The sequence below is a fragment of the Flavobacterium yafengii genome, assembly GCF_030010375.1.
GTDB lineage: Bacteria > Bacteroidota > Bacteroidia > Flavobacteriales > Flavobacteriaceae > Flavobacterium > Flavobacterium yafengii.
In genome coordinates this window covers 115,343-346,028 of sequence record NZ_JASCRY010000002.1, presented here as the reverse complement: position 1 = coordinate 346,028, position 230,686 = coordinate 115,343, and the positions used below count along the sequence as shown (strand labels likewise).

Below are 230,686 nucleotides of genomic sequence, written 5' to 3'. Positions count from 1 at the left end.
CAGCACGCATCATGTAAATATCAGCCAAACGCATGATAACGATATCAGCATCTCCTTTGTTTCTTCCGGTATCCGATTTTTTACTGAACTCATATTTCAAAACTCTATACCCGGTACTGTATCCACTACCTGCAGCGGTAAAATCGATAAACTGCGTATGGTTTACTAACTTGGTTTTATCCGATCTTGTAATATTTCGAAGCTTACTTATTTTATAACCAACACCATCCGCACAACGCGCAAATGGCTGTCCGTTTGCAGTGGTAATCAATCCGTATTGTTGTCCTCTCAATATTCCTCGATTCACTTCAAAGTCTTTTGCAGCGATACAGGAATCAGCGGGTATTCTAAGGTTCTCTTTAAAAAATCGAGGATCGGCAGTTGCAGGATCTTTAGCTCCATACGCCGAAACCCATGTCTGATAAAAATCAGGAGTAATGGCTGGTCCGTCAGTTCCGTTTGCTCGGGGAAATGCAGGACTAGGGAACATATCACCAGACAAGGAGAAATAAGCCAAACGATTGTGTCCGTTCAATTCAGCACGTTGATCAACAGCAAAAATTAATTCTTTATTGGTATGATTTTCATCATCAAAAATTTCAAAATATTCCGAAGAAAGATTGTACTGACCAGATGTAATAATTTTATCGGTATACGAAATAACTTTATCCATATCCTCTGATTTAAAATCAAAATTAGTCGCATAAGGCTGGCGGTAAACTGCAGCATTCAAATGCAAACGAGCCAAAAGTCCCCATACGGCACCTTTAGTAATTCGACCTGGTCCAGCCGTAGTGGTCACTTCATTTTCAATAGAGACTAATTCTTTTGCAATGTATTCTACCGCATCATTACCGCGGACAATAGTGGAAACTTCTGTCGGATTTTCTTTCACAAAAATCAACCCGAATAAGTCCAAACTCAACATCGAATAATAGGCTCTCAATCCTCGGGCTTCCGCTAAATAAATTTTAGCTGTTGGATTTGTTTCTGCCAAGGGAGCCAGCGCATTTATTGCAGTTACTGATCGTGAAATCCCTTGAGTAATGGAACCCCAAGTATCTTTTATACGAATATGGGAGCTAGAATAAGTATGGCGGTGCATATCAATAAAGATTCCGTTGTCTCCCCAATCTGTTCCGCCTCTATACGGCAAAATAGCTTCATCTGTTGATATTTCCTGAAGAGTAAAATAACTGGTGTGCAAAAACAAATTGGGTAAAACTGCGTAAGCTGGAGAAATACTTCCATCAGCAACTGCATCCATTGTAGCTCCTCCTGTCAAGGATTCATCCAGTACCTCTTCCTCAAGATCAGAACACCCAAATTGCATTAAAGTGGTTAGTAACGTAAATACTAGTATAAATTTATTTTTCATGTGATTTGCTTTTTATTAAAATGAAACATTAAATCCAAATAGAAATGTTCTTGCTTTTGGATAACTTAAATAATCGATTCCATAAGAAGTAACACCATCTACAGATCGATCTGTATTAACCTCTGGATCGTAACCGTCATAATCGGTAATGACAAATAAATTTTGTCCTGTTAAAGAAAACCTCATCGAACTAACCCAGTCTTGGATACCAATCGTTTTAGGATTTAAATTGTACCCTAATGAAAGATTATTCAAACGAATAAAAGCACCATTTTTCAAATATCGTGTTGAAATCGAAGCAGGATTTGTTATCGATTCTGATGGATATTGAGCAGCTGCAGCAGTTGTATTTAACGATTTTGCTAAACGGGCTTTGTAAAAACTAGAATTGGCAGTATTATCATAGATTTTATTTCCAGATACACCATTGAAATTAAAATTCAAATCAAATCCTTTGTATGCGATGTTACCATAAAAACTGTATAATTTGTCTGGTAATGCGCTACCAGCAACTACTCTGTCAGCATCGGTATCTAAACCATCACCGTTTACATCCCTAAACATGCTCATTCCTTGATCATTAATACCAATAAATTCTTTCATGTAGAAGGTACCAATAGGCTGTCCGTTCACATATCCATTAATAGTAGCTGACGAAAGACCGGATCCTGATGCACTTCCTGTTGTTAAAACAGTAAAAGGAGAATTTTCAATTTTGTTATCTATGAAAGAGACATTTCCACCTAAACTAAATGAAACTCCATTTTCGTTTTTGTATTCATAAGCAAGCGCTAATTCTAGACCTTTATTTGTGATGGTCATATCTTTCACATTTGTCCAATACGTTGAAGCGGCTTGAATTGGATCTGACGGAACCACTTCAAGTAAAATATTATCCGAAACCTTGTTAAAATAATCTACCGTTCCCGATAAAGCGCCATTAAACAATCCAAAATCTAAACCAACATTGGTTTGTGAAGATACTTCCCACTGAATATCTGGATTAGCAAAACGAGCATAAGTGGTGCCCCCAGGGAAAGTTCCTGCTGGATTAAGAGGATAACTTGTACTTCCTGTCACTGATGTTGTAGAGGATGCCTGTGTTATTTTAGATGGAATTTCCTGATTACCTGTTCGTCCCCATCCTGCCCTAAGTTTTAGGTTGCTAAACGGTGATGATTTCATAAATTCTTCTTCTGAAATTCTCCAACCAGCAGCAAATGAAGGAAAATTTCCGTACTTATTGTTACTACCAAATTTTGACGAACCATCCCTACGGAAAGTAGCAGTCAACAAGTAGCGATCTTTAAGACTGTATCCTACTCTTCCAAAAAAGGATTGTAATTCATTTTTTATAGCAGATCCTGATGGTAAATTATCTATTAAATCCAATTCTTGTCCCAAACCGGGATTGTATTTTGGGTCGATACCATTATCTTTAAATTTATCAATACTCCAATGTCTGTATTGCACAAATGTCTTTTGATACGAATGGCCTGCCAAAAGAGAAAAATTATTCTCTCCTAAATCAAAGTTGTACGTGATATAGTTTTCAATCAAATTATTTTTATTACTGATATAATACGAATCCAGCCTTCCGTCCTGTTGCGGTAAAGTACTTGGTCGATTTTGTATGTCTCGGTCAGAATTGGAGTTGTCAACACCTAAATTTAACTTATAGTCCAATCCTTTGATAATTTCAAACGAAGGAGAAATGTTCGCTATAATTCGGTTTGTATTCGTCAAATCTTCATACAGATTAAGACGGATCAACGGATTAAAAACATCTGCAAATATGGAAGGAGCTCTATTTTCATCATACGCAGGATATGTTGGATTCAAGCTTAATGCAGTACCTATAAGGCTTTCTATCGCAGGCCTCTCACTTTTTGTATTGGTAGCATTCAAGTTTAAATCAATCTTAAGCCTGTTGTTAAACATTTTTTGGGTTAGATTAATTCTCCCTGAAAGTTTTTTCAGTTCACTATTTTTTAGAATACCTTGTTGATCTTGATGACCAATAGAAGCAAAATAGGTTAGATTGTCAGCACCACCGCTTAAATTTAAGTTATGGTTTTGAGAGAATGCTGTTCGAGTTATTTCTTTTTGCCAATTGGTAGATCCACCCAAATCAATTAGTTGTCCGCCTATTTCAACCACTTTTGCTCTAAAAGCATCTGCACTGTAAACAGGGATTTCTTTAGCCATACTTGATGTACCAAGACTAGTGGAATACGTTACTTTAGATTGTCCTTTTTTACCTCTTTTTGTAGTAATCAAGATAACTCCATTAGCTCCCCTTGAACCATAAATAGCCGTAGCAGAAGCATCTTTCAACACGTCGATAGATTCTATATCGTCAGCATTTATAAAACTAAGCGGATTTGTTGCTCCGCCTGTACTTGAATTGTCAAGAGCAAATCCATCAATGACAAATAAAGGTGTACTTCCAGTACGAACACCACCTTGACCACGTATGCTTATGGCTTGATTGCTTCCAGGTTCCCCACTTGCAGAAGTAATATTAACCCCAGAAACCTTACCTTGTATCAATTGTTCTGGTGAGGTAACTATACCTCGATTAAACGCGTCATTTTTAACTGAAGTGACTGCACCGGTAACATCCCTTTTTCGTTTTGAACCATATCCCACTACTACCAAATCTTCAAGTTGCATGGCGCTTGATTGCAACTTTATATCTAATTTGTTGTAGTTTTTAATGGTTACTTCTTGTGTTTCTAATCCTATATAAGAAAACTCAATAACATCTCCAACTGATGCTTTAATCGTAAAACGACCGTCAATGTCGGTTACTATTCCTTTTTTAATTCCCTTCACTAATACATTAACTCCCGGTAACGGAAAATTGGCATCATCTAATACTACTCCTGTTACTTCTGTTTGAGCCCAACCAGCAACAGAGAAAACAGTTAAAAAGAATAGCATCAAAAATCTAATTTTTTTCATCTTTTATCAATTTGTTTATAATGGACAAATAGAATCGATATTTGCTAAACTTATGTTAATTACGAAATAACAAAAAGTAAATTTTTCAAGAACAAAAAAGTCTCTATTAGTAAAAAAAGAAAAAAGAAAAGACATTAAATCACTGATAAACCCGATAGAAATTAAGTATTTAAAAAAAAGTATTCTAACCGCTATTTTTTATTTCGATTTGATTAAAATAGAATTCTTGAACACTAATTCAACGCTACTAAAAATTGAATTAAACTAAAAAAAAATCAGCAAATAACTGATTGAAAGAACTTTTTCATGTATTGGAAGTATATATTTGGCTAATAAATAAGTCTTCCCCTAGAAACTAACTCAATATGATTCTGATTTAAAAAAAATATTTAAATAAATCATAATGATATTAAATCCTTGATGAAAAACAGCTAAAATAAAAGACAAGGAGCTACATAAATAAATATTTTTCAGATAACAAATAGTTAACATTTGTATAATATAAACACTCGTTTTATAAAAGAATAGCTTCTTTATTTACTGTCAAACTTTAGTAATAACCAAAAGGCTTACGTTTTACAACTAAAAAAATAATCAAATTGACCAACACTTTTCAATTGAAATTGAGCATCTAATTTGAGAGCAAACTGATACTATGAACTATTGACTTTTTATGTAAGTATAACTATGTATTTATAAAAAAAGGAATTATGTCAAACAAAATAAAAATCAGGAGTAAAATTAAAAGGGCATTTAAATTCTATTGTAACATAAACAATAAATCATTCATAAGTAAAAACTTAGTCCTTTATATAAATACTAAAAAAGAAGAATTAATACATAAACAACTACTATCATTAATAATGCTGTTTAGTATTAATATATAACTTCTTTCAAATTTTAACAAGCAGTTTTCTTAACGTGGTGCTTCGTTAGGAGTAAGTGTTTTGGTAAATGACAAGGAGCCTAATGTCCACTTACCGTTTTCTTTAATATACACTTCTGTTACAATAAATGGATTAATTACTTCATTCCCTCCTACTACTGCTAATAGTGTAATTATATTTAAAAGTATGGCAGTATTGCCAATGATATTTACCGACACTTCATGGATATCCGCTTTCTTATAATGAATTCCACCACTTTTAATTACATTGATTTCTTGGGTTTTCCCCCAACTTCCACCCATGTGAACAAAGACCGATTTTTCATCAAACAAAGGAGTTAGACTATCAACATTTTTATCGGCCATCCACTGCCATTTTTGTTTAGAGAGTTGAATAACTTCCTGCTCAACAGTACTATTTTGTGCAAAGGAATTGTTTGCAAATAGAATAAGTATAAGAACTCCTAGAATTGATTTTTTCATAATATCATTAATTTTAAATTAGTGTAGTCTTTCTTTACTTTTTACTATTTCTCTATCTTGTGGGTATCTCGCACACTGCTGAATGTTAAGGCTAAAAGCTTCCAATTTTTACCTTGTTTTTGATACGTTTCTGTTACTGTAAATTCAGTCACAGCTTCATTTCCTCTCACAATAGCCTCAAGTGTAATTCGGTTCCAGACGATTGCCGTTTTTCCAAAAATTTCTACTGCTACATCATGAACTTTAGTATTCTTGTACCAAATTCTACCCGTTTTAATAATATCCAGTTCCTCTTCCTTTTTCCAAGTGCCACTCATATGGACAAATTTTGATTTGTTGTCAAAGAGTGGTTCCAGTTTGTCTACATCTTTATCGGCGATCCATTGCCATTTTTGTTTCGAAAGTTGAATGATTTCCTGTTCTAGCTTTTCGTTAGTAATTTTAGAATTGCTTGCTTTGTTTTGCTGTGGGAAGGACGATTGTACGCTCATTATCAATAAAAAAAGTCCTAGAATTTTTGCTTTCATAATAATTTCTGTTTTGTGGTTTAGTTTAAATACCATTTTAATTTAATAATAATTTATCGAAATGCCAATTATTCTATTTTACCCAGATGCAGAAGTACTCATATTCTACAAAACAAAATTAGGTGTATTTATTTGTCTGTTTGTATACAGATTACGGATTTGTCTACCAATTTTACTCACATTACTGTGGTTTTCACTAATCTTCTAATTTAATACTTAAATTTGTGAAACAAACATATAATTAGCAATGGACCAGGTATACATGTTTAATTCAGTTGCTGAATACAACGCCTTAAATAATCACGAAACGCTACATCCTTTAGTAAGTATAATCAATTTTTCAAAAGCCAATCCCAGATCATGGGGCGATAGCAAAACCGTTAAAATTAATTATGGATTGTATTGCATTTTCCTTAAACAAGTAAAATGTGGAGACTTAATATATGGTCGAAATTACTATGACTATCAGGAAGGCACATTAGTTTTGATTTCACCCGGACAACTAATCGAAATAGAAAATATGAAAAAAATATATCAACCAATGGGACATGCGCTGGTTTTTCATCCAGACCTGATACGTGGCACTTCGCTTGCTAAAAGCATAAACGATTATGATTTTTTCAGTTATAAATCTAATGAAGCATTGCATTTATCAGAACGTGAAAGGCAGCTAGTGATGGATTGTTTTTCTAAAATTCAAGTCGAGTTGCAGCAATCTATTGATAAACACAGCAAAAAACTGATTGCTTCTAACATCGAACTGTTTCTAAATTACTGTGAGCGGTTTTATGACCGCCAGTTCATCACCAGAGAAAATGTCAACAAAGGAATTATAGAAAAGTTTGAAGAATTACTAAATAGTTATTTCACATCCAAAAAACCCTATACTGTTGGTTTACCTTCTGTCGCCTATTTTGCAGACGAGCTTCATTTATCTCCTAATTATTTTGGAACCTTGATTAAGAAAGAAACCGGAAAATCTGCACAAGAATACATTCAAGACAAAATCATCGATGTAGCCAAGAACAAGATATTTGATTCTAATAAAAATATCAGCGAAATTGCTTATGAATTAGGGTTTAAATATCCGCAGCATTTCACTCGTTTTTTCAAACAGCATGTTGGTAATACGCCCAATGAATATAGGGTTTTGAATTAAAAATTAATTACACAAAACATAATTATTAACTGTTTTTTAATCGATATAAAAATAAATTTATGCTTCAAGTGTTGGATTATAATTCATAAACAACACCATACAAAAAATCCATTTTACAAACTGTAAAATGGATTTTTTAGAACTATCTATGATAATCAAACCATCATTTTCCAAACAAAATAAAGGCAATAATAAGTGTAATAATGATGTTGAATAACTGTGCAATTAAAAAAGCATAAAGCGGTTTTTTACTATTTTTACTAAACAAATCTTTAAAATTAGTTTCTAAACCAATACTTGTAAATGCTAAAGCAAACCAAATTCCTTGTAAATTCTTTAATCCGTCTTTGACTTCATCCCGAGCGTCAGATGTAAGTAAAAACGAAAAAAGTAATGAAGCGGCAATAAAGCCTATAACAAATTTTGGAAAACGTTCCCAAATCACTTTTAAAGTAGGTTTAGACACAGTAGTTCCATCTGATGTATTTTGCCTGTACGTCCAATAAACCGAAATCGCAAAAGCGGCTAAACCCAATAATACATTCTGAGAAAATTTAACGATAGTACTAATTTTCAAAGCCGTTTCTCCCACCAATGAACCCGAAGCTACAACAGCTCCAGAAGTATCAATACTCCCGCCTAACCATGCCCCGGTAACTTCTTCCGGGAAATTAAAGTATTTGGCTATTATCGGCATAAAAATCATCATTGGAATGGCAGTAACCAAAACCATCGAAATAACATACGAAAGCTTCTTTGAGTCTCCTTTAATCGCTCCCGATGTAGCAATAGCTGCTGAAACTCCACAAATGGAAACCGCGCTGGATATCATCATGGTCAACTCGTCATCTACTTTTAGTTTTTTACACAACCAAAAAGCAAAGTACCAAACCGATAATACGACTATCAAAGCTTGTATCAGTCCCAAAGAACCTGCTTTAAGAATATCTGAAAATATAACGCTGGTCCCTAATAATACCAATCCAATTTTTACAAAAATTTCTGTCGAAAGCGCTGTACGAAACCATTCTGGGAGCGTAAAAAAATTACCTATTGATAAACCAATAATCAAACTAAAAATTACAGCTTCTAAATTAAGACCTTTTATCTCTTTATTTCCTGCAATAATCAATGCAATAACGGTTAATAAATAAACCACGGGAAAACCCAACAAGAAGTTTTTTACTGACTTTCCAGTCAAAAAAGCACCGATACTCCCAATGGAAATAAGGTAGATAAATTGCAATACAATGATTTGTAAATTTCCGTAATCGAATACATCAGTCACTAAATCTGCTCCATTTGACCACTTGAATACTGGAACCGAAGGAAGAAAAACAAAAAGGGATACTGCGATAATCAGGAAACCTAAGAGTACTACTGTCCAATCTTCATGAATTGTAAATTGTTTTGTTTTTTGTGACATGCTAATAAATAGTTATTGTTTTGGTGTCAAAATACAATTTTTTTATATGTGGATACTTAAACCACGTTAATTTTTGTTAACCGCTCCAGGAATTACCACATTTCCAGATCTAATTTTGTTAAACTCAGCAACTCCTGTTTTATATGCCCAAACATAAATAGTATAATTCCAATTGATAGAAAGGAATTTGTATACTTATAGTTATAACTATTAAAGCTCTTAAATAACACTCTCAACATCTAATCATTAAAAAAATCAGGAGTAATTATTTGAAAAAAAATGCATTAAGTACATTGAAACAATTTTAAATTCTACTATTTCTATAGAATTTATAAAATAAATAGATTTTTCCTTGGTGGAATAAAAAATAGTTTGCACATTTGCCTCAACAAAAGATAAAAACAAATGAAATTAATCAATTGCAATATGTGTAAAATGATGCCGGAATTTTCCGCAGCGTTTCTATTATAATTAATTTTAAAAAGATAAATAGAACCTCTGCAAACCGCAGAGGTTTTTTTATATCCAAAAAAAAATATAAGATAACCCTAAAAAATAACGATTATGAGCACACAAAAATTTGAAACAAATGCATTACATGCAGGTCACGACGTAACAAAAAACGCAGGAACCAGAGCTGTTCCTATCTATCAAACCAGTTCATATGTTTTCAACAATTCAGAACATGCCGCCAATTTATTTGGCTTAGCCGAAGCCGGATTTATCTACACCCGATTAAACAATCCTACCAATGATATTTTAGAGCAGCGATTAGCCGCTTTAGAAGGAGGAATCGGAGCTGTGGTTACTGCCTCAGGAACAGCAGCAATTGCAACGACTTTTTTGGTTTTATTGAAAGCCGGAGATCACATTGTTGCGTCAAATAGTCTTTATGGCGGAACCTACAATTTATTAAAAGTGACCTTACCAAGATTAGGTATTACCACCACATTTGTAGATCCTACTGAGCCGTCAAATTTTACAAATGCTGCCCAAGAAAATACCAAAGCCTTTTTTGTAGAATCATTAGGAAATCCAAAATTAGATGTGTTGGATTTAAAAGCAATTTCAACAGAGGCTAAGGCGTTTAAAGTCCCGTTTATTGTTGATAATACCGTTGCGTCTCCTTACCTACTCAATCCTATTGAATATGGAGCCGATATTGTAATTCATTCCCTGACAAAATACATTTCAGGAAACGGAACCTCACTTGGAGGTGTTATTATTGATGCAGGAAATTTTAATTGGTCAAATGGAAAATTTTCTGAATTTACAGAACCTTCAGCAGGGTATCACGGGTTAATTTATCATGAAGCATTAGGCAATGCGGCTTTTATTGCAAAAGTGAGAATAGAAGGCTTGCGTGATTTTGGTGCCGCTTTGAGTCCTTTCAACGCCTTTCAGATTATTCAGGGATTAGAAACCTTACCGCTTCGAATACACAGACACAGCCAAAATGCATTGGCATTAGCTGAATGGTTAGCGCTTCAAGAAGAAGTCGCTTGGGTTAATTATCCAGGTTTAAAAACAAGTAAATATTATGATTTAGTTCAAAAATATTTACCAAAAGGACAAAGCGGTGTCGTTACTTTTGGATTAAAAGGGGGCTTTGAAGCCGCTAAAAAAGTAGCCGATGAGACTCAATTATTTTCACTTTTAGCCAATATTGGAGATACTAAATCACTCATTATTCATCCGGCAAGCACAACTCACCAGCAATTAACAGATGAGGAACAAGTTGCAACAGGAGTTTCTAAAGATTTGATTCGACTTTCAGTTGGTTTAGAAGATATTGAAGACTTAAAAACAGATTTGAAAGTTGCTTTTGCAAGTATCAAAGAACTTCAAGAAATACAACAATACTAATTTTTGTTTTTTGGTTGAAAAGCGTGCCTTTGGTTTGTTTTTGGTTCCAAAGGCGGCTTTTCTAAAAACAAAAAACTACTTGAATCTTAAAACCGTAAAAAATGGAAAATATAGAAAAAATAGATCTTTTTAATTTTGATTTAGAAATAGGGAAACAGAAAACATATATTTCTTTATCCTATCAAGTTTTTGGTCCGCCCATTAGTCATGCGCCAATCGTCGTGGTGAATCATTCTTTGACAGGAAACTCAACCGTTTCCGGAAAAAACGGCTGGTGGAATGGTGTTGTCGGAGAAAACAAATCCATTGATACAAATTATTTTACCGTAATTGTTTTTAACATTCCAGGAAACGGATACGATGACCAAGTTGGGAATTTAATAGACAACTACCGTGATTTCACCGTTCGTGATATTGCCAGAATTTTTTGGGAAGGCTTATTTTATTTAAAAATAGAAACTGTTTTTACAATCATTGGTGGAAGTTTAGGTGGTGCAATTGCATGGGAAATGGCAGCTTTACAACCCGAAAGAATTGAAAATTTAATTCCAATTGCCACTGATTGGAAAGCTACTGATTGGGTAATTGCGAATGTTTTAATACAAGATCAAATTCTCAATAACTCGGACGACCCAATTGTTGATGCACGATTGCATGCTACTTTATTGTATAGAACGCCCGAATATGTAAATCAACGATTTCAAAGAAACAAATTAGACAGTTCCTCCATTCTTCAAATCGAAAATTGGTTGCTCGGTCATGGAATTCAGTTGAAAAACAGGTATCGATTGGCTGCTTATAAGTTGATGAATCATTTGCTAAAGACGAATGATATTACCCGCAGTAGACAAGATTTTTTGGCTGTAGCCAATACCATTCAATCTAATATTCACCTCATTACGATTGATACTGACTGTTTGTTCATCGCTGACGAAAGCCGAAAAACCTACCGTGGACTAAAAAATATAAAGCAAAATGTTTTTTACCATCAAATTCAATCTATTCATGGACATGATGCATTCTTGATAGAATTCAACCAATTATCAGATATATTGAACCCTATTTTTTTAAATCATAAAACACAAAATTATGTCAGCGCTTAGAATTAACATAGTTCTTTTTGGAATTGGAAACGTAGGAGGCAGTTTAATCCAACAGGTTCTGGAAAGCCAGCATTTTTTTCAGGAAAAGTATAATATCGAATTGCGTTTCCCAATCATAACCAATTCCAGTTTAGCTTTTTTTGAAAAAGAGGGTTTGGCGAATACTTGGGAAGCAAATTTTGCACAATCTGCCATTCCTTTCAGAGTCGAAGATATTATAGAATATACCACAAATCAGGGATTAGAAAATCTGATTGCCGTTGATGCAACCAATAGTCCCGACATTGTAAAATCGTACATTTCATTGATACAAAATGGTTTTAATATTGTAGCTGCTAATAAAACGGCCAATATATTACATCATGATTTTTATACTGAAATTCGTAGAAATCTAAAAAAATTCGATAAAGACTATTTATATGAAGCAAATATCAGTGCGGGATTGCCAATTCTAAACACGATTAAAGAGTTGCATTTTTCAGGGGAAAAAATCACAAAAATCAGAGGGGTATTCTCCAGTTCATTGAGTTATATCTTTAATAGATTTGGAAATGAAGACATTCCGTTTTCAAAAATAATAGAAGATGCTGAAAAATTAGGCTATACCAAAATTGATTCCCGCGAAGATCTTTCCGGAAATGCTGTAGCCGAAAAATTAGTAATTCTAGCCCGAGAAATAGAGCATAAAGCAGAATTGAAAGAGGTACAAATTATGCCTTTATTAATACCTACTCTCAATGAAACCCACACTAAGTCAGCATACAAAAACAATAAAAATTTATTAGATAAACCGTATAGAATCGCTAAACTGACTCAGAATGAGAATCATGTTTTACGATACGTTGGAGAATTTGATATTGAAAGCGAAAAAATAGAGGTCAAATTGATTTCTGTACCTGTTAATTCAGCCCTTGGTCAGTTACAAGACACCGAAAATTTAATAGAAATATACACTAAAACAAATAGTAAAAATCCAATCATAATTCAAGGAACCGGCTCAGGAAAAGAGATCGCTGCCAGAGCTATACTAAAAGATATTTTGAAAATTTCAAATAATATCAAACAAAAAGAAACCATCTGGTTGTAGTTTGATTATTGTTTATCGACCAAAGACGCTATAGTGATTTGTTGCATTGATTTTAATATTTCCTCTCTTACTGATATCAATCTGTTATCGTAATTTAAATTCTAGTTCAGTATCTACTTATGATAGCTGAAAATAAAAAACAGTAAAGAAATAATAAATTATTATTTCGGTTTCCAAAAAATCAATACATTTGCACCTTATCAAGAAAAAATGAAACACTTAGTTAACATCATCATTGTCATTATTATAATTATCATTCGATAATTATGGCGAGGTGTTATATAAATAAGTAATCAATATACAATTTATGAAACCTCCCAAATCGGGAGGTTTTTTATTTTAAATATATATGAAAAATTTAGCAACAATTATTAGTATCGTAATTATCATTATTCGTTTCACATGACGAGTCAGGATTCTATTCTCTAATAAAGCCTTTCTCAGTTCAAATTGAGAGAGGCTTTTTTTTTAAACTAAAAACAAAATATTCAGCAATGAAACAAGAATTTACAATAACACTTTTCAGTGAAAAACAGGAAGGATTAATCAATAAAGTGGTCCTTATTTTGACTCGAAGAAAAATAAACATAAACAGCTTCTCCGTATTTTTTTGCAAAACAGTAAATTTATATCGGTTTACGATTACGCTTATTGAAACAGAATTAGCAGTCCAAAACATAGTGTATCAAATAGAAAAAATCATTGAAGTTTTTAAATGTTATTTACAGACTGAAGCTGAGCTTTCTACTCACCAAATTCTACTATTTAAGTTTCCGAATTCCGATGAAAAAGAAAAACAAGTCACATCAATTATCAATGCCTTTCCAATTATTCAAGAAACTGATTATTGCGTTTACACCAGTAAAACACACAAAGAAACAATCCAACAATTAAGCACAATAATAGCCGAATTAGAACCAATGAATTCCTTTTAATTCAAAATTTTAAATTCCAAATACTAAAAAAATGACTTTATTTACAGCAATACAACAAGCACAAAAACAACTTCAAAACGTTGTCTCTCCTACTCCACTGATCGAAAATTTAAATTTATCAGAGGAATTTGGTGCAACTGTTCTACTAAAACGCGAAGACCTACAAGTTGTTCGATCCTATAAAATAAGAGGCGCTTATAATAAAATGTGCACACTTACCACTCCCGAAAAAGAGCACGGAATCATTTGCGCAAGCGCTGGAAATCATGCACAAGGAGTTGCCTTTTCTTGCCATCTTTTGAAAATAATGGGAAAAATTTACATGCCAAAAACCACGCCCAAACAAAAAGTCAAACAGGTTCAATTATTTGGTAAAAACTACGTCGAAATTGTTTTGACAGGAGATACATTTGATGACGCTTACGCAAAAGCGATAGCCGACGCCACTCTAAACAATAAAGCGTTCATCCATCCTTTTGATGATGTAGAAGTCATTGCCGGTCAAGGAACCGTTGGGTTAGAAATTCTGGACACGTACAAAGAACCTATCGATTATGTTTTTGTACCCATCGGTGGTGGCGGACTGGCTTCTGGACTTTCAACCGTATTCAAACAATTGAGTCTTAGTACTAAAATTATTGGTGTAGAGCCTCAAGGGGCACCTTCGATGAAAACTTCAATTGCCAATGACAAAAACACGGCATTGGACACTATCGATAAATTTGTTGATGGAGCTGCCGTAAAACAAGTGGGCGACCTGACTTTTGATATTTGCAAAAAAAATCTGGACCATATCATATTGGTTCCCGAAGGAAAAGTATGTACCACCATATTACGACTTTACAATGAAGAAGCCATGGTGGTTGAACCTGCCGGAGCATTAACCATCGCTGCATTAGATTTTTACAAGGATGAAATAAAAGGAAAAACAGTAGTTTGCATTGTAAGTGGCAGTAATAATGACATCGAAAGAACTGCCGAAATCAAAGAACGTTCTTTACTCTACGAAGGATTAATGCATTATTTTATGATTCAGTTTCCACAGCGTCCCGGAGCTTTAAAGGAATTTGTAAACGATATTTTAGGTCCGGATGATGACATTACTTATTTTCAGTTTGCCAAAAAAAATAGCCGTGAAGTAGGATCGGTAGTTGTAGGATTAGAATTGAAGAATCCAAATGACATTCAAGCCATCAAAACCAATATGAATAGGAAAGGATTCGAATACCAATACCTCAATGAAAGGCATGATTTATTTACTCAATTAATAGGATAACCTGCAACGCCAGCAATTTTATTCGAGATTCTTAGCACTCTACAAATTAATTTTCAATTGAAATCAAAAGCCTGTAAATACTACTATATACAGGCTTTTTATTTCTCGTGATTATTACAAAGTGAAATCTAAATTTAATACTAAGCTAAGATTTAAATCATTGTCTAAAAAAAATTATAGTAAGTTTGTAAATGAATCCCATTGAATTTTTTTAAAAAGTAACAATAATGAGTTTAAAAGATTTATTAGATAGTAGTAAAGACAAAAGCCTTTCTGGACAAAAGTGGCACATGCTAAGACAAGCAATCGTAAAACGATTATTGTCTGCCGGTAATGCTACGATAGCTGAATTAAGTTCTGAACTACAATCTAGTGTTCCAACGGTAACTAAAGCCGTTAATGAATTATTGTCAGAAGGTTATGTAATAGATCTGGGAAAAGTTACCAATAGCGGCGGAAGACGTCCTTCTTTATACAGCATCAATCCTACTTGTGCTTACTTTCTAGGCGTCGAAGTAAATATAGCCAGTATGTCCATTGGCTTACAAAACATTAAAAATGAATTTGTAAGCATCGAATTAGGTACTTCGTTTGGTTTACAAAATACTCAAGAATCTTTATTGGAATTTTGTACTCTAATTAATTCATTCGTAGAAGACAGTTCTGTAGAAAAAAAGATGATTGTGGGAGCTTGTATTAATTTTTCAGGTCGAATAAATTCAATGGAGGGATTTAGCTATAATTATTTCTTTAGCGAAAACAGACCTTTGACAGAAATCATTTCAGAGCAATTAGATTTACCGGTTCATTTAGAAAATGACACCAGAGCGATGACTTTTGGTGAATATTCTGAAGGAGTAGTTGATGATGAACAGAATATCATATTTCTTAATTATAGTTGGGGTGTTGCTATAGGAATGATAACCGACGGAAAACTTTATTATGGTAAATCCGGTTATTCTGGAGAATTTGGACACAGCACCATCTTTGATAATGGAATTATGTGCCAGTGTGGCAAACTTGGATGTTTAGAGACTGAAATTTCAGGTTGGTCACTCGTAAATCAGTTTAAGGCTGCTTTAAAGGAAGGCAAACAATCAAAAGTAGTTCTTGATGAAAATGCTTTGGCTTTACAGCATCATGCAATTATTGCGGGAGCTTTGACTTTAGAAGATACGCTATGTGTTGATTTGGTGACCAAGCAAAGTGAGAAAATGGGACGTTATTTGTCTATTCTACTCAATATCTTTAATCCTGATTTATTGGTAATTGGTGGGGATTTCGCTCAATTAGGGGATTACACGCTATTACCTATTCAATCTGCATTAAAAAAATATTCATTAGGTTTAGTTAACCGTGATATGAAACTTAAAAAATCGACTTTAGGTCGTCGGGCAGGTGTCATTGGAGCTTGTTGCGTCATAAAAGAAAAGATGTTATCTCCACTAATAAATGATTAAAATTACCTCAAAATTTTAATTATTAAAATAATTTAATAAGTACATTGTATTTATTAAATTTATTTATATATTTACACCGTGATAATAAATAACACGGAAAAATTCTATTTTTAAATTGTTCTTTTATTATATCTTCTAAATCCTACACTACAGAGGGTCAATAAGATAAAATAGTTCAAACGAAAACTCCGTTCAAAATTACTATTACAAAAAAAGAGATTTTATATTTTAAAATTATTAATCTCAACACGTATTTTTGACTGTAATGTTTCTATTTATATGATTTTTTCTATTGGTAATGATTCTTCAAAACTAAGCCATAATTCATATTCTTAAAATACAAAGAACAGTTTTTAGATTGCTAAAATAAAAAACAACCAAAATTGGGGATACCCTTTTTTACAAAATATTCATTTGTTATCCATAAAAAAAGCCAGCATATGCTCTAAACATTGCTGGCTGGTTCTTCACAAAAAGAACAGTGGTTGGAAAACAAATAAATAAACCAAGAAGGAAAATTATTATTAACCTAACCATTACAAAAGTATGTATTTATTACCAAAAAGCAAGCCGAAAAATTATTGGCTTACCCCTAACCTAGGGAAAGCTATGAAATTAACATCCTTATTTCTAGTAGCTTTTACCGTACAAGCATCCGCTACGGCATCCACAAAAACGGTTATTTCTTCAGAGAAAAACGGTATTGTTACAAAAGATGCAAACACATTAGACCTATTTCAAAAGAAAATTACAGGAAGGGTAACTAATGAAAAAGGAGAATCTTTACCTGGAGTAAATATTATTGCTAAAGGCACTACTATTTCAACACAGACAGATTTTGATGGAAATTTTGCATTTGAAGTTCCAGACAATACTACAACAATTGTTGTTTCATACATAGGTCTTCAAGAACAAGAAGTAGCCATTGGAAATGAACTGCTAAACATTGTACTAAAAGAGGTAGGACAACAAATGAATGAAGTTATTGTTGTGGGATATGGGTCACAGAACAGAAAAACGTTAAGTACCTCAGTTTCTAAATTAGACAAAAAAGTTTTAGAGAATGTTCCTTATTCAAACGTAACACAATCATTACAGGGAAATGTAACTGGTTTAGTAGTACGCACAGCGTCAGGACAACCTGGTAAAGCATCTAACATTATAATTCGTGGAGGTACTTCTATTGATAATCCATCAGGAGCAACTCCTTTGTATATTGTTGATGGAGTTATTCGTACCCAAATTGATGATATCAACTCTGCTGATATCGCTTCATTACAGGTTTTAAAAGATGCCGCTGCAACTTCAATCTATGGAGCTCGTGCTTCTAATGGTGTAATTATTATTACAACTTCAACTGGTAAAGCTGGTAAAACCAAAATCACTTATAATGTTTCTACTCAAAATAGTCAAGTAGGCAAAAAATATGATTTTCTAGATGGTGGAGACTACATTAGATTACAACGTTTAGGGTTATATAATGCTGCCGAAATCGCTGGACTTTCAACAACGACAGGTATTGCAAGACTTGGGCAACTAACAGGTGCTACTCCTGCAGGTACTGGAAATAATTTATTGAACAACACACCATTCGCTACATTATTAAAATCAAATTTGGATGCAAACACTATTCAAGGTTTACAAGCCAAAGGTTGGCAGGAAATGACAGACCCGCTTAATGCTAACAATACTATTATGTACAAAAGCACGAATTGGAATGATGTTTTATTTCAAAATGCAATTACACAAAATCACACTTTAGGCTTTAGTGGCGGTGGAGATGCCGGAGTTTTTGATTTGAGTTTAGGCTACTTAAAAGGAGACGGTATCACGATATTTACAGGCTACCAACGTTTTACCAGTAAGTTAAATGCTTCTTTAAAATTAGCGGATAACTTTACAATAAATGGTCGCGTTTTATATTCAAAATCAAGTAATAATCAAGTTGTTGCCAATAGTGTTGTTTTCAACAGATATTTAGGAAATTCCCCAACTACAAAATTATACTTGGAAGATGGGACTTTGGCTCCAGGCCAAAATAATATTAATGGAAATCCATTATATCAGATGAGTAAAGTGAAAGGGATTAATGAAAATAATAAATTGCAAATGAGTGTCGATGGTGATTTAAAAATCACTAGTGATTTAACTTTTACACCTTCATTGTCATTATATAATGAAAATGAAAATAATAATACTTTTCAACAAGCTTTTTTAAGTGGAAGTAATGGTTTAGTAGATAATACTCGAACTGCAACCCGATTAAGCAATCAAATTGCACAAATTCAATACGAAGGGGTATTTAGTTATGCTAAATCTTTAGAAAACACAGGTGATTTTCAGGCAAAATTAGGTGTTTCTAAATTCGACAGAACTATAAAAACATTTAATGCTTCCGGAAAAGGAAGTCCTTCGGATCTTGCGCAAACATTAGATTCATCTCCAATACCAGTTTCTGTATACAGCAATAATACAAGATTAGTATTAAACAGTGTTTTTGGACGTGTAAATTATGATTACAAAAGCAGGTATTTTGCAACAGCCTCTTTTCGTTATGATGGTTCTTCCAGTTTAGGTCCCGATAATAAATATGGCTTTTTTCCTGGATTATCTGCAGGTTGGAATGCACACGAAGAGACGTTTTGGAAAGTAATGCCAGAAGTTGTTTCCTCTTTTAAACTTCGTGGAAGTTATGGGGTAAATGGTAACTTAGGTACTTTAGGTGATTTTCAATCTGGAGGATTATACTCCGGTACAACAAATGGTTTCGCTAATAGTTACAATGGTCAATCTGCAATTGTAAACTCTCAAATTGCAAATCCAGGTTTAAAATGGGAACAATCACAAACTATAAATGGAGGTTTTGATTTAGGCCTTCATAATGATAGGATTAGAGTAATTGGAGATTTTTATAATAAATTGACTTCTGATTTATTGACGAATCTAACGCTTCCTTCTAATAGCGGTTTCTCTACAGTACTAACAAACTTAGGCGGATTAAGAAGCAAAGGTTTTGAATTAGAATTGAATGCAAATGTCTACAATCAAAATGATTTAAAAATTAATGTTGGTGCTAATGTTTCGCACAATACAAATGTGATTGAGAAACTTCCTTTCAATGGAAATTTAAACAATAGAATTGGTGGAACAGAAATCTGGGACGCAGCCAGCGGAACATATAAGTATGTTGGGGGTTTACAAGAAGGTCAAAAAATTGGAGATTTTTATGCTCATAAACAACTATACATTCTTTCTACACAAGCAGAAGCAGATGCTTATAACTTAACGACACATGACAATTATGTAACTAAAACTGCTGTAGCAGGCGGAAACCCAACCGGTAAGAAATTTGCTGGAGATGCTGTATTTGAAGATACAGATAACAATGGTATAATTGACAGTCGTGACAGAACTTACATGGGTAATATGTTCCCTAAATTTGTTGGAGGATTTAATTTTGATGTCAATTACAAAGGACTTTCATTGACCGTAAGAACAGATTACTCTTTAGGAGCTACGATTTACAATGAAGCCAGAGCGCGTTTTGTAGGTCAATTTCAAGGAAATTACGGTTTATTGGCCGAAAGTTTACAATCTTGGCAAAATGAAGGTGATATTACTAATGTACCTCGTTACCGTTGGGCTGATCAAACAAACCAAAACAACTTATTCCGTTCTGAAGCAAGTGGTGCAGGTTATAATACTAATATGTTTCAAGGAAATAGCCGTTACTACGAAAGTGGGGATTATCTATGTATAAGAGAAATTACAGTGAGCTATACAATTCCTAAATCAATAATTGACAAAGTTAAATTAGCATCGGTACGTGTGTATCTGACAGGAAGTAATTTACATTATTTTACTAAATATAGCGGTTTAAGCCCAGAAGTACAAGGAATTGATGGCGGGTCAAGCCTTGGATTAAATGATGCTGGAGCAAAAGGTACTTATCCTGTTCCAAAAAACTTCATCCTTGGTTTAAACATTGGTTTGTAATTTTTAATAATAAATATCATGAAAAAGAAAATTCTTTTATACTCTATACTTTTTACAGGACTTTCACTATTCAGTTCGTGTGAAGACGATTTAAACTTACAATCTGAAAGCGTAATTACTTCTGCCAGTTTTTGGAAAACAGAAGATGATGCGAAAGCAGGTGTAAATGGTATGTACTTCAATTTTAGAACCCAAACCCAACAAAATTATTATTTATTAGGTGGTGCTAGAAGTGCTGAAATAACAAGTGGTGTTCAATCACCTCTTAATTTGGCAAATTATTACAATAACAACTTAACAGCACAGAATATTGATGTGGATTGGGCTGGTTTGTATACCGTAATTCATCAGGCGAATTTGGTTTTGAAATATGTTCCGACTATTCAATTTAGTCCAACAACTGTAAATGAGCAAAAGAGATATATCGCGCAAGCGTATTCGATGCGTGCTTTGGCTTATTTCATCATGGCTCGTTCTTGGGGTGGTGTGCCAATAGTAACTACACCAACAGAAAACACGAATCAATCCGAATATATTGTTCCGCGTAATACGATTGAAGAAACTTTTGCATTCATTAAGTCTGATATTGAATCAGCTATTGCTAATTATCCTGATGCGACAAACAATAAAACGCAATTATCCTTGTCATCAACTTATGCTTTAAAAGCGGATGTGAATTTATGGACAGCAAAACAATTAGGTGGTGGAAGTACTGATTTAAACACGGCTTTGGCTGCAATTAATGCTATTCCTACTGCACCATCTTTATTACCAAATTTCAAAGACGTATTTGGTTACACCAATAAAGGAAATGCCGAAGTGCTTTTTGCAGTTCGCTATTCATTGGCTGATGTACCGTCTGCGCTATCTGACAATTGGAATTCTTTCATGTTTGTTGGACCAAGTGACTTTGCACCGCTAACGGCAGCAACGGCGACGGCAACTTTTGGAACTTTGGGTGTTGGTACTGGTAATGCAGGTATTTCCAGAGTACAACCAGATATTACCCGTTTCAACTTTAGCAGTACTGATACGAGAAAAACAGCTACTTATTTAACTTTATACAATGGAGCCACTCCGGTAGTAACAGGTTTAGTAAAATACAATGGAACAGTTGATGGTGCTACCAGAAGATTTGTAAGCGATATCATTATTTATCGTTGGGCTGACATCTTGTTGATGAAAGCAGAAATTAAAAATGCTTTAGGTCAGGATCCAACTAATGAAATGAATCAAGTGATGCAAAGAGCCGATGCTTCTTCCTCATTTACAAATGGCTCTCAAACTGCTAATGACGATGTTATTTTAAATGAACGTCTAAAAGAATTAGCTTTTGAAGGTAAAGCATGGTGGGATTTAGTTCGTTTCAATAAAACGAATCTTGTGCCTTCTATGGCCGGTAAAAAGATATTGTTTCCAATATCTCAAAATACCATTAACTTTAATCCTAAAATCACTCAGAATCCATAGTAAAAAAACTGGATTTAAGAAGTATAGTTTAAATAATAAGCCGGGAATATTTAAGTTCCCGGTCTATTTAAACAACATAAATAAAAGACAATTTAAAAAAATACCTCATGAAAATTGAACATTTACAAGGGCTTATTTCAGCTCCTTTTACACCCTTTAACAGCAATGGAAAATTAGATGTTAGCCTAATTCCGGCTTACTATACTTTTCTAAAACGAAACGGAATAACTGGTGCTTTTATTAATGGCTCTACTGGAGAAGGTGTTTCTATTACCGTACAAGAGAAAAAAGCGGTTGCTCAAGCTTGGGCAGATTGTTCCAATCAGGATGCCGATTTTAAAGTAATGGTATTCTTAGGCGGAACTTGTCTAACCGATTGCATTGACTTGGCTAAACATGCGTATGAAATAGGTTTGTATGCTGTTTCTCTAACAGCTCCATTTTATTTCAAACCAGCTAATGTAGATATGTTGGCGCAAGCCTGTATCGAAGTGGGTAAAAATGTTCCTAACATGCCTTTTTATTATTACCACATTCCAGTATTGACAGGCGTTAACTTACCTATGTTTGATTTAGTACAAGCCTTAGACGGAAAGCTTCCTAATTTTGCAGGAGTGAAATATACACACGAAGATTTCATGGATTTCCAAAGTTGTATGAGTTACAAAGACGGTAAATACGACATGCTTTGGGGACGCGATGAGAATATGTTATCGGCATTAGTATTAGGTGCCAAAGGTGCTGTAGGAAGTACTTTCAATTATGCGGCTCCATTATACTATGATTTAATTGCGGCTTTTAATGCAAATGATTTAGTTACAGCCCGTGCTTTACAGCAAAAATCAATCAATATGATTCGCTTATTGGGTAAATATGGAGGGATTTCAGTAGGTAAAGCCTATATGAAAGTTGTAGGATTGGATTTAGGTGCATTTAGATTGCCTGTTAAAAACATGAGTGCTGACCAATTTGAATTGTTCAAAAAAGATGTCGAAAGTCTCAATTTTGAAGATTTCAAGTCAAAATAACTTCGTTCGTTTTATTTTAAAACAAATACTATGAATAAATATTTTTCTTCTCTAATCCTTTCCTTACTTATTATGTCGACAACTGATGCCCTTTCTCAAAAAAAAGCTGTAAACCATATTGAATGGAAAAAAGCAGCACAACTACAAAATGCTGATGGAAGTATTTCATTGGGTTTTGCTGGTGCAATTAATGGTATTACTAACGATGTTTTAATTGTTTCGGGAGGCGCAAATTTCCAAGATAAAATGCCTTGGGAAGGTGGAAAAAAACACTATTCAAAAGAAATTCATGTATTACAGAAATGTGATAATACCTATGTTTGGAACAAAAAAGTTTCGAGTACATTGCCCGAACCTATCGCCTATTGTGGTTCCACTTCAACTGACTTAGGCGTGGTATATGTAGGTGGTGAAAATGAAAATGGACTTTCAAATAAAGCGTTTATCTTAAAATGGAACGCATCCAAAAATGAGATTGATACAAAACCGCTACCTAATTTTCCGGTAGCTATTACAAATATTGGCTTAACACATATTGGCAACGTAGTGTACGCCATTGGTGGTGATGAAGCGACTAAATCTTCTGATTTATTTTTAAGTATTGACTTAAACAGTAACAATCCGGAGTGGAAAACTTTACCAAAATTACCTATCGCTTTGGCAAATTCGGTTGCAGTAGTTCAGAAAGACAAGGACGGAACTACTATTTATGTAATTGGCGGAAGAACTAAAACAACTTCGGGAATAAGTGATTTGCACAATACCACTTTTGTTTTTAACATTAAAAAACAAAACTGGGAAAGTCGTGCAAACATATCCGATGGAAAAAACACAACCAACTTTTCCGCAGGTGCAGGTGTTGCTGTAGGCAATCATTCTATCGTAATTGTTGGTGGTGATAATGGTGAAACTTTTCATAAAATCGAAACCTATTTATCACAAATTGCACAAACTGATTCTCCGCAAGAAAAAGCTAAACTAGCTGCAGAGAAGAATCTATTGAACACGAATCATGATGGTTTTTATAAAGGAATTTTGGTATACGACACCCGTAACGATTCATGGTCTACCATTGGTGAACTGCCCTTTCTTGCTCATGTGACTACAACAGCCACACTCTGGAATGACGAAATTGTTTTGTCAAATGGGGAAATAAAACCAGGTATTCGTACTCCTGACGTCATGTTAGGAACAATAAAATAATAGCACAGACAATTGGTTTTAATTACTTTTTAATGTTAAAAAAAAATTAAAACTAAAAAAAAATAAAATATGAAAAACACAAAGCATTATCCTTGGATTGTAGTTGGTTTGCTCTGGCTTGTAGCATTGTTAAACTATATGGACAGACAAATGTTGGCCACTATGCGTCCGTCAATGGAAGCCGACATCCCTGAATTAGTATCCGGTGAAAATTTTGGACGTCTAATGGCTATATTTCTTTGGATTTATGCTTTAATGAGTCCTATTTCCGGAATTATTGCTGACAAATTAAACCGAAAATGGTTGATTGTAGGCAGTTTATTTGTGTGGTCAGCGGTCACTTATGCAATGGGATATGCTACAACTTACAATCAGGTATATTGGTTAAGAGCTCTTATGGGAGTGAGTGAAGCCCTCTATATTCCAGCGGGTTTATCACTAATAGCCGATTATCATCAGCAAAAAACAAGATCGCTTGCTATTGGTATTCACATGACTGGACTTTATGTGGGTTCTGCATTAGGAGGTTTTGGAGCTACCATAGCAGCTACCTATTCTTGGCATACTACTTTTCATTATTTTGGAATCATTGGTGTTATCTATGCTTTCGTTTTGGTATTCTTATTAAAAGAGAAAAAAGCTACTGAAATAAAACCTATTGATTTAGATTTGATAACAACAAATGAAAAAAGTTCACTGTTTAAAGGTTTGGCACTGCTCTTCACGAACATCTCTTTCTGGGTTATCTTATTCTATTTTGCCATAATCAGTTTACCGGGCTGGGCTACAAAAAACTGGCTGCCTACCCTATTTTCAGAAAACTTAGCAATCCCTATGGAACAGGCGGGTCCTTTAGCAACTATCGCCATATCCTTTTCATCATTATTGGGAGTGATTTTCGGAGGTATTCTATCAGACAAATGGGTACAAAAAAATATAAAAGGCAGGGTTTATACCAGTGCGATTGGTTTGAGTTTAACGATTCCTGCATTATTGTTAATTGGTTTTGGAGATTCATTATTCAATGTCGTCGGTGCTGTACTTTGTTTCGGTATCGGTTACGGAATGTTTGATGCCAATAATATGCCCATTATATGTCAATTTGTTTCTTCAAAATACCGGGGAACGGCCTATGGTGTCCTTAATATGACCGGAGTTGGTTGTGGTGCATTAGTAACTTCATTATTAGGCAAATCATCGGATAGCGGGACTTTAGGCTACGGCTTTGCTTTGATGGCAGGAGTTGTTGCAATTGCATTAGTAGTTCAAGTCAGTTTTCTGCGTCCAAAAGTAAATGATTTTGTCGATGCCTAAAATACACTAGTATCGTTTACTAAGTTCAAAAATTTGTTTTAAGTTGGTTTTTGGTTTTTATCTGTTAAGGCGGAGCCTTGTGTTCCGCCTTGTGGATAATTTATGCCCATTTTTAATAATTTCTGAAAAAATAAAAATATGAATACAATGAAAAGGAATCTATTTTTAGTAGTCTTTTTGATTTCAACAATCATTCATTTTGAGTCAGTTGCACAAAAAGCAATACTCAAGGTAGCGTGCATTGGAGATTCCGTTACAGCAGGTTATCTCCTATCTGATGCTGCAAAAGAATCCTATCCTTCGCAACTTCAAATCTTAATGGGCGGACAATATGAGGTGAAAAATTTCGGGCATAGCGGAGCAACACTTTTGAAAAAAGGAAGCACACCTTACTTTAAAACTAAACAATTTGTCGATGCCATTGCATACAGACCAGATATAGCCATTATTCATTTGGGTTTAAATGATACCGATCCTAGAAATTGGCCGAATTACAATGCTGAATTTGATGCCGATTACACTTGGTTAATAGACACCTTAAAAAAACAAAATCCGGCAGTCAAAATTTACATCTGTCGATTAACTCCCATATTTAATGAGCATCCTCGGTTTAAATCGGGAACCAGAGATTGGTTTTGGCAAATTCAATCTCATATACCCAACATTGCAAAAGCAAATCAAGTGGGTTTAATTGATTTGCATGAAAAGTTATACCATCGTCCCGATCTTTTTCCTGATGCTTTACATCCAACGAAAGAAGGAGCAACTATTCTGGCCAAAACCGTTTATGAAAACATCACTCAAGATTTTGGTGGATTAAAATTAGCTGCTGTTTTCACGGACAATATGGTTTTGCAACGTAATCAACCCATTCCAGTTTATGGAACGGCTAATGGAGCTGATACAATTGAAGTGACTTTTAAACAACAAAAAAAGAACGTCATTGCCGACAAATATGGAAAATGGAAAATTACTTTTCCCGCTATAAAACAAGGCGGACCATATGAAATGACTATTCAATCTAAAGGAACGAAAATTGTTTTAAAAAATATTCTAATTGGAGATGTTTGGTTTTGTTCCGGACAGTCGAATATGGCATTTCAACTTCAAAATTCAGAAAATGGTGCAGCAGAAATAAAAAAGGCAATCGCAAATTCTACTATTCGATTATTCAATGCTAAAGCGATACGGGAGACTGATGAAACAGCTTGGGATTCAATCACTTTGGTTAAAACCAATCAGCTGCAATTCTTTTCCGGAAGTTGGTCAGTATGCGATTCGATAAGTGCCAAAGATTTCTCTGCCATTGCCTATTACTTTGGTAAAAATATCGCCCACGAAGAAAATGTACCCGTGGGTTTAATTCAAGTTGCCGTTGGAGGATCACCAATAGAATCTTGGATAGACAGAAATACCTTGGAACATGACGACAAAGTAGTTGATGTATTAACCAACTGGCGCAAATCGGATTTTATCATGCCTTGGGTTAGAGAACGTGCCAATGTGAACTTGAAAAATGCTACAAATGTAAAACAACGTCATCCATATGATCCTTGTTACAATTTTGAAGCTGGAGTGGAAGCCTTTACAAAATTCCCGATAAAAGGTGTGATTTGGTACCAAGGCGAAAGCAATGCTCACCATGTTGAATTGTATGAACATCTCATGCCTACATTAGTAGAAAGTTGGCGCAAAGCCTGGGGGGCTAACCTACCCTTCTATTATGTTCAATTATCAAGTATTGAGCGACCAACTTGGCCAGCATTCAGAGAAGCCCAAAATAGATTGCAAAATAAGATTCCAAACAGCGGAATGGCAATTAGCATGGATTATGGAGATGCTCTAAATGTCCATCCAATTAAGAAAAAAGAAGTGGCTGATCGTTTGGCACTTTTAGCCTTGCGCTACACCTATGGAAAAGATGTTATTGCAAATGGACCTTCGGCTTTGAAAGCCATACAAAAAGGCAACAACATTCTAGTTTCATTTGCATTTGCAAAACAATTAGCTACTTCGGATAAAAAAGAACTTATTGGTTTTGAATTGGTAACCGACAAGGGAATTCACTTTCAAAGTAAAGCCACAATCGTAAAAAACCAAGTACTTATTACTATTCCAAAAGGAGAAAGAATAAAGACGATTTTATATGCTTGGAAGCCTTTTACTAAAGCTAATTTAGTGAATGAAGCTGATTTACCATGTTCCACTTTTAAACTTGAACTCCATGCAATTACCAAAAATCAAAAGAGATTCCGTAAGGAAGATAAACACATACAGTCAAATGTGGTTGACTAAATGATATCCAAATTACACCTAGTACAAAATAAAATATAGTAGTTACATAACATATAGTAAAGAAAATGAGTTATTCAAAAATAGATCTTCAAAACCTCAGAAACTTTTATCAGAATCAATTATTAAATGATACGGTTCCATTTTGGTTTCCACGCTCCATTGATACCGATTTTGGAGGTTATTTATTAATGCGTGATCAAGACGGAAGTTTAATAGATGATGATAAAGCCGTCTGGATACAAGGGCGTGCCGCTTGGTTATTGGCAACACTTTACAATACAGTTGAGCCAAAACAAGAATGGCTGGAAGGTTCAAAAACAGGAATTGATTTTTTAAACAACCATTGCTTTGATACTGATGGACAGATGTTTTTTCACGTAACACGCGACGGACAACCCATACGCAAACGCCGTTATTTCTTTTCGGAAACCTTTGCGGTTATTGCCATGTCAGCTTACGCCAAAGCAAGCGGAGATGAAACGGCAGCTGAAAAAGCGCGGTTTTTATTCGGAAAATGTATTGAATACTCTACTAATCCCGATTTATTAGAACCTAAATTCACGGCTACCCGACCGTCAAAAGGAATTGGCACACCTATGATTTTGATAAATACGGCGCAACAGTTACGTGAAAATATTGGAGATCCGCGTTGTGATGAATGGATTAGCAAATGGATTGCTGAAATTGAAACCTATTTTGTAAAAGATGATATTAAATGTGTGATGGAACAAGTGGCTCCAGATGGTTCTATTATTGATCACATTGATGGTCGTACCTTGAATCCTGGTCATGCTATTGAAGGAGCTTGGTTTATTTTGCATGAAGCAAAATACCGCAATAATGACCCGCACTTGATTGCTTTAGGTTGCAAGATGCTGGATTATATGTGGGAACGCGGATGGGATAAAGAACATGGCGGTATTTTATATTTCCGAGATGTATATGACAAACCAGTACAGGAATACTGGCAGGATATGAAATTCTGGTGGCCACAAAACGAAGTTATTATTGCAACACTTTTAGCCTACACCATGACTGGTAATGAAAAATATGCCACATGGCACAAAATGGTACATGATTATGGGTACAGTAAATTCCATGATACAGCAAACGGAGAATGGTTTGGTTATTTACATAAAGACGGAACCATTGCCCAAACGGCAAAAGGAAACTTGTTCAAAGGACCGTTTCATTTGCCAAGACAAGAGTGGTATTGTTTGCAATTACTTAATGAGTATTTGAAAAAATAATTTAAAAGAATCGATTAAAAATATAAAGAATGTCACTTCGAAAGTTTTCGGTACACTAATATCGAAAAAAATGGGTCGAGGACTATTTTTAAGACTAATTTTAGTCATTAACCAAGAAATACAAAATAACATTAAATCTGTTTTATCATGAAAAAAATTTTCATGTCGCTATTAGTAATCACTGCAACGGGACTTTTCGCTCAAAATGAAACCTATAAAATTGCAGATGGAGTAATCACTCATCAGGATTTATTTAATAAATCCATGGTTGATAGTGTTTCCTGTTTTCGAATCCCATCTATAGTTACTGCCCCAAATGGTAATCTTATTGCTGCCATAGATGAGCGCGTTCCTTCCTGCGGTGATTTGAAGTGGAGTAAAGATATCAACATTGTGCTGCGCAGAAGTACTGATAATGGTAAGACTTGGTCAGCGATTGAAACCGTGGTTGATTTTCCTTTCGGGCAATCCGCGTCAGATCCTTCGATGATTGTAGATCAACAAACCAATGAAATCTTTCTATTCTATAATTATATGGATTTAGATACAGAAAAAGACGTTTATTATTTACACGTAGTAAAGAGTTCGGATAATGGTAAAACCTGGAGCAAACCAAGAGACATTACCAGTCAAATTGCGAAACCACAATGGCATAAAGACTTTAAATTCATCACATCGGGGCGTGGAATACAAACAAAAAGTGGCAAGCTATTACATACTTTGGTCAATTTAAATAGCGGCTTGTATATTTTTGGCAGTGATGACCATGGAAAAACATGGTATTTTATTGATACTCCAATAAAACCGGCAGATGAATCAAAAATCATCGAATTGGCCGATGGAAGTTGGATGATTAATGCAAGAGTAAATAAGGGCGGAATGCGCTATGTGCATACCTCGAAAGATGAAGGAAAAACATGGAGCTCCAAACCGGAACCACTGTTAATTGACCCTGGTTGCAATGCAGAAATCATTCGATATACAGCAAAAGCAGATGGATACGATAAGAATAGAATCCTTTTTTCGAATGCGAAAATGGAAAAAAACCGAATGAATATGACCATTCGCATTAGTTATGACGAAGGAAAAACATGGTCTATAGGCAAAACAATATATGGCGGTGGCTCAGCATATTCATCCCTTACAATACTGGAAAATAGTGACATCGGTATTTTTTTCGAGAAAGATGACTATACTCAAAATACTTTTGTAAGCTTTTCTTTAAAATGGCTTACTGACGGAAAGGACAATTTTAAAAAGCCTTCTAAAAAAAGAAAATCAACAAAAAAATAAAGAACTTAAAAAATGAAACAAGCCATTGTTAACGGAATTGTACATACTGGCGAAGAAATAATTAATGATGTCATTATTATAGAAAATGGAATAATCATTTCAGTTCAAAAAGAAATTCCTAATGATATTCACTTAATTGATTTACAGGGAAGTCATATTTCAGCAGGTTTTATAGACATACAAATAAACGGTGGAGAGCGACTTTATTTTAGCCAAACTCCAACAGAGGAAACCATTCATGACATCTATGAAACCAGTTTAAAATATGGCACAACACATACACTCCCCTGTCTGATATCGTCATCCAAAGAAACCATTCTTCAAGGAATTGAAGCCATCCGCAATTATAAAACTAAGTACAATAACGGAGTACTTGGAATGCATCTGGAAGGTCCTTTTTTGAATCCTTTGAAGCGTGGTGCGCATAGTATTAATCAGGTTCGTAAACCTACCAATTCAGAGTTGGAAGAAATCATCCGCTATGGTAAAGACGTGATAAAAGTAATTACAATTGCACCGGAATGTTTTACGGCCGAGCAGTTGGATATGCTCTTAGAAAGTGGCATCGTCATTTCGGCTGGACATTCTACGATGACCTACAAAGAAGCCCAACATTATTTTTCTAAAGGGATTAAACTGGTTACCCATTTATTTAATGCGATGACTCAATTTGGGCATCGGGAACCGGGTCTAGTGGGAGCAACATTCGAAAATGAAAGTGTTTATGCTCCTGTTATTTTAGATGGCGCGCATTGTGATTATGCCGCTGCTAGAGTAGCCTATAAACTAAAGCAAGATAAATTCTTTTTAATTAGTGATGCCGCTTTTTTAGGACGCAAAGTTTCCAGTTTTAAATGGGAGAATTTTGATGCTCATCTGGAGAATGGTTTTTACAGAAATGAAGAAGGCAATCTTGCCGGTGCCAGCATTTCGATGGAAGAAGCAGTTCAAAATGCTTTCAATCATTTGAATGTATCGGCTGATGAAGCTATTAAAATGGCAACTTGCCGAGTAGCAGCCGCTATAAATATGGAAAATAAATTAGGCAAAATAAAACCAGGATTCCCGGCAAGTTTTGTCACATTCAATGATAATCTGTCAAGAATAGAAACCCTAAATTATAATTCGATTTAAAGAATTAACATTAAAAAAGTAACTACACAACTAACTCAAATAACAAGTAAAATGAAAAGTGTTTTAGAAATTAAACCTGACATCAGCTATAAAAGTGCAGGTAAATTTGAAGAAACGAGATTTGAAAAAATTCATAACGAAATTTTCAAAAATTCGGTTGAAGCTTCAAAAATTGTTGCACAAGAAATAGCGGCATTAATTAGATCCAAACAAGCCGAAAATAAATTTTGTGTACTTGGTTTGGCTACTGGCTCTTCTCCTATAAAGGTCTATGAAGAATTGGTACGAATGTATAAAGAAGAAGGACTTAGCTTTAGTAATGTAGTGACTTTCAATTTGGATGAATATTACCCAATGACCAAAGAAAACAACCAAAGCTATCATTATTTCATGCATCAGCATCTTTTTAATCATATCGATATTAAACCGGAAAATATAAATATCCCCGACGGAACGGTAGCGATTGATGAACTGAATCAATATTGTGTTGATTACGAAATGAAAATTAAAAATGCCGGAGGACTTGATTTCCAATTATTGGGTATCGGCCGTACGGGACACGTTGGGTTCAATGAACCGGGTTCCCACATCAATTCAGGAACCAGAATTATCACTTTGGATCATATTACCAGAGTAGATGCATCTTCAGATTTTAATGGTATCGACAACGTCCCTAAAAGAGCGATTACAATGGGAGTTTCCACTATTTTGAGATCCAAAAGAATTGTATTAATGGCTTGGGGCCAAAATAAAGCTTCCATCATAAAGAGAACCATTCAAGGAGAAATAAGTTCCGAAGTTCCTGCTACATTTTTGCAAAATCATACCAATACTACTTTCGTTTTAGACCAATCGGCAGCTTCCGAATTAACCAGATTTGAAACACCTTGGTTGGTAGGAGAATGCATTTGGACACCAGAATTAAAAAATAAAGCCATTGTTTGGCTTTGCCAAGAGACAAAACAATCGATATTAAAACTAACCGACAGGGATTACAACAATAACGGAATGTCGGATCTTTTGGCGCAAGAAGGATCTGCTTATGATTTGAATATTAATATGTTCAATGTATTGCAGCATACCATTACCGGATGGCCAGGAGGAAAACCCAATACAGATGATTCCCACAGACCCGAAAGAGCCAATCCTGCCAAAAAAAGAATCATCCTTTTTAGTCCGCATCCGGATGATGACGTAATTTCTATGGGAGGAACTTTTTCTAAATTGATAAAACAAGGTCATGATGTTCATGTCGTGTATCAAACTTCTGGAAATATAGCTGTTACTGATGATGAGGCTTTAAAATTTGCCGAAGTCTGTAATGATTTTATTGGAGAAACAGAATGTGATGTGGATTTTCCTGCAGTAATCAATTTCATTAACAATAAAACAGAAAATCAAATTGATTCTCTTGAAGTTCGAAAATTAAAAGGATTAATTAGACGTCGTGAATCCTATGCCGCAACAAGATACATTGGGTTAAAAGATGAAAACACGCACTTTTTAGACCTTCCTTTTTATGAAACTGGCCGAGTAAAGAAAAACCCATTAGGTGCAGATGATATCGCCATAGTTGCAGCTATTATTGCAAAAATAAAACCGCATCAGGTTTTTGCAGCAGGAGATTTGGCAGATCCTCACGGTACGCATGAAGTTTGCTTGAATGCTATTTTTGCCGCCTTGAAACAACTCAAACCGGAACCTTACATGAGTGATTGTTGGTTATGGTTGTACAGAGGTGCTTGGCACGAATGGGATATCCATGAAATAGACATGGCTGTTCCTCTTAGTCCTGATGAAGTTTTGTTAAAAAGACATGCTATTTTGTACCACCAATCCCAAAAAGACAGAGTAATGTTTCAAGGGAATGACTCCAGAGAATTTTGGGTACGAGCCGAAGATCGCAACAAAAATACCGCAAAGATTTACGACGATTTAGGTCTTGCTGAATACGAAGCTATTGAAGCATTTAAACGTTTTGATTATTAAACGATTCAAAAATGTTACAATAAGATTAAAGTGTTCGATTTTATTCTGCTCTTTACAAATTAATTTTTAATTGAAATCAAAAGCCTGTAAATACTACTATTTACAGGCTTTTTTGTTTGTACTATTCTCTAAAATTTTATAAAATAAGATAAATTTCCCCCAGAAAAACAATAAGAGAACCAAAATATTCAGCCCCCCTTCTCTTAAATATATCCTAAATATTTTATATTAAATTGGTATATCGGGAAAAGTCGATATATTTGTACTATGGATCACATAGAAATATTTAAAGCGTTGTCAAACAAGTCGAGATTACAAATGCTCGAATGGTTAAAAGAACCGGAAATAAACTTTCCGGAACAACTGGCTTCCGGTTTTGAACACGGAGTTTGCGTAGGACAAATTCAGGCCAAAGCAGGACTCACCCAATCGACGGTTTCAGAATATTTATCAATTCTCCAACGTGCTGGTTTTATAGAATCTACACGTGTTGGACAATGGACCTATTACAAACGCAACGAAGCGGCATTTACAGCACTGAGTAAAATAATCGAATCTAATCTATAAAGCAATATGAATACAAATAGTTTGTTTATGCCCTTCCAATTGAAGACGCTAAACCTTAAAAATAGAATTGTAATGGCGCCTATGACCCGCTCATTTTCTCCAAATGGAGTCCCTACTGATGCCGTAGCAGCTTATTATCAAAAAAGAGCTGAAGGCCAAGTAGGTTTACTATTATCTGAAGGAACCGTAATTAATAGACCCTCATCGTCAAATGATGCTAATGTACCTCACTTTTACGGAGAGGAATCTTTGGCGGGATGGAAACAAGTGATTGATGGCGTACATTCTGCAGGCGGACAGATGGGACCACAGATATGGCACATGGGGATTATGGACAATCACCATTCCGGTTGGGTTCCACCAGTACCTTTTGAAGGACCATCAGGATTAAACAGACCGGGTTTTAGCAATGGAACTACCATGACAATAAATGATATAGAAAATACCATTATTGCTTTTGGAAAAGCTGCTGCTGATGCCAAAAGATTAGGTTTTGACTGTATCGAAATTCACGGTGCTCACGATTATCTGATCGATCAATTTTTCTGGGATGCGACAAATTTGCGTACCGATAATTATGGTGGTAAAACCTTAGCAGAACGTACTCGTTTTGCCGTAGAAGTAATTAAAGAAATCAGAAAACAAGTAGGCGAAGATTTTGCCATAATCATGAGACTCTCTCAGTTCAAACCATCGGATTATAATTTTAAACTGGCAAAAACACCTCAAGAAATGGAAGCTTGGCTTAGTCCTTTGATTGATGCTGGTGTCGATATTTTACATTGTTCTCAACGTCGTTTTTGGGAACCGGAATTTGAAGACAATGACCTTAATTTTGCAGGATGGGCAAAAAAATTAACTGGCAAACCCACTATTACTGTAGGTTCTGTTGGACTTTCTGGAGATTTCTTCGGAGCATTTACGGGCGAAAGTTCACAGCCTACCTCTTTGGATGAATTAACCAGACGTTTAGACAGAGGTGATTTTGATCTTGTAGCAGTAGGAAGACCTCTTTTATCAGACCCGAATTGGGTTAGTAAAATAAAAGCGGGGAACAACGATCAACTAAAAGGCTTTAGCAAAGAAGCTTTGAGTGAATTGGTATTAGAATAAATTAATTCAGCGAATTCTAAATGACTATTTTCTATAAACAAGTATACACGATTTTATAAATAGTCTTAATGACCACAACTAAGAGAGAAATTTTAATCATTTCTCTCTTTTTTTATGATTACGAACAGCTTCATAAATATATTAGCTTATAATCTTTTAACATTTGGTTATTTTATAAAATGGATAACATACTAAAATTACCGATTTTATAAACGAAAACATGCTCAAATAAGGCCTGTAAAATTCCGAAATGTTTGATTTTTCGAAAACAATATTTTTTTATTATGCTAGTAATCAAACTATTTACTAAATTTATTTTATTATGAACTAACCAAAAAAACTATAACCTATAAACACTTTTTTTTTAATAAAACACTTTAAAAATGAACGCAACAACAAATGTGAAAGCTTACGGTACAGTAGCTGCCGATGCTCCTTTAAAACAAATGGATATCCCGCGCAGAAATGCTACTGCAAAAGACATTGAAATAGAAATTTTGTTTTGTGGTGTTTGTCACTCTGACTTACACACGGCAAGAAATGATTGGGAGAACACCATTTACCCTGCAATTCCCGGACATGAAATTGTGGGAAAAGTGATCAAAGTAGGAAATGAAGTTACTAAACTAAAAGTAGGCGATTTTGCCGCTGTAGGTTGTTTGGTAGATTCTTGCAAGACCTGCGATAATTGCAAGCAAGATTTAGAACAATACTGCTCTAACGGTTGGGTTGGTACGTATAATGGGGAAGACAAACATTTAGGCGGAATGACTTTTGGTGGCTATTCTGAAAAAATTGTGGTTGATGAAGCCTAAGTTTTGAAAGTACCTGCTAATCTTGACTTGGCTGCTACAGCTCCTTTATTATGTGCTGGAATAACCACTTGGTCACCACTTCGCCATTGGAAAGTTGGAAAAGGCAGTAAAGTTGCCGTTGTAGGTTTAGGCGGACTTGGTCATATGGCTATAAAACTAGCCAAAGGTTTGGGTGCCGAAGTTACCCTTTTCTCCAGAACACCAGATAAAGAAAAAGATGCTTTCGAATTGGGTGCAGATGCTGTTGTCATTTCAACTGACGAGAATCACATGAAGGCTGTAAATGGAAAATTTGATTTAATCATTGACACCGTTCCTTATGTTCATGACGTTAATCCGTATGTAGGAACTTTAAACACTAATGGAACTTTGGTTTTGGTAGGCTATTTGGGTGGGTTGGAGCCCATTTTAAATACTGTTCCGATGATTATGGGAAGAAAATCCGTAGCTGGTTCCCTAATTGGTGGAATTGCAGAAACTCAGGAAATGCTTGATTTCTGTGGGGAACATAATATTGTATCTGAAATTGAAATAATCAAAATGCAGGATATCAACGAAGCCTACGAAAGAATGCTAAAAAGTGATGTTCGTTATCGTTTTGTAATAGATATGGCTTCGCTAAAAAGCTAAATTAAGCTATACTTTTAGCCTTGCGCTATAGTCAGAATTGTAAAGAGAACGATGGTATTCAGTAGTATCATCGTTCTTTTTAATTTTAAAAAACATTATAAAACGTATCTTTTTACTCTGTTTAAAACCAATGTTTTTTTTCAAAATTTGAATTTTTTGATTGTAGTAATATATTATTTGAATTGTATAAATTTTAAATTATTAAATTCATTAACTTGCAGTAACAGATATGTTGATTTTCATTTACTTAAAAAATAATATTATATGGCAATAATTAATCTTAAAATCAATAGTAAGGAGTATTCAATAGATGTAGATCCTCAAATGCCACTTCTTTGGGCAATCAGAGATTTTGTAGGGTTAAAAGGAACTAAATATGGTTGTGGTATCGCGCAATGTGGTGCTTGCACAGTTCATTTAAATGGTCAGCCGGTTCGCTCCTGCTCTTTGCCTGTAGCTGCTGTTGCAAATAAAAACATAACGACCATAGAAGGATTATCAGACGATAACTCGCATCCGGTTCAAAAAGCTTGGATAGAAGAGCAAGTCCCGCAATGTGGCTATTGTCAATCGGGTCAAATCATGGCTGCCGCAGCATTATTATCTAAAAATGCTTCTCCTAATGATGCCGATATTGATGCCGCAATGCAAGGGCATATCTGTAGATGTGGAACCTATCCGCGTATCAAACGAGCCATCAAGAAAGCATCAGAAAACAAGCCTTGAGAAGAGTACTAAAATAACCTATTCTTATATTTTATATGGACATAGATACTATATCAAGAAGAAAATTCTTAAAACTATCTGGTTTAACAGGAGTTGCTCTTACATTAGGATATTATTTACCTGCTGATGCTAAAGAACCTAAATTAATCACTGCTTTTGATGCTGAGAATCGCGGCATTGAGCTTAATTCATGGATATACATTGATGTTTCAGGTAAAGTTACGCTCTATAGTCACAGAGCCGAAATGGGACAAGGAGTCTATCAGTCCATACCTCAAATAATCGCTGAAGAACTTCATGTAGATCTTGATAAAGTAAACATAGTTTTCGCTCCAGGCGATAATGTGAAGTATGGAAATCAAATTACAGGAGGTAGTTCCAGTATTAGAGGGTCGTATAAAAACCTTTTGAATTTGAGTGCCACTGCTCGCGTAATGTTAATAAAAGCAGCTAGTAATAAATGGAATGTTTCTGAATTGGAATGTTATGCTGAAGATGGTCATGTAATTCACAAACCAAGTGGTAAAAAATTACATTACGGTGAATTAGTATTGGAGGCATCAAAACTTGATATTCCGAAAAATGTTGTTTTAAAGAAAACATCCGAATATAAATTAATTAGAAAACCACTTCAAAGACAAGATACGCCTTTGAAAACAAATGGTACTGCCGTTTTTGGTATCGATAAAATGATTCCGGGAATGCTGTATGCCATGGTGGAACGAAACCCCAGACTTCGTGGTAAGGTAAAAAGTTTTGACGCTACTGAAACGCTTAAAATTCCGGGAGTAAAACAGGTTTTTGTGGTTCGAATGGGCGTTTTTAATACATTCAGAGAAGGTGTAGCAGTTGTAGCTGATTCTGTTTGGGCAGCCATGAAAGGAAAAAAAGCCTTAAAAGTGGACTGGGACGATACCGGATTTGAACATTTGGATACCGAGGATATTTATCGTCGGATGGAGGAAGCGCTTCAAAAAGATGAGGGACTTTCTTTTGTTTCAAAAGGAGATTCAAACGCCATTATAAAATCTGCAGAAAAGAAAATTGATGTCGTATATTCTACTCCGTATCAATCGCATAGTTGTATGGAACCATTGAATTGTATTGCCCATTATCAAAAAGATAAAATAGAAATATGGGGCCCAATACAAGCTCCGGATTGGGTTCAAGATTACATCAGTAAAGAATTAGGAATTGCAAGGGAAAAAGTCATTGTAAATATGACTTTCCTTGGAGGCGGATTTGGTAGAAAAGCCTTTATGGATTACCCACACGAAGCCACGATGATTTCTAAAGAAATAAATGCACCGGTTCAGGTTATCTGGTCCAGAGAAGACGATGCCACGCAAGGTCCGTACAGGCCTGGAGTTTCATACCGTTGTCAAGGTGTGGTTGCAAATAGTGAAATAAGTGCTTTTAAAGTATCCATTGCAGGTCAGAACAATAGTCATTGGAGAGGCGGAGCAAAAGATATTCCCAACAGAAGTGCCACAGAAGGATTTTTAAAACCATACGTAGACAACATTCAGAATTTAAGTATTGTTGATATTCCTTTTGAAACACCAATACCTACTATGTGGTGGCGTTCTGTCTATGCTTCTACCAATGGTTTTGCGTATGAAAGTTTTATGGATGAGTTGGCTGCTGAATCAGCGAAAGATCCAATAACTTTTAGAAGAACCTATCTTAAAGATGAGAGAAGTAGTGAGTTACTGAATAAACTGGAAGAGGTTTCCGGATGGAAAAACAGAAGCAAAGGATATGGCGTTGCTATAACGGAATGTTTTGGCAGTACCGTGGGACAAATTGTGAAAGTTTCAAAAAACGCAGAAAATAAAATTCAAATCGATCAGGTTTGGGCAGTAATTGATTGTGGATGGTATGTAAATCCTGATATAATCAAAGCACAAGTAGAAGGAAGCATTGTTATGGCATTAGGTGCTGCTACGATTCATGAAATCACATTCAAAGATGGTAAAACGGTTCAAAATAATTTCAATACGTATAAAATGCCCCGTATAACAGATATTCCTCCTATTGAAGTTTATATCATGGAAAATGATGCCGATGCCGGAGGTGTTGGAGAACCTGGATTACCTCCATTTGCTCCAGCTTTAACAAATGCAATATTTGATTTGACAGGAAAACGTATTAGAAAGCTTCCTTTCGAATTAGCAAAAGTTTAATTTTAAAAATACAAAACAAATGAAAATAGTTTTTTCAATAGTAGTCGTTTTAATATTGGCAGTAACGCTGCAATCATTCAATCAGAATTTTGATTTGAAAGCAAGTATTGTACGCGGTAAATCGGTCTACAATACACAATGTGCATCCTGCCACATGGAAGAAGGTAATGGTATAGAAGGCGTTTTTCCAACATTGATAAAATCAGATTATTTTGCAGATAAAAATCGATTGGTAAAAGTTGTTACAACTGGATTACGCGGACCAATAGTAGTTAATGGTGTAAACTATGATGGAGAAATGCCCGCTACTGATTTAACTGATGAGCAAGTGGCTGATGTTTTAAACTATGTCAGAAATTCATGGGGAAATAAAGCTAAAGCAGTTTTGCCAAGTGAAATACAACAAGCTAAAAAAGCTGTTACTAAAGATTACAAAGCCTATTAATTTGTAACATTTTGAATTCGTTGCATAGAGAGAATTATAAATTCTAAATACTAACTAAATGGTATCAAGACGTCAATTTATTAAAAATACAGGTAAAGCAAGTTTTGCATTATGGTTAGGAGCTACTTCTAATGGTTTTGCAAACGCCGCTTTTATTACATATGCACCCAGTAATTTTACTCCTTTTGTAAAAATCGAGAAAAACGGAAAAATAACAATTTTCAATACTAAGCCCGAAATGGGTCAAGGTACTTTTCAATCTGTTCCGGCTCTTATAGCCGAAGAATTAGAAGTTTCGCTTGATGCAATAACGATTGTTCAAACCAGTGGCGAGAAACAATTTGGCGGCGGTCAGGCAGCTGGAGGAAGTTCTTCCATCAGAGGAAATTATGATGCGTATAGAAAAATTGGCGCTGCCGCAAAAGAGATGCTGATTAAGGCTGCCAGTGTTAAATGGGGAATTGGAATTGAATCTTGTTATGCGGAAAATGGAAGTGTACATTCTAAACTGTCAAAGGAACATCTTTCTTATGGCGATTTAATTGAAGAAGCTTCCAAATTAGAAGTTCCTAAAGAACCGAAACTTAAAAACAAAAGTGATTTTAAGATTATCGGAAAATCTATTCAAAGACCAGATGTACCCTTAAAAGTTTCCGGAAAAGCAGAATATGGAATTGATGTAGAAGTTCCCAATATGGTATATGCAACTGTATTTCGTTCCCCGGTAATTGGTGGTACTTTAAAAAGTTTTGATGCTGATGCAACCTTAAAAATTCCCGGAGTCATTAAAGTTGTGGAAGCCAAAACAACTGTTGGAAAATATCAATATTCCGGAGTGGCAGTTATTGCTAAATCGTACTGGTCTGCCCTTCAAGGCAGGAAAGTATTGAAAGTGGAATGGGAAACAAATGGATATGAAAATTTCAATTTATCCGACTATGAAAATAAGTTGCGAAACCTTTCTAAAGAAACCGGTGTACTGGATAAAAATATAGGAAATGTAGAAAGCGTTAAAACGGAACCTGGAAATTCCGTGGAATCCTTTTATGAAACTCCAATGGTGGCTCACCATACACTTGAGCCGATGAATTGTATCGCACATGTAAATGGTGAAATGCTAACAATATGGACCTCTACTCAGGTTCCTAGCGCTATTACCGGTTCAGGACCAAATGACCTTCATAGCCAAATTGGAATGAAACCAGAGAATATCACTTTACATTCCAAATTTATTGGAGGTGGATTTGGCAGAAGATTGTATACGGATTATGTTATAGAAGCCGTAAATATTGCAAAGCAAATAGAGCAACCCGTAAAAGTAATTTGGTCTAGGGAAGATACTACACAACATAGTGCCGTACGCCCTATGACTTTCTCACAGTTGAAAGGTGGTTTTTCAAAAGAAGGAGAATTAATTAGCTTTCAACATAAAGTGATAAGCCCTTCTTATTTTGATTCGGTAGGTCCAAATTTCGATAAAACAAAAGTCGATGCAATTATGATAGAGGGAATTGGAGAACAGGCTTATCAAATTCCAAATATTAAAACCTCATATGTGTATGCTGATTTTCATGTTCCTGTAGCGGCATGGAGATCGGTAACTAGTTCAACTGTCGCTTTTGCCCATGAATGTTTTATTGATGAATTAGCGCATAAAGTCAAAAAAGACCCTTTAGATTTTAGATTGCAAATGCTAGACAAAGATTCCGATACCAAAAGAGTTTTATTGAAATTAAAAGAAGTTTCCAATTGGGACAAACCACTACCAAAAGGAAAAGGCAGAGGTGTTGCGCAATGGGAATTTTTTGCGGGATTGTGTGCTCATGTAGTCGAAGTATCTGTTACAAAAGACAATACTATAAAAATTGATAAAGTGTATGCAGTAATTGACTTGGGAGAAGTCGTAAACCCGGATAATGTAAAAAATCAAATTGAAGGATCCATCGTGATGGCTTTGACAGCGGCTATAAAAACAGGAATTACCATTGAAAACGGGAAAATAAAGCAAAGTAATTTTCACGATAATCCAATGATACGAATGCATGAAACACCAGAAATTGAAGTCCATATTCTTGCAGATGGCGGAAAAATAAAAGGCGTTGGTGAACCCGGCTTACCTCCTTTTGCACCAGCATTAGCAAATGCCATATTTTCAATTACTGGAAAACGCATTAAAAAGATGCCTTTTGACCTTAAATTATCCTAAATATTTATTTATAATTCCATTAATTTTCAAATGAAAGAACTTCAAGAAATTATTAAAAAATATGACGTTGCCAGTCAGAAAAATATAAAATCAGCGCTGGTAACCGTAGTTCATTTAGATGGTTCCTCTTACAGAAGACCTGGTGCCAGAATGTTAGTGAATGATGACGGAAGAATTACCGGTGCCATAAGCGGCGGTTGTTTAGAAGGTGATGCTTTAAAAAAAGCCTTATTTGCTATTTCTGAGCAAAAAAATACACTTTTTACCTATGACACTTCCAAAGAAGACGGTTCAGAAATGGGAATTCATTTAGGATGTGAAGGTCTAATACAAGTATTATTCGAAAGCATCGATTCTGAAAAAGAAGAAAACCCAATACAATTATTGAGTAAAGCATTAGCAGTTCGTCAAAAAGCAGTTCTGGTTACTTTATTTGATTTGAATAATAATCAAAATGTCCAATATGGAACTTGTTTACTATTAGAAGAAAATGGAACTCTTTCCGGTAAAATACCACTGCAACAATTTGAAGAGGCGGTTTTAAAAGACATAACGGATGTCATGCAAAATGGCGAATCTGTTTTCAAACAATACAAATCAGGTGACGTATCTGTAACTGCTTTTTTTGAATTCTTGCATCCGCCAGTTTCCCTTGTAGTATTAGGAGCAGGAAATGATGCCATTCCGCTTATGAAGTTTGCAGATGTCTTGGGATGGGATTTTAGAATCGTAGACCGAAGAGATACACATGCCAACAAAGAAAGATATCCTACCGCCTCACAAATTTTAGTGGCTAATCCAGATGTTGCCTTAGAACATCTTGCGTATGATAATCGTACTTTTTTTGTTTTAGTAACGCACAGTTACAAGTGTGATTATTATATGTTAAAATCATTATGTGCAGCTGCAGTTCCTTACATAGGTATTTTGGGACCAAAAAAGAAGTTGCATCGCATGCTGGAAGAAATACAACATAATGAAGGCATCCATTTAAATGCCGATAAAGTGGCAACAATTTATGGCCCGACAGGTTTAGATATTGGAGCAGAAACACCAGAAGAAATTGCACTCAGTATTATAGCGGAAATTCAAGCCGTATTGACTGGAAAAATGGGTGGTATGCTAAAAACGAAAAATGAAGTCATTCATTCCAGAGACTCATTAGACATTCAAATAGAAGATATCAAAATTTATAATGCATCATAAAATAAAGCAATGTGGCATAATTATTTTGGCAGCAGGTTCAAGCAGTCGCATGGGGAAACCCAAACAATTACTCGAATTTGATGGTATGACGCTCTTAACACGGGTTTCAAAAATGGCTAGTCAATCAAAATTATATCCTGTAATTGCCGTTTTAGGTGCCAATGCTGATTTGATTCAAGCGCATCTCGATGTTCCAGGACTTGATATTGTACTTAATGAAAACTGGGTAGAAGGAATGGCCAGTTCTTTACGAAAAGGGCTTTTTTCCATGAATGAAATGCATCCTCATGTTGATGGCGTCATAATACTTGTGGGCGATCAACCTTACACAAACAATCAGCATATAGAACAACTGATTGATGCTCAAGACAAATCTGGATTGCCCATTTCTGCCTGTTCCTATGCCGGTATTATGGGAACTCCTGCCCTTTTTCACAAAACGATTTTTCCTGAACTAATGTTGCTTGAAGGAGATATTGGTGCCAAAAAAATTATCGAAAAAAGAAAACAGGATGTAGCTACAGTACATTTCGATAAAGGAGTTATTGATATTGACACAGTAGAAGATTATGAAAATTTACGCAACGAAAAAGAATAAATATGCTTGTTGATACATTCAATAAAATCCATTATTACTTGCGCATTTCGTTGATTTTATTTGCATCTTACGCCTATTAAAATTCAGCATAAATGGAAACAATGATTTCGGTACACAGCGCTTTGGAATTAATAACAAATCATGTCAAATCGCTACCAGTTGAAGTGATGCAATTAGAAAAAGCAAACGGATTTGTTTTGGCAGAAGACATTTATGCGCCTGAAAATGTGCCCGCATTTCCTCAGTCCAGCATGGATGGATATGCTTTTGCTTTTGACAATAATCGTTCAGATTATAAAATAGTGGGAGAAATTGCAGCTGGGAGTAAACAAACTTTTGAATTAAAGCAGGGCGAAGCTGTCCGAATTTTTACGGGAGCAGCCGTTCCGTTAGCGGCTGATACTGTTTTAATGCAAGAAAAAGCATTGGTGGAATCAGATAAACTAACTGTAAATGATGAAAGTTTAAATAAAGGAACTAACCTCAGAAGTATTGGGTCTGAAATAAAAAAAGGAACAAAAGCACTTGAAAAAGGAACCGTTTTAAAACCGGCTACTATAGGTTTTCTGGCGAGTATGGGCATTGCCAAAGTCAAAGTGTATCCTAATCCCAGCGTTGGAATTTTAGTTACTGGTAATGAATTACGATTGCCGGGAGAAGATTTAGAATATGGTCAAGTATTTGAATCCAATTCATTTACCTTGCAATCTGCATTAAATCAATTGAATATTAACAACGTAACTATTTACAGATCTGAGGATAATCTGAATCAATTACAGACTCTTTTATCACAAATATTGGAAGTAAATGATCTCGTTTTAATTTCGGGCGGTGTAAGTGTTGGAGATTATGATTTTACCATGGATGCATTGGAGAAATGTGACGTAAATGCCGTTTTTCATAAGATAAAACAAAAGCCCGGTAAACCATTATTATTTGGAACAAAAGCAGATAAAGTTATTTTTGGACTTCCTGGAAATCCTGCTTCTGTGTTAACCTGTTTTTATGAGTATGTACTTCCCGCAATTGGAATTATGACCGAACGCAACGTAAAATTGCAAGCTAAAAAAATGGTTCTTACGCAGGAATATCAAAAACAGGTAGGAATGACACATTTTTTAAAAGCGTCGCATAATAATGATTTAGTTTATCTTGAAACGGGCCAAGAATCCTATAAACTTTCTTCGTTTGCTAACGCTAATTGTCTGGCAATAATTCCAGAAAACACATCAAAAATTGAATCAGGTCAGGAAATAGAAGTACATTTATTTCCTTTTTAAAATTACAAAATGACATTATCATTATCCTTTTTTTTATTACTGTTTATCATTGCATTTTTATATGCCTCCGTAGGTCATGGTGGAGCAAGTGGTTATTTAGCATTAATGGCTATTTTCAGTTTTGATCCAAATTTTATGAAACCAACAGCATTGATATTAAACTTGTTCGTATCGTTGGTTTCGTTTACGCTGTTTTTTCGCGAAGGACATTTCAAATGGAAACTTTTTCTCCCCTTTGCCCTAGCCTCAATTCCTTTTTCGTTTTTAGGTGGCATGATATCATTAGACGGAGATATTTATAAAAAAGTTTTGGGTTTAACACTCTTAATACCAGTTATAAAATTTTTTGTATATCCAAATACGAATGATTCAGAGTTAAAAAAAAATACGCTTGCATTGACAATTATTATCGGTGCCAGTATCGGATTTCTTTCTGGCCTGATTGGTATTGGAGGAGGTATTCTACTTTCCCCAATACTTTTAATGTTGCATTGGTCAAACCAAAAACAAACTGCAGCTATTAGTGCATTATTTATTTTTGTCAATTCGGTATCCGGTTTAGCGGGACAATTATCAAAGGGTGTCAAATTTGAAAACGACATGCTTGCTTTTGTTGCCGTAGCCTTTATTGGCGGGATATTGGGTGCTTGGTTGGGTGCTAAGAAGTTCAATCAATCGGTCCTTAAATATATTTTAGCAACAGCATTATTAGTGGCTTCCATTAAATTATTATTTACCTGATTAATTTTATTTTATGAAAATAGAAGTGCTTTTTTTTGGACAATTAACGGACATTACCGGTAGCTCAAAATTAGTTATTGATTATGTCGACACTACTGACAACTTAAAAAAAATAATCCTAGAGAAATTCCCTGCTTTATCATCGTTGAAATTTGCAATCGCAGTAAATAAACAAATGGTAACAGACAATATTTCAATAGAAAAAAATAGTAGTATCGCCTTTATGCCTCCGTTTTCTGGTGGTTAAAAAAACAAAACATGAAACATTTACAGGAGCGATATCAACGTCAACTAATGCTAAATGAATTTGGATTAGAAGCACAAGAAAAACTTTCAAACGCTAAAGTATTAGTTATTGGAGCCGGAGGTTTAGGTTGCCCTATTCTACAATATTTAGTTGCTGCTGGTGTTGGACATATTGGAATTGCAGATGATGATGTGGTAAGTTACTCCAATTTAAACCGACAGATTTTATTTGGACAACAAGATGTGGGACGTTTTAAAGTGGCTATTGCCAAAGAAAAACTCCTTTTGATGAATGACACAATTGATATTAAAACTTGGAAACTGCGCTTTTCGCAAAAGGATTGTATCAATCATTTCAAGGATTATGATATTATTGTTGATGCCACAGATAATTTTGCCAGCAGGTATTTGATAAATGACGCCTGTGTATTATTTGGCAAACCATTAGTATTTGGGGCAGTTTCAAAATTTGAAGGGCAAGTGGCCGTATTTAATGTTCCAATAAACGAAAAGGAAAAAACAGTCAATTATAGAGATTTATTTCCTGTACCACCAAATAATAATGAAGTTTTAAACTGTTCCGAAGCAGGAGTTTTAGGAGTATTACCAGGTATGATTGGAGTTTTACAAGCAACAGAAGTAATTAAACTTATAACTGGCATTGGAAAACTATTAACAAACAGAATCCTGACATACAACGCATTAAATCAGGAGTTTTTCACTATATATTTGACTCCAAATCCAGAAGCTTCCAACTATATCCCAGCTTCAGTTGAAGCATTTGAATATACAGATTATGAATGGTTATGCAACTATAGCCCAACTAATGTCATCGAGATTGAAACAGAACAATGGTTGAAAATTAGGGAAAACACTATTTTAGTTGATGTACGGGAACTTATAGAAAAGCCCCGTTTAGATTTCTATTCACATTTATCGATTCCTTTGCCCACATTAAATTCTAATTTAGATGATTTATTAGATAAAGAGATTGTATTTGTTTGTCAGTCTGGAAAGAGAAGTTTAAAAGCCGCATTACTATATTTGTCTGTAATGCCAAATGCAAAGGTATATTCACTAAAAGGCGGAGTTAATGAACTGGTAAAAAAGAAATTAATTTAATTTTATGTAGCATAAAAAGACAAAAATATTTTTGTTGATGGAGCAATACCCACTTCATTTATTAGTGATAGTATTGCAAAACATGCTACCAAAACTGTTATTGGTGGTCATAGCATATTTTTAGGACAAGTAAGAGCTGATGAAATAAACGGTAAAAATGTAGCCGCAATTGATTGGTTTTAGTGTTTTATTGTCCAATGATTATTTACATCAATACCTACTTTAAATTATAAATTTTGTAGTTTTACCCGCCTATATTCAACCCTTCATGAAACTCAAACAGATCAACATACCTCCATTACCCGCCGTACTTTTAGCAATAATAAGCGTTCAATCTGGGGCGGCTATCGCCAAAGGTCTTTTTCCTGCTATTGGCGCTGCCGGAACAGCTTCTTTAAGAATTGGTATTTCTGCATTAATATTATTGGCTGTTTACAGGCCAAACCTAAAAAAAGTAACTGCTGACCAATGGAAATTGGTTATTCCTTATGGTTTATCCTTGGGTGCAATGAATTTGATTTTTTATCTTTCCATTGAGAGAATTCCCATTGGACTTGCTGTCACACTGGAATTCATAGGTCCGTTATTAGTAGCTGTTTTTGGTTCAAAACGCATCATAGATTTTTTCTGGGTACTTCTTGCTGCGGCAGGAATCGTCTTAATTGCTCCATGGTCAAATAATGGATTAGATATTTGGGGGATGCTTTTTGCTCTTTTGGCTGGTGCACTTTGGGCGGCTTATATCGTATTAGGAGGGAAAATTTCAAAAATAATGAAAGGTGGAGACGCAGTTACCATAGGAATGTTATTTGCATCTATACTTATTGTCCCTTTTGGAATTCTAGGAAATGGCTTAAGTAATCTTACGCCTCAACTTTTAGGTTTAGGGGTAGCACTCGCGCTATTATCCAGTGCAATTCCTTTCACATTAGAAATGAAAGCACTCGGACAACTTCCTGCACGTACTTTCAGTATTTTAATGAGTTTAGAACCTGCTGCAGCATCAATTTGTGCTTTTATATTTTTACAAGAATACCTTACTTTTAATGAAATTTTAGCGGTTGTTTTTGTGGTAATAGCTTCTGCCGGATCAACAATTACATCAAAAACACAAGAACATTAAAATTTTTAGTACTGTTTTAAATACTTTAGATGATTTAATTTAAAAACCTGCTGATTAAAAAAAAGGACAACTACAATATAAAAACAGCTGCTTATCACAAGCAGCTGTTTTTTTATAACTGATAAAAAGCATTGCTCCTACTGCAGATTTCCTTCTTATATTTTTTCTTTTCTAATTTATTTTTTGAAAAAACTTTCCTGTGTGATAAATGTTACTGTACGTGGAATTTTAACTGACAATCTTTGCAGTATAAAATTTTACAACTTATGGAATATATCGGTTATTTTACATCAATACTCATTGGCGTTGCATTAGGATTAATCGGCGGTGGTGGCAGTATTCTTACCGTACCCGTTTTAGTCTATTTATTTGCTATCGAACCCGTTATAGCAACTGCTTACTCTTTATTTATAGTAGGGCTAACAAGTGCTGTGGGCACTGTGGGCTATTTCAAAAAAGGGTTAGTAAATATCAAAACGGCTATTGTTTTTGGTATTCCGTCAATTATTGCTGTTTTTACCACAAGAGCATTGATTGTTCCTGCTATTCCAAAAGAAGTGTTTTCCATAGGAGAATTTATAGTTACAAAAAACCTGTTGATGATGTTGCTTTTTGCAGTGATTATGATTGCCGCATCATATAGCATGATCAAAAAAGACAAAAAAATTATAACCGAAAAGTCCGAAGAACAAGAATTCAATTACCCACTCATACTTATCGAAGGTGCAATTGTTGGCGTTATCACAGGATTAGTGGGAGCCGGTGGTGGTTTCTTAATTATACCGGCATTAGTAGTATTAAGTAAGCTTCCTATGAAAGAAGCAGTTGGAACATCATTGGTAATTATAGCTGCCAAATCGTTGATTGGTTTCTTTGGAGAAAGTGGAGAAAATGGAATCAATTGGCAATTTCTGCTTACCATTTCAACATTTGCAATTGTTGGAATTTTCATTGGCACAGCATTATCAAAAAAAATTAATGGAGACAAACTAAAACCCGCATTTGGTTGGTTTGTTTTAGTTATGGGAATCTACATTATAACCAAAGAGCTTTTTCTAAAATAAAACCTTTAGTACTAAAAGTCAAAAATAAGTTGAATTGTAAGAGTCATTTTAGAACCAATATCCATCTCCTTTTAATACTAAAATCGGGATGGATTTTTTAGTTATAATTGTGTTTTACAAAAAATAACATGCTCCATATCTGAAGAAAAACATAGTAATAAACCTATTTCGTAAATAAATAATTAAAAAAATATTTGTTTTAGTTGACTCATTCAAAGGATTATAAGCCGTTTAATAATCGCCAAAGCATTTTTTAACAGAATGCAAAAAGCAACCTTTCATTCTCTTTGACATCCTTAGAGTAACAAATAAATTTAATAATTATGAAAAATTTCAGATTACAAGCAGCAGTCATTGTACTATTAGTTTCAACAGCTTTCACATCATGCAGCGATGATGACAACACACCAAATACAGTTACTAAAACTTCATTGGTAACAAAAGTTGAAGGCGCTGTAACAGGTGACATAAATGTTGAAGTTCCATTAACTGTGACTTTTTCAGTGGACAACAATTGTGGGTCTTATAACAAGTTTATCGAAACTGCAGCTGCAAACACAAAAACGATTGAAGTTGAATCTAAGTATGAAGGAGCAGATTGCGGAACGACGCCAACAAGTAAAACTGTTGTTTACAAGTTCAAATCTACTGCTGTAGGAACCTACAATTTAAAATTCAAAAAAACGGCTACTGAGTTTGTAACGCATACAATAGTTATTGATTAATTTTTTAGTTTGGTTAATTAATGATAGAAACACCAGTTGAATAGCTGGTGTTTTTTTGTTTTTTAAAAGTAGTTATGTGTTGCAATTCCCAGAAAACACAAGAATTATATTTTAAAAATTTACTATTACGGCAACTTTTTTTGTTGTGTAACATTTGTCACTATCTTCCTTAAATTCATGCTATATCTTTGTATTATAATTTAATAAAGAAAAAATTTAAGAATATGAAAATAGAACAAATATATACAGGATGTTTAGCACAAGGTGCTTATTATATTACTTCCAATGGTGAAGCAGCCATTATTGATCCGCTTCGTGAAACAGAACCTTATATGGAAAGACTGGAAAAAGACGGTGTGAAATTGAAATACATTTTCGAAACCCATTTCCATGCTGATTTTGTTTCAGGACATTTAGATTTGAGCAAAAAAACCGGAGCCGCAATTGTTTATGGTCCCAATGCCAATCCTGAGTTTGAATTTATTTCTGCCAAAGACAACCAAGAATTTGCAATTGGTAATATCAAAATAAAAGTATTGCACACGCCGGGACATACTATGGAAAGTACCACGTACTTATTAATAGATGAAAACGGAAAAGACCACGCCGTTTTCTCTGGAGATACTTTATTTATTGGCGACGTTGGCCGTCCAGATTTAGCTCAAAAAGCAGCACACATGACACAAGACGAACTGGCCGCCATATTATTCCATTCGTTAAGAGACAAAGTAATGACTCTGGCTGATGATGTAATTGTATATCCGGCTCACGGCGCGGGTTCTGCTTGTGGAAAAAATATGAGTAAAGAAACTGTTTCAACCATTGGTGAACAAAAAGCAACAAATTATGCTTTGCGCGCCAATATGACCGAAGCCGAATTTGTGCAAGAAGTTACCGAAGGTTTATTGCCTCCTCCAGCCTATTTTGGGATGAACGTTGCCATGAACAAAAAAGGGATTGAAAGCTTTGAAAATGTCTTCAATAACGGAATGAGAGCAATTAATGCAACTGAATTTGAAGCTGTCGCAGAAGAAACCGGTGCTTTAATCTTAGATACCAGAGACAATGGTAATTTTGCAAAAGGATATGTGCCACAGTCCATAAACATTGGTATCAATGGCGATTTTGCTCCTTGGGTTGGTGCTTTAATTGCCGATGTAAAACAACCAATTATTTTAGTGACTGAACCGGGACTTGAAGAAGAAACCGTAACGCGCTTAACACGAGTTGGGTTTGATAATTTAATAGGACATTTAGAAGGCGGCTTTGAAGCTTGGAAAAAAGCCGGTTTTGAAATCGACACTGTAAATCGCATCAGTGCGGAACAATTTGCAGAAGAAGTGAAAATTGGCGAAAGCAAAATAATCGATGTCCGTAAAGAAAGTGAGTATGAGGCAGAACATGTTGATGAAGCCTACAGCCGACCATTAGCCTATGTCAATGATTGGGTAAAAGACATCAATCCTGAAGAACATTTTTACATGCATTGTGCCGGAGGATACCGCAGCATGATGGCCGCATCAATTTTGCAAGCACGAGGATATCGAAACTTTACAGAAATTGAAGGTGGTTTTGGAGCGATAGCTAAAACTACAGTTCCTAAGACTGATTTCGTTTGTCAAAGCAAAGTATTAAAATCATAAAACAAATAATTATGTTCGGAATTTTTAAAAATATGTTTTCAAAAAAAGACACAACACAAATGGAAAAAATACTAAAAGATGGCGCGTTTCTCGTAGATGTTCGCACGCCTGCAGAATTTGCAGAAGGTCACGTAAAAGGATCAACAAATATTCCTTTGGATCAAGTACCGAATCAATTGGCTACATTTAAAGGAAAAGAACATATTATTGTTTTCTGCCGAAGCGGGAATCGTAGCGGTCAAGCCAAAATGATTTTGGAACAAAATGGTTTTAAAAATGTCACTAATGGCGGTACTTGGATGGATGTAAATGAAGCGATAAGCAAATAAATAAAGGTGCTATTAAAGTAGTGTGCAGTTTAAAACAAGAATATATTTGTTTTAAACTGCACACTTATTTAGAAATCGAAATTTGATGTAAATAAAGAAGTAAATTTGATAGACCTTTTAAGAGATACTAATGAATTTATTGCATTAAATGTAACAAAAACTACCGAACTACTTTTTGAAATTAACTCGAAAAAAACTGATATGAAAGATACAAAGGCAATAAACAAAGACTTAATTTTAAGAGAACGATTAGCGCTACAACGAACTGTACTGGCCAATCAATCTACATTTCTTGCATTCCTGAGAACGGCAATGTACTTTTTGATTGCAGGATTGAGTTTACGAAATTTATTAAAAGTAGAAAATAGTTTCCTGATTGAAATGGCGTTGTTTATTATTTCATTCGTGATACTTTTACTTGGAACTCTTAACTATTTCAAGCATAAAAAATCCATTTCCGAAAACAAAAAACACATTGGTGATTACCAATTAGAATATTACGAGTAATTCCAGTACAACTCTTTTTAATGCCTTACTTCCTATTGCTACATCAAAAATAAATGGGAAAATATTGGTCCTTTTGGGAATTAAAAATAAACCATTCAACAATAGAATATGAATACTATGAAACTCGGGCTAAAGGAAAATTGGAAACAATTTACCATTTTGGTAATCGTAAATGCTTTTGTTGGCGGGATGATAGGAATGGAAAGAACGATTATTCCAAAATTTGCCGAAATTGAATTTGGTATAGCTTCAAAAACAGCTATTCTTTCATTTATTACAGCATTTGGTATCACTAAAGCCATTACCAATTATTTTACGGGTAAGTTAGCGAATCGTTTCGGCAGAAAAAATTTACTGCTATTTGGATGGGTTCTCGCAATTCCTATTCCTTTCATTTTGATACATGCAGAATCATGGAATTGGGTTATTTTTGCCAATATTTTATTGGGCATCAGCCAAGGACTTACTTGGAGCAGTACGGTGGTGATGAAAATTGATTTGGTTGGAGAAAAAGATCGCGGACTGGCGATGGGACTCAATGAATTTGCAGGTTATTTTGCCGTTGGATTGGTTGCTTTCCTGTCAGGTTATATCGCTCAAAAATATGGCATTACACCCTACCCTTTTTATCTGGGAATTGGAATTTCGATAATTGGTTTTTTATTGACTTTGTTTTTTGTGAAAGATACCAGAGTATTTGTACACCAAGAAAACACCACCAATCAAACCAAAAAATTAGACAATATTTTTATAGAAACCACTTTCAAAAACAAAACGTTAAGTGCAGTAACCCAAGCTGGATTAGTCAATAATTTAAATGACGGCATGATTTGGGGGCTTTTGCCAATTGTCTTACTTTCATTGCATTATAATTCACAAAATATTGGGGTTATAACTGCAATTTATCCCACCGTTTGGGGTTTTGGACAATTGATAACCGGTAAAATGTCGGATATATATTCGAAGAAAAAGATGCTTTTTTGGGGAATGTTAGTACAAGGAATTGCGATTCTTTTTATTCCTTTTAGTACCGAAATGTATCAATTAGCAACTATTTCAGCCTTATTGGGGTTTGGAACTGCGTTAGTTTATCCTACTTTTTTATCAGCCATCGCTCAAGCCACAAATCCAACTCAAAGAGCTGAAAGTATTGGTACATTTAGACTTTGGAGAGATTTAGGTTATGCGATAGGCGCGATTATTTCAGGAATAACCGCTGATTTATTTGGGGTAAATTATGCTATTATATTGATAGGTGTTATCACAATTCTATCGTCTGTAATAATCAAAGTTCGTATGCCGAAAGACTTTTACAAAAATAATAAATCCTAAAAAGCATATCTTTTAAGATAGCACTGATTCAAAAAAATAAAAAATGAACTGGAAAACACCAAAAAAATCTACTCTACAAAATATTGCTTTTATCCTATTTATAGCACTGCTTCTGTTTAGTCCTTTGGGCACTTTTGTAAAAATACAATTAAACCGCTTAATCGTTTTTTCGCCTAAAACAATTGCAGTAACGGATCAAAAAATGCTGTCCAGTTACCAATGGCAATTAGTCGATGCTAACGGGCAGCGTGTGACATTGGAAGACTATAAAGGGAAAATGATATTTATTAATTTCTGGGCCACTTGGTGTCCGCCTTGCATTGCAGAAATGCCAAGTATGCAAAAATTATATGCTGACTATCAGGATAAAATTGTGTTTCTATTTGTTACAACTGATTCCTTTGAAAAGGCAAATGCGTTTTTAGTCAAAGAAAATTTAACGCTTCCTATCTATCAATCGGTTACAAATTCTCCGTTAGAAATGGAGTCGTCAACAATTCCCGCCACATATCTTGTTGACAAACAAGGAAATGTAATTTTAGCCAAAATAGGTACTGCAAATTGGAATAGTGATTCGTTCCGAGAAAAGTTAGATCATTACATTAGAAAATAAAATCAATGTGATTTTTTAAAATCTTTTTTGTTGTGTGACAAAAGTAACACAACTCCTCATTTATAAGTATAATCTTTGCAGTACTAAATCAACAAATATGGAAATTTTAGAATTCATCAAACAACCTTGGCCTTGGTATATTGCAGGCCCATTAGTTGGACTTACAGTTCCGGCATTATTAATTATTGGAAATAAATCTTTTGGAATTAGTGCTTCATTGAGACACACTTGTGCCATGTGCTTACCGGCAAATATTGCTTTTTTTAAATACGATTGGAAAAAAGAAATCTGGAATATGTTTTTCGTATTTGGGATATTCGTTGGTGGTGTTTTGGCATTTAATTTTTTGTCTAATCCAGATCCAATTATCATAAACGATGCTCTAAGAACAGAATTAGCGTCTTATGGAGTTACTAATATCAACGGAATGTTGCCCGAACAACTCTTCTCTTGGGAAAACTTAATCACACTAAAAGGATTTTTTATGATGGTTATCGGAGGTTTTTTTATTGGTTTCGGTTCTCGTTATTCTGGAGGTTGCACCAGCGGTCACTCAATTTCCGGTTTGTCAAATTTACAATTGCCTTCGTTGATTGCAACCTGTTGTTTCTTCATAGGCGGATTGATTATGGCAAATATCATTTTACCTTTAATACTTTCTATTTAATACTATCAAACATGCAAAATAAAGATCAAAATACAGATTTCGAAACGCGTTCTTTAGACACCGTTTGTGTCAACGAGAGTCAATTAGAACACAAGTGGTATCATAATTTAAAATACTTAATCATCGGGTTATTGTTTGGAATTGTTTTCATCAAAGCCGAAGTAATCAGCTGGTATCGCATTCAGGAAATGTTCCGTTTTCAATCATTTCACATGTATGGGATTATAGGAAGTGCCGTTGTGGTGGGGATGATTTCTGTTTTTCTTATTAAAAAATTTAATATTAAAACCATTTATGGCGAAAAAATTGAATTCCACGACAAAACGTTCAACAAAGGACAAATTTACGGCGGACTTATCTTTGGATTGGGTTGGGCCATAACTGGAGCTTGTCCAGGGCCATTGTTTGCACAAATTGGAACTGGCGCTACCGTCATGATTGTTACCTTATTATCCGCAGTAGTGGGAACTTGGGTATATGGTTATTTTAGAGATAAACTACCTCATTAAAAAAATATGAATTCAGAAAAACAAACTATAGTCCAATTTAAATCGCTGATAAAAAGGCTGATTTATCTGTTTACAACTATTATTTTCTTAGTAATATCATTGTTCGTGGTTTTGTTTTTCAATTCATCAATCACATCTTGGTTTCAAAAAAGTGATACTAATACGGATTCCCTTTATATCGATGCCGAGAAAAAGGTGATTTTGCAAAACGAAATGGCAAAATTCTGGAAACCAGCTGATATTAGTTTGATTACTGATGCAACTTTAAAGCAAGAAGTGGAATATGGCAAAGATTTAATTGCACATACGGCTAAATATTTGGGTCCAAATGGTAATGTGAAACAAATCAGTAATGGTATGAATTGCAACAATTGCCACTTAGATGCCGGTACAAAACCTTGGGGAAATAATTACGGTTCTGTATATTCTATGTATCCAAAAATGAGAGCACGAAGCGGACAAGTAGAAGATCTTTACAAAAGAGTCAACGATTGCATCGAAAGAAGTTTGAATGGCCAGCCTCTAAAAAAAGACGAGAAAGAAATGAAAGCCATGATTGCCTACATAGAATATATTGGCAGTAATGTGCAAAAAGGCAAAGAAGCAAATGCCTCCGGAATTTATGATTTAGAATATTTAGACAGAGCTGCGAATCCTGTAAAAGGAAAAGCATTGTATGATGCAAAGTGTGCCAGTTGTCATCAAGTGAATGGTCAAGGAATTTTGGCAGAAGATAAAAAGGAGTATACGTATCCGCCACTTTGGGGCAAAAATTCGTATAATAATGGTGCGGGATTATTTAGAATCAGTCGTTTTGCCGGATATATAAAATACAATATGCCACTGGGCGCTGCATATGATAATCCTCAATTATCTGATGAAGAGTCTTGGGATATCGCCGCTTATGTGGAAAATCTTGACAGACCGTCAAAAGATTTAAGTCAAGACTGGCCCAATATTTCTAAAAAACCGTTGGATCATCCTTTTGGTCCTTTTTCTGATACCTTTACGGAAGCGCAACATAAATTCGGACCTTTTAAACCCATAAAAGACGAAAAAAAGAAAAACGAAAAAAAACAATCTTAAAACTCAATTATGAAAAACGGGACCCTTTTATTTATTCTTGTATTTAGCATGATTTCAATTGGAGCATTGGCACAAAAAAAGCCGAACAACCATAAAATCGTTTTCCAGTTTACCAATGCTACTGATACTTTGCAACAGAAAGCAATTGTAAACCAACTGAAAAATATGACTACACATTGGCCAAATGCCAAATACGAAGTCGTCATTCACAGTATGGGTTTGCCATTAGTAATGTCTGCAAAATCAAAGCAAATAGACGCCATAAAAGCGCTTCGGGCAAAAGGTGTCCGCTTTTTAGTGTGTGAGAACACCATGAAAAGTCAAAAAGTAAACAAAGACCAATTAATTTCAGAAGTAGAATATGTACCTGTTGGACTTGCTGAAATTGTTGAAAAACAAGAGCAAGGCTGGACGTACGTCAAAGGTGGTTTCTAAATTAAAAATGTAAATTATATTTTACACCATCCTACACCATTAATTTGGCTGTAGTTTTTCTGTAAAAAGCTGTTAAAAACTAAACCAACAAACCTAAAACCATGAGCAATAACCGAAGAGATTTTCTAAAATCAGTGGGGACATTAGGCCTCGGTGCTGCGATTATTTCGCCTATTTCCGCTATTGCAAATGCAAATCAGACTGAAAAAATAAACTTGGATACAACAATAGATGGTTCTAAACCGCAAACAATTTCTATTCTTCAAACCACCGATGTGCATTGTCAGATTCATCCGCATGATGAGTTATTCTGGGAAAATGGCAAAGCAGTTTTTAGAAAAACGGGCGGTTATGCCTATATGGCAACCTTATTGAAACAGTTAAAAAAGAAAAACCCAAATACTTTTACTATTGATACCGGTGATATGTTTCAAGGCAGCGAATTAAGCGTAGAAACCACTGGTGAAGCTTTTGTTCCCATTTTAAATGCATTGAATTACGATTTGTACTTACCTGGAAACTGGGAAGTAATTTATGGAAAAAGAAAAATGCAAACGTTGTTAGGTTCTCTTGATGCACCAAAAATTTGTACTAATATGTACCATGATTTAGGCGAAGGAAAACGAGGTGAACTTATTTTTCAGCCGTATATAATTTGGAATATTGCCGGTGCAAAAATTGGTTTCTTAGGATACACCGATCCTTTGGTACCATTGCGCCAAAGTCCAAATTACAGCAAGGGAATTTTATATACTAATCCCGAAGAAAATCTGGCTCATTATGTGGATGTGCTAAGAAATCAGGAACAATGCAGTTATGTAATTATAATTGCACATCTGGGTTTATCGCAGCAAATAGCATTGGCAAACCGACCAGAATGTGAAGGTGTGAACTATATTTTGGGTGGCGATACGCACGAAAGAGTCCGCAAACCTATTGTTTGTAAGTATTCTAAAGTGGTGGAACCTGGAGCCTTCGGTTCTTTTATTGGGAAATTAGATTTGACTATCCTCAACGGAAAAGTCATTGAAGACAGCTATGAATTAATAGAAGTCGATTCTCCAAAAATAAAACCCGATGCTACAATTGAGAAATTATTAAAAGAGAAAGAAGCTCTTTATCAAGAACAAATCAATCAGGTTATTGGCTATAGTACGATTCCTTTGTACCGTTATTTTGTGGTAGAAAATCCTATTGACACGATGATTTTGAATGCTCTAAACTGGAAATTTCCTGAAATCGATATTAATCTTTCTAATGGATTCCGTTTCTGCCCGCCCAAAACTACTCCGGATGAAACAGGAAATATTCCCATCACAAACGGATTTATCTTTGATATGCTTCCCGTGGACAGCACCGTAAGAACCGCAAAAGTGACTGGAAAGCAATTGAAAAACTGGCTCGAAAAAGAATTAAATAATGTCTTTGCCGAAGATGCTTCAAAACGTTTTGGCGGTTGGGTCGTAAAATTCAAGGGAATGGAGGTACGATTCAATGCTTTTGCAGAAATGGACAAAAGAGTGCAAAGTATTACTGTGAAAAATATTCCGATCGGTTCTGAAAAACTATATACCATCATGGCATGTGAACGTGATGGCGATCCTGTGGATATGCTTTGCAGAATGAAAGGCGTTATAGATGCCAAAAATACAACTTCAACCTTGCATACGGTAATGAGAGAATATTTAAAACAAAATTCTCCCGTTACGCCAACACCCGAAAAAAACGCGATAATTTTGGATGCTCCAGAAACATTGCTATCTCAAGTTACTGGTGTTGATTATACTTTTAGATAGTCTTTCAATCGTAAAGTCAAAAGTTATAAAGCCGAATGTATAGAACATTCGGCTTTGTTTTTTTTTGGTCAATGTGATAAAAGTTACTTCCCAATTATATTGATGGAATTATTTTTATACCAAATCTAAACGTTCAAAAATGAAAAAATTTTTCATAATAATTTATATACTTACCTCTCTCCATTTTTCTATAAATACAATAGCGCAACATCAGGAAATTTTAGATAAACCAACCGTTTGGAAAGAAAAAAGTAACGGAAAAATTGATTCAATCTCGATTTTAAATGCTTTCAAAAATGGACATTTCAGCGGCCATTTTCGCTATTTTTTTATGAATACAAATAATGAAAAGGGTTTATCTGATTATTATGCGAATGCCCTTGGCGGAGGCGTAAAGTTTGAAACCGCTAAATTTCATAATTTTCAATTTGGCGTAAGCGGGTACTATATTTTTAATATTGGTTCCTCTGATTTTACTGAAAAAGATTCCATTACCAATGCACCCAATCGATATGAAGTCGCACTTTTTAATATCCAGAACCCATCAAACAAAGACAATTTAAGCCGATTAGAAGAATTGTACTTGAAATACAACTATAAAAATTCGACTGTAACCCTTGGAAAACAACTCCTTAATACTTCATTTATAAACCTGCAAGATGGCCGAATGCGTCCTACCGAAGTAAACGGAATTTGGGTGGATTTTAATGAAATCAAAAAAACTAAAATCAATTTGGGCTATCTCTACGGAATTTCACCGCGAAGCACGTTAAAATATTTTGAAGTGGGAGAATCCATAGGAATTTATCCAACCGGTGTGAATCCTGATGGAACAAAATCTGATTATACAGGGAATCTGGACAGTAACGGAATTTATGTTTTTGGTGTGCAAAATGAATCGATACAGTATTTAAAAACAGTTTTGTGGAATCAATATGTAGAAAATATATTTAATACGGCATTGTTCCAAATGGACTATAACTATACTTTAAATTCAAAATCAAAACTGCTTTTTGGATTTCAGACGACATACCAAACCGCGCTTAATTTTGGTGGAAATAAAGATCAAAGCAAAACTTATTTTCAAAAAAACAGCAACTCACAAACTTTTGGAGGAAGATTCGGTTGGAAAAATAAAACACTGGAATTAACTTTAAATTACAACCGAATAACTGCTAAAGGAAGGTATTTAATGCCCCGAGAATGGGGACGAGATCCTTTTTATACGTTTATGCCAAGAGAACGCAATGAAGGTTTTGGTGATGTAAATGCGTTGATGACTAAATTACACTATACACATCCCAAAAAAGCATTCAAATCGCAACTGGCAGTGGGTTATTTTGATTTACCGGATGTGAAAAATTTTGCATTGAATAAATACGGATTGCCCTCCTATGTGCAGACTAATGCTGACATTCGATATGAATTTCAAGGATTATTAAAAGGTTTTGATGCACAACTATTGTATGTTCACAAATTCAATTTGGGTGAAACTTACGGCAACAAAAATTATGTTTTCAACAAAACAAATATGAGTACGATTAATTTTATAGTCAATTTTAATTTTTAAAACTCTTTTAATCCAAGTGATAAAATTTCATTATCAAGTAATTCAGCAGTAAATACAACAACGTTCCTACCACAGCAAGTGAAATGACAAAGCTAATCAGGTTGAGCACAATATTAGGAATAAACTTCAATCGCGGATGTGTGATAAAAGGCTCCCGATGCAGTCTTTCGTGAATATTTTCCTTAGCTATTTTGAGTTTCTTTTTGATAATAAATGATTTTTAAAGACAATAGTTATGAATTGTTCCTATAGAATTTTAGTTTCCTATTTTGAATACTCTAAATTACGTAATATTTTTAAGATAAAGAAGTTATAAAATTAAAAAAGAGCATTTCAGATTGAAATACTCTTTTCAGTTTATAGTACTATTGAATAGCTTTGATAAGCTTTAAAAATTGACCGCATTTGAAGCCGGTTTATATCCCTTTGATATTTCCTTTATTTTTCAAGAAAATAACTTCAATTATTTTACTGGTCATTTCTGCATCAATTTTTAACCGATTTGATAAAATTTCAATTACGTTTTTTTCTTCTTTTTCCAATGTTCCATCTGCTAGTAACACTTCTAATGCAAGAGCAAATACAGTTTCTTTATCTTCTTCTTTAATTAGTTCACAACAGGCCGAAATGTATTTTAATTGTCCCAGTTCTGTTCTTAAATTGAGTGATTTTGCATAAAGAGGCGCAATATCGATTCCGATAAATTTTTGTTTCGAAAGCAATACTCTTGATAACGATGCTGTTTCCGAATCCTTAATTTGATTATCGGCAGAAATACAAGAATATAAAATTCCAACCCAAGCTTCAAACTCAGAGGTTACTGGATTTTGTCCATTATTATTTTTATCTTCAAATGAGTTCATTTTTTTTTATTTTTTTCTAAAGTTACTGCTAACAGTTCCAAGGATGACTAGGATTTAGTAATAAATTATGATTTATTTTTTAGGTATCAGTAAACTTCCAAATAGAAGACTATTATTACAGGTAAGCAATTCCCAGATTTTTATAACCTCTAATGCAGCCATATCAAAATAGTAAAAGTTAAGGACAACGATTCTCAATAATTTATGAATTTAGTACTAGCTTAATAATATACAGATGAACTGATAACCATTTAATTAAACATTTTTAGTAAATTTAGGCATCACAAACCTCATCAACAACTATAGTTTTTATCTATTGAAAATAAAATTAGATAAGGATAGTTTTTGGTAAATTCGCTTTAAGTAAATAAAAAATCAATCATATTATGGAAAATAACACAAACCCAACATCCTACAACGTCAACGGAGAAAGTAAATGCCCGTTTTCTGGTGGAGTTGCTCCAAATCAAAGTTCCGGTACGGGAACAAGTAACCGCGACTGGTGGCCAAATCAATTGAAATTAAACATTCTACGCCAAAACTCCTCTCTTTCCAATCCTATGGAAGAAACATTTAATTATGCTGAGGAATTCAAGTCTCTGGATTTAGAAGTCTTGAAAAAAGACATCATGGATGTCATTACTACATCTCAGGATTGGTGGCCGGCTGATTATGGCAGCTATGGTCCGTTCTTCATTCGAATGGCTTGGCATAGTGCTGGTACGTATCGTATTGCTGACGGTCGTGGGGGTGCAGGTTTCGGGACGCAGCGTTTTGCGCCACTAAACAGCTGGCCAGATAACGCAAACCTAGACAAAGCTCGTTTATTATTATGGCCAATAAAACAAAAATACGGCAAGAAAATTTCATGGGCAGATTTAATGATTCTAACGGGTAACTGCGCGCTTGAGTCAGCTGGTTTTGAGACCTTTGGTTTTGCAGGTGGACGTGAAGATGTTTGGGAACCACAAGAAGATATTTACTGGGGTTCTGAAAAAGAATGGTTGGCACTTAGTAACACTCCAAATAGTCGCTACTCAGGTGATCGTTCGTTAGAAAATCCTCTGGCTGCTGTACAAATGGGACTTATTTATGTAAACCCTGAAGGTCCTGACGGTAATCCTGATCCGCTATTAGCAGCTCGTGATATTCGTGAAACCTTTGCCCGTATGGCTATGAATGACGAAGAAACTGTTGCGCTTATTGCTGGTGGACATACATTGGGAAAAACCCATGGTGCTGCTGATCCAAATAAGTACGTGGGTCCAGAACCAGCTGGAGCGTCTATTGAACAGCAAGGTTTAGGTTGGAAAAACACTTACGGTACTGGAAATGCAGGTGATACAATCACAAGTGGTCTTGAAGGTGCTTGGACGACTACGCCAATAAAATGGAGCAATAACTACTTTGAAAACTTGTTCGGGTTCGAATGGGAATTGACTAAAAGCCCGGCCGGAGCACATCAATGGAAACCGAAAGGTGATGCAGGTGCCGGTACTGTGCCAGATGCACACGACCCTTCAAAAAGCCACCAACCTTTTATGCTGACTACTGACTTATCATTAAGAGTTGACCCAATATACGAGAAAATTTCAAGACACTTTTTTGAAAATCCAGCAGAATTCAATGATGCATTTGCAAGAGCATGGTTCAAGCTAACGCACAGAGATATGGGACCAAAAGTACGCTATTTAGGATCAGAAGTTCCTGCTGAAGAACTAATTTGGCAAGACCCGGTTCCTGCTGTTTCGCATCCATTAATTGATGACCAAGATATTGCTACACTTAAGTCGAAGATTCTGGCTTCTGGATTGTCTGTACCAGAATTAGTATCTACCGCTTGGGCTTCAGCATCCACTTTCCGTGGTTCTGACAAACGTGGTGGTGCTAACGGTGGTCGTATTCGTCTTGCTCCACAAAAAGATTGGAAAGTAAACAATCCGTCTCAACTGGAAAAAGTGCTTAACAAACTTGAAAACATCAAAAATGAGTTCAACAGCACGCAATCAGGAGGGAAACAAGTTTCAATTGCTGACTTGATCGTTTTAGGTGGAAGCGCAGGAATTGAAAAAGCAGCTGCAACTGCAGGACATTATGTATCAGTACCTTTCACACCGGGACGTACGGATGCTTCACAAGAGCAAACAGATGTAGAATCATTTGCGGTTCTTGAACCTCAAGCGGATGGATTCCGTAATTATGTTAAGACAAAATTTACGGTTTCAGCAGAGGAAATGTTAGTTGATAAAGCACAATTATTAACTTTGACAACTCCGGAAATGGCAGTTCTTGTTGGGGGTATGCGAGTGCTAAATACTAACTTCGATCAGTCTCAAAACGGTGTTTTCACAAAACGTCCTGAATCACTTACAAATGATTTCTTTGTGAATCTACTTGATTTAGGTACGACTTGGAAAGCAGTTTCAGAATCTGATGATGCCTTTGTAGGAAGTGATCGTATGACAGGCGGATTAAAGTGGATTGGAACTCGTGTCGATCTTATTTTTGGTTCTAACTCAGAACTAAAAGCCCTTGCCGAAGTGTATGGTTATAGTGATGCTCAGGAAAAATTTGTAAAAGACTTTATTGCAGCATGGACTAAAGTGATGAACTTAGACCGTTTCGACTTAGTTTAATTTTAGAATTTAGAATTTGTTTGAAAAAGTGGTCTGGTAACGGATCACCTTTTTTGTTTTATAGTTTAAATAGCAGATTAATCAAACTTTATAAGTTGCGATTAATTCAGATTTATCATTTTTCCTATAATTCAACTGGCAGCCATAAAGTGGCACTAATCCTTCCAAATTGGATGGCTTCGTGCCATTAAATGACTTCTGCTAATGTATAGATAATTAACCATCAATAATCTATATCAACAAATCTAAATGGTTTCATTTTCATTGCTTTACGATTTCCCGTAAAGCAATGAAAATTTTATAATATTTAAAAAAGTAGACGCATTACATAATTTTTGAGAATAAAAATCTCATCACCAAACTAAACCCCATAAAAAAAGCCGTCTCATTTTTCGAGACGGCTTAACTTTTTTAATTAAAAAAAGATTATAAAATATAATCGGTATTAATGAAATTAAAGATCAATAATAATTGGGACAACCAAAACATTTAACTTCCAAATCAAATTGATAAATTACTGACAACTCGAAAATTCCACCTGTTTTTCCTATTTTAGAAGTATTAAAATCATAGGAATAACCAAATTTAAAATGCTCATATTGCAATCCTCCAAAGGCATTTATCGAAGTTAAAAAATGACTTTTATCCGTTTTTTTTCCTGGATTTGTAGCACCGCTAACTCCAAAGAAAAACTTCTCAAAAACAAGACCAGTTCCTAAATCAAATCGGCTGTACTCGCCTTGAGTCATGTAATTGGATGTGAGAAGCAATCGTGTTTCATAAGGTAAAACGGTGATATCAATATAATCCCCCAGTTTAAATTCATACCCTGCATTTGCAGAAAAAAACATTTCTAACGGGACATTTCCAATGGTTGAAAATGAAATATTAGGTTTATTAAGATGTTTTAGAGAAAGCCCAAACCAAGCATTTTCATTATTGAAAAGCATTCCTGCAGAAAAGTCAAAGAAACTTACTTTTTCATTCAAAAGTAATGGATCTACACTGGAAGAATTGATGGTTCCTAAGCCAATATTAATTTGATCTTCTAAAATAATATTCTGAAAACCAAACGATTTATTTCCAAAACCAACTTCAATAGCCGGTCTAAAAAACCATTCATCGTTTAACTGAACCCGATACGCATAATTAAGATTAACTTGAGTAAAATTATAATCGGTAAATTTCTCTCTATGGTTTAGGACACTTATTCCTACTCCGCTGTTTACATTTTCCAACCACGTATTTATAAAGCCATAATCTGTATCGACTCTAAAATTCAAATCCGGCCATTGGGTTCTGTGTAATATTCCAGCTTTGGTAGTTTCTAAAAAACCGGTAAATCCAGGATTTAAAGTTTCGGGAACCATGAAATATTGGGTAAAAATGGGATCTTGCGCTTTAACGGTTAAAGAAAAACCTAACAAAAGTATTAATGCTGCTATTTTTATTTTCATTATGCTATTCTTATTTGATTAGTGTAAAAGGACCATCTTTGCTTACTACTGTCCCGTAAAAAGTGGTTGCTTTTACTTTGTAATAATAATTCCCGTTTTCTGATTCTTTTCCTTTTACTTTTCCATCCCAGCCCTGTAATGTCTCACCAGTTTCAGAATATACTAATTCTCCCCAAGTATCATACACATCCAGTTGAAGTGATTTCAATCCAACAAAAACGGGTTTAAAAGTTTCATTAATTCCATCTCCATTTGGCGTAAATCCATTAGGACTCATCAATTCATATCCTTTGTCTACTGTTAATGTAATTATATGTGTATAAATACATCCAAAAGGATAGGTAATCGTTTGAGTCACTACATAACTTCCTTCTTTGACGAAAGAATGAATTGGATTTACTTCATTAGAAACGCTACCATCACCAAAATCCCAAGCGATATTGATATAATCACCCGTAGCTGTATTTGTGAACTGAATTGGATCAATAATCGAATATATTCCATAGGTAGAGAACCCAATGGAATTTGTAGTAAAATCAGGATTTCCTAAAACTGGATTTTTTACATTAAAACTGTAATTGGCTGTACATCCCAAATTATCGGTAACACCCAAAACAACCGTTCCATTTTGATTGGTGTTCATCATTTCATTATTGGCTCCGCTTACTGTTCCGCTCGACCACGATAATTGATAAGGAGGCATTCCGCCTGAAACTTGAGCTACAAAGGTTTGTTTTACATATTTGGTTTCACAGTTAAAATCGGTTTTTGTATCTACTCCAATTACAATCGGTGGTTGTCTGTTTATAGCATTCTGTATTGATTTTGTACAACCTCTGGCATCAGTAACAGATACCGAATAATTTCCAGCAGAAATAGCTGTTAAATCTTCCGTTGTGGCACCGTTTGACCATGCGTATGTGAATGGCGGCGTTCCACCAGCAACCAGCAGATTAATAGCGCCACTATTGGCATTATCACAATCGAATGCATGGGTAACATTGGCCGAAAGCACTAATTTTTGTGGTTCCAATATTATGAATGTTCTAGAGATAGTACATGGTTTTCCATCAGTAATTGTTACTGTATAAGTTCCTGGCCCTAAATTATTTCTAGTCAAACCGGCCGTACTTCCATCACTCCATACCAGTTTTATTGGAGAAATTCCTCCTACTAAATTTAGATTTATACTACCATCATTCATTCCAAAGCAAGAGATATTTTTAACCACTGGATTAATAGTAAATATAGGGGCTTCGGGTATGTTTACATTCAGTGTTTTTACACAATCATTAGCGTCCGTGACTGTAATTAGATAATCTCCCGCAGAGAGATTGTCTTGAAACAATCCAGTTCCCAAATTACTCCATTGAATCGTATAAGGGGCAATACCGCCAGAAACTGCAATATTAATAGATGCATTATTATCCCCATAACAGATGATTGGAGTTGTAGTTGCCGTGATAATAATTTCTGGAGTTTGTGTTAATAGTACGGCTAAATTTTTACTACATCCAGAATTATCTGTTACGGTTAAGTTATAGGTTCCTGCGAAAATAGCATTTAGATTTTTGTTGGAACTTGTAAATCCGTTTGGTCCTGTCCAAGCATAATTATAATCAAAAACACCAGGAGAAATTTGAACTGGTGTCCCTCCCGCTACATTGATATCAATCGCTCCGGTTGCAGTTCCAAAACACAAAATATTGGTTTGACTCACTAAATTTAGAGCTAAAACAGGCGGTTCTGTAATTGTGAAAGTGGCAGTTTCAGGCCCGCAATTGTTACTATCCGAGACTGAAACTGCATATACGCCCGGACTCAGATTAGATAAGTCTTCGGTATTTGCAAATGATGTCCCATTTTTAGTCCAAGTATAAGTATAATTTAAAGTACCTCCGGCTATTGTAATTGCTATCGCACCATCGGCATTATCAAAACAAGTAATATCCTTTTCTTGATCCGTTTCGATAACAATGGCATCAGGTTCCGTAATTTTATAACTTTTTGAAAATGGACAACCACCATCATCTAAAACAGAAAGCGTATAATCTCCCGCCTGCAGGTTCGAAATACTTGCTGCATTAGATGTAAATCCGTTTGGTCCAATCCATGAAATTAAGTATGGTGTGCCCGTAGCAAAAGGAATTCCTCCAGTAATATTAGTTTGTATCGACCCATTATTAATGCCAAAACAGGTGCCATTTGTGATAATACTATTAGGGTTTATAGATGGATTTACAGTTACAACAATTGTAAAATTTGTCCCAACACAAGATCCTGATATCGGACTAACGGTATAAGTAACCGTTGCTGGACTGGTTGTTTTATTGATTAACGTTTGGCTGATATTATTTTGGGGAATTGTTTCCGCAAGAGCGCCATTAACAGCATTCGAAGGATTAATTACAGGAGTTGTCCAAGTATAAGTAGTTCCAACTGGTACAATATCACCACTTGAATTGTCAGGTGCAACCGTAAAAGCCGTACCGCTGCATATTACTGCGCTTTTGTTTGCAATTACAGGATTTTGATTGATTTTGATTTCTGCAATAGCAGATGTTAAAACAGAACACCCTCCACTAGACAAAGTAATAATACAATAATAGTAGGTTGTCCCAACAGTTATGTCTGGCGGATTGAAATTATCATTTGTTGCTCCTAAAATTGAAGCACTTCCTATTGTAGAGTTAGTTGTATTTGAATACCATTGGTATTGGGGAGTTCCTACTCCATTACTATAAGCTACTTTTAAGAGTGTAGGAGTAGCACCTAAACATAACGTACTTGAGGATGGCTGCAAAGTAATTGCAGGTGCAAGATTTACAATTACGGTGGCTACATTACTTTTGGCATTACACCCCAAACCACTTTGTGAAATTTCACAGTAATAATAACGAGTTCCCACTGATGCAGTTGGCGGCGTAAAAGTAGTATTTGTTGCTCCTGACAATAAAGTTCCGCCACTATTTGAATTTGTCCCGTTTGAATACCATTGATAAGATAGTGCACCAACACTAACATCGCCAGCGGCAGTCACAGATAAATCCGTTGGAGCAACACTTTGACATAAGGTTTGGGTAGCTAATGGTTGTGAAGTAACAGTTGGGTCGGCAACAACTTTAACTTCAGCTGTATTACTTGTTATTGGACCGCAGCCGTTTCCTGATAATGTTATAACGGCATAGAAATAATTTACTCCTGTTACTGGGAAAGTTGGTGGTGTATAACTTGAATTGGTAGCACTAGAAATTAGGATTCCGCCACTATTCGTATTAGTTGTGTTTGAAAACCATTGATAACTCGGAATTCCTGTTCCGCCAGAATAACTTACTGTTAATGATGGTGCTATAGTACCTCCAATACAAAGATTTTGTGATGCAGTTGGCTGTAACGTAACTGTTGCACCGGCAGTGATTGTAATATTTGCAATAGCAGAAGTTATGCTAGAACAGCCTCCAGAGCCACCCAATGCAATAATACAATAATAATAAATTGTTCCAATTGTTGTACTTGGCGGCGCATAAGTAGCATTTGTTTCTCCAGAAAGCGGTGTTCCAGTAGTTGCATTATTACTTGTATTTGAATACCATTGATACGTTGGCGCTCCCACTGAAGTATTTAAAATAACAGATAAAACACTAAGTGTTCCATTTTGACAAATTGTATTTGAAGCTGGTTGGGTTGTAATATTTGGCGCTGGGTTTACCGTAACAACGTAATTCACAACTGTCCCTGAGCATCCGTTTAATGATGGAGTAATGGCATAAGTAACAGTACCTGCAGATGTATTTGTTGTTGCAATAGTTTGAACGGGAATTGTGTTCGTTACACCAGAAGTCATAAAACCGGTGATTCCCGATGTTGCTGTTGCTGTCCAAGAAAAAGTGGTTCCAGCGGTATCAGCAGTTAGGTTTACCAAATCAGTTGATGAACCTGAACAAATAGTTTGGGTTAAGGCTGTATTAGTTAAAACAGGTTTTTTACTTACAGAAAATGTTTTGGTGGCGATTGTAGAGATGACACATTCATTGGTTACTGTTAATGAAACCTCATAATCTCCCGAAGTATTATAAGTAATTGTTCCCGGTATTGCAGTGTTTGCAGTTGCTGGAGTACCGCCAGGAAAACTCCAAGCATACGTTAAGACACTGGAAACTGGTGCACATCCTTGTACTACAGCCGTTGGTGAAATAGTTGCTGTACCACAAGCATTTGGAATAGCATTTATAATGGCTGTTGGGGGCTTTTTTACAGTTATGATTTGAGTAGTACTCGTACTCCCGCAAGAATTTGTTACAGTTAATTTTAAGGTATAAGTCCCTGGGGCAACAAAATTAAAAGAAGGATTGGCAGAATTTAAATTGGTGCCGTTTGTAAATGCTGGATTAGCAGAAACAACATCACAATTTAGATTTGTATAAGTAACATTCCATAAATATGTTGGTGCAGTACAGACATTGGTAATGTTAGTTGTATTGGTTGCGTTTACCGCTAATGGTGCACAGCCAGAATTTGTGTCTACGGTAAATTGGGAGACTAGCGGGGATTCTATACAAATTGGTTGGGTTTTAATAGATTTACCGCAATATCCTTCAGCTGTTAGTGTCACGGTATAATTTCCAGGAGTTGTATACGTATGATTACTATTTTTAACTGATTGCTGTTCAGGAGAACCATCTCCAAAATTCCATGTGTAAATAGAATCTTGATTGCAATTCTGGTTAAAACCGGATATCGTAGTATTTGTAAACAAGATACTTGCATTCGAACAAACGTTTGCCGGTACTGTAAAATTTGCAACTGGTTTTACAAATACACTAATATTAGATACAGTAGCTGTTGTAAAACCACAAGCATTCGTAACCGTTAATTTAACTATAAATTCACTACCTGGACAGCTTGTAGTTGTGTATGAATGTGGAATCAAATAATTAGCTGATGCGGAAGGATTTGTGGCGTTATATTGCAAAGAACTTTCTAATTGACTTTGGGTAAGATGTACAATTGCCGAATTATCTCCATAATCAATGTCATAAACAGTTCCAATAGAATTATTTCCCCAAGCTGAAATTGCAAAATCAATATTTACTGTTGGAGCACATAGATTGGTTGTACTACCCGGACTTACAATTCCACCAGAGGGATTTGTAACATTCTTAACAACATAAGTCTTAGAATTACTGCATCCGTTAGTTCCTAGAGCTGTGATAATCATATTATACGCTCCCAATTGAGAGTAAGCATGTGTTTGTGGAAAAGTAGTAAAATTTGAAGTCGAACTCCCGTCTCCCCAATCTATTGTATAAGAAGTAATGCAGGAAGTTGAAACAGAACTATTTCCAACAGATATAGTGTAAGTAGGATTTAATGCTGAAGCATTTTGACAGTTACTAAATGGAGAAAATGAACTGTTATTATCTTTAAAATTTATATCTGGTTTTTGTTTTACTGTTACATTATGTGAGGTCGAAACTGAACAGCCTCCGCTAGTATCTGTTACAATTAATTTTACAGAAAATGTACCTGTACTACAACCCAACGATGTAAACGAATGACTTGGATTCTGGCTTGTTGATGTAAAACCATCCCCAAAATCCCAAGCATAAGTATAAGTTCCAAATCCTGCTATGGCTGAATTAAACTGAACAGCAGTACCTGAACAAGTATTGTCATTGGTAAATGTAAAATCTACAACTGGCAAAGCGTTAACTTTAACCGTTACTGTTCCAGTTTGGTTTTGGCTTTGTGAAGGACTTGAACTATCCATAACACTTACCAATGTATATATAAAATCTCCGACTGCTGTAGTTGGAACACTCAAAGTAGCAATATCTCCTGTTCCTGCAGATACAATGCTAGCATCAGGTCCACCATTAATTTTATATGTAAATGTATAAGGAGCCGTTCCCCCTATTCCTGTAAAAGTTATTACAGGCTGAGTGCCGTTAATACAAACCGAAGAAGCACTTGCAGTTATTGTCGCAGTTGGCAAAGCCAAATCATTGACATCCTTTCCTAGGATTTTCTTTTCCTTATCTAAATAATGGGTATTGATTCTAGCATTTAAATTATTAACTGAAATTATTAAGAAAAAAAGAAAAATAATCCTGTAAAGTTGTTTCATAGTTGTATTTTAAATAATTGTCCTCATATTTAATGTAATTTCCATGTAGAAAAAAAGACAATTCCCACAAATGTAATGCAATACTTCTTCATTACTTTACGGTTTACCGTAAGGATTTATTATTTATTTATTATTTAAATTTCACTGAGAAGAGAATAATAATTCCATGCCAGAATCCCATAAAAAAAGCCGTATCGAAAAAACGAAACGGCTTAAATTTTTTAATTAAAAAAGATTACAAAATATAATCGGTATTGATGAAATTAGATTCTTTACTACTCAATAATTCCTGTAAAATAGCATTGTTATACTCATTGTCTTTAGACGCTACAAAGGTTCTAATCGAGAATGAACGCAAGGCATCATGAATACTCAATGTTCCTACAGCAGAATCTTTTCGCCCAGTAAATGGGAAAACATCCGGTCCTCTTTGGCAAGAACTGTTCAAGTTTACTCTACACACTAAATTTACCAAAGCATCAATAAGCGGTGCAATTGTTTTAATGTCTTTTCCAAACAAACTCACTTGTTGCCCGTAATTTGATTCGGCCATATCGTTCAAAGGCTCTTGAATGTCTTTGAAAGAAATAATAGGCACAACTGGACCAAATTGCTCTTCGTGATACACTCGCATTTCTTTATTTATAGGAAATAAAACTGCCGGAAAAATATAATTACACGAATGCTTCCCTCCTTTTTCATTGATTATAGCAGCTCCTTTACTAGTCGCATCATCAATCAATTCCTGAATGTAAGCCGGTTTTTCTTTTTCTGGTAAAGGTGTCAGAAACACGGATGCATCCCAAGGATTTCCAAAAACCAACGCATCCACTTTGGCAGCAAAACGTTTGTTAAACTCATCGGCAATAGACTCATGTACATACAACACTTTCAAAGCCGTACAACGCTGTCCATTGAACGATAAAGAGCCAGCGATACATTCTTGGATAGCCAAATCTAAATCAGCATCCGGAAGGATTATCGCAGGATTTTTTGCCTCCAAACCTAATATCAAACGCAATCTGTTTTTATTCGGATGTTGGTCTTGTAATGCAATCGCTGATTTACTGTTTCCTATCAAAGCCAAAATATCTACTTTTCCGGATTTCATTATTGGCGAAGCCACTTCACGTCCGCGACCGTACACAATATTGATGGCTCCTTTTGGAAAACTGCTTCTGAAAGCTTCCAATAAAGGTGAAATCAATAAAACACCGTGTTTGGCAGGTTTAAAAATCACTGGATTCCCCATAATCAAAGCAGGAATCAGTAACGAAAAAGTCTCATTTAACGGATAATTATAAGGTCCAAGACATAGAACAACACCAAGCGGTCCTCTACGAACCATGGCATTTATTCCTTGTACTTTAGAAAAATGAGCGCTGCGACTGTTTAATTCTTTTAAGCTGTCGATTGTATCATAGATATATTCTACGGTTCTGTCAAATTCTTTTTCAGAATCGCCTAATGATTTTCCAATTTCCCACATCAATAATTTAACAACTTCTTTACGGGTTGTTTTCATTTGTGTAACAAAATTTTCCATGCATTTGATGCGATCCGCAACTTTCATGGTAGGCCATAATCCTTGACCGTTATTATAGGCCGCACTAGCCGCATTAACTGCTTCCAGCGCTTCAGCTTCTCCCATAAACGGGATTGAACCTAAAATAGTTGGGCCGTATTCTTCCGTGGATGAAATTGTTGAAAAAACCGGAGTGGTCTGGCCGGTCCATTTTTTTAATTCTCCATCAACTAAATACGTATCTTGATTTAATAAAGTACTGATTTGAAATTCTTCTGGTATTACATTCATACTAAAGTATTTTATGTTTTTAATTTAAATTTTAAATAAACAAAGAGGCACCAGCCTCTTTGTGTTTTATGGAGCAACTACTTCGCCATCCCATTCTATAATGCCTCCAACTAAGTTATATGCATTTTCAAAACCCAGCTCATTCATTATTTCACAGGCTTTTGCACTTCGCATTCCGGAGCGGCAATACACATAATAGTTTTTTGTTTTGTCTAACGCTTCAATTTCAGAGATAAAACCTTGTCCCAAATGAATATCAATATTAATGGCATTGGCTATAATTCCTTCGTTAAATTCGGCTTCGGTTCTCACGTCTAAAATTACTGCGTTTTCGTCAGTTTCAAATTGAGAAACCCAATCTTCTTGTGTTAAATTCATAGTGATGTTTTTTGTAAAAATACAAAGATTTTAGCTAACAATAAACGAACGATTTGTTAATTGGATAATATTCATAAGAAAACGTTTTCGCAAAACATTAACTATCAATAAACTATAAAATTAGCAAGTATTTTTACGAAAAATAGCCTATTAAATCCATAGGAAATGCGTAAACAATATAGCGTCAATAAAGGACTAGCCATTTTCTTTAACGCCAAAAATTACCATCCTTTTTTGAGTTTTTTAGATTACTTTTACAATACAAACGATAGAAAAAAAGACCAAAAATGCTTGATTCCGTAAAAAAAATTTTCCCTTCATTTTCTAATGAATTAGTGAAAGAAATAGAAGCCAATGCTACTATTCATTCCTATCAAACAGGTGATATTATTATACGAACTGGGCAGTATATCAAAAACACTGTTTTAGTAATCAGCGGGAAAATAAAGATTTACCGCGAAGATGAAAATGGTGGTGAATTTTTCATGTATTATTTGCAACCCGGACAAGCTTGTGCCATTTCTATGATTTGTGCCACCAAAAACGAAAAAAGCCAAATAATGGCTAAAGTTGTTGAGGATGTTGAATTAATCATGGTTCCGCTTCCATTAATGGATAAGTGGATGATGCAGCACCGCAGTTGGTATGAATTTGTGATTGGTTCTTATCGCAGTCGTTTTGAAGAAGTCTTAGAAGTGATTGACAGTATTGCATTTAGGGCAATGGACGAGCGCTTGGAATTTTATTTAAAACGCCATGCTGAGGCTTGTGGCTGTAAAGAATTGAAATTGTCCCATCAAGAAATTGCATCTGAGTTGAATACCTCAAGAGAAGTAATTTCCCGTTTATTAAAAAAAATGGAACAACGCGGTATTGTTTCCTTACATCGCAATAACATTGAACTTTTAAAATAAAACTAGCTCAATGAAGTCCATTTCTTGTAAATAAATGGATAGAAATGGTACTTCAAAAAATTTTAAGATGGAATATTTAGGCTATTTTGCTTCAATAATTATTGGACTTTCATTAGGATTAATTGGAGGCGGAGGATCTATACTTACTGTTCCTATTCTGGTTTATCTCTTTAAAATAGATCCAGAAACTGCTACCAGTTATTCTCTATTTATAGTGGGAATTACAGCTTTATTTGGCTGTATCAGTCACTATAAAATGGGAAATCTTAAAATTAAATCGGCATTATACTTTGCCATTCCTTCGGTTTTTTCGATACTGATCATTCGGGAAGTCATTTTCCCAAAAATAGCGGCAACAATTTTCTCCATTGCTTCGTACCAAGTATCTAAAAATTTCCTGATAATGATTGTTTTTTCAGTACTCATGATAGCTGCGGCAATAGCTATGATACGCAAAACAAAAACAGTACCGAATCCTCCAAAAACAAATTATACACAGCTGGGACTAATTGGATTTTTAATTGGAATTGTAACTGGATTTTTAGGAGCCGGAGGTGGATTTTTAATCATTCCTGCATTATTATTTTTTGCTAATTTACCAATGAAACAAGCCGTTGGCACCTCATTATTGATTATCTTTATAAACTCAAGTATCGGTTTTGGAGGTGATTTATATATTGGTACATCTATAGATTATTCGTTTTTACTGATGATTTCAAGTATGGCATTTATAGGAATGATTATTGGCATCAAGCTTTCAAAAAAAATAGATGGAACTAAACTAAAACCAATCTTTGGTTGGTTTGTATTAGTAATGGGAATTTATATTATTATCAAAGAATTTTTCTTCAATTAAAAAATGGAATGTAACAATTGTCACTGTTTATCCTAAAAAACAGAAGTACATTTGTACTGTAAAATTAAAAAACGCAATCATGCAAATAGAACAAATATATACAGGATGTTTAGCCCAAGGTGCTTACTATATAACCTCAAATGGTGAAGCAGTCATTATTGACCCGTTACGTGAAACCCAACCCTATCTGGACCGATTGGAGAGAGATGGCGTAAAATTAAAATACATTTTCGAAACCCATTTCCACGCTGATTTTGTATCCGGACACGTTGATTTGAGTAGAGAAACCGGCGCTCCTATTGTTTATGGTCCAAATGCAACTTGTGAATTTGAATGTATTTCTGCTAAAGACGGACAGGAATTCTCCATTGGAAACATCAAAATAAAAGTATTGCACACGCCTGGACATACGATGGAAAGCTCCACTTTTTTATTGATTGACGAAAAGGGAAAAGACCATGCCATTTTCTCCGGAGACACTTTGTTTATTGGAGATGTGGGAAGACCGGATTTAGCACAAAAAGCGGCACACATGACACAAGAGCAATTAGCGGGGCTTTTATTTCATTCTTTAAGAGATAAAGTGATGACTTTAGCAGATGATGTCATTGTGTATCCGGCTCACGGTGCAGGAAGTGCCTGCGGAAAAAACATGAGTAAGGAAACTGTATCAACCATTGGCGACCAAAAAGCTACGAATTATGCGTTGCGAGCCAATATGACTGAAACCGAATTTATACAAGAAGTAACCGAAGGTTTATTACCTCCTCCTGCCTATTTTGGAATGAATGTGGCGATGAATAAAAAAGGATATGACAGTTTTGAAAACGTATTGCATTTAGGAATGCGAGCGCTGTCTGTAGTGGGATTTGAAGTGGCTGCCGAAGAAACCGGAGCATTAATTCTAGATACCCGAAAGAACGGAGAATTTGCCAAAGGATTTATTCCTCAATCGATAAACATTGGAATTGATGGCGATTTCGCTCCTTGGGTTGGTGCTTTAATTGCCGATGTAAAACAACCTATTTTAATTGTTTGTGAACTGGGTCAAGAGGAAGAAACAGTAACACGTTTAAGCCGTGTGGGTTTTGATAACTTGATTGGTCATCTGGAGGGTGGTTTTGATGCTTGGGCAAAAGCCGGAAAAGAAATTGATACTGTAAATAGAATTACAGCTGAACAATTTGCTGCAACAGTAAAAATTGGCGAAAGTAAAATAATTGATATTCGCAAAGAAAGTGAATATTGCGCGGAACATATTGAAAACGCATACAATAAGCCATTAGCGGCTCTCAACGAATGGATAAAAGATATTAATCCAAAAGAACATTTTTATTTGCATTGCGCCGGCGGATACCGCAGTATGATTGCAGCTTCAATTTTGGAAGCTCGTGGTTTTAGAAATTTTACCGAAATTGAAGGCGGTTTTAGTGCTATTGCAAAAACGGATGTTCCAAAAACAGATTTCGTTTGCCAAAGTAAAGTTTTGAAATAATTGACAACTAAATAAAAGTGTACAATGAAAAAAAACATGGGATTAACAGACAAAATTATTCGTATCGCATTAGCAGCAATTGTGGCGGTACTGTATTTTACTAATACTATCGGTGGAACTCTTGCGCTTGTTTTAGGAGCATTTGCAATTATTTTTATAATCACCAGTTTTGTGAGCTTTTGTCCATTGTATTCCCCGTTTGGAATTTCAACCCGAAAAAAAACATAAAATGTCTGAGTTAAAATGTTGTGTCGTTTCCTGCGATAAACCGCTAGACGCATCCTATTGGGAATCGCAATACGAGGCCAAAACTACTGGGTGGGATTTAGGCAAGGTATCGCCGCCCATACAAACATATGTAGATACGATTGCCAATAAAAATTGCGGTATTTTGATTCCTGGTTGTGGCAACAGTTATGAAGCTGAATATCTTTTGGAACAAGGTTTTACAAACCTAACCGTTATAGATATTGCGCCAACACCTATGGCAGTTTTAAAAGAAAAGTTCAAAAACAATCCTAATATTCAAATTATACTGGGTGATTTCTTTGAACATAAAGGGAACTATGATTTGGTTCTTGAGCAAACTTTTTTCTGTGCTTTGCCTCCAACAATGCGTCAAAAATACGTTTGGAAAATGCATCAACTTTTGGCTGATGAAGGAATTTTGGCGGGATTATTGTTCAATAGAATGTTTGAATCTGGTCCTCCTTTTGGCGGAAGCAAAGAAGAATATGAACTGCTTTTTACAGCCGCTTTTGACTTTTTGAAAATGGATGTTTCTGAAAATTCAATTGCACCAAGAGCGAATTCTGAATTGTTTTTCGAATTAAAAAAGAACAATCAAGTTGTTGTGAATTTATATGAATTTTATGGAATTACGTGCAGCGACTGTATGGAAACCATCACAAAAAAATTGGCAGGAATTGACTGTGTATTAAATGTAAGCATCAGCAGTAACTTTGCTGAAGTATTAATTGTCAGTAAAAATGAAATTGCAATCGAAGTATTGCAAGACGTTATTTCTTATGATGAGAAGTATAAAATCAAAAAAATAAATCCGTAAAACTAAATTCTTTTTTTCGAAAAAAATGAAAGCATTAATATTTACAAATTGGCATCTTATGCGCTGGGTTCGTCTGGTGTTTGCCTTATTTTTATTTGCTCAAGCCTATATTTTAAAAGATTGGATGTTCATTGGTTTTGGACTATTTTTCTTCATTCAAGTCATTTTTAATTTGGGTTGTGGTTCTAATGGTTGTACTATTCCTAACAATAAATACAATAAAGATGAATAATTTCGCTACGATTATCAATTCAGACAAACCAGTCTTAGTAGACTTTTTTGCCACATGGTGCGGACCTTGCAAAATGCTCAGTCCCATTTTGAGAGAAGTAAAAGACAGCTTAGGTGATAACGTTTCCATCATCAAAATTGATGTGGACAAAAACCAGCAAATTTCAAGTCTGTATCAGGTTCGAGGTGTTCCAACGATGATTTTGTTCCAAAACGGAAAGCAGTTATGGAGACAATCCGGTGTGGTATCCAAAGAGGAAATCATTAAAACTATTTTGGAAAAAAAGCAATAAATAGCCCAAAGCATTTGCATCATGGAGGTTGTTTTTAGTTGTAATTATTGAATTTTAGCCAACAGTCTTTTTTCAATAAAGTGGCATTTGAGTTTTGTTTTTGAACTTTCAGAATTTAACTATTATTTTTTCCTAACTTAGTGTCATCATGGAAAAACCGCGCCAATATAGACTTTCAAAATCCGAATCTTTATTTGTAAGAGGGCCTTTGACACGATTAAAAAACCTGTTTTTTACTTTCAAAGTTCAATATAACTTCATTAGAGCTTTTCAAAAAATGCATTTTATTGGTCCTTGTGTTACCGTTTTTGGTTCTGCCAGATTTGGTCCGGAAACGGAACATTACAAAAGTGCTGAAAAAATTGGTGCCGAAATTGCAAAATTAGGGTTTACAGTAATGACTGGTGGCGGTCCCGGAATTATGGAGGCGGCAAATAAAGGTGCGTATGAAGCAGGAGGTTATTCTGTGGGATCCAATATTGTTCTTCCTATTGAACAAAAACCAAATCCTTATTTGCACAAATGGATTTACATTCCGTACTTTTTCGTGAGGAAAGTTATTTTAATAAAATATTCCTATGCTTTCATTGTAATGCCAGGAGGAATAGGCACTCTCGACGAATTATTTGAAGCGCTAACTTTGATTCAAAATAAAATAATCAATAATTTCCCGATAGTAATTTTTGATACAGAATATCATAAAGAATTGTACCATCATATTCAAGTCATGTCACAAAATGAGAGTATCAGTCCCGAGGATATGAGCCTGTTATTTGTAACGGACTCAGTAGAGGAATTGATTGAGCATCTTAATAAACATGCTATCAAAAAATTTGGTTTAAAAAAGTATGAATACAAGCCTAAACGGTGGTTTGTGTAAAAAAAAATTATTTTTTCAACCATTTAAAAAGCACCTTTTCTAAGTTAGATCGTATAATGGGTTTAGAAACATAATCATCCATTCCTGATTCTAAGCATTTTTCCTTTTCGCCTAACATTATTCCAGCAGTTAAGGCAATTATGGGAATATTATTGTATTGCTTTAGTTGTTTAATTTCGGCAGTAGTTTCATATCCATTTTTATGTGGCATTTGAATGTCCATCAAAATTAAATCCAGTTTTTCTTTTTTATACAATTTGATCGCTTTTTTACCATCCGAAGCTTCTAATACCGTACTTCCCGGAAGTATTGATTTAAGTAATGTTTTTACCAAAAGCATATTGATTTTATTGTCCTCAACTACTAATATTTTTTTGTTTAATAAATTTTTGTCAAAAGGAATTCCTTCTACTACCTCAACATTATCATCTAAATCTTTTGAATCGTATTCATGATTTGATTTTTCTAATTCAACCGTAAAGAAAAACTCACTTCCTTCTCCATAATGACTATTTAGTTCTAATTCACTGTTCATTAAAGCTAAAAGCTGGTTTGTAATAGCCAATCCTAAACCTGTTCCGCCAAATTTTCGAGTAATTGAACTATCTTCCTGTATGAATGATTGGAATATTTTTTCTTGATTTTCGTCCTTAATTCCAATACCTGTGTCTTTTACCGAAAAATTTAAATGGCATTGATTTTCATTTTCAGGATTAACAGTATTACTAATGTTTAACTTAACATATCCATCTTTTGTAAATTTCAACGCATTGCCAATTAAATTTACTAAAATTTGTTTCAATCGAATAGAATCTGTTAAAACATAATTGGGGACCTTTTTGTCAATATTTACGATTAAATCTATATTGTTTAAATCTGCGTGGTATTTAAAAATATCGATTACGTGATGAATCAGTTCAAAAATATTAACTTCTTCAATATTCAGTTCTAATTTACCGGATTCAATTTTTGAAAAATCTAAAATATTATTAATAATCTCAATTAATATTGTAGCTGATTCATGAACTGTATTCATATATTCCGTCTGATTTTTATCCAGATTTGTTTTCATCAACAAATCAGTAAAACCAATGATTCCGTTTAAAGGAGTCCTTATTTCATGGCTCATATTAGTCAAAAAACTAGATTTTGCCCTGTTTGCCGCTTCGGCTTGATCCTTAGATTTAATCAATTCAATTTCTAATTTTTTTAATACCGTAATTTCAATAAAACTGATCACTATTTCAGCTATTTCTCCTGAATTATTAAACACAGGAAAACCATTTATCAGAAGCCATTTAATTGAATCATTCTCGCTTTTTTTAATTCCAATTATAAAATTCTTTACAGGCTTTTTAGTGTTTAGAATTTCGTTTACCGGATAATTCTCCTGAGCCAAAGGTTTGTTATCTTCTTTTATAAATTCCCACTCAGGATTAAAAATCTGTTTTTCATTCATCTGATTTTTATCCAAACCTATCAATTGAGAAGCCTTAGAATTAGAAAAAATTATCGAAGTGTCTTTATCATGCAAGATAATCCCAACATCAAGATTGTTTAATAATTCTCTGTACCGCTTTTCACTTTCTCTCAGCGCACATTCTGTCAATTTGAGTTGTGTAATATCTACGGCAGTAATTAAAGCTTCATCTCTATTTTCAGAAAGTACTGCTGTGAGGTAAACATTTATAGTGAAATTGTTTTCTAAAAACAGTTTTACTTCACAACATTCTTTTCTATTGGTATGGAAAACATTACTTAAGAATTCATGGAAGATTGGCTTTGTATCATCCGAAATGAAAAATCCAAATTGACTGTTTATTAATTTTGACCTGTCTTTTTGTAATAATTGAGAACCGGTAAGATTGAGTTGTGTTATTTTTCCTGAATTTGTTAGTGTAAAATAACCCGAAGGAGCAAAATCATACAATTCAGTATATTTTTGCGTAGCCATTTCGGCTTCTTCTTTCGCAAGAATAAGTTCTTCTTTTTGCAGCTCTAATTCTATCTGATGAACTTCTAATTCATGTATCAGTTGCAATGTTTCCACTTCTGATAGTTTAGAATCAGCTATTGAATGCTTTTTTTGTTGGAAACCTTCCACGTCATCTTCAATATTTTCCATACGTACTATCTTTATAAATACTACTTTTTATACTTCTTAACAATTGAAAACTCAATACTTATTCTTTTACTTATGTAATACTATATCATTTATAAAACTAAAATTTCTATGATTAAGACTAAAAGCTAAACTAACAAACTCTATATTCTATTTTTCTATTACAATCAAATCTAAAAGGAAGTACTACGATTTTATTTATGTCTCTTTTACTTTTAGTAAGTATTTCAGAAACTGAATTTAACTCGATGAAATATTCGAATAAAACAATTTGTTTAGTTAGGAGTTCTTTTGAAGGAGAAATAAAATAAGCTAGAACAGCTTTAATTGTATTGTATCGCATAATATTAAACTTTGCCAAGGTAGGTTCTTGGATAAGTACAAAACTATTTTTTCCTTTATCGGATTCCATTCCAGAGAGAATAATTCCAATATTTTTTTTTATTCTATGCAATAGCTTAAGTCTGTCTGCTGGTGTTCCAATACTAATTATTGAAAAACCATTATTACAGGCAATAGACAAGATTGAATTTAGTTTCAAATCAAGAATTTCGCCTTCCCCTTGGCTAATTTGATTGTTTTTTATCATCTCGAAATTAGAATTTCTTAATCTTATTATTAGTTGAGTCAGATTGCGGTTTCAATAATTAAGCTTTTAACTTTGAGTACTATTGACCTATTATTTTAACAATTGTTTATTTTTTTTTTTAAATAAATTGATTTTTTGCATCAACCTCAATTACATATTTTAATATATTTTGAGACTACACTATTATTAATTAAAATAATTAACTAAAATCAACAGTAAACCATGTTAAATATAATAAAAAAATATATTTTTAACAAACAAACACAAAACTAAATCGATAAACGTTCTGTAAAAAGAGAGAAACTGCATTACTGTATCAAGTTATAAAAATTAAATTTCATAAAAAAAGGGGAACATTCGTTGAACACCTTCTTTATACTTTATTAAAAATAAAATTATTTTTTATCCAACCATTTATGCAGTATTTTTTCTAAATCAGCTTGAATAATTGGCTTTGGCAGATAATCATCCATTCCTGCTTGAAAACATTTCTCTTTATCACCTACCATTATTCCGGCAGTTATTGCTATTATAGGGATATTTTCAGAATTTTTTAATTGTCTAATTTCGTCAGTTGCTTCATATCCATTTTTATTTGGCATTTGAATGTCCATTAAAATTACATCCGGCGATTCATTTTTATAAAACTCAACAGCCTCATTACCATCCTTAGCTTCAAAAATAATACAATTAGAGATGATTCTTTTGACTAATGTTTTAGCTAAAAGCATATTAATCTTGTTGTCCTCAACTATTAAAACCTTATTACCACTCAAAGTATTTAAAGGTATAGTGGCATCCACTTGAATCGTTTTAGCAAATAATGCATCTGCATTTTTTTTATGATTTGCTTTTTTAAATTTAACAACAAAGAAGAAATCACTTCCATCGCCATATTTACTGATTAATTGCAATTTACTATCCATTAAAGCCAATAACTGATTTGAAATAGCCAACCCTAATCCGGTACCACCAAATTTTCTATTGGTAGAATTATCTTCCTGAACAAAAGAATTGAATATTTTCTCATTGTTGTTAGTTTTTATTCCTACTCCGGTATCTTTCACAGAAAATTTTATAGTTGACCATTTTTTATCTGATGCATCTATCTCATTAATATCTAATCTTATTTCTCCAAAATTGGTGAATTTTATAGCATTACTTAGCAGATTTACCAGTATTTGTTTCAATCGTATAGAATCAGCAAGAATATATTGAGGAACGTTATTTTCAATATCAAGTCTTAAATCTATCTTTTTTTGATTTGCTTGAAATTTAAATAAATCTATAACCTGATTTGTCAATTTAAAAAGATTCACTTCTTCAATATCCAACTCTAATTTTCCTGATTCTATTTTAGAAAAATCTAAAACATCATTAACTATTTCCATCAATGAAGTAGCAGATTCATTGACGGTGGTCATATATTCTGCTTGGTTTTTCTTCAGATCTGATTTCATTAACAAATGTGTAAAACCGATTATCCCATTTAATGGAGTTCGTATCTCATGACTCATATTGGCAAGGAAATCCGTTTTGGCTTTATTGGCTCCTTCAGCTTGTTCTTTGGCTTTTATCAATTCCATTTCCATCAATTTTTGCTCTGTAATGTCAATGAAACTAATTACAATTTCATTAATCATACCGTTAACATCAATATCAGGAAAGCCATTGATTAAAAGCCATACAATGTCATTATTTGCAGGACGATTGACACCAACTTTAAAATTTTTGATTGCTCGCTTGTTAGCTACAATTTGGTTTACAGGATAATTTTCAAACTGCATTACAGAGTTATCTTCGTTTAAAAAATTCCACGTCGGATCAAATGCCGTAATTCCCTTCATCTGATCATCACTTAGCCCCAATAATTCTGAAGCTTTTTGATTATTCACAATAATTGAAGTATCTAATGCATGAACAACAATACCGGCATCAAGATTATTTAGCAAACCACGGTATCTTTCCTCACTTTTAAAAAGCGCATAATCTGATTCTTTCGCATTGGTAATATCTCTGGAAAGACAAATAAAATGTATATCATGATCTAAACTTTCCTGCATAGGCGCTATAGAAAGCTCAAACCAATGCAAACCCGTTTCTAATTGTAACGAATACTGTCTTCCTGCCGAAAACCCTTTTTCTGAAGTTTCTCGTATTGCCGACAGACACAAATTTGCGGCATCGGGAGGTAATATTTCGGTAAAGTTTTTTCCTAAAAACAGATTGGCTGGCATAGCCAATAAATCATCTCGACGGGAATGGTAGTTATAAATTTTACCTTTCAAATCTACTTCAAACAACAGATCTGGAATGGCACCAAGTATAGCTTCCAGTTTTTTATGCATTTTCTTAAACTCGTCGTCTATTTTTTTACGTTCACTGACATTCCTTACAATAGCAACTATTCGTCCATCACCAATCATTTTAGCAGTAATTTCTACAGAAATCAACGATTGATCCCGGTGCAGCATATTACGCTCCATTAAAGTTTGCTGACCACTAAGCAATTCTTTTATCATAATGGGTTTTGAGACAAGTTCATCAACGCAATATAAATCTGTTAATTTTTTTGTACAAAGTTCCTCTTTAGTATAACCAAGCATCATACAGGCACTTTCGTTTACCTCTATTAAATTTCCTAAAACATCGCTAATAAAAATCGCATCCGAAGCTTGTTCTATAAGGCTGCGATATTTTTCTTCGCTATTAACAAGCTGCTCTTTTATATTTCTCAATTCGGTAATTTCAGTCATGGAACCAATAAAACGTTTTGCATTCCCTGATTCATCTCTTACAATAACAGCACGGTCGTAAAAGTATCCATAACTACCATCCCCTTTTTGAAAACGAAATTCATCTGACCATACATTAGTAGTACCGGCATAGGTTTCTTCAAGCTTATTAATAACTCTTTCCTTATCATCTGGGTGAAGTTTAGATCGCCATAATACTTTATTATCAATAGTGCTTGACTCACCATTATTACCGAAATTAAAAAGTTCAGTAAATGCTTTATTATTCCAACTTTGCCCAGTCAATAAATCCACTTCAGCTATAGCATCATTTGTTGCAACCGAAATCATCTCAAATCTTTCATTGGCACTTTTAATTTGTTCCTCCGCTTTTTTGATTTCAGTTAAATCTAAGCCCATTCCTAATATGCATTTTTTTCCTTCATATTCGATGGCAAGTGAATTAATATAATAAGGAATTTTATTTTTTACTTTTGTATAAAATTCAATTTCAATTCCCGGCAATTTATTTTCAACTCGTTTTAAATTATTTTCTAATACAGTCTTTATTCTTATCCTAACTTTTTCTTTTTCCTCTTTATCAAAGAGATCAAGTGGACTCATTTGGGCTATCTCTCCTTTATCATACCCTGTTACATCTTCAAAATTTTTATTCCATTTCACAAACTTCCCAAATTCGTCATAGAGATAGAAAACACCCGGAAGATTATTAATTACTGTTTCTGAAAGCTGTTTTTCTTTTAAAATTAGATCTTCTGCAATTTTACGTTCTGTAATGTCAGTAGCTGTACCTATATAGCCCACAACCTGATTTTTTGCATTCTTCTCGGGAGTAGCTTGCCCAATTACCCATAAAACTGAACCGTCTGGGCGAACAAAACGATATTCTGACAAGGAGATTTCCTGATTAAAAGTTGCTTTTTCCCAATTATTAAACACTAGTTTTTTATCATCATTATGAACAGCGGTCAGCCAACCTTCTCCTAAAGCCTCCTCAAAAGACAATCCTGAAATTTGACACCAACGGGGATTAACATAGGTGATAAGTCCATTTATATCAGTACGAAAAATTCCTACTGGAGATACTTCAGTAAGTGTATGATAGCGCTCTTGACTTTCAAAAACGGCCTCTTCTGCTCTTTTGCGCAAAGCTTCTTTCTCAAAAATCTCTAACGCAAAAGCTACATCATTTGTTGCTTCATCTAACAATGCAATTTCCTCTGAATCAAAAAAATTCTTCTCACTGGCATAAAAAGAAAAAACACCAATTACCTTTCCGAATTTTTTTATTGGCACCGAAATCGAAGAAAAATAGCCTCGTTCTAAAGCCTCTTCTTTCCAAAGAAGCATCATTGGATCATTCTCAATATCATTACAAACAACATATTGCTCTTCTCTAATTGCAGTTCCGGCCGGACCTCTTCCTTCTGGTACATCTTCTATTGAAATCATTTTTATTTTAGCGAGATACCCCCTATCTTCGCCAACAATCATTCTTGGAATTAATTTTTTAGTATTCTCATCTACTAAACCAATCCAGGCCAACTTAAACTTCCCTAATTCAACAGCTATTGTACAGGCCTCTTTAAAAAGAGTTTGTTCATCTGTTGTACGAACAATCATTTGGTTTATCTGGCTAATAAATAAATACAGTCGATTCGCTTTAATAAGTTTTTGTTCGGCCAAAATTCTTTCAGTAACATCCGTAATAATTCCATGACAAATGACGGTTCCTTCCGGCTCAATCACTGGTAAAGAATTTACTTCATGCCAAACCATTCCTTTTGTAGGATGAAAATAACGGTATTCGCCTTTGAGAGGAACTAACTTAGACTTGGTTTTAATAATGCTTTTTATCACAAAATCTAAATCGTCATGATGAATCAATGAAAAAATGGCATTAGTATTATTTTCAATCTCTTCATAAGTAAATCCATAAATTTCTTCAATCGCATTACTAGCATATGGATAACATAAAGAACCATCTTTATTTTGACGCATCGAATAAATAAGTCCTGGTGAAGTTTCCGCTATTTTAGCAAATTTATTTCTTTCCTCTTTAAGCAATTCTATTGCTTTTTTACTTTCAGTAACATCTCTTAAATTAGTTATAACACCTCTTATTTCAGGATCATGAAACATATTATTGATAACGCCCTCCATCCAGATATAATATCCTTCTTTATGTCTTATCCTTAGCGAAACAGGAAAAGGGAATCCAGGATTAGCCAAAGCTTTTTTCATTATTTGTTGGATAAATTCTACTTCATCTGGATGTATGTATTCTTGGACAGAAATTTTCTCAAATTCTTCATGAGTCCATCCGGTAATTCGTGCTGCCGAAGAACTTCGAAAAATCGTATTTAAATTCTCATCAATTAAAGAGACAATGCCTTCATTATTTTCTAACATAGCACGAAAACGCTTTTCATTTTTGGCAATTTTGTCAATTGACTTTTTACTTTCAGTAATGTCTTTTGCAAAACCTAAAAATCTATTTTCTGAAAGTTTTACAGCTTCCACTGACCACCATCTAATTTCTCCCTTTTTATGAATCGCTTTAATTTCTTTTTTTGCTATTCCATTATTCAAAAGATTTCGGAATTCCTTAAAGTATTCTTCTAGTGATTCTTCAGAAGACAAATCACCAAACTTCATTGTTAATAGTTCCTCTTTAGAATAGCCAGTTAACAGAGTTGCTGCAAGGTTGACATCTAAATAATTTCCTTTTTCATCTAATACAAAAACTCCATCCGGTGCATTATCAATATAATTCTTAAACTTAGCATTGCTTTCTTCTTCAATCACTTTTAGTTTATAATCAACTTCTGCTTTTTCTTTAGCTTTAACTGCAACCTCAATTTGTTTTTTTAAAGTAAAATCTTGAGTATTACCACTGATTCCAAATACATTATCATTATCATCTATTAGCGGAAAAATAGTTTGGTTAAACCACTTTACTTTTTTATTAAAAAAAGTGGCACTTTGTTCGATTTCAAAAGGTTTTTTATCAACCATTAATTGCGTTATTTTTTCTTGAAATAACTTTTTATCTTCTTTAGAGAAATTCTTTAAATATTCTTGGAATAAATCTTGATCTTTCTTTTTTTCAATTTCAAAAATAGTATACAATTCATTAGACCAAATTATTTCTTTAGTTCTAAAATTGAATTCCCAAGTGCCCATTTTTGCATTTTTTTGTGCATGGTTTAATAAGTTTTCACTTTTAATTAATTTTTCTTGGGTATTCCTTATCTCTGAAATATCTTTTCCTATTGCATAAATATTTTCAGAAGACATACTGTTTGCAGTCCATTGAATAGTAATAAATTTACCATTTTTTTTTAGGAATCTATTCTCATAATTTATTGAAGGTATACCCGTAGAAAGTTTTTCAATCTCTTTTAACGATCTTTCAAGATCATCAGGGTGTAAAAGATGGAGTAAAGAATTGTTCAGTAATTCTTCTTTTGAATAACCTAAAATTGCAACAAAAGCGGGATTAATCTCTTTGAAAAAAGCATCGATTCCAACAATACATACTAAATCATTAGACTCTTCAATAAAAAATTTGAATTTAGTTAATGATTCTTCTTTTTTTAGTAATCGATCTATTTCTAACTTCTTTTCTTTTAATTCATTGAGCAGATCGGTATAGGTAGGTTTTGCTTCTTTCATGCTCATAAAATTCAAATATTAATCAATATTATTAGAACTTTTAAATGTAATAAAAATACCCCAACAAATTAACATATCATTCAACAACTATTTTAGATAGGCGTCTTTTTATAAATAATTAAAATCACTCACTTTATACTATTTGGTTGCTGAGATTTATGAACCAAAGTATGCGCTTCGCATATTGTGTAATTCGTTGGCCGAGGACTATCAAACAAAATACTAACTGGAATAGTAAACAATAAATGCAAAACTACTAAACTATAGGTTTCTAAATATTTAAATCACATCAATTTACTATAAAACAATGCTTTACAAAAATTTAAAATAATTTTAACAAAAAAATAACTAACACTTGTATATACAAATATAAAAAGTGTTACATTTGTATCGACAAATGATAAAGACAAAGGCATGAAAATTGAAGATGAAATTAAAAGTACAGTAGCATTGGATATTTCAAAAAAAATTACGCTTAACATTTTATATACTCAAAATGTTATTACAGATAATTTCAATGAGATATTGAAGCCGTATGAAATATCAGGAGAGCAATATAATGTACTACGAATATTAAGAGGTCAAAAAGGGAATCCGGCAAATATGTGTTTAATACAGGAACGTATGTTAGCCAGAACAAGTAACACTACTCGGTTAGTAGATAAATTATTATTAAAAAAATTTGTAACTCGAAATGTTTGCCCTGAAAACAGAAGAAAAATTGAAGTTCAAATTACGCAAAAAGGATTAGACATTTTAACTGAGTTAGACCCTAAAGTAATAGAACACGAGCAGTTATTTTCGAAAAAATTAAATACTGAAGAATTAGAGCAATTGAATCATTTATTAGAAAAATACAGAAATTAAATACATTAAAATTATGAATACTTTTTTAGAAAATCAAAATTGGAGATATGCAACAAAAAAGTTTGATGCAACAAAAAAAATAACTACTGAAGATTTAAATACTTTAAAAGAAGCCATTCGTTTGAGTTCTTCATCTTATGGATTACAACCATACAAGGTTATCATTGTTGAAAATCCAGAATTGAGAGCAAATCTTCAACCAGCAGCGTGGGGACAATCACAAATTGTTGAAGCTTCTCATCTAATTATCTTTGCAAATGAAACTAAACTTGATGATTTGGCTATAGATGATTATATTAAAAACATAAGCCAAACCAGAAATATGCCAATTGAAGCTTTAGCTGGCTATGGTGACTTCATGAAATCTAAAATTACTTCTCTTACTCCCGAAGAAAAAAATATTTGGTCTTCAAAACAAACTTATTTAGCTTTGGGAAATCTATTGAACGTAGCTGCAGAACTTAAGATAGACGCTACTCCAATGGAAGGTTTTGTTCCAGCTCAGGTCAATGAAATATTAGGACTCGACAAATTAGGGTTAAACGCAACTTTAATTGCAACTCTTGGTTACAGACATGATGAGGACGCAACGCAACATTATAAAAAAGTTAGAAAATCAAACGAAGACTTATTCATTACATTATAAATAACTAATTCAAAATCAAATATTAATCTAAATTCAAATTCAAACACATGAAAAATTTCAAAACAATCGCATTGGCATTAGTAGTAGTTTTATCTACTTTATCAGTAACAGCACAAACTAAAAAAGTTGATGCTACAAAAAGTTCTATCAACTGGACAGGAAAAAAAGTAACTGGACAACATGAAGGAACAATCAATCTTAAAGATGGTGCATTAGTTTTCAAAGGAAAAAAATTAGTTGGTGGTACATTTAATGTAGACATGAATTCAATTGTAGTTACTGACTTAAAAGCAGGTCAAGGTAAAGAAAAACTAGAAGGTCACTTGAAAGCTGACGACTTTTTTGGAACTGATAAATTTGCAACAGCAGCTTTGGTTTTCAAAACAATAGTTACTAAAGCTCCTAATGCATACACTGTAACTGGAGATTTAACAATTAAAGGTATTACTAAACCAGTTACTTTTGATTTAACTACAACTGCTAATTCAGCTACAACTAATGTAAAAATTGACAGAACAAAATATGACATTAAATATGGTTCTGGAAGTTTCTTTGACAGCTTAGGAGACAAAGCAATCAATGACGATTTCAATTTAGCAGTAGACTTGAAATTCTAATTTCATCTCAAATACAATATCTTAAAACCCTAACAAGAAATTGTTGGGGTTTTGTCTTTTTATAATAGGGCCTCTTTATTTTATTTAACAAAAAAATCCTAAAATCAGTGATTTTTTTATTTAATTCTATTTGGAAAACCAAATTACCTTTATATATTTGTTCCAAGAAATAAAACATGAAAACAATTTTAAACAATACTTGGTGGTGGAACAATTTACGTCAGTCGTCGTGAACAAAGCTTCCTGTAGTATTACTAAACTATAAATATAAAAGGCTTGTCATCACGACAAGCCTTTTTTTATGCTTCATTTATTCGTTATCCAATAATATTAAAAAATTATATTTTGAAACCGTACTTACTAAATACAAATTACAAGCAAATCCTTGCAGATACTATTACTCCAGTAAGTGTGTATCTCAAAATTCGTGATAAATTCCCCAATAGTTTATTATTGGAAAGTAGTGACTATCATGGAAATGACAACAGTTTTTCTTATATCTGTTGTAATCCGATTGCTTCCATAAAAATAGAAAATGAAATAATTCACAAGACATTTCCTGACGGCAGTTTTGAAAAAATTAATATTGATAAAACTACCAATATTCCACAGGTAATTCAAGAATTTTCGCATCAGTTCAAATCAGAGAAGAATGATTTCAAATTCATCAATAATGGTTTATTTGGTTACATTTCGTACGATGCTGTTCGTTACTTCGAAAAAGTGTCAATTGCCAAAAAAGAAAATAGTAATACCATTCCCGATGTGTATTATGCCGTGTACCAAAATATAATTGCCATCAATCATTTTAAGAATGAAGCGTATATTTTCTGTCATAGTTTAGACGGAAAAAACAACATTTCAGAAATCGAACAATTATTACAATCCCGAAATATTGCTTCGTATAAATTCTTTAAAGAAGGCGAAGGTTTTTCGAATCTAACGGACGAAGAATTCAAGCATAATGTAGCTTTAGCCAAAAAACATTGTTTTAGAGGCGATGTGTTCCAATTAGTTTTATCCAGAAGGTTTACCCAAGGTTTTAAAGGCGATGAGTTTAATGTTTACAGAGCCTTGAGAAGTATCAATCCATCCCCTTATTTATTCTTTTTTGATTATGGGGATTTTAAAATATTTGGTTCTTCACCTGAAGCCCAAATTATTGTCAAAAACCGTAAAGCCGAAATTCATCCTATTGCAGGAACTTTTAAACGTACGGGCGATGATGAAAAAGATGCCATTCTTGCCAAACAATTATCCGAGGACAAGAAAGAAAACAGTGAACACGTGATGCTGGTGGATTTAGCCAGAAATGATTTGAGTAGAAATGGTCATAATGTCAATGTTGAAAAATATAGAGAAGTACAGTTTTTCTCGCACGTAATACACTTGGTTTCAAAAGTTACCGGACATTTACATGAAAAAGCTTCTACAATGCAGGTTGTAGCCGATACTTTTCCAGCAGGAACATTAAGCGGTGCGCCAAAACACAGAGCAATGCAACTCATCGAAGAGTATGAAAAAACGAATAGAAATTTCTATGGTGGTGCCATTGGTTTTATGGATTTCGAAGGTAATTTTAATCACGCCATTATGATTCGGACTTTCCTAAGTAAAAATCACCAATTGCATTGTCAGGCCGGAGCGGGAATCATAGCCAGTTCTGATGAAGAAAGTGAAATGCAAGAGGTATACAATAAATTACTGGCATTGAATAAAGCATTGGATTTAGCCGAGACAATTTAGAAAAAGAAGAAAGAGACAAGACGAAAGATAAAAACATGAAAAAAATACTAGTCATAGACAATTACGATAGTTTCACTTATAATTTAGTGCATTATCTGGAAGATTTAGATTGCGAAGTAACCGTTTACAGAAACGATGAATTTGATATTAATGAAATCGCAGTTTTCGATAAAATTCTTCTTTCTCCGGGACCTGGAATTCCGGATGAAGCAGGATTATTGAAAGAAGTAATTCAAAAATACGGGCCTACCAAAAGTATCTTTGGAGTATGCTTAGGACAGCAAGCGATAGGCGAAGTTTATGGAGGAACGCTTTCTAACTTAGACAAAGTGTATCACGGCGTTGCCACCAATGTAAAAACAGTGGTTGATGATGAACTTTTATTCGAAGGATTAGGAAGTGAGTTTGAAGTGGGACGCTATCACTCTTGGGTGGTTGACACCAATTTGCCAGATGTTCTGGAAGCGACTTCATTCGACGAAAACGGACAGGTAATGTCCTTACGTCATAAAACATTTGATGTTCGTGGTGTACAATTTCATCCAGAAAGTGTGTTGACACCAAATGGAAAAAAAATATTAGAGAATTGGGTGAAATCGTAGATTCAGTTTACAGATTTTAGATAAAATAATTAATGTAATTCGCATAAAAAATCTGCGAAAATCAGTTAAAATCCGCGTCATCCGCGTTCCATAATATGAAAAATATATTAAACAGATTAATCAATCACGAAATGCTTTCGAAAGAAGAAGCAAAAAACGTATTGGTTAATATATCAAACGGAAATTATAATACCAGCCAAATTGCTTCTTTTCTAACCGTTTACATGATGCGAAGCATTAGCATAGATGAGCTTGCGGGCTTCCGTGAAGCGTTGTTAGAATTGTGCATCCGTGTTGATTTATCGGCATACAATACCATCGATTTGTGCGGAACCGGTGGTGATGGTAAAGACACTTTCAACATTTCTACTTTGGCTTCATTTGTGGCTGCCGGAGCGGGAATAAAAGTGGCGAAACACGGAAATTATGGTGTTTCTTCAATTTCTGGTTCTAGTAATGTGATGGAAAAAATGGGAATCAAGTTCAGCAATGACACTGATTTTCTGGAGAAATGCATGGACAAAGCGGGAATTTGTGTTTTACACGCTCCGTTATTTCACCCTGCAATGAAAAATGTAGGCCCTATCCGAAAAGAATTGGCTGTAAAAACATTTTTCAACATGTTAGGCCCAATGGTTAATCCATCGTTTCCAAAAAATCAATTGGTAGGTGTTTTCAATTTAGAAATGGCCAGAATGTATGCGTATTTGTACCAAAACACAAATACTAATTTCACCATCCTACATTCGCTTGACGGTTATGACGAAGTTTCCTTAACAGGACCTACAAAAACGATTACCAGTTCAATGGAAGGAATGCTAAATCCAGAAGATTTTGGTGTTCGCCTTTTATCACAAAGCGAAATCGAAGGTGGAAAAACCATCGAAGAATCCGCTCAAATGTTTACGGATATCGTTTCCGGAAAAGGAAGCGAAGCTCAAAACAATGTGGTTTGTGCCAATGCTGCAATGGCAATTGCTACTGTTACAAAATGTTCTCCTTTAGAAGGATTTCAAATAGCAAAAGAAAGTTTATTATCTGGTAAAGGACTTGTAGCTTTGAAAACATTACAAGAATTAAGCAAATAAAAATAGTTGGAAATTTAAAGTTCTTTGGTTTTTTCAATCTTTAAATTTTTCAATCTTTTAAATTAAAACAAATGAACATACTCGATAAAATTATAGTTGACAAAAAAAGGGAAGTCATTCTCAAGAAATCAATCATTCCTGTTTCGCAATTAGAAGCTTCAGTTTTCTTTGGAAAAAAGACTATTTCTTTGAGCGATAATTTAAGAAACAGCACATCAGGAATTATCGCAGAACACAAACGTCGTTCGCCTTCCAAAGCAGAAATAAATTATAGTTTTACGGTGGAAGAAGTAACAAAAGGCTATGAAAATGCCGGTGCATGCGGGATTTCAGTATTGACGGATGGAAAATATTTTGGTGGCTCGTTAGACGATTTACTTTTGGCAAGAGCCACAGTCAACATTCCATTATTGAGAAAAGAATTCATTGTTGATGAATACCAAATATTAGAAGCCAAAGCCCACGGAGCCGATTTAATTTTGCTAATTGCTGCGGTTTTAACGAGAGAGGAAATCAAAACCTTATCTGAATTTGCTAAAAGTTTAGGATTGGAAGTTTTATTGGAAGTTCACAATCAGGAAGAACTGGAAAAATCGATTATGCCCACATTAGACATGATTGGTGTGAACAATAGAAACCTAAAAACCTTCGAAGTGAGTTTAGATTTCAGCAAGCAATTAGCAGCACAAATTCCAGATGATTTTGTAAAAGTTTCCGAAAGCGGAATTTCATCTATTGAAGCGATTAATGAATTAAAACCTTTTGGTTACAAAGGATTTTTAATTGGAGAAAACTTTATGAAAACGAACAATGCCGGTAAAGCTGCAACCGAATTTATTAAGCAACTATAAATAGATTTAAGAAGACTTTCAGACTTTACGACATTCAAACTTTAGACTAAATAACTATGAAACTCAAAATCTGCGGTATGAAATATCCCGATAATATTCTCGAAGTAGGTTCGCTCCTACCCGATTATATGGGATTTATATTCTGGGAGAAATCAGCCCGTTATTTTGATGGTATGATTCCAGATTTACCCAAATCTATTAAAAAAGTGGGCGTTTTTGTAAATGCGACACAAGATGAAATTCTTGAAAAAATAATAAAATACGATTTGCAAGCCATACAATTGCACGGACAGGAATCGGTTGAGTTTTGTTTGGATTTAAAGGATAAAATAGATAATTCAATTGAAATCATAAAAGTATTCTCTGTTGATGATTCTTTTGATTTTGAGTTGCTAAAGCCATTTGAGGTCGTTTGTGATTATTTTCTTTTTGATACCAAAGGAAAATTACCCGGCGGAAACGGAACCACATTTGATTGGAAAGTATTAGAAAAGTATCCTTCAAGCAAACCATTTTTCTTGAGTGGGGGAATCGGAATTAATGAAATGGACGCCGTGAATGAAATTTTGAAAACCAATTTACCCCTTTATGCCATTGATGTAAACAGTAAATTTGAGATAGAACCTGGATTGAAAAATATAGAATTATGTAGAAATATACGTAGAGACGCACTGCAGTGCGTCTCTATAGATAACAAAATAAAAAAATAAAATTATGTCATACAACGTCAACGAAAAAGGCTATTACGGAGAATTTGGAGGCGCTTTCATTCCTGAAATGTTATATCCAAATGTGGAAGAATTACGTCAAAATTATTTAAAAATTACAGCAGAGCCAGAATTTCAAGCTGAATTTGATGCGCTGCTCAAAGAGTATGTAGGTCGCCCTACGCCGCTCTATTTTGCAAAACGCCTATCAGAACAATACAACACTAAAATCTACTTAAAAAGAGAAGATTTATGCCACACTGGTGCACACAAAGTCAACAACACGATTGGGCAAATTTTATTAGCCAAACGCTTGGGCAAAAAAAGAATCATTGCCGAAACCGGCGCTGGTCAACATGGCGTTGCAACAGCAACCGTTTGTGCGTTAATGGGACTGGAATGCATCGTTTATATGGGTGAAATCGATATCAAACGTCAAGCGCCAAATGTGGCTCGAATGAAAATGTTGGGTGCCGAAGTTCGTCCGGCGCTTTCAGGTTCAAAAACCTTAAAAGATGCCACAAACGAGGCCATTCGCGACTGGATCAACAATCCCGTTGATACCTATTACATCATCGGTTCTGTAGTTGGTCCACATCCTTATCCGGATATGGTAGCGCGTTTTCAAAGCGTTATTTCTAAGGAAATCAAAGAACAATTATTAGAAAAAGAAGGACGCGAAAACCCTGATTATGTGATTGCTTGCGTAGGTGGTGGTAGCAATGCTGCCGGTGCGTATTATCATTTCCTGGATAACGAAGACGTGACTATTATTGCGGTCGAAGCCGCAGGATTAGGAGTCGATTCTGGTGAAAGTGCTGCAACTTCAGCATTAGGAAAAGTAGGTGTCATTCACGGCAGTAAAACCTTGTTGATGCAAACTACTGATGGTCAAATCACCGAGCCGTATTCCATTTCGGCAGGACTGGATTATCCGGGCGTAGGTCCTATGCACGCTAATTTATTCGCCACTGGCAGAGCGCAATTCATCTCCATAACGGATGACCAAGCCATGCAATGGGGATTAAAATTATCTAAAATGGAAGGACTTATTCCTGCTATCGAAAGTGCGCACGCCTTTGCCGTTCTGGACGAAATGAAATTCAAACCAGAGGATATTGTGGTCATCAATCTTTCCGGTCGTGGCGACAAAGATTTGAATACCTATATCGATTATTTTAAATTATAGTTGGTTTTATTCTGATATTTTCAGGGCGTTCCCTCGCTTCCACTAGCGTTACAGCGAGGTCAGGCTTTCCGTTACAATCTTTTTATCTCGTTAAAAAACGAGACTAAAAAAGGATTTTCACTGCCATCCTTAACGCAAAGCCAACAACACAAAATGAAGTTCAATTCACATTTTCAAAATAGAAACTATGGAAAAATTATTCGCTTACGGCAGCTTACAAAATGAGGACATACAAAAAGATCTTTTTGGGCGTATTCTTGACGGAACTCCAGAAACGTTAATTGGTTATGTAGTAAAAGAAATTCAAATCGAAGAAGAATTTGGATTAGTACATTATCCCATCATTGTGGAAACCCATAAACCCGAAGATACCATCAACGGAATTGTATATTCCATTTCGTCACAGGAACTTCGCCAAACGGATTTGTACGAAGGATTGCATTACAGACGCGTTGAAGTGCATTTAGAATCAAACCAAAAAGCTTGGGCTTACAGTGCCGCCATTTAAGCTTTCTAATTAATAAAATGGTAAGGTTTTTAGAGCCTTGCAAATCTGATAAAAAACACAAAATGAACCGAATAAATCAAAAATTACAAGAAACCAAAAAGATACTTTCCATCTATTTTTCGGCTGGATACCCTAACTTAAATGATACAGTACAAATCATTCAGGATTTAGAAAAAAGCGGTATCGATATGATTGAAATCGGATTGCCGTTCAGCGATCCATTGGCTGATGGACCTACGATACAAGCCAGTTCAACACAAGCGTTGCATAACGGAATGACCACTCAAGTGTTGTTTGACCAATTAAAAGACATCCGCAAAATGGTTTCAATTCCTTTAGTGATTATGGGGTATTTCAACCCGATGTTGCAATACGGAGTAGAGAATTTCTGCAAGAAATGTGCGGAAATTGGAATCGACGGATTAATCATTCCTGATCTTCCTGTTGATGTTTATGCCGATGACTACAAAGCTACTTTCGAAAAATACGGATTGAAAAATATATTCTTGATTACGCCACAAACTTCTGACGAGCGCATTCGTTTTATTGACAGCGTATCGGATGGATTTATCTATATGGTAAGTTCGGCTAGTGTTACGGGTTCGCAATCGGGTTTTGGAAGCATCCAAGAAGCCTATTTCAAACGCATTGCAGCAATGAATCTAAAAAACCCACAAGTAATAGGATTTGGAATCAACAATGCAGAAACCTTTAATCAAGCCACGCAATTCGCCAAAGGAGCAATTATAGGAAGTGCTTTTATTACGCATTTAACTGAAAATGGAACTGGAAAGATTGAAGAATTTGTAAAAGCGATTCGATAAAAAATTTTTTTACATAAGATTAAGAGGCGTTTAAAGTTGATTTAAACGCCGGTTTTTATACCCAACTCCGCAAAGTGTTCTTCTAAAAAATAAATTTCTCGTGAATGCTGCGCAAAGTCAGAGACATTTGCACAGCATTCACAATAAGCACCTAGGAAAGCAAGGATATTCTTCAAAATAATAAATACATTCTACAGTACGTATTGTGCAAAATTTAAAGTTTGTTTTGTACTTTTAAAACATACTCATTAACAAAAAACTTAAATTACAATAATGAATTATCACTTTAGAAAAGCGGAACTATCTGAAATAGCTCCAATATGGGAGATTTTACAACAAGCTATACAACGCCGAAAAGAAGACGGCAGTAATCAATGGCAAGACGGCTACCCAAATCCAGAAGTTATACAAAAAGATATTGAAAAAGGAGAAGGATTTGTTTTGGTTGACGGAGAAACTATCATCGGTTATAGTGCGGTATTAATCAATAATGAACCTGCCTATGAGAAAATTGAAGGAAACTGGCTAACGAATGATGATTTTGTTGTACTGCACCGCGTAGCCATTTCGGAGAAGTATTTAGGTAAAGGCTTGGCTAAAATGATTCTCAAACAAATAGAAGAATTTGCGGTAAGCAACAACATTTACAGCGTAAAAGCAGACACTAATTTTGACAACATCGCTATGATGAAAATTTTTGAAAAGTCGGGTTATACGTATTGTGGAGAGGTGTTTTTCAGAGGAAGTTCTAGAAAGGCATATGAAAAAGTCTTAGGGAAATAGGACTAATTGAAATTATGAAAAACTTAAGGTTACAATTAAAAAACCGCAAGTTCGCAGATAAAAATAGTCAGCAACTGTTTCTATAATTTGCGAATTTGCGGTAATTTTTTTTAAATAACTTATCTTAAACTACAGCTTCTTCTTCAGGAGCCGTTTCAAATTCCATGTGATCTACAATCTCTGCTACTGCTTCCGGTTTAGAACCTTTGAGTGCATTGAATCTTTCTAATTGTTCCAGTTCCCCTTCTTCCCCACTGAAATAAGGAAAAACATCCATAATAGGAGATTCCGAAATTGCTGGTATGGTGTAGTCTCCCATCGTGCCTTTCATCACACTAGTGGTGTTATCATAAGCCTCTTTGACATCGTTAGCTTGCACTAATAAATACATATTGGTCTTGCGTTCCTTGCCGCTTTCTTCATCATACGCCAATAAGGAAACTTTAGATCGAAACCAACGATCCGCATTTTCGAAAGGATGAATCTCAGCATAATTGGCTACTTTTATATTCGTGATTTTGAATTCTTCACTGATATACGCTGACATTTCTTCATTGATTCTGCTTTCTGCTTCTGTGTAGGATAACGCGTCTACCAAGTACGGTTCTGTCGTAATCTTTTGTCCGCCAGTTTCATCCGTTTTTCTATATTTTACTTTGCATTCGTACCAAGTTGTGCTCATTTCTTCTTTTTTTAAGGATGTCAAAGATAGATTTAAAAGGAAAAAAAAAGCATCATTCCTAAAATAGATATTCACAATTTCAGATGAAGATTCCTGTTGCTATAAACTTCATTCTGGTTTAATTTATAATGTTAAAATTATGTTAAACAAAAACTAAACAGTTGTTTAAATTAAACACTTGTTTAGTTTTGTTTTTGAAAAAATTAAATTCCATTGAAAAGTAATTTTAACGATAAACAAATTCAAATTCTTGAGGTTGCAGAAACACTTTTTGCAGAGAAAGGATTTGACGGTACTTCCATTAGAAACATAGCAAAAGTGGCAAAAATCAATATTGCCATGGTTTCCTACTACTTTGGTTCCAAAGAGCGATTATTGGAATCGCTTATTGTGTACAGAACTTCGGATCTTAAAAATCAATTGGAAAATTTATTGCAGGAAGATCTGGAACCTATTGACAAAATCAATAAGCTGATTGAACTGTACATCAATAGAATCAATAGTAATCGTGGTATTTATAGAATTCTACACTTCGAATTCACCTCCAAAAAAAGAGAACAAAATCTCCAGGCTTTTTCTGAATTAAAAAAAGGAAATTTAAAATCCCTTGAAACCATTATCGAGGAAGGCCAGAAAAAAGGCATTTTCAGAAAAGACGTTATTATTCCACTTATCGCACCCACGATTCTAGGTACTTTCTTTCATTTTCATATGAACAAACCTTTCTTCGAAAATTTATTAAACTTGAAAACCGAAGATTTGTACAACAATTACATCAAAACCAATTTGACAAAGCACATTCAACAAACTATAAAAGCACTTCTGATATATGAAAGTTAGTCAATTAATGCTCTTTGGGATTTTCTTTATTGGAATTTCATCTGTAGCAGCACAGGAAAAAACAAGTTTAACATTGAACGAAGCCATTAATTTGGCTTGGACCAAGAGCAATGAAGTTACTCTGGCCAATACAAAAGTGAAAACTAAAAAGTACGAGCTGCAATCCACAAAAAACAATCAATATCCAGATTTGAAACTTTCAGGTCAATACCAACGATTGGCAAATGCATCGGTAGATTTTAAAATCAATCAAAATAATTCCGGTTCACAAGAACCGCTTCCAATAGTAAATCAATTGATGATTGGACAGTTGAACGCCAGTGTTCCTGTATTTTCTGGTTTTAAAATCCAAAACAGCATCAAAGTATATGAGAATCTTTATGAGGCTGAAATGGCAACAGCATCACAAACCAAAGAAGAAATCGCTTTGCGCGTAATTGATTATTATGCCGGTTTATATAAAGCGCAAAAAACAATTGAACTGCTGAAAGAAAATCAAAAAAGTGCACAACAACGTGTAAATGATTTTATCGAGTTAGAAAAGAACGGAATTATTCCTAAAAACGACCTTTTAAAATCACAATTACAAGCCTCAAAAATCCAATTGTCATTAGACGAAACGAATAATAATTTAAAAATCATTAATTTTTATTTGGTTACGCTTTTAAAATTAAATCCAGACACCAAACTGGAGATTCGTGAAAGTGATTTTGCTGATTTTCAAATGACTAATATCCCAACAAATGAGTTGCCGGCATTAGAAAATCGTAAAGATTTAGAAGCCATTCGATTTCAGGGAAAAGCAAGTGAGGCCAATATCAAAATAGCTAAAGGTTCGTATTATCCTGCAATTGCAATCATTGGCGGTTATACTACATTGGACTTGAGCAATGTTATCACTGTACAAAATGCGATGAATATTGGCGTGGGTATTTCCTATGATTTGAGTGCCATTCTTAAAAATGGAACGCTGGTAAAACTGGCTGAGAATAGATTTCTTGAAGTGCAAAACTCAGAGGCCATACTGACGGATTATATTAAAGTTCAGGTTCAAAAAGCAATTGAAGATTACGATTTGGCTTTAAAACAAAATGTAGTTTACGGACAAGCAGTAGAACAATCATCGGAAAATTACCGAATCATAAAAGATAAATATGACAACGGCCTTTCGGATACGAATGATTTACTGGAAGCTGATGTGGAGCAACTGAGTTCAAAAATCAATAAAGCATTGGCGCAAGCAAATACCATTCAAAAATACTACGAGTTACTATCGGTAACTGGTCAATTATCACAAACCTTCAACATCCCGATAGCTATGGGGACAAAAAACTAATCATACCTACCATGGAAAAGAAAAAAACAAATACAAAATTTATTATTATCCTAGTGGCTTTGGTAGTTTTAGGTGGAACTTACGGAACTTATAAATACATGCATTCCTTGGCTCACGAAGAAACAGACGATGCGCAAATTGAAAAAAACATGAATCCTATTATTCCAAGAGTTTCGGGTTATGTGGATAAAGTGTACATCAAAGACAATGATTTTGTAAAGAAAGGCGATACTCTTTTTACTATCGATAAAAGAGATTACCAACTAAAAATTGAAGAGGCTAATGCTGCAATGGTTGGTGCTGAAGGCAGTTTTGAAGTTTCTAAAGCGGATATTGGAAGTGCTTTAGCCAGTATTTCAGTTTCTGATGCTAACGTGCAATCTGCGGGTGGAAATATCGAATCGGCAAAAATTAGATTGGATCGCATTACGAATGATTATAACAGATATAACAATTTGTACAAAAGTCATTCGATTACAAAACAACAATACGAGCAAGCTTTGGCTGCAAAACTGGAAGCAGAAAGCCAAGTACGCGTTTTACAACAACAACAAAGAGCAACTGCTTTTCAAAAATCGGTTATTGTAGCTAAATCAAAGGTTTCAGACAAACAAACTGAAGTGGCTGCTGCCAATATCAAAAGAGCCAAAGCGATACTTGATGCGGCAAAATTGAATTTAACCTACACTGCTATCACTGCTGCGATTGACGGTCAGGTTTCAAAAATTGACATTCAGCCGGGACAATTAGTACAACCGGGACAATCGTTGTTTTATATTATCAATAACAAAGAAGCTTGGGTAATTGCTAATTTCAAAGAAACGCAATTGAATAAAATGGTCATTGGTCAAAAAGTAACTGTAAAAGTAGATGCCTATCCCGGATATGATTTTCAAGGTGCAATCACTTCGTTCTCACCTGCTACTGGCTCTCGATTTTCATTACTTCCTCCTGATAATGCTACAGGAAACTTTGTAAAAACAATCCAAAGGTTACCCGTTAAAATAAGTTTGAACACATCAAATGATCCTGAAAAAATAAAATTACTTCGCCCGGGAATGAATGTGGATGTAGATGTGCATTTAAAATAAAATTCAACCTTTTGGTGATTTCTAAAATGTCAAAAACGGCAATACTTTTAAGAAAATTATAGTTTACAATTTAGTATAAAATGGTACAAACAGGAGAAGATGATTTAGTAGAATATGGCTTTAGAAGAGTCATAATTACCATTACAGCCGTTCTTTGTGCTATGCTTGAAATTGTAGATACTACAATTGTAAATGTGGCATTAAACAATATGCGAGGCAGCCTTGGTGCGTCACTTACTGATGTGGCATGGGTGATTACGGCTTATGCTATTGCAAATGTGATTGTGATTCCTATGACGAGCTGGTTGTCACAACAATTTGGGCGTCGGAATTATTTTGCGGTTTCTATTATTATTTTTACCGTCGCTTCCTTTTTATGCGGGAATGCCAATAATATTTGGGAATTAGTTACTTTTAGATTCATTCAAGGATTAGGTGGTGGCGCTTTATTAGTTACTGCGCAAACCATAATTACCGAGAGTTATCCAGTCGCCAAAAGAGGAATGGCGCAAGCTATTTACGGAATGGGAGTTATTGTAGGACCTACTCTTGGACCGCCTTTGGGAGGTTATATTGTCGATCATTTTTCATGGCCTTATATCTTTTACATCAACATTCCTATCGGAATTATCGCTACTTTACTAACGCTGTCTTTTGTAAAAAGCCCTAAATATGGCGACAAACTTAAAGCCAGTCAGGTCGATTGGTGGGGAATCTTTCTTTTGACCGCTTTTATTGGTTCGCTACAATATGTTCTGGAACACGGCCAACAAGACGATTGGTTCAATAATAATACAATTGTATTGTTATCTGTTATTTCTGTTTTTGGTTTATTGCTCTTTATTTGGAGAGAACTCACCTATAAACATCCCATTGTAAACTTAAGAGTTTTAAAAGATACCAATTTGAGAATAGGAACCATCATGTGTTTTATACTTGGTTTCGGATTGTATGGTTCCACCTTTATCATCCCAATTTACACACAATCCGTGTTAGGCTGGAGTGCTATGGACGCTGGTTTATTGTTAATTCCAAGCTCCATTACTACCGGAATTATGATGCCATTCATTGGTAAAATGATTCAACGTGGCGTGCCGCAAGCCTATATGGTGGCTGCCGGATTTTTATTGTTTTTCTTTTTTACGTATTGGATGCAACAAGTCATCACACCCGATTCTGGTGAAGAACATTTATATTGGCCATTGATACTAAGAGGAATTGGACTGGGATTGTTATTTGTTCCTATTTCTACACTTTCTCTCTCTACCTTAAAAGGGAAAAGTATTGGTGAAGGTGCTGCTTTTACCGGAATGATGCGACAATTGGGAGGGTCTTTTGGTATTGCCATTATTACCACTTTCCTCGCCCGATTCAATCAGGAACACCGTGTAAACCTAATTTCTCATCTCAATGTGACTTCGTTTGAAGTACAAAAAACAGTGCAACAACTGAAAATGGGATTCATGTCCAAAGGCTATTCTGAAAATGAAGCTTTGGCTAAAGCCTATAAAGCCATTGAATACAAAGTAATGGTTCAAAGTTCCGTATTATCGTATATGGATATTTTTCTATACTTAGGCGCATTGTTTTTATTTTGTATTCCTTTTATTCTTTTGATAAAAAAAGGAAAAAACAAAATAAATCCTGCCGATGCAATGCATTAAAATTCAAGCATAAAAAAAAAACGGCGTTATCATTATGAAAACGGCGTTTTTTTTTATTTGTTTAAAAAATATTAACGGGTAAAAACCAAATGATTTCCTTCCGATACATTAGCATCAAATTGATAGCCATCGTAATTGAAACCTTTTAAATCATCTATCGTTTGAGCATTGGTATCAATAATATAACGCACCATCATGCCCCTTGCCTTCTTTGCAAAAAAACTGATTATTTTTAATTTTCCATTTTTGTAATCTTTGAATTCCGGAGTAATGACTGGAACTTTCAACGCCTTGACATCAATTACCGAAAAATATTCATTGCTCGCTAAATTAACAAACAACTCGCCTTTTTCAAGCTCTTTATTTAAAGCTTTTGTAACGGTTGGCTTCCAAAATTCATACAGGTTTTTGCTTTCGCCAATGGGTAATTTGGTTCCCATTTCCAGTCGGTAGGCTTGAATCAAATCCAATGGTTTCAGCAATCCGTACAAACCGGATAGTATTCTCAAACGATCTTGTAATACTTCTATTTTTTTTTCTGGAATCGAATAAGCATCTAATCCAATGTACACATCTCCATCAAAAGTATACACTGCCGGACGTGCATTTGAAGTTGTAAAAGGGGTTTTCCAATCTTGATTTCGTTTCCAGTTCAAATCAGCCAGTTTATCCGAAATACTCATTAAATCCGATAAATCAGCAGGCTTTTTTTCTTTTAAAACTTTATGAACTTGTCGCGATTCTTTTAAAAATAAAGGTTCGGTGTGCAATTGAGTGGGTAACTGTTTTTCAAAATTCAACGACTTGGCTGGCGATATTACAATTTTCATACACAATACTCTTTCGAGCTCTTTTTATTAATTCTTCCAAAAGTACTAATTGAAATCAAGAAATCAAGAATCTTTAAACTGATTTGTTTAATAGTGCCATAGATAATGAAAATTGTTCCCTAATTTAATTATTTTTGAGTTGTAAATAAACCAACCTATTTTTCTTTAATTATGAACCCAATTGAAATTAAAAAAGCAACACTATCAGATTTGGAAATAATCCAAAAGATAAGTATCCAAACTTTTACAGAGACTTTTGCAGCTGTAAATACGCCCGAAAATATTGCCAATTATATAAAAGACAGCTTAAATACGGAACAATTAACGGCTGAATTGAACAATGCAAACTCCCAGTTTTATGTAGCGTATTCGAATACAGAAGCTGTTGGATATTTAAAAATAAACTTTGGTGATGCTCAAACCGAAACCATCAACGAAAATGCTTTAGAAATACAACGAATTTATGTTTTGCAAACTTTTCATGGAAAAAACATTGGGCAACTGTTGCTTGACGAAGTAAAAAACATTGCAAAAAGTACTAGTGTTGATTATATTTGGCTCGGTGTCTGGGAAGAAAATCACAGAGCACTTCGATTTTATGCTAAAAATGGATTTGTTGTATTCGACAAACACGTTTTTACATTAGGAAATGACGAACAAACCGATTTATTGATGCAACTTTTAATCAAGTAATACATGACCAATACGTTATCCTCTGAAACAGAAAAACCAGTCCGAATCCTGAATGCTGCCGTAATTGTGGCCGCACTAGGTTATTTTGTTGACATTTATGATTTATTGCTTTTTGGAATCGTTCGTACTGATAGTCTTAAAGATTTAGGAATAACCGGTGATGCTATCAGGAATCAAGGAGAATTTTTGATTAGTATGCAAATGTTCGGGATGCTTTTTGGCGGTATTCTTTGGGGAATCTTAGGCGATAAAAAAGGACGAATTTCTGTTTTATTTGGTTCTATTTTGATTTATTCTGTTGCCAATATTGCTAACGGAATGGTAACCACCGTTGATGGATACGCGTTCTGGAGATTGATAGCGGGAATTGGACTTGCAGGAGAATTAGGTGCCGGAATCACTTTGGTAACCGAAAGTTTGCCCAAAGAAAAACGGGGTTACGGAACGATGATTGTAGCATCTGTAGGAGTTTCGGGAGCCGTAGTTGCTTATTTAGTCTACCAGGTTTTCCAAGATTGGCGTTTGTGTTATTATGCAGGAGGCGTTTTAGGGCTTCTATTATTATTCTTACGAATCAGTATTTCTGAATCGGGAATGTTCAAAAAAGTACAAGAAAGTGAAGAGAAAAAAGGTGATTTCTTGTCTTTATTTACCAATAAAAAACGTTTTTCAAAATACATCCAATGCATTCTTATCGGAATTCCGTTGTGGTTTTTGGTAGGCGTATTAATCACTTTCTCTCCTGAATTTGCTAAAGCATTAGATGTTCAAGGCTTCGAAACGATTGCAGCAGGAAAAGCAATTGCTTGGTGTTATGGCGGATTGGTTTTTGGAGATATTGCCAGCGGATTATTAAGTCAGTGGCTGAAAAGTCGAAAAAAAGTAATGTACTTGTTTCTGACTTTTAATCTGATTATGGTTTTTATGTTCCTAAATGCTTTTGGAATTTCAGCATCCACTTTCTATATACTTTGTTTTATCATGGGCTTTTCCGTAGGCTATTGGGTACTATTTGTCACTATTGCAGCAGAGCAATTCGGAACCAATATTCGTGCAACCGTGACTACAACAGTTCCAAATTTTGTTCGAGGTTCGTTGCCGCTGATTATTATCATTTATGGCTTTTTCAGAGACACTATTTTTGATGGAGATATTCTGAAATCGGCTATGATTGTTGGAACACTATTATCGATAATTTCAATTTTGGCACTTTGGAAATTAAAAGAAACCTTCCATACGGATTTGAATTATTCCGAAAACGAAACGCAACCTTTGCTATAGCTTTCTTATTTTAAATCTAAAATGAAATGGAATACATCATCATTTGTCTTGCTGCATTAATAGGTTCTGGCTTGACATTATTTTCCGGTTTTGGGCTTGGAACATTACTTGTTCCTGTATTTGGGCTATTTTTCCCTATCGAAATGGCTATTTTACTTACCGCAATAGTTCATTTTTTAAACAATCTTTTTAAATTATTTTTATTGGGTAAAAGTGCTAATCTAAATGTTGTTTTGCGTTTTGGGATTCCTGCAATTATTTTCGCATTTCTTGGCGCATATGTACTTTCCTTATTGACAGATATGCAACCGCTAACGGATTATCAAATAGGAAATCAGACTTTTGAAATTATGCCAATAAAACTAATTATTGGAATTGTGTTGTTATTTTTCGCTCTCTTTGAAGTCGTTCCTAGTTTTGTCAACTTACAGTTTGACAAGAAATACCTTCCTGTAGGAGGAATTTTGAGTGGTTTTTTTGGTGGTCTTTCCGGAAATCAAGGTGCTTTAAGAGCCGCATTTTTGATAAGAGCTAATTTATCCAAACAATCTTTCATTGCAACCGGTGTGGTAATCGCTTGTTTAGTGGACATTTCCAGACTAACTGTTTATTCGAAACAAATACTGAATAATCAAAGCCAATTTGATTACACTTTACTGACTCTAGCCACACTTTCGGCATTTATTGGAGCTTATTTTGGCAATAAATTACTAAAAAAAGTTACCTTAGTAACCATTCAAAATATAGTGACTTTTATGCTTATTCTATTTGCTATTCTATTAATAATTGGAATTATTTAAACTTAAAAACAGCTTTTTTAAATTCAAATTAGAGGACAATGGCTTTTACGTATTGATTAGAAAACTAATTTAAGAATGAAAAATAATTCAAAAATAAAAATAGCTATGACTAATTTCACTGACAATAGTAAAGGCAATGATGTTGATAACTATTTAATTAAACTACCAGAAAATCAAAGAATTACTTTAGAGAAAGTACGAAAAATCATTAAAACAGTAGCACCAGAAGCTGAAGAGTTTATTAGTTATAAAATGCCTGCCTACAAATTTCATGGTATGTTGTGTAGCTTTGCTGCATTTAAAAATCATTGTAGTTTTTATCCATGGAATGCAACTACTGTCGAACAATTTAAAGACGAATTAAAAGATTTCAATTTAGCCAGTGGAACCATCCGTTTTACTCCTGAAAAACCAATTCCTGAAGCACTTTTAAAGAAAATTATTCAAGCGAGAATGAAGGATAACTTAAACAAGTCTAAAAAATAACGGTATAACAACAAATCCTAAAAACTAATCGGCAACAATTTTATAAGTAGGATCTTCCAATATATTTACGTCTATCACGGTATCAGCATTTTTCAATAACGTTCTGCAATCAGCACTTAAATGTCGTAAATGAACCGTTTTATTGAGCTTAGCATACCGTTCCGTAATTTTATTCACAGCATCAATCGCACTCATATCAGTAATTTTACTTTCTTTAAAATCAATAATTACTTCGTTCGGGTCATTTGTAACATCAAATTTCTCCGAAAAAGCAGTTGTTGATCCAAAAAATAAAGGCCCATATATTTCATAATGCTTCACTCCTTTTTCATCAATGTATTTCTTGGCTCGAATTCTTTTGGCACTTTCCCAAGCAAAAACCAAAGCAGAAATAATTACTCCAATTAAAACGGCTAGAGCCAAATTATGCAATACAATAGTTATCAATGCGACCAATACTCCAACAAAAATATCGTGTTTGGGCATTTTATTGATGATTCTAAAACTCGCCCATTCAAATGTCCCAATTGCCACCATAAACATAACACCAACCAAAGCCGCCATAGGCAATTGTTCAATTATTGGGGCACCAAATAAAATAATTCCAAGGATAGTCAACGCAGCAATTATTCCAGACAATCGCGCTCTGGAACCAGCCGAAAGATTCACTAAAGTTTGAGCAATCATAGGACAACCACCCATCCCGAAGAAAAAACCATTTAAAATATTCGCACTTCCTTGCGCAATACATTCCCGGTTTCCGCTTCCTTTTGTTTCGGTGATTTCATCCACTAAATTCAACGTCAACAAGCCTTCTGTTAATCCAACCGAAGCCATGATTAAAGCGTACGGAAATATAATTTGCAACGTTTCGAAGTTTATGGGAATATTAGGAATATGAAATGGCGGAAAACCACCGCTTACTGAAGCAATATCACGTACGGTTTTGGTTTCGATACCAAAGAAAAAAACCAATGCAAACACCACAATAATGGCAACTAATGACGCTGGAACTGCTTTTGTTATTTTAGGAAGCAACACCACAATTCCTATTGTCAACGCAACCAAACCCAGCATAATCAACATCGGACTTCCAGAAAGCCATACGCTTTGTCCGTTGACAATGGTTTTGAATTGTTCCAATTGCGACATGAAAATAACAACCGCTAATCCATTCACAAATCCAAACATTACGGGCTGTGGCACTAAACGGATGAATTTTCCGAATTTAAAAACGCCTACTAAAATTTGTATAATCCCCGCTAAAGCAACTGTTGCAAAAACATATTCTATCCCATTTGATTTCATCAAAGCGATTAAAACAATCACGGTTGCTCCTGCTCCTCCTGAAACCATTCCGGGTCGGCCTCCTATTATTGCGGTAACCAATCCCATTATAAAAGCGGCATATAAGCCTACTAATGGCGGGAATCCAGCTAATATCGCAAAAGAAAGTGACTCGGGAATCATGGTCATAGCGACGGTTAATCCTGCTAAAATTTCCGTCTTGTAGTCAACAACTTGCTTAAAATCAAATAATTTAAAGTGTTTTTTCATGCTATAGATAACTTGGTCTGTAAATAGTGATATTAGGATTTATAGAATCAAAATCCCGGTAGAAGTCAATAAAAATAATACAAAATTGTATAAATAAATTGATACAAAGGACTCGTTCGAAGTATTATAACTCAGAAAAAAAATTAAACTTGTTTTTCAAAGAGTGACAAAAATAAAACTTTTTATTCGATGTGTAAAATAGAAATCGGAATTGCGTAAATTTGGCAAAAATTTACCTTTACTTGAAATGTTCCTGAAAATTTATGATTTTGTACCCTAAATAAGTGGTAATAAATTGATTTTGAAACTCATACATTGGTTAAAAATACTCACTTATTAATTGAAAAATTTGGTAAACCCATTCTTTCGATAAAAATTTAAAACATGAAATTAATATATACTTTCCTTTTTATAACCGTATTGAATAGTGCTTATTCTCAAGCTCCAAATGACTATTTTGAAAAGATTAGAAATAATGAAGCGGAACTAACCGCTTTCTTTTCCCAAATGCCAAAAGGGGGCGATTTACACCACCACTATTCTGGTTCTATTTATGCTGAACCTTTATTACAACGCTCTATTGCTGATGATTTTTATCTCAATACCGAAACGATGGATGTTTTAAAAGAAAAACCATCAACCGGAAACTGGGAACAATTTTCAACATTAAAAAGCAACGGAACATTAGACGTTTACAAACAACAAATCATGCAAAAATGGTCTGTAAAAGACTATAATTATGTGGATTATCCATCGGATAAATTGTTTTTTGAATCCTTTATGAAGTTTGAACCGGCCATCAAAGGGAATTTTGGACAAGGTTTATTGGAACTAAAAAATAGAGCTATTTCGGAAAATGTCAGTTATATTGAAACGCAATTATCTACGATTCCAACAACGATGATTACCGATGATTTGACGCAATTCAATTCCAGATTGCGAAAATTGGCTTTGGCAAAAGATGAAAAAGCCATTACTAAGTCGCTTGATTCGTTATACAATTCATTGCTGAAAAAAGATGCTGAATCCTATGCCACAGCGTTCAACACAAATTTTGTAGCTAAACTTCACAAAGACCTTAAAATTGATGACAAACAATTTACAATGCGGTATCAAAATTTTGTCTTGCGTTTCATGGAACCTGTAGATTTATTCAAAAATCTGGTAATCGCATTCATTTCGGCAGATGGAAGTCCGCTGATGGCGGGTGTCAACATTGTTTCTCCGGAAGATGGCGAAACCTCGATGAAAGATTATTGGTTGCACATGATGATGTTTAAATACTGTCATTCCCGTTATCCAAATGTAAAATACACGATGCATGCCGGCGAACTGACGCTGGGTTTAGTGCAACCGGAAGAGCTGACTTGGCACATTGGAGCAGCCGTTTATACAGCTGGAGCCAATCGTATCGGTCACGGAGTAGCTATGGCGTACGAGAAAGATTCGTATAATTTATTGCGCTACATGGCTAAAAAAACCATTCCTATCGAAATTAACTTAGTGAGCAACGAATTCATTTTGAAAGTGAAAGAAAGCCGTCATCCGTTGACCTTGTATAAAGAGTTTGGTGTTCCTATCGTAATCAGCACGGATGATGCGGGGATTTTACGCACCAATATGACCGAGCAATATGTTTTGTTAGCCAAAAGATATAAGGACGTTTCTTATACGGATATCAAGCAATTTGTTTACAACAGTATTAATTACAGTTTTATAAAAGAAGCTTCCGTAAAAAAGCAATTGCTTAAAGATTTAGACTCCAGATTTAAGGCTTTCGAAGCTAATTTTCCAATGAAATAAATCGTTTTCATAGTATAAAATCCTTTTTTATAACACCAAAAAATCCGCTTTCTAGCGGATTTTTTTTAGTGAAACAGAATTTGTTACACTCTGATTATTTTGGATTTAAGATCAACTCAATTCTTTTGATAGCATCTTCATAATGGTATTTTGTTTCTGCATTCACAGCTCTGGTTTTAGCAACTGATAAAGTAGATTTTAAAGCAGTCAATTCACCTCTAACCAATCCTCTCACATCCGATTGCGCCACATTATAATAGTCCGAAGGACGACCTGATTTAATTTCTTCTTTCATCAGATAACTCATTCTTTCAATATAGGCACGTTGTAAATTTCTTCTGTAAATAGTCACATTCGAACCTAAACCGGCTTCTTTCCAAATTCCTCTGCGCATATCACCCAATAAATCCAACGCTTTATAATTAGCAGTACCCATTATTTCGGCATCCATCAATCGGCCAATGCGCTCAAAACTCATTACACTATTCAAATGTCTGGCTTGTAAATTTCTAAAACGCTCTGTGTAACCGGAATAATCAATATTTTTCAATGTGCTCACATTTACCAACCATGTTGGAGATGCAAAAGCATTGGCCTGCAACCATTGCATTGCTTCTTGTTGCTTTGCTTTTGGTACAATATCGTAAATACTTCCTTTTTGGTTTGGCTTTTTAGTAGCTTCATAAACACCTCCAACATTGGTCACCACATGCCCTACATACCTGCTCCATACATCCATCATCTCTTTGTACAACTCATCTAAATCCTCGTAATTGTTAGTCACATCACTCGTCCATTCTGGTAAATGTGCCGCTACATATTGCAAGTTTTTAAGTCCGTAAGTACCCGCTTTCATTGAATTATTTCCAATATCTTCCGTTTGTGAAGACGGGTCAAAGCTACTGCTTTGTTTCCCGAATTTATAAATAGGATTTCCGGCTTTTTCCATAATCCATTTGTCTAATGTAGGCACTTCAACCTCTGGTGAAGTCGCATTTGGAATAACTCTGTATCCCCAATTAGTAGCATAATGATCGTAAGGTCCCATTTGGCGTATAAAACGAACGTTTTTATCTCCAGGTTGTGCGATGTAATTAAAACGGGCATAATCCATCAAACTGGCTGCGATTCCGTTTTTCTGTGTAAAATCACCATTTCTGTAATTTTCAGTGTCATAAGCGCAACTTGCACCCATGTTATGAGGAAAACCAAGAGCATGACCTACTTCGTGAGCGATAACCATACGCATCATTTCACCCATTTCTTCATCACTTGTATTCAATGTTCTTGCTGTAGGATTTGCAGCTCCCGTTTCTAACAAATAGCGATTTCTGTACGAACGCAAATGGTTGTGGTACCAAATTACATCACTCTCGATAATTTCTCCCGTTCTGGGATCAGAAACGCTGGGTCCAACGGCATTACGAGTCGTACTTGCCACATAACGAATTACAGAATAACGGATGTCTTCCGGGCTAAAATCAGGATCTTGTTCCTTCGTTGGTGCGTCTTTGGCGATAATTGCATTTTTAAAACCAGCAGTTTCAAAAGGCTTTTGCCAATCTTCAATTCCTTGTTTGATATACTTTCGCAATTTTTCAGGTGTAGCAGGATCTAAATAATATACGATAGGTTTTATTGGTTCAACCAGTTCACCTTTTGAGTAAGCGACAGGATCTTTAGGCTCCAATTTCCAACGACGGATATAAGTTTTGCTATCTGATTTCAATTCGTTGCTTCCATAATCGATTTGATTCATCGTAAACCATCCCACACGTGGATCAGCTAATCGAGGTTGCATTGGTTTTTCAGGCAATAAAATCATCGACTGATTCATTTGGATGCTAATCGTTTCTGAATCTTCCTGAACAGGCGGTTTAGAAGCGTTATAGGTGAAATCCTGAATCACTTCAATGTTCATCGGGAAACTTTTCATCGTATTGATAAAACTGCGGGAATCATCCATTCCTTTTACTTTGTAGGTTTCTCTCATTTCTGCTGATAAACCGCTGATGGCTCTCACATCAGTACCATAAAATTTAGTCACATCAATCACCGTATTTGCAGAATCTTTGCTGAATGCCACGATATCAAAAGCAAATAAGGTAGGCTCATAATTATTAGATTTCACCGAAATACTGATAGGCAAACTGTCATTGGCAACCGCACTGAATGATTTTAACTTGATAAGGATTTTATCCTGAAAACGCTGCCAAACTATCAATTGCTCATTGGTTTCGGAGCCAGCATTTACATATCCGCCACCTAAATTAGAAGGCAGTTTAGATAACCGACTCACCAAAAGCATGTCTTTATCCAGGTATTTATTAGGGATTTCGAAGAAATATTTTTTATCTACTTTGTGTACCGTAAACAATCCTTGGTCAGAAACGGCGTCTTTAGTAATTACCTTGCTGTATTCCTTGATAGTGGTTTCCGGTTTCTTTTCGGGAGGAGGAACGACAGCGGCATTTTTATCTTTTTTCTTTTTGGACTGTGCAAATTGGGTGGTGGGCACAAGCATCGCTGCAGCAATTGCGGTTAAAATGAAAAGTTTCTTCATTTAGTGGTTTTTTAATGGTTAATCAATATCAAAAATAAATTTTAGTGCCAGTAAATTGAATAGTATTCATTGGTTTAACTTTTAATTAACAACCGTCCTATTTCTTGTTGTACATTTTATACTGGAATCAGTATCAATGTTTTCCTGAAATGTTTTTACAGGATGGATTTAGTTTTAAGAAACAGATATATTTGTGAGAATAATTTGATTATATTTGAGAAATGAATACTGACGGTTATCAGATATAGTAAACCTATTTAAGGTTTATATGTAGGACGTTGCCAAACGTATATGCAAGTTAGGTGTCATTTTGCCCAAGCAGAAACCGAAAAGTAATAATTAAAATAAACCTATGAACTCAAGTGGAACACAAAATAATACAAAATGGTTTTCGAAATTTTTTTTAAGTTTTTTAGCAATCGTAGGTGGAGTTGATTCAATTCTTCATATTATTTTACCTCTTTTTCCGTACAAGCTGACTCAATATGTATTTCCTGTTGGAATCATATCTTTGATTATTGCAATTCTATTTTCTGTAGGTTTATCATTTTATTGGCAATATAAAGAAAAAAATAAAATTATAAATTCCCAAAAATATCATATTTGGCTAACTACTATTTTACGGTATTGGCTTGCTTTTTATATTTCTGCATTTGGTTTTGAAAAACTATTTGATGTCAATTTTGCATTTTCCTTTCATACTGAAGATTCATTAGTTAATACATTAACAGGTCAAGAACTTACTTGGAAATATTACGGATATTCTTATGGGCTCTCAATAATTGTTGGATTATTTCAAATAATAGGTAGTATTCTTTTATTATTTAGACGTACCGTATTGATGGGCGTAATTACACTTTTACCAGTTCTATTTAACATTGTATTGATTAACATATTTTACGGTATTGGTCCTCTTACTACTTTCATATCCATAATTATGACTTTAGGATTAAGCTATTTATTATTGGAGAGAAAAGAAGATATAATTGCTTTTTTTAGTCAATATAAGAATACATTACCTTCAATTGGGAATAATATATTCCGAATTTCAGCACGTATTTTTTGCATATTAATACCTTTTTTATTTGTAAGCTACTATAGTTATGATGTTCGTAAATCTGAAAAATATTTTGGAAAATGGAAAGTCGAAAAAATGACACGAAATGGAAACATAGTTTCAGAAAAAGCGTGGAAAAAAGATACATTAGCGTGGAAAATTATTTATTTTGAAGAACGTGGAAAAATGCTATACTGTCCTAATCCAAATATGTATGTTGATAGTACATCAATATTTATGAAATATGAATACAACAATAATACAAATAAATTAAAGGTAATTTCTTTCGAGAAAAATCCTAAAAAACCAGATACTATTCCTGTTCAGATTAATAAATTCAAAAATGAATCAATGCAGTGGACAATGATTTTCAACAATGACACTATTCAAATGGAATTGAAGAAAGAGAATCCTTAAAAAAACGCCTGCTACGCAAAGTGTTCCTTGTATACGCTGCGCAAATGTCTCTGACTTTACGCCCACAACAATAAGCAACACAATCAAAAAGATAGATAAAGTTTCTAAATTTAGAAACTTTATCTATCTTTGTAAAAATTATACGTTTGAAATTTTTCGAAACAAGATTTTTAGAAGAAGCCGAGAAATTTATAGCAAAACTGGATCAAAAAACGATTTCTAAAATTTTCTATACCATTGACATTGCAGAGCAAACCAACGACCCAAAATTATTCAAAAAATTACAGCATGATATTTGGGAGTTTAGAACAAGATTTGGCGGACTTCAAATTAGATTGTTGGCCTTTTGGGACAAAACAGATGATAAAAATACATTAGTTTTTGCAACCCACGGATTTGTAAAAAAAGTAGACAAAGTTCCCACAAACGAAATAGAAAGAGCAAGTAAAATACGAGCAAAATATTTTGAAAATAAACAAAAAAAATAATACCATGGCAACTACAGAAATGAAATCAACTTCACTTTCAGAAATGAAAGATAAATATATCGGAAACATTGGCACTGAAGAAAGAGAAAAATATGAATATGAACTTCGTATGGATATTTTAGGGCGCATGATTAAAAAAGCCCGACAAGAGCGAAATTTAACTCAAGAACAATTGGGTGAACTTATTGGTGTAAAAAAAGCACAGATTTCTAAACTTGAAAGCAGTACAAATAGCGCAACTATTGACACAATATTGAAAGTTTTTAAAGCCTTAAAAGCGGATATAAATTTTAATGTGACCATTGAAAAACAGAATTTGCAATTAACTTAGACGGTTTTACTAAGTCTCGCCTTTGAGGCTAGAAACAAAAAAAGCCCCAATCCGGGGCTTTTCATATTTTTATTCTTCTACTTCGTCTGTACCATGGGATTTTGAATAGCCTCTCCATTTCTCGATACAATCCTGAAAATCCTGCGGAAGTTCCGTATCAAAACGCATCATCTCTTTGGTCGTAGGATGCACAAAACCTAATGTTTTAGCATGTAAAGCCTGTCTTGGTAAAGCTTTAAAACAGTTGTCAATAAATTGTTTGTATTTCGTAAACGTAGTTCCTTTCAAAATCAAATGACCGCCATAACGCTCGTCATTAAAAAGCGGATGACCTATGTGTTTCAAGTGCGCACGAATCTGGTGCGTTCTTCCGGTTTCCAGTTGGCACGAAATCAATGTTACGTATCCGAAACGTTCCAAAACTTTATAATGCGTCACGGCAGGTTTCCCTATTTCCGGATCAGTAAAAACCGCCATTTGCATGCGATCTTTCAAGTGTCGTGCTAAATTTCCCTCAATTGTCCCTTTCTCTTCGACAACATTTCCCCAAACCAAAGCGACATATTCTCTTTCAGAAGTTTTGGCTTCAAATTGTTTGGCAAGATGCGTCATCGCCGCTTCGGTTTTGGCAATCACCAATAAACCCGAAGTATCTTTATCAATTCGATGTACTAATCCGGGACGTTCACTGCTGTTCATGGGTAAATTCTCAAAATGAAAAGCCAACGCATTCACTAATGTTCCCGTATAATTCCCGTAACCGGGATGCACCACCAATCCTGGCGGCTTATTAATCAATAAAAGAGTAGCATCTTCATAGACAATATCTAATGGAATATCTTCAGGATCTACCCTATTTTCAAAAGGAGGATGGGTAAGCATCACACGAACCACATCATTGGCTTTCACTTTGTAATTCGACTTTACCGTGGCGTCGTTTACAAAAATATTTCCTTCGGTAGCTGCAGTTTGTATTTTATTGCGAGTTGCATTTTGAATTAGGCTCATCAAGTATTTATCAATTCGCAAAGACGTTTGGCCTTTAGGAACTTCAAACCTGAAATGTTCAAATAACTCGTCTTCTAAATCTATTGTATCTATATTATTGTTCATCAACTGGTGTTTCTTCTATTGGTGCAACCAGAGTATCCGCAGCACTTTCTTCTTCTTCATAACTCATTTTTCCGTCTCCTAAAACCAAATCAATTTTGGATGATTTCAAGACTCTGTCCCCTACTTTCAGGTTTCTTCCTTTGAAACGCATTTCCAATACCATATCTTTTCCAAGATTTGGAACATACGTAACCGTTCCTTCCTCAAGCCCTAACGCTTTCAACGTAGGCACCGCTTCACGATATGTTTTTTCAATCAAATCAGGAATTCGCACGGATGAAAATCCCGAAGTATTTATTTTTATGTATATTTTTCTACCTACTTTTACCTTTGTACCCGGTGTTGGATCTTGCTCTACCACACTGAATTGCGGGAAATCACTTCTATAATCCACACTATCCAAAAGCACATAATCTAAATCCAACTCATCCAGCTTTTCTTCCACTTGCTCTTCAGTCAATTTACTCAAATTCGGAACTGCAATTTCATGACCATGATCTGTTGTAAAAGTCAACCAATGCATAAACAAATAGCCCAAAGCGGCAATAATGGCAAGAGCAATTAATACTTGTACTAAAAAGACGCGGCTTGTAAGATACTTACGTAAACTCATAAATTTATTTTTATATGTGGCAAAGATAAAGCTATTTCGTTTCAAAAAAAATGATAATTTTGTTTAATGCTTTTTGGAGCTATTTCCCGCTATTCGTTATAATCTTTTTATCCGCCGAAAAGGCTGATAAAAAGGATTTCCACTGCTATCGGGGCTAGAATCTAGTGCTAAAAACACCTTATTATTTATTCGAACAACTAAGAACAAAACGATACAAAATGAAAAACATTGCCATCATCATGGGCGGATATTCCAGCGAGTATAAAATCTCACTTATCAGCGGAAACGTCGTATATCAATTTCTGGACAAAACGAAATACAACGGATTCCGAATCCATATTTTCAAAGAAAAATGGGTCTATGTTGATGCTAATGACGCTGAATTTCCTATCGATAAAAATGATTTTTCAGTAACTGTTGATGGTAATAAAATCACTTTTGACTGTGTTTTCAACGCCATTCACGGAACGCCTGGCGAAGACGGATTGATGCAGGCGTATTTCGAATTATTGCATATTCCGCAAACTTCCTGCGATTATTACCAAGCAGCTTTGACATTCAACAAACGTGATTTATTATCTGTTTTAAAACCATACGGAATAAAAACCGCCACTTCCTATTACTTAAACAAAGGTGATGCTATAAATACTGACGAAATTGTAGCTAAAGTTGGCCTGCCTTGTTTTGTAAAACCAAATAAAGCAGGTTCCAGTTTTGGAATTTCCAAAGTAAAAACCATCGATGAATTGCCTATCGCAATAGAAGTCGCTTACAAAGAAGACAACGAAATCATCATAGAAAGTTTCCTTGACGGCACCGAAGTTTCTGTAGGAGTTATCAATTACAAAGGAAAAGTAATCGTTTTGCCAATTACTGAAATCGTTTCTGACAATGATTTCTTCGATTATGAAGCTAAATATTTAGGTAAATCACAAGAAATCACACCGGCAAGAATCTCAGATGAAATGACCCAAAAAGTGAGCGAAATAGCCAAACGCGCTTACGAAGTCCTCAAAATGAGAGGTTTTTCCCGAAGTGAATTTATATTGGTAAACGGAGAACCACACATGTTGGAAATGAACACTATTCCGGGATTGACTACGGAAAGTTTGATTCCGCAACAAGCCAAAGCCGCCGGAATTTCATTGGAAGATTTGTTTACAAATGCGATAGAATTGGCTTTAGCCTAAAAATATAAAAATGAGAAAAGCCATATTCCCGGGTTCATTTGACCCCATCACCTTAGGACATGAAGATATCATCAAAAGAAGCATTTCGTTATTTGATGAAATCGTGATTGCCATTGGTGTCAATGCCGAAAAAAAATACATGTTTTCACTGGAAGACAGAAAACGTTTTATCGAAGAGACTTTCAAGAATGAACCTAAAGTTTCGGTGATTACCTATGAAGGTTTGACGATTGATTTGTGCCATAGAATAAAAGCCGATTTTATCCTTCGTGGTTTGCGCAATCCAGCCGATTTCGAATTTGAAAAAGCAATTGCTCACACCAATCGCCGTTTATCAAAAATAGAAACCGTGTTTTTATTGACTGCCGCAAGAACTTCCTATATCAGTTCCAGTATTGTGAGAGATGTAATCCGCAATGGAGGTCAATATGAAATGCTGGTTCCCGATGCAGTTCGTGTAAAATAATGCTTACTATCAACAAAATATAAATTTGTGAAACAAGGCAATAAGCCGTAATTTCGCCTAAAATAAAAGCCATCAAACAATGAGTATAGAAAGAGAATTAAGCAAACGTAGCGGATCAAAATGTGAACTTTGTGGTGCAACCGAAAACCTAAAAGTATACCAAGTTTTGCCTACCAAAAAAGGTGGACTTGACGAAAGTATCATGGCTTGCAGCACTTGTATTGACCAAATCGAAAATCCGGATAACGTAGATTTAAATCATTGGAGATGTTTGAATGACAGCATGTGGAGTGAACATATTCCAGTACAAGTAGTGGTATGGAGAATGTTAAGTCGTCTTCGTTCGGCAGGTTGGCCTCAAGAATTATTGGACCAAATGTATTTAGACGAGGATACTTTGGCTTGGGCACAAGCAACAGGTGAAGGCGAAGAAGAAGAAAACAAAGTAATTCACCGTGATAGTAACGGAGTGATTCTTGAAATTGGAGATTCAGTCGTTTTAATCAAAGATTTGAAAGTAAAAGGCTCCAGTATGGTGGCTAAACAAGGAACTGCAGTGCGTAACATCAGACTAGACCATGAAAATGCGGAATACATTGAAGGAAAAGTTGACGGTCAGACTATTGTAATTATTACACAATACGTTAAAAAGATATAGCTCATTTCAGTGAAAAGTGAGTAGTGAAAGGTGAATAGTATACAGATAGGTATTTCTAGTTACTAAATACCTCTAAAAAAATATCTTTTATAAATTAAAAATCGTTAGCAGTAAAATTTACTGCTAACGATTTTTTTATTTTTTGATGAATACAAAAAACTGACCCTTGAATATTTAAAAACCATTCACTAATCACATTTCACTACTCACCTTTCACTATTCCTCTTCTTTCTTAATCACTTTTCGAGCTACTTCGATTTTAAATTTCTTGCCTTTCATTTTTTCGTCCTTAATAGCATGAAGCAAGTCTTTTACTTTATTGAATTTCACGGCAGCAAATGAGATAAAATCTTTCACTTCGATTAATCCTAAATCGCCTTTTTCTAATTTCCCTTTTTGGGAAAAGAAACCTACGATATCAATTTTATTCAGTTTATTTTTCTTCCCGCCACTGATGTAAATCGTTTGAAATTCAGGTGGTTTTGGTAATGAAGTCGAGTTTTCGATTTTCAAAGCTTCCATACCATAATCGATATAATCCATTTTTTTCTCACTTTCATGAGCAATGATATAAGCAGTTCCTGAAGCCAGCATACGCGCTGTACGTCCGTTTCTATGAGTGAATTCGTCTTCTTTTGATGGCAAATGATAATGAATTACGTGATTCATTTCGGGAATATCAAGTCCACGAGCAGCTAAATCGGTTGTGATTAGATAACTTACACTTCCGTTTCTGAACTGGATTAATGCGCGCTCTCTTTCGTCCTGATCCATTCCACCATGATAATACGTGGCATAAATTCCTTTTTCGTTCAAGGTATCGCTGATGCGTTCTGCAGCATCACGATGGTTACAAAAAACAATTGCCGACTGTGATTTCAACGAACAAATCAAGTTGAACAAACTTCCTATTTTGTCTTTTTCTTTTGAAACGACCATTTTCATGGAAAGATTCGTTTCGTCCACGTTTTCTGGAATGAAATCCAAAATTGTTGGGTTTACGACTCTTGTATATCTTGGAATCTCAATATCGGAAGTTGCCGAAACCAAAACGCGTTTGTTCAGTTTCGTTAATTTTCCAATGATAAATGACATTTGCTCATGGAAACCCAATTGCAATGATTTGTCAAATTCATCCAAAATCAACGTTTGGATTTTATCCACTCGGAAAGTTCCTCTGTCGATATGGTCCGCAATTCTTCCCGGAGTTCCTATTAAAACTGCCGGAGGATTACTTAAATTCTTGATTTCAGTATCTATGGAATGTCCGCCGTAGCACACATTTACTTTATAATCAGTCCCCATTTTTTTCCAAACTTGCTCAATTTGTAATCCTAATTCGCGTGATGGAACCAAAATCAAACATTGAACCGATTGAATTTCGGGTTGTAACATTTCTAAAATGGGCAACAAAAAAGCCAAAGTTTTTCCGGAACCTGTTGGCGAAAGCAATAAAACATTATTGTCATTCAGGATCGTATCTTGTGCTACTTCCTGCATTTCGTTCAGGCTTTCGATGCCTAAATTCAAAAGTATATTGTTGGAATGGTGTTTCTTATTCATTTTGCAAAGGTAATTTTTAATTCTGAGTTATGAATTTTGAATTATAAATTTTCATTCTTTTAAATCGGGAGTTTCCTATTCTTACGATCATTTCTATACGTGTCGAAAAAAAGCTACATTTGAAATTCCATTTAAAAACCGAAATATGAGATTTTTCACATTCCTTTTTTTACTATTCTCCATCAACTCATTTGCACAAAAAACGAATAAATACGATACTTTTTTCGAAAAAGGCAATGGAAATCAATCTGCTAGTTATCAAGAAACAATCGCTTATTATAAACTTCTGGCGGATGATTTCCCTACTATCGAAATGCAAAAAATGGGATTGACAGACAGCGGTGAACCGTTGCACATGATTGTTTTTAATCCTGAAAAACAATTTGATTTTGGAACCATCCAAAAAAACAAAGCGGTGATTTTGCTTAATAACGGCATTCACGCAGGCGAACCAGACGGAATTGACGCCAGTATGCAATTGTTTAGAGATTTAGCTTTGGGCAAAATAAAAGCTCCTAAAAATACGGTTATCGTTTGTATTCCAGTGTATAATATTGGAGGCGCTTTAAACAGAAATTCCACTTCAAGAGCCAATCAGGATGGACCGGAAATTTATGGCTTTCGTGGCAATGCCAGAAACTATGATTTGAACCGGGATTTCATCAAGTCCGATACCCGAAACACGAAAAGTTTTGTGGAAATATTCCATAAAATAAATGCCGATGTTTTTATTGACAATCACGTTAGCAATGGCGCAGATTACCAATATAAACTCACTTATATTATGACCCAACATAATAAACTAGGAACCGTTTTAGGTGATTTTTTAAATACTGAAATGATGCCTGCTTTGGTCCAAGATTTACAAAAAAAGAACATCGAAACTACACCTTATGTTAATGCTTTTCAGGACACACCGGACAAAGGTTTCGGACAATTTTTTGAAAGCCCACGATTTGCAACGGGCTATACTTCGTTGTTCAATACAATTGGGTTTGTGGTGGAAACGCACATGCTTAAAAAATATGCCGATCGCTTGAAAGTGACGTACGAATACATGCGCTCAGCAATCGATTTTACGGATACGAATTACCAAAAAATTAAGCAATTGCGATTGAAAAATGAAGAGCAGTATAAACCACAGCAATCGTACACCATAAAATGGGAAATTGACAGTACAAAAACGATTCCTTTTTCGTTTTTAGGCTATGAAGCCAGTTACAAAAAAAGTGATGTAACATCAGGAAATCGCTTGTTTTATGACAAAACAAAACCATTCAAAAAAGACATTCCGTACAGCAAGGAATTCAAATCAGTAAAAGAGATAATCATTCCGGAAGCGTATATCATTCCAAGAGGATTTTGGCCTGTAATTGAATTATTTAAGAACAATACTATCTCCTATCGTCAACTAAAAAATGACACTATAATTGAAGTGGAAAGTTATAAAATAGCGGACTTTAAAACGACAAATTCAGCGTATGAAGGCCATTATTTACACCGAAACACTTCGGTAACCGCTAAAATGGAGAAAGTGGCTTTCGCCAAAGGAGATTACGTTATTCCCACACAACAAAAGGGAATAAAATACGTATTGGAAACATTGGAACCCGAAGCAATAGATTCTTTTTTCAACTGGAACTTTTTCGATACGATGTTACAACAAAAAGAAGGGTATTCTGATTATGTTTTTGAAGATTCCGCTACACAGATTTTAAAAGAAAATCCAAAATTAAAAGCTGAATTCGAATATAAAAAACAAAGCGACATCAATTTTATTAATAACCCCGAAGCGCAATTGGATTGGATTTATAAACATTCCGTTTATTATGAAAAGGCACATTTACAATATCCTGTGTATCGTATTTTAAAATAAAAAAAAGCTCCTATTTCAGGAGCTTTTCTTCTTCAAATAATAATTTTATGTTCTCATAAGAGTTTTTTAACGCCTCTTTAATTTGTTCCGGATTCATCCAAGCCACTTTTTCGATTCCTTCGTCTAATTGTCCTTGTGGTGTTCCTTCAAAATCAGATTGCATTTCAAACCAATGTGTAATTTTCAATTTGTATTTTCCATTACGTCTAAAAACATGATAGGTTTTTTGAAGTTTATGAGATATAGTCAAGCCATTCACACCTGTTTCTTCCTCTACTTCACGCATGGCTGTGGCATCAATTTCTTCTCCTTTTTCGATGCCGCCTTTGGGCAAATCCCATTTTCCGTTTCTAAAAATGAATAAAACTTCACCTTTTTTATTGTAAACTAAACCACCACCAGCCTTGGCAACAGGTATTTTTGCTTTCAAAGTCTTCATAATCACGCTTTCATCAGGATGATACAAGTATGCTTTTTGAATTTTATTTTGAAATATTTTTACTATAAGTTGCTCTATATCAATACTCTCTAACAAGAATAATTGAAAATCGGTCTCTTTAGAGATGTGATTTGTCAAAAAAAGTGGTTTGTCGTTAACAAAAACTTTATACATTTGTACTATGATTTTTAATAAAGATACAGCCGAAAAAACAGCCGAATTTCTTTTGCAAATAAATGCAATTAAATTGAATCCAAGAAATCCTTTTACATGGGCTTCTGGATGGAAATCGCCTATTTATTGTGACAACCGATTAATCCTCTCATTTCCAGCCGTAAGGAATTATGTCCGAGATGAATTTTCCAAAAATATTGAAAAACAATTTGGTAAACCAGATGTTATTGCCGGTGTAGCCACTGGAGCAATAGGAATTGGAATGCTCGTAGCGGAAAGTTTGGGATTACCATTTGTATATGTTCGCCCAGAACCAAAAAAGCACGGAAGACTAAACCAAGTAGAAGGTTTTTTACAAAAAGGACAAAATGTAATTGTTGTAGAAGATTTGATTAGTACTGGAAACAGTAGTTTACTTGCCGTTGAAGCTTTACGTGAAGCTGGAGCGAATGTAAAAGGAATGGCAGCAATCTTTACCTATGGTTTTGATGTTGCTGACACCAATTTTAAAAATGCGCATCTGGATTTATACACGCTAAGCAATTATCAAAACTTATTGAATTTGGCTGTAGCCAAAAGATATATTACGGAAGAGGAAGAACAAACTTTAAGAGAATGGAATGGGAGTCCATCCACTTGGAATATTGGAGTTTAAAAAAATATAAAATAAAATACTGGAAATATGAACTTAGAAAGTCCAAAAGTTAGTGTCTCAAAATCAGCTCAAGAATTGTTTGATTTATTGAGTGATGTAAAGAACTTCGAAAAATTAATGCCCGAAAACATTGCTAAATTTGAAGTTATTGGTGACGATGCTTTTATTTTTGGATTAAAAGGAATGCCAGAAATTAAGCTAAAAATGAAAGAAAAAGTAGCTCCAAGCAAAATTGTTTTGGGAGCTGCGAGTGATAAACTTCCATTTACATTGATAGCGAACATCGATTCAGTTTCTGAGAACTCCAGTGATGTAAAACTTGATTTCGAAGGTGATTTCAATCCTATGATGGCTATGATGATTAAAGGTCCTATTGGTAAATTCATCGAAACTTTGGCTGGGAATATGACCAAGTTATAAAAAAATAGTTTAAAATAAACAAGAAACCCTTTTAGTGCAAACTGAAAGGGTTTCTTGTTTAATTGCAACAATCAGCCGTTAATACAACATTTGAATTTCTTTAATATCAAATTCAGCAATGCTGTCATCTTCCAGAAGAACCTGTAGTTTTCCAACCGAGGAAACTCCTTGAATAATTCCCATAAAATTTTGATTCTTTTGATCTGAAAAAGGCATTGGCAAACCTTTTTTATATAATTTATTGCTATAATCAGACCATAAACCTGCAGGACTGTGTTTACATAACTTTACATTTTTTTCTATTGCGTCACAAATGGAAAAAAGCAGTTCGTCTTTATCAAATTTTGCATCACAAATTACCGTCAAAGAAGAGGCTTTTGGTAAATTTTCAAAATTGGTTTGATTCACATTTAGTCCTAAACCTACAATAGAAACAATCGTTCCGTCACTTTTGATACTGTTTTCTATCAAAATGCCACCTATTTTTTTGTTGTATGACATTATGTCGTTAGGCCATTTGATACTAAGATTAGGAATCTTAAATGATTCCAAAACTTCAATTACAGCAAGCGAAACTGCAATATTCAGATTGAAAATCTGACAAATATCAACTAAAAAATCCTTAACCAAAAGACTCATTATTAAGTTTTTACTCGTCTCAGAAGCCCAAACAGCGCCCATTTGGCCTTTCCCCTTTGTTTGATTCTCTGCGGTTACAACAGTAAAGTTTTCCAACTCTTGTTTATTCGATAAGCCTTTAAGGAATTCGTTTGTAGAATCTATGGCATCGAGTTTGATTAGTTTCATATACAGTTTTTTGTGAAACAGAATTTAATATTGTGTTAAGGTTCAAAAATAATCACAAAAAATGGTAACTTTACAAACTTATATATAAAAATAATTCATGGCGAAAAAGACTATAAATAATGACGTTCTATTAGCGAACATCATTAAGGGGATAGAAGAGGTAAAAGGAAATGATATTGATATTCTTGATTTAAGAGAGATAGACACCGCAGTTTGCGACTATTTCATCATCTGCAATGGTAATTCAAACACACAAGTTAACGCTATAGTCAACTCCATTCAAAAAACAGTATCCAAAGAATTAAAAGACAAGCCTTGGCATGTTGAAGGAACTGATAATGCAGAATGGGTACTAATGGATTATGTAAATATTGTAGTTCATGTATTTCAAAAACACATCCGTGAATACTACAACATCGAAAGTTTATGGGGCGATGCAAAAATAACTACCATTGAAAACAAATACTAAAGAAACATAACTCCTAGTAATGGCTAAAGATAATAATCCAAATTCGAATAAGTTTAAAGTAAGCCCTTGGTTAATTTATACTGCAATATTATTAATTTTCTTGTTTATAAGTTTTATAACTGGTGGTTCTAGCTTAAACGAACCAGGTCAATTAACTTCTTCTAAATTTAACGATTATTTAGAAAAAGGCCAGATTGAAAAAGTTATAGTTTACAACAAAACTGAAGCTGAAGTTTTTCTTAATGCAGCAGCATTGAAAGATGCAGCACACAAAAAAGTTTCTAAAGACGTATTTGACAGACCTAACAAAGGTCCTCATTATACTTTTGACATTGGTAACGATCAGATTTTCCAAAACAAACTGGAAAAAGCTGTTGCTGAAGGTAAATTGAAAGATTTTAACTTCTTACCAAAAAACAACTGGTCGGATATTTTAATCAGTTTATTACCAATCATTATCATTATTGCCGTTTGGATATTTATCATGAGAAAAATGTCTGGTGGCGGTGCTGGTGGCGGTGGCGGACAGATTTTTAACATTGGAAAATCTAAAGCTAAACTTTTTGACGAAAAAACAGATATCAAAACTACTTTTAAAGATGTAGCTGGTTTAGAAGGAGCAAAAGAAGAAATACAAGAAATTGTTGAATTCTTGAAAAACCCTGAAAAATACACTAATCTGGGCGGGAAAATACCAAAAGGAGCTTTACTGGTAGGACCTCCAGGAACTGGAAAAACCTTATTGGCAAAAGCTGTAGCTGGTGAGGCCCAAGTACCATTCTTCTCTTTATCCGGTTCTGATTTTGTTGAAATGTTTGTAGGTGTAGGTGCATCCCGTGTGCGTGATTTATTCAAACAAGCCAAAGAAAAATCTCCTGCGATTATATTTATTGATGAAATTGATGCAGTAGGTAGAGCTAGAGGAAAAAGCAATATGTCTGGTGGAAATGACGAACGTGAGAATACATTGAACCAATTACTGACAGAAATGGACGGTTTTGGAACAAATTCTAATGTAATTGTTTTAGCTGCGACAAACAGAGCTGATGTATTGGACAAAGCATTAATGCGTGCAGGTCGTTTTGACAGACAAATTTTTGTAGACTTACCAGACATTCGTGAACGTGCTGAAATTTTTAAAGTACACTTAGCTCCTTTGAAAAAAATTGAAGGATTAGATACTGACTTTTTAGCCAAACAAACTCCTGGTTTCTCGGGTGCTGATATCGCAAACGTATGTAATGAAGCAGCTTTGATTGCCGCTAGAAACAACAAGACTGCAGTTGACAAACAAGATTTCCTTGATGCTGTAGACAGAATTGTAGGTGGTCTTGAAAAGAAAAATAAAATTGTAACTCCTGATGAGAAGAAAGCAATCGCTATTCATGAAGCAGGACACGCAACAGTTAGTTGGATGCTGGAACATGCAGCTCCATTAATTAAAGTTACTATTGTTCCTAGAGGACAAAGTTTAGGAGCCGCTTGGTACTTGCCAGAAGAACGTTTAATTGTTCGTCCTGATCAAATGCTAGATGAAATGTGTGCGACTATGGGCGGAAGAGCTGCTGAAAAAGTAACTTTTAACAGAATTTCAACTGGTGCATTAAGCGACTTGGAAAAAGTTACAAAACAAGCCCGCGCTATGGTAACTGTTTATGGTTTGAATGAAAAAATTGGAAACGTAACCTATTACGATTCAACTGGACAAAGCGAATACAACTTTTCTAAACCGTATTCAGAAGAAACAGCCAGAGTTATTGATGAAGAAATTTCATTACTAATTGAAGGTCAATACCAAAGAGCCATTCAAATATTAGAAGAAAACAAAGACAAACTAAATCAACTGGCAAATATCTTAATCGAGAAAGAAGTCATTTTTAAAGATGATTTAGAAGCTATTTTCGGAAAAAGAACATTTGATAAAAATCTTGAGGAAGTAGTATCTTAGAAAACACAATAAATTATTTAATTATTTTTAAAATCTTAATTCAAAAACTACTTTTGAATTAAGATTTTTTTATCTTTGGACGTTTTCAAATAACAAATTATAGTATTTTACAAAAATATGAGTCTTTTTAGAAAAATTTTTGGTTCTAGCAATCCGGCTTCTGATGAAGATCAAGAAAGTGAATTTAGTAAATCCAATACTGATAATGCAACCTCTATAGATGAAAAATTCATCTACAATTTTAAAAAAAATGGTGGTAAATTTTTGTATTGTGAAAATTCTGAAGAAATAAAAGAACAATTTGAAAACATATTAGAAGAAAACGATTGGTTTGAAAGCGAAGTTTTGTGCTATGAACCAAATCTTTTTGGAATGCTTGATGATAATAAACTTACTTACAACAAGCCTGCTAATCCTAAATTTCTTCTTGCGAGCTGTGAAAATTTAATTGCAGAAGAAGGTTCTATTTTATTTTCTTCCAAACAAATTAAACAAAACAAACCAAACGAGCTACCTACCAATATTATCATTATAGCGAATACAAGCCAAATTCTTGCTGCAAAAAGCGATGGACTTAGTGCTATAAAAAAGAAATACGAAAGAGATTATCCTACCAATATTACCACAATAAAATATTTCGAGAAAGCTAAAGAAGAAGATTTTACACAATACGGAAGTTCGGCAAAAAATCTATATTTATTGCTTTTAGAAGATCTTTAAGATGAATGAAACTCTAAAACGAGGTATATCAGGAGCTATTTATATTCTATTATTACTTGCTTCTATTTTATATTCTACTGAAAGCTTTTTTATCCTTTTTGGTATATTTCTGATTATTGCAGTTTATGAATTTTGTAACTTAATTCAAATACATAAAGTCTTTCCAATACTTTTTGGAACAGTCTTATACACTACAGTCACATTCGTAAGTCATTACAATAAAATCGCTACTGATACGATAAATCAAATCTTCAATACTGATTTAGAAATAGCAGTAAATATCCAACAATTAGATGTCGTTTTATTGGTCATAGCATTAGTAGTATCTATAAAATGTATTCTTTTTTTATTTTATGATAACATTCAAAAAATAAGCACTTCATCAAAATACCTCTATTTATTAGGGTATATTATTCTCCCTTTTGTGTTCATCACTAAAATTTCATTTGGAATAAATGATTATAATCCAAAAATTATAATTGGATTATTTATCTTAATCTGGACCAACGATACCTTTGCCTATATTGTAGGCAAATCTTTAGGCCGAACCAAATTATTTGAAAAAATATCCCCTAAAAAAACAATTGAAGGGTTCCTTGGCGGAATCATTTTTGCAGTTTTGGCTGGTTATTTAATCTCGAAATATTACATAAAGGCTAATCCTGAATTTAGCGACAGATCCATTCTAATTTGGACTTCTATAGCTGTTATTGTTGGAATTGCAGGTACTATAGGAGACTTAATTGAATCTAAATTCAAACGTATTGCAGGCGTAAAAGACAGCGGAAACATAATGCCTGGCCATGGAGGCATCCTAGATCGATTAGATAGTGTTATATTTGTAGCACCAATTATATTTTTATTTTATCAAATTTTAAACTATGTTTCATAAAGAAGGAACCCAATCTATTTTATTAGGCACCATTTTCACAGCTGTTGTCCTTTTATTGTCTGACAATTTCATTGACACCAACTGGATCAAAATGGCTATACAAATAGCTACTTTGTTACTTTTGATTATCATTCTGCAATTTTTCAGGAATCCAAAAAGAACAGTGATAATCAATGAAAATTATATTCTTGCTCCTGTAGATGGAAAAGTTGTAGTTATTGAAGAAGTAGTTGAAAGTGAGTATTTCAAAGATAAACGTTTACAAATCTCTATTTTCATGTCTCCAATCAACGTACATGTTACGCGTTATGGATTGAGTGGAATTGTAAAATTCAGTAAATACCATCCTGGGAAATTTTTGGTGGCTTGGCATCCTAAAGCCAGTGAAGAAAACGAAAGAACTACGGTTGTCATCGAAAACAAAACCTTTGGTGAGATTTTATACCGTCAAATTGCTGGAGCTTTGGCACGAAGAATCGTAAATTACGCCGAAGAAGGAATGCAAGTAATTCAGGGAACTGACGCTGGTTTCATAAAATTTGGTTCAAGAGTCGATATCTTTTTACCACTAGGAACACAAGTAAATGTTGTATTGAATCAAAAAGCAATTGGAGGAAAAACTATTATTGCTACAAAATAAGCATGATTGAAAAAGATTTAGATACTCGGTTTTTAGAAGCAGTAGAAATAGCCTCTGAAATGACGCAGGCATCTTTACCTCAAGATGTCCAATTGCGCCTTTATGCTTTTTATAAACAAGCTACTTTTGGAACTTTAGATTTAAAACAAACATCATCATACCATTTGAGAGATGCTTTTAAAACTAACGCCTGGATGCAAATTAGCCATCTGACTCCTGAACAGGCAAAAGAACAATACATTGAAATTATTAATATACTGATTAAAAAATAATACAAATTATGAAAAAGCTGCATCTTTTAATTTCTGTTTTATTTTTGTTTATGACTTTACTTTCTTGTAATAATAAGAAATTAACAGAGGTTGTCGAAGTTCCTTTACCTACAACGGAACAAACTGTTGCCATCATGGGATCTCCCGATGACGTAAAAGCAGAAGAAGGGTCTTTTCAGCTAGAAAAATTACCTTACGCTTATAATGCGTTGGCACCAAATATCTCAGCGACAACTTTAGAAATGCATTATTCCAAACATTATCTTACCTATACCAATAATTTGAATAAAGCGGTACTGGGAACGCCTTTAGAAAATTTGACAATCGAAGAAGTGTTGTCAAAATTAGATCCTAATGATGCTGCTCTTCGTAACAATGCCGGTGGATTTTACAATCATTCCTTATATTGGAAATGTATGGCTCCAAAAGCTGGAGGGGAACCAACAAATGCATTAGCAGAAGCTATTATTAAAGATTTTGGTTCATTTGAAGACTTTATGACATTATTTAAAAACGAAGCAACAAAACAATTTGGTTCCGGTTGGGCGTGGCTTATAGTAGACAGAACCGGAAAGCTACAAGTAACTAGTACTCCTAATCAAGACAATCCTTTGATGCGTAATGCAGCTGTTCCCGGAACTCCAATATTAGCTTTAGATGTTTGGGAGCACGCTTATTATTTAGACTACCAATACCGACGAAAAAATTATATTGATGCATTTTTCAATGTAATTAATTGGAATAAAGTTGCTGAAAATTACGATGCTATTTTAAAGAAATAAAAACACGAAATAACCCGTAAATTTCACAACATATTTTTGAATTTTATAACAACTATAGCTAGATAAAGAGCAACCTTTACATGAATAGTTAAATCAAATAAAAATTCAAATAAAATGAAAACTTTAAAATTAATTTTTTTTTCAAGAAATGTTTTATTAAGTGCTTCTGCAGCTCTACTTTTATTTTCTCTCACTTCTTGTGCCAAGAAAGTTGTATTCTTGACGTCATCTGTAGTTCCTGCTGCTCGAGGTCAGGTTACTGTTAAAAAAGACAATAACAACAATTTTGCGATTAAAATAAAAATAGATAATTTAGCCGAAGCAAAAAGATTGGAACCTTCAAAGAACACCTATGTAGTTTGGATGGAAACCGATGAGTCTATGGTAAAAAACATTGGGCAGATACAAAGTAACAATCCATTTATGTCTTCAAAACTAAAAGCAACATTTGAAACCGTTACTGCATTTAAACCTAAAAAAATATTTATTACCGCCGAGGATAATTCAGATGCACAATACCCCGGGAATCAGTTTGTTTTAGAGACGAAAAGATTCTAAAAATACAATCACCAAGTAACTTTTAAAGAGTACTAAAAAAGCTGAAACAAAATTGATTTTGTTTCAGCTTTTTTAGTTACAATTTTCAAGGAATTAGTAAATGACATTACTCAATACTACAATATCCATAGGTTTTATCACTAGATTTTTCATTGCTTTTTTAGTAAAAACGTCTCTGAATTTTCCTTTTTTAAGAATTAGATTGGTGAAATGAACATTTTTATCACTTCGGTTTATAATTACAATCACTTCTTGAGTGCCAAGTTTACGGCTAAAGGCATAAGTCTTTTCAGTATCATTTGTTTCAATTGTTGTGTAATTCCCAATCCTGATTGCCTCGTATTGATTGCGTAAACCAATGAATTTTTTATACCAATTAAATAAATCAGTATTGAAGTCCACTTTATCCGCCTCATGTTTACTTTGGTCGGGATTTAATATTTCTGCGCTATAATTTTTGTCATTCCATACCATAGGTTTACGACAATCAGGGTCATTACTTCCCCACATACCAGTTTCATCTCCATAATAAATCATTGGTGAACCCAAATATAACATTTGAAACGCCGCAATTAATTTTTGTTTTTCCAATTGTTTGCTGGTAGGTTTTCGAGCATTATAACTGCTATTATTACTTTTCTGGCTCCAATTAAAATACGCTCCCCAGTCGCCAAATTTCTTTCCGTCAGGATTTGCAACTGCACTAGCTATACGGGTAGCATCGTGGCTTCCTACAAGATTCTGCATATTCATTGCAACACCTTCGCCAAATCCTTCACACAATTCCTTCAATTGGGCATCAAATTGGGTTACAGAAATCCCTTTTGCATCTTGCACAAAAAAATCATGTACCAGGAAAGAAAAATTATAATTCATCGTCGCATCAAATTCGTCTCCGCTTAAATAAGGTTTTGTTTTTTCAATGGGATCAACCAATTCAGCAGTCAGATAGGCTTCGCTATTAATTGATTTTACCACTTTTCGCCAATCTTTCCAAAAAGGATGTGCAATACAATACGCCACATCTAATCGCCAACCGTCAATTCCGTATTGAGCGCCTTTATTCATTGGATTCATCCAACGCTTGGTAGCATCAAAAATATATTTTTTAGGACCTGAAACAATTCCATTTTCATCCTCTTTAAACTCCGGTAACGTTTTTATACCAAACCATCCTTGGTATTCAAACTTGGTGCCTTTGACAGCATTTTTCCAACTGTCAACCATAAACCAATCTTTGTAAGCTGATTTTTCTTGTTTTTCCTCCACATCACGAAAAGCAAAACTGTTTACTCCCAAATGGTTGAAAACGCCATCAAAAATGATAAACATTTTACGTTTATGCACTTCATCAATAAGTTTTAGCGCCAGTAAATCTGCTTTTGTCCAAACCCATTTTTCTGGATTTAAAGGGTCTTCATTTGCAATTAATTTTTTATCACCTTCAGGATCTGGTCCAAATGATGGATCAATATGATGGTAGCACAATGCATCATACTTATGAGAAGAAGGCGCCCAAAAAACAGGATTCATATAAATAGCGTTAATACCCAATGATTGCAGGTAATCCAACTTATCAATAACTCCTTGCAAATCTCCACCATAGCGTCTGCGTTGAAGATTGTAATAAATATCTTTACCATTTTTCTTTTCGTAAGGTTGCAATTCATACCAATCGCTTGTCCAAGGATGAATTTGAAAATCAGAAGTTATATCAAAAGGATATGCACCATCTTGATCATTCACTTTTGGATCGTTTGAAGGATCTCCATTATGAAACCGATCCGGGAATATTTGATACCAAACTACTCCTTTACTCCAATTAGGCGTGAAATCTTTTTGTGCAAAGGTTACCAAGGAAATTAAAAACAGTAAACAAATTGTGAATATTTTTGTCATTAAAAATCAGTTTAAAAATTTAAAAATTAATTTTAAAGTATGTCTTACAATTGATAAATAAACGATTCCGAAGGTGCGATTGTAATTTGTACTTTTCCTTCACCATTCAAAACTTTCAGTTGAACGGAACTTTTATTGTATAACTGATCCGTTAATGTGTAATTTCCATCTTTCAAATTCCATTTTTGAATGATCTCTGAAGGGATTTTTAATTCGAAATTGCTGGCGGTAAGCCAAGAAAAATTAGTGACAACTATTAGTTTTTGAGTAGCAGACCAACGTGTGAAAGCATAAATCCCCGGATCGTAACCTTGAGTTGATTGGCGATTCACCGTTTGAATTTCTTGGTATTTACCCATTAAAGCCGAACTATTCAAAGAGAAATTCAACAATTTCTTATAAAAATCACGCAACTCTTTTTCATACTGCGATAACTGACCTCCATCAAATTTCCCGCCGTTCATCCAGCGTTGGTGATTTGGAACTCCAATATAATCAAAAATTGAAGTTCTGGAATGGGTTCCAAATCCTGCATTTTCATTCCCAGCCTCACCTACTTCCTGACCAAAATAAACCATCGTAGGCGAAGTGCTTATGGTAGTTGAAACCACCATCAGAGGTTTTCCTTTTTGTGGTGTTCCTGCAAATTCCGGGCTAGCCAAACGCTGTTCATCATGATTATCCAAAAAATGCAACATATTATGCTCAATATCTGCCATTCCGTTTTGTATGTCTGATAATCCATCAGGTAAAGATCTTCCTTGAATGATATCTTTTAATTTATCATAGGTTTCTACTTTGTCATATAAATAATCCATTTTACCTAAATGAATGTAATTTCTATATTCTTTAGGATTGTAAACTTCGGCTAATAAAAAAGCATCTGGATTATTTACTTTAATGGCTGAATTCATATAACTCCAAAATTCATACGGAACCATTTCGGCCATGTCAAATCGAAAACCATCCACTCCTTTTGCAGTCCAATACAAAGCAATATCTTTGAATTTATCCCAAGAATCTGGAACATCTTTTCCTTTCCAAAAATCGAAATGTTCCTGATACGATTTGGTATCAAAACCAGCCGGAAGTTCCGGGAAATCTTTGGAGCCATCCGGACGAATTCCGTAATTTACTTTTATGGTTTCGTACCAGTCATTCTTATCAGGTTTGGCTAAACGAGAACCGTTGCCAGTCCATTTTGCGGGACTTTCTTCAAATTTACCATCAATTAAAGGATTCTTTTCTCCATTTAATGGTTTATCCGTATCGGGGATTTCAAAGTGCGTATTTGGAATATAATAAAAGTTATTATCTCTTTTGTATTCAACAGTTGTATCATCATCAGCACCAAAATCTCTAACACCTGCCGGATTACTTTTTCCTTCATACTTACGTGCAATGTGATTCGGAACAATATCAATAATTACTTTTAATCCCGCTTTGTGAGTTCGCGCAATCAAAGCTTCAAATTCTTGCAACCGATTAGCAGGATTTACGGCCAAATCTGGATTTACATTGTAGTAATCTTTTACGGCATAAGGCGAACCTGCCCGCCCTTTTACCACTTCCGGATCATCATTGGAAATCCCAATAGCCGAATAATCCCGTATCAAAGCATGATGCGGAACTCCGGTATACCAGACATAAGTAACACCCAAATCCTTTATTTCCCGTAACGCTGTATCGGTAAAATCGTTGAACTTCCCTACTCCATTTTCTTCAATGATTCCCCAAGGTTTATTGGTAGTATTTTTATTTCCGAATAATCGGGTAAAAACCTGATATACAACTTCTTTCTTATTAGAGACTGACTCTTTCTGTTCTGCATTCATTTTTAAATCTTTTGTTTTACAAGCTGTTGCCAAAAGCACCACGCTTATCCCTGCAACAATAGTTATTTTTTTCATCATATAAAATTATATATACCGATTTCAATTCTTTTGACAATAAAATGAGTATCAATTTTTAAATTTAATATTTTTTAAATAAAAGAAGTCTATATCGTTTGAAATTAAATAATTCTGTTTTCAAAAATAGATACTACAACGAAGGAGTTATGCCATTTGTTGATAACTTTAAACAGGAAAAGTAATAGCTTTCCCTGCCCTTTTCACTAATTATAAATAAATCCTAATATGGATTAGGATTGTTTCCTTTTTCATAAATTTGACAAAAATTAAATCCATTGAAGAAATCGCTATTTTTCCTTCGTTATTGTTTGATACTGCTTGTTACTAATTTGGTTTTGGCGCAAGCCCCCAAAAAAATTATTGTAGAAAACTCTGATTTTGCCGATGTAAATCAAGTAGAAGTTCCTGATGCCTTATTGCTAATCGGAAACGTACGTGTCAATCATGATGGCGTGGTAATGACGTGTAACAAAGCCTATTATTTCCAAAAAGAAAACTACATCAAGGCTTTTGGAAATGTACAAATGGTACAAGGAGACACTTTATTTTTAAACAGTAAATATGCGGAATACAACGGAAATGTAAAAAAAGCATACGCTTCCGGAGATGCCGTAATGAGTTCCCCAGATGCGACTTTGACAACGGAAATAATTAATTTTGACCGAAACATTCAAGAAGTATTTTACGATACTCCAGGGACAATTACGAACAAAGACAATACGCTAAAAAGCAATTCAGGCAGGTATTATGTAAAACAAAAGAAATTCCAATTCCTGACAGCGGTTACCATCACAAATCCAACGTATGTTATAAAATCAAATCACTTGGATTATTTTAGTAATTCCGGGCATTCGTATCTTTTTGGACCATCAACCATTACCAGTAAAGCCAATTATATTTATACCGAAAAAGGCTTTTATGATACCAAAAAAAATCTGGCGCATTTCCTGAATAAATCCTATATCAGATACGATGATAGAGTGATTAAAGGGGATAGTTTGTATTATGACCGAAACCGGGAATTTGCATCGGCAACACGAAATGTAAAAATAACGGATTCCATCAATCGCGGAATTGTAAAAGGACATTATGCCGAAGTGTATAAAAAACTAGATTCGATGTATGTGACCAAAAGAGCCGTTGCCGTGAATTTTGTCGAAAATGACTCGGTTTACATCCACGGAAAAAAATTAATGGTTACCGGAAAAGAAGGAAATCGAATTATAAGAGCGTTCAATAATGTCCGATTCTTCAAAACAGATATGAGTGGCAAATGCGATTCGATTCATTCGAGTTCTAAAACTGCTTTGACAAAAATGATTGGAAATCCGATACTTTGGAACGCAGAAAATCAAATTACAGGTGATGTGATGCATCTTATAGGAAACAACAACACCAAAAAACTAGATTCACTCAAAGTGCTCAATAATACGTTTATAGTCTCCAAAGACACGATAGGAACCGGCTATAATCAAGTCAAGGGACAAAATCTCTATGGCAAATTTGAGGAAGGAAAACTTCATGATGTCGATATTGTAAAAAATGCCGAAGTCATCTATTACATGCGGAACGAAGCGCAAGAACTCATTGGTATCAATAAGAATGTGAGCAGTAAAATCAATCTTATTTTAGAAAAAAATGAAATCGAAACCATCACCTTTTTTCAGCAAGTAGATGGCGAAATCTATCCCGAAAAAGAATTGCCGGAAAATGCCCGTAAACTGCGAGGACTAGTCTGGCGGGGCGAGGAACGAATAAAATCCAAGGACGATATTTTTCCTCCAGAAGAAAATGAAGACAACGACAAAATAACAAAAGCTACTGAGGCGGCTAAAGCCAAAGAGGATATTCCTATGAAAATCCGAAAAGAAACCCTGAATTACGATAAGAAGAAAGGGAAAAAATAGTGTTCAGTCGCAGTATTCAGTTTTTCTAAAAACGACTAAACAAATAAACGATTAAACAAATAAATTTTGAATACCGATTTCTTAAAATACCAAGCGCAAACCTCACCGTATCCATTGGGTATGGAAGTGTCGCATGCTGTAGGTTCTTACATTTACGATACTAATTCTAAGAAATACTTGGATTTTGTGGCTGGAGTTTCCGCTTGCGCTTTGGGACACCAACACCCAAGAGTCAATCAAGCCATCAAAGATCAGTTAGACAAATATTCTCACGTGATGGTTTATGGCGAATATTCACAAAGTCCTGCAGTTCAATATTGCAAATTGTTAGCCTCGCTCCTACCCGCACCTTTAGACAAAACCTATTTGGTCAATTCAGGAACCGAAGCCATTGAAGGTGCTTTAAAACTCGCCAGAAGAACCACAGGAAGAAGTCAGTTGATTTCATGTCATAATGCGTATCATGGAAATACTATGGGTTCTATGAGCGTCATGGGATTTGAAGAACGCAAACAAATCTTTCGTCCGTTGATTCCTGATGTTGATTTTATCACCTTCAATAATGAAGAAGATTTACAAAAAATAACGACTAAAACGGCTGGAATTATTCTGGAAACCATTCAAGGTGGCGCCGGATTTATTCAGCCACACAATGATTTCCTTAAAAAAGTACGCGAGCGCTGTACCGAAGTTGGTGTTATGATGATTCTTGACGAAATCCAACCGGGCTTTGGGAGAACCGGAAAACTTTTCGGATTCCAAAATTATGATGTCGTTCCTGATATTGTAGTTATGGGAAAAGGAATGGGCGGCGGTATGCCAGTAGGCGCTTTTACAGCTTCATCGGCAATGATGGATTTGTTGAGCGATAATCCAAAACTTGGGCATATCACAACTTTTGGAGGTCACCCTGTCATTGCGTCAGCCTGCTTGGCGACTTTGCAGGAAATAACTGAGACCAATCTCATGGCCGAAGCGATGGAGAAAGAAAAGCTATTCAGATCACTTTTGGTACATCCTTTGATACAAGAAATAAGAGGAAAAGGATTGATGCTGGCAGCAATGACCAAAAGTGCCGATATAACAAACGAAGTGATTCTTAAATGTCAAGACAAAGGACTCATTTTATTCTGGTTACTGTTTGAAGGTTGCGCCATTAGAATAACACCTCCTCTTACCATTTCTGAAGAAGAAATACGAGAAGGTTGCAGTATCATACTTGAAGTAATGGATGAAATTTTGAACAAGAATTAATAGTTAAAAATATAGGAATTGGGAGCTATTTCCCGCTATACGTTGCAATCCACGCGAAAAGCGTGGGATTTCCACTTCAAACGAAGTTCACTGAACTCCAATGAGAATAAAAATACAGTGAAGTAATCGGGGCTATGGCATCCGTTTAAACCAACCCTTTTTTTGTTAATTAAATTGTTCACAACAATTCTAACTTTCCCTCACAGTACAAGCGCGATTACCTAAATTTATTTAGGCCAAATTAAAAACACACAGTATGCAATTAAGCAACGAAGAAGAAGACTATAACTTATCCCTGTCTAAATTTGAGTCCATGTTGAAAACCAACAAAGTTCTCTTTTTTGACTCCGAAGAATTTGAAGAAATTATTCTTCATTATCTCGATATGGGTAAGGCCGCTTTGGCAAAAAAAGCACTCAAACTAGCATTGGAACAACACCCAAAATCTACCGGACTAAAATTAGTTCAAGTGGAAATGTTGGTCTATGATGACAAACTCGAATTAGCCGAAAAGCTATTAAATGAGTTGTATGCCATTGAACCAACCAATGAAGAAATTTACATTCAAAAAGCCAATATCTGCTCTAAAAGAGACCAACACGAAAAGGCGGTTGAATTATTAAAAATAGCATTAAAATACACCGATGATTATGCTGATGTCTATAATTTAATAGGCATGGAATACCTTTTTATGGATAATCTTGAAATGGCAAAAGAAAGCTTTATCAAGTGTCTGGAAGAAGATCTTGAAGACCAATCAGCATTGTACAACGTAGTGTATTGTTTTGAGTTTTTAGATCAAAACCAAGAAGCAATTACCTATTTGAATAAATACATTGACAAAAACCCCTACAGTGAAATCGCCTGGCATCAACTGGGTCGTTTGCATTATGGAGTTAAAGAATATGAAAATGCGATTCGCGCCTTTGATTATGCCACTTTAATCGATGATGAATTCCTTGGCGCTTTCATGGAAAAAGCAAAAGCTTTTGAGCGATTAAAAAAATACGATGAAGCCATTGAAAGCTACAGCAGAACCATCGAACTAGATGATGCAACTTCGTACGCTTTACTTCGAATGGGGAAATGTTATGAAAAACTGGGTAATAAAGCTTTAGCATTAAAATATTTCAATCAAACCGTACATGAAGATCCACTTTTAGACAAAGGCTGGATTGCCATCACTGACTTTTACGTACGTCAAAAAAATTACCAAAAAGCGTTGTTTTATGTCAACAAAGCATTAGCTATTGACAACCAAAACCGTTTGTATTGGAAACGTTTTGCGACTATTAATAAACAAATGAACTTCTTTGAAGAAGCTGAATTTGGCTACAGAAAAGCAGTGGAATTTGGTGATTATGGTTTAGACACTTGGTTATTCTGGGTGGATATTCTTCAGTTTTTAGGGGAATTCGAAAGTGCCATTCAAACTTTATTACAAGCTTCAGAGTATTTTCCGGAAGAGAATGAAATCGAATACCGTTTGGCTGGATTGTATTTTATGCTAACAGACAATACAAAAGCAAAATTCCATTTAAGCAATGCTTTGCGATTAAATTTTGACAATTACATTCTTTTAGAAGATTTATTTCCAGTAGTTTGGGCAAAAAAAATGGTGCAGAATTATATTGCAAAACATAAAAAACAATAATGGTTGATACAGTTAGAAAACGCTTTGGATTATTAGGACGCAACATTAGTTATTCATTTTCTAAAGGATATTTTACAGATAAATTCAATAGCGAAAACTTTGCCGGTTGTACTTATGAAAATTTTGATATTCCCGAAATAGCAGCCTTTCCAGAGGTAATTAAAAACACTTCGGATTTAAAAGGATTGAATGTTACCATTCCATACAAGGAAACGATACTTCCATTTCTGGATAAATTATCTAAAAAAGCAGAATTAATTGGTGCTGTAAATACCATTAAAATTACCAAAAAAGGAAAACTAAAAGGCTACAATACGGATTATTATGGTTTCAAAAAATCATTAGAACCGTTATTGCAACCGCACCATAAAAAAGCTTTGATTTTAGGCACAGGAGGCGCTTCTAAAGGAGTCGCTTTTGCTTTGGACGAACTGGACATTCCGTATACTTTTGTTTCGAGAGAAACCAAAGAAAATGGAATTGATTACGACCGAATCAACGCAACTACATTTGATAATTACCAAATCATCATAAATGCTACTCCGGTAGGAACAAGTCCTAATGTGGAGGCGTTTCCATTAATTCCATACGAATTTTTTACGGAGAAGCATATTGCTTATGATTTGATTTATAATCCTGCTGAAACGCAATTCCTTAAAAAAGCCAAACAACAAGGAGCACAAATCAAAAATGGTTTGGATATGCTTATTTTTCAAGCAGAGAAAGCCTGGAAGATTTGGAATAAATAATATAAATACGGAGTTAACTTCTTACACGTATTTGAGTACGTAAAAAACCACTCTTTTTGAGTGGTTTTTTGTTTGCAATAACATATCGAACTTGAGAAAAAAAATTACAATTGAATTCCCAAAACCCTAGCCCTGATGGAAGCGGCATCCTTTTTTGCCTCGTTATTCAGAGGCAAAAAAGATACAGCGAACAGCAGGAAATTGCTTCAAAAAGAACTATTTGCTAACCTAAAACGACTATAAATAAAGGATTTATTTTGAAATTTCGTGCTCCTTTACTATCTTTCGTGTTCGATAAAAAAAATAGAAACCTTACACATTGAAAAAATGTTAGAAGAAAAGAATGATAACCTGCTTGAGGCAGATGGAAATTTAGAACACAATTCTGTTGAATCTACTCCATTAGAACCAGAAGTTTTGGAAACGGAAACTAGTGACATTGTTACTACTATTCCTGCAGAAGATAATGATGTAACTCTAAATGATGTAGAGTTGCTAGCGAACGAACCTATTACAGAGACTGAAAACCAGACTGTACTAGATGCTATTGCCGAAACAAATGCTGCCGAAAGTGAAGATGAAACGTTGAAGGAGCGTCATGAAATTCCAATGCAGGATTATGATACCTTGTCACTTGAAGCACTGGTAGACGAACTGAAAAGTTTAGTTTCTAATGAAAAAGTGATGTCTTTTAAGGAACATATTGAGGAAATCAAAAAAGCATTTTTGGCTAAATACAATCACCTTCTTGAAGAGAAAAAAGAAGAGTTTCTAGCTGAAAATCAAGATCCAAATGAAGAATTTCAATATCATTCTCCACTAAAAACAAGTTTTGATAAATATTATTCTCTTTTTAGAGATACTAAAAATACCCATTTCAAGAGTTTACAAACGAATCTAAAAACAAATTTAGAAAACCGTTTGGCTATTGTTGAAGAATTGAAAGAGTTGATTAACCCTCAGGAAAACATCAAAGACACTTTAAAACATTTTAATGATTTAAGAGAACGATGGAAAACTGCCGGACCGATTCCAAAAGATAAATACAACCACGTTTGGAACAATTTCCATTTTCATGTGGAAAATTTCTACGATTATCTGCATTTAGACCGAGAAGCCAGAGATTTAGATTTCAAACATAATTTAGAGCAAAAACAAAAAATTGTAGCGCGTGTAGAAGAATTGGTGAATGAAGCCGATATCAACAAAGCATTCAGAGAACTACAGGATTTACATAGAATTTGGAAAGAAGACATTGGTCCTGTTTCCAGAGAACATCGTGACGCGATTTGGAACAAGTTTAGCGATTTGACCAAACAAATGCATGATAAACGTGAGGTTTTGTTCGAAAATCAAAGAGGAACGGAACTTGAGAATTTAGAAAAGAAAAAAGAAATTATTGCCAAAATTGAAGTTTTGGCTACTGAAAAAGTAAATGCGCATACACAATGGCTGGCTCAAATAGAAAAAGTGGAAGCCTTGCGTACTGCTTTTTTCTCTGCCGGAAAAGTGCCATCGGATGTGAATGAGGAAACTTGGGCTGGTTTTAAAACTGCTGTCAGAAATTTTAATTCTTTCAAAAATTCATTTTATAAAGACATAAAGAAAGATCAAAACGACAATTTAAGCAAGAAAACGGTTCTTGTTGCTAAAGCAAAAGAATTGCAAGAAAGTGTTGATTTTGCTGTGACTACGCCTATCATGAAACAAATTCAGGATGAGTGGAAACAGATAGGACATGTGCCAAGAAAATATTCAGATAAAATCTGGAAAGAGTTTAAAGATGCCTGCAATCATTATTTTGACAAATTAAAAGAGCAAAAGAATGAGGAAAACGGTGAAGAAGTGGAAGCTTTTGATAATAAAAAAGCCTACTTGGAAACGTTGAGAGAATTTCAGTTGACCGGAGATCACAAAACAGATTTGGATGCTATCAAATTGCATATCGAAACCTGGAAAAACTTCGGAAAAGTGCCTTTCCCAAGAAGGCATATTGAAGGGAAATTCAATAAAATCCTGGATGCCCTTTTTGAAAAATTGAGTTTGAGCAAAAAAGATACTGATATGATGCGTTTTGCGAATAGAATGGATCATTTGTCTGAAAGTAATGACACTCGAAAACTGGATAACGAAAAGATTTTCCTAATGCGTAAGATTGACGAAGTTCAAAATGAAATTTTCCAATTGGAAAATAACATTCAATTCTTTACCAATACCAGAAATGCAAAAAAAGAAAATTCTATTGTATTAGAAGTTCGTAAAAACATTGCTATTCACAAGGAAAGCCTTGATGTTTGGAAAGAAAAATTAAAACAATTGAGAAATTTAAACCAACAGTAAATTTCAATAATCGTTAAAAATAGAAACCTCGTTCTTAAACAGTTCGAGGTTTTTTTATGGAAGAAAACTATCTAACACTAAACTTTAACTTTCATTTATTAGAAAAAATTATATAAATCGAGTGACAAATTTTAGATTTGCAAAATGAATTGGTTTCGAAAAATAGTTGTTTTTATTGGGCTTTTAATAGCTTTTTTATTTGCCTTGAGTGCAAGTGAAGCTCCCATTCACACCATCCAATTAAAGAAATCAAGCTCTTCGGTTTATGTTGACAGCATTCATTCTTCAGATTTCATACAACCTCAAGTTAGTAATACATTTACTTCCTATCATAAAACTCCTGATTACACCATTGCAAAATATCTAGAAAATTTTCTGATTGCAATTCCGGATTTTAAAATTAGCACATTCTTTATTCGTTTCGCGAAACAAGACATCAATCGATGTGAGATGGTTTCGCTCCTACTCTTTCCCTTCCATTTTTTTTGGTGATTTGAAGCACTGATTTCGTAATTAGAAGATCTAATCTTCCCTTTTGAATTGATTCCTTTTGGTTTTCAGTTCAACTTATCATGCTTTACAAATAACTAAAAAATAAAAAAAATGGATACATCAGTAACAATAATTGGCCTTGTACTAACTTTAATAATTGCTATTCCTCTAATTTATTCCATGAGGTCATCTTCAATTAACAAAGCAAAAATTAAAGCCATAAAAAATAAGTTTAGTCAAAACAATCATTTTAATTTTGAATTGACCGAAACACAAAACAAAAAAGTATTGGCTTTAGACGAAAAAAATAAAGGATTTCTTTTGATCGATTTTAATGCAAAGGAAGAAGTTGTTTCTTTTGTAGATTTAAATACAGTTCAATCCTGCAAACTTGTTCCAACAACAGAGAATAATAGTGATACGATTGTAAAAATTGAATTTGAATTTCAATACAAAGAAGCTAAAAAAATAGAATCTATTTCATTTTATAAAATTGAAAATGATCAAATTGGTCAAGTTTGTTTGTATGAAGATCATCAACTAGCCAAAAAATGGACAAAAATGATTCAGGATTGCCTTACGGTTTAAAAAACTGTTTTGTTCTAAAAAAGAGGCTTTATAAGCCTCTTTTTTTATGAAAGGTTTTTTCAATATGATAATTATCATTTTAATAGTTGAGCAGTCGTTTTACTTTTGATTAATATTAAATGACTTCGCTATGAAAAATTCTTTAATTCAAAAATACAATGTTCCAGGCCCCAGATACACCAGTTATCCAACGGTTCCCTATTGGGATGAAACTGATTTTTCAGATGCCATTTGGGCTGAAACGCTAAAGAAATCATTTAGAGAAAGTAATTCTTCAGAAGGCATTAGTTTGTATATCCATTTGCCTTTTTGCGAAAGCTTATGTACTTTTTGTGGCTGTAACAAGCGTATTACCAAGAATCATGGAGTTGAAAATCCATACATAGAAGCAGTTTTGAAAGAATGGACATTATATTGTAAAATTCTTGGAGAAAAACCAACTATAAAAGAGATTCATTTGGGTGGAGGAACTCCAACGTTTTTTTCGACAAAGAATTTAGAGGATTTAATAAATGGTATTTTTGTTCATGCCAAAAAAGCCAAAGATCACGAGTTTAGTTTTGAAGGTCATCCGAATAACACGACGCATGAACATTTGCAAAAGCTTTACGATTTAGGTTTTAGAAGAGTGAGTTTTGGTGTTCAGGACTATTCAGAGAAAGTTCAGAAAGCAATTCACCGTTTGCAGCCTTTTCATAATGTGGCAAAAGTTACGTTTTGGGCTCGAGAAATTGGGTATACTTCCATAGGTCATGACATCATTTTTGGATTGCCATTTCAGGAAGTAGAAGATGTAATTGATACGATTGAGAAAACAAAATCATTGCAACCCGATCGATTGGCATTCTATAGTTACGCGCACGTTCCTTGGATTAAGGGAAATGGACAACGCGGTTTTAATGACGAAGACATTCCAAAAGATGATAAAAAGAGAATGCTTTATGAAACCGGTAAAAAATTATTGTATGAAAACGGGTATCATGAAATAGGAATGGATCATTTTGCTTTGGAAACGGATAGTTTGTATAAAGCCTTTAATAATGGAACATTACATCGCAATTTCATGGGCTACAGCTCTTCAAAAACACAATTAATGATTGGATTGGGAGTTTCTTCCATCAGTGACAGTTGGTATAGTTTTGCACAGAATGTAAAAAATCTGGAAGACTATTATCAAATACTAGAATGGAACAAATTACCAGTTTTCAGAGGACATTTATTGACCAATGAAGACCTCATCATCAGAAAACACATTCTGAATTTAATGTGCCAATTTGAAACTTCCTGGAAAAATAAAGAGGGGTATTTCAATGAAATTCCAGACGTATTAATTCAATTGAAAGAAATGGAAAATGATGGTTTAGTAATCATTAAAGACAATGGCATCACCGTTACAGAAAAAGGGAAACCTTATGTTCGAAATATTTGTATGGCATTTGATTTACGTTTGAAAAGAAAAGCACCGGAAACCGAATTATTTTCGATGACAATCTAATGTTTCACAATCTTACAAAACAAAAAAGCACGCTAAATGGCGTGTTTTTTCTATGCTTAACTTATGAAAAAATTAATGACAATTCGGGTCAGATTGAATAAACAAACTCATATTCGACGGGGAAATATAAGGAATCCCCAATCCCAATCCTCTTAAAATAAATAAGCAACCAATGCATACCGCTACATAAGGAATCGCTTTCTGGATTCGGTTTCGAATAGGCACCGTTAAGAATGAATTGATATACACGACGCTGCTCATCATGGGAACGGTTCCTAATCCGAATAAAATCATATACAAAACCCCAAGACTTTCACTTTGCATGGCAATGGCGCCAAACAAGGCGACATAAACCATTCCGCAAGGCAAAAAACCATTCAGTAAACCAATAGTGAACAGGGATTTATAACTCTTATTTCTAAACTGACTTCCTAAAGCCGTTTTGATTTTAGAAATTAATTTAAAAACTGGTTTTGAAAAATTGTATTTCGCAAAAATTTCATCAGGCGTTAAAACTATAAGAATCATGGCAACACCAATGAATATGGATAAATTCTGTTGCAAACCAGCCATAAAAAAACCTTTTCCTAGCAGTCCAAAAACAAAGCCTATTGTGGTGTAAGCCGTTAATCTTCCTAAATGATAGGTGATGATTTGAGTCGCTTTTTTAGTCTGATTCGTTCTGTCTACGGGCAACATCATAGCAATAGGACCACACATTCCAATGCAGTGAAAACTACTTATTAAACCGAAAATGAAGGCAGTGTAAAGCATTTTTTTATTCTAATGTCATAAAATTAAAAGTCTTAAAGCCAATTGATGACCTTTCTGACTTTTGACTTTAAGACTAATTGATATATATCGTTTCTTTAGACAAATATGATTTTCCTTCATATTGCCATTCCATATTAATGTCCCATCGACCGCCTGCCAAACTTTTTTTAGGTATGAGCAAAGTAGTAGCATCAGATAGTGAAATTGGAATTTCAAAATCTAATTTTTTGTTAGACGGTCTGTAAAGGGACACTTTACCTTTGATATTTTTTGGAATAAATACTTTTGGAAATGTTATTTCAATTCCATTTGAAACACTATTTATTGTTGGCTTTTCAGCCAAATTTGCTACATTTTGAACACGAGCCATTTCATCTCCAAAATGTGCATCATGTTTGTAATATTCTTCTACAACTAACTCATTATCATATTTTGAATCGGATTGTACCGTAAAAACAAAATACAAAATGAAGGTTATAAACAACCCAAAAGCGATTACGATTCCTGTTCCCCAGCTAATTTTCATGATCTATTTTTTTTATAAATTCTAATCCTAGATTAAAAGGATATTAATCAAAACTTCTCGGACTTAAAAAGTTAGTGGCGCTGGTTTCAATTTTTTCATCTCCATTATAAACCTCAATTTTCAGTTTTGTTTTATCGCTGTCCAATAAATTTTGATTGATTTCAACAAACAGCGTTCCTCCGTTCATTCCTTGTTTTGGTACTTTTAAATCTTGCTTCCCAACCACTTTTAAAGTTCCTTTTATGCCCACCAATTTGAAATGGATATCATTAAAATCAGTGTTGGTTTTATTGATAATTTTAAAAGTATAAATGTTGCTGATATTTTCGCCTTTGTGTTCGAATAACTGACCTGGTAGCCTCAAAATGCTGGCTTCAACATCAGAACGCAAGAACAATAATCCAATCAAAATTCCTGTCAATATGAATAATACGGCCGAATACCCTTTCATTCTTGGCGTGAACTTGAACTTTACTTTGTTCTCGATTTCATCTTCTGATGCATAACGAATCAGTCCTTTTGGCAATCCTATACCGTCCATAATCGTATCACATTCATCAATACAAGCGGTACAATTGATACATTCCATCTGTGTCCCGTTTCTGATATCAATTCCAGTTGGACAAACATTTACACATTGCTTGCAATCGATACAATCGCCTTTTCCGGTAGCAGCTCTATCCTCTTGTTTGTTGAATTTAGCCCTGCCCACTTCTTTTTCGCCACGAACAAAATCGTACGCTACATTTATCGATTTATCGTCTAATAAAACGCCTTGTAATCTTCCGTAAGGACAGGCAATAATACAAACTTGTTCTCTAAACCAAGCAAAAATAAAATAGAAAACTCCTGTAAAAATCAATAAAGAAACTAAAGTACTCAGATGATTTTCAGGCCCTTCTTCAATCATTAAAAGCAACTTATCACTGCTGATAAGATACGCCAGAAAAACATTTGCAATAAAAAAAGAAATGATTAAGAAAATTGTCCATTTAAAGGCTTTTTTTCTGATTTTCTCTGCATTCCATTCTTGTTTTTCCAAACGAATTTGAGCACCACGATCACCTTCAATCCAATATTCAATTCTGCGGAAAACCATTTCTAAAAAGATGGTCTGCGGACAAATCCATCCGCAAAATATTCGTCCATAAATCACCGTAAAAAGAATGACGAAAACGACGCCAATAATCATAAAAAGAACGAACAGATAAATATCCTGTGGCCAAAATGGAAATCCGAAAATATTAAATCGACGCTCCAATATATTGAACATCATGAACTGGTTCCCATTTATCTTCATAAAAGGATTTGCAACAAGTACAATCAGTAAAAAATAACTCACCCATTTCCTGTAATCATAAAACTTTCCTGAAGGCTTTTTTGGGAAAATAAATTTTCTATTTCCTTCTTCATCAATCGTCCCGATGGTATCTCTAAAAGCTTCGTCTGGTAATTTTGACATTTTTTTTTATTTAAAACACAAGTTCAAAATAATCATTAAAATTCTTAAGCTAAATAAAAACGTGTGTTTCTAATTGTTATTTAACTGCAACTGTAACATTTTCTTCCACCCAAACTTCCCCTTCCGCAGCTTTAGCATCTGGTGGATTGCTTCCTTTTAAGGATAAAATATAACTGGCAACTTTTTGCATTTCTTTAGGTTTCAATGTTCCTTTCCAAGAAATCATTCCTTTTCCGTCACGTCCTCCATTTACCAGAGTATGAAATATATTTTTTATTCCACCACCTAAAATCCATTGCTCATCCGTTAGATTTGGTCCAATTTGTCCTCCACCGTCAGCTCTGTGACAAGCGGCACAATTAGTAGTGAAAATTTCTTTTCCAGCAGCTAAATCAGCAGGATCTGTCAACAAGGTCACCGTTTTTTCATCCATCATGTCCGGAGCCGTTTTCATGTATTCAGCTATATCAATTTTGGCTTGAGCCACTTCTTTTTTAAGTTCCATTTCTTGATTGTCAGCTCCTAAAACTTCGTATCGAACCATGTAAACAACCCCAAAAACGATACAAGCATAGAATAAATACACCCACCAAGGCGGTAAATTGTTATCTAATTCTTTTATTCCGTCGTAATCATGTTCTAATAATAACTGATCTTCATTCGCTAATGGCTCATTATTAGTCAATTTCTCCATCAGGTTTTTGTACCACTGACTATCCTTGAAGCTCAAATCATTTGTTTCATTTAATTGAGCTTTTTGTTCCTCAGTCAATAAGTGATAGGTAATAGTATCAACTGCTTTCATCGTAATTTCTATCGCTATCAAAAGGAAAAGGAACACGAATAAGAATACAGACACCATTGGAAATTTTATAAAAGCAGGTCGATCTCCTGAATCTATGAAATATTCCATTGCCATCATTACAGCAAAGAAAATAACAGGTACTCTAACGTATACTGGAATTAATTTTTTCATTTTCTAAATTTTAAAAAATTATACTATTTAATTGTCTCTCAATGGAATTTGACTCAATTCATTTATCGTTTCTTTCTTATAGGAAAACACCCATAGACCCAAGCCCACGAAAAAGACGAAAAAAATTAATAATGATAAGATGGGATATATTGCCACACCTTCAATCGTTTCCATATTGTGTTTTATTTGTTCGAACATAACTTTTATTTTTTAGCGACATCTTTTACTTTAATATCCGTTCCAAGTCTTTGCATATAAGCAATCAAGGCTACTATTTCCCTTTCGTTCATTGGAACAAATTTCTCTCCTCTGGCTTCGGCTTTTTTCTTGCTTTCGTCATAACTTTTTACAAAGTCAGGGTCATTTTTCAAGCTTTCTTCAATTGCAACAGCTTGTTTTCTTAAATCATCTAAACCACTTGTAATCTGAGCTTCAGTATAAGGAACACCAAGTGTCACCATAACCTGCATTTTCTTTTGAGTCAAAGAAACATCCATTGGTTTATTGTCAAACAGCCATTTGTAACCTGGCATAATAGAGCCGGCAGATATACTTTGAGGATTCCAAAAGTGGTTAAAATGCCAATTGTCATTGTATTTTGCACCCACTCTTAATAAATCCGGACCTGTACGTTTTGATCCCCAAAGGAATGGATGATCGTATACAAATTCTCCTGCTTTAGATTGCGGTCCATAACGTTCTACTTCGCTACGGAAAGGACGAACTGACTGCGAGTGACAACCGACACAACCTTCACGAATGTATAAATCACGTCCTTCTAATTCTAGTGGAGAATATGGTTTTACACTTGCAATTGTTGGAATATTGGATTTAACCATAATCGTAGGTACGATTTGGATAACACCACCAATTAAAATTGCGACAGTTGCCAAAATGGTTAACTGAATCGGTTTTCTTTCTAACCAAGGGTGGAATTTCTCTCCTTTTACTCTTCCTGCACTAATTTTTAATAATTCAGGAGCTTCAGCCAATTCATCTTCAATTTTAGAACCTGCTCTTACGGTTTGAATAATGTTATACACCAAAGTAAACATTCCAATTAAATAAAGGGTTCCACCAATAGCTCTCATCCAATACATCGGCATGATTTGAGTTACTGTTTCAAGAAAGTTACCGTAGGTTAAAGTTCCGTCCGGATTAAATTGTTTCCACATAGATGCTTGTAAAAAACCGGCAACATACATTGGAATCGTATATAATATAATTCCTAAAGTACCAATCCAAAAGTGAAAATTAGCCAACTTAAGAGAGTACAAATTGCTTTTGGTCATTCTAGGAACCAACCAATAAATCATACCAAAAGCCATAAATCCATTCCAAGCCAATGCGCCAACGTGAACGTGAGCAATAATCCAATCCGTATAATGCGCAATAGCATTTACATTTTTAAGCGATAACATCGGGCCTTCAAAAGTCGCCATTCCATAACCGGTAATAGCTACAACGAAGAATTTTAAAACGGGTTCTACACGCACTTTATCCCAAACGCCTCTCAAGGTTAAAAGTCCGTTTATCATTCCACCCCAAGATGGTGCAATCAACATAATAGAGAAAGCAACACCTAAATTTTGTGCCCAGTTAGGCAATGCCGAATATAATAAATGGTGCGGTCCAGCCCAAATGTAGATGAAAATTAACGACCAAAAGTGAACAATTGACAGTCTATAAGAATATACCGGACGATTTGCCGCTTTTGGAACAAAGTAATACATTAAGCCTAAGAATGGTGTTGTCAAGAAAAACGCCACTGCATTATGACCGTACCACCATTGCACTAAAGCATCTTGAACTCCTGCATAAACAGAATAACTTTTCATTCCAGAAACCGGCAATGATAAACTATTGAAAATATGCAAAACTGCCACGGTTACAAATGTTGCCAAGTAAAACCAAATCGCAACATATAAATGGCGCTCTCTACGTTTTAAAATGGTTCCAATCATATTAATACCAAAAACAACCCAAATCAATGCAATCGCAATGTCTATTGGCCATTCTAATTCGGCATATTCTTTTGAAGAACTATAACCTAATGGTAATGATATGGCTGCAGCGACAATAATTAATTGCCAACCCCAGAAATTAAGATTACTCAAAAAATCACTAAACATTCTGGCTTTTAACAATCGCTGTAATGAGTAATAAATACCTGCAAACATTGCATTTCCTACGAAGGCAAAAATAACGGCATTCGTATGTAAAGGTCTTAATCGACCGTAACTCAACCACGAAATACCATCCGTAATATTTGGAAAAAGGAACATAAAGGCCAATGTAAGCCCCACTAACATTCCTACCACTCCAAAGACAATGGTTGCGTAAATGAATTTTTTTACAATTTTGTTGTCATAATAAAACTGCTGCATTTCCATATTTATAATTATTTTTAAAGTTGTTTATTATTTGATTGATTTGTTGAAAGTTATAAAGTCGTTGAACTTTTGGTTTTCGGTTTTTTAGCTTTCGACTGAATTAGCTCATCGTCAAATAGCATTCTGACGGATGGCGTGTAATCGTCGTCATATTGACCTGTTTTTACTGCTCGTATAAAAGCAATAAAGAAACCAATAGCGACTATTATACTGATGGAGATTAATAAATAAATGACACTCATACCTTAATTTGTGTTAACAAAGTTACTTTGACGTTTTGGAGTAAAATATGACATTTGTCATACTTATTGATATCTGTTAAATTTATGTGAAAGCGCAACTCAAAAACTTATATAATTCTATTTTATATTTGCATAATAACTACTCATTACCGTTACAAAACTCACAATGGTTATTGTACTCAAAGGCATGATAATAGCTGCAACCAAAGGCAATAAATTACCTGTAATGGCAAACGATAATCCCACCACATTGTACAATAAAGAAAGTGCAAAACTCATTTTGATAGTCGTTATGGAATTCTTGGATAATTTCAAGAAATAGTTCAATTTTTGAAACTCGCTGGCATCCAAAATAGCATCACAAGCTGGTGAAAAAACATTCACATTTTCAGAAATTGAAATCCCAACATTACTTTGTGCCAAAGCTCCGGCATCGTTCAATCCATCGCCAACCATCATTACATTTTTACCTTTGTCCTGCAAATTTTTAATAAATTCTAATTTTTGTTCCGGTTTCTGATTGAAAATTAATTCAGTGCCTTTCGGCAAAAGTTGTTCAAGAGTAGCGCGTTCGCCTTCATTGTCACCAGATAAAACCTTGATTTGATATTTACTGCTTAAGTTCTTGAAAAGCTCTTCAAGTCCTTCTCTATATTGATTATTGAAAATAAATTTCCCATAATAAACATCATTTATCTTTATGTGAACCGACGTTTGCTGAATGTTATTTTCTTCTATTTTATCTACAAAAGCTGCAGAACCTATTTGAATTTGGTAACCAAAAATCTGTGCTTGAATTCCTTTTCCGGTAATTTCTTCAAAAGCATCCACTTTCAACTTTTTGGTATCAATTGCTGATTTATTTTGCAAAATTGGAATTGGCAAATAATCATACAACATTCTGCTCAACGGATGATTTGAAGCCCGAAGAACATTTTTAATCAACAGTAAATTTTCATCAGAAAGAGTATCTCCTTCATAAGAAATATTCGATTTTTTATTGGTGGTAATCGTTCCTGTTTTATCAAAAACAATCGTATCTACTTTCGCCAATTGCTCAATAACCAAAGCATTTTTGAGATAGAATTTCTGTTTTCCTAAAATTCGTAATACGTTCCCAAAAGTGAATGGCGCCGTCAATGCCAAAGCACAAGGACAAGCAACAATAAGCACTGCCGTAAACACATTAAAAGCGGTATTAGCATCAATAAAAATCCAGTATCCAAATCCTGCAAAAGCAATCAATAATAAAATAGGTGTAAAATAACGACTAATGCTATCGGTAATCGTTTTGTGTTTTTGCTCCACATTTTTTTGGAACACATCATTACTCCATAATTGCGTCAAGTAACTTTGGGAAACCGAATGTAAAACTTCCATTTCGATTACTTTCCCTATTTGTTTTCCGCCTGCAAATACTTTATCACCGGATTTTTTCGTAATAGGAATGGCTTCTCCGGTAACAAAACTATAATCGATTTCCGCTTTTTCCGAAATTAAAATCCCATCAACAGGAATCAATTCTTGGTTTCTAATAAGTAGTCTGTCGCCTTTTTCAACTTCGTAAATCGCTACGCTTTCTTCTGATAAATCAGAATTTATTTTGGTAATAGCTATTGGAAAATACGATTTAAAATCCCTTTCGAAACTCAAAAAACTATAGGTTTTGATTTGGAACATTTTACCCAAAAGCATAAAGAAAATCAATCCCGTTAAGCTGTCGAAAAAACCAGAACCGTAATCCATGACAATATCAAACGTACTTCGCACAAACATCACAACAATCCCTAAAGCAATAGGAATATCGATGTTAAGCATTTTGGTTTTGATACTTTTATACGCCGAAACATAATAACCACTTGCTGAATAAAAGAAACTTGGCAGCGATAAAGCAAAAATCAACCAACGGAAAAAGCCACGGTATTGGTCTAACCAAAATTCTTTTACTTCAAAATATTCCGGAAAGGAAAGCAACATGATATTTCCAAAACAAAAGAAAGCAACGCCTAATTTATACGTTAAACTTCTATCTACATTATTAGTCCCCGTTTCATAGTTTTCTAAACTGATGTAAGGTTCATAACCAATAGAACTCAACAAATAAACAATCGTTTTAATAGAAACCACTTCCGGATTAAAAGTAATTCGGACTCTTTTTTCAGGGAAATTAACCTGCGAAGTGCTTATTCCTTTTTGAAGACGCTGTAGATTTTCCAAAATCCAAATACACGAGCTACAATGAATATGAGGAATGTTAAGTGAAATAATTGCGGTTGAATTTTCTTGAAATTCCAAAATTTTGGATACAATACTTTCATTGTCTAAAAAATCATATTTACCATTAATGTCTTGCGGGGTTGCTCCAGGGGATTTTTCAAAATCATAATAACAAGTCAAATCATTGAGACTAAAAATTTCGTACACCGTTTTACAACCGTTACAACAAAAATTTCTCGCGTCAAAAATAATTTCTTCTTCTTTTATAATATCTAAACCACAATGGAAACAGTTTTGTGTGTCCATAACTTTGCTCATTTTACCTGGAACAAAGGTCATCAATTGAATACGTTAAAAATATGATATTTGTCATATTAAATAGTTAGTTTTGTAGTGCCAATAAATCACAAACAATATGAGCAAATGCGAACAATGTATCGTCAGAGAATTTAGCTCTTTAAAAGCACTTACTAAAGAAGAATTACTAAAACTTTCTGACTGTAAAACATCCCATATTATCAAAAAGGGTGAGGTTATATTTGAAGAAGGAGAAAATGTGAATGGTATTTATTGTATAAAAGACGGCATTTGTAAACTGACTAAGCTCAGTGCAAATGGTAAAGATCATATTGTAAAATTGGTCACAAAAGGAGAATTACTGGGCCAACGCTCGATGATTAGTGATGAACCGGTAAATCTAAGTGCTGTAGCTCTTGAAGATATGCAGGTTTGTTTTATTCCAAAATCAGAAGTGATGGGATACTTTGACAAAAACAATCAGTTTTCGATGAATGTGATGAAAACTATTTGTGGTGATCTAAAAGAAGCCGATGATCACATGGTGAATTTAGCCCAAAAAACAGTCAAAGAAAGATTAGCCGAGACACTTCTTTATTTGCATGACACCTTTGGAAAAAACAACGACAACTCCTTAAAAGTACAACTTTCCAGAGATGAACTAGCCAGTATGATTGGCACTGCCACTGAAAGTTGCATTCGTTTGTTATCTGATTTCAATAAATTAGGATTGATCGAATTAACAGGCAAAAAAATCGTTTTAAAAGACATTAATGCCCTAAAAAAAATGGCCGAGTAATTCATCCGCATTACTCTTTCTTATTCATTACAAAATAATAAACCGGAATTCCCAACGCCACAATACACAATCCCAATCCCGTATTGAAGGTGTCATAAATCAGCAAGGTGAGACAAATGGCTGATGTCACCACAATATAAAGTGCCGGTACAACTGGATATCCAAACGCTTTATACGGTCTATCTGTATTGGGTTCTTTTTTTCTAAGGATAAAAACACCCAGAATAGTCAATATATAAAACAACAATGACGCAAAAGTAGCATACGTCAGCAAATCACCAAATTTTCCCGAAATACAAAGCACACAAGCCCAAATACATTGTACCCACAATGCTTTGGCCGGAACCTGATTTTTATTCAGTTCTGTAGCTTGTTTAAAAAATAATCCGTCATTTGCCATGGCAAAAAACAATCTTCCTCCCGAAAGAATCAAACCGCTATTGCAACCAAAAGTAGAAACCATAATTAAGCCTGCCATTACAAAAACACTTACATTTCCCATAATCATACTTGCTGCAGCTGCTCCTACCCTGTCATTACTGGCAAACATGATTCCGTTACTGGCAATATCAGCAGCGTTTGGAGTTCCCTGCATGGGCAACAAAGCCAAATAAGCAACATTTGCTAAAACATAAATAATAGTTACAATTAAGGTTCCAAGAAACAAACTTCGTGGAATATTCTTTTTAGGTTCTTTAATTTCACCCGCAATAAAAGTCACATTATTCCAGGCATCACTAGAAAATAAAGAGTTAATAATAGTTGCTCCTGCAGCTCCCAAAATTGCCATTCCTGCTAATTTTGTTACTGTAATTGTTCCGTCAGGATTCACAACCGTTTTGCTGGCTTCCCACATATTTGCAAAATTATTGGACAAAACATCCGTTTGTAAACCAACATACAATCCTAAAACAATCAATGCAAAAAGCGCAATTAATTTAGCCGAGGTAAAAATCAACTGAACGGTTTTTCCGCTTTTAACACCTTTAGTATTAATATACGTGAGCAGTATTATACTAAAAATAGCCAACACTTTTTGGTATGAAAAAACAAAACTGGCACCAACAGTAAAAAGAGTTTGATCTAAAACTGGAAAGAAGATAGCGGCATAATTAGCAAAAGTAACAGCAATTGCCGCAATAACTCCGGTTTGAATTACCGTGAAAACGGTCCAGCCATAGAGGAAAGAAACTAATCTTCCGTACGCGCGTTGTATATAAACGAACTGTCCGCCCGCATTAGGCATCATCCCTGCCAATTCTCCATAACTCAATGCCGCAGCAACTGTGATTAATCCCGTTACCAACCAAATCACCAATAACCAAGCACCAGATCCAATATCTCTCGCCATGGCTGATGTTACTATGAAGATTCCAGATCCTATCATGGAACCGGCAACTAAACTAGTGGCATCAATTAACCCTAAAGAACGTTTTAACTCGGTTTTATTTTCTGACATTGGATAATTTAATTATTTAAAACTGGATACTAATCCCGAAGTATCGGAACTGAAATCTGAGTACTGATTACTAAAAAAATACTGAAACTACAACTTCTTCGCTTCTTCCCAAAACACATCCATTTCGGCTAAAGTCATATCCATTAAAGGTTTTCCCATTTCTCCTGCTTTACTTTCCAAATATTGAAAGCGTTTTATGAATTTTTTATTGGTACGTTCCAAAGCATCTTCTGGATTTACATTCAGAAATCGGGCGTAATTGATCATCGAAAATAAAACATCTCCAAATTCGGCTTCAATTTTATCCTGATCACCTGCTTCAACCTCAACTTGTAACTCTTCCAACTCTTCTTGAACTTTATCCCAAACCTGATGCGATTCTTCCCAATCAAAACCCACTCCTTTTACTTTATCCTGAATTCGGCTTGCTTTTACTAATGCAGGTAAACTTTTTGGAACACCTTCCAGAACAGACTTTTTGCCTTCTTTGAGTTTCAGTTTTTCCCAGTTTTGTTTCACTTCTTCCTCGTCTTTTACCACAACATCACTATAAATATGGGGATGACGGTGAATTAGCTTTTCACAAATTTCATTACAGACATCCGCCATATCAAAATCGTTCGTCTCGCTTCCTATTTTGGCATAAAAAACAATATGCAATAACAAATCCCCAAGTTCTTTTTTGACTTCGTTTAAATCGTTGTCTAAAATAGCATCGCCTAATTCGTAGGTTTCTTCAATAGTAAGATGACGCAACGTTTGCATGGTTTGCTTTTTGTCCCAAGGACATTTTTCACGCAAATCATCCATAATGTCTAATAATCTTTCGAAAGCTTGCAGTTGGTTTTGTCTTGAATTCATCAGAAATGGTTTTTGGTAAAAATAAAAAAATCCTGTCCAGAAAAATAACTGAACAGGATTAAATATTATTTTAAAGTAGAATTACTCTTTTTTAGCTTTTAATTTTTTTGCAGGAGCTTTCACTTCGACTGCAGGAGTTTCTTCAACAATAGCAGCAACTTCCTCAGCTACTGGCACTTTATCTACAACTAATCCTTTTGCTTGAAGCATATTATACCAGTTTAAAACTTTTTTGATATCAGAAGGATACACTCTTTCTTCATCATAGTCCGGCAAAATTTCTTTGAAATAAGCCATCAATATAGCATTATCTTCTTTATGTGAAATTGCTTGACCTTTATTTTCTTTATCAGCAATTTTTTGCATGATTTCAGCTAATGGTTTTTCGCCTTCATACGTATAAATTGAAATTTCCGACAATAAACTCACATTGCTTTTCAAGTTTACTGTGATTTTTTTTCCATCTAATAATGATTCAGCAACAAACCCAGTACGTGTTTGTACTCTTAATACATATAAACCCGGTTTCCCAGAAATGGCTAATATTTTTTCTAAATTCATGTTTTGTGTAATTATTATTAAGAATTTGACTTATTTATTTTTTCATTTAAAACCAAAAATCATACCAAGATAAAGTTATAAAAACTGTTTTATCTTCCTTTTTTAGCAAAAAATTTCATTCGGTAGTCTTGGAATGTTTTTCCTTCCAAAATGTTTTTCAGTTTCTTTTGAATCAATCGTTTTTTTAATGACGAAATTTTATCTGTGAATAAAATTCCTTCAATATGATCGTATTCATGTTGGATTACTCTGGCAATCAATCCTTCAAAAACTTCGGTTTTCATCACAAAATCCTCTTCACAATATTCAATTGTTATGGTTGGATTTCTGTACACATCCTCTCTAACATCAGGAATGCTCAAGCAACCTTCATTAAAACTCCATTCTTCACCTTCTTCTTTTATCATTTTTGCATTGATAAAAGTTCTTTTGAATCCTTTCAATTCTTTTTGTTCTGTATCTTCTAATTCTTCATCGTCGCTAAAAGGAGTCGTATCGATTACAAATAAACGAAGTGCCAATCCTACTTGAGGTGCGGCAAGTCCAACACCATAGGCATTATACATCGTTTCGTACATGTTAGCAATCGTTTCTTTCAAATTAGGATGCTCTAGTGAAAGAACTTCTCCTACTTTTCTTAAAACTGGATCACCGTATCCTATAATTGGTAAAATCATTGTTTTTGTATTAAGTATTGTATGCTAAAAATGAGAATAAGTTTCGCTTTAATTCAGTCTGCAAAAATAGTAAAAAAATAGACAATGAATAATCTTGTATCGATAATTAGTGTTTTTTTACCATTTAGGCAAAAACAGGGCAAATTATGCTTTGAATGAGTCACTCAATTCTTACCTTTGTTTGCAATCCAATTGTATGATTTACAAAATCCGAAAATTTACCGACAGTACTTATTTTACTAATGCTCTAAAAGTAACTATAGCAGCAGTTATTCCAGTTGTAGTGCTTTCTTTTTTAGGCAAATTCGAAATAGGTTTTACCATCGCTTTAGGTGCTTTTTTTACCTATCCAAGCGATATTCCAAGTAATCTAAAACATAAAATAAACGGTATTCTGGTTACCGCTTTACTTGTCGCAGGTGTCAATTTGTTAGTGAATATTGTCTATCCTTATTCTATTATTTTCTATCCTTTTTTGGCTGTATTAATTTTTCTTATTTCGATGATTTCCGTCTATGGACAACGGGCAACAATGGTCTCTTTCTCTGCGCTGATTTCTATTTCATTAGCATTTGCAAGTATCAATACCGGTTGGTCGATGGTTCAACATTCTCTTTTAATATTATCCGGAGGATTATTTTACCTAATGATTTCCCTTGTTTTTCACTATATAAGACCTCATCGCTATGTCGAATTACAAATTGCAGAATGCATTAAACTTACTGCTAAATATTTAAAATTAAGAGGCGATTTATGGACGATTGATGCTGATAGAAAAGCAATTATTGAAAAACAACTACACCTGCAGGTAGAACTGAATACCATTCGACAAAACATAAGAGAAGTATTGATTAGCAGTCATACAACTTCTGGATCTTCCAATCAAAACCGAAAAATGTTAATCGTTTTTATTTCATTGATGGAAATTCTGGAGCTTGCATTAGCTACTTCATTCGACCATGATAAATTACATCAAAAATTTGACGACCATCCAAAGGTTTTGTTGACGTATCAAAAATTAGCCTACAATCTTGCTACAAGTTTAAAAAAATTGTCCAAAAGCGTACAAAACCGTACTAAATATATTTCTAAACATACTCTACGAGGTGATTTAAATGCTTTACAACTTGCCATTACCGATTATGAAAATGATTTAGGAAAAATTCCCGCTTCCGAAGGTGTTTTTATGCTAACCACCATGCTACAGTATGCTGAAAAACAAGTGGAAAAAATAAAAATTGTAGAGCGTGCTTTTACTCTAGCCTTCAATTCACAGGATTTTAAAGAAAAGGACAAAGACTTAGAAAAATTCCTGACGCCTCAATATTATCCTTTGAGCACTTTGATTGAAAATCTCAGTTTCTCTTCCACTATTTTCAGACATTCGCTACGATTAACCATAACATTGTTGATTGGTTTTATCATCGGAAACATACTGCCTTTTCACAACGTCTATTGGATTTTGTTGACTATTATAGTTATTATGCGACCTGGATATGGTTTGACGAAACAGCGTTCTTTTCATCGAATTTTTGGTACTATTATAGGAGGGTTAATCGCTTTTGGGATTCTTTCATTAGTACACGACAACATTACAATCAGTATACTTTCTATTTTAAGCATGCTTTTAGGATTTTCATTTACCCAAATAAATTATAAAGTCAGCGCCACATTCGTAACTATGTATGTTGTTTTTATTTACGGGATATTAACTCCTAATATTGGCGATGTAGTTCAATATAGAATACTTGACACCATTGTAGGTTGCACTTTGGCTTTCCTTGCCAATCATTTTTTATGGCCTTCATGGGAGTTTTTAAATATTCCGTCACACATAGAAAAATCAATTGTTGCAAATCAAAATTACTTAAAAGAAATTTCCGTTTTTTATAATAAAAAAGGGACTATTTCTACTTCGTATCGTTTAGCTCGAAAAAATGCTTTTATCGAAATAGGCAATTTGATGGCTTCTTTCCAAAGGATGGTTCAAGAACCAAAGTCAAAACAAAAGCAATTACCACAAGTATATAAATTAGCGGTACTTAATCATTCGTTGCTATCGTCATCAGCTTCGTTGGGAACGTACATCCAATCGCACAAAACTACGTCTGCTTCTGAAGCGTTTAATGTTGTAGTTGATACTGTGATTAGAAACCTGGATAATGCGATTGCACTTTTGAAAGAAAATGATTTATATCTAAAAGAAAATCTCCCAAAAGAAGATTTAGCCATGCGATTTACGGAATTAAAAAACATTAGAGCCAAAGAATTAAAAGAAGGAATTCCTATTGATGAAGAGGCCTTTCAATTGAAAATGCAAGAAGCGCAATTGGTTATAGAGCAATTAATCTGGCTGACTAATCTCTCTGAAAATATTTTAAAAACTACAAAAGAATTAATGGAGTCTTAAAGAAAAAAGCGCTGGAATTAGAAAATATCTAAATCCAGCGCTTTTTATTTTATTGCTAACTTTTCTAATTATTCAGTTTTAAAACAGAGGCAGTATCTTTCCTGATTTGATCCAATAAAGCCGGATTATCATTCAAAGTCTGACCATAAGAAGGAATCATCACTTTTAATTTTTCCTGCCACTCCGGAGTTTCAATTTCATCTTTAAAACATCTTCCTATCAAATCTACCATAATAGAAACTGCGGTTGAAGCGCCAGGAGAAGCACCAAGTAAAACAGCTAAAGTTCCATCAGCAGTTGTGATGACTTCAGTACCAAACTCTAGTATTCCACCTTCTTTTTCATCTTTTTTTATCACTTGCACACGTTGTCCTGCACGTTCTAATTTCCAATCTTTAGATCTTGCACCAGGAACATATTCTCTCAACGCATTAATCCTGTCTTTAGGAGACTGACGTACTTGCTCAATCAAATATTTTGTAAGTGGTATATTTTTGATACCAGCAGCAATCATAGGAATGATATTATCTGGTTTTATGGATAAAGGCAAATCTGAATAAGAACCATTTTTTAAAAATCGAGTAGAAAAACCTGCAAAAGGTCCAAAAAGCAGTTGTCTTTCTCCATTTATCATTCGGGAATCAATATGTGGAACTGACATTGGGGGCGCACCCACACTTGCTTTTCCATATACTTTTGCCTGATGTTTAGCAATCACCTCAGGATTGGTACATTTTAACCACTGTCCGCTCACAGGGAAACCGCCATAACCTTTTCCTTCTGGAACGTTTGCTTTTTCTAATAACGGCAATGAACCGCCACCAGCACCAATAAAAACAAATTTAGTGTATGCTTTTCTTTTTTTGCCTGTAGCCAAATCAGTAATTTTTATTCTCCACGATTTATCCTCACGTTGTCTCAATTTTTGAACTTCATGATTAAAATACATCGTAACTCCATCCAATTTAGCCAAATAACTGAAAATATTTCGGGTTAATTCTCCAAAATTCACATCGGTACCAATAGCCATTGACGTTGCCGCAACTTTCTCAGATTCATTTCTACCTTCCATAACCAAAGGCATCCATTCTTTTAATTGGGCAAAATTAGTACTGAAAACCATTTGCTTAAAAAGAGGATTCGCGTGTAAAGCCTCAAATCTTGTTTTAAGGTATTCTACATTTTTTTCTCCCCAAACAAAACTCATGTGAGGAATACTTTTAATGAAATTTTCAGGTGATGAAACTTTATTTTGTTGCACTAAATAGGCCCAAAATTGTCTGGAAACCTCGAAAGATTCCGCAATACTGATTGCTTTTTTTGGATTGATGCTTCCATCTTCACTTTCTGGAGTATAATTAAGCTCACAAAAAGCAGAATGTCCAGTTCCCGCATTATTCCATGCATCAGAACTTTCGGCAGCAGCCATATCTAATCTTTCGTAAATTTCAATCTTTATATCTGGTTGTAACTCTTTTAGGATTAAGCCAAGAGTGGCGCTCATTATTCCAGCTCCTATAAGAACTACATCACTTTGCGAACGAATGGTTGTATCGGGCATAACAAAATTTTAAAGTGCAAAGATACTTTATATATGCAAAAAAAATGTAACAAATTATTGTTAAAAAGTAAGGAATTACAAATCTATTTTAGTCGATTAACCGGCTTTGCAGTTGGGTTTTTAAAACATCTTCCGAGTCAAATAATCCTGAAGCATAATCGTTGCCGAAATCTCATCGATAAGTGCTTTATTTTGACGCTGTTTCTTGCTAAGACCGCTGTCAATCATGGTTTGAAAAGCCATTTTTGAAGTAAAGCGCTCATCAACCCGAATTACTTTCATATCCGGAAAATGATTGGTAAAATGCGTTACGAAACCTTTTATAATGGAAGCACTTTCTGAAGGTTCTCCATTCATTTGCTTAGGCTCACCAATAAGAACAGCCTCAACTTTCTCTTTGGAAAAATAATCCTTCAAAAAAGCAATTGCAGTTGGGGATGGAATGGTAGTTAAACCTGAAGCTATGATTTGCATCTCATCGGTAACGGCTATTCCGGTACGTTTTTGTCCGTAATCTATGGCGAGAATTCTTGGCATTTGTATATTTTTTTCAAAGGTAACTATTTTAATTTTCCAATTCTTAGCAACAACGGAAAAGTCACTTTCTTATCGCTTTTTTGCCAAGAAGTTTTCAAATTATCGTAAATCAAATCTATTGGGTTTTTATTGTTTTTCGAAATATAATGTTGCGTCGCTGACCATGTTTCCAAATACCCGATGAGTTCCTCAAAAGTCCATGTTAGCTTATTTTCGAAAGTTTCCGTAACAATTTCATTAAATGGAAATGGTATTGTTTTGTAATTTTCATCCAAGTATTTTCGCTCGGCATCCCAATATGGACCTACTATATTTTGATAAAAATCTGTTACTATTTTATCTGAATCTTCATTGGTAGAAAACAAACCATACCCCATAATGGCAAAGATTCCATCTGGTTTTAAGATTCTGTAAATTTCTTTGTAAAACAAATCAAAATCAAACCAATGAACTGCTTGGGCAACTGTGATTAAATCAAACTCCTGATTTTTGAAAAAGGTATTTTCTGCAGCGGCTACTTTATAAATTATATTTTCCGTTGGAATCGCATTGTTAAGTTGGTTCTGGCTAATATCAATTCCATAAACCGTTTCAAAAAAACTCGAAAGTTTTTGTGCGACTTGTCCATTTCCGGTAGCAATATCTAGCGCAACTCCTTTGTTGTTGACAAATGAAACCAAATAATCAATCATTGCATCTGGATATTGTGGTCGAAATTTAGAATACTCAGCAGCTAGTTTGGAGAAATTATCTTTCATGTTTGAATGATTTTCATTTATTCCTCAAATTTACAACATTTGAAAAACATTAAATATCCTATAAGTTAAATCTGTAACATTTTTCAAATCAATTTGCATTTTTGATTTTAGTTAAAAAACATATCTTTGTCAAAAATCTAACTAAAATGAATCCATTACAAACAATTATAGAACAAGCTTGGGAAAACCGTGCCTTGTTGCAAGAAACGACAACAACTGATGCTATCAGAGAAGTTATTGAATTATTAGACACTGGAAAATTACGTGTTGCTGAACCGGTTGGTGAAGGATGGCAGGTAAACGAATGGGTAAAGAAAGCGGTTGTGATGTATTTCCCTATTCAAAAAATGGAAACTTTAGAATCTGGAATTTTCGAATACCATGACAAAATGTTGCTAAAAAGAGGCTATGCCGAAAAAGGAATTCGTGTAGTTCCTAATGCTGTAGCGCGTTACGGTGCTTATATTTCTAGTGGTGTTATTTTGATGCCAAGTTATGTAAACATTGGTGCTTATGTTGATGAAGGAACTATGGTAGACACATGGGCAACTGTAGGAAGCTGTGCTCAAATTGGTAAAAACGTACACTTAAGTGGTGGTGTTGGTATCGGTGGTGTACTTGAACCTTTACAAGCTGCTCCGGTTATCATTGAAGACGGTGCTTTTATTGGTTCTCGTTGTATTGTTGTTGAAGGTGTACACGTGGGGAAAGAAGCCGTTCTTGGTGCCAATGTTTGCTTGACTGCCTCTACAAAAATTATTGATGTTACAGGTGAAACTCCACTTGAAATGAAAGGCTATGTTCCTGCTCGTTCCGTTGTAATACCTGGAAGTTACACTAAAAAATTCGCTGCAGGTGAATTCCAAGTACCTTGTGCATTAATCATTGGAACACGCAAACCTTCAACTGATTTGAAAACATCATTGAACAATGCTTTACGCGAATATGACGTAGCCGTTTAATACCTCTTAAAATAAAAAATTATTGTATATTCCTCCCTTAAACGGGAGGTTTTTTATATTATGAAAATACTAGTTATACAACAAAAAATGATTGGTGATGTTTTGATAAGCAGCATTTTATGCAATAATCTTCGCACTACCTATCCTGAAGCTCAAATTGATTATTTGGTGTATGCATCAACAACTCCTGTATTAGAAGGCAATCCTAATATTGATACCATTATTTTATTTGAGGAAAAACACCGCAAAAGCAAAAAAGAATTCTTGAATTTAGCGCTTCAAATACGAGCTACTAAATATGACATAATCATAGATGCTTATTCCAAACTGGAAAGCTGGCTCATTGTTTTTTTAAGTGGTGCCAAAAAGAAAATATCTTACGAGAAGAAAGGACGAAAATTTTTATATACCGACAACATCACTTATCAAGCTGCTCCAAAAACTAATTTTGGCTTAGCAATCGAAAGACGACTGTCATTATTAGATCCTTTAGAACTATCCATCCCAATTGATCCGTTACCAAAATTATTTGTTACAGATGAAGAAAATCAAAAAGCCATTGCACTTTTTGAAAAACACCAATTGAAAAAAGATAGAAAAACAGTAATGATCAGCCTTTTGGGAAGTGAAAAACTCAAAACATATCCGCTGGAATATATGGCAAAAGTTATTGATACAATTGCCGAAAATAAAGATGTAAATATTCTGTTTAATTATTTTCCAAAGCAAATCAAGGATGCCAAAACTATTTTTGAGGCTTGTAAATCTTCAACACAAGAAAAAATTTATTTTGAGTTATTAGGTGGTGATTTAAGATCGTTTATCGCCATTATGAATCAATGTGATGCAATTGTTGGAAACGACGGCGGAGCAATAAACATGGCCAAAGCACTCGACAAACCAACGTTTACTATTTTTTCTCCGTGGATTGAAAAAGAAAGCTGGAGTACATTTGAAGACGGTATAAAAAACAAAGCTATTCACCTAAAAGATTACAAACCTGAAGTGTTTAAAGCCAAATCCAGAAAAGAATTAAAAAATAACAGTAGTTATTACAATCAATTTACGCCCAAATTATTTCATACTGAATTGGTGTTGTTTTTAAAGAATAATTTCAGCTAATATCCCAATAAAACAAGCTTAAATCATCAATTTATACCCTATTAAGCGGAATAAAAGTAAATCCCTTTTAAATGTTAATCATTTAAACTATTTTTGAAAACACATAATTTAACACAAATGAAAATAATTATTCTGGCAGCAGGAATAGGCTCTAGACTTGGTAATCCATTTCCTAAACCATTGACTTTACTTAAAAATGGCAAAAGTATAATGGAAATTCAAACGGAAAATATTACATCTAAATATGATATTGACGATATTAATATAGTTGTCGGTTTTAAGAAGGATTTAATTATGGAGCGTTTTCCTGAATTAACCTATATCTATAATCCGTTTTTTGACCAAACAAATACTTCAAAAAGCTTGTTACGTGCTTTAAAAAAATACAAAAACGAATCTGTTCTATGGTTCAATGGCGATGTAGTTTTTGATGATTTAATCTTAGATATCCTTCATCCACATATCGAAGCTAATGAATCATTTGTAGCGGTTAACACCAGTAAAGTTGCAGACGAAGAAGTAAAATACACCTTGAAAGACAGTTACATCGATAAACTTTCTAAAGAAGTGAAAAATGGATTAGGCGAGGCAGTAGGAATAAATTTCATTTCTTCAAAAGATATAAATTCTTTTATAAAAAGATTAGAAGAATGTGATGATAATGACTATTTCGAAAAAGGATTAGAGATGGCTATTGAGCACGATGCTATTTGTGTGAAACCTATCGATATCTCAAAATATAGTTGCATAGAAGTTGATTTTACTGAGGATTTAGAAAATGCAAATAAAATATTTAGTTAAACTATGAGATGTATTCTTTTTTGTCAAAACAATTATGCTTTTGGAATTCTTGAACCTATAAAAACCTATCTCGAAAATAACGGACATGATTATATTTGGTATGTAAACGACAAAATAAGTGCCGATTTTCCGTTTAAAAATGAAAAGAATACATCGTCTATAACTGAATTAGAAAACTATAAAAGCGATGCCATTTTTGTTCCTGGAAATGAAGTTCCTCACTATTTAAGAGGCTTAAAAGTTCAAATATTTCATGGTTTAGCAGGAGAGAAAAAAGGACATTTTAGAATACGCCATTATTTTGACTTATACTTAACCCAAGGTCCTTACTTTACAGAACGATTTAACAAATTAAAATCGGTTCATAAAGACTTTGATGTTATTGAAACCGGTTGGCCAAAATTAGATATTTATGGAACCGACAAATCCGCTTTTGAACAAGAAAGAAAAGAATTACTGCAAAAATATAATGCAAAAAAAATACTGCTTTATGCACCTACATTTTCACCAAAACTGACTTCTGCTCCATTTTTAGTGGAGCAAATAAAGTCGTTATCAGAAAATAAAGAGTATTTAATTTTATTGAAATTTCATCCTTTAATGGATGTCTCTTGGATTCAAATCTATACAGATTTAGCCAATGAAATTCCAAATATAATTTTTGAAACAGAAAAGAATATCATTAAATTTTTATTGATTTCAGATGTACTTATCAGTGATACATCATCTGTGATTTATGAATTCCTATTACTCGACAAGCCTGTAATAACATTCAATAACATATCGGATAATATACTTTGGCAAAATAGTTCAGACTATACTGAACTTATACCATTAGTTGAGAAAAACCTTAATGAGGATCCATATTCAAAAGAACGCAAATTCATTTTTGAAAATTACCATCCTTATAATGACGGGGAATCAGCGAAAAGAATGGTTGATGCAGTTGCTGATTATATCAAGAAAAATGGAGTGCCAGAAAAACGTAAACTTTCAATATTGAGAAGATTTAAAATCAACTCCATTTTCAAAAAATAGTGCTATAACAATAGAAAACTGTCTAAAAGAACATGTCATTAAGCGCCCTAATTATAACGTATAACGAAGAACACAATATCGCATCCGTTATAGAAAATTTGGATATTGCTGATGAAATCATCGTTATAGATTCTTTTAGCACAGACGAAACTACAAGAATTGCAGCCACTTACAAGAATGTAACAGTTGTACAACATCCTTTTGAGAATTATGCCACTCAGCGAAACTATGCCATTAGTTTGGCTAAAAGTTCCTGGATTCTTTTTTTAGATGCTGACGAAAGGTTATCTCCAGAACTAAAAGAGGAGATCCTGGAAACAATTCAGATGAAAGAGGCGTATTCGGCTTATTATTTCTACCGAACTTTCATGTTCAAAAACACCAAAATACGCTTTAGCGGTTCCCAAACAGATAAAATTTTAAGGCTTTTCAAAAAAGAAAATGCACATTATAATTTAGATAAAATTGTACATGAAAAATTAATCGTTACGGGGAAAACTGGCAAATTAAAAAACAAATTAACTCATTACTCCTATAGAAATTATTCTGATTACAAGCAAAAAATGATTTTTTACGGAAAATTAAAGGCTAAAGAAGAATTCAAAAAAGGAATCAAACCTACGTTTTTTCATTTTTACATTCGCCCGTTGTATCTATTTCTGAATAAATACATCTTTAGATTGGGTTTTTTAGACGGTACAAATGGAATTATTATTTGTTATCTGAAAGCTTTCAGTATCTACACACGCTTTCAGGAATTAAAGAGAATGAATTCAAATCACTAAGATTTCCAAAATTTCAGTTTCTTTTTTAATTTCTTCTTACGAGCAAATTTTTCCTGAAACTCATTTGTAGCATGCCACATTTTTTCAAAAATTAAACTGCTGGATTCCGAATAATATTTAGAATACTCATCACTCATGATTGCGATCATTTCTTTCTTTGGCGTAAGCCTGCTTAAATTTTTCATCCGCTGATCAATATCCATAGCTTCATGAAAATTCATTCGGTTTAAATCTACTAGATAGAAATTATATTGATTTTCATTACCTTTTTTTATCAATGTATTTCCTGGAGAATGGTCTAAAAATTCAATTCCCTTTTGATGTAAATCGAATGAAAATTTAGTGAACTGACGTAAAATATTTTCAAAATCGGGATAATCAGAATCATTAACGAGTTCTCTGAAAGTCAAATCAGCCTGAAGATGTTCGCTGATATAATAACTATCTGTCAAACCCAGCCAATTATAATTTTCAAAATAAGCTAGTGGCTGTGGAGTTCCTATTCCGTTTTCGAGCAATTTATTCGCATATTCGTAGGAACGTCTGGCTTTAGACTTTCTAAAATACTTGTAGGCAATTTTATTAATTAGATTTGGCTTTTTGAACGATTTCATATTAATCGTCAAAGAGTCTAAATCAAATAATTTTATTTTGTTTCGTTTTCCATCACCAAACAGAATTCCTTTGGTATTAAATTTATTTACATAGTTAGTAATTTGTTCCTCGGAAGATTTAAAAGAAGGATTTAAGATATATTTCATAAATAAGCAGTATTGATCCACAAAAGTAAGTATTGAATTCAAGACTTAAAATATTTAATGTAATTTTACATTAAATTTAGATCTTAATCAACATCTAATACATATACGCATGGATAACGAATTAAGCTTCTAACTTTTTTTAAAATATGCATACATTTTCTGATAAAAATAAACAATTATTAAACCTATTTAAAATAATAAAACCATAAATGACAATTCTACATATATCTGCAGTAAAAAGTTGGGGTGGCGGTGAGAATCATATTGAAACTTTATGTTACGAATTGAAACAATCAAATCCCGAAATAAGGAATATTGTATTATGTGTTGAAAATAATCTTTTTCACCAACGTCTGAATGAAACTCAAATAGAATTTCAAACAGCTCCTTTAGCTTATAATCTAGACCTTCGTTTTTCATTTAAAATTATTGCATTGTGTAAAAGCGAAAAAGTTGATCTTATCCATATTCACGATCCATCTGCAATTGCATTGGCTATTTTAGCTGATAAATTTTCAAACTTACCCCCTTTTATTTTTAGTAAAAAAACATCATTTCCAATAAAAGACAAAAAACTTACTCTTTATAAATACAACTATCATAAAATCAAAAAATATTTATGTGTATCAGAGGAGACCAGAAGAATTACTTTAGAATCAATTAAAGATAAGGATAAAGTAATTACTGTTTATCAAGGCACGTCCATTACCAATAAAAGTTCGGAAACAGATTTCTTATTACGAGATAAATTTGGTATTGATGAATCAAAAAAAATAGTGGGTATAATTGGCAATCATATTAGAGCTAAAAACCTTGAAACATTTATAGAAACTGTTAATATAATAGTGAATGTAAAAAAAATAACGAATATTATTTTTGTCCAAATTGGTTCATTTACAAATCGAACTAAAGATCTAATAACGAAAGTTCAAGAATTAAAATTAGAAAATTATATACATTTTTTGGGATATGTTCCTAAAGCATCCAATTTTATTCCTCAATTTGATGCACTATTAATGACATCTCAAAGTGAAGGAATCCCTGAAGTGATTTTTGAAAGTTTTTACCATAAAAAGCCAGTTATAAGTACCAATGTAGGAGGTATCGCTGAAATTTTAGAAGATGATATTAACGGGATTTTAACGTTAAAACAAAATCCTGAGATGCTTTCGGAAAAAATAATTTACTTATTTAACAACAAAGAACTTGAAGAAAAATTTATAACTATTTCCTATCAAAAATTAATTACAAATTTTACTGCATCTGTAATGGCTCAAAAAACTTTAAAAGAATATAAAAATATTTTAAATGGAAATTAACGAAGAAGTTCACAAAGCCTACGAAGTCATAAAAGAAGGCGGAATCATCCTATATCCTACAGACACCGTTTGGGGAATTGGTTGTGATGCTACAAATGCTGAGGCTGTCGCCAAAATCTACAAACTCAAGAAAAGAGCCGAAACCCAAAGCATGATTGTTTTGATGAATGGTGAAAAAATGATGTACAATGTTTTCAAAGACATTCCCGAAGTAGCTTGGCAAATCATTGACTTATCCGAAAAACCAACGACTTTAATATTGGACAAACCCAGAAATGTGGCTCCCAATATAATCTCTTCAGATAACTCACTTGGAATTCGTGTTGTAAAAGAACCTTTTTGCTTTAAATTAATGGAAAAGATGAAAAAACCATTGGTTTCAACATCTGCAAATATTTCAGGCCAACCCACTCCTATTGCCTTCAAAGATATTAGTCCGGAAATTATAAAAGGTGTAGACTATGTTGTAAATTTGCATCGTGAAAAAATTGGCGGAAAACCTTCGACAATAATAAAATTAACGAATGATTCTCAGGTGAAAGTGATTCGAAAATAGTTTCTTTTTACCGCTAATTCGCTATTTTTTTAAAAAATGGATGGTTTAATTTACAAAGATGAATGTTATAAAATTGTTAGACTTTTATATGAAGTCTACAAAAATCTTGGCAAAGGCTTCTCTGAAATAGTTTATAAAGATGCATTAGAATTTGAATTTAACGAAAATAATATTCATTACGAAAGAGAAAAAGAATATACTGTTAAATATAAAAATTCAATTTTAAAACATAAATTTTATGCAGATTTTATTATACATGACAAAATAATTCTTGAGATAAAAACTGTCGAATGTTTTAATAATAGCCATTACAATCAATGTCTAAATTATTTAAAAATTTCTGGAAACAGACTTGCAATATTGGTTAATTTCAACCTAAACTCTTTAGAATACAAACGTATCGTTGATACCAAAAAATAATTAGCGAATTTGCGGTAATAAAAAATGAATTACAAAACAGCCTTAAATAATACAATTTTTCAAATCATCTCTCAAGCTTCCCAAGAACTTAACGTTGATAGTTATGTGATTGGTGGTTTCGTAAGAGATTTACTTTTGAACAGAGACTTCAAAAAAGACATTGATATTGTTGCTGTAGGCAGCGGAATCGAATTAGCTTTAAAAGTCTCTCAACTACTTCCAAAAAAACCAAAAGTTCAAGTTTTCAAAACCTACGGAACAGCGATGTTGCGTTTTGAAGATACTGAAATTGAGTTTGTAGGTGCCCGAAAGGAATCCTATCATTTTGAGAGCCGTAATCCTGTTGTGGAAAACGGAACATTAGAAGACGACCAAAATCGTCGTGATTTTACCATAAATGCGCTGGCTTTATCTTTAAACGCTGCTAATTTTGGAGAACTTTCAGATCCTTTTAACGGATTGGATGATTTAAAAAACAAAATAATCAGAACACCTCTGGATCCAGATATTACTTTTTCTGATGATCCGTTGCGCATGTTGAGAGGAATTCGTTTTGCAAACCAATTGGGATTTGAAATCGAAGCAAATTCGTTGAACTCTATAACCAAAAATGCAGACCGAATTAAAATCATTTCCGGAGAACGCATTGTTGATGAATTGAATAAAATACTTTCGACAGACAAACCCTCCATAGGATTCTTGCTATTGTTCAAAACTGGACTTTTAGATATTATTCTTCCGGAATTGACCGCTTTAAATCAAGTGGAAGAAATTGAAGGTCATACGCATAAAAACAATTTCTATCATACCTTAGAGGTTGTTGACAATATTTGTCCGCATACAGATGATGTTTGGTTACGCTGGTCGGCATTATTGCACGACATTGGAAAAGCACCAACGAAACGTTTTAATAAAAAACAAGGCTGGACCTTTCATGGACATGAATTTCTTGGTGGAAAAATGGCAAAAAAGATATTTGAGCGTTTACACATGCCATTGAATCACAAAATGAAATTTGTGCAAAAAATGGTCATGATGAGTTCGCGTCCAATTGTTTTATCCCAAGACACGGTTACAGATTCTGCGGTGCGCCGTTTAGTTTTTGACGCCGGTGAAGACGTTGAGAATCTAATGACACTATGCGAAGCGGATATCACTACCAAAAACCCAAATAAATTCAAGAAATACCATAATAATTTTGAAATCGTTCGTAAGAAAATTGTGGAAGTCGAAGAGCGCGATCAAGTACGTAATTTTCAACCACCAATATCAGGTGAGGAAATTATGGAAAAATTCAACTTAAAGCCTTCGAAAGAAATTGGAATGCTGAAAGAAGCTATAAAAGAAGCCATTTTAGAAGGTGAAATACCAAATGAATATGAAGCTGCTTTTCAATTTATGCTAAAAAGAGCCGCAAAAATAGGATTAAAGATTAACGCTTGTTGAATTAACAATTAATTACATTTCAAATATCTTTGCACAAATTAATTTCAAACAATGAAAAAAGAGAATAATTACGTTATCATTTGGTTATTATCAGGATGCTTATTATTGTTTATGATGGTTGTAGTGGGAGGAATTACCCGATTGACCAATTCCGGTTTATCAATGACCGACTGGCATTTAGTAACCGATACTTTTCCGCCTTTAACAGAAGAAAAATGGTCACATGCTTTTGAAGAATATAAAAAATTTCCAGAGTACCAAAAAATAAACATCCACAATGATTTCACACTTAGTGATTATAAATTCATCTATTTTTGGGAATGGTTTCACCGTTTTATAGGAAGAATAATAGGTTTGGCGTTTATCGTTCCTTTTGTGTATTTTTTGTTCAAGAAACGTCTTTCGACAGAAACCATAAAAAAATGTGTTGTTCTACTATTCATGGGCGGTTTTCAAGGATTCCTGGGCTGGTTTATGGTACGTAGCGGATTAATCGACAATCCGGACGTAAGTCATTTCAGATTAGCATTACACCTCACATTTGCCTTTATAACGTTTGCTTACACACTTTGGGTAGCTTTGGATTTAATCTACCCAAACAAAGCGACAGTCATACTTCCATTGCGAAAACTAGCACGCGTTGCATTAGTATTTTTGTTGTTGCAAATTATCTATGGCGGGTTTGTTGCAGGTTTAAATGCGGGTTTAATACACAATCACTGGCCTTTAATGAGTGACGGGCAATTCATTCACGACAGTGTTTTCATAGAAAAAAGCACCTTGTTTTTGAATCTAATTGAAGGAAAAAGCGGCGTTCAATTTGTACACCGAACCATGGCATATGTTGTAGTAGGATTAATTCTTGCACTATATTTCACCAGTAAAAGATATACTCTTTCCTCGTTACAGAAGAAAGGAATCAATGTCTTAGTATTAATCGTATTTTTGCAATTTACATTAGGTGTTTTTACGTTGCTTTACAGTGTTCCACTTTGGTTGGGATTATTACATCAAATAGTGGCATTTTTTTTATTGACGGCAATGACATTCACTTTACATCGGTTATCAAAATAAAAGTATAACAACTATTACACCTGACTATATTGTCGCATTTCTTTGTTTATAAACATAAATGTCTAAACTTGCCGCTCAAGATAAATTTTTAGATTTATCAGATTATGGAAGACCATTTGGAAAATTTCTTGCCAATCAATTAAAAAACACTCGGTTCACTCCTATTCATGTCACCTTACTTTTTGGTGTTTCAGGCTTGATTGCCATTTACTGTATTCTGCAAGGAAGTTATTATTTAGCCGGTTTTTTTATCATTCTAAAATCAATGATTGATGCTGCCGATGGTGAACTGGCACGATTGAAAAACACGCCTTCTTATACCGGCAGATACTTAGACAGTGTATTTGATATCATCTTAAACTTTCTGTTTTTAATGACCATTTGTTATGTATCAAAAACATCATTTTGGTTTACTATTTTGGCTTTTATCGGCATTCAATTACAGGGAACTTTATACAATTATTACTATGTAATTTTAAGAAATAAATCAGTTGGCGGAGATACAACCAGTAAAATTTTCGAATATAAATCTCCAAAAGCACTACCCGGAGAAACTCAAAAATCAGTTGATATTTTATTTCGAGTTTATACTATTGTCTACGGTACTTTTGATAAAATAATTCACACACTTGACAAAGAAGCTTACAAAGTAAAAACGTTTCCAAACTGGTTTATGACCGTACTTTCTATCTACGGTTTGGGCTTCCAACTATTGATAATTGCGGTAATGTTACCTATGAATTTAATTGAATATATCATTCCGTTTTTTATAATTTACACCGTCCTAATTTTTGTCATAATTGGCATTCGAAAAGTGGTTTTCAAGGTTTAAAACCGTCATAAGGATAATCTATACTAAATACTCAAAATAATAAAAACTAGATATTTACAAGATATAATCTAAATTAAAAATTTAACTATTATATTACCCAATCCAATTCTTAAAATCAGAAACTTTTTCTCTGCTCACAATCACTTCATCTTCTTTATACGAAGGCAAAATAACTTTTAATCGGGAGTTGCTGTAGACTACAATTTCTTTAATTGCCTTGAGAGGAACTATGAATTTTCGACTTACTCGATAAAAAGCTGCCGGATCTAATTCCTGTTCCAAAAGTTCTAAAGTCGTTTCAATTAAATAATTTCTATTATCGAAAGTATGAAGATACGTTCCTTTATTTTCACTAAAAAAACACTCAATTTCATCGGTAGAAATCACTTTCAAATGTTGCCCTATTTTTACCGTAAACCGTTTTTTATGATTTTTTTCAAATGGATTGGAAAGCATTTTTTTAATCTGCTCAAAATCCAACTGTACCGTTTCTTGTTTTGGCAAACGCGCTTTAAATTTAGAAACGGCAACCTCTAAATCATCCTCGTCAATAGGCTTCAAAAGATAGTCGATACTATTCAATTTAAAAGCCCGCAAAGCATACTCATCATAAGCCGTGGTAAAAATCACAGCACTCTTAATTTCAACTTTATCAAATATTTCAAATGACAATCCATCCGACAATTGAATGTCCAAAAAAATCAATTCCGGATGTTCATTATTAGAAAACCAATCAATTGCTTCTTCTACAGAATGCAGCATTACGTCTACTTGAATATTTAGTTTTTCTAATTTTCGTTGCAGCAATCTTGCAGCTGGTTTTTCGTCTTCGATTATTATTGTCATCATTTAATATTGAATCGTTTATTTTGGTGATTTTGGTTAACTAAAAAGTGCGGCTGAATACTTATTTCACTCCCATTTCTCACTTTTCTCTTTTTCCATGAATTCCTTGATTTTTTGCTGTTCCCAGTTTTTTCCAAAAATAAAATTGGGCATAAATATAGAAAATGTATGCACCAATAATCCAATTCCCCAAAAGAAAGCCGTAAAGAAATTTTCTATTTTAAAATAGCTTTCTCCTGCATCTAAATCTCTAATATTGATAAACACAATCATTATATTTATAACTATATAAACAATTAAATGCGTGTAAAATCCCTTTAATCGTTTCACTTTTCGTTGCGCATCAGCATATTTATCTTCTGGCTGAAACCCTTCAAACTCCGATTTATAATTCCTTTTCATCTTGATGGTATTATGTATTTACTATTAAAAAAAAATTCTATTTTGAGATAAAAATCACGACATTAAGTCCAATTGTCTTTTCTTTTATTTTCTTTATCCATAAACTCTTTAATTTTTTGCTGTTCCCAGTCTCTTCCGAGAAAAGGACTGAAATTAAAAGCTTTCAATCCATGAAAAAACACTCCGAGCCCCCAACCGATTAATGGCCAAAAGAACCACAAATGATTCGGAGATGTTACTAAATTCAGAATCATCAATCCTATGTTTATAACGATATAAGCAATCAAGTTGCCATAAAATGATTTTATTTCTTCTACTTGTTTTTTCGCTTTAAAATAGCGCTCTTCGTTTTGATATGTATTTTCCATGATTTTTTATTTAAAATTTGTTCAATGTCTAAAAAGCCTTAGCCTATTATTTCCATGATTGCTTTTGCTCTTCTTTTTGTAAAATTTCCTGGATTTTCCTTTCTTCCCAATTGGAACTGTATCCAAAAACCTTGAAAGCATGCATCACCAATCCAAATCCCCATCCTGCAGCAGAAAACCAAAACCATTGAAAATGTGGAGAATATGTTAAATTTATAAATATCAAAAATGGAATGACACAACAGTAAGAAATCAAGTTTCCGTAAAACCCTTTAAGTTCTTCCACACGTTTTTTAGCTCTATAATAAGCGGTATCTTCATTGTAATTTGTAGTTGTTTCCATAACTGTAATTTGTTTTGTCAAAAGAGGTATTTTGACCGTAAATGTTTTCTCGTTTTGAATAATCAATACTTTTCTGTTGGTTATAATTCCATATCTGTTGACGATATTTTGTAAACCAACACCTTGACGTTCTTGCAATACTTCCTTCTTTTGATAATCGTTTTGAACGGCTAAATAATCGCCCTCAACATAAATCCGAATGTGCAATGGCCTTTGTTCACTAACCACATTATGCTTCACCGTATTCTCTAATAAAAGTTGTAAAGAGAGCGGCACTACTTTGGCATCTGGATTTATAGCTGTCGTTGGTAATTCATAAAACAAACTGTTTTCAAAACGCATTTTCAATAAATTCATGTACGTTTTGGCGAAAGCCAATTCTTCTTCAACCGAAACCAGCTCTTTATCTTTTTGTTCTAATACATAGCGATAAATCTTTGATAATGAAATCGTAAACCGCTGCGCATTATCTGGATTTTCTTCAATCAAAGAGCTCAATACATTTAAACTGTTAAATAGAAAATGAGGGTCAATTTGATTTTTTAAACTCTCGAATTTTGCGTTAGCTGTTCCTGCAATAATTTTCTGTTCCTTGACTTTGTTCTCATTGTAAGCTTTGTAAAATGAAATCGTGTAAATGGATAATGTGACAAAAAAAGTGATTATTATCGATGCTAAATAACTTGAAGGTTTTTCGTTTGCCAAGAAATAATCAAAAGAATTCTTGTTATACACCACTTCTTCAAATAAGTGCATTAAAAAAATAACTGCTAACGAAACTAAAAACGAACCTATAAAACCAAATGTCAATCTTTTTACCGAAAATTTATCTTCAAAATAAGAGTCTAATTTCCAAAAAAGGAACATATTGGATGCGTATAAAGAAAAAGTATACATCATTGTGAATAAAAAATTGACTAGCAACCTTTTACCAAAATAAACTTCACTTCCCATTATCACATTGACTAATTGAATCACAGCAAAAATAATAAGTGTCAATTTTATCGCTCTTTGAAGTTCTTTATATATTCTATTCATTTTATTTTGATATTTATTCTGATTGTAGCATCAATAAAAGACTTGAAAATCACTTCTATTCTTTCTTGTTTCTACTTCCTATTTACAATTTTTCTGTGCTTCTAAAGCTCTTTCTAAACCCCATTTTGGAGAGAAAGGTGTTTCAGGTTTAAAAGTAGCAAAAAGTCCAATAGCTTTTTCAATTTGCACACACATTGGTTTAGTGTCTGTTCCCCAAAATTTAGCGCCACCTATTTCAAATTCGGCTTTACCAAAAACAACTCTTGGATTTTCCGGTGCAATTACCTGTGCTTTTCCGTACAATTCCATAACAGTTCCAGATAATTTTTGTCCGTTTGTCATTGGGTCAAAAGCAATCCAAGCAGTGTGAATCATCGCTTGCATCACCAATAATTCGGCATTATTTGGATTTTTATCCATTTCGATGTCCAATGCCTTTTGCGCTTTCGAAAGTAATAAATTCATTTGATCTTTATCTTTCGTTCTAAAAGCAGTTGTTGTATTTACCAATGCAACATAATAATTAGGCAACCAACTTGTTTTTTCAGCAGCTGCGATTCTTTCGAATAAATCAGAAGCTTCCGTGTTTTTTCCTTCGCCCCAAAGTTGGAACGCTTTTCCCATTCCTTGTTCGAATTGCCCTTGAGCCGACACTAAACTACAGATAAAAAATGCGATTGTTGTGATAATTTTAGTCATGATTTCTTGTTTTTAAATGGTTGTTTTTTTTGATGATTGAAACGTTGTGTTATTTATACTTCAAAAGTATCTCGGTTTTTATTGGTTTAAAATTTATTGATACTGAACTGTAGAATTTGATGGATGAATTGTGATGCAGTCGAAAGTTATACAGTTGAAAGAGTTTACAAAGACAGTAGACTTTACGACTTTATGACTCGTTTTAAAGATTCTTCAACTGATTGTCTTTTTTATCGTTGCTGATTGTCCAAAAGAATCCTACGAAGAAAAAACGATCAGCCGTAGGAACAATTTCTTTTCTGTTGTAAAAGCCTGTATTATCGGGATTGTTGGCATATTCGTATCCAAATACATTCTGACTCCCTAAAACATTGGAAACCGAGAAGTATAAAATCTTTTGTTGACTCAATAAATATGCCCAATTGAAACTTAAACTGTTGTAGGATTTTGTTTTTCCGTTCATGAATTTTGTTTCGTTTGGATTGTTGTAAGGACGTCCAGAACTGTATGAATTCGTAAAACCTATTTGTGATTTCCAGTCGTTTATCCAGTATTTAGTAACGATTGACAAGCTGTGATCTGCAACAAAACTTGGTGTCACTTGAGAACTGAAATTTTTATAATTTCTCTCTGTGTCGATGTACGAATAGGAAACCCAATATTCTAAGTTTTTGATTGATTTTCCATCTCTCCAAAATAAATCCAATCCTTTCGCATAACCAGAACCGGAATTATCATAAACCGAATTATACGCCGCCATTTTTGTGTCAAATTTCACTAAATTACTGTAGTCTTTAAAATAGGTTTCTGCACGAAAGGTTTTTCCGTTTTTATTGTATTGAAAATTCAAGATGTAATGCGATGCTTTTTCACTTTCAAACTGATGATTGTTGGAATACTTGATGTATTCCGTGTTTGGAGTTTGGGTAAAATCGCCATAAGCAAATGAAAACTGACTGTTTTTAGCCATTTTATACGCAAATGAAATTCGGGGTGAAATCGCAGTTTCGTTCAGCAAATCGTTATTCGAAGCCCTTACTCCTACTTTGGCAGCCCATTTTTTAGAGAAAAAAATATCAGCTTCCGTATAAACTGCCGCAATGTTAGCATCGTATCCATTAGTAAAAACCGAGCCTGAATTTTCCTTGAAATCTTCATTGAATTGGGTAATAAAATAATCCGCTCCAAAAGATAGTTTCAATCGGTCTGAAAAACTTTTTTTCAATTTTAATTTCAAATGAGCCGCATTTTCATCATTGGCCACTTTATCTGAATCTAAATTTATTTTGTTGTTGCTGTAGCCATAACTTAACCCGGAAGTAATTTGCCAATTATTCCCAAAAACGCCTTTGTAAGACGAGTTCAAATAGAAATTATTGTTGTTTAAATCAACTCTGATTTTCTCTGGCGAATTTATATTTTCCTGATTAATATCAAATTTAGAGCTGTCAAAAGCAGCGTATATTTTCAAAATTCCATTGTTAAAATTATAACGATAAACGGTTTCTCCAGACAGCGATTGAAAAGGACTATTCCAATCCACGTTTTGAGGAATAATCGCTTGATAGGGTGCTAAATTAATGTAATTCGCATTCACGCTCAACGAACTTTTTTTCCACTTTTGGGTATTTCCAATTCCTAAACCTACAGTCATCAACGCGATTTCGGTTTTATCTTGGTCTGGATCATCTTGTGTATTCAACAATAAAACACTGGATAATGCTTCGCCATATTCCGCTGAATAACCACCTGTAGAAAATGATATTCCGCTGAATAAAAAAGGAGAAAACCTTCCTCGCGTAGGTAAATTATTCGTGGTTGCACCATACGGTTGCGCCACCCGAATCCCGTCTACAAAAGTTTGTGTTTCATTGGCTTCGCCACCACGAACAAACAATCGCCCGTCCTCGCCTACCGTTTGAGTTCCTGGCAACGTTTGCAAAGCCGCAATAATATTTCCCGCCGAACCCGCTGTAGTTACGATGTCTAATGGTTTTAAAACCGAAACTCTGGCTTTATCGCCCGCTTCTAATGTTCCTGCTGTAATCACAACCGCGTCAAGCGATGTAACACTTTCTCGTAATTTGATGGTTTTATTTTGGAAATTAGCCACATCAATTACTGTTTTTGAAGTTTCATAAATCAGGAAACTCACAACCAAAGTTTGACTCCCGGTTGTTGTAGTTGTAAAACTAAAATTCCCCGTTTCACTACTGGAAGCACCGTCATAAGTTCCTTCAATAAAAATATTAGCACCTGAAACCGGTTTTCCTTTCTCATCAACGACCTTTCCTGAAATTGTATTTTGCGAAAAAATAGTTAAGCTGAATACTAAAAAGGCAAACGTAAAAATAAATTTAAGCCTTTTGTTCGAATGATTTGATTGTTGCGTAAATGTTGGTTTCATGATGTTTGATTTTGATGAAGCAAATATCTACAGCAAAAATCAGAACCAGAAAAAGTTATTACTGAACTGTGGAAATTACAGGATGAGTTGTTTTGCCTAATACATTTCGAATTTGAAATCATGCATTTTTTATTTTATAATGAAAACCTTAAATTTGTGTACAACCAAATTCTCAAAAAATGAAAAAATCAATCTTATTCCTTTTATTGTTCTCTTTTAGCACCGTACTATTTTCTCAGGAAACGGAATCAGCATTTGATGAAAAACTAGCAAAATCTCTTAAAGCAGATGATTACGGAATGAAGCAATATGTATTTTGTTTGTTAAAAACTGGAAGCAACACAACGGCAACAAAAGAAGAAACTAAAAAACTATTTGAAGGACACATGGCTAATATCAATCAATTAGCAAAAGAAGGAAAACTGGTTGTGGCGGGTCCTTTTATGAAAAACGAACGGAATTATAGAGGCATTTATATTTTTAACGCCAGTAGTATAGAAGAAGCTAAAACATTTGTGGCGACAGATCCAGCGGTACAATCGAAACTTCTGGAAGCTGAACTGACGCTTTGGTATGGAAGTGCGGCATTGCAGGAAACACTAAAAATCCATGATAAAATAGCCAAAACTAAAATCTAATTTCATGAATATTGAAGAATTACAGGTTATTTGTAAATCAAATGAAGCGGTAACTGAAAGCATTAAATGGGAAATGATTTGTGTTTTTGTATAGGTGAAAAAATGTTTTTAGTTATTGGCCTGGACCAATCTCCTACTTCGGCAGCTTTTAAAGTTTTGGAGGAACAGTTTGAAGAAATCAGCAGTCGAGAAGGTTTTAAACCCGCGCCTTACACTGCACGTTACAAATGGGTCATGATTAACGACATTAAGGAAATGACGAAAAAAGAATGGCAGTTTTACATTGAACAGTCCTATTCTTTAGTCAAAGACAAACTTTCTGACAAAATAAAAAAACAACTTGGTTTTATCTAAAAGAAAAAAATTAAACTATGATAACTGAAAAAGAAAAAATGATTGCCGGAGAATATTATTTGGCAGGCGATCCTGTTTTAGTAAAAGACAGACGAAAATCTAAAAATTTACTCCACCGATTAAATGTTACTGAATACCGAGTAACAAAAAAAGCACGGGAAATACTAAAAGAATTAATCCCTAATGCTGGAGCAAATCTTTACATTGAACCCCCATTTTTTTGCGATTACGGATACAATATCAGTTGCGGAGAAAATGTTTATTTCAATGTAAACTGTGTTGTTTTGGATTGTGCCAAAGTCACTATTGGTTCGAATGTCTTTTTTGCTCCGGGCGTTCAATTGTACACCGCCACACATCCGCTGGATGCTGAACTGAGAAAAACACTGGAAAATGCATTACCAATAACCATTGGTGATGATTGCTGGATTGGAGGAAATTCAGTTATTTGTCCTGGTATTACCATAGGGAATGGCTGTGTAATTGGAGCAGGTTCAGTAGTTACAAAAGACATTCCTGACAATTCTTTGGCAGTAGGAAATCCGGCAAAAGTGATTCGGAAATTAAATGTTTAATGAATATCCTAACCCGAATTACAACACCTAAAAACTAAAATTTCCTATCTTTGTTATAAACATTTAAACTTTATAAAATCATCATGAAACATCTCAAAGCATTTCTAGTCTTGGCACTTATTGTTGTCGCTAACTCCGTTTCGGCACAATCCACTTTCGAAAAATGGCCTGCCATAAAAGAATTTCACGAAGTAATGTCACAAACATTTCATCCTGCTGAAGAAGGAAATCTTGCACCAATCAAAGCACGTTCAGAAGAAATGATGAACAAAGCTGCCATGTTATTAAAGTCTGATATTCCTGCAGAATTTAAAACAAACGCTATATTGGCTTCGGCTGAACGATTACAATTAAAAAGTAAAGCTCTACATAAATTAGTTACTTCAAATGGATCTGATGCCGCAATTTTGAAATCAATTACTGATTTACATGACACATTCCATGAGATTGTTGGACTTTGTTCTGACGCAAAAAAATAAAAAACTAAAGCCTAATCAATTGATTGGGCTTTCTTAATTTTACACCTTATCAATTCAATAAAAATGCCACATTTATTAGCAAAACTTAAAAATGCTCCTATTGCTGTCATTAGGGAAATTTTAGAAAAAGACAAAGCCTTTCATGCTGAAAACAATATGTTTCTGGAGCATCTTTGGCAAAATGCCGATGATGAAAATGAAGTGCTTTTTATTTTTCGAATAAATGATATTGATGAAACCAAAGCGCTAATTCATCAACTTCATTCTGAGGCTTTGACCCAAGATCCCAATGCAAATCTTCCTTTAATGACTTATTTAAAATAACATGCTACAAATCAATAAAGTTCACCACATTGCCATTATTTGTTCAGATTATCAGAAATCTAAAACGTTCTACACAAATATTTTAGGACTTACAATTGTTCAAGAAATTTACCGTGAGGAAAGACAATCATATAAACTGGATTTAGCCTTAAACGGAAATTATATCGTTGAGATTTTTTCTTTTCCAAATCCTCCGCAACGCCCTTCAAAACCAGAAGCGGCAGGATTACGCCATTTAGCTTTTGAAGTTGACGACATTCAATTAACACGAGATTTTTTAGTGAATAAAAATATCCGTTCAGAAGAAATTCGTGTTGATGAGCACACTAAAAAACATTTTTTCTTTATTGCAGATCCAGATGATTTACCAATAGAGTTTTATGAAAAATAAGTCGTTTTTGTTTGTAAAAAAGTAAAAACAATGTATTAATCACAAAAGAAAATAGTCCAACCCTTTTTTCGATTCAAATCTGATTTTGTTTCTTTAATTTTGTAATACTCAGACCTATTACTTTTTCAAATGAACAATACCGCACAAATTAAAAAGAACTATCAATTCATTAAACTTCAAAAACTAGTTATTGTATCCATTCTAATTGGTTTTCTTTCTGCTTTTTTAGGTGTCATTTTAAAAAATACAACAGAATATTACGAAGAGATCTTTTTTCATCAAACGATTGTAAATCCAATATTTTTTGTTATTTTCCCCGTTTTTGGATTGTCAATTATTTATTTTCTTAGGGAATATTTATTCAAGAAAAAGGAAAATAAAGGAATAAAAGAAGTTTTTGAAAGCACTAATTCCAATTCGAAGAATTTACCCAGCTATAAAATCCCTTCCCATTTCATTAACGGTTTATTGACCGTAGTTTTTGGTGGCTCTACCGGAATCGAAGTCTCGACAGTTGTTGCTTCAGCTACTATTGGTTCCGTTGCACAAAGAAAACAAAATATATTCAGACAATACAAAACTGAGTTAATCTGTGCAGGAGTTGCCGCGGGAATAACCGCATTATTCAGCAGTCCAATTGCCGGAATTCTATTTTCACTCGAGGTAATTTCAAAAAAAGTAACTCGAGCTTTTGTAGTAACAAATCTTATAGCCGTTTCAATCGCTTTTGGACTCATTTATTTGTTGGACGAAAAACCTTTGTTTGCAGTAAACATTACAACTTGGCACATTAGCGCAATTCCCTACTTTATACTATTGGGAATTATTGCAGGAATAAATTCGGTTTATTTAACCCGTTGTGTGTTGTTTTTTAAAGAACAATTTTCGAAAATAAAAGTGCCCTATTTCAAAATTATCTTCGGGTCTGTGATTTTAAGTATTTCCCTTTTTGTATTTCCACAACTGTATGGCGAAGGATATCATGCTATCAAGACTCTTTTTATTAATCCGAATGGAATCGTGCTTTCACTTTCATTGGTACTCACTTTCATCGGGATTTTAGTATTGAAGCCTATTGTTACTTCAGTTACTCTAGCTTCAGGAGGAGATGGTGGTGTTTTTGCCCCAAGCCTGTTTATTGGCGCATTTTTAGGACTATTAGTTGCTTTAGTTTTAAACACGTATTTCAATGCAAATGTAATTCCAATAAACTTTATGATAATAGGAATGGCAGCCGTTTTGAGTGCCAGTATTCATGCACCATTTACCTCCATATTTTTAGTTTGCGGATTAACCAATGATTATACGTTGTTTCTTCCAATTCTAGTGGTTTGCTTGATTTCAAAATATACGGCTAAAATGATTTATCCATTCACTGTTTACTCCTATTCTCCAAGTTTAGTAAAATAATTATCTATGCGTGTTCAAAAAATAAAAAGGAGTTATCGCAAAACCAAATACATTCTTTACAAAGAAACTTTAATTGATTTTAAGGAACATTTTTGGGCTTTTTTAGGTTCATTTATAGGCATCGGATTAATCGCCTACATGCAATCTAAAACTTTATTGCATTTAGATGTAGTCTATTTAATTGGGTCTTTTGGAGCTTCAAGCGTATTGGTTTATGGAATTATCCAAAGTCCATTAGCACAACCCCGAAATCTGGTTGGCGGGCATATCGTTTCTGCAATTGTAGGCGTTACTGTCGCTAAATTTGTTCCTGATGTTTTATGGATAGCGGCACCTCTCGCTGTTTCCTTATCTATTGTTTTAATGCAAATGACAAAAACGCTACATCCTCCAGGTGGCGCCACTGCTTTGATTGCCATAATAGGAACACCAAAGATTAAAAATCTTGGCTATTGGTATGTACTTTATCCAGTATTGAGCGGTGTGCTAATTTTATTGGTAGTGGCTTTGATTTTTAATAATATGACACCAAACAGGTCATATCCAAACCATAAAAAGTATCACATTATTAGAAAGAGGCTTGTTGGTAAGATTAAAAAAAGTCTTTCTTAACTTACCTATCAAATAAAGTATAATTAGCGTATTTATTTTGTACTAAAACCTAAATACTTTTAGAATAAATGACAATCAATCACTTATTCCCTTTGAAAGTCATACACAAAAATCTTATCAACAAATCGAAAATCTGAAATCTAAATCTAAAAATTAAATTTTACCTTTGAGCTTTCAATAAAAACAAAGATTATGGTTTATAAATTTAGAGTGATTCTAGACGCGGAGGAAGATGTTTTTAGAGACATTGCAATACTTGAAGACGATACTTTAGAAGATTTGCACAATGCTATTTTCAATTCTTTCGGATTTGACGGAATGGAAGTAGCTTCGTTTTACACTTGTGATGAAACTTGGAATCAAGAAGAGGAAATTTCACTTTTTGATACCGGTGATGTTCCAGGCGAGCAAAAAATCATGAGCGATTACCAATTATCTGATATTTTAGATAAGGAAAATACTAAAATCCTCTATGTTTATGATTTTATCAATATGTGGACTTTCCTTGTAGAACTAGCTGCTGTAGAAGATCAACTTGCTGGAAATACGTATCCGGAAACCATTTTTTCTCACGGTGAAATGCCGGATGAAGCGATGGAAAAAAACTTTGAATCAGATAATGCCGATGACTACAATGATGAATTTGAAGACGGATTAGACGAAGACGATTTGGATATGTTTGAAGGCGATGATAGTTTTGAAGACTATGGATTTGAGGAGAACTGGAACTAAAACATTATACAATTAAGAATCAAGAGCCAAGATAAAAGACCTTTTTGCTGTCTTTCATCTTGGTTCTTTTATCTAAAAAAATAAAAATATGATCAATTTATACAATACACACATCGAAAACTTATCAATTCATAGAGTTGGTAATAAAAGTAGAAACGAAGCGATTTTTTTATCGGAGCAACCTTTTAATCTGAATGATGAAATAGTGCCTTTGATGAAAGAATTTTTCTTTAAACCCTTCAGAGAAAAGGAAGAAAACTATTTTCAGTTTGCACATGAAATTGATTTGGATTACAATGATATGTTCAAGTTTGCCACAGAGATTTTTGAAAATCCAAATACAATTCATGAAGTTTCTCAAAAAATCACAAAACACTTATTTGAGCAATCCAATCATCCTCACATCAAGAATGGTGAAGTGTATGTTACGTATTTAACTAACGTAAGTATTGATAATAATGTCGTGGATGCTATAGGAATTTTCAAAAGTGAGATACAAGCTGACTTTTTACAATTTGAAGAGAAAGAAACGCATCTAGAAATGATTTTGCAACAAGGCGTAAGTTTGAATAAATTAGACAAAGGGTGTTTAATCTTTAACTATAAAAAAGAAGAAGGTTACAAAATCCTGACAGTAGACAGCAACCGTTATGATGCGAGATATTGGTTAGAACATTTCTTATCTGTTGATGCATTTGAGGATGAAAACTTTATCACTAAAAAGTATTTGAAATTCTGTCAGAACTTTGCGAAAGATGTTGTTTTCCCTGCTGAGGACAAGAAAGAAGAAGTGATGTTCATGAACCGCTCTGTAAACTATTTTGCAAAAAATGATCAGTTCGAGGAAACAAATTTCTTAAATGAAGTTTTAGATAATCCAGACTTAATTCCTGAGTTTAAAAACTACAAAGTTGACAAAGGGGAAAAATACAGCATCGAAGATGTAACTTCTTTTCCTATTGCTAATGCTGCGGTTTCTGATGCTAGAAAATCAATTAAAAACGTAATTAATTTGGATACACACATTCAAATTAAAATGGATTTCATCAATCCTGAAAGTGCCGAAAAATTTGTGGAAAAAGGTTGGGACGAAGAAAAACAAATGTATTACTACTTAGTTTATTTCAACAAAGAAGAAAAAAGCTAATACACTTCAGACAAGACACATCTAAAATATTTAATCCCCAATTACTTAAGTAGTTGGGGATTTTTTTATGTAGTTATAACACCCTAAATTATAAATTTAGAAAAAAATATTTATATTTTTTATAAGAATTTTATTGTTTTTATTAACTTAAAACGCATTTCATCGATTTTATTTGATGTTTAAGCGGTTATTAATTAAGTTTAACCCCCTTTAATCCGCAAATCTAAATAACCAAATAGTATGAATACAATCGAAATCAAAGAAAAATTTCTAAGTAAAAAAATTCTGTGTTCACTATTTGGTCATAAAATAATTACAACCCGAAATGTCACAAATCATTTCAAGGAATTTAAATGTACTGTTTGTCAACTCGAATTAACTAACGATGAAAAAGGCAGGAAAACATTTCTTACACCAGAACTAAAAGAAATAAATGAAACGCTCATTGGTTTCTACAATAAAAGAATTCATTCCGTATAAAATTATTTTTGGATTTATTACAACGCATTAGATTGCTGAATAACAAATTGTTATTTTTTATACCTAACCTTATAAAACCGTAAAACATGCTAATCCTACTATTAATAAAGTCAATCCTGATATTGAGACAAAAAAACAATCAAAAAAAACTGCTACAATACAATAGCATTTCCATTAGATAATTTTCATAAACAGCTCAAAAACAAACTCTCATTTAGCTTCAAAAAAAAATTATTTTCTAAATTTGAATCGTACTAATTCTAAAAAAAAAGAACTTGAAATTTGTGTATCCAATTTCGTTTATTAGTAATTTTGTATTCTAAATAAACTATCAGATGGATTATCATTTGTTTAAAGAAAGCCCGTTCAAAACTCTAATTTCATTCCATAAACTCATTGAAGCTTTAGAGAAAATCGCAACTACTAATGTCGATTATCGCTCCAATTATGCCAAAGCATTATTGAAAGAAATAGAGCATTTCCCTGAATTCAGAACCGGAATCGAGGATTTGAATCTAATTCTAAAAAACGAAACTCTTATACAACATTTACTAGCCGACCTTTTTCCTACGGCCTTGACGCAAAATGAAATTAAAGCGGCTACCATTCCGTTTCAGAATTTTACGTTTAATTATAGCGAAAGATTCAAAAAAATACTTCAAAATGCCGGAAGAACATTTGACATGACAATCAGGGATTTTGATCAAAATCAATTCTACATTATGAATTGTATTTTGATTTTGAATACTTTATATGATCAACATTTTGATTTCAACAGACCTTTGTTTTACGATATACCAGATGCAAATGGCATTATGAAGCATTATAGAATTCTATACAATGCTGATTTTATGGAAATTATCCCTACTGATAAAGCGATAAAATTATCTCCAGAAGATATCGATTTATTGATGGATAATTATGATAATATCGATTTATGGAAAGAAAAATTTCCTTCTGAAAGCTGGATTTTAAAAGGTTTTGGTATCGTATCGCTATTTGATGCTACCATTGAAAGTGCGGTTTCAAACTTGAAAAGCAATCTTTTGAAATCAAAAACTGAACAAACAGAGAGTGACAGTAATTTTGAAACCATTTTCCGTTCAATTTTTAAAATATCAGATTTGAAAGTTGGTTTTATCATTTACAATGAAGAAGAAGAAAAATTTGTAAAACCTCCTTATGAAGACAAAAAAATAGACAGTTTTATTCTACATGACATGCAAGAAGTAGATTGTAAAAATGCACTTTTTGGCTGCTCATTGGAAAACATTTTAGAACAGAATAAGCCTTTTGTAATTTCAAATGTTGAAAAATTTGCCAAAACTGAAGGGAATGAAAAAATGGGAGAGCATTTTTTAAAACTCAATATTAAAAGTTGTATTCTTGCTCCGGTAATAAAAAACGATAAACTTTTAGGCATTATAGAATTAGTTTCGGGAAAACCAAGAGAACTAAACAGTATTAATGCAAACAATCTGAATTTGATTTTACCTTATGTGGTAGACACATTGGAGCGGTACAAAAATGACATGCGCTACCAAGTAGAAGCTATCATTCAGAGAGAATATACAGCCATTCACCCTAGTGTTTATTGGAAATTCCGAAGAGAAGCACTGAAATATTTCCAAACCAATAATCCAAATAAAGACTATATTTTTAAGGAAATTGTATTCAAGGAAGTCTATCCTTTGTATGGGCAAATAGATATTAAAGGTTCTTCTAATCATAGAAATGAAACGGTAAAAGAAGATCTAAAAAATCAACTCGAATCGCTTATTCAAATTTTCGAAAATCAAAATTCAAATACCAATCTGGTTTTATTGGAACAACGAAAATTTGAACTGCAATCATTTTATAATCAATTGGAATTCCCTTTAAAAGCGGATACAGAACAACAAATTCAGCTTTATATTGAAAAAGAAATTCATCCTATTTTAAGGAATACAAAAACAAATGAAATAGGCGAAACGCTTGAGCATAACTATTTTGAAAGTCTAGATGAAAAAACAGGAATGTTTTACCATTCGAGAAAGAAATTTGATAATGCGATGTCTATTATCAATAAAAAACTGGCTTCAATTCTTGATAAAAAACAAGTTGAAGCACAAAATATTTTTCCGCATTATTATGAACGTTTCAAAACCGATGGTGTGGAACATAATCTTTATATAGGTGCGTCAATTACACCAAACAAAGATTTTGATAGTATGTATCTTCATAATTTAAGATTATGGCAATTGCAAACGTTGTGCGAAATGGAACTGGAACACCATCAACTCAAATCTACTTTGCCTTATGAACTTGATGTGACTTCGTTGATTTTAGTGTTTAGTTCTGCTATTTCTATTCGATTTAGAATGGATGAAAAACGTTTTGATGTTGACGGGACCTACAATGCGCGTTATGAAGTAGTAAAAAAACGTATCGACAAAGCCAATATCAAAGGAACCAAAGATAGAATTACCGAAAAAGAAAAAATTACAATTGTCTATTCCCATAATAATGAGGAAACAGAATATTTGAATTATATCAAATTTCTACAATTTAAAAAAGTATTGGAACCAACCATCGAACAATTTGAAGTGGAAGAATTACAAGGAGTTTCGGGCCTAAGAGCAATCAGGGTAAAAGTCATTAATGATATTAAAGAACAAACTCCCAAAAACTTTTCTTACCAAGATTTACTGGATGAATTGAATTAAGAACCAACCATTTTAAAAGCAATTACAAAAGCAATCACCGAGATTATTATTCCTATCATGAAAAAATTATAGGCAACTCTTAATAAACGGTATTTTTTCTCGAGAACTAGTCCCAGAAAATATAAATCCTTAATCATGGAGTTATAAAGGTATTCTCTGTCTTTCATCATTTCGTTCATAGCCCATTGGTATTCATCCAAAGGCATTTTGTAGAAATTTCCGAAGAAGAGTAAATTCACTTTTTTATTTTCAATATCTTCTCGGGTAAAAACTCCTTTGGTCACTTTTGGTCGTGTGGAAAGTATTGCAAAAATAATAGTAATTACACTCGACATCAGCATGATAAAAGTAGGAACCATGAGATGAACATTTTTTGGACTGTCTAATTTTGGAATCAACGTAGAAAGTGCTATCGAAATAATAATAGCATTTACAGATAGTAAAATATTGGCTTTACTGTCTGCAATACCGCTTAAACTGGTATGATTATTTAATGTTACCCTAAATAAAGTATCAACAGCTCGCTCGGGTTTTTCTTCTTTTTCTCTTTTTTTATATTCTATTTCCGGTTCATTATTCGTTTTCAAGTTCATTTTTTTTATTTTTTTCTGAAGACGTTTTATGTTTTTCTGCTTCAAAGGTTGCCAATTTTCTAAAGCATAATCTGTATAAAATCGATGAATATTAGCTAAAAAATTGAAATTTTCTACAACCCAATCTTTATCTGTAAAAGATTTACCTTCTATATTTTTCCATTCATTTCTTAAACCTTCACAGCTAAAAATATAATCATCACTCAAAATATGATAATAATCCGCATCTTTTATTATTTTTTCAAAAAGTGTTTGGGGAATATATTCCTTTTCAGTGGCTTTGATTAATGTTGCTACTTTCTCAATATAGTCCGCAGATTTTCCTTTTTCGTTTAGGAAATCAGAAGCGATTACAATACTAGAATCTTCATGATTCGTGCAACCGTTTACATATCCTGTGTCATGAAACCAAGCGGCAACAACTAAAACCTCTTTATCAGAAGCAATTATATCTTCACTATCAGCAAGTGTTATAACAGCATTAACTACATCACGGGTGTGATTAAAATTATGGTAAGTATATGAATGAGAAAGTTTATCTTTGAGTAATTTACTAACAAAATTTTCTACTTGTTCAATAAGGTTCATACAGAAATTTTTACACTACTAAAATATGAAATTGTTTTCGGATAATCGTTTTATAACTTCAAATAAAGCAGTTTTTATATTATTTGCTTCGGGATTCATTTTTCAATCGTGTGCAACACATCATGCACAATTTGGTAAAAAAATCAAAAATCCAGTATTACAAAACGAAACTGATAGCTCAAAAATTGCGCATACTTTTTATTTAATTGGTGATGCAGGAAACGCCAATGAAGAAAAAGCGCAAGAAACTATTGGTTTACTGGAAGATCGATTAAAAAAAGCAAACGATAATACGACTCTTTTATTTCTTGGTGATAATATTTATCCAAAAGGATTACCCAATACTGACCATCCAAATGAGCGAATTATTGCTGAAACCAAATTAACAAATCAACTAAAGTTATCGAAGAACTTCAAGGGTCAGACTATTTTCATTCCTGGAAACCATGATTGGTACAGCGGGATAAAAGGCCTGGAACGCCAGGCAAAATTTGTAACCGAATATTTAAATGATAAAAAATCATTCTTACCAAGAAAAGGCTGTGGGATTGATGATGTAGAAATCAATAAAAATCTAACTTTGATAACTATTGACAGTCAATGGTTTCTGGAAGACTGGGATAATAGTCCAACCATAAATGATGATTGTACTATAAAATCAAGAGAAGCTTTTTTTAATGAGTTAGAAGATATTCTGAATAAGAATCAGGAGAAAACAATAATTCTGGCATTGCATCATCCATTAATGAGCAATGGATCACACGGCGGCCAGTTTTCATTGGAAAAACAACTATTCCCATTAGAGCAAAAAATTCCGCTTCCTGTGTTAGGTTCCGTTATTAACTTCGTTCGAAAAACATCGGGAATAAGTCCGCAAGACATTCAAAACAAAGACTATACTGTTTTCATAAAACGCATAAAAACACTATTGCAAAGTCAGGATAATGTTATTGTAGTTTCTGGCCACGACCATAATTTACAATACATTGAAAAAGACAATATCAAACAAATTATAAGTGGTGCCGGATCAAAATCAGAGGCCGCAAAAGCCGTTTACCCAAATGATTTTTCTTATGGTGGAAATGGGTATGCCGCATTAAGCGTTTATGAAAATGGAGCTGCAAAAGTTTCTTTTTACGGGAAGGAAAACAACAAAGAAAAACTGATTTTCGAACAATTTATAGTGGCTAAAAAAGATAATTTCAGTACCAAAAATTTTCCAACTTCATTTGCTAAAACTACCACTGCAACCATCTATTCAGAAAAACAAACAGATAAAAATGCATTTTATAGATTCCTTTTCGGGAAGCATTATCGAAAATACTACAGTTTACCGATAGAAGTAAAAACAACAACGATTGACACTCTTTTTGGAGGTTTAAAACCAAAACGTGCCGGTGGCGGACACCAATCCAGATCATTGCAAATTGTTGACAAAAACGGAAAAGAATATGTAATGCGCGCCTTGAAAAAAAGCGCCTCTCGTTTTCTGCAAGCGGTAGCATTTAAAGACCAATTTATCGAAAACGAATTTGAAGATACGTATGCTGAGAATTTTTTACTTGATTTTTACACCACTTCACATCCTTACACTCCTTTTGCTGTTGGGAATTTAGCCGAAAAAATTGGTGTCGCACATTCTAATCCTGTATTGTACTATATTCCTAAACATAAAGCTTTAAAAGATTTCAATGCTAATTTTGGGGATGAATTATATATGGTGGAAGAGCGCCCTACTGACAGCCAAGTTGACGTAAAAAGCTTTGGTAATCCTACAGCGATAATCAGTACGGAAGATCTAATGAAGAACCTTCATAAAGACGAAAAGTATACTATTGATGAAAGTGAATATATAAAAGCACGTTTATTTGATATGCTCATTGGCGATTGGGACAGGCATGAAGATCAATGGCGCTGGGGAGAATATAAAGTAGGCAAAAAAATAATTTACAAACCAATTCCAAGAGATCGCGATCAAGCCTTTACAAAATATGATGGCGCATTACTTTCTATTTTGATGAATATGCCTTCATTGCGGCACATGCAAACCTTTAATGAGAAAATTAAAAATGTAAAATGGCTCAATCGTGAACCTTATCCTTTGGATCTTGCTTTCCTTAGAACTTCCAATGAAAACGATTGGTTACTACAAGCCAAATTCATTCAAGAAAACCTTTCGGATAATGCTATTGACAGTGCCTTTGATAATCTTCCTGTAGCAGTTCAGGATGAAACTATTGAAACTATAAAACGCAAATTAAAAACACGAAAAACGCAATTGCAGCGCTACGCTTCTGACTATTATACCGTATTACAAAAAACAGTTTTGATTGTTGGTACCGATAAAAAAGACAAATTTATAATTCGGCAGACAGCAAAAAATAAGATTAAGGTTGAAGTATATCGTTCTAAAAAAGAAGGAGATGAATTGCTGTACACAAAAGATTTTGTTGCTGGAAAAACAAAAAATATTTGGATTTACGGATTGGATGAAGACGATGTTTTTGAAGTAAAAGGAAACGCTAAATCAGATATAAACATTCGATTAATTGGAGGTCAAAACGAAGATTCTTATACTGTAGAAAACGGAAAAAAGGTAAAAATTCATGATTTTAAATCAAAAGCTAATACCTACGCTTTAGATTCAAAAACCAGAGTTCTTTTGTCCGATGATTATGAAGCCAGTCTTTATGATTATGAAAAACCTAAGTACAATGCTTTTTCAGGATTACCAAATATTGGTTACAATCCAGATGATGGTGTAAAAATAGGTTTTATTACAAACTATACTATCAATAAATTCAACCAAAATCCGTACACGCAAAAACACATTTTGAAAGCGAATTACTTTTTTGCCACAGATGGATATGAACTGGTTTACAATGCACATTTCCCAAAATCAATTGGCAAATGGGATTTAGATTTGGGAAGCCAATTCACGAGTCCGAATTTTACCATTAATTATTTTGGCTCTGGAAATGAAACCGTAAATAATGACGAAATTTTCGGAATGGATTACAATCGCGTGCGCATTCGAATGTTGAAAGTTTTACCATCAATCAAAAAAGTGGGCAAATATGGAAGTACAATCCATTTCCAAACTTCATTTGAGCAAATCAGTGTGGAGGAAACCAATAATCGATTTATAAACATTCCAGGAATTGTAAATCCTGGTATTTTTGACAGTCAGCAATTTGCGGGAGCAACACTTAAATATAGTTTCGAAAATTATGATATTCCATCTTTTCCTTCTATGGGAATGGGTTTTTCTGTTGCTGGAACGTGGAAAATGAATTTGAATGATGCCAAAAGAAATTTTCCTTCATTAGAAAGCAAGCTTAATTTTAACCATAAAATCGATGCCAATGGCAAAGTAGTTTTGGCGACTATTATGAAAGCAAAAATACTATTGAATAACAATTTTGAGTTTTACCAAGGAGCTACTTTGGGAGGTGATTATGATTTAAGAGGCTTTAGAAATGAGCGTTTTTTAGGCAATCAATCGTTTTATCAAAGTAGTGATATACGTTGGAATTTAGGAAAAATCAGAAGAAGCGTCTTGCCTATGACATACGGAATTCTAGGTGGTTTTGATTATGGAAGAGTTTGGCAAAAAGGTGAGAATTCAGACAAATGGCATCAATCATTTGGTGGCGGATTGTGGCTTAACGGGCTGAATGTGGTCACAGCCAGAATCACCTATTTTAAAACGCCCAATGAAGAAGCCCGAATTGCTTTTGGTTTAGGATTTGGATTTTAGTTTTTTGACACTTACATCATAAACATTCCCGCCTACGCTTTTGGTTTTTTCATCGGCAATAAAAAGTCTATCATTATCAATAAATGAAGCAGCTTCTTTTTGCGAGAAATGATTTAATTCCAGAGTAGTTTTTATTCCATTCAGAAAATTATCACCTTCGAAGCTTTCGAATAAGAAAATCTTATCGTGGGTTAAAACAGCAACTTTGGTCTCATCAGGACTTATTGTTGCGGCCGTAATTGCACAATGATTATAGTTGTCACAAGTTTTAAATTCTCCTATTAAAACAGCTTGATGAAAACCTGCAGTATTGGGGATTTTGTATAAAAAAGCAGTTCTGTCAAAACCTTTGCTTCGGTTTTTAGTGAAGAGATAGAAGTTATTTTTAAACTCAAAAAAACCTTCGACATCATAGAACATTTCTGTTTTTTTAGGAGGAAAATCTTTTTGTTCCGGATACGCAAATGAAACTTTGTATGCTGGAATTGCATTTTCAGTATTTAATGCCTTTTTATCAATTTTATAAATACTCAAATCCGTTCTTTCGTTATCATTGTTTCCAAAATCACCAATATATAGATTACCATCTTTGTCTTTTGTGATGTCTTCCCAATCGATATTTTCCGTATTTTCGATAGTTATCGTTTTTTCAATTTTACCGTTTTCAAAATTCAGTCCGTAAATTTCATTTGCATTACCGCTGTCTTCAAGCGTCCAAAGCAAATTACTTTCAGACAAATAGGTAATTCCTGAAACTTCTTTTAGTTTTTTAGGCAACGAATAAACTGTTGTTAAAGCACCCGAATCTTGCTGGCAAGAAAGAAAAATAAAAACTGATAAGATAAAAATGTAGTTTCTCATAGTAGATTTGATGAAAATAATAAATTATGACTATCCTTTACTAAGACCAAAACGATTATTTCGGCCACAGATTAAAAAGATTCCCACCGATTGGGAGCGAAAAATAATAGTCTAGTCAGAAAATCTTTGAAATCTTTTTAATCTGTGGCAAAAAAGATAACCTTAGTCCGCTTAGCGGACAGTCATAAAAAAAATTTATAAAAAGACTAAAATCCTGTTTTAAATAAATTTGCATTTTTAAAGTTTCTCGTAATAAATTCAAAAGCAGCACTCATAATATTACCCATTGATTTCGCTTTTTTAAAATTCAAATCATTTGTGTAACGGTATAATTCTAATTGCAATTGCTTCAAATGTTCCTCCGGAGCGATAACATCATCTCCCATAATTTGCAATAATCTTTTAATACGATTTTCGGCAGAATGGATTCTTTTGGCAAGAACCGCTCTTTCTTCGTCTTTATATTGCTCGATTGAACTGTTTTGAAGTTTGTCTTTAACCAATTTTACCATTGGATAATTTTCTTTGAAAAATTGAGGTCGGTAGACTTTAAAATTCCCTTCATAACATTGTTGGTCAAAATCGATGGCGCGTATTTTATAAACAACATGGTCAAAATCATGTGTAGGAACAATTACATAATTATAAGAACGCATATCCCCCAACAATCGTATCATGCAACGCTCGTTGAATTTCACAAACTCTTTTGCAATTTGCGATTTTTCAATTTCGGTACAATCAGCCAAAAGTGTTTTTATAAAAACATCACCCGGAATTCCCATGATGTGCTCCTCTATCAACGTGTCATTGTACACTAAAAAATTGATTTTATCTGGTGATAGAATGTGCTCGAGTTCAAGTCCGTAAATACGGGAAGCATCTGCTTTCTTGATATAAAAATGAGTGTAATTATCATTCAGAATATTTCTGACTTTAATTCGAAATGGTTTCGAGTTTCCAAAAGTACAATAATCAATGGAATCCACATTCAAAAATTTAAGAATCCCCAGATTACCATCAGAATGCAACAGCGAGTAGATTTTTTTTAGAGTTAAATCAATTTCTTGTCTTTCAAATTCATTGTAATACACTCTAATCCATAAAGTGTCCTCATCGTTTTTATCATAGACGTTCACAGATCCTGAAAAGCGCAATAAATCATCGTAAAAAATAGAAACTTTTGACAAACGGTCGAAACGTTCCAAGTATTCCAAAAGTGATTTGTTTATTGGATACGATGGTTTTTTAAAAAGCATTACTGGCTCACTACTCATTGGAAAAAAATTTAATACAAATTTACAATAAATTAAGCCGTTGAAGGGTATTCCTTTTTAAATATATGTTTACAAGCAATTGAGTAAATGGAAACATAAAATTTTCTGTAAAGCGTTTATAAGTCCCAAATATTTTAATTGATAAGACCTAAAAAGAAGATAAATTCGATAAAAAATGCAACTACTTAATTATTAGATAAAAACTAACTTTTTTGTTCATTTTGAATTTAAAAATAAAAAAATAAGTACCTAAATATAAAGTCTTTAGCTGTTATTTAATAAAAAAAAATTACAAGTCCGCTATTTTTTATGTTAAAAATCGTTCCTACCAAGATATAAACTTTATATTTGGTTGTCCCCAAGACTATTAAAATATTTAAACCCTACTGATGATAGATAAGCTTGAACTCTATTTCAAGGCTGCACAATCAGCTAAAATTGGAATATGGAAAATAAACCTACAAACCGATGACGTATATTGGGATGCTGTTACGAAATGTATTCTTGAAGTTCCTGAAGATTTTGAACCTGTTAATGGAAATGGAATTAATTTTTATACAGAAGGCGAAAATAGGGATCGGATAAAATTCCTTATCGAAAGAGCAACCTACGAAGGGATTTCATTTGATGATAAATTTCAGATTACTACAGCTAAAAACAAGATTAAGTATATTGAATGTATATGTCAAGTAGAAGTTATTGACGGAAAACCCATGAATTTATTGGGTACATTTCAAGACATCACAAATGAGCAGAATTTAATAAACGAATTGCAGTTAAGTGTAGAGAAATTTTCCTCAATTTTTACTAGTGCCAATGACGCTATTTTTATCATTGACACCTCAAACGGAATAATTACTGACTGTAATCCCAGATCATCCGAACTTACAGGATACAAAAATTCTGAATTGATGGGTTTGCATAATTCAAAATTATTTCCAGTTGAGTTTAGAACAGAGCTTCGGTTATTCTTGAAATATAATCTAGACCGAAATGAGTATACCGTCAATGAAACATACATCAAAACAAAATTCGGAGAAACAATACCTGTTGAAATAGCTTCCGGAAAAAAATTTCAAGTCGCTAACATAACGTATTTAGTTTGTTTCATTAGAGACATTAGCGAAAGAAAGAATGTTGAAGCTAAATTGAGTTTGTTATCACTTGCGGCTTCTGAAACCACAGATACTATTGTAATTGCAAATGAAAAAGGAAAAGCAATATGGGCAAATCAAGCGTATTTAGATCTTACCGGTTTGAATATGGAGGAAATAATAGGGCAAAAACCAGGCTATTTATCCAAAGGTCCTGAAACCGATTTAAGTGCTTCATTAGTAATGAGAAAAGCAATTAAAAACAAAGAAAGTATCAAAATAACGATACTAAATTATAATAAAAACAAAGAGAAATATTGGTTTGAACTAAATATTACTACCGTATTTGACAGTAATAACAATTTCGTTAATTTTGTTGGTGTAGGCAGAAACGTTACCCATAGAATTGAAAAAGAATTTGAACTTAAACGATTATTGGATGTAACCAGTAGTCAAAACAATAAATTATATAATTTCACCCACATTGTTTCCCATAATATACGCTCCCACACGAGTAATTTATCAATGGTAGTGGACGTGATTGAAAATACAGATGATATTGCGGAGAAGCTTTCTTATTTTGATTTATTTAAAGAAGGAACAGAAAAACTGTCTGAATCAATTGAATATTTGAATGAAATTATAACCATTCAACAAAAAACAAATATCGAAAAGACTAAGATTCAGTTAAAGAATGAAATCGAAAAAACTAAAAAAGCGCTAAGTTTAGCCATTAAAGACAGTCAAATAACAATTACGCATACAATCCCCGAAGGATTGATTGTCACTGCAATACCTGCTTACTTAGATAGTATTTTGCTGAATTTATTTACAAATGCAATTAAATATAAATCTCCAGACCGTAAAGCTACTTTAGATATTGATTATGAAATCATATAGGACTATACTGTTATTAACTTTAGAGACAATGGATTAGGCTTGGATTTGAAAAAAAATAAGCATAAACTTTTTGGAATGTATAAAACATTTCACGGCAATGAAGATGCAAAAGGAATTGGATTATTTATAACCAAGAACCAACTCGAAGCTATGGATGGAAAAATTGAAGTAGAAAGCGAAGTAGGTCATGGTTCTAATTTTAAAATTTATTTAAATGAAAAATAAATTAACGTACATTATTGATGATGACAAATTAACGGTGAAATTAATGAGCATTCTCATCTCTAAAAGTAAATTTTGCGAAGAAATACATTCCTTTAATAATGCTCAATTTGCCATTGATAAATTAAAAGAAAATTGGAATGATAGTGCTATTCTTCCTGATGCTATTTTACTTGATTTAAATATGCCCGTGATGGATGGATGGCAGTTTTTGGATGAATTTATTCATTTGCCCATAAAAAAAGAAATTTCAATATTTATCATGACTTCTTCAATTGACCCTGCTGATATAGAAATGGCAAAAAAATATGATGTGATAAAAGATTACATCATGAAACCTATTACTGCTAACAAATTAGATATGTTATGCAAACTAATTTCTGAAATAAACTAATTTAAATTTAGCGGTAACAATTTCCCATCTTGTTCGTCCTATATTAAATCAAAAAGATGAACCCATTGGAAACTATACTTTCTATCAAAAATCTCAACAAACGTTATGGCGCACTTCAAGCCCTAAAAAACGTTTCTTTCGACATACATAAAGGCAATGTATACGGAATTCTAGGTCCTAACGGCAGCGGAAAATCAACAACTTTAGGAATAGTTTTAAACGTAGTCAATAAAACCTCTGGAGAATACAGCTGGTTTAGTGGTTCAATGGAAACGCATGAAGCCCTAAAAAAAGTAGGCGCCATTATAGAAAGACCAAATTTCTATCCTTACATGACTGCTAGGGAAAATTTAGAGCTGGTTTGTAAAATTAAAGGAATCAACTATGCAAAAGTCAATGAAAAACTTGAATTAGTAGGTTTAGTAGATAGACAAAACAGTAAATTCAGTACTTTTTCTTTAGGAATGAAACAGCGTTTAGCGATTGCTTCTGCCCTACTGAATGATCCTGAAATTTTAATTCTTGATGAGCCCACAAACGGTTTAGATCCTCAAGGGATTCATCAAATTAGAGATATCATCAAACAAATTGCCTCAAAAGGAACTACTATTTTACTCGCTTCTCATTTATTAGATGAAGTAGAAAAAGTATGCACTCATGTTTTGGTTTTAAGAAAAGGAGAAATTTTATATACTGGTTTAGTGGATGGCATGTCAGCAAATGAAGGCTTTTTTGAATTACAAGCTGATGAGACTGAAAATTTAATCCTAGCCGTAAAAACTCATCCTGCTGTTAAAACGGTAGTAAATGAGGATGGGAAAGTTTTAGTTTATTTAAAAAATGATTTGGAAGCGAAAGAATTGAATCGATTTCTTTTTGAAAAAAATATCGTACTAAATCATTTGGTAAAACGTAAAAACAGCTTAGAAGAACAATTTTTAGAACTAACAAATTCTAACCCAACTTTCAAAAACTAAATCATGAAAAGATTACTCTCAATAGAATTACAGAAAATTTGGAAAAACAAAGCCAGTCGTGTTTTAACATTGGCTTATTTTATTCTCTTAACTTTTATAGCATTAATAGCCTCCATAAAATTTGATCTTGGTATTTTTAAATTTCATCTTGCTGAGATGGGAATTTTTAATTTCCCTTTTATATGGCATTTCAACACATACATCGCAGCCGTATTAAAACTGTTTTTAGCGATCGTTATTGTCTCCATGATGGCAAATGAGTACAGCTACGGAACATTAAAACAAAACTTAATAGACGGAATGAGTAAAAAGGAATTTATTAAATCTAAATTTCTAACAGTTGTTTTGTTTGCTACAGTATCAACTATTTTTGTTTTTATAATGTCACTCATTTTAGGACTTAGCTATTCTTCCTATACTGAATTTAGTATCGTCTTCTCTGATTTAGAATACCTCTTGGCATATTTTGTAAAACTGGTTGGTTTTTTCTCTTTCTGTTTATTTTTAGGAATATTGGTGAAACGCTCTGCTTTTGCATTGGGATTTCTTTTAGTTTGGAATATCATCGAAGGAGTTATCAATGGGGTTTTAACTTTTAAAGTATTCCCAAACAGTACTACCGCAGCATCTATTACTCAGTTTTTACCGTTACAATCCATGTCGAATTTAATAGTAGAACCTTTTAGCAGATTATCTGTCGTGAAAAATCTGGGAACTCAAATTGGTTTGGATAATATTAAAGAATACAATGTTACTATATTGTCTATTATTATTGTATTATTCTGGACTGCGATTTTTATTTTCCTTTCCCATCGATTATTAAAAAATAGAGATTTGTAGTATCTTTACACATGATGAAATGTGTAAAAATAATATTATTTTATATTTTTATTAGTTGCGCTGTATTTGATGCAACCGCACAATCTATTTCAGTAAATGACTCTTTTACAGCGCAACAACTTGTTGAAAATATTTTAGTAAACAGTTCTTGTGCTAATGTTTCTAATTCCGTAGTAAAAGGAGATCCATTTTCCGGCATTCAAAACAGCAACGGGTATTTTAATAATCAAGGGGGCAGTTTTCCTTTTAAAGAAGGGGTTCTTTTGAGTACTTGGAGTAGCCAAAATTCCAAAGGCCCTTTTGTAAGAAGCTTGGGAGGAGGAAATTCTTCTTGGCAAGGAGATACTGATTTAGAACAAGCATTAGGAATAACAAATACAATAAACGCAACTGTTTTAGAATTCGATTTTACTGCTCTTACAGATTTCATAAGTTTTAATTATATATTTGCTTCTAATGAATACCAAGATGATTTTCCGTGTAATTATTCTGATGGTTTCGCCTTTTTAATCAAAGAAATAAACACTGCTTCTTATATCAATTTAGCAGTACTTCCTGGATCTTCTACTCCGGTTTCATCAAAAAGCATCCACCCTTTAATTAATCCTATTCCAAATTCAACCGAACCCATAAAAAGCTGCGGGCCAGAAAACGAATTTTATTTTGGTGGCTTCAACACTGCAGCCAGTCCAATAAATTATGCCGGACAAACTAAAGTTTTAACCGCTCAAACAAAAGTTCAACCGGGAAAAACATATCACATAAAATTAGTCATCGCAGATCAGAGAAACCAATATTTTGACTCCGCAGTATTTCTTGAAGCGGGAAGTTTTTTACCAAAAATTGATTTGGGACCAGACCGATTATTAGCAACAAACAATCCTATTTGTTTTGGCAAAAGCTTTAGTATTGACACAAAACTACCTGCGAGCTTAGGCTACACTTACAAATGGTTTAAGGATAATGTAGAATTTACGAACAACTCTTCTTCCTATACCGCTACAAGTCCGGGTATTTATAGAGTTGAAGTGCAATTGACATCCAGTTGTATCGCTACAGAAGAAATAAAAATTGAATATACTTCAGAAATTATTTTAAATGACACCTCGCTTTCACAATGCGACATCGATAACGATGGAATATCCATTTTCAATTTAACCAAAGTCGATGCCATTGTAAAAAATAATGCGAGTAACTTAGGTGCCGTTGTTTATTATGAAACTTTAGTTGATGCTCAAGCAAAAATTAATCCAATTACAAATCCAGCAACATACAGTAATAAATTAGTCAATCAGTCGGTATTTGCAAGAGTGAGCAATTCATTTAACTGCGCAAATTATGCCGAAGTAGAGCTGATTATTTCAAATAATGCTATTGCAGTTTTAAACCCAATTACAACTTGTGATACCGATGGTACAAATGATGGTTTAGCCCAATTTGATTTAAACACACAAGTAACTCCTCAAGTAATAATAGGTTTACCAGCTGGTTTAATCGTAGAATATTATTTAAACCCAACAGATGCCTTAACCCAACAAAATCAGTTACCAACTATTTTTAAAAATACGATTCAAAATCAACAGACAATCTATTCAAAAATTCTAAACGGTCCTGACTGTTACGCAATTACTCCAATAGTTATTAAAGTAAACACCTTTGACCCGCCTAATTTTCAAGAGGAAACTTTTATTTTGTGTCAAGCTAGCGCAATTAATTTAACTGTTAATACAGGGTTTTCAAGCTATCTATGGAGTACCGGAGCCAGCTCAAATACCATAACCGTTACTAATCCTGGAGATTATACGGTTACCGTTACGAATTTTGATGGTTGCGAAAAAATAAAAAAATATCATGTTATTACTTCCGGAATTGCAACAATTACAGATGTTACAGTGAATGATTTTGAAAGAAATGAAAATTCAATATCAATTGTATATACGGGAATTGGAGATTATGAATTTTCTATAGATGGAGCTTTTTTTCAGGATAATCCAATATTTGATGGAATTGCACCCGGAGAATATTTAGTTTATGTCAGAGATAAAAATGGCTGTGGTTTATCAGTTCCATTTTTAGTTTATGTTTTAGATTATCCTCGTTATTTCACGCCGAATAATGATGGTTATAATGATATTTGGCAAATTAAAAATCTGGATAATTTACCCCAATCAACTCTATTTATTTTTGACCGTTACGGAAAATTATTAAAACAATTAATTGCTTCAGACTTGGGATGGAATGGTACTTTTAATGGGTTTGCTTTACCTACAGATGATTATTGGTTTCATTTGAATTTAGAAAACGGCAGAATAATAAAAGGTCATTTTTCATTAAAAAGATAATCTAAATTTTGCTATTTTTAGCACATGAAAAAAACATTACTCTTACTCATTACCCTTTTTTCCATAAGTTGTTTCTCGCAGTTTAGCAAAACACATTATATTCCGCCGTTAACCTGTGCTACAAATTTAGCAGGAGATCATTATTTATACATATCCACACCAAGTACCACCGATGTTAATTTCAAAATTATAGCAAACGGAGGTAGCATAATAACCGGTGTTGTCAAAAATACTATTCCATATATTTATTCTATTGGACAAGGACAAAATACGCAGTTATTCACTCCAAAAACTAGTATAGGAATTGTAACGAACAAAGGATATATAGTTGAAGCTGACGATTTAATTTATGTAAGTGTTAGGGTCAACGCAGGATTTGCTTCTCAAAACAACTCCTATAATCATGCTGGTGGATTAGTCTCAAAAGGAAATAGCGCTCTGGGGAAAGAATTCAGATTAGGAGCGATGCTAAATCCAGTTTACGATCAAAGTGTATTAAATTTCGCTTCGATACTGTCAACCGAAAATAATACTAAAGTCACTATTTCAAACATTCCAATAGGATCAATACTATCAGATGGAAGCATTATAACTGGACCCATAACTGTTACTTTAGGTAAAAATCAAAGCTATGTTTTGGCTTTGGAGAATTATAGCAATACTATTTCCAATAGTTCAACCATGATTGGTGCGTTAGTAGAATCTGACAAACCTGTAGTTGTCAATTCTGGTTCTTTTGGAGGTAGTAACAGTACTAGTACAAATGGAAGAGATGTAGGCTTTGACCAAATTGTCCCAACAGAAAAAACCGGCAAGGAATATATCTTTGTAAAAGGACTTGGAACTGATGAATTAGAACGGGTTTTATTAATTGCAAATGTTGATAATACCAAAATTTTCGTTAATGGCTCTGCGATCGCTGTTGCCACTCTGAATAAAGGACAATATACCGTTATAGACGGAAACCAATTTATAAATGGCAATTTATACGTTTCTACCTCCGAAAACGTATCGGCTTATCAAAGTATTGGTGGAGATTCTTCATCAGCCAATCAAAACTTATTTTTTGTACCACCCTTGAATTGTGCAACGCCAAGCATAGTAGATAATATCCCTTCCATTGAATCGATAGGAAATACGTTTTACAATGGTGGTTTAAACATTGTGACTGAAGCTGGTGCCACCGTAACCATAAACAACAATCCAATCAATAATAGCACCGCTATTCCTGTAACAGGAAATACAAATTATGTGAGATACACTGTTTTTAATCAAACGGGGAATATTGCTGTAAAATCCACGAGACAAGTTTATGTTTCTTACTTTGGAACAAATGGCGCTGCAACTTATGGCGGTTATTATTCAGGATTTGATACGAAACCAGAAATTGTAACTGATAAAATTACAGTATCTAATTCAGCATGTATCCCAAATATTGTTTTAAAAATCAGCACTTTATCTTCTTATGATACTTTTCAGTGGTATTTCAATAACGATCCAATTATTGGTGCAAATTCAAATTCTTACACCCCAACCCAACCCGGTTATTATCAAGTAAAAGGAAGTATTGTGGGCTGTCCAGATATAGTTCCTATCTTCTCAGATAAGATTCCGGTCAGCGATTGTCCATTAGATTCAGATAATGACGGAACAAATAACAACATTGATATCGACCTAGATAATGATGGCATCATAAATAATTTTGAAGCCAATATTTCGCTGTTAAACCAGTCTAATACAACCTCAAGTTCCGATTATACAGCTATAATTACGGGAAGCGGAACAATTACTGGAAAACCATTTTATGGATTTGTTTCAGAAGTTCCTGCTGGTATAACAAATAGTGTTGTATACACTCTGAATCTTACAAAAAATCAAACTATAAACATTAGTTATATAGCCCAAGACAGTCCAACTCAAACTACAGCTATTTCCGAATATATAAATGGAGAAGGTGATTTTATTTTACAAGTCCCAACAGATAAGACCATTACTTTGACTGATCCGCTAAATCAATTACTTGTTGATACTAATTATGATGGGATTTTTGAAAGCGGCGTAACCGAATTTTCTTCATTCGAAATCCGATTTCGATTAAATAGCATAACACCATTAACTCCGGGCTTGGGTAACTTTCAATTTTCATCTTATCTCACTAATTCCGTAAAATTAACGCATAATAATCTATCCGAAACAGCTGTTAATAAAGCTATCTTCATGATTAACCGTATAGAAACTTTTGATTCTGATTCTGATACAATTCCAGATTTATTAGATATAGACAGTGATAATGATGGAATTCCAGATACAATTGAAGCACAAGGAAAGGATTTTAAAATTTTTTCTGGAACTGATTCCAATAAAAATGGTCTTGATAATGCTTTTGAACCTGGATTAATTCGAATTAACACTGATAATGATGTTTTCAATTCTTTTCCTATTGTATATGATTTATTAGATTTAGACAGTGATAACGATGGAATTTTTGACTTAATCGAGTCAGGCAGTACAGTTATTGATGTTAATAACGATGGAATTATAGACGGCCCAACTGCTGCTTTTGGTACAAATGGTTTATTTGACGGACTTGAAACGAGTCCGGATAGTGGTAAACTAAATTATACCATTACTGACACCGATTCAGATGGAACTTTTAATTATATCGATTTGGATAGCGATAATGATGTTTGCTTTGATGTTATCGAGGCTGGTTTTAATGACCTTAACAATGATGGGATATTAGGAAATAATCCCCTGACTATTACTACTAAAGGAAAAGTTACGAGTGGTGTGGGTTATACAACTCCTAATAACAATTATGTAATTGCAGCGCCAATAGAAATCACTTCTCAACCCCAGGCAAACCCAACTTGTGAATTAGAAAACACAACAATCACAGTCCTTGACAATGGCGGAAATACCTATCAATGGCAATTGTCTATTGACGGAATAAATTGGAATAATATTCTAAATAATGCGACGTATCAGAATGCTACAGCAAAAACCTTAACATTGATAAAAGTGACTAATGCAATGAATGGTTACAAATACAGAGTGAAACTGGATAAAATTGGAAACTCATGTGGCTTGATTTCTTCCGAAACTACTTTGACAATTTATACTTTACCGGTAGTCAATACTGTCACAATAGTTCAATGTGATGACGATACAGATGGTTTCTCTGATTTTAATCTAACAGTAAAAAACAATGAGATATCGTCAAATTCGACATCAGAAATTTTTACCTATTACACATCACAATTGGGAGCTGAAACAGCCGACATGGGGAAATTAATTTCTAATCCTTTGGCTTTTACAAATACTACCTCCGGTGGCATGCCAGTTTGGGCGAGAGTAAAAAACACTAATGAATGTAGTAGTGTCGTACAAATTAACTTAATAGTTTCTACCACTCAAATTCCAGCTTCATTCACTCGTACGTTTTCTACCTGTGATGACTTAGGGGCAGAAAATGACGATACTGACGGAATCGCAACTTTTGATTTCAGTAGTGTAACCAGTGATATTTTAGCTATTCTTCCTTCATCGAGTTCTTCTTATTCGATAAAATTTTATAAAAATGAAGCCGATGCTTTATCAGAGAATGATGAAATAACAAACACTTCAAATTACAGCAATAATGGATATCCAAACGAACAAAAAATTTGGGTTCGCGTAGAAAGTACATCAGACAATGCATGTTATGGATTGAGTCCAAGAGTTACTTTAACAGTAAATCCAAGACCTGATATTGATACAAACACTGATTTTGATGAAAATGAATTAGTATGTTCAAACCTTCCTACTTTCTTTGTAAAATTAGATTCCGGAATTCAAGATGGCACTGCCAGTACTGACTATACGTATGTCTGGACAAAGGATAATGTCATTTTAACTTCTGAGACAGGTTCTACATTGAATGTAAACGCAGAAGGTAATTATACGGTAGAAGTTAGCTCACTATCTGGTTGTAGCAGAATCCGAACTATAAAAGTCACGGCCTCTGATATAGCAGAAATAACAAGTATTTCAATTGTTGATTTATCAGATGCAAACTCAATTACGGTAAATGTAACTGGACAAGGACAATATCAATATAGTCTGGACGCCCCTTCTGGTCCTTTTCAAGATTCTAATTTCTTTGATAATGTAACTGCCGGAATTCATGAAGTATACATTAATGATAAAAATGGTTGTGGAACTGCGAGTCAAACAATCGCTGTAATTGGTGTTCCAAAATTTTTCACTCCAAATGGAGATGGTTATAATGACTATTGGAATGTAAAAGGAGTAAATGAAAATTTCAATGGAAATTCAATCATTTATATTTTTGATCGTTACGGTAAGCTTTTAAAACAAATTGTTCCCTCTAGTCAAGGATGGGATGGCACATTTTTAGACCAACCTTTATCCTCAGACGATTATTGGTACTCCATAAAATTAAATGATGGTAGACAAGCTAAAGGACATTTTAGTTTGAAAAGATAAAATAAAAAATGTTTTTAAACATAAAAAACGATGGATTTTAGATTGCTTATAATTTTATTCCTATCTCTTTTAACTATTAATAGTAAAGCGCAAAGTGACTGTAGCAATGCCATTATTGCATGTGGAAACACGGGTTTTGAAGGGTTAACCGTCACTGGAATAGGCATTCAGGAACTTTCAGGATTAAATACTTGTTCCAGTCAAGAAAACAATAGCATTTGGTTAAGAATATCAATAAAAAAAGGAGGAACATTAGGCTTCCTGTTGAAACCGGAAAGTACTGATATTAATGAAGATTTTGATTTTTTTGTTTTTGGTCCAAATGCAAATTGTGATATGCTAGGCCAGGCCATAAGATGTTCAACCACAAATCCCAAAACTATCAACCAAAAGAACAATTTCACTGGTATGGCGGAAGATGAAACAGATACTTCCGAGGGACCAGGTGCAGATGGGAACAGTTTTGTAAAATGGCTGACCGTTGATGATGGTGATTCCTATTTTTTAGTAGTTGATCGACCTATCGGTAGTAGCAATTTTTCACTTCAATGGACAGGAACAGCAACATTCAATTCGGCTCCTACTTTTGAAGTTCCCACTGGAGCTGCACTTGATCTAAATCAATGCGATAATGATGGAATAGCTGACTTTTCGACAACAATTGATTTAACAAAAAACACTTCCAAAATTATTGGTTTCCAAAACGATGTAATTGTAACGTACCACATTGAACAAAACGATGCACTGACAAATATCAATCCAATCATAAATACTACTCAGTTTATAAATACCTCAAATCCTCAGAATATTTTTGCAAGAATTACAAATACGACAACGGGATGTTTCAACACGTCCGATTTTAAAATTACTGTAAACGACCTGATAAAATTTCCTGTAACTGAATTTTCTATTTGTGATGATGCAGCAGATGGAAATGATTCAAATGGACAATCTTTTTTTGATTTAAACACAGTTTCTTCATATATTTTTGGCAACCAAAATACAGATACATTCACAATAAAATATTACTTATCAGAGAATGACGCTACTAATGATTCCAATCGATTACCTCAATTTTTTTACAATACGATTCCCAATCTTCAATCAATATACATAAAAGCTTCTAGTCCTAATTTATGTACGGCAATAAGTAAAATTAAACTTATAGTCACTCCACTTCCGTTAAAAACCAGTGCAATATTGGTACAATGTGATACAGGTTTTACTCCTGACGGCATTAGTTTATTCAATTTAAATGAAGTAAATGCGAAATTCACAAATAACAATAATGATCTAATAACTGCATTTTTTATAAATGATACTGATGCCCAAAATAATAACAACGAACTAAATACATCTTTTTATAACACCGTCAATCCGCAAAGTATTACTGTCCGAGTTACAAATAACAAAACAGGTTGCTCAAGTCTTAGTACTTTGGAATTAAAAGTCAACGTGATTCCTGAAAAAACATACACTATAAATCCAGTTTGTGACACTGATGGAATCGAAGATGGAAAACATATATTTAATTTGAAAGAGGCTAATATTCCCACTACAAGTACACAAACACTTTTTTATTATTCAAATATAAACGATGCTTTATTAGAACAAAATAAGCTTACTAATTCTTTTTCTTATTTCAATGAAACAGCGTATAATCAAATTATTTATGCTAGAATCGAAGATGGGAATGATTGTTTTGGAATAAGCAAAATTAAATTAGAAGTACTAAAATTACCCGATTTAAATACTACAATAGCAACCAGCTTTGTTTGTTCCAATCTTCCTACATTTTTTATTCAACTCAACGCAGGAATTCCGGATGATTCCCTTTCGAGTGACTATACATATATTTGGTCAAAAGACGGAACGGTATTATCAACCAAAACGGCATCAACACTTGACGTAAATATCATAGGATTATACACCGTCGAAGTAAAAAATAATTCGGGCTGCAGTAAAATCCGAACTATAAAAGTAGCCGCTTCAGATGTTGCAAAAATTACGAATATTGCCATTACCGATTTATCAGATGTAAACTCAGTAACAGTAAATGTAACTGGAGAAGGACAATATCAATATAGTCTGGACGCACCTTCTGGTCCTTTTCAAGATTCTAATTTCTTTGATAATGTAACTGCAGGAATTCATGAAGTATACATTAATGATAAAAATGGTTGTGGAACTGTGAGTCAAACGATTGCCGTAATTGGTGTTCCAAAATTTTTTACACCAAATGGAGATGGTTACAATGACCATTGGAATCTAAAAGGAGTAAATGAAAATTTCAATGAAAATTCAATTATTTATATTTTTGATCGTTACGGTAAGCTTTTAAAACAAATTGTTCCCTCTAGTCAAGGATGGGATGGTACATTTTTAGGTCAACCTTTATCCCCGGATGATTACTGGTACTCCATAAAATTAGATGATGGCAGAGAAGCCAAAGGACATTTCAGTTTGAAAAGATAATATGCTAACTATATTCATGATTCGTAATATTACTTTTTTTGCATATATTGACTATATTTGATAGTTATGAAACATTATTACCATTTATTGTTTGTTTTCCTTTTTTTAACCATTCCTACTTTTGGACAAAAAGAAGCGGCTATATGGTATTTTGGTAATAATGCCGGTCTTGATTTCAATTCAGGGAGTCCAGTTGCTTTAACTAATGGTAAATTAAATACTGCAGAAGGATGCACAACAATTTCTGATAAAAATGGAAATCTATTGTTTTATACAGATGGCTCTATAGTATATGACAAATCACATCAGGTTATGCCAAATGGGTATGGTTTATTAGGCCATAACTCAAGTACGCAGTCTGCTATCATTGTTCCACATCCGAGTAATCTAAACTTATATTATATATTTACTGTAGATCAGCCTAATCCAAAAAATGTAGACGATAATCTCTCCAACGACGAGGACCCACCAAATAATGGATTAAATTATTCGCTAGTTGATTTGAGGTTGAATAATGGCTTAGGAGATATCTCTATCAAAGAAAAGAACATTCATCTCATAACTTATGACCCCGGTGATAGTGATGATGTAAAATTTAAATGCTCCGAAAAAATTACAGCTGTTCAGCATGGTGATGGCATTTCTTTTTGGTTAATAACCCATTTTAAAAATACTTTTTACTCTTTTAAAATAAGTACATCAGGTGTTGATAAAAAACCTATTCAAACTACTACATCTTTGAATGTTCCAACTGGTGGTTATATATCTAATGCAATAGGATATTTAAAAACATCTCCAAACGGAAAAAAAATTGCTATGGCAAATTCTTCCTTGAAAGCGACTGATGAATTAGGTCCAAAAGGTGAAATTAGACGAAATACCGGTAATGTTTGGCTATTCGATTTTGATGCAGCCACAGGAAAAATAAGTAATGGATCTTCTATTCTTAACGGAACTAATCCATATGGTGTAGAATTTTCTGCAAAATCAAAAAAATTATATTTGACCGTCAATTTATTTGATTCCGGAGGAATTTCTTTAGGAAGTTCATTGATTCAGTTTGATCTTAAAAGCGCAAATATTATTGCTTCAAAAACAACAGTAAATACTTCATTGTATACTGCTGGAGCTCTTCAACTTGCTTTAGACGAAAAAATATACCGTTCGGGATATAATTCAAATGGAAATGATAGTAGCGATAAATTATCTGTTATAAACAATCCTGAATTAGATGGCTCTAACTGTAATTATTTACAAAACGAAATTGATTTAGGCGGAAAAAAAGCCAAATTAGGACTCCCCCCATTCATCACCTCTTTATTCTTATATGCCTTTAGTTATGAATTCAATTGTTTAGGGGACGCTACTCATTTTTACAGTAATTCAGTTGAAAAAATTGACAGTGTACTTTGGGATTTTGGTGATGGATTTACTTCCACTGCTATTGATGCCTATCATACTTATGCTCAAGCTGGTGATTATAAAGTAACGCTAATAAAAACAGTAAACGGGGAAGACAGAGAGCCTCTTGAAAAAACAATTACAATTTATGATGCTCCGAAAATACTTTCAACTGCTTACAAGTTAACACAATGTGACACACAAGATAGTGCTCCTACTGATGGATTAGCTTTGTTTAATTTGACTCTTGCTAATGAGCCAATTAGTTTAGGGAAAAAAGATTATGAAGTATATTATTACCATAGCGTTAATGAAGCTGAAAATGATCTAACTAATACTCAATCTATTCCCGTAAATTATCGAAATAGCGTTCCAGATGAACTTATATACGTAAAAGTTACACAACCAAATTCAAGTTGCTACAGCATAGGAACTGTAATATTACATGCTAATAAAAACATCCTATTATTACCCGAAGCAATGCATGCATGTGATCTTGGTGACGGAAAAGGATCATTTGATTTAGAACAGAAAAAAGATTTAATAAAAACTGAATTGAATTTACCTTCAGATGTACGTTTGTTTTTTTATTCAAACGAAGAGGATGCCTCTATGGGAATAAACGAACTCAAAGAACCGTTTGTTTCTATTTCCAAAACAGTATTCATTCGAGCTGAAAATGCTGAAGGTTGTTATGGAACCGGAAATTTTGAAATTATAGTCGAGTCTTCTCCAAAAATTAATATTTTAGAAAATATTATCCTATGCGAAGGATTAGCAAATCCCTCAATCTTATTAAATGCAGGAATTTCAGCCCCAGCTAGAACCAGTGATTTCACTTATTTATGGTCAACAGGCGAAACAACTCCTACCATATCTATAAACAAAGAAGGTGAATATAACGTAACTGTAAAAAACAAATCAGGCTGTACCACTACACGAAAATGCATTGTAACTCTATCGTATTTAGCAAAAATAAATAATATAATTGTACATGATTTACAGCAAACAAATCAAGTTATTATTGAACTCGATAATCCAAGTGATTATAATTATATGATTCAATACGAAAATGGAACTGAAACTTCTTTTCAAACTTCAACTCTTTTTGAGAACGTACCTGGTGGTTTTCACGAATTAATTGTGGAAAGCAATAATGGATGTGGGCAAACTACAAAAAGTTTTGCCGTATTAAATGCTCCCAAATTCTTTACTCCTAATGGTGATGGATACAATGACTATTGGAACCTGAAAGGAATAAATAGTAGTATTTATGAAAATGCAATTATATATATTTTTGATCGATATGGAAAGTTATTGAAACAGTTATCTCCCTCAAGTCTTGGTTGGGATGGAACTTTTCTCAAGGAACCATTACCAGCAGACGATTATTGGTTCACAATAAAACTTGAAGACGGTAGAGAAACTAAAAGCCATTTTAGTTTGAAGAGATAAGAGAATAAATACCGGCTTTAGTATCCCTTTAACTAACTTTTAAGTAAGCTACTACTGATAAACTTTGGCAGTCTTGAGCATAAAAAAATTATTTGGATAAAAAATCAAATTAATGAAACAAATACCATAAAAAAAGCCACTCGAATAAACGAATGGCTTTTTTAATTTTATTAAAAATAGAATTAGAATTTAAATCTTTTCCTATCTGTTTCTGTCAAATATATTTTTCTCAAACGAATAGATTTTGGTGTAACCTCTACATATTCATCTTTCTGAATGTATTCTAAAGCTTCTTCAAGAGAGAAAATGACTGGAGGAATAATTCTAGCTTTATCATCATTTCCAGAAGAACGAACGTTAGATTGTTTTTTCTCTTTAGTCACGTTCACACACATATCATCGCTACGAGAATTTTCTCCAATTACTTGACCTTCGTAAATTTCATCATTAGGATTAACGAAGAATCTACCACGATCTTGCAATTTATCAATAGAATAAGGAATAGCTTTTCCTTTTTCCATAGAAATCAATGAACCTTTGTTACGTCCAGAAATTTCTCCTTTGTAAGGCTCATATCCTATGAAACGGTGTGCCATAATAGCCTCACCAGCAGTAGCAGTAAGTAATTGGTTACGCAATCCAATAATTCCACGTGATGGAATATTAAATTTTATAATCATACGTTCCCCTTTAGTTTCCATACTCAGCATTTCTCCTTTACGGAAAGAAACAAACTCTACCGCTCTTCCAGAAAGTGTTTCTGGTAAGTCGATTGTTAATTCCTCAATTGGCTCACATTTTTTACCATCAATTTCTTTGATGATAACTTGTGGTTGACCGATTTGTAACTCATATCCTTCTCTTCTCATTGTTTCAATAAGAACAGACAAGTGAAGTACACCACGACCAAAAACCATGAACTTATCAGCAGAATCAGTTTCACCTAATTTCATTGCTAAGTTTTTCTCTAATTCTTTATTTAAACGGTCTCTAATATGACGAGAAGTTACAAATTTACCTTCTTTACCAAAGAATGGAGAGTCATTAATTGTAAACAACATACTCATTGTAGGCTCATCAATAGCAATTGTTTGTAACGCTTCTGGGTTTTCAAAATCAGCGATAGTATCTCCAATTTCAAATCCTTCAACACCAATAATTGCACAAATATCTCCTGCAATAACTTCTTGTACTTTTTTACGTCCAAGACCTTCAAAAGTATGAAGTTCTTTAATTCTAGATTTCATAATAGTACCATCTCTTTTGCATAATGAAATTGGCATTCCTTCTTTCAAAACACCTCTTTCCAAACGACCAATAGCGATACGACCTGTAAAAGCTGAAAAGTCTAATGAAGTAATCAACATTTGTGGTGTTCCTTCAGAAACTTTTGGAGCTGGTACATTTTCAATAACCATATCTAACAATGCTTCCACATTATCAGTTACGTTTTCCCAATGGTCAGACATCCAGTTATTTTTAGCTGAACCGTAAACTGTTGGAAAATCCAACTGCCACTCTTCTGCACCTAATTCAAACATTAAGTCAAAAACTTTCTCATGAACTTCTTCAGGAGTACAGTTTTCTTTATCAACTTTATTAATAACAACGCATGGTTTTAAACCAAGGTCAAGTGCTTTTTGTAATACAAAACGTGTTTGTGGCATTGGCCCTTCAAAAGCATCTACAAGTAGACAAACTCCATCAGCCATATTCAATACACGCTCAACCTCACCACCAAAATCGGCGTGACCAGGAGTATCGATAATGTTGATTTTTGTTCCTTTGTATACTACAGAAACATTCTTTGAAGTAATGGTAATACCTCTTTCGCGCTCTAAGTCGTTGTTATCAAGGATTAAGTCACCCGTGTTTTCGTTGTCACGAAATAACTGACAGTGATACATAATTTTATCAACCAAAGTTGTTTTACCGTGATCGACGTGGGCAATAATTGCAATGTTTCTAATAGATTCCATCTGTGATTTTTAATGGGTGCAAAGGTACACTTTATTTTGATATAAAAAATATTTATGTAATAGTTTACATATTCTTAACTCATTAGACACAAAAATAGCTCTTTAAAAAAATCTCAAAAATAAGTTTCGAATGTTGTTTAATAATTCAGCAATAATTAATTATATTTGAGTAATGAAAAGCAAAACCAATCAAGTAATCATCATCTACATTCTAATCTCAATGTTTGTAGCCATTGTTAGTCATAAATTATTACAACAATATATTTCTGATTCAAATCATCAGTTTTTCAATTTTACAAAAGACATCTTATTCATATTTTTTACCGGAATAATTTTTAAACTTATTTTATCAAAAAATGACACTAGAAATATAGCCATTTTCGAAAAACTTAAAAATTCAAATGATGAAATCAAGGAATCGAATGAAAAATACGATATTGTAGCTAAAGCAACCAGCGATACTATTTGGGATTGGAAAATACAAGAAGACAGCTTTTCTTGGAATAAAGGAATTGAAAGTGTTTTTGGCTACACAGAAGACGAAGTAGGTGATAGCTCTAAATGGTGGTTTGATAAAATTCATCCAGAGGACAGTATCAAAATGTCTATCAGACTCTACTCCTTTATAGAACAAAAAACTGAAAACTGGCAAGATCAATACCGCTTTAAATGCGCTGACAACTCTTACAAATACGTTTTAGACAAAGGCTTTCTACTGAAAGATGAAAATGGAAAAGCCATCAGAATGATTGGAGCTATACAAGACATCACTAAACAAAAAGAAGAAGAACAAAGACTTAAATTACTGGAAACGGTATTTACGCAATCCAAAGATTCAATTATCATTACAGAAGCCAATTCCTTTGACGGAAAAATCCCCAACGTCATTTATGCAAACCCAGCTTTTTCTTCTATGTCAGGATATGAGTTTGAAGAAATTTCAGGGAAATCTGCAGATCCTTTTAATAGTCCAAATTCCGATATTAACGAACTTGAAAAACTTTTAAGCTCTATTAAAAACAAACAGGAATGTCTTATAGAAACAATCAGCCTAAACAAAAACAAAGAAGAATATTGGGTTCGTTTCTCCATGATACCAATTTATAATGCTGAGAATGAACTTTCTCACTGGATTTCCATTCAAAGAGACATAACCGATGAAAAAAAGCAAGAAAAAGAAAAAGAGCAACTTATCAGAGAATTAACCCAAAACAATAAAGACTTAAAACAATTTTCTTACATAACCTCTCACAATCTTAGGGCTCCATTATCAAACTTAACTGGACTGCTGAATTTATTGGAAGACATTCCTATTGAGAACCAAGAATTAAAAGAAATCTTAAATGGCTTTAATAAATCTACTCATTTATTAAATGACACCATCAATGATTTAGTAAAAGTTATTATCATTAAAGATAATCCTTCTATCCAGAAAGAAGCTGTTTTAATAAAAGAAATCTTTGAAAATGTTTTCAGCCAACTTAATTTTCAAATTGAATTATACAAACCAATCATAAAACTCAATTTCGAAAAAGTTTCTATTATAAACATCAATAAAGCTTACATAGAAAGTATATTGTTAAATCTTTTGACAAATGCCATAAAATATAAATCTGAAAACAGAAAGCTCAAAATAACCATTACGACTCAGGAAATAGACGATACTGTTGTATTAGTTTTTAAAGATAATGGAATAGGCATCGATTTAGAACGAAACAGAGATAAAGTATTTGGACTCTATCAACGTTTCCACAATTACCCTGACAGTAAAGGACTAGGTCTTTATTTAGTAAAATCTCAAGTTGAAACAATGGGAGGAACAATTGAAATTGAAAGCGAAGTCAACAAAGGAACTACGTTTACATTAACATTCAAAAACAAACAATAATGTTAGATCAAATTTTATGTGTAGATGATGACCCTATAACACTTATGTTATGCAAAAAAGTAATAATCAAATCATCGTTTTCTAATGAAATAATAACAGCTCAAAATGGAGAAGAAGCACTAAGCTACTTTAACACCATCAGATATGCCAAAAACAAACCAAACGAACACCCGCAATTAATTTTTTTGGATTTAAACATGCCTGTAATGGGAGGATGGGAATTTTTAGACCATTTCAACAGTCCGGAATTTTCAGAATTCAATACTATTAAAGTCGTTGTACTTTCCTCAACCATAGATCCTGAAGACTTAGAAAAAGCGAAACAATATCCAATGGTAATTGACTTTTTATCGAAACCAATCACACGCTCAATGCTTGAATACTTAAAGAACAAGATAGAATAAAAAATATAATCCATAAAAAAAGCTCTCATAATTGAGAGCTTTTTTTATATCTTAATAAATTGTATTAATTACAATTTAGCAACGTGCTTAGTTAATTTAGATTTTAAATTAGAAGCTTTGTTATCATGAATGATGTTCTTTTTAGCTAATTTATCAATCATAGATATCACGCTTGATAATTTAGAAGTAGCATCTGTTTTATCAGTAGCTATTCTCAAGGCTTTGATAGCGTTACGAGTAGTTTTGTGTTGGTATCTGTTTAATACTCTTCTCTTTTCGTTACTTCTAATTCTTTTTAAAGCTGATTTATGATTTGCCATTTTATTATTTTTTTATCTTTTACTATTTTTTGTAGTCCGTAAGGGAATCGAACCCCTGTTACCAAGACGAAATCTTGGCGTCCTAACCCCTAGACGAACGGACCATTATCCCCTAAGTTTTTATCAATCTAAAATATTGAAATTTGTAGCCCGTAGCGGAATCGAACCGCTCTTACATGGATGAAAACCATGCGTCCTAACCGATAGACGAACGGGCCATACTCCCTCTTAGTTCAGGAAAACTTTAACACGCAATGAAAATAGTAGCCCGTAGCGGAATCGAACCGCTCTTACATGGATGAAAACCATGCGTCCTAACCGATAGACGAACGGGCCCTGCTTCTCTAATGCGGATGCAAAAATACAACTATTTTTGAAACGTACAATAGTACATGCAAAAAAAATTATTTTTTTTTAATATGCCTTCGCAAATAACACTCTCCCTACTGAGCTTTCACCAGTAAAAACACAGCTTCCCACCTCTTCTTCTCTATCTAAAGGAATACATCTGATAGTAGCTTTAGTTAAGTCTTTAATCTTCTCCTCAGTTGCAGCAGTTCCATCCCAATGTGCTGATACAAAACCTCCTTTAGTGTCTAAAACCTCTTTGAATTCTTCAAAACTATTTACTTCAGTAATATGCGTATTTCTATAATTTAATGCTTTTTCGAACAATTCTTTTTGAATTTGCTCCAATAAATCACTTACGTAAGTTGTAATTCCATCTTTATAAACTACTTCTTTAGTCAACGTATCTCTTCTTGCCACCTCGAAAGTTCCATTTTCTAAATCTTTTGGACCTACGGCAATTCTAACAGGCACACCTTTTAATTCCCATTCTGCAAATTTAAAACCTGGCTTCTGAGTAGTTCTGTCATCAAATTTCACTGAGATATGTAATTTTCGTAAAGATGCTGTCAAAACATTTACTTCAGCTGTTATAGCCGCCAATTGCTCGTCTGTTTTGTAAATAGGGACAATCACTACCTGAATAGGCGCTAAATTAGGAGGCAATACCAATCCTTGATCATCTGAATGCGTCATCACTAATGCTCCCATCAAACGAGTTGAAACACCCCATGAAGTTCCCCAAACATATTCTTGCTTCCCTTCGGCATTTGCAAATTTAACATCAAAAGCTTTCGCAAAATTCTGACCTAAGAAATGTGAAGTTCCGGCTTGCAACGCTTTTCCATCTTGCATTAAAGCTTCGATACAATATGTTTCTTCAGCTCCAGCAAAACGCTCCGTTTCGGTTTTCAATCCCTTTACAACTGGAATTGCCATGAAATTCTGGGCAAAATCAGCATACACGTTCATCATTTTTTCTGATTCTTCAATAGCCTCCGCTTTTGTCGCGTGGGCTGTATGTCCTTCTTGCCATAAAAACTCCGCTGTTCGCAAAAACAATCTAGTTCTCATTTCCCAACGAACTACATTTGCCCATTGATTAATCAACAAAGGTAAATCTCTGTAAGATTGTACCCATCCTTTATAAGTAGACCAAATAATAGCCTCACTTGTAGGGCGAACGATTAATTCCTCTTCTAATTTCGCATTAGGATCAACCATAAGCTTCCCTGGCCTGTCTGGATCATTTTTTAATCTATAATGCGTTACAATTGCACATTCTTTTGCAAACCCTTCCGCATTTTTTTCTTCAGCCTCAAACATACTTTTTGGAACAAATAGCGGAAAATAGGCGTTTTGATGCCCTGTTTCTTTAAACATTCGATCCAATTCGGCTTGCATTTTTTCCCATATCGCATATCCGTAAGGCTTGATAACCATACAACCTCTAACTCCTGAATTTTCGGCTAAATCGGCCTTGACAACCAACTCGTTATACCATTTTGAATAATCTTCTGATCTTGTAGTTAAGTTCTTACTCATGTTGAATAGTTTGGCACAAATTTTGCATTAATAATTTTAAGTAAATAGTTCAGCAAAACTAACTATTTTTGTAATGTGCAACAATAAAAAACTCCATATATATGAAAACTAGTACTCTTTCCTTCCAAAACCCAACAATATATTACATTGTTGGATTTTTGAGCGTCTTGTTGACATCTTGTGGCTCCTACCAAAACAGTTCTTACTATGATTCTGATGGAATATATGGTAACGCTCCAAGAAGAGCTGTAGAAGTAGAGACACAAAATGCTCCAAATAATCAATACAAAGACTACTTTGGGTCTTTGCAGAACAACAACCAACCTGTAGAAATTTTTACAGATGTAGACAATTACAATGATTATAATATAGAAAACGACAGCCTAGACTATAACAACTATCCAGGATGGGGCAGTAATCCTCAAACTGTAAGCATAAATGTTTATGACAATGGATGGGGAATGAATAACTGGTATGGAAATAACTGGGGTTGGAATACCAGTTATGGAGGGGGATGGAACGTTGGTTTTGGCTGGAATAATTGGTACGGAAATAATTGGGGTTGGAATAGTTGGTATGGAAATAACTGGGGCTGGAATAACTGGTATGGCAATAATGGGGGATACCCAAATTACTACAACAATAGATCCTATTCCTATAACGCAAGCAGAAGGGGTTCTTCCTATACCACCAATACAAGTAGTAACAGAAATTACAATACCCGAAGTTCAGCAAATTACTCTAGAAACCAAAGCAATACCGTTAATCGTAGAACTAATTCAAATTACAGAGGAAACACTAATACTGATTTCAGAAGAAGCACAACAAACGGATTCAACAGAACAAGTCCAACATTTTCAAGAAATCAAGGACAATATCAAAACAATTCGAATAGTACACCTAGCAGAAGATCAAATACGAATAGTTCCCGCAGCGAGAACAACAGACCGGAAAGATCATATACTCCAAGTTCAAGAAATGACAACAATTCCAGATCATACAGTCCTAGCTCAAATAGTTCCGGAAATTCTGGCGGTGGCGGTAGATCATCTGGCGGTGGCGGAAGAGGCGGAAGAGGATAATACTTCTTTCTAAACCTTCCTATTTTGATATTAAATTAAAACCTACGAATTAAAAATGAAAAAATATATATTTTTATTAGCTTTAGGCTTCACTGCAAGCGTTGCACAATCACAAGAAATATCAGATGCTATGCGTTACGCACAAGATAACCTGAATGGAACAGCTCGTTTTAGAGCTATGAGTGGTGCTTTTGGAGCTCTTGGAGGTGATTTATCCTCTATAAATGTAAATCCTGCGGGTTCTGCAGTATTTACAAACAACCAAATGGCTCTTACCTTAAGTAATTTTGACACAAAAAACAAGTCCAATTATTTTGGTAGCACAACAAGCGAGAAAAATAATTCCTTTGATTTGAATCAAGCAGGTGCCGTTTTTGTTTTTAATAACAGAAACACAAACAGCAATTGGAAAAAAATCTCATTAGGTGTTAATTACGAAAACATTACTAATTTTGACAACGGGATTTTTTCTGCAGGAACCAACCCAAACAATTCCATAGGTGATTATTTTTTAAGTTACGCCAACAATTCTAATAATGGAGCTCCAGTACCTCAAGAATTTGTAAACACAAATCCCGGAGAATCTATTTCAGACTTATATTCATTTTTAGGAAGCAATCTCCCTAATAACCAGTATCCAAATTTAAATGGATTTGCAGCGCAACAAGCATTTTTAGGATACCAAGGTTTTATTATTGATGCCGTTGATGAAACTAATAATAATTCTCCGTACACCTCTAATGTTCCTGCCGGAGGTAATTATTACCAAGAAAATTCCGTTTACAGCACCGGATATAACGGGAAATTATCTTTTAATGCAGCAACATCATATAACGACAAGTTATATATAGGACTAAATTTGAACTCTCATTTTACTGACTTTCACAAATCATCTACTTTTTACGAAGATAACAATGCTCCATTAACAAATGATTACACTGTAACTCGATTGAGTTTTGAAAATGACTTATATACTTACGGAACAGGGTTTTCTTTTCAATTAGGAGCAATTGCCAAAGTTTCTGACGAAATTCGTTTAGGCCTTGCTTACGAATCATCTACATGGTATAAATTAAACGATGAGCTGTCTCAAAGATTGGTTGTAGTAAGCAGCGCAACAAATGCTGATGATACTAATGACGTAGTAAATCCTCAGGTTGTTAATATTTACGAACCTTATAAACTACAAACTCCGAGTAAGTTAACAGGGAGTTTTGCTTATGTTTTTGGAAAATCCGGATTAATAAGCGTTGATTACGCTATTAAGGATTATAGCAACACTAAATTTAAACCTGAAAACGATCCTTATTTTAATGATTTAAATAGAGATATGAATTCAATCTTAGACACTACAGGCGAACTAAGAATAGGCGCTGAGTATAAAATTGAAGTGTTGAGCTTAAGAGCAGGATATCGTTACGAACAAAGTCCTTATAAAAACTCCATAACTATAGGAGATTTAACAGGTTATTCAGCAGGTTTAGGATATAGTTTTGGTTCTACCAAAGTAGATTTAGCTTATTCTTATGCCAAAAGAAACTCACAACAAGGTTTTTTTAATCAAGGATTTACTGATGGTGCCAGTATTAATGCCATAAACAACAATGTTTCAGTAACATTATTATTTGAATTGTAATCAATCCGAAAAATAAAATTTAAAATCCGTTTCGTTATCATGGAACGGATTTTTTTTAGCCCTGATGGCAGTGGAAATCCTCCCGTTTTTTTCGGGAGATTGCAACGTACAGCAGGAATAGCTCCATAAAAAACACAAAGATTTATGGTCCTAAAAATAAAAATTGTAATTTTGCAAAATTCCCAAATTATCGGGATTCTAATGTTATGAGAACTAAGTCGTTAAAAAAGAATAAAATCAACGTAATCACTCTTGGGTGTTCGAAAAATGTGTATGACAGTGAAGTGTTAATGGGACAGCTTCGCGCAAGCGGAAAAGATGTTACGCACGAAGCTCCGGAAGCTGAAGAGGGAAATATTATTGTAATAAATACTTGTGGATTTATTGATAATGCTAAAGCAGAATCAGTAAATATGATTTTGGAATATGCTGACAAGAAAGAAAGAGGATTGGTCGACAAAGTATTCGTTACAGGATGTTTATCTGAACGTTACAGACCCGATTTAGAAAAAGAAATACCAAATGTAGACCAGTTTTTTGGAACTACAGAGTTACCACAATTATTGAAAGCTTTAGGAGCAGATTATAAGCATGAATTATTAGGGGAACGATTGACTACGACTCCAAAAAACTATGCCTATTTAAAGATTTCAGAAGGTTGCGACAGACCGTGCAGCTTTTGTGCGATTCCATTAATGCGAGGGAAAAACGTTTCGCAAACTATTGAAAAATTAGTTAAAGAATCAGAAGGATTAGCTAAAAACGGCGTGAAAGAATTAATCTTGATTGCTCAGGACTTAACCTATTACGGCTTAGATATTTACAAAAAAAGAGCTCTTGGAGAATTATTGGAAGCGTTAGTAAAAGTAGAAGGAATCGAGTGGATTCGTTTACATTATGCCTTCCCTACCGGTTTCCCAATGGATGTTCTAGAAATCATGAAGCGCGAGCCTAAAATTTGTAATTATATTGATATTCCGTTGCAACACATTTCAGATTCTATTTTGAAATCAATGCGTCGCGGAACAACTCAAGAAAAAACAACAAAATTATTGAAAGATTTCCGCGCTGCTGTACCCGGAATGGCTATTCGTACAACTTTGATTGTAGGATATCCTGGAGAAACACAAGAAGATTTCAATATATTGAAAGATTTTGTTCAAGAAATGAAATTTGACAGAATGGGCTGTTTTGCTTATTCTCACGAAGAAAATACGCATGCTTACGCACTGGAAGATGATGTTCCAGATACCGTAAAACAAGAACGTGCAAACGAAATCATGGAATTGCAATCGCAAATTTCTTGGGATTTAAACCAAGAGAAAGTAGGACAAACATTCAAATGTATCATTGACAGAAAAGAAGGCGGACATTTTGTAGGAAGAACTGAATTTGACAGCCCTGATGTAGATAATGAAGTCTTGATTGACGCATCAAAACATTATGTAAAAACGGGTGAGTTTGTAATGATAAAAATTATTGAAGCAACAGAATTTGATTTATACGGAGAACCAGCATAATTTTCTTAAGACGATTTTAATCCATTTTAAAAACTAAATATGAAATCATTTCAATCACTATTAATCATCGCATTTGTATTATTATCGACAAATATAATTTCTGCGCAATACGGTAATGGCGGATATGGAAACGGTTACGGCAATGGTTATGGAAGTAATCGTAGAATGAACAGTGCAATGGATCAATCCAGAACTCAAGACAAACCAAAAGAAATTCCTGTTGAAGTAACGGTTGGAAAAATCATGAAGCGAATACAACCAGAACTTATTCTGGACGAACTTCAGGTAATTGCAATCTCAAATATTTTGACCGAAAGCATAAAAACACAAGGCATGCTTATAAAAGCAGAAGTTAGCCAAGATGAAAAAATAAAAAACATAACAGTTCTTTCAGAAACTACTGATAGAAAAATAATGGAATTATTAAACAAAGACCAAAAGGAGAAATATATAGCTATGAATGAAGAAGCTAAAAATCCTAAAAAATCGAAATCTAAAAAGAAATCTAATTAATCGATTTTTAGTCTGTTGCTAAATGAAAACCTACATGAGAAAAATTTTTTATTACCTTATTTTGGCAGTTATCGCTGCATCCTGCTCAACAAATCCTTATAAAAAGAGTGAAAAAATTTATGATTCTAAGCTCAAAACATTAAAAGAGACTATTTCTAATAAAGATCCGCAGCCATTACCTGTTATTCCTCATGTAGAAATAAACATTGATACACTATACACAAAACAGTTGCACACCTATAAAGATACTCTTTTCAAAATGGGATCAACTCCTTTGCAAAACGGTGTTAATACGGAATGGATAGGAACTGTAAATTTTAATTTAAGAAAGCCGAATTTCATTATTATCCATCATACCGCACAGGATTCATTACAACAAACACTAAAAACATTCACTAAAATAGAGTCTCAAGTGAGTTCGCATTATCTAATTTCGGATGACGGTAAAGTGGTTCAAATGTTGAATGATTATTTTAGAGCGTGGCATGCAGGTGCTGGTACTTGGGGAAGAAATACAGATATTAACTCGACATCAATAGGAATTGAATTAGACAACAATGGATCTGAAGTTTTTTCTGAATTACAAATCAACAGCTTACTGGCGCTTTTGACGAAGCTAAAAAAAGATTACAATATTCCTGCTCAGAACATTATTGGTCACGCAGATATTGCACCTACCAGAAAAAAAGATCCCAGCCAATTGTTTCCCTGGAAAATATTAGCAGACAAAGGTTTTGGTCTTTGGTCTGATGAGTTTTTAGAAACTGCTCCAATTGATTTTAATGTAGAACAAGGATTGCGAATTATAGGATATGACACTAAAAATCTACCCGCTGCAATAATGGCTTTTAAACTACATTATATTCAAACAGAAGTCAATGACTTATTAGATGAAAAGACAATAAATACTATTTACTCTATTTATAAAAAACAATAAATAGTTTACAAATTATATAAATACGTATAAAAACGGTTTTTTGAATCTTTCAAAGAACCGTTTTCTATTTAAAACCACATCAAACTCTATTTGTCGTTTATCAGAAAAGACTCCTGTAGTACCTCAAAATCTAAACAAAAAGGCCATCAAAATACTTTAGAGCATCTTGGCAGCGAAAAAAAATAGCATCTCAATACTAGAACTAATAAGTTGTTGCGAGCAATACCTAAATCATTCCCCTTTTGAAGTGTAGCATTACATCTCAAATAGATTTCTAAAGCATCTCAAAATCGAAGCAAAAAAAAGCTGCCAAAATACTTTAAAGCATCTTGGCAGCAAAAAAAAAATATTATCTCAATACTAGAACGAGTAAGTTGTTGCAAGTAATGCGTAAGCGGTTAAACCTTTTGGAGCGGCATCACTATTTGTGAAGATATCTTCAGAAGCTGTGTCAACACGGAATTCAGGTATAATAGTCAAGTTTCCTACTTTATAATTTAGTGATAAAGTATTACCAACAACACTAGTTCCAGCAAGCGAACCAAGTCCGGCAGTAGCATCTTTAGCATCTAAATACTCTAATCTGTAAGCTAAACTTAACGTCTCTTTCAATGCAAAATTTGCATATCCTACTAAAGCAAACCATTCACCATCCAATGAACTATCAAAGTCATTGTTTGTCATTGCATACGTACCGTTAAATCCTAAAGAGAATGTATCACTCACTTTTTTCGAACCTACAAAATCAAATTGTGTTTTGTTCTCATCAGAAGAAGGATTACTACTTCCTGAAGTAACATTAAAATATGCGCTTCCAGTGTCACCAACATAACCTAGTTGACCTATGAAAGTTTTTTGGGTTGAACCCGCTTCGATTGTTGTTTTAAAATCTGTTGGATTTGTAACTCCAGCCATGAAACTGAATTTTCCAGAAGTATATTGTGCTTTTACTCCAGTATTAAAGAAGGGACCGTACGTAAATGCGTAAGACATACTGTAGTTTTTATTATCTACTGCGTCTAATAATTCATATCCCACATGGGTTCCAAAACTACCTGCAGTGACTTTAAATTTATCCGAAAACTCGTAAGTGAAATTTAATTGTTTAATCATAAAAGTTGAAGCGGCATCATTATAAGTAAATTGAGCAGCTCTGTTTCCAAACCCTAAATCAACAAAAACAGATGCTTTACCCATTTTATGAGATGCTTCGATAGAGGCCATCCCTAATTCAAATGAATTATGAGAATTTGTAAAACTGGTCAAACTGTTGTCTACACCAGAAAAATCATATTTATAATATGCATCAGCAGATCCTGCAAAAGTAGTTGAAGGAGCAACTGGAGCGTCTTGCGCAAAAGTTAAACTTGTTGTTAGCATTAATGCTAGAATAGCTAGGTTTTTTTTCATCTTTAATTG

At 33.9% G+C, this 230,686-nt stretch carries 194 protein-coding genes, 3 tRNA genes and 1 pseudogene (1 of these 198 only partly in view); 142 read left to right on the top strand and 56 right to left on the bottom strand.

Annotated elements, in window-relative coordinates:
- The 4 genes from QLS97_RS09050 to QLS97_RS09035 all read right to left on the bottom strand — a co-directional run.
- Positions 1 to 1,378, bottom strand: the 5' portion of a protein-coding gene (locus QLS97_RS09050; RefSeq protein WP_282716078.1) for a RagB/SusD family nutrient uptake outer membrane protein. Its footprint begins 317 nt before the window's first position; only the first 1,378 of its 1,695 coding nucleotides appear in the window; it begins with the start codon at positions 1,376 to 1,378; the stop codon falls past the left edge of the window.
- Between the two features lie 15 nt (positions 1,379 to 1,393).
- Positions 1,394 to 4,345, bottom strand: a complete 2,952-nt coding sequence (locus QLS97_RS09045) for a SusC/RagA family TonB-linked outer membrane protein (RefSeq protein WP_282716076.1) — start codon at positions 4,343 to 4,345, stop codon at positions 1,394 to 1,396.
- 916 nt (positions 4,346 to 5,261) lie between these two features.
- Positions 5,262 to 5,714 (bottom strand): nuclear transport factor 2 family protein, encoded by a 453-nt coding sequence (locus QLS97_RS09040; RefSeq protein WP_282716074.1) that lies wholly within the window; start codon positions 5,712 to 5,714, stop codon positions 5,262 to 5,264.
- Positions 5,715 to 5,758: 44 nt separating this feature from the next.
- The gene (locus QLS97_RS09035; protein ID WP_282716072.1) at positions 5,759 to 6,241 is read right to left on the bottom strand and encodes a nuclear transport factor 2 family protein; all 483 of its coding nucleotides are present in this window, start codon (positions 6,239 to 6,241) and stop codon (positions 5,759 to 5,761) included.
- A 247-nt stretch (positions 6,242 to 6,488) separates the two neighbouring features.
- Between QLS97_RS09035 and QLS97_RS09030 the strand changes: the two genes are divergently transcribed.
- Complete coding sequence (locus QLS97_RS09030; protein WP_282716069.1) at positions 6,489 to 7,400, top strand: helix-turn-helix domain-containing protein; 912 nt, start codon at positions 6,489 to 6,491, stop codon at positions 7,398 to 7,400.
- Positions 7,401 to 7,563: 163 nt separating this feature from the next.
- Here QLS97_RS09030 and QLS97_RS09025 read toward each other — a convergent pair whose 3' ends face one another.
- Positions 7,564 to 8,826, bottom strand: coding sequence for a YeiH family protein (locus QLS97_RS09025; protein ID WP_282716068.1), 1,263 nt, complete (start codon positions 8,824 to 8,826; stop codon positions 7,564 to 7,566).
- Positions 8,827 to 9,390: 564 nt separating this feature from the next.
- Between QLS97_RS09025 and QLS97_RS09020 the strand changes: the two genes are divergently transcribed.
- The 43 genes and pseudogenes from QLS97_RS09020 (at position 9,391) to QLS97_RS08805 (ending at position 60,805) form a co-directional block, all read left to right on the top strand.
- Positions 9,391 to 10,692: an O-acetylhomoserine aminocarboxypropyltransferase/cysteine synthase family protein gene (locus QLS97_RS09020; protein WP_282716066.1), complete on the top strand. Its 1,302-nt coding sequence runs from the start codon at positions 9,391 to 9,393 to the stop codon at positions 10,690 to 10,692.
- 101 nt (positions 10,693 to 10,793) lie between these two features.
- Positions 10,794 to 11,795 (top strand): alpha/beta fold hydrolase, encoded by a 1,002-nt coding sequence (locus tag QLS97_RS09015; RefSeq protein WP_282716064.1) that lies wholly within the window; start codon positions 10,794 to 10,796, stop codon positions 11,793 to 11,795.
- Positions 11,782 to 12,882, top strand: coding sequence for a homoserine dehydrogenase family protein (locus tag QLS97_RS09010; protein WP_282716062.1), 1,101 nt, complete (start codon positions 11,782 to 11,784; stop codon positions 12,880 to 12,882). Before QLS97_RS09015 ends, QLS97_RS09010 begins: the two co-directional genes overlap by 14 nt.
- Positions 12,883 to 13,376: 494 nt before the next feature.
- A complete protein-coding gene (locus QLS97_RS09005) occupies positions 13,377 to 13,817 on the top strand; it encodes an ACT domain-containing protein (RefSeq protein ID WP_282716059.1) in 441 nt (146 codons plus the stop codon).
- 31 nt (positions 13,818 to 13,848) lie between these two features.
- Positions 13,849 to 15,093 carry a threonine ammonia-lyase IlvA gene (ilvA, locus tag QLS97_RS09000; protein ID WP_282716057.1) on the top strand — a complete coding sequence of 415 codons (1,245 nt, stop codon included), beginning with the start codon at positions 13,849 to 13,851 and terminating at the stop codon, positions 15,091 to 15,093.
- A gap of 227 nt (positions 15,094 to 15,320) precedes the next feature.
- Positions 15,321 to 16,553 (top strand): ROK family transcriptional regulator, encoded by a 1,233-nt coding sequence (locus QLS97_RS08995; RefSeq protein WP_282716055.1) that lies wholly within the window; start codon positions 15,321 to 15,323, stop codon positions 16,551 to 16,553.
- Between the two features lie 609 nt (positions 16,554 to 17,162).
- Entirely contained in the window at positions 17,163 to 20,549 is a 3,387-nt protein-coding gene (locus QLS97_RS08990; RefSeq protein ID WP_282716053.1) for a SusC/RagA family TonB-linked outer membrane protein, read from the top strand.
- Positions 20,550 to 20,567: 18 nt separating this feature from the next.
- Complete coding sequence (locus QLS97_RS08985) at positions 20,568 to 22,019, top strand: RagB/SusD family nutrient uptake outer membrane protein (protein WP_282716052.1); 1,452 nt, start codon at positions 20,568 to 20,570, stop codon at positions 22,017 to 22,019.
- A 107-nt stretch (positions 22,020 to 22,126) separates the two neighbouring features.
- The gene (locus QLS97_RS08980) at positions 22,127 to 23,047 is read left to right on the top strand and encodes a dihydrodipicolinate synthase family protein (RefSeq protein ID WP_282716049.1); all 921 of its coding nucleotides are present in this window, start codon (positions 22,127 to 22,129) and stop codon (positions 23,045 to 23,047) included.
- A gap of 30 nt (positions 23,048 to 23,077) precedes the next feature.
- Positions 23,078 to 24,250: a kelch repeat-containing protein gene (locus QLS97_RS08975; RefSeq protein WP_282716048.1), complete on the top strand. Its 1,173-nt coding sequence runs from the start codon at positions 23,078 to 23,080 to the stop codon at positions 24,248 to 24,250.
- A gap of 69 nt (positions 24,251 to 24,319) precedes the next feature.
- A complete protein-coding gene (locus QLS97_RS08970) occupies positions 24,320 to 25,564 on the top strand; it encodes an MFS transporter (protein ID WP_282716046.1) in 1,245 nt (414 codons plus the stop codon).
- A 147-nt stretch (positions 25,565 to 25,711) separates the two neighbouring features.
- Complete coding sequence (locus tag QLS97_RS08965) at positions 25,712 to 27,859, top strand: GDSL-type esterase/lipase family protein (protein ID WP_282716044.1); 2,148 nt, start codon at positions 25,712 to 25,714, stop codon at positions 27,857 to 27,859.
- Positions 27,860 to 27,924: 65 nt separating this feature from the next.
- Positions 27,925 to 29,109 carry an AGE family epimerase/isomerase gene (locus QLS97_RS08960; RefSeq protein ID WP_282716042.1) on the top strand — a complete coding sequence of 395 codons (1,185 nt, stop codon included), beginning with the start codon at positions 27,925 to 27,927 and terminating at the stop codon, positions 29,107 to 29,109.
- A gap of 147 nt (positions 29,110 to 29,256) precedes the next feature.
- A complete protein-coding gene (locus QLS97_RS08955; protein ID WP_282716039.1) occupies positions 29,257 to 30,402 on the top strand; it encodes a sialidase family protein in 1,146 nt (381 codons plus the stop codon).
- Between the two features lie 12 nt (positions 30,403 to 30,414).
- On the top strand, positions 30,415 to 31,536 hold the full coding sequence (gene nagA / locus QLS97_RS08950; protein ID WP_282716037.1) for an N-acetylglucosamine-6-phosphate deacetylase: 1,122 nt from the start codon (positions 30,415 to 30,417) through the stop codon (positions 31,534 to 31,536).
- Between the two features lie 51 nt (positions 31,537 to 31,587).
- Entirely contained in the window at positions 31,588 to 33,525 is a 1,938-nt protein-coding gene (gene nagB, locus QLS97_RS08945; protein ID WP_282716035.1) for a glucosamine-6-phosphate deaminase, read from the top strand.
- Between the two features lie 267 nt (positions 33,526 to 33,792).
- On the top strand, positions 33,793 to 34,092 hold the full coding sequence (locus QLS97_RS08940) for an ArsR/SmtB family transcription factor (RefSeq protein WP_282716034.1): 300 nt from the start codon (positions 33,793 to 33,795) through the stop codon (positions 34,090 to 34,092).
- Between the two features lie 6 nt (positions 34,093 to 34,098).
- On the top strand, positions 34,099 to 35,205 hold the full coding sequence (locus QLS97_RS08935) for an NADH:flavin oxidoreductase (RefSeq protein WP_282716032.1): 1,107 nt from the start codon (positions 34,099 to 34,101) through the stop codon (positions 35,203 to 35,205).
- Between the two features lie 383 nt (positions 35,206 to 35,588).
- Positions 35,589 to 36,650: pseudogene (locus tag QLS97_RS08930) on the top strand (NAD(P)-dependent alcohol dehydrogenase).
- Between the two features lie 264 nt (positions 36,651 to 36,914).
- Positions 36,915 to 37,376 carry a (2Fe-2S)-binding protein gene (locus QLS97_RS08925; protein ID WP_282716031.1) on the top strand — a complete coding sequence of 154 codons (462 nt, stop codon included), beginning with the start codon at positions 36,915 to 36,917 and terminating at the stop codon, positions 37,374 to 37,376.
- A gap of 35 nt (positions 37,377 to 37,411) precedes the next feature.
- Positions 37,412 to 39,562 carry a molybdopterin cofactor-binding domain-containing protein gene (locus QLS97_RS08920; protein ID WP_282716029.1) on the top strand — a complete coding sequence of 717 codons (2,151 nt, stop codon included), beginning with the start codon at positions 37,412 to 37,414 and terminating at the stop codon, positions 39,560 to 39,562.
- Positions 39,563 to 39,581: 19 nt separating this feature from the next.
- A complete protein-coding gene (locus QLS97_RS08915) occupies positions 39,582 to 40,007 on the top strand; it encodes a c-type cytochrome (RefSeq protein ID WP_282716027.1) in 426 nt (141 codons plus the stop codon).
- 58 nt (positions 40,008 to 40,065) lie between these two features.
- On the top strand, positions 40,066 to 42,213 hold the full coding sequence (locus tag QLS97_RS08910; protein WP_282716025.1) for a xanthine dehydrogenase family protein molybdopterin-binding subunit: 2,148 nt from the start codon (positions 40,066 to 40,068) through the stop codon (positions 42,211 to 42,213).
- 30 nt (positions 42,214 to 42,243) lie between these two features.
- The gene (locus tag QLS97_RS08905) at positions 42,244 to 43,419 is read left to right on the top strand and encodes an XdhC family protein (RefSeq protein WP_282716024.1); all 1,176 of its coding nucleotides are present in this window, start codon (positions 42,244 to 42,246) and stop codon (positions 43,417 to 43,419) included.
- Positions 43,409 to 44,017, top strand: coding sequence for a nucleotidyltransferase family protein (locus QLS97_RS08900; protein WP_282716022.1), 609 nt, complete (start codon positions 43,409 to 43,411; stop codon positions 44,015 to 44,017). Before QLS97_RS08905 ends, QLS97_RS08900 begins: the two co-directional genes overlap by 11 nt.
- A gap of 92 nt (positions 44,018 to 44,109) precedes the next feature.
- Positions 44,110 to 45,297, top strand: a complete 1,188-nt coding sequence (locus QLS97_RS08895; RefSeq protein ID WP_282716020.1) for a molybdopterin molybdotransferase MoeA — start codon at positions 44,110 to 44,112, stop codon at positions 45,295 to 45,297.
- A gap of 9 nt (positions 45,298 to 45,306) precedes the next feature.
- Positions 45,307 to 46,038: a sulfite exporter TauE/SafE family protein gene (locus QLS97_RS08890; protein WP_282716018.1), complete on the top strand. Its 732-nt coding sequence runs from the start codon at positions 45,307 to 45,309 to the stop codon at positions 46,036 to 46,038.
- Positions 46,039 to 46,051: 13 nt separating this feature from the next.
- Positions 46,052 to 46,285: a MoaD/ThiS family protein gene (locus tag QLS97_RS08885; RefSeq protein WP_099715772.1), complete on the top strand. Its 234-nt coding sequence runs from the start codon at positions 46,052 to 46,054 to the stop codon at positions 46,283 to 46,285.
- A gap of 11 nt (positions 46,286 to 46,296) precedes the next feature.
- Positions 46,297 to 47,406 (top strand): HesA/MoeB/ThiF family protein, encoded by a 1,110-nt coding sequence (locus QLS97_RS08880; RefSeq protein ID WP_282716016.1) that lies wholly within the window; start codon positions 46,297 to 46,299, stop codon positions 47,404 to 47,406.
- A gap of 268 nt (positions 47,407 to 47,674) precedes the next feature.
- Positions 47,675 to 48,529: an EamA family transporter gene (locus QLS97_RS08870; RefSeq protein ID WP_099715774.1), complete on the top strand. Its 855-nt coding sequence runs from the start codon at positions 47,675 to 47,677 to the stop codon at positions 48,527 to 48,529.
- Between the two features lie 266 nt (positions 48,530 to 48,795).
- Positions 48,796 to 49,593 (top strand): sulfite exporter TauE/SafE family protein, encoded by a 798-nt coding sequence (locus QLS97_RS08865; RefSeq protein WP_282716013.1) that lies wholly within the window; start codon positions 48,796 to 48,798, stop codon positions 49,591 to 49,593.
- 323 nt (positions 49,594 to 49,916) lie between these two features.
- Entirely contained in the window at positions 49,917 to 50,318 is a 402-nt protein-coding gene (locus QLS97_RS08860) for a hypothetical protein (protein WP_282716011.1), read from the top strand.
- A 224-nt stretch (positions 50,319 to 50,542) separates the two neighbouring features.
- Entirely contained in the window at positions 50,543 to 51,961 is a 1,419-nt protein-coding gene (locus tag QLS97_RS08855) for an MBL fold metallo-hydrolase (RefSeq protein WP_282716009.1), read from the top strand.
- A 59-nt stretch (positions 51,962 to 52,020) separates the two neighbouring features.
- Positions 52,021 to 52,290 carry a rhodanese-like domain-containing protein gene (locus QLS97_RS08850; protein WP_345956941.1) on the top strand — a complete coding sequence of 90 codons (270 nt, stop codon included), beginning with the start codon at positions 52,021 to 52,023 and terminating at the stop codon, positions 52,288 to 52,290.
- A gap of 201 nt (positions 52,291 to 52,491) precedes the next feature.
- Positions 52,492 to 52,797 carry a DUF202 domain-containing protein gene (locus tag QLS97_RS08845; RefSeq protein ID WP_282716005.1) on the top strand — a complete coding sequence of 102 codons (306 nt, stop codon included), beginning with the start codon at positions 52,492 to 52,494 and terminating at the stop codon, positions 52,795 to 52,797.
- A 117-nt stretch (positions 52,798 to 52,914) separates the two neighbouring features.
- Positions 52,915 to 54,129 carry an MFS transporter gene (locus QLS97_RS08840; RefSeq protein WP_282716003.1) on the top strand — a complete coding sequence of 405 codons (1,215 nt, stop codon included), beginning with the start codon at positions 52,915 to 52,917 and terminating at the stop codon, positions 54,127 to 54,129.
- 43 nt (positions 54,130 to 54,172) lie between these two features.
- Positions 54,173 to 54,742 carry a TlpA family protein disulfide reductase gene (locus QLS97_RS08835; protein ID WP_282716001.1) on the top strand — a complete coding sequence of 190 codons (570 nt, stop codon included), beginning with the start codon at positions 54,173 to 54,175 and terminating at the stop codon, positions 54,740 to 54,742.
- A 103-nt stretch (positions 54,743 to 54,845) separates the two neighbouring features.
- Complete coding sequence (locus QLS97_RS08830) at positions 54,846 to 55,409, top strand: YeeE/YedE family protein (RefSeq protein WP_282716477.1); 564 nt, start codon at positions 54,846 to 54,848, stop codon at positions 55,407 to 55,409.
- An 11-nt stretch (positions 55,410 to 55,420) separates the two neighbouring features.
- Positions 55,421 to 55,918 (top strand): DUF6691 family protein, encoded by a 498-nt coding sequence (locus QLS97_RS08825; RefSeq protein ID WP_282715999.1) that lies wholly within the window; start codon positions 55,421 to 55,423, stop codon positions 55,916 to 55,918.
- Positions 55,919 to 55,924: 6 nt separating this feature from the next.
- Positions 55,925 to 57,004, top strand: a complete 1,080-nt coding sequence (locus tag QLS97_RS08820; RefSeq protein ID WP_282715997.1) for a c-type cytochrome — start codon at positions 55,925 to 55,927, stop codon at positions 57,002 to 57,004.
- Positions 57,005 to 57,013: 9 nt separating this feature from the next.
- The gene (locus QLS97_RS08815; RefSeq protein WP_282715995.1) at positions 57,014 to 57,439 is read left to right on the top strand and encodes a DsrE family protein; all 426 of its coding nucleotides are present in this window, start codon (positions 57,014 to 57,016) and stop codon (positions 57,437 to 57,439) included.
- Between the two features lie 101 nt (positions 57,440 to 57,540).
- Positions 57,541 to 59,235: a bifunctional metallophosphatase/5'-nucleotidase gene (locus QLS97_RS08810; protein WP_282715992.1), complete on the top strand. Its 1,695-nt coding sequence runs from the start codon at positions 57,541 to 57,543 to the stop codon at positions 59,233 to 59,235.
- A 139-nt stretch (positions 59,236 to 59,374) separates the two neighbouring features.
- Positions 59,375 to 60,805, top strand: coding sequence for an OprD family outer membrane porin (locus QLS97_RS08805; RefSeq protein WP_282715991.1), 1,431 nt, complete (start codon positions 59,375 to 59,377; stop codon positions 60,803 to 60,805).
- A 416-nt stretch (positions 60,806 to 61,221) separates the two neighbouring features.
- Here QLS97_RS08805 and QLS97_RS08800 read toward each other — a convergent pair whose 3' ends face one another.
- Entirely contained in the window at positions 61,222 to 61,668 is a 447-nt protein-coding gene (locus tag QLS97_RS08800; protein WP_282715989.1) for a tellurite resistance TerB family protein, read from the bottom strand.
- 386 nt (positions 61,669 to 62,054) lie between these two features.
- On the opposite strand from QLS97_RS08800, the gene katG reads away from it, so the two are divergent.
- On the top strand, positions 62,055 to 64,304 hold the full coding sequence (gene katG / locus QLS97_RS08795) for a catalase/peroxidase HPI (RefSeq protein ID WP_282715987.1): 2,250 nt from the start codon (positions 62,055 to 62,057) through the stop codon (positions 64,302 to 64,304).
- A 461-nt stretch (positions 64,305 to 64,765) separates the two neighbouring features.
- Here katG and QLS97_RS08790 read toward each other — a convergent pair whose 3' ends face one another.
- The 4 genes from QLS97_RS08790 to QLS97_RS08775 form a co-directional block, all read right to left on the bottom strand.
- Positions 64,766 to 65,761: a PorP/SprF family type IX secretion system membrane protein gene (locus tag QLS97_RS08790; RefSeq protein WP_282715985.1), complete on the bottom strand. Its 996-nt coding sequence runs from the start codon at positions 65,759 to 65,761 to the stop codon at positions 64,766 to 64,768.
- A 10-nt stretch (positions 65,762 to 65,771) separates the two neighbouring features.
- Entirely contained in the window at positions 65,772 to 71,888 is a 6,117-nt protein-coding gene (locus tag QLS97_RS08785; RefSeq protein ID WP_282715983.1) for a PKD domain-containing protein, read from the bottom strand.
- A 235-nt stretch (positions 71,889 to 72,123) separates the two neighbouring features.
- Positions 72,124 to 73,704: an NADP-dependent glyceraldehyde-3-phosphate dehydrogenase gene (locus tag QLS97_RS08780; RefSeq protein ID WP_282715981.1), complete on the bottom strand. Its 1,581-nt coding sequence runs from the start codon at positions 73,702 to 73,704 to the stop codon at positions 72,124 to 72,126.
- 66 nt (positions 73,705 to 73,770) lie between these two features.
- Positions 73,771 to 74,082 (bottom strand): rhodanese-like domain-containing protein, encoded by a 312-nt coding sequence (locus QLS97_RS08775; RefSeq protein ID WP_099715790.1) that lies wholly within the window; start codon positions 74,080 to 74,082, stop codon positions 73,771 to 73,773.
- A gap of 165 nt (positions 74,083 to 74,247) precedes the next feature.
- Between QLS97_RS08775 and QLS97_RS08770 the strand changes: the two genes are divergently transcribed.
- The 9 genes from QLS97_RS08770 (at position 74,248) to QLS97_RS08730 (ending at position 79,817) form a co-directional block, all read left to right on the top strand.
- A complete protein-coding gene (locus QLS97_RS08770; protein WP_282715978.1) occupies positions 74,248 to 74,385 on the top strand; it encodes a hypothetical protein in 138 nt (45 codons plus the stop codon).
- Positions 74,370 to 74,996, top strand: coding sequence for a Crp/Fnr family transcriptional regulator (locus QLS97_RS08765; RefSeq protein WP_282715976.1), 627 nt, complete (start codon positions 74,370 to 74,372; stop codon positions 74,994 to 74,996). The genes QLS97_RS08770 and QLS97_RS08765 overlap by 16 nt, the downstream gene beginning before the upstream one ends.
- 67 nt (positions 74,997 to 75,063) lie before the next feature.
- On the top strand, positions 75,064 to 75,852 hold the full coding sequence (locus QLS97_RS08760) for a sulfite exporter TauE/SafE family protein (protein ID WP_282715973.1): 789 nt from the start codon (positions 75,064 to 75,066) through the stop codon (positions 75,850 to 75,852).
- Positions 75,853 to 75,931: 79 nt separating this feature from the next.
- On the top strand, positions 75,932 to 77,347 hold the full coding sequence (locus tag QLS97_RS08755) for an MBL fold metallo-hydrolase (protein WP_282715971.1): 1,416 nt from the start codon (positions 75,932 to 75,934) through the stop codon (positions 77,345 to 77,347).
- Between the two features lie 24 nt (positions 77,348 to 77,371).
- Entirely contained in the window at positions 77,372 to 77,575 is a 204-nt protein-coding gene (locus QLS97_RS08750; RefSeq protein WP_282715969.1) for a YgaP family membrane protein, read from the top strand.
- A gap of 1 nt (position 77,576) precedes the next feature.
- Entirely contained in the window at positions 77,577 to 78,413 is an 837-nt protein-coding gene (locus tag QLS97_RS08745) for a methyltransferase domain-containing protein (protein ID WP_282715966.1), read from the top strand.
- A 25-nt stretch (positions 78,414 to 78,438) separates the two neighbouring features.
- A complete protein-coding gene (locus QLS97_RS08740) occupies positions 78,439 to 78,645 on the top strand; it encodes a hypothetical protein (protein WP_282715964.1) in 207 nt (68 codons plus the stop codon).
- Complete coding sequence (gene trxA, locus QLS97_RS08735; protein ID WP_282715962.1) at positions 78,638 to 78,937, top strand: thioredoxin; 300 nt, start codon at positions 78,638 to 78,640, stop codon at positions 78,935 to 78,937. The genes QLS97_RS08740 and trxA overlap by 8 nt, the downstream gene beginning before the upstream one ends.
- Before the next feature lie 148 nt (positions 78,938 to 79,085).
- Entirely contained in the window at positions 79,086 to 79,817 is a 732-nt protein-coding gene (locus tag QLS97_RS08730) for an LOG family protein (RefSeq protein ID WP_282715961.1), read from the top strand.
- 7 nt (positions 79,818 to 79,824) lie between these two features.
- On the opposite strand, the gene QLS97_RS08725 is transcribed toward QLS97_RS08730, so the two are convergent.
- The 3 genes from QLS97_RS08725 to QLS97_RS08715 form a co-directional block, all read right to left on the bottom strand.
- Complete coding sequence (locus QLS97_RS08725; RefSeq protein ID WP_282715960.1) at positions 79,825 to 81,942, bottom strand: PAS domain-containing hybrid sensor histidine kinase/response regulator; 2,118 nt, start codon at positions 81,940 to 81,942, stop codon at positions 79,825 to 79,827.
- Positions 81,943 to 82,072: 130 nt separating this feature from the next.
- Complete coding sequence (locus QLS97_RS08720; protein WP_282715958.1) at positions 82,073 to 82,528, bottom strand: hypothetical protein; 456 nt, start codon at positions 82,526 to 82,528, stop codon at positions 82,073 to 82,075.
- Positions 82,529 to 82,923: 395 nt separating this feature from the next.
- Positions 82,924 to 88,962 carry a PAS domain S-box protein gene (locus QLS97_RS08715; protein ID WP_282715956.1) on the bottom strand — a complete coding sequence of 2,013 codons (6,039 nt, stop codon included), beginning with the start codon at positions 88,960 to 88,962 and terminating at the stop codon, positions 82,924 to 82,926.
- A 414-nt stretch (positions 88,963 to 89,376) separates the two neighbouring features.
- Here QLS97_RS08715 and QLS97_RS08710 point away from each other — a divergent pair, with 414 nt between their 5' ends.
- The 12 genes from QLS97_RS08710 (at position 89,377) to QLS97_RS08655 (ending at position 99,390) form a co-directional block, all read left to right on the top strand.
- Positions 89,377 to 89,829 carry a MarR family winged helix-turn-helix transcriptional regulator gene (locus QLS97_RS08710; protein WP_282715954.1) on the top strand — a complete coding sequence of 151 codons (453 nt, stop codon included), beginning with the start codon at positions 89,377 to 89,379 and terminating at the stop codon, positions 89,827 to 89,829.
- A 13-nt stretch (positions 89,830 to 89,842) separates the two neighbouring features.
- Positions 89,843 to 90,475, top strand: coding sequence for an NAD(P)H-dependent oxidoreductase (locus QLS97_RS08705; protein ID WP_282715952.1), 633 nt, complete (start codon positions 89,843 to 89,845; stop codon positions 90,473 to 90,475).
- A 47-nt stretch (positions 90,476 to 90,522) separates the two neighbouring features.
- Complete coding sequence (locus QLS97_RS08700) at positions 90,523 to 91,092, top strand: YceI family protein (protein WP_282715950.1); 570 nt, start codon at positions 90,523 to 90,525, stop codon at positions 91,090 to 91,092.
- A 345-nt stretch (positions 91,093 to 91,437) separates the two neighbouring features.
- Positions 91,438 to 92,838, top strand: coding sequence for an anthranilate synthase component I family protein (locus QLS97_RS08695; protein WP_282715949.1), 1,401 nt, complete (start codon positions 91,438 to 91,440; stop codon positions 92,836 to 92,838).
- A 35-nt stretch (positions 92,839 to 92,873) separates the two neighbouring features.
- On the top strand, positions 92,874 to 93,440 hold the full coding sequence (locus tag QLS97_RS08690) for an anthranilate synthase component II (protein ID WP_282715947.1): 567 nt from the start codon (positions 92,874 to 92,876) through the stop codon (positions 93,438 to 93,440).
- A 95-nt stretch (positions 93,441 to 93,535) separates the two neighbouring features.
- Positions 93,536 to 94,528 (top strand): anthranilate phosphoribosyltransferase, encoded by a 993-nt coding sequence (gene trpD, locus QLS97_RS08685; protein WP_282715945.1) that lies wholly within the window; start codon positions 93,536 to 93,538, stop codon positions 94,526 to 94,528.
- A 71-nt stretch (positions 94,529 to 94,599) separates the two neighbouring features.
- On the top strand, positions 94,600 to 95,379 hold the full coding sequence (gene trpC, locus QLS97_RS08680; protein WP_282715943.1) for an indole-3-glycerol phosphate synthase TrpC: 780 nt from the start codon (positions 94,600 to 94,602) through the stop codon (positions 95,377 to 95,379).
- 56 nt (positions 95,380 to 95,435) lie between these two features.
- On the top strand, positions 95,436 to 96,089 hold the full coding sequence (locus QLS97_RS08675; protein ID WP_282715941.1) for a phosphoribosylanthranilate isomerase: 654 nt from the start codon (positions 95,436 to 95,438) through the stop codon (positions 96,087 to 96,089).
- Between the two features lie 4 nt (positions 96,090 to 96,093).
- Complete coding sequence (trpB, locus tag QLS97_RS08670; RefSeq protein WP_282715939.1) at positions 96,094 to 97,275, top strand: tryptophan synthase subunit beta; 1,182 nt, start codon at positions 96,094 to 96,096, stop codon at positions 97,273 to 97,275.
- Positions 97,276 to 97,462: 187 nt separating this feature from the next.
- Positions 97,463 to 97,783 (top strand): gamma-glutamylcyclotransferase family protein, encoded by a 321-nt coding sequence (locus QLS97_RS08665; protein ID WP_282715937.1) that lies wholly within the window; start codon positions 97,463 to 97,465, stop codon positions 97,781 to 97,783.
- A gap of 62 nt (positions 97,784 to 97,845) precedes the next feature.
- Positions 97,846 to 98,607: a tryptophan synthase subunit alpha gene (gene trpA, locus QLS97_RS08660; protein ID WP_282715936.1), complete on the top strand. Its 762-nt coding sequence runs from the start codon at positions 97,846 to 97,848 to the stop codon at positions 98,605 to 98,607.
- Between the two features lie 273 nt (positions 98,608 to 98,880).
- Positions 98,881 to 99,390, top strand: coding sequence for a GNAT family N-acetyltransferase (locus QLS97_RS08655; RefSeq protein ID WP_282715934.1), 510 nt, complete (start codon positions 98,881 to 98,883; stop codon positions 99,388 to 99,390).
- 124 nt (positions 99,391 to 99,514) lie between these two features.
- On the opposite strand, the gene QLS97_RS08650 is transcribed toward QLS97_RS08655, so the two are convergent.
- On the bottom strand, positions 99,515 to 100,072 hold the full coding sequence (locus QLS97_RS08650) for a DUF4494 domain-containing protein (RefSeq protein WP_282715932.1): 558 nt from the start codon (positions 100,070 to 100,072) through the stop codon (positions 99,515 to 99,517).
- Positions 100,073 to 100,285: 213 nt separating this feature from the next.
- On the opposite strand from QLS97_RS08650, the gene QLS97_RS08645 reads away from it, so the two are divergent.
- The 4 genes from QLS97_RS08645 (at position 100,286) to QLS97_RS08630 (ending at position 105,003) form a co-directional block, all read left to right on the top strand.
- On the top strand, positions 100,286 to 100,912 hold the full coding sequence (locus QLS97_RS08645) for a TetR/AcrR family transcriptional regulator (RefSeq protein ID WP_428831782.1): 627 nt from the start codon (positions 100,286 to 100,288) through the stop codon (positions 100,910 to 100,912).
- Positions 100,902 to 102,248, top strand: a complete 1,347-nt coding sequence (locus QLS97_RS08640; protein WP_282715930.1) for a TolC family protein — start codon at positions 100,902 to 100,904, stop codon at positions 102,246 to 102,248. Before QLS97_RS08645 ends, QLS97_RS08640 begins: the two co-directional genes overlap by 11 nt.
- An 11-nt stretch (positions 102,249 to 102,259) precedes the next feature.
- On the top strand, positions 102,260 to 103,339 hold the full coding sequence (locus QLS97_RS08635) for an HlyD family secretion protein (RefSeq protein WP_282715928.1): 1,080 nt from the start codon (positions 102,260 to 102,262) through the stop codon (positions 103,337 to 103,339).
- Between the two features lie 80 nt (positions 103,340 to 103,419).
- The gene (locus tag QLS97_RS08630) at positions 103,420 to 105,003 is read left to right on the top strand and encodes a DHA2 family efflux MFS transporter permease subunit (protein WP_282715927.1); all 1,584 of its coding nucleotides are present in this window, start codon (positions 103,420 to 103,422) and stop codon (positions 105,001 to 105,003) included.
- Positions 105,004 to 105,074: 71 nt separating this feature from the next.
- Here QLS97_RS08630 and yaaA read toward each other — a convergent pair whose 3' ends face one another.
- Positions 105,075 to 105,833 carry a peroxide stress protein YaaA gene (gene yaaA / locus QLS97_RS08625; RefSeq protein WP_282715925.1) on the bottom strand — a complete coding sequence of 253 codons (759 nt, stop codon included), beginning with the start codon at positions 105,831 to 105,833 and terminating at the stop codon, positions 105,075 to 105,077.
- Between the two features lie 171 nt (positions 105,834 to 106,004).
- Here yaaA and QLS97_RS08620 point away from each other — a divergent pair, with 171 nt between their 5' ends.
- The 4 genes from QLS97_RS08620 to QLS97_RS08605 all read left to right on the top strand — a co-directional run bounded on the left by QLS97_RS08620 (position 106,005) and on the right by QLS97_RS08605 (position 109,093).
- On the top strand, positions 106,005 to 106,526 hold the full coding sequence (locus QLS97_RS08620; protein WP_282715924.1) for a GNAT family N-acetyltransferase: 522 nt from the start codon (positions 106,005 to 106,007) through the stop codon (positions 106,524 to 106,526).
- A gap of 3 nt (positions 106,527 to 106,529) precedes the next feature.
- The gene (locus QLS97_RS08615) at positions 106,530 to 107,807 is read left to right on the top strand and encodes an MFS transporter (protein ID WP_282715923.1); all 1,278 of its coding nucleotides are present in this window, start codon (positions 106,530 to 106,532) and stop codon (positions 107,805 to 107,807) included.
- A 26-nt stretch (positions 107,808 to 107,833) separates the two neighbouring features.
- Positions 107,834 to 108,607 (top strand): sulfite exporter TauE/SafE family protein, encoded by a 774-nt coding sequence (locus QLS97_RS08610; RefSeq protein ID WP_282715922.1) that lies wholly within the window; start codon positions 107,834 to 107,836, stop codon positions 108,605 to 108,607.
- Between the two features lie 75 nt (positions 108,608 to 108,682).
- Positions 108,683 to 109,093 carry an iron chaperone gene (locus tag QLS97_RS08605; RefSeq protein WP_282715920.1) on the top strand — a complete coding sequence of 137 codons (411 nt, stop codon included), beginning with the start codon at positions 108,683 to 108,685 and terminating at the stop codon, positions 109,091 to 109,093.
- 24 nt (positions 109,094 to 109,117) lie between these two features.
- On the opposite strand, the gene QLS97_RS08600 is transcribed toward QLS97_RS08605, so the two are convergent.
- The gene (locus QLS97_RS08600) at positions 109,118 to 110,650 is read right to left on the bottom strand and encodes a SulP family inorganic anion transporter (RefSeq protein WP_282715919.1); all 1,533 of its coding nucleotides are present in this window, start codon (positions 110,648 to 110,650) and stop codon (positions 109,118 to 109,120) included.
- A gap of 384 nt (positions 110,651 to 111,034) precedes the next feature.
- On the opposite strand from QLS97_RS08600, the gene QLS97_RS08595 reads away from it, so the two are divergent.
- Positions 111,035 to 112,453, top strand: a complete 1,419-nt coding sequence (locus tag QLS97_RS08595; RefSeq protein ID WP_282715917.1) for an amidohydrolase family protein — start codon at positions 111,035 to 111,037, stop codon at positions 112,451 to 112,453.
- Positions 112,454 to 112,547: 94 nt separating this feature from the next.
- Here the strand turns inward: QLS97_RS08595 and QLS97_RS08590 are convergent, their stop codons facing one another.
- The gene (locus tag QLS97_RS08590) at positions 112,548 to 115,016 is read right to left on the bottom strand and encodes a zinc-dependent metalloprotease (protein ID WP_282715916.1); all 2,469 of its coding nucleotides are present in this window, start codon (positions 115,014 to 115,016) and stop codon (positions 112,548 to 112,550) included.
- 352 nt (positions 115,017 to 115,368) lie between these two features.
- Between QLS97_RS08590 and QLS97_RS08585 the strand changes: the two genes are divergently transcribed.
- From QLS97_RS08585 to QLS97_RS08575, 3 genes are all read left to right on the top strand, one after another.
- Positions 115,369 to 116,490: an ABC transporter ATP-binding protein gene (locus tag QLS97_RS08585; protein WP_282715914.1), complete on the top strand. Its 1,122-nt coding sequence runs from the start codon at positions 115,369 to 115,371 to the stop codon at positions 116,488 to 116,490.
- A gap of 146 nt (positions 116,491 to 116,636) precedes the next feature.
- Positions 116,637 to 116,978 carry a type II toxin-antitoxin system RelE/ParE family toxin gene (locus tag QLS97_RS08580; protein ID WP_282715913.1) on the top strand — a complete coding sequence of 114 codons (342 nt, stop codon included), beginning with the start codon at positions 116,637 to 116,639 and terminating at the stop codon, positions 116,976 to 116,978.
- 4 nt (positions 116,979 to 116,982) lie between these two features.
- On the top strand, positions 116,983 to 117,309 hold the full coding sequence (locus QLS97_RS08575) for a helix-turn-helix domain-containing protein (RefSeq protein ID WP_282715911.1): 327 nt from the start codon (positions 116,983 to 116,985) through the stop codon (positions 117,307 to 117,309).
- Positions 117,310 to 117,378: 69 nt separating this feature from the next.
- Here the strand turns inward: QLS97_RS08575 and QLS97_RS08570 are convergent, their stop codons facing one another.
- Complete coding sequence (locus tag QLS97_RS08570) at positions 117,379 to 118,422, bottom strand: RluA family pseudouridine synthase (protein ID WP_282715909.1); 1,044 nt, start codon at positions 118,420 to 118,422, stop codon at positions 117,379 to 117,381.
- On the bottom strand, positions 118,412 to 119,035 hold the full coding sequence (locus QLS97_RS08565; protein WP_099715835.1) for a PASTA domain-containing protein: 624 nt from the start codon (positions 119,033 to 119,035) through the stop codon (positions 118,412 to 118,414). Before QLS97_RS08565 ends, QLS97_RS08570 begins: the two co-directional genes overlap by 11 nt.
- A gap of 218 nt (positions 119,036 to 119,253) precedes the next feature.
- Between QLS97_RS08565 and QLS97_RS08560 the strand changes: the two genes are divergently transcribed.
- The 3 genes from QLS97_RS08560 (at position 119,254) to QLS97_RS08550 (ending at position 121,349) form a co-directional block, all read left to right on the top strand.
- Positions 119,254 to 120,225, top strand: coding sequence for a D-alanine--D-alanine ligase (locus QLS97_RS08560; protein ID WP_282715907.1), 972 nt, complete (start codon positions 119,254 to 119,256; stop codon positions 120,223 to 120,225).
- 10 nt (positions 120,226 to 120,235) lie between these two features.
- On the top strand, positions 120,236 to 120,691 hold the full coding sequence (gene coaD / locus QLS97_RS08555) for a pantetheine-phosphate adenylyltransferase (RefSeq protein ID WP_282715905.1): 456 nt from the start codon (positions 120,236 to 120,238) through the stop codon (positions 120,689 to 120,691).
- Between the two features lie 79 nt (positions 120,692 to 120,770).
- Positions 120,771 to 121,349, top strand: a complete 579-nt coding sequence (locus QLS97_RS08550) for a PhnA domain-containing protein (RefSeq protein WP_282715903.1) — start codon at positions 120,771 to 120,773, stop codon at positions 121,347 to 121,349.
- A gap of 216 nt (positions 121,350 to 121,565) precedes the next feature.
- On the opposite strand, the gene QLS97_RS08545 is transcribed toward QLS97_RS08550, so the two are convergent.
- A complete protein-coding gene (locus tag QLS97_RS08545; protein ID WP_282715902.1) occupies positions 121,566 to 122,912 on the bottom strand; it encodes a DEAD/DEAH box helicase in 1,347 nt (448 codons plus the stop codon).
- Positions 122,913 to 123,057: 145 nt separating this feature from the next.
- On the opposite strand from QLS97_RS08545, the gene QLS97_RS08540 reads away from it, so the two are divergent.
- A complete protein-coding gene (locus QLS97_RS08540; protein ID WP_282715900.1) occupies positions 123,058 to 124,788 on the top strand; it encodes a M14 family metallopeptidase in 1,731 nt (576 codons plus the stop codon).
- 10 nt (positions 124,789 to 124,798) lie between these two features.
- Here QLS97_RS08540 and QLS97_RS08535 read toward each other — a convergent pair whose 3' ends face one another.
- Positions 124,799 to 125,401: an NUDIX hydrolase gene (locus QLS97_RS08535; RefSeq protein ID WP_282715898.1), complete on the bottom strand. Its 603-nt coding sequence runs from the start codon at positions 125,399 to 125,401 to the stop codon at positions 124,799 to 124,801.
- A 7-nt stretch (positions 125,402 to 125,408) separates the two neighbouring features.
- Here QLS97_RS08535 and pyrE point away from each other — a divergent pair, with 7 nt between their 5' ends.
- Together pyrE and QLS97_RS08525 are read left to right on the top strand one after the other, a co-directional pair.
- Positions 125,409 to 126,056: an orotate phosphoribosyltransferase gene (gene pyrE, locus QLS97_RS08530; RefSeq protein ID WP_282715896.1), complete on the top strand. Its 648-nt coding sequence runs from the start codon at positions 125,409 to 125,411 to the stop codon at positions 126,054 to 126,056.
- A gap of 27 nt (positions 126,057 to 126,083) precedes the next feature.
- Positions 126,084 to 126,476, top strand: a complete 393-nt coding sequence (locus QLS97_RS08525) for an SRPBCC family protein (RefSeq protein ID WP_282715895.1) — start codon at positions 126,084 to 126,086, stop codon at positions 126,474 to 126,476.
- 78 nt (positions 126,477 to 126,554) lie between these two features.
- Here QLS97_RS08525 and QLS97_RS08520 read toward each other — a convergent pair whose 3' ends face one another.
- Positions 126,555 to 127,283 (bottom strand): biotin--[acetyl-CoA-carboxylase] ligase, encoded by a 729-nt coding sequence (locus QLS97_RS08520; protein WP_282715893.1) that lies wholly within the window; start codon positions 127,281 to 127,283, stop codon positions 126,555 to 126,557.
- A 97-nt stretch (positions 127,284 to 127,380) separates the two neighbouring features.
- Between QLS97_RS08520 and rsfS the strand changes: the two genes are divergently transcribed.
- The 8 genes from rsfS to QLS97_RS08480 all read left to right on the top strand — a co-directional run bounded on the left by rsfS (position 127,381) and on the right by QLS97_RS08480 (position 133,564).
- Positions 127,381 to 127,752, top strand: coding sequence for a ribosome silencing factor (rsfS, locus tag QLS97_RS08515; protein WP_039109645.1), 372 nt, complete (start codon positions 127,381 to 127,383; stop codon positions 127,750 to 127,752).
- Between the two features lie 19 nt (positions 127,753 to 127,771).
- A complete protein-coding gene (ftsH, locus tag QLS97_RS08510) occupies positions 127,772 to 129,700 on the top strand; it encodes an ATP-dependent zinc metalloprotease FtsH (protein ID WP_282715889.1) in 1,929 nt (642 codons plus the stop codon).
- Between the two features lie 117 nt (positions 129,701 to 129,817).
- On the top strand, positions 129,818 to 130,420 hold the full coding sequence (locus QLS97_RS08505) for an LUD domain-containing protein (protein ID WP_282715887.1): 603 nt from the start codon (positions 129,818 to 129,820) through the stop codon (positions 130,418 to 130,420).
- Between the two features lies 1 nt (position 130,421).
- Entirely contained in the window at positions 130,422 to 131,312 is an 891-nt protein-coding gene (locus QLS97_RS08500) for a phosphatidate cytidylyltransferase (RefSeq protein WP_282715885.1), read from the top strand.
- Complete coding sequence (locus QLS97_RS08495) at positions 131,302 to 131,952, top strand: phosphatidylserine decarboxylase family protein (RefSeq protein WP_282715883.1); 651 nt, start codon at positions 131,302 to 131,304, stop codon at positions 131,950 to 131,952. Before QLS97_RS08500 ends, QLS97_RS08495 begins: the two co-directional genes overlap by 11 nt.
- 2 nt (positions 131,953 to 131,954) lie before the next feature.
- Positions 131,955 to 132,224, top strand: a complete 270-nt coding sequence (locus tag QLS97_RS08490; RefSeq protein ID WP_282715881.1) for an acyl-CoA-binding protein — start codon at positions 131,955 to 131,957, stop codon at positions 132,222 to 132,224.
- Positions 132,225 to 132,232: 8 nt separating this feature from the next.
- Positions 132,233 to 133,006: a superoxide dismutase gene (locus QLS97_RS08485; RefSeq protein ID WP_282715878.1), complete on the top strand. Its 774-nt coding sequence runs from the start codon at positions 132,233 to 132,235 to the stop codon at positions 133,004 to 133,006.
- Positions 133,007 to 133,120: 114 nt separating this feature from the next.
- Positions 133,121 to 133,564, top strand: a complete 444-nt coding sequence (locus tag QLS97_RS08480) for a hypothetical protein (protein ID WP_282715876.1) — start codon at positions 133,121 to 133,123, stop codon at positions 133,562 to 133,564.
- Between the two features lie 93 nt (positions 133,565 to 133,657).
- Here QLS97_RS08480 and QLS97_RS08475 read toward each other — a convergent pair whose 3' ends face one another.
- Both QLS97_RS08475 and QLS97_RS08470 read right to left on the bottom strand, forming a co-directional pair.
- Positions 133,658 to 135,463, bottom strand: coding sequence for a glycoside hydrolase family 13 protein (locus QLS97_RS08475; RefSeq protein ID WP_282715874.1), 1,806 nt, complete (start codon positions 135,461 to 135,463; stop codon positions 133,658 to 133,660).
- Positions 135,464 to 135,507: 44 nt separating this feature from the next.
- Complete coding sequence (locus QLS97_RS08470; RefSeq protein ID WP_282715872.1) at positions 135,508 to 137,376, bottom strand: alpha-amylase family protein; 1,869 nt, start codon at positions 137,374 to 137,376, stop codon at positions 135,508 to 135,510.
- Positions 137,377 to 137,651: 275 nt separating this feature from the next.
- Between QLS97_RS08470 and QLS97_RS08465 the strand changes: the two genes are divergently transcribed.
- From QLS97_RS08465 to hemN, 8 genes are all read left to right on the top strand, one after another.
- The gene (locus tag QLS97_RS08465) at positions 137,652 to 139,283 is read left to right on the top strand and encodes an OstA-like protein (RefSeq protein ID WP_282715870.1); all 1,632 of its coding nucleotides are present in this window, start codon (positions 137,652 to 137,654) and stop codon (positions 139,281 to 139,283) included.
- Positions 139,284 to 139,349: 66 nt separating this feature from the next.
- Positions 139,350 to 140,537 (top strand): aspartate aminotransferase family protein, encoded by a 1,188-nt coding sequence (locus QLS97_RS08460; RefSeq protein WP_282715868.1) that lies wholly within the window; start codon positions 139,350 to 139,352, stop codon positions 140,535 to 140,537.
- A gap of 256 nt (positions 140,538 to 140,793) precedes the next feature.
- Entirely contained in the window at positions 140,794 to 142,191 is a 1,398-nt protein-coding gene (locus QLS97_RS08455) for a tetratricopeptide repeat protein (protein WP_282715866.1), read from the top strand.
- Complete coding sequence (locus tag QLS97_RS08450; protein ID WP_282715864.1) at positions 142,191 to 142,940, top strand: shikimate dehydrogenase family protein; 750 nt, start codon at positions 142,191 to 142,193, stop codon at positions 142,938 to 142,940. Before QLS97_RS08455 ends, QLS97_RS08450 begins: the two co-directional genes overlap by 1 nt.
- Before the next feature lie 327 nt (positions 142,941 to 143,267).
- Positions 143,268 to 145,280 (top strand): DUF349 domain-containing protein, encoded by a 2,013-nt coding sequence (locus QLS97_RS08445; RefSeq protein ID WP_282715862.1) that lies wholly within the window; start codon positions 143,268 to 143,270, stop codon positions 145,278 to 145,280.
- A gap of 144 nt (positions 145,281 to 145,424) precedes the next feature.
- Positions 145,425 to 145,772, top strand: a complete 348-nt coding sequence (locus tag QLS97_RS08440; RefSeq protein WP_282715860.1) for a hypothetical protein — start codon at positions 145,425 to 145,427, stop codon at positions 145,770 to 145,772.
- A gap of 111 nt (positions 145,773 to 145,883) precedes the next feature.
- Positions 145,884 to 146,360: a hypothetical protein gene (locus QLS97_RS08435; protein ID WP_282715857.1), complete on the top strand. Its 477-nt coding sequence runs from the start codon at positions 145,884 to 145,886 to the stop codon at positions 146,358 to 146,360.
- A 130-nt stretch (positions 146,361 to 146,490) separates the two neighbouring features.
- Entirely contained in the window at positions 146,491 to 147,855 is a 1,365-nt protein-coding gene (gene hemN / locus QLS97_RS08430) for an oxygen-independent coproporphyrinogen III oxidase (RefSeq protein WP_282715855.1), read from the top strand.
- A 72-nt stretch (positions 147,856 to 147,927) separates the two neighbouring features.
- On the opposite strand, the gene QLS97_RS08425 is transcribed toward hemN, so the two are convergent.
- The 8 genes from QLS97_RS08425 to QLS97_RS08390 form a co-directional block, all read right to left on the bottom strand.
- Positions 147,928 to 148,629, bottom strand: a complete 702-nt coding sequence (locus QLS97_RS08425) for a sulfite exporter TauE/SafE family protein (protein ID WP_282715853.1) — start codon at positions 148,627 to 148,629, stop codon at positions 147,928 to 147,930.
- Positions 148,630 to 148,702: 73 nt separating this feature from the next.
- Positions 148,703 to 149,155, bottom strand: coding sequence for a FixH family protein (locus tag QLS97_RS08420; protein ID WP_282715851.1), 453 nt, complete (start codon positions 149,153 to 149,155; stop codon positions 148,703 to 148,705).
- A gap of 43 nt (positions 149,156 to 149,198) precedes the next feature.
- On the bottom strand, positions 149,199 to 150,617 hold the full coding sequence (gene ccoG / locus QLS97_RS08415; protein ID WP_282715849.1) for a cytochrome c oxidase accessory protein CcoG: 1,419 nt from the start codon (positions 150,615 to 150,617) through the stop codon (positions 149,199 to 149,201).
- A 76-nt stretch (positions 150,618 to 150,693) separates the two neighbouring features.
- Complete coding sequence (locus QLS97_RS08410) at positions 150,694 to 151,593, bottom strand: cbb3-type cytochrome c oxidase N-terminal domain-containing protein (protein ID WP_282715847.1); 900 nt, start codon at positions 151,591 to 151,593, stop codon at positions 150,694 to 150,696.
- 27 nt (positions 151,594 to 151,620) lie between these two features.
- Positions 151,621 to 151,791 carry a cbb3-type cytochrome oxidase subunit 3 gene (locus tag QLS97_RS08405; protein ID WP_131916349.1) on the bottom strand — a complete coding sequence of 57 codons (171 nt, stop codon included), beginning with the start codon at positions 151,789 to 151,791 and terminating at the stop codon, positions 151,621 to 151,623.
- 5 nt (positions 151,792 to 151,796) lie between these two features.
- Entirely contained in the window at positions 151,797 to 153,986 is a 2,190-nt protein-coding gene (gene ccoN, locus QLS97_RS08400; RefSeq protein ID WP_282715843.1) for a cytochrome-c oxidase, cbb3-type subunit I, read from the bottom strand.
- A 50-nt stretch (positions 153,987 to 154,036) separates the two neighbouring features.
- A complete protein-coding gene (gene ccoS, locus QLS97_RS08395) occupies positions 154,037 to 154,228 on the bottom strand; it encodes a cbb3-type cytochrome oxidase assembly protein CcoS (protein WP_099715868.1) in 192 nt (63 codons plus the stop codon).
- Between the two features lie 117 nt (positions 154,229 to 154,345).
- Positions 154,346 to 156,751 carry a heavy metal translocating P-type ATPase gene (locus tag QLS97_RS08390; RefSeq protein ID WP_282715840.1) on the bottom strand — a complete coding sequence of 802 codons (2,406 nt, stop codon included), beginning with the start codon at positions 156,749 to 156,751 and terminating at the stop codon, positions 154,346 to 154,348.
- A gap of 109 nt (positions 156,752 to 156,860) precedes the next feature.
- Here QLS97_RS08390 and QLS97_RS08385 point away from each other — a divergent pair, with 109 nt between their 5' ends.
- Entirely contained in the window at positions 156,861 to 157,541 is a 681-nt protein-coding gene (locus QLS97_RS08385) for a Crp/Fnr family transcriptional regulator (protein ID WP_282715837.1), read from the top strand.
- Positions 157,542 to 157,551: 10 nt separating this feature from the next.
- On the opposite strand, the gene QLS97_RS08380 is transcribed toward QLS97_RS08385, so the two are convergent.
- The 4 genes from QLS97_RS08380 to def form a co-directional block, all read right to left on the bottom strand.
- Entirely contained in the window at positions 157,552 to 159,000 is a 1,449-nt protein-coding gene (locus QLS97_RS08380; RefSeq protein WP_282715835.1) for an APC family permease, read from the bottom strand.
- An 87-nt stretch (positions 159,001 to 159,087) separates the two neighbouring features.
- Positions 159,088 to 159,861, bottom strand: a complete 774-nt coding sequence (gene mazG, locus QLS97_RS08375; RefSeq protein ID WP_282715833.1) for a nucleoside triphosphate pyrophosphohydrolase — start codon at positions 159,859 to 159,861, stop codon at positions 159,088 to 159,090.
- An 81-nt stretch (positions 159,862 to 159,942) separates the two neighbouring features.
- Positions 159,943 to 160,422, bottom strand: coding sequence for a DUF5606 family protein (locus QLS97_RS08370; RefSeq protein ID WP_282715830.1), 480 nt, complete (start codon positions 160,420 to 160,422; stop codon positions 159,943 to 159,945).
- Positions 160,423 to 160,511: 89 nt separating this feature from the next.
- Complete coding sequence (gene def, locus QLS97_RS08365) at positions 160,512 to 161,099, bottom strand: peptide deformylase (RefSeq protein ID WP_282715828.1); 588 nt, start codon at positions 161,097 to 161,099, stop codon at positions 160,512 to 160,514.
- A 196-nt stretch (positions 161,100 to 161,295) separates the two neighbouring features.
- Here def and QLS97_RS08360 point away from each other — a divergent pair, with 196 nt between their 5' ends.
- The gene (locus QLS97_RS08360) at positions 161,296 to 163,509 is read left to right on the top strand and encodes an FUSC family protein (protein ID WP_282715826.1); all 2,214 of its coding nucleotides are present in this window, start codon (positions 161,296 to 161,298) and stop codon (positions 163,507 to 163,509) included.
- A gap of 64 nt (positions 163,510 to 163,573) precedes the next feature.
- Here the strand turns inward: QLS97_RS08360 and QLS97_RS08355 are convergent, their stop codons facing one another.
- The 3 genes from QLS97_RS08355 to QLS97_RS08345 all read right to left on the bottom strand — a co-directional run bounded on the left by QLS97_RS08355 (position 163,574) and on the right by QLS97_RS08345 (position 166,365).
- A complete protein-coding gene (locus tag QLS97_RS08355; protein ID WP_282715824.1) occupies positions 163,574 to 165,070 on the bottom strand; it encodes a malate:quinone oxidoreductase in 1,497 nt (498 codons plus the stop codon).
- 120 nt (positions 165,071 to 165,190) lie between these two features.
- On the bottom strand, positions 165,191 to 165,607 hold the full coding sequence (gene ruvX / locus QLS97_RS08350) for a Holliday junction resolvase RuvX (RefSeq protein ID WP_099715875.1): 417 nt from the start codon (positions 165,605 to 165,607) through the stop codon (positions 165,191 to 165,193).
- Between the two features lie 23 nt (positions 165,608 to 165,630).
- Positions 165,631 to 166,365 carry a class I SAM-dependent methyltransferase gene (locus QLS97_RS08345; RefSeq protein WP_282715822.1) on the bottom strand — a complete coding sequence of 245 codons (735 nt, stop codon included), beginning with the start codon at positions 166,363 to 166,365 and terminating at the stop codon, positions 165,631 to 165,633.
- A 146-nt stretch (positions 166,366 to 166,511) separates the two neighbouring features.
- Here QLS97_RS08345 and QLS97_RS08340 point away from each other — a divergent pair, with 146 nt between their 5' ends.
- The 5 genes from QLS97_RS08340 to QLS97_RS08320 all read left to right on the top strand — a co-directional run bounded on the left by QLS97_RS08340 (position 166,512) and on the right by QLS97_RS08320 (position 171,073).
- Complete coding sequence (locus QLS97_RS08340) at positions 166,512 to 167,327, top strand: 2,3,4,5-tetrahydropyridine-2,6-dicarboxylate N-succinyltransferase (protein ID WP_282715820.1); 816 nt, start codon at positions 166,512 to 166,514, stop codon at positions 167,325 to 167,327.
- Between the two features lie 60 nt (positions 167,328 to 167,387).
- Complete coding sequence (locus QLS97_RS08335) at positions 167,388 to 168,449, top strand: glycosyltransferase family 9 protein (RefSeq protein ID WP_282715818.1); 1,062 nt, start codon at positions 167,388 to 167,390, stop codon at positions 168,447 to 168,449.
- A gap of 93 nt (positions 168,450 to 168,542) precedes the next feature.
- Positions 168,543 to 169,250 carry a phosphocholine cytidylyltransferase family protein gene (locus QLS97_RS08330; protein ID WP_282715816.1) on the top strand — a complete coding sequence of 236 codons (708 nt, stop codon included), beginning with the start codon at positions 168,543 to 168,545 and terminating at the stop codon, positions 169,248 to 169,250.
- Positions 169,251 to 169,253: 3 nt separating this feature from the next.
- Positions 169,254 to 170,288, top strand: a complete 1,035-nt coding sequence (locus QLS97_RS08325; protein WP_282715814.1) for a CDP-glycerol glycerophosphotransferase family protein — start codon at positions 169,254 to 169,256, stop codon at positions 170,286 to 170,288.
- 32 nt (positions 170,289 to 170,320) lie between these two features.
- Positions 170,321 to 171,073: a glycosyltransferase family 2 protein gene (locus tag QLS97_RS08320; RefSeq protein WP_282715812.1), complete on the top strand. Its 753-nt coding sequence runs from the start codon at positions 170,321 to 170,323 to the stop codon at positions 171,071 to 171,073.
- Here QLS97_RS08320 and QLS97_RS08315 read toward each other — a convergent pair.
- Positions 171,070 to 171,834, bottom strand: a complete 765-nt coding sequence (locus QLS97_RS08315) for a lipopolysaccharide kinase InaA family protein (protein WP_282715810.1) — start codon at positions 171,832 to 171,834, stop codon at positions 171,070 to 171,072. The genes QLS97_RS08320 and QLS97_RS08315 overlap by 4 nt on opposite strands.
- 209 nt (positions 171,835 to 172,043) lie before the next feature.
- On the opposite strand from QLS97_RS08315, the gene QLS97_RS08310 reads away from it, so the two are divergent.
- Genes QLS97_RS08310 through QLS97_RS08285 form a run of 6 tightly spaced genes read left to right on the top strand, consistent with a single transcriptional unit; the run spans position 172,044 to position 177,481 of the window.
- Positions 172,044 to 173,153: a glycosyltransferase family 4 protein gene (locus QLS97_RS08310; protein WP_282715808.1), complete on the top strand. Its 1,110-nt coding sequence runs from the start codon at positions 172,044 to 172,046 to the stop codon at positions 173,151 to 173,153.
- Positions 173,143 to 173,709, top strand: coding sequence for an L-threonylcarbamoyladenylate synthase (locus QLS97_RS08305; RefSeq protein WP_282715806.1), 567 nt, complete (start codon positions 173,143 to 173,145; stop codon positions 173,707 to 173,709). The genes QLS97_RS08310 and QLS97_RS08305 overlap by 11 nt, the downstream gene beginning before the upstream one ends.
- Positions 173,710 to 173,745: 36 nt before the next feature.
- Positions 173,746 to 174,129 (top strand): GxxExxY protein, encoded by a 384-nt coding sequence (locus QLS97_RS08300; RefSeq protein WP_282715804.1) that lies wholly within the window; start codon positions 173,746 to 173,748, stop codon positions 174,127 to 174,129.
- A gap of 24 nt (positions 174,130 to 174,153) precedes the next feature.
- Positions 174,154 to 175,575 (top strand): CCA tRNA nucleotidyltransferase, encoded by a 1,422-nt coding sequence (locus QLS97_RS08295; protein ID WP_282715802.1) that lies wholly within the window; start codon positions 174,154 to 174,156, stop codon positions 175,573 to 175,575.
- Positions 175,576 to 175,626: 51 nt separating this feature from the next.
- Entirely contained in the window at positions 175,627 to 176,649 is a 1,023-nt protein-coding gene (locus QLS97_RS08290) for a COX15/CtaA family protein (protein ID WP_282715800.1), read from the top strand.
- A gap of 58 nt (positions 176,650 to 176,707) precedes the next feature.
- Positions 176,708 to 177,481 carry a CDP-alcohol phosphatidyltransferase family protein gene (locus QLS97_RS08285; RefSeq protein ID WP_282715798.1) on the top strand — a complete coding sequence of 258 codons (774 nt, stop codon included), beginning with the start codon at positions 176,708 to 176,710 and terminating at the stop codon, positions 177,479 to 177,481.
- A gap of 93 nt (positions 177,482 to 177,574) precedes the next feature.
- On the opposite strand, the gene QLS97_RS08280 is transcribed toward QLS97_RS08285, so the two are convergent.
- From QLS97_RS08280 to QLS97_RS08255, 6 genes are all read right to left on the bottom strand, one after another.
- On the bottom strand, positions 177,575 to 178,330 hold the full coding sequence (locus QLS97_RS08280; protein WP_282715796.1) for a LytR/AlgR family response regulator transcription factor: 756 nt from the start codon (positions 178,328 to 178,330) through the stop codon (positions 177,575 to 177,577).
- Between the two features lie 63 nt (positions 178,331 to 178,393).
- Positions 178,394 to 178,729: a 2TM domain-containing protein gene (locus QLS97_RS08275; RefSeq protein ID WP_099715888.1), complete on the bottom strand. Its 336-nt coding sequence runs from the start codon at positions 178,727 to 178,729 to the stop codon at positions 178,394 to 178,396.
- Between the two features lie 62 nt (positions 178,730 to 178,791).
- Entirely contained in the window at positions 178,792 to 179,097 is a 306-nt protein-coding gene (locus tag QLS97_RS08270; protein WP_282715795.1) for a 2TM domain-containing protein, read from the bottom strand.
- Between the two features lie 46 nt (positions 179,098 to 179,143).
- A complete protein-coding gene (locus QLS97_RS08265; RefSeq protein WP_282715793.1) occupies positions 179,144 to 180,478 on the bottom strand; it encodes a 2TM domain-containing protein in 1,335 nt (444 codons plus the stop codon).
- A gap of 78 nt (positions 180,479 to 180,556) precedes the next feature.
- Positions 180,557 to 181,177: a hypothetical protein gene (locus tag QLS97_RS08260; protein WP_282715792.1), complete on the bottom strand. Its 621-nt coding sequence runs from the start codon at positions 181,175 to 181,177 to the stop codon at positions 180,557 to 180,559.
- Positions 181,178 to 181,379: 202 nt separating this feature from the next.
- The gene (locus QLS97_RS08255) at positions 181,380 to 183,584 is read right to left on the bottom strand and encodes a TonB-dependent receptor (protein ID WP_282715791.1); all 2,205 of its coding nucleotides are present in this window, start codon (positions 183,582 to 183,584) and stop codon (positions 181,380 to 181,382) included.
- A gap of 179 nt (positions 183,585 to 183,763) precedes the next feature.
- Between QLS97_RS08255 and QLS97_RS08250 the strand changes: the two genes are divergently transcribed.
- The 12 genes from QLS97_RS08250 to QLS97_RS08195 all read left to right on the top strand — a co-directional run bounded on the left by QLS97_RS08250 (position 183,764) and on the right by QLS97_RS08195 (position 193,431).
- Positions 183,764 to 184,222 carry a YciI family protein gene (locus QLS97_RS08250; protein ID WP_282715790.1) on the top strand — a complete coding sequence of 153 codons (459 nt, stop codon included), beginning with the start codon at positions 183,764 to 183,766 and terminating at the stop codon, positions 184,220 to 184,222.
- A 66-nt stretch (positions 184,223 to 184,288) separates the two neighbouring features.
- Positions 184,289 to 184,576 carry an MmcQ/YjbR family DNA-binding protein gene (locus QLS97_RS08245; RefSeq protein ID WP_282715789.1) on the top strand — a complete coding sequence of 96 codons (288 nt, stop codon included), beginning with the start codon at positions 184,289 to 184,291 and terminating at the stop codon, positions 184,574 to 184,576.
- A 17-nt stretch (positions 184,577 to 184,593) separates the two neighbouring features.
- Positions 184,594 to 185,151 carry a sugar O-acetyltransferase gene (locus QLS97_RS08240; RefSeq protein ID WP_282715788.1) on the top strand — a complete coding sequence of 186 codons (558 nt, stop codon included), beginning with the start codon at positions 184,594 to 184,596 and terminating at the stop codon, positions 185,149 to 185,151.
- An 83-nt stretch (positions 185,152 to 185,234) separates the two neighbouring features.
- Complete coding sequence (locus QLS97_RS08235) at positions 185,235 to 185,630, top strand: hypothetical protein (protein WP_282715787.1); 396 nt, start codon at positions 185,235 to 185,237, stop codon at positions 185,628 to 185,630.
- A 63-nt stretch (positions 185,631 to 185,693) separates the two neighbouring features.
- Entirely contained in the window at positions 185,694 to 185,954 is a 261-nt protein-coding gene (locus QLS97_RS08230) for a hypothetical protein (protein ID WP_282715786.1), read from the top strand.
- 1 nt (position 185,955) lies between these two features.
- A complete protein-coding gene (gloA2, locus tag QLS97_RS08225; RefSeq protein WP_282715785.1) occupies positions 185,956 to 186,345 on the top strand; it encodes an SMU1112c/YaeR family gloxylase I-like metalloprotein in 390 nt (129 codons plus the stop codon).
- A gap of 129 nt (positions 186,346 to 186,474) precedes the next feature.
- Positions 186,475 to 187,755: a chloride channel protein gene (locus QLS97_RS08220; protein WP_282715784.1), complete on the top strand. Its 1,281-nt coding sequence runs from the start codon at positions 186,475 to 186,477 to the stop codon at positions 187,753 to 187,755.
- A gap of 6 nt (positions 187,756 to 187,761) precedes the next feature.
- A complete protein-coding gene (locus QLS97_RS08215) occupies positions 187,762 to 188,367 on the top strand; it encodes an HPP family protein (protein ID WP_282715783.1) in 606 nt (201 codons plus the stop codon).
- 192 nt (positions 188,368 to 188,559) lie between these two features.
- The gene (locus tag QLS97_RS08210) at positions 188,560 to 189,099 is read left to right on the top strand and encodes an IS1096 element passenger TnpR family protein (protein WP_282715782.1); all 540 of its coding nucleotides are present in this window, start codon (positions 188,560 to 188,562) and stop codon (positions 189,097 to 189,099) included.
- An 88-nt stretch (positions 189,100 to 189,187) separates the two neighbouring features.
- Positions 189,188 to 190,246: a nucleoid-associated protein gene (locus QLS97_RS08205; RefSeq protein ID WP_099715902.1), complete on the top strand. Its 1,059-nt coding sequence runs from the start codon at positions 189,188 to 189,190 to the stop codon at positions 190,244 to 190,246.
- A 240-nt stretch (positions 190,247 to 190,486) separates the two neighbouring features.
- The gene (locus tag QLS97_RS08200; protein ID WP_282715781.1) at positions 190,487 to 190,726 is read left to right on the top strand and encodes a DUF1660 family phage protein; all 240 of its coding nucleotides are present in this window, start codon (positions 190,487 to 190,489) and stop codon (positions 190,724 to 190,726) included.
- Positions 190,727 to 191,061: 335 nt separating this feature from the next.
- Complete coding sequence (locus QLS97_RS08195) at positions 191,062 to 193,431, top strand: GAF domain-containing protein (RefSeq protein WP_282715779.1); 2,370 nt, start codon at positions 191,062 to 191,064, stop codon at positions 193,429 to 193,431.
- Here QLS97_RS08195 and QLS97_RS08190 read toward each other — a convergent pair.
- Complete coding sequence (locus QLS97_RS08190) at positions 193,428 to 194,612, bottom strand: Pycsar system effector family protein (RefSeq protein ID WP_282715777.1); 1,185 nt, start codon at positions 194,610 to 194,612, stop codon at positions 193,428 to 193,430. The two genes, QLS97_RS08195 and QLS97_RS08190, sit on opposite strands and share 4 nt — an antisense overlap.
- 25 nt (positions 194,613 to 194,637) lie before the next feature.
- Between QLS97_RS08190 and QLS97_RS08185 the strand changes: the two genes are divergently transcribed.
- On the top strand, positions 194,638 to 198,372 hold the full coding sequence (locus QLS97_RS08185) for a metallophosphoesterase (protein ID WP_282715776.1): 3,735 nt from the start codon (positions 194,638 to 194,640) through the stop codon (positions 198,370 to 198,372).
- Here QLS97_RS08185 and QLS97_RS08180 read toward each other — a convergent pair.
- Complete coding sequence (locus tag QLS97_RS08180; RefSeq protein ID WP_282715774.1) at positions 198,355 to 199,233, bottom strand: SdiA-regulated/phytase-like domain-containing protein; 879 nt, start codon at positions 199,231 to 199,233, stop codon at positions 198,355 to 198,357. The two genes, QLS97_RS08185 and QLS97_RS08180, sit on opposite strands and share 18 nt — an antisense overlap.
- A gap of 206 nt (positions 199,234 to 199,439) precedes the next feature.
- On the bottom strand, positions 199,440 to 200,507 hold the full coding sequence (locus QLS97_RS08175; protein ID WP_282715773.1) for a hypothetical protein: 1,068 nt from the start codon (positions 200,505 to 200,507) through the stop codon (positions 199,440 to 199,442).
- A 389-nt stretch (positions 200,508 to 200,896) separates the two neighbouring features.
- Between QLS97_RS08175 and QLS97_RS08170 the strand changes: the two genes are divergently transcribed.
- The 9 genes from QLS97_RS08170 to QLS97_RS08130 all read left to right on the top strand — a co-directional run bounded on the left by QLS97_RS08170 (position 200,897) and on the right by QLS97_RS08130 (position 217,095).
- Complete coding sequence (locus tag QLS97_RS08170; protein ID WP_282715772.1) at positions 200,897 to 202,501, top strand: PAS domain-containing sensor histidine kinase; 1,605 nt, start codon at positions 200,897 to 200,899, stop codon at positions 202,499 to 202,501.
- A 39-nt stretch (positions 202,502 to 202,540) separates the two neighbouring features.
- Complete coding sequence (locus QLS97_RS08165) at positions 202,541 to 202,726, top strand: ATP-binding protein (RefSeq protein ID WP_345956940.1); 186 nt, start codon at positions 202,541 to 202,543, stop codon at positions 202,724 to 202,726.
- Positions 202,716 to 203,117 carry a response regulator gene (locus QLS97_RS08160; protein ID WP_282715769.1) on the top strand — a complete coding sequence of 134 codons (402 nt, stop codon included), beginning with the start codon at positions 202,716 to 202,718 and terminating at the stop codon, positions 203,115 to 203,117. The genes QLS97_RS08165 and QLS97_RS08160 overlap by 11 nt, the downstream gene beginning before the upstream one ends.
- A gap of 65 nt (positions 203,118 to 203,182) precedes the next feature.
- Positions 203,183 to 204,094, top strand: a complete 912-nt coding sequence (locus tag QLS97_RS08155) for an ABC transporter ATP-binding protein (protein WP_282716476.1) — start codon at positions 203,183 to 203,185, stop codon at positions 204,092 to 204,094.
- A gap of 3 nt (positions 204,095 to 204,097) precedes the next feature.
- Positions 204,098 to 204,934, top strand: coding sequence for an ABC transporter permease (locus QLS97_RS08150; RefSeq protein WP_282715768.1), 837 nt, complete (start codon positions 204,098 to 204,100; stop codon positions 204,932 to 204,934).
- Positions 204,935 to 204,945: 11 nt separating this feature from the next.
- Entirely contained in the window at positions 204,946 to 207,276 is a 2,331-nt protein-coding gene (locus tag QLS97_RS08145) for a T9SS type B sorting domain-containing protein (protein ID WP_282715766.1), read from the top strand.
- A gap of 24 nt (positions 207,277 to 207,300) precedes the next feature.
- The gene (locus QLS97_RS08140; RefSeq protein ID WP_282715765.1) at positions 207,301 to 211,764 is read left to right on the top strand and encodes a T9SS type B sorting domain-containing protein; all 4,464 of its coding nucleotides are present in this window, start codon (positions 207,301 to 207,303) and stop codon (positions 211,762 to 211,764) included.
- 30 nt (positions 211,765 to 211,794) lie between these two features.
- A complete protein-coding gene (locus QLS97_RS08135) occupies positions 211,795 to 214,239 on the top strand; it encodes a T9SS type B sorting domain-containing protein (RefSeq protein ID WP_282715763.1) in 2,445 nt (814 codons plus the stop codon).
- Between the two features lie 66 nt (positions 214,240 to 214,305).
- On the top strand, positions 214,306 to 217,095 hold the full coding sequence (locus QLS97_RS08130; RefSeq protein ID WP_282715761.1) for a T9SS type B sorting domain-containing protein: 2,790 nt from the start codon (positions 214,306 to 214,308) through the stop codon (positions 217,093 to 217,095).
- A gap of 182 nt (positions 217,096 to 217,277) precedes the next feature.
- Here QLS97_RS08130 and typA read toward each other — a convergent pair whose 3' ends face one another.
- Positions 217,278 to 219,074 carry a translational GTPase TypA gene (typA, locus tag QLS97_RS08125; protein WP_282715760.1) on the bottom strand — a complete coding sequence of 599 codons (1,797 nt, stop codon included), beginning with the start codon at positions 219,072 to 219,074 and terminating at the stop codon, positions 217,278 to 217,280.
- A 172-nt stretch (positions 219,075 to 219,246) separates the two neighbouring features.
- Here typA and QLS97_RS08120 point away from each other — a divergent pair, with 172 nt between their 5' ends.
- Positions 219,247 to 220,962, top strand: a complete 1,716-nt coding sequence (locus QLS97_RS08120) for a PAS domain-containing sensor histidine kinase (protein ID WP_282715758.1) — start codon at positions 219,247 to 219,249, stop codon at positions 220,960 to 220,962.
- The gene (locus tag QLS97_RS08115) at positions 220,962 to 221,366 is read left to right on the top strand and encodes a response regulator (protein WP_282715757.1); all 405 of its coding nucleotides are present in this window, start codon (positions 220,962 to 220,964) and stop codon (positions 221,364 to 221,366) included. The genes QLS97_RS08120 and QLS97_RS08115 overlap by 1 nt, the downstream gene beginning before the upstream one ends.
- A 68-nt stretch (positions 221,367 to 221,434) precedes the next feature.
- On the opposite strand, the gene rpsT is transcribed toward QLS97_RS08115, so the two are convergent.
- The 5 genes from rpsT to proS all read right to left on the bottom strand — a co-directional run bounded on the left by rpsT (position 221,435) and on the right by proS (position 223,579).
- The gene (rpsT, locus tag QLS97_RS08110; protein ID WP_035673520.1) at positions 221,435 to 221,686 is read right to left on the bottom strand and encodes a 30S ribosomal protein S20; all 252 of its coding nucleotides are present in this window, start codon (positions 221,684 to 221,686) and stop codon (positions 221,435 to 221,437) included.
- Between the two features lie 32 nt (positions 221,687 to 221,718).
- Positions 221,719 to 221,790, bottom strand: a tRNA-Glu gene (locus tag QLS97_RS08105).
- A 42-nt stretch (positions 221,791 to 221,832) separates the two neighbouring features.
- Positions 221,833 to 221,904: transfer RNA gene (locus QLS97_RS08100), tRNA-Glu, on the bottom strand.
- Between the two features lie 46 nt (positions 221,905 to 221,950).
- Positions 221,951 to 222,022 (bottom strand) — tRNA-Glu (locus QLS97_RS08095).
- A gap of 78 nt (positions 222,023 to 222,100) precedes the next feature.
- Positions 222,101 to 223,579: a proline--tRNA ligase gene (gene proS / locus QLS97_RS08090; RefSeq protein ID WP_282715756.1), complete on the bottom strand. Its 1,479-nt coding sequence runs from the start codon at positions 223,577 to 223,579 to the stop codon at positions 222,101 to 222,103.
- Positions 223,580 to 223,680: 101 nt separating this feature from the next.
- On the opposite strand from proS, the gene QLS97_RS08085 reads away from it, so the two are divergent.
- The 5 genes from QLS97_RS08085 to QLS97_RS08065 all read left to right on the top strand — a co-directional run bounded on the left by QLS97_RS08085 (position 223,681) and on the right by QLS97_RS08065 (position 229,267).
- Entirely contained in the window at positions 223,681 to 224,661 is a 981-nt protein-coding gene (locus QLS97_RS08085) for a hypothetical protein (protein WP_282715755.1), read from the top strand.
- 55 nt (positions 224,662 to 224,716) lie between these two features.
- Entirely contained in the window at positions 224,717 to 226,297 is a 1,581-nt protein-coding gene (locus tag QLS97_RS08080; protein ID WP_282715753.1) for an OmpP1/FadL family transporter, read from the top strand.
- 206 nt (positions 226,298 to 226,503) lie between these two features.
- Positions 226,504 to 227,817: a 30S ribosomal protein S12 methylthiotransferase RimO gene (rimO, locus tag QLS97_RS08075; protein WP_282715752.1), complete on the top strand. Its 1,314-nt coding sequence runs from the start codon at positions 226,504 to 226,506 to the stop codon at positions 227,815 to 227,817.
- A gap of 39 nt (positions 227,818 to 227,856) precedes the next feature.
- On the top strand, positions 227,857 to 228,330 hold the full coding sequence (locus QLS97_RS08070; RefSeq protein WP_099715920.1) for a hypothetical protein: 474 nt from the start codon (positions 227,857 to 227,859) through the stop codon (positions 228,328 to 228,330).
- A gap of 34 nt (positions 228,331 to 228,364) precedes the next feature.
- Positions 228,365 to 229,267: an N-acetylmuramoyl-L-alanine amidase gene (locus QLS97_RS08065; RefSeq protein ID WP_282715749.1), complete on the top strand. Its 903-nt coding sequence runs from the start codon at positions 228,365 to 228,367 to the stop codon at positions 229,265 to 229,267.
- Positions 229,268 to 229,627: 360 nt separating this feature from the next.
- On the opposite strand, the gene QLS97_RS08060 is transcribed toward QLS97_RS08065, so the two are convergent.
- Complete coding sequence (locus QLS97_RS08060; RefSeq protein WP_282715747.1) at positions 229,628 to 230,677, bottom strand: outer membrane beta-barrel protein; 1,050 nt, start codon at positions 230,675 to 230,677, stop codon at positions 229,628 to 229,630.
- Between the last annotated feature and the right edge of the window lie 9 nt (positions 230,678 to 230,686).

Coding starts and splice junctions, on each gene's coding strand:
- QLS97_RS08260 (WP_282715792.1), bottom strand. CDS start 181,177: ATGACTAAAATTATCACAACAATCGCATTTTTTATCTGTAGTTTAGTG.
- ccoS (WP_099715868.1), bottom strand. CDS start 154,228: ATGAGTGTCATTTATTTATTAATCTCCATCAGTATAATAGTCGCTATT.
- QLS97_RS08765 (WP_282715976.1), top strand. CDS start 74,370: ATGCTTGATTCCGTAAAAAAAATTTTCCCTTCATTTTCTAATGAATTA.
- QLS97_RS08080 (WP_282715753.1), top strand. CDS start 224,717: ATGAAAAAATATATATTTTTATTAGCTTTAGGCTTCACTGCAAGCGTT.
- QLS97_RS08960 (WP_282716042.1), top strand. CDS start 27,925: ATGAGTTATTCAAAAATAGATCTTCAAAACCTCAGAAACTTTTATCAG.
- QLS97_RS08240 (WP_282715788.1), top strand. CDS start 184,594: ATGATAACTGAAAAAGAAAAAATGATTGCCGGAGAATATTATTTGGCA.
- QLS97_RS08755 (WP_282715971.1), top strand. CDS start 75,932: ATGCAAATAGAACAAATATATACAGGATGTTTAGCCCAAGGTGCTTAC.
- QLS97_RS08180 (WP_282715774.1), bottom strand. CDS start 199,233: ATGAGAAACTACATTTTTATCTTATCAGTTTTTATTTTTCTTTCTTGC.
- QLS97_RS08315 (WP_282715810.1), bottom strand. CDS start 171,834: ATGAAATATATCTTAAATCCTTCTTTTAAATCTTCCGAGGAACAAATT.
- QLS97_RS08300 (WP_282715804.1), top strand. CDS start 173,746: ATGGATGGTTTAATTTACAAAGATGAATGTTATAAAATTGTTAGACTT.
- QLS97_RS08280 (WP_282715796.1), bottom strand. CDS start 178,330: ATGATGACAATAATAATCGAAGACGAAAAACCAGCTGCAAGATTGCTG.
- trpA (WP_282715936.1), top strand. CDS start 97,846: ATGAACCGAATAAATCAAAAATTACAAGAAACCAAAAAGATACTTTCC.
- QLS97_RS08360 (WP_282715826.1), top strand. CDS start 161,296: ATGATTTACAAAATCCGAAAATTTACCGACAGTACTTATTTTACTAAT.
- QLS97_RS08455 (WP_282715866.1), top strand. CDS start 140,794: ATGCAATTAAGCAACGAAGAAGAAGACTATAACTTATCCCTGTCTAAA.
- QLS97_RS08535 (WP_282715898.1), bottom strand. CDS start 125,401: ATGTATAAAGTTTTTGTTAACGACAAACCACTTTTTTTGACAAATCAC.
- QLS97_RS08900 (WP_282716022.1), top strand. CDS start 43,409: ATGCATCATAAAATAAAGCAATGTGGCATAATTATTTTGGCAGCAGGT.
- rpsT (WP_035673520.1), bottom strand. CDS start 221,686: ATGGCAAATCATAAATCAGCTTTAAAAAGAATTAGAAGTAACGAAAAG.
- QLS97_RS08740 (WP_282715964.1), top strand. CDS start 78,439: ATGAAAGCATTAATATTTACAAATTGGCATCTTATGCGCTGGGTTCGT.
- QLS97_RS08305 (WP_282715806.1), top strand. CDS start 173,143: ATGGAAATTAACGAAGAAGTTCACAAAGCCTACGAAGTCATAAAAGAA.
- QLS97_RS08920 (WP_282716029.1), top strand. CDS start 37,412: ATGGACATAGATACTATATCAAGAAGAAAATTCTTAAAACTATCTGGT.
- QLS97_RS08700 (WP_282715950.1), top strand. CDS start 90,523: ATGAAAAATTTCAAAACAATCGCATTGGCATTAGTAGTAGTTTTATCT.
- QLS97_RS08955 (WP_282716039.1), top strand. CDS start 29,257: ATGAAAAAAATTTTCATGTCGCTATTAGTAATCACTGCAACGGGACTT.
- QLS97_RS08160 (WP_282715769.1), top strand. CDS start 202,716: ATGAAAAATAAATTAACGTACATTATTGATGATGACAAATTAACGGTG.
- trpC (WP_282715943.1), top strand. CDS start 94,600: ATGAACATACTCGATAAAATTATAGTTGACAAAAAAAGGGAAGTCATT.
- QLS97_RS09010 (WP_282716062.1), top strand. CDS start 11,782: ATGTCAGCGCTTAGAATTAACATAGTTCTTTTTGGAATTGGAAACGTA.
- rimO (WP_282715752.1), top strand. CDS start 226,504: ATGAGAACTAAGTCGTTAAAAAAGAATAAAATCAACGTAATCACTCTT.
- QLS97_RS08295 (WP_282715802.1), top strand. CDS start 174,154: ATGAATTACAAAACAGCCTTAAATAATACAATTTTTCAAATCATCTCT.
- QLS97_RS08985 (WP_282716052.1), top strand. CDS start 20,568: ATGAAAAAGAAAATTCTTTTATACTCTATACTTTTTACAGGACTTTCA.
- QLS97_RS08370 (WP_282715830.1), bottom strand. CDS start 160,422: ATGAATTTAGAAAAAATATTAGCCATTTCTGGGAAACCGGGTTTATAT.
- QLS97_RS08825 (WP_282715999.1), top strand. CDS start 55,421: ATGCAAAATAAAGATCAAAATACAGATTTCGAAACGCGTTCTTTAGAC.
- QLS97_RS08140 (WP_282715765.1), top strand. CDS start 207,301: ATGAAAAAAACATTACTCTTACTCATTACCCTTTTTTCCATAAGTTGT.
- QLS97_RS08445 (WP_282715862.1), top strand. CDS start 143,268: ATGTTAGAAGAAAAGAATGATAACCTGCTTGAGGCAGATGGAAATTTA.
- QLS97_RS08505 (WP_282715887.1), top strand. CDS start 129,818: ATGAGTCTTTTTAGAAAAATTTTTGGTTCTAGCAATCCGGCTTCTGAT.
- QLS97_RS08255 (WP_282715791.1), bottom strand. CDS start 183,584: ATGAAACCAACATTTACGCAACAATCAAATCATTCGAACAAAAGGCTT.
- QLS97_RS08895 (WP_282716020.1), top strand. CDS start 44,110: ATGGAAACAATGATTTCGGTACACAGCGCTTTGGAATTAATAACAAAT.
- QLS97_RS08845 (WP_282716005.1), top strand. CDS start 52,492: ATGAAAGATACAAAGGCAATAAACAAAGACTTAATTTTAAGAGAACGA.
- QLS97_RS08405 (WP_131916349.1), bottom strand. CDS start 151,791: ATGTTCGAACAAATAAAACACAATATGGAAACGATTGAAGGTGTGGCA.
- QLS97_RS08635 (WP_282715928.1), top strand. CDS start 102,260: ATGGAAAAGAAAAAAACAAATACAAAATTTATTATTATCCTAGTGGCT.
- QLS97_RS08690 (WP_282715947.1), top strand. CDS start 92,874: ATGAAAAAAATACTAGTCATAGACAATTACGATAGTTTCACTTATAAT.
- QLS97_RS08715 (WP_282715956.1), bottom strand. CDS start 88,962: ATGAAAGAAGCAAAACCTACCTATACCGATCTGCTCAATGAATTAAAA.
- QLS97_RS08175 (WP_282715773.1), bottom strand. CDS start 200,507: ATGAGTAGTGAGCCAGTAATGCTTTTTAAAAAACCATCGTATCCAATA.
- QLS97_RS08310 (WP_282715808.1), top strand. CDS start 172,044: ATGACAATTCTACATATATCTGCAGTAAAAAGTTGGGGTGGCGGTGAG.
- QLS97_RS08500 (WP_282715885.1), top strand. CDS start 130,422: ATGAATGAAACTCTAAAACGAGGTATATCAGGAGCTATTTATATTCTA.
- QLS97_RS08610 (WP_282715922.1), top strand. CDS start 107,834: ATGGAATACATCATCATTTGTCTTGCTGCATTAATAGGTTCTGGCTTG.
- QLS97_RS08720 (WP_282715958.1), bottom strand. CDS start 82,528: ATGATAAAAAACAATCAAATTAGCCAAGGGGAAGGCGAAATTCTTGAT.
- QLS97_RS08390 (WP_282715840.1), bottom strand. CDS start 156,751: ATGGACACACAAAACTGTTTCCATTGTGGTTTAGATATTATAAAAGAA.
- QLS97_RS08120 (WP_282715758.1), top strand. CDS start 219,247: ATGAAAAGCAAAACCAATCAAGTAATCATCATCTACATTCTAATCTCA.
- QLS97_RS08410 (WP_282715847.1), bottom strand. CDS start 151,593: ATGAAAAAATTAATTCCAGTATACGTTAGAGTACCTGTTATTTTCTTT.
- QLS97_RS08590 (WP_282715916.1), bottom strand. CDS start 115,016: ATGAAGAAACTTTTCATTTTAACCGCAATTGCTGCAGCGATGCTTGTG.
- QLS97_RS09025 (WP_282716068.1), bottom strand. CDS start 8,826: ATGTCACAAAAAACAAAACAATTTACAATTCATGAAGATTGGACAGTA.
- QLS97_RS09035 (WP_282716072.1), bottom strand. CDS start 6,241: ATGAAAGCAAAAATTCTAGGACTTTTTTTATTGATAATGAGCGTACAA.
- QLS97_RS08570 (WP_282715909.1), bottom strand. CDS start 118,422: ATGAACAATAATATAGATACAATAGATTTAGAAGACGAGTTATTTGAA.
- QLS97_RS08145 (WP_282715766.1), top strand. CDS start 204,946: ATGATGAAATGTGTAAAAATAATATTATTTTATATTTTTATTAGTTGC.
- QLS97_RS08970 (WP_282716046.1), top strand. CDS start 24,320: ATGAAAAACACAAAGCATTATCCTTGGATTGTAGTTGGTTTGCTCTGG.
- yaaA (WP_282715925.1), bottom strand. CDS start 105,833: ATGAAAATTGTAATATCGCCAGCCAAGTCGTTGAATTTTGAAAAACAG.
- QLS97_RS08705 (WP_282715952.1), top strand. CDS start 89,843: ATGAATACTTTTTTAGAAAATCAAAATTGGAGATATGCAACAAAAAAG.
- QLS97_RS08290 (WP_282715800.1), top strand. CDS start 175,627: ATGAAAAAAGAGAATAATTACGTTATCATTTGGTTATTATCAGGATGC.
- QLS97_RS08775 (WP_099715790.1), bottom strand. CDS start 74,082: ATGAATTTAACACAAGAAGATTGGGTTTCTCAATTTGAAACTGACGAA.
- QLS97_RS08840 (WP_282716003.1), top strand. CDS start 52,915: ATGAAACTCGGGCTAAAGGAAAATTGGAAACAATTTACCATTTTGGTA.
- QLS97_RS08600 (WP_282715919.1), bottom strand. CDS start 110,650: ATGAAAAAACACTTTAAATTATTTGATTTTAAGCAAGTTGTTGACTAC.
- QLS97_RS08855 (WP_282716009.1), top strand. CDS start 50,543: ATGAAAATAGAACAAATATATACAGGATGTTTAGCACAAGGTGCTTAT.
- QLS97_RS08870 (WP_099715774.1), top strand. CDS start 47,675: ATGAAACTCAAACAGATCAACATACCTCCATTACCCGCCGTACTTTTA.
- QLS97_RS08490 (WP_282715881.1), top strand. CDS start 131,955: ATGATTGAAAAAGATTTAGATACTCGGTTTTTAGAAGCAGTAGAAATA.
- mazG (WP_282715833.1), bottom strand. CDS start 159,861: ATGAATTCAAGACAAAACCAACTGCAAGCTTTCGAAAGATTATTAGAC.
- QLS97_RS08980 (WP_282716049.1), top strand. CDS start 22,127: ATGAAAATTGAACATTTACAAGGGCTTATTTCAGCTCCTTTTACACCC.
- QLS97_RS08380 (WP_282715835.1), bottom strand. CDS start 159,000: ATGTCAGAAAATAAAACCGAGTTAAAACGTTCTTTAGGGTTAATTGAT.
- QLS97_RS08905 (WP_282716024.1), top strand. CDS start 42,244: ATGAAAGAACTTCAAGAAATTATTAAAAAATATGACGTTGCCAGTCAG.
- ftsH (WP_282715889.1), top strand. CDS start 127,772: ATGGCTAAAGATAATAATCCAAATTCGAATAAGTTTAAAGTAAGCCCT.
- QLS97_RS08965 (WP_282716044.1), top strand. CDS start 25,712: ATGAAAAGGAATCTATTTTTAGTAGTCTTTTTGATTTCAACAATCATT.
- ccoG (WP_282715849.1), bottom strand. CDS start 150,617: ATGTCAAAATTACCAGACGAAGCTTTTAGAGATACCATCGGGACGATT.
- QLS97_RS08440 (WP_282715860.1), top strand. CDS start 145,425: ATGAATTGGTTTCGAAAAATAGTTGTTTTTATTGGGCTTTTAATAGCT.
- gloA2 (WP_282715785.1), top strand. CDS start 185,956: ATGCTACAAATCAATAAAGTTCACCACATTGCCATTATTTGTTCAGAT.
- nagB (WP_282716035.1), top strand. CDS start 31,588: ATGAAAAGTGTTTTAGAAATTAAACCTGACATCAGCTATAAAAGTGCA.
- QLS97_RS08540 (WP_282715900.1), top strand. CDS start 123,058: ATGAGATTTTTCACATTCCTTTTTTTACTATTCTCCATCAACTCATTT.
- QLS97_RS08115 (WP_282715757.1), top strand. CDS start 220,962: ATGTTAGATCAAATTTTATGTGTAGATGATGACCCTATAACACTTATG.
- QLS97_RS08585 (WP_282715914.1), top strand. CDS start 115,369: ATGAACTCAAGTGGAACACAAAATAATACAAAATGGTTTTCGAAATTT.
- QLS97_RS08520 (WP_282715893.1), bottom strand. CDS start 127,283: ATGAAACTAATCAAACTCGATGCCATAGATTCTACAAACGAATTCCTT.
- QLS97_RS08340 (WP_282715820.1), top strand. CDS start 166,512: ATGAATCCATTACAAACAATTATAGAACAAGCTTGGGAAAACCGTGCC.
- QLS97_RS08805 (WP_282715991.1), top strand. CDS start 59,375: ATGAAAAAATTTTTCATAATAATTTATATACTTACCTCTCTCCATTTT.
- QLS97_RS08915 (WP_282716027.1), top strand. CDS start 39,582: ATGAAAATAGTTTTTTCAATAGTAGTCGTTTTAATATTGGCAGTAACG.
- proS (WP_282715756.1), bottom strand. CDS start 223,579: ATGAGTAAGAACTTAACTACAAGATCAGAAGATTATTCAAAATGGTAT.
- QLS97_RS08760 (WP_282715973.1), top strand. CDS start 75,064: ATGGAATATTTAGGCTATTTTGCTTCAATAATTATTGGACTTTCATTA.
- trpD (WP_282715945.1), top strand. CDS start 93,536: ATGAAAAATATATTAAACAGATTAATCAATCACGAAATGCTTTCGAAA.
- QLS97_RS08925 (WP_282716031.1), top strand. CDS start 36,915: ATGGCAATAATTAATCTTAAAATCAATAGTAAGGAGTATTCAATAGAT.
- QLS97_RS08265 (WP_282715793.1), bottom strand. CDS start 180,478: ATGAATAGAATATATAAAGAACTTCAAAGAGCGATAAAATTGACACTT.
- QLS97_RS08215 (WP_282715783.1), top strand. CDS start 187,762: ATGCGTGTTCAAAAAATAAAAAGGAGTTATCGCAAAACCAAATACATT.
- QLS97_RS08070 (WP_099715920.1), top strand. CDS start 227,857: ATGAAATCATTTCAATCACTATTAATCATCGCATTTGTATTATTATCG.
- ruvX (WP_099715875.1), bottom strand. CDS start 165,607: ATGCCAAGAATTCTCGCCATAGATTACGGACAAAAACGTACCGGAATA.
- QLS97_RS08060 (WP_282715747.1), bottom strand. CDS start 230,677: ATGAAAAAAAACCTAGCTATTCTAGCATTAATGCTAACAACAAGTTTA.
- QLS97_RS08780 (WP_282715981.1), bottom strand. CDS start 73,704: ATGAATGTAATACCAGAAGAATTTCAAATCAGTACTTTATTAAATCAA.
- QLS97_RS08565 (WP_099715835.1), bottom strand. CDS start 119,035: ATGAGTTTACGTAAGTATCTTACAAGCCGCGTCTTTTTAGTACAAGTA.
- QLS97_RS09005 (WP_282716059.1), top strand. CDS start 13,377: ATGAAACAAGAATTTACAATAACACTTTTCAGTGAAAAACAGGAAGGA.
- QLS97_RS08325 (WP_282715814.1), top strand. CDS start 169,254: ATGAGATGTATTCTTTTTTGTCAAAACAATTATGCTTTTGGAATTCTT.
- QLS97_RS08230 (WP_282715786.1), top strand. CDS start 185,694: ATGCCACATTTATTAGCAAAACTTAAAAATGCTCCTATTGCTGTCATT.
- QLS97_RS08975 (WP_282716048.1), top strand. CDS start 23,078: ATGAATAAATATTTTTCTTCTCTAATCCTTTCCTTACTTATTATGTCG.
- QLS97_RS08245 (WP_282715789.1), top strand. CDS start 184,289: ATGGGAAATGATTTGTGTTTTTGTATAGGTGAAAAAATGTTTTTAGTT.
- QLS97_RS08130 (WP_282715761.1), top strand. CDS start 214,306: ATGAAACATTATTACCATTTATTGTTTGTTTTCCTTTTTTTAACCATT.
- QLS97_RS08750 (WP_282715969.1), top strand. CDS start 77,372: ATGAAAAAAAACATGGGATTAACAGACAAAATTATTCGTATCGCATTA.
- QLS97_RS08800 (WP_282715989.1), bottom strand. CDS start 61,668: ATGAACTCATTTGAAGATAAAAATAATAATGGACAAAATCCAGTAACC.
- QLS97_RS08205 (WP_099715902.1), top strand. CDS start 189,188: ATGATCAATTTATACAATACACACATCGAAAACTTATCAATTCATAGA.
- QLS97_RS08235 (WP_282715787.1), top strand. CDS start 185,235: ATGAAACATCTCAAAGCATTTCTAGTCTTGGCACTTATTGTTGTCGCT.
- QLS97_RS08785 (WP_282715983.1), bottom strand. CDS start 71,888: ATGAAACAACTTTACAGGATTATTTTTCTTTTTTTCTTAATAATTTCA.
- QLS97_RS08820 (WP_282715997.1), top strand. CDS start 55,925: ATGAATTCAGAAAAACAAACTATAGTCCAATTTAAATCGCTGATAAAA.
- QLS97_RS08495 (WP_282715883.1), top strand. CDS start 131,302: ATGTTTCATAAAGAAGGAACCCAATCTATTTTATTAGGCACCATTTTC.
- QLS97_RS08770 (WP_282715978.1), top strand. CDS start 74,248: ATGCGTAAACAATATAGCGTCAATAAAGGACTAGCCATTTTCTTTAAC.
- QLS97_RS08135 (WP_282715763.1), top strand. CDS start 211,795: ATGGATTTTAGATTGCTTATAATTTTATTCCTATCTCTTTTAACTATT.
- QLS97_RS08990 (WP_282716053.1), top strand. CDS start 17,163: ATGAAATTAACATCCTTATTTCTAGTAGCTTTTACCGTACAAGCATCC.
- QLS97_RS08560 (WP_282715907.1), top strand. CDS start 119,254: ATGAAAAACATTGCCATCATCATGGGCGGATATTCCAGCGAGTATAAA.
- QLS97_RS08345 (WP_282715822.1), bottom strand. CDS start 166,365: ATGAAAGATAATTTCTCCAAACTAGCTGCTGAGTATTCTAAATTTCGA.
- QLS97_RS08940 (WP_282716034.1), top strand. CDS start 33,793: ATGGATCACATAGAAATATTTAAAGCGTTGTCAAACAAGTCGAGATTA.
- QLS97_RS08425 (WP_282715853.1), bottom strand. CDS start 148,629: ATGCTTTACACTGCCTTCATTTTCGGTTTAATAAGTAGTTTTCACTGC.
- QLS97_RS08710 (WP_282715954.1), top strand. CDS start 89,377: ATGAAAATTGAAGATGAAATTAAAAGTACAGTAGCATTGGATATTTCA.
- rsfS (WP_039109645.1), top strand. CDS start 127,381: ATGGCGAAAAAGACTATAAATAATGACGTTCTATTAGCGAACATCATT.
- QLS97_RS08935 (WP_282716032.1), top strand. CDS start 34,099: ATGAATACAAATAGTTTGTTTATGCCCTTCCAATTGAAGACGCTAAAC.
- QLS97_RS08605 (WP_282715920.1), top strand. CDS start 108,683: ATGAAAAATAATTCAAAAATAAAAATAGCTATGACTAATTTCACTGAC.
- QLS97_RS08865 (WP_282716013.1), top strand. CDS start 48,796: ATGGAATATATCGGTTATTTTACATCAATACTCATTGGCGTTGCATTA.
- QLS97_RS08725 (WP_282715960.1), bottom strand. CDS start 81,942: ATGGAAAATATTGAAGATGACGTGGAAGGTTTCCAACAAAAAAAGCAT.
- QLS97_RS08190 (WP_282715777.1), bottom strand. CDS start 194,612: ATGAACCTTATTGAACAAGTAGAAAATTTTGTTAGTAAATTACTCAAA.
- QLS97_RS08185 (WP_282715776.1), top strand. CDS start 194,638: ATGAAATTGTTTTCGGATAATCGTTTTATAACTTCAAATAAAGCAGTT.
- QLS97_RS08485 (WP_282715878.1), top strand. CDS start 132,233: ATGAAAAAGCTGCATCTTTTAATTTCTGTTTTATTTTTGTTTATGACT.
- QLS97_RS08730 (WP_282715961.1), top strand. CDS start 79,086: ATGGAAAAACCGCGCCAATATAGACTTTCAAAATCCGAATCTTTATTT.
- typA (WP_282715760.1), bottom strand. CDS start 219,074: ATGGAATCTATTAGAAACATTGCAATTATTGCCCACGTCGATCACGGT.
- hemN (WP_282715855.1), top strand. CDS start 146,491: ATGAAAAATTCTTTAATTCAAAAATACAATGTTCCAGGCCCCAGATAC.
- QLS97_RS08595 (WP_282715917.1), top strand. CDS start 111,035: ATGAAATTAATATATACTTTCCTTTTTATAACCGTATTGAATAGTGCT.
- QLS97_RS08850 (WP_345956941.1), top strand. CDS start 52,021: ATGGAAAAAATACTAAAAGATGGCGCGTTTCTCGTAGATGTTCGCACG.
- QLS97_RS08835 (WP_282716001.1), top strand. CDS start 54,173: ATGAACTGGAAAACACCAAAAAAATCTACTCTACAAAATATTGCTTTT.
- QLS97_RS08270 (WP_282715795.1), bottom strand. CDS start 179,097: ATGGAAAATACATATCAAAACGAAGAGCGCTATTTTAAAGCGAAAAAA.
- QLS97_RS08285 (WP_282715798.1), top strand. CDS start 176,708: ATGTCTAAACTTGCCGCTCAAGATAAATTTTTAGATTTATCAGATTAT.
- QLS97_RS08675 (WP_282715941.1), top strand. CDS start 95,436: ATGAAACTCAAAATCTGCGGTATGAAATATCCCGATAATATTCTCGAA.
- QLS97_RS08200 (WP_282715781.1), top strand. CDS start 190,487: ATGAATACAATCGAAATCAAAGAAAAATTTCTAAGTAAAAAAATTCTG.
- nagA (WP_282716037.1), top strand. CDS start 30,415: ATGAAACAAGCCATTGTTAACGGAATTGTACATACTGGCGAAGAAATA.
- QLS97_RS08880 (WP_282716016.1), top strand. CDS start 46,297: ATGAAACATTTACAGGAGCGATATCAACGTCAACTAATGCTAAATGAA.
- QLS97_RS08275 (WP_099715888.1), bottom strand. CDS start 178,729: ATGAAAAGGAATTATAAATCGGAGTTTGAAGGGTTTCAGCCAGAAGAT.
- QLS97_RS08355 (WP_282715824.1), bottom strand. CDS start 165,070: ATGCCCGATACAACCATTCGTTCGCAAAGTGATGTAGTTCTTATAGGA.
- QLS97_RS08250 (WP_282715790.1), top strand. CDS start 183,764: ATGAAAAAATCAATCTTATTCCTTTTATTGTTCTCTTTTAGCACCGTA.
- QLS97_RS08575 (WP_282715911.1), top strand. CDS start 116,983: ATGGCAACTACAGAAATGAAATCAACTTCACTTTCAGAAATGAAAGAT.
- QLS97_RS09020 (WP_282716066.1), top strand. CDS start 9,391: ATGAGCACACAAAAATTTGAAACAAATGCATTACATGCAGGTCACGAC.
- QLS97_RS09030 (WP_282716069.1), top strand. CDS start 6,489: ATGGACCAGGTATACATGTTTAATTCAGTTGCTGAATACAACGCCTTA.
- QLS97_RS08665 (WP_282715937.1), top strand. CDS start 97,463: ATGGAAAAATTATTCGCTTACGGCAGCTTACAAAATGAGGACATACAA.
- QLS97_RS08220 (WP_282715784.1), top strand. CDS start 186,475: ATGAACAATACCGCACAAATTAAAAAGAACTATCAATTCATTAAACTT.
- QLS97_RS08385 (WP_282715837.1), top strand. CDS start 156,861: ATGAGCAAATGCGAACAATGTATCGTCAGAGAATTTAGCTCTTTAAAA.
- QLS97_RS08995 (WP_282716055.1), top strand. CDS start 15,321: ATGAGTTTAAAAGATTTATTAGATAGTAGTAAAGACAAAAGCCTTTCT.
- QLS97_RS09015 (WP_282716064.1), top strand. CDS start 10,794: ATGGAAAATATAGAAAAAATAGATCTTTTTAATTTTGATTTAGAAATA.
- QLS97_RS08435 (WP_282715857.1), top strand. CDS start 145,884: ATGGATACATCAGTAACAATAATTGGCCTTGTACTAACTTTAATAATT.
- QLS97_RS08885 (WP_099715772.1), top strand. CDS start 46,052: ATGAAAATAGAAGTGCTTTTTTTTGGACAATTAACGGACATTACCGGT.
- QLS97_RS08420 (WP_282715851.1), bottom strand. CDS start 149,155: ATGAAAATTAGCTGGGGAACAGGAATCGTAATCGCTTTTGGGTTGTTT.
- QLS97_RS08640 (WP_282715930.1), top strand. CDS start 100,902: ATGAAAGTTAGTCAATTAATGCTCTTTGGGATTTTCTTTATTGGAATT.
- QLS97_RS08525 (WP_282715895.1), top strand. CDS start 126,084: ATGAACTTAGAAAGTCCAAAAGTTAGTGTCTCAAAATCAGCTCAAGAA.
- pyrE (WP_282715896.1), top strand. CDS start 125,409: ATGATTTTTAATAAAGATACAGCCGAAAAAACAGCCGAATTTCTTTTG.
- QLS97_RS08620 (WP_282715924.1), top strand. CDS start 106,005: ATGAACCCAATTGAAATTAAAAAAGCAACACTATCAGATTTGGAAATA.
- QLS97_RS08655 (WP_282715934.1), top strand. CDS start 98,881: ATGAATTATCACTTTAGAAAAGCGGAACTATCTGAAATAGCTCCAATA.
- QLS97_RS08195 (WP_282715779.1), top strand. CDS start 191,062: ATGGATTATCATTTGTTTAAAGAAAGCCCGTTCAAAACTCTAATTTCA.
- QLS97_RS08085 (WP_282715755.1), top strand. CDS start 223,681: ATGAAAACTAGTACTCTTTCCTTCCAAAACCCAACAATATATTACATT.
- QLS97_RS08320 (WP_282715812.1), top strand. CDS start 170,321: ATGTCATTAAGCGCCCTAATTATAACGTATAACGAAGAACACAATATC.
- QLS97_RS08860 (WP_282716011.1), top strand. CDS start 49,917: ATGAAAAATTTCAGATTACAAGCAGCAGTCATTGTACTATTAGTTTCA.
- def (WP_282715828.1), bottom strand. CDS start 161,099: ATGATTTTACCAATTATAGGATACGGTGATCCAGTTTTAAGAAAAGTA.
- QLS97_RS08210 (WP_282715782.1), top strand. CDS start 188,560: ATGGTTTATAAATTTAGAGTGATTCTAGACGCGGAGGAAGATGTTTTT.
- QLS97_RS08065 (WP_282715749.1), top strand. CDS start 228,365: ATGAGAAAAATTTTTTATTACCTTATTTTGGCAGTTATCGCTGCATCC.
- QLS97_RS08810 (WP_282715992.1), top strand. CDS start 57,541: ATGAGCAATAACCGAAGAGATTTTCTAAAATCAGTGGGGACATTAGGC.
- QLS97_RS09040 (WP_282716074.1), bottom strand. CDS start 5,714: ATGAAAAAATCAATTCTAGGAGTTCTTATACTTATTCTATTTGCAAAC.
- ilvA (WP_282716057.1), top strand. CDS start 13,849: ATGACTTTATTTACAGCAATACAACAAGCACAAAAACAACTTCAAAAC.
- QLS97_RS08890 (WP_282716018.1), top strand. CDS start 45,307: ATGACATTATCATTATCCTTTTTTTTATTACTGTTTATCATTGCATTT.
- QLS97_RS08790 (WP_282715985.1), bottom strand. CDS start 65,761: ATGAAAATAAAAATAGCAGCATTAATACTTTTGTTAGGTTTTTCTTTA.
- QLS97_RS08170 (WP_282715772.1), top strand. CDS start 200,897: ATGATAGATAAGCTTGAACTCTATTTCAAGGCTGCACAATCAGCTAAA.
- QLS97_RS08475 (WP_282715874.1), bottom strand. CDS start 135,463: ATGACAAAAATATTCACAATTTGTTTACTGTTTTTAATTTCCTTGGTA.
- coaD (WP_282715905.1), top strand. CDS start 120,236: ATGAGAAAAGCCATATTCCCGGGTTCATTTGACCCCATCACCTTAGGA.
- trpB (WP_282715939.1), top strand. CDS start 96,094: ATGTCATACAACGTCAACGAAAAAGGCTATTACGGAGAATTTGGAGGC.
- QLS97_RS08150 (WP_282715768.1), top strand. CDS start 204,098: ATGAAAAGATTACTCTCAATAGAATTACAGAAAATTTGGAAAAACAAA.
- QLS97_RS08815 (WP_282715995.1), top strand. CDS start 57,014: ATGAAAAACGGGACCCTTTTATTTATTCTTGTATTTAGCATGATTTCA.
- QLS97_RS08335 (WP_282715818.1), top strand. CDS start 167,388: ATGAAAATACTAGTTATACAACAAAAAATGATTGGTGATGTTTTGATA.
- QLS97_RS08470 (WP_282715872.1), bottom strand. CDS start 137,376: ATGATGAAAAAAATAACTATTGTTGCAGGGATAAGCGTGGTGCTTTTG.
- katG (WP_282715987.1), top strand. CDS start 62,055: ATGGAAAATAACACAAACCCAACATCCTACAACGTCAACGGAGAAAGT.
- trxA (WP_282715962.1), top strand. CDS start 78,638: ATGAATAATTTCGCTACGATTATCAATTCAGACAAACCAGTCTTAGTA.
- QLS97_RS08630 (WP_282715927.1), top strand. CDS start 103,420: ATGGTACAAACAGGAGAAGATGATTTAGTAGAATATGGCTTTAGAAGA.
- QLS97_RS08545 (WP_282715902.1), bottom strand. CDS start 122,912: ATGAATAAGAAACACCATTCCAACAATATACTTTTGAATTTAGGCATC.
- QLS97_RS08450 (WP_282715864.1), top strand. CDS start 142,191: ATGGTTGATACAGTTAGAAAACGCTTTGGATTATTAGGACGCAACATT.
- QLS97_RS08650 (WP_282715932.1), bottom strand. CDS start 100,072: ATGAGCACAACTTGGTACGAATGCAAAGTAAAATATAGAAAAACGGAT.
- QLS97_RS08910 (WP_282716025.1), top strand. CDS start 40,066: ATGGTATCAAGACGTCAATTTATTAAAAATACAGGTAAAGCAAGTTTT.
- ccoN (WP_282715843.1), bottom strand. CDS start 153,986: ATGGAAATGCAGCAGTTTTATTATGACAACAAAATTGTAAAAAAATTC.
- QLS97_RS08550 (WP_282715903.1), top strand. CDS start 120,771: ATGAGTATAGAAAGAGAATTAAGCAAACGTAGCGGATCAAAATGTGAA.
- QLS97_RS08615 (WP_282715923.1), top strand. CDS start 106,530: ATGACCAATACGTTATCCTCTGAAACAGAAAAACCAGTCCGAATCCTG.
- QLS97_RS09045 (WP_282716076.1), bottom strand. CDS start 4,345: ATGAAAAAAATTAGATTTTTGATGCTATTCTTTTTAACTGTTTTCTCT.
- QLS97_RS08480 (WP_282715876.1), top strand. CDS start 133,121: ATGAAAACTTTAAAATTAATTTTTTTTTCAAGAAATGTTTTATTAAGT.
- QLS97_RS08745 (WP_282715966.1), top strand. CDS start 77,577: ATGTCTGAGTTAAAATGTTGTGTCGTTTCCTGCGATAAACCGCTAGAC.